Origin of the sequence: Streptomyces sp. NPDC048275, from assembly GCF_040652275.1 — a bacterium.
Lineage (GTDB): Bacteria > Actinomycetota > Actinomycetes > Streptomycetales > Streptomycetaceae > Streptomyces.
Genome location: NZ_JBEZLR010000005.1, coordinates 1 through 192,860 on the forward strand (window position 1 = coordinate 1; position 192,860 = coordinate 192,860).

General features: G+C 69.9%; 204 protein-coding genes, 1 tRNA gene, 2 pseudogenes and 1 riboswitch. Of the genes and pseudogenes, 108 read left to right on the forward strand and 99 right to left on the reverse strand.

The window, feature by feature from the left end:
* Window positions 1–133: 133 nt before the first annotated feature.
* From AB0D57_RS04915 to AB0D57_RS04925, 3 genes are all read right to left on the reverse strand, one after another.
* A complete protein-coding gene (locus AB0D57_RS04915) occupies window positions 134–898 on the reverse strand; it encodes a calcium-binding protein (protein ID WP_362067075.1) in 765 nt (254 codons plus the stop codon).
* 235 nt (window positions 899–1,133) lie between these two features.
* Window positions 1,134–4,370 carry a molecular chaperone Hsp90 gene (locus AB0D57_RS04920; protein WP_362067077.1) on the reverse strand — a complete coding sequence of 1,079 codons (3,237 nt, stop codon included), beginning with the start codon at window positions 4,368–4,370 and terminating at the stop codon, window positions 1,134–1,136.
* Between the two features lie 273 nt (window positions 4,371–4,643).
* Complete coding sequence (locus AB0D57_RS04925) at window positions 4,644–5,567, reverse strand: DUF3027 domain-containing protein (RefSeq protein ID WP_362067079.1); 924 nt, start codon at window positions 5,565–5,567, stop codon at window positions 4,644–4,646.
* Window positions 5,568–6,365: 798 nt separating this feature from the next.
* On the opposite strand from AB0D57_RS04925, the gene AB0D57_RS04930 reads away from it, so the two are divergent.
* From AB0D57_RS04930 to AB0D57_RS04945, 4 genes are all read left to right on the forward strand, one after another.
* Window positions 6,366–7,790 (forward strand): MFS transporter, encoded by a 1,425-nt coding sequence (locus AB0D57_RS04930; protein WP_362067081.1) that lies wholly within the window; start codon window positions 6,366–6,368, stop codon window positions 7,788–7,790.
* Window positions 7,791–7,881: 91 nt separating this feature from the next.
* Window positions 7,882–8,382: a DUF2771 domain-containing protein gene (locus tag AB0D57_RS04935; protein ID WP_362067083.1), complete on the forward strand. Its 501-nt coding sequence runs from the start codon at window positions 7,882–7,884 to the stop codon at window positions 8,380–8,382.
* A 26-nt stretch (window positions 8,383–8,408) separates the two neighbouring features.
* Complete coding sequence (locus tag AB0D57_RS04940; protein WP_362067085.1) at window positions 8,409–9,134, forward strand: futalosine hydrolase; 726 nt, start codon at window positions 8,409–8,411, stop codon at window positions 9,132–9,134.
* The gene (locus tag AB0D57_RS04945; protein WP_362067087.1) at window positions 9,124–9,978 is read left to right on the forward strand and encodes a 1,4-dihydroxy-6-naphthoate synthase; all 855 of its coding nucleotides are present in this window, start codon (window positions 9,124–9,126) and stop codon (window positions 9,976–9,978) included. Before AB0D57_RS04940 ends, AB0D57_RS04945 begins: the two co-directional genes overlap by 11 nt.
* Window positions 9,979–10,007: 29 nt before the next feature.
* Here AB0D57_RS04945 and AB0D57_RS04950 read toward each other — a convergent pair whose 3' ends face one another.
* Window positions 10,008–10,391, reverse strand: coding sequence for a cold-shock protein (locus AB0D57_RS04950; protein ID WP_362067089.1), 384 nt, complete (start codon window positions 10,389–10,391; stop codon window positions 10,008–10,010).
* Between the two features lie 161 nt (window positions 10,392–10,552).
* Between AB0D57_RS04950 and AB0D57_RS04955 the strand changes: the two genes are divergently transcribed.
* Window positions 10,553–10,816, forward strand: coding sequence for a hypothetical protein (locus AB0D57_RS04955; RefSeq protein WP_362067091.1), 264 nt, complete (start codon window positions 10,553–10,555; stop codon window positions 10,814–10,816).
* On the opposite strand, the gene AB0D57_RS04960 is transcribed toward AB0D57_RS04955, so the two are convergent.
* Together AB0D57_RS04960 and AB0D57_RS04965 are read right to left on the reverse strand one after the other, a co-directional pair.
* Complete coding sequence (locus AB0D57_RS04960; RefSeq protein ID WP_362067093.1) at window positions 10,780–11,424, reverse strand: haloacid dehalogenase-like hydrolase; 645 nt, start codon at window positions 11,422–11,424, stop codon at window positions 10,780–10,782. The two genes, AB0D57_RS04955 and AB0D57_RS04960, sit on opposite strands and share 37 nt — an antisense overlap.
* A gap of 79 nt (window positions 11,425–11,503) precedes the next feature.
* A complete protein-coding gene (locus tag AB0D57_RS04965) occupies window positions 11,504–12,553 on the reverse strand; it encodes a hypothetical protein (protein WP_362067095.1) in 1,050 nt (349 codons plus the stop codon).
* 235 nt (window positions 12,554–12,788) lie between these two features.
* Between AB0D57_RS04965 and AB0D57_RS04970 the strand changes: the two genes are divergently transcribed.
* Complete coding sequence (locus AB0D57_RS04970) at window positions 12,789–15,377, forward strand: helicase C-terminal domain-containing protein (protein WP_362067097.1); 2,589 nt, start codon at window positions 12,789–12,791, stop codon at window positions 15,375–15,377.
* A 64-nt stretch (window positions 15,378–15,441) separates the two neighbouring features.
* On the forward strand, window positions 15,442–17,085 hold the full coding sequence (locus AB0D57_RS04975; protein ID WP_362067099.1) for a DNA repair helicase XPB: 1,644 nt from the start codon (window positions 15,442–15,444) through the stop codon (window positions 17,083–17,085).
* Here the strand turns inward: AB0D57_RS04975 and AB0D57_RS04980 are convergent.
* Complete coding sequence (locus AB0D57_RS04980; protein WP_362067453.1) at window positions 17,051–18,139, reverse strand: glycosyltransferase 87 family protein; 1,089 nt, start codon at window positions 18,137–18,139, stop codon at window positions 17,051–17,053. The two genes, AB0D57_RS04975 and AB0D57_RS04980, sit on opposite strands and share 35 nt — an antisense overlap.
* Window positions 18,140–18,300: 161 nt before the next feature.
* Window positions 18,301–18,498, reverse strand: coding sequence for a hypothetical protein (locus AB0D57_RS04985; RefSeq protein ID WP_362067101.1), 198 nt, complete (start codon window positions 18,496–18,498; stop codon window positions 18,301–18,303).
* Window positions 18,499–18,829: 331 nt separating this feature from the next.
* Here AB0D57_RS04985 and AB0D57_RS04990 point away from each other — a divergent pair, with 331 nt between their 5' ends.
* Window positions 18,830–20,878, forward strand: a complete 2,049-nt coding sequence (locus AB0D57_RS04990) for an ATP-binding domain-containing protein (RefSeq protein WP_362067103.1) — start codon at window positions 18,830–18,832, stop codon at window positions 20,876–20,878.
* Window positions 20,879–21,025: 147 nt separating this feature from the next.
* On the opposite strand, the gene AB0D57_RS04995 is transcribed toward AB0D57_RS04990, so the two are convergent.
* Window positions 21,026–21,721: a copper homeostasis protein CutC gene (locus tag AB0D57_RS04995; RefSeq protein WP_362067105.1), complete on the reverse strand. Its 696-nt coding sequence runs from the start codon at window positions 21,719–21,721 to the stop codon at window positions 21,026–21,028.
* Between the two features lie 187 nt (window positions 21,722–21,908).
* On the opposite strand from AB0D57_RS04995, the gene AB0D57_RS05000 reads away from it, so the two are divergent.
* Window positions 21,909–22,577: a hypothetical protein gene (locus AB0D57_RS05000; RefSeq protein ID WP_362067107.1), complete on the forward strand. Its 669-nt coding sequence runs from the start codon at window positions 21,909–21,911 to the stop codon at window positions 22,575–22,577.
* A 52-nt stretch (window positions 22,578–22,629) separates the two neighbouring features.
* Entirely contained in the window at window positions 22,630–23,733 is a 1,104-nt protein-coding gene (locus AB0D57_RS05005; protein WP_362067109.1) for a GNAT family N-acetyltransferase, read from the forward strand.
* An 8-nt stretch (window positions 23,734–23,741) separates the two neighbouring features.
* On the opposite strand, the gene AB0D57_RS05010 is transcribed toward AB0D57_RS05005, so the two are convergent.
* Both AB0D57_RS05010 and AB0D57_RS05015 read right to left on the reverse strand, forming a co-directional pair.
* Entirely contained in the window at window positions 23,742–24,008 is a 267-nt protein-coding gene (locus AB0D57_RS05010) for a DUF4031 domain-containing protein (RefSeq protein WP_362067111.1), read from the reverse strand.
* A complete protein-coding gene (locus AB0D57_RS05015) occupies window positions 24,005–24,412 on the reverse strand; it encodes a hypothetical protein (protein ID WP_362067113.1) in 408 nt (135 codons plus the stop codon). Before AB0D57_RS05015 ends, AB0D57_RS05010 begins: the two co-directional genes overlap by 4 nt.
* A 56-nt stretch (window positions 24,413–24,468) precedes the next feature.
* Here AB0D57_RS05015 and AB0D57_RS05020 point away from each other — a divergent pair, with 56 nt between their 5' ends.
* From AB0D57_RS05020 to AB0D57_RS05030, 3 genes are all read left to right on the forward strand, one after another.
* On the forward strand, window positions 24,469–25,386 hold the full coding sequence (locus AB0D57_RS05020) for a MurR/RpiR family transcriptional regulator (RefSeq protein ID WP_362067115.1): 918 nt from the start codon (window positions 24,469–24,471) through the stop codon (window positions 25,384–25,386).
* A 296-nt stretch (window positions 25,387–25,682) separates the two neighbouring features.
* Window positions 25,683–26,618 (forward strand): N-acetylmuramic acid 6-phosphate etherase, encoded by a 936-nt coding sequence (murQ, locus tag AB0D57_RS05025; protein WP_362067117.1) that lies wholly within the window; start codon window positions 25,683–25,685, stop codon window positions 26,616–26,618.
* Window positions 26,619–26,634: 16 nt separating this feature from the next.
* A complete protein-coding gene (locus tag AB0D57_RS05030) occupies window positions 26,635–28,008 on the forward strand; it encodes a PTS transporter subunit EIIC (RefSeq protein ID WP_362067119.1) in 1,374 nt (457 codons plus the stop codon).
* Here AB0D57_RS05030 and AB0D57_RS05035 read toward each other — a convergent pair.
* On the reverse strand, window positions 27,996–28,778 hold the full coding sequence (locus tag AB0D57_RS05035) for a VOC family protein (RefSeq protein ID WP_362067121.1): 783 nt from the start codon (window positions 28,776–28,778) through the stop codon (window positions 27,996–27,998). The two genes, AB0D57_RS05030 and AB0D57_RS05035, sit on opposite strands and share 13 nt — an antisense overlap.
* A gap of 197 nt (window positions 28,779–28,975) precedes the next feature.
* Between AB0D57_RS05035 and AB0D57_RS05040 the strand changes: the two genes are divergently transcribed.
* Window positions 28,976–29,563 carry a hypothetical protein gene (locus AB0D57_RS05040; RefSeq protein WP_362067123.1) on the forward strand — a complete coding sequence of 196 codons (588 nt, stop codon included), beginning with the start codon at window positions 28,976–28,978 and terminating at the stop codon, window positions 29,561–29,563.
* 17 nt (window positions 29,564–29,580) lie between these two features.
* On the opposite strand, the gene AB0D57_RS05045 is transcribed toward AB0D57_RS05040, so the two are convergent.
* Window positions 29,581–31,065: a subtype B tannase gene (locus AB0D57_RS05045; RefSeq protein WP_362067455.1), complete on the reverse strand. Its 1,485-nt coding sequence runs from the start codon at window positions 31,063–31,065 to the stop codon at window positions 29,581–29,583.
* A gap of 324 nt (window positions 31,066–31,389) precedes the next feature.
* A complete protein-coding gene (locus tag AB0D57_RS05050) occupies window positions 31,390–31,710 on the reverse strand; it encodes a hypothetical protein (protein ID WP_362067125.1) in 321 nt (106 codons plus the stop codon).
* Between the two features lie 120 nt (window positions 31,711–31,830).
* Between AB0D57_RS05050 and AB0D57_RS05055 the strand changes: the two genes are divergently transcribed.
* The 4 genes from AB0D57_RS05055 (at window position 31,831) to AB0D57_RS05070 (ending at window position 34,669) form a co-directional block, all read left to right on the forward strand.
* Window positions 31,831–32,670 (forward strand): helix-turn-helix transcriptional regulator, encoded by an 840-nt coding sequence (locus AB0D57_RS05055; RefSeq protein WP_362067127.1) that lies wholly within the window; start codon window positions 31,831–31,833, stop codon window positions 32,668–32,670.
* Window positions 32,654–32,839 carry a DUF397 domain-containing protein gene (locus AB0D57_RS05060; protein WP_362067129.1) on the forward strand — a complete coding sequence of 62 codons (186 nt, stop codon included), beginning with the start codon at window positions 32,654–32,656 and terminating at the stop codon, window positions 32,837–32,839. The genes AB0D57_RS05055 and AB0D57_RS05060 overlap by 17 nt, the downstream gene beginning before the upstream one ends.
* A 280-nt stretch (window positions 32,840–33,119) precedes the next feature.
* Complete coding sequence (locus AB0D57_RS05065; protein ID WP_362067457.1) at window positions 33,120–33,938, forward strand: hypothetical protein; 819 nt, start codon at window positions 33,120–33,122, stop codon at window positions 33,936–33,938.
* Window positions 33,939–33,997: 59 nt separating this feature from the next.
* Window positions 33,998–34,669, forward strand: a complete 672-nt coding sequence (locus tag AB0D57_RS05070; RefSeq protein ID WP_362067131.1) for a Uma2 family endonuclease — start codon at window positions 33,998–34,000, stop codon at window positions 34,667–34,669.
* On the opposite strand, the gene AB0D57_RS05075 is transcribed toward AB0D57_RS05070, so the two are convergent.
* Window positions 34,657–35,160 (reverse strand): hypothetical protein, encoded by a 504-nt coding sequence (locus AB0D57_RS05075; RefSeq protein WP_362067133.1) that lies wholly within the window; start codon window positions 35,158–35,160, stop codon window positions 34,657–34,659. The genes AB0D57_RS05070 and AB0D57_RS05075 overlap by 13 nt on opposite strands.
* Window positions 35,161–35,300: 140 nt before the next feature.
* On the opposite strand from AB0D57_RS05075, the gene AB0D57_RS05080 reads away from it, so the two are divergent.
* Window positions 35,301–35,810, forward strand: a complete 510-nt coding sequence (locus AB0D57_RS05080; protein ID WP_362067135.1) for a hypothetical protein — start codon at window positions 35,301–35,303, stop codon at window positions 35,808–35,810.
* A 44-nt stretch (window positions 35,811–35,854) separates the two neighbouring features.
* Window positions 35,855–36,808: a hypothetical protein gene (locus tag AB0D57_RS05085; RefSeq protein ID WP_362067138.1), complete on the forward strand. Its 954-nt coding sequence runs from the start codon at window positions 35,855–35,857 to the stop codon at window positions 36,806–36,808.
* 66 nt (window positions 36,809–36,874) lie between these two features.
* Here the strand turns inward: AB0D57_RS05085 and AB0D57_RS05090 are convergent, their stop codons facing one another.
* The 5 genes from AB0D57_RS05090 to thrC form a co-directional block, all read right to left on the reverse strand.
* A complete protein-coding gene (locus AB0D57_RS05090; protein ID WP_362067140.1) occupies window positions 36,875–37,999 on the reverse strand; it encodes an NADH:flavin oxidoreductase in 1,125 nt (374 codons plus the stop codon).
* A 223-nt stretch (window positions 38,000–38,222) separates the two neighbouring features.
* On the reverse strand, window positions 38,223–39,845 hold the full coding sequence (gene groL / locus AB0D57_RS05095) for a chaperonin GroEL (protein WP_362067142.1): 1,623 nt from the start codon (window positions 39,843–39,845) through the stop codon (window positions 38,223–38,225).
* A 353-nt stretch (window positions 39,846–40,198) separates the two neighbouring features.
* Window positions 40,199–40,408 (reverse strand): cold-shock protein, encoded by a 210-nt coding sequence (locus tag AB0D57_RS05100; RefSeq protein ID WP_362067144.1) that lies wholly within the window; start codon window positions 40,406–40,408, stop codon window positions 40,199–40,201.
* A 454-nt stretch (window positions 40,409–40,862) separates the two neighbouring features.
* On the reverse strand, window positions 40,863–41,138 hold the full coding sequence (locus tag AB0D57_RS05105; RefSeq protein ID WP_362067146.1) for a MoaD/ThiS family protein: 276 nt from the start codon (window positions 41,136–41,138) through the stop codon (window positions 40,863–40,865).
* Window positions 41,139–41,267: 129 nt separating this feature from the next.
* Window positions 41,268–42,584: a threonine synthase gene (gene thrC, locus AB0D57_RS05110; RefSeq protein WP_362067148.1), complete on the reverse strand. Its 1,317-nt coding sequence runs from the start codon at window positions 42,582–42,584 to the stop codon at window positions 41,268–41,270.
* Between the two features lie 17 nt (window positions 42,585–42,601).
* Window positions 42,602–42,760, reverse strand: a riboswitch (SAM riboswitch).
* A 157-nt stretch (window positions 42,761–42,917) separates the two neighbouring features.
* Here thrC and AB0D57_RS05115 point away from each other — a divergent pair.
* A complete protein-coding gene (locus AB0D57_RS05115; RefSeq protein WP_362067150.1) occupies window positions 42,918–43,862 on the forward strand; it encodes a glucosyl-3-phosphoglycerate synthase in 945 nt (314 codons plus the stop codon).
* A gap of 42 nt (window positions 43,863–43,904) precedes the next feature.
* A complete protein-coding gene (locus tag AB0D57_RS05120) occupies window positions 43,905–45,293 on the forward strand; it encodes a trehalose-6-phosphate synthase (protein WP_362067152.1) in 1,389 nt (462 codons plus the stop codon).
* 30 nt (window positions 45,294–45,323) lie between these two features.
* Here AB0D57_RS05120 and otsB read toward each other — a convergent pair whose 3' ends face one another.
* The 3 genes from otsB to AB0D57_RS05135 form a co-directional block, all read right to left on the reverse strand.
* The gene (gene otsB / locus AB0D57_RS05125; RefSeq protein ID WP_362067154.1) at window positions 45,324–46,187 is read right to left on the reverse strand and encodes a trehalose-phosphatase; all 864 of its coding nucleotides are present in this window, start codon (window positions 46,185–46,187) and stop codon (window positions 45,324–45,326) included.
* Between the two features lie 114 nt (window positions 46,188–46,301).
* A complete protein-coding gene (locus AB0D57_RS05130; RefSeq protein ID WP_362067156.1) occupies window positions 46,302–46,529 on the reverse strand; it encodes a DUF3263 domain-containing protein in 228 nt (75 codons plus the stop codon).
* Between the two features lie 32 nt (window positions 46,530–46,561).
* Complete coding sequence (locus AB0D57_RS05135; protein ID WP_362067158.1) at window positions 46,562–47,827, reverse strand: extracellular solute-binding protein; 1,266 nt, start codon at window positions 47,825–47,827, stop codon at window positions 46,562–46,564.
* A gap of 153 nt (window positions 47,828–47,980) precedes the next feature.
* Here AB0D57_RS05135 and AB0D57_RS05140 point away from each other — a divergent pair, with 153 nt between their 5' ends.
* The 3 genes from AB0D57_RS05140 (at window position 47,981) to AB0D57_RS05150 (ending at window position 51,130) form a co-directional block, all read left to right on the forward strand.
* On the forward strand, window positions 47,981–48,919 hold the full coding sequence (locus tag AB0D57_RS05140; protein WP_362067160.1) for an ROK family protein: 939 nt from the start codon (window positions 47,981–47,983) through the stop codon (window positions 48,917–48,919).
* A gap of 7 nt (window positions 48,920–48,926) precedes the next feature.
* Entirely contained in the window at window positions 48,927–50,072 is a 1,146-nt protein-coding gene (nagA, locus tag AB0D57_RS05145) for an N-acetylglucosamine-6-phosphate deacetylase (protein ID WP_362067162.1), read from the forward strand.
* A gap of 128 nt (window positions 50,073–50,200) precedes the next feature.
* A complete protein-coding gene (locus AB0D57_RS05150; protein ID WP_362067164.1) occupies window positions 50,201–51,130 on the forward strand; it encodes a 1-phosphofructokinase family hexose kinase in 930 nt (309 codons plus the stop codon).
* Between the two features lie 21 nt (window positions 51,131–51,151).
* Here AB0D57_RS05150 and AB0D57_RS05155 read toward each other — a convergent pair whose 3' ends face one another.
* Window positions 51,152–52,159 (reverse strand): carbohydrate-binding protein, encoded by a 1,008-nt coding sequence (locus AB0D57_RS05155; RefSeq protein WP_362067166.1) that lies wholly within the window; start codon window positions 52,157–52,159, stop codon window positions 51,152–51,154.
* Window positions 52,160–52,276: 117 nt separating this feature from the next.
* Entirely contained in the window at window positions 52,277–54,004 is a 1,728-nt protein-coding gene (gene cdgB / locus AB0D57_RS05160; RefSeq protein WP_362067168.1) for a diguanylate cyclase CdgB, read from the reverse strand.
* A gap of 377 nt (window positions 54,005–54,381) precedes the next feature.
* Here cdgB and AB0D57_RS05165 point away from each other — a divergent pair, with 377 nt between their 5' ends.
* On the forward strand, window positions 54,382–54,957 hold the full coding sequence (locus AB0D57_RS05165; RefSeq protein ID WP_362067170.1) for a flavin reductase family protein: 576 nt from the start codon (window positions 54,382–54,384) through the stop codon (window positions 54,955–54,957).
* A 112-nt stretch (window positions 54,958–55,069) separates the two neighbouring features.
* On the opposite strand, the gene AB0D57_RS05170 is transcribed toward AB0D57_RS05165, so the two are convergent.
* Together AB0D57_RS05170 and arfB are read right to left on the reverse strand one after the other, a co-directional pair.
* Window positions 55,070–55,351, reverse strand: a complete 282-nt coding sequence (locus tag AB0D57_RS05170) for a hypothetical protein (RefSeq protein ID WP_362067173.1) — start codon at window positions 55,349–55,351, stop codon at window positions 55,070–55,072.
* Between the two features lie 158 nt (window positions 55,352–55,509).
* Window positions 55,510–55,938, reverse strand: coding sequence for an alternative ribosome rescue aminoacyl-tRNA hydrolase ArfB (gene arfB, locus AB0D57_RS05175; RefSeq protein ID WP_362067175.1), 429 nt, complete (start codon window positions 55,936–55,938; stop codon window positions 55,510–55,512).
* Between the two features lie 218 nt (window positions 55,939–56,156).
* On the opposite strand from arfB, the gene AB0D57_RS05180 reads away from it, so the two are divergent.
* Window positions 56,157–56,732 (forward strand): TerD family protein, encoded by a 576-nt coding sequence (locus tag AB0D57_RS05180; protein ID WP_362067177.1) that lies wholly within the window; start codon window positions 56,157–56,159, stop codon window positions 56,730–56,732.
* Between the two features lie 79 nt (window positions 56,733–56,811).
* Here AB0D57_RS05180 and AB0D57_RS05185 read toward each other — a convergent pair whose 3' ends face one another.
* On the reverse strand, window positions 56,812–57,309 hold the full coding sequence (locus AB0D57_RS05185; protein ID WP_362067179.1) for a cupin domain-containing protein: 498 nt from the start codon (window positions 57,307–57,309) through the stop codon (window positions 56,812–56,814).
* 187 nt (window positions 57,310–57,496) lie between these two features.
* Window positions 57,497–58,948 (reverse strand): M1 family metallopeptidase, encoded by a 1,452-nt coding sequence (locus AB0D57_RS05190; protein WP_362067181.1) that lies wholly within the window; start codon window positions 58,946–58,948, stop codon window positions 57,497–57,499.
* Window positions 58,949–58,955: 7 nt separating this feature from the next.
* On the opposite strand from AB0D57_RS05190, the gene AB0D57_RS05195 reads away from it, so the two are divergent.
* Window positions 58,956–59,456, forward strand: a complete 501-nt coding sequence (locus tag AB0D57_RS05195; protein ID WP_362067183.1) for a hypothetical protein — start codon at window positions 58,956–58,958, stop codon at window positions 59,454–59,456.
* A gap of 277 nt (window positions 59,457–59,733) precedes the next feature.
* On the opposite strand, the gene AB0D57_RS05200 is transcribed toward AB0D57_RS05195, so the two are convergent.
* Window positions 59,734–60,450 (reverse strand): pentapeptide repeat-containing protein, encoded by a 717-nt coding sequence (locus tag AB0D57_RS05200; RefSeq protein WP_362067185.1) that lies wholly within the window; start codon window positions 60,448–60,450, stop codon window positions 59,734–59,736.
* A 128-nt stretch (window positions 60,451–60,578) separates the two neighbouring features.
* Here AB0D57_RS05200 and AB0D57_RS05205 point away from each other — a divergent pair, with 128 nt between their 5' ends.
* The 3 genes from AB0D57_RS05205 (at window position 60,579) to AB0D57_RS05215 (ending at window position 64,577) form a co-directional block, all read left to right on the forward strand.
* Window positions 60,579–61,751: an NAD(P)-binding protein gene (locus AB0D57_RS05205; protein ID WP_362067187.1), complete on the forward strand. Its 1,173-nt coding sequence runs from the start codon at window positions 60,579–60,581 to the stop codon at window positions 61,749–61,751.
* A 107-nt stretch (window positions 61,752–61,858) separates the two neighbouring features.
* Window positions 61,859–62,869 carry a zinc-binding dehydrogenase gene (locus AB0D57_RS05210; RefSeq protein ID WP_362067190.1) on the forward strand — a complete coding sequence of 337 codons (1,011 nt, stop codon included), beginning with the start codon at window positions 61,859–61,861 and terminating at the stop codon, window positions 62,867–62,869.
* 100 nt (window positions 62,870–62,969) lie between these two features.
* On the forward strand, window positions 62,970–64,577 hold the full coding sequence (locus tag AB0D57_RS05215) for an MFS transporter (protein WP_362067192.1): 1,608 nt from the start codon (window positions 62,970–62,972) through the stop codon (window positions 64,575–64,577).
* Between the two features lie 64 nt (window positions 64,578–64,641).
* On the opposite strand, the gene AB0D57_RS05220 is transcribed toward AB0D57_RS05215, so the two are convergent.
* From AB0D57_RS05220 to AB0D57_RS05230, 3 genes are read right to left on the reverse strand one after another with little or no spacing between them, the layout of a single operon-like run.
* Complete coding sequence (locus tag AB0D57_RS05220) at window positions 64,642–65,115, reverse strand: GNAT family N-acetyltransferase (protein ID WP_362067194.1); 474 nt, start codon at window positions 65,113–65,115, stop codon at window positions 64,642–64,644.
* A 51-nt stretch (window positions 65,116–65,166) separates the two neighbouring features.
* The gene (locus AB0D57_RS05225) at window positions 65,167–66,576 is read right to left on the reverse strand and encodes an FAD-dependent oxidoreductase (protein ID WP_362067196.1); all 1,410 of its coding nucleotides are present in this window, start codon (window positions 66,574–66,576) and stop codon (window positions 65,167–65,169) included.
* Between the two features lie 10 nt (window positions 66,577–66,586).
* Window positions 66,587–67,273, reverse strand: coding sequence for a rhomboid-like protein (locus AB0D57_RS05230; protein ID WP_362067198.1), 687 nt, complete (start codon window positions 67,271–67,273; stop codon window positions 66,587–66,589).
* A gap of 34 nt (window positions 67,274–67,307) precedes the next feature.
* Between AB0D57_RS05230 and AB0D57_RS05235 the strand changes: the two genes are divergently transcribed.
* A complete protein-coding gene (locus AB0D57_RS05235; protein WP_362067200.1) occupies window positions 67,308–68,207 on the forward strand; it encodes an aminoglycoside phosphotransferase family protein in 900 nt (299 codons plus the stop codon).
* Window positions 68,208–68,215: 8 nt separating this feature from the next.
* On the opposite strand, the gene AB0D57_RS05240 is transcribed toward AB0D57_RS05235, so the two are convergent.
* A tRNA-Thr gene (locus tag AB0D57_RS05240) sits at window positions 68,216–68,292 on the reverse strand.
* Between the two features lie 212 nt (window positions 68,293–68,504).
* On the opposite strand from AB0D57_RS05240, the gene ugpC reads away from it, so the two are divergent.
* The 3 genes from ugpC (at window position 68,505) to AB0D57_RS05255 (ending at window position 71,149) form a co-directional block, all read left to right on the forward strand.
* On the forward strand, window positions 68,505–69,641 hold the full coding sequence (gene ugpC / locus AB0D57_RS05245) for a sn-glycerol-3-phosphate ABC transporter ATP-binding protein UgpC (RefSeq protein WP_362067202.1): 1,137 nt from the start codon (window positions 68,505–68,507) through the stop codon (window positions 69,639–69,641).
* Window positions 69,642–69,891: 250 nt separating this feature from the next.
* Window positions 69,892–70,341 carry a hypothetical protein gene (locus tag AB0D57_RS05250; protein ID WP_362067204.1) on the forward strand — a complete coding sequence of 150 codons (450 nt, stop codon included), beginning with the start codon at window positions 69,892–69,894 and terminating at the stop codon, window positions 70,339–70,341.
* A 76-nt stretch (window positions 70,342–70,417) separates the two neighbouring features.
* Window positions 70,418–71,149: a nucleotidyltransferase family protein gene (locus AB0D57_RS05255; RefSeq protein WP_362067206.1), complete on the forward strand. Its 732-nt coding sequence runs from the start codon at window positions 70,418–70,420 to the stop codon at window positions 71,147–71,149.
* Window positions 71,150–71,237: 88 nt separating this feature from the next.
* Here the strand turns inward: AB0D57_RS05255 and AB0D57_RS05260 are convergent, their stop codons facing one another.
* From AB0D57_RS05260 to AB0D57_RS05285, 6 genes are all read right to left on the reverse strand, one after another.
* The gene (locus tag AB0D57_RS05260; protein ID WP_362067459.1) at window positions 71,238–72,950 is read right to left on the reverse strand and encodes a DoxX family membrane protein; all 1,713 of its coding nucleotides are present in this window, start codon (window positions 72,948–72,950) and stop codon (window positions 71,238–71,240) included.
* 144 nt (window positions 72,951–73,094) lie between these two features.
* Complete coding sequence (gene rlmB / locus AB0D57_RS05265; RefSeq protein WP_362067208.1) at window positions 73,095–74,036, reverse strand: 23S rRNA (guanosine(2251)-2'-O)-methyltransferase RlmB; 942 nt, start codon at window positions 74,034–74,036, stop codon at window positions 73,095–73,097.
* Between the two features lie 88 nt (window positions 74,037–74,124).
* Entirely contained in the window at window positions 74,125–75,525 is a 1,401-nt protein-coding gene (cysS, locus tag AB0D57_RS05270; RefSeq protein WP_362067210.1) for a cysteine--tRNA ligase, read from the reverse strand.
* Between the two features lie 148 nt (window positions 75,526–75,673).
* On the reverse strand, window positions 75,674–76,180 hold the full coding sequence (gene ispF / locus AB0D57_RS05275; RefSeq protein ID WP_362067212.1) for a 2-C-methyl-D-erythritol 2,4-cyclodiphosphate synthase: 507 nt from the start codon (window positions 76,178–76,180) through the stop codon (window positions 75,674–75,676).
* Window positions 76,170–76,922 carry a 2-C-methyl-D-erythritol 4-phosphate cytidylyltransferase gene (gene ispD, locus AB0D57_RS05280; RefSeq protein ID WP_362067214.1) on the reverse strand — a complete coding sequence of 251 codons (753 nt, stop codon included), beginning with the start codon at window positions 76,920–76,922 and terminating at the stop codon, window positions 76,170–76,172. The genes ispF and ispD overlap by 11 nt, the downstream gene beginning before the upstream one ends.
* A 409-nt stretch (window positions 76,923–77,331) precedes the next feature.
* A complete protein-coding gene (locus AB0D57_RS05285) occupies window positions 77,332–77,814 on the reverse strand; it encodes a CarD family transcriptional regulator (RefSeq protein ID WP_003953493.1) in 483 nt (160 codons plus the stop codon).
* A 934-nt stretch (window positions 77,815–78,748) separates the two neighbouring features.
* On the opposite strand from AB0D57_RS05285, the gene AB0D57_RS05290 reads away from it, so the two are divergent.
* Window positions 78,749–79,408 (forward strand): DUF461 domain-containing protein, encoded by a 660-nt coding sequence (locus tag AB0D57_RS05290; RefSeq protein WP_362067216.1) that lies wholly within the window; start codon window positions 78,749–78,751, stop codon window positions 79,406–79,408.
* A gap of 73 nt (window positions 79,409–79,481) precedes the next feature.
* Here AB0D57_RS05290 and AB0D57_RS05295 read toward each other — a convergent pair whose 3' ends face one another.
* Together AB0D57_RS05295 and AB0D57_RS05300 are read right to left on the reverse strand one after the other, a co-directional pair.
* Window positions 79,482–80,162, reverse strand: a complete 681-nt coding sequence (locus tag AB0D57_RS05295) for a response regulator transcription factor (RefSeq protein ID WP_009340348.1) — start codon at window positions 80,160–80,162, stop codon at window positions 79,482–79,484.
* Window positions 80,159–81,436, reverse strand: a complete 1,278-nt coding sequence (locus AB0D57_RS05300; protein ID WP_362067218.1) for an ATP-binding protein — start codon at window positions 81,434–81,436, stop codon at window positions 80,159–80,161. Before AB0D57_RS05300 ends, AB0D57_RS05295 begins: the two co-directional genes overlap by 4 nt.
* Window positions 81,437–81,662: 226 nt before the next feature.
* On the opposite strand from AB0D57_RS05300, the gene phoU reads away from it, so the two are divergent.
* From phoU to AB0D57_RS05335, 7 genes are all read left to right on the forward strand, one after another.
* Window positions 81,663–82,352, forward strand: coding sequence for a phosphate signaling complex protein PhoU (gene phoU, locus AB0D57_RS05305; protein WP_362067220.1), 690 nt, complete (start codon window positions 81,663–81,665; stop codon window positions 82,350–82,352).
* Between the two features lie 152 nt (window positions 82,353–82,504).
* Window positions 82,505–82,657: a hypothetical protein gene (locus AB0D57_RS05310; protein ID WP_362067222.1), complete on the forward strand. Its 153-nt coding sequence runs from the start codon at window positions 82,505–82,507 to the stop codon at window positions 82,655–82,657.
* A gap of 721 nt (window positions 82,658–83,378) precedes the next feature.
* Entirely contained in the window at window positions 83,379–84,110 is a 732-nt protein-coding gene (locus AB0D57_RS05315) for a DUF2637 domain-containing protein (protein ID WP_362067224.1), read from the forward strand.
* Between the two features lie 261 nt (window positions 84,111–84,371).
* Complete coding sequence (locus AB0D57_RS05320) at window positions 84,372–84,860, forward strand: hypothetical protein (RefSeq protein ID WP_362067226.1); 489 nt, start codon at window positions 84,372–84,374, stop codon at window positions 84,858–84,860.
* Window positions 84,861–85,003: 143 nt separating this feature from the next.
* Window positions 85,004–85,528, forward strand: a complete 525-nt coding sequence (locus tag AB0D57_RS05325) for a hypothetical protein (RefSeq protein ID WP_362067228.1) — start codon at window positions 85,004–85,006, stop codon at window positions 85,526–85,528.
* Window positions 85,529–85,811: 283 nt separating this feature from the next.
* Window positions 85,812–86,606 (forward strand): alpha/beta hydrolase, encoded by a 795-nt coding sequence (locus AB0D57_RS05330; protein ID WP_362067230.1) that lies wholly within the window; start codon window positions 85,812–85,814, stop codon window positions 86,604–86,606.
* Between the two features lie 53 nt (window positions 86,607–86,659).
* Complete coding sequence (locus AB0D57_RS05335; RefSeq protein ID WP_362067232.1) at window positions 86,660–87,379, forward strand: SDR family oxidoreductase; 720 nt, start codon at window positions 86,660–86,662, stop codon at window positions 87,377–87,379.
* Between the two features lie 283 nt (window positions 87,380–87,662).
* Here AB0D57_RS05335 and AB0D57_RS05340 read toward each other — a convergent pair whose 3' ends face one another.
* Both AB0D57_RS05340 and AB0D57_RS05345 read right to left on the reverse strand, forming a co-directional pair.
* Entirely contained in the window at window positions 87,663–88,235 is a 573-nt protein-coding gene (locus AB0D57_RS05340) for a GNAT family N-acetyltransferase (RefSeq protein WP_362067234.1), read from the reverse strand.
* Window positions 88,232–89,005 carry a GntR family transcriptional regulator gene (locus AB0D57_RS05345; RefSeq protein WP_362067461.1) on the reverse strand — a complete coding sequence of 258 codons (774 nt, stop codon included), beginning with the start codon at window positions 89,003–89,005 and terminating at the stop codon, window positions 88,232–88,234. The genes AB0D57_RS05340 and AB0D57_RS05345 overlap by 4 nt, the downstream gene beginning before the upstream one ends.
* A 555-nt stretch (window positions 89,006–89,560) precedes the next feature.
* Here AB0D57_RS05345 and AB0D57_RS05350 point away from each other — a divergent pair.
* The 10 genes from AB0D57_RS05350 (at window position 89,561) to AB0D57_RS05395 (ending at window position 98,452) form a co-directional block, all read left to right on the forward strand.
* Window positions 89,561–89,824, forward strand: a complete 264-nt coding sequence (locus AB0D57_RS05350; protein WP_362067236.1) for a DUF6284 family protein — start codon at window positions 89,561–89,563, stop codon at window positions 89,822–89,824.
* Complete coding sequence (locus AB0D57_RS05355) at window positions 89,821–90,162, forward strand: hypothetical protein (protein WP_362067238.1); 342 nt, start codon at window positions 89,821–89,823, stop codon at window positions 90,160–90,162. Before AB0D57_RS05350 ends, AB0D57_RS05355 begins: the two co-directional genes overlap by 4 nt.
* Window positions 90,155–91,189 carry a DUF2637 domain-containing protein gene (locus AB0D57_RS05360; RefSeq protein ID WP_362067240.1) on the forward strand — a complete coding sequence of 345 codons (1,035 nt, stop codon included), beginning with the start codon at window positions 90,155–90,157 and terminating at the stop codon, window positions 91,187–91,189. The genes AB0D57_RS05355 and AB0D57_RS05360 overlap by 8 nt, the downstream gene beginning before the upstream one ends.
* The gene (locus AB0D57_RS05365; protein ID WP_362067242.1) at window positions 91,189–91,512 is read left to right on the forward strand and encodes an RRQRL motif-containing zinc-binding protein; all 324 of its coding nucleotides are present in this window, start codon (window positions 91,189–91,191) and stop codon (window positions 91,510–91,512) included. Before AB0D57_RS05360 ends, AB0D57_RS05365 begins: the two co-directional genes overlap by 1 nt.
* Window positions 91,513–91,529: 17 nt before the next feature.
* Window positions 91,530–91,838, forward strand: a complete 309-nt coding sequence (locus AB0D57_RS05370; RefSeq protein WP_362067244.1) for a hypothetical protein — start codon at window positions 91,530–91,532, stop codon at window positions 91,836–91,838.
* A gap of 332 nt (window positions 91,839–92,170) precedes the next feature.
* A complete protein-coding gene (locus AB0D57_RS05375; protein WP_362067246.1) occupies window positions 92,171–94,012 on the forward strand; it encodes an ATP-binding protein in 1,842 nt (613 codons plus the stop codon).
* Between the two features lie 94 nt (window positions 94,013–94,106).
* A complete protein-coding gene (locus AB0D57_RS05380; protein ID WP_362067248.1) occupies window positions 94,107–94,970 on the forward strand; it encodes a bifunctional DNA primase/polymerase in 864 nt (287 codons plus the stop codon).
* Entirely contained in the window at window positions 94,963–96,438 is a 1,476-nt protein-coding gene (locus tag AB0D57_RS05385) for an ATP-binding protein (protein ID WP_362067250.1), read from the forward strand. Before AB0D57_RS05380 ends, AB0D57_RS05385 begins: the two co-directional genes overlap by 8 nt.
* 449 nt (window positions 96,439–96,887) lie before the next feature.
* Entirely contained in the window at window positions 96,888–97,130 is a 243-nt protein-coding gene (locus AB0D57_RS05390; protein ID WP_362067252.1) for a helix-turn-helix domain-containing protein, read from the forward strand.
* An 86-nt stretch (window positions 97,131–97,216) separates the two neighbouring features.
* Window positions 97,217–98,452, forward strand: coding sequence for a site-specific integrase (locus tag AB0D57_RS05395; RefSeq protein WP_362067254.1), 1,236 nt, complete (start codon window positions 97,217–97,219; stop codon window positions 98,450–98,452).
* Between the two features lie 78 nt (window positions 98,453–98,530).
* Here AB0D57_RS05395 and AB0D57_RS05400 read toward each other — a convergent pair whose 3' ends face one another.
* A complete protein-coding gene (locus AB0D57_RS05400; protein ID WP_362067256.1) occupies window positions 98,531–99,292 on the reverse strand; it encodes a phosphoglyceromutase in 762 nt (253 codons plus the stop codon).
* A gap of 187 nt (window positions 99,293–99,479) precedes the next feature.
* Between AB0D57_RS05400 and AB0D57_RS05405 the strand changes: the two genes are divergently transcribed.
* On the forward strand, window positions 99,480–100,748 hold the full coding sequence (locus AB0D57_RS05405) for an MFS transporter (protein ID WP_362067258.1): 1,269 nt from the start codon (window positions 99,480–99,482) through the stop codon (window positions 100,746–100,748).
* Entirely contained in the window at window positions 100,745–101,023 is a 279-nt protein-coding gene (locus tag AB0D57_RS05410) for a hypothetical protein (protein ID WP_362067260.1), read from the forward strand. Before AB0D57_RS05405 ends, AB0D57_RS05410 begins: the two co-directional genes overlap by 4 nt.
* Here AB0D57_RS05410 and AB0D57_RS05415 read toward each other — a convergent pair.
* Complete coding sequence (locus AB0D57_RS05415; protein WP_362067262.1) at window positions 100,986–101,249, reverse strand: hypothetical protein; 264 nt, start codon at window positions 101,247–101,249, stop codon at window positions 100,986–100,988. The two genes, AB0D57_RS05410 and AB0D57_RS05415, sit on opposite strands and share 38 nt — an antisense overlap.
* Window positions 101,250–101,553: 304 nt before the next feature.
* Between AB0D57_RS05415 and AB0D57_RS05420 the strand changes: the two genes are divergently transcribed.
* Window positions 101,554–102,516, forward strand: a complete 963-nt coding sequence (locus AB0D57_RS05420; RefSeq protein WP_362067264.1) for an N-acetylmuramoyl-L-alanine amidase — start codon at window positions 101,554–101,556, stop codon at window positions 102,514–102,516.
* 62 nt (window positions 102,517–102,578) lie between these two features.
* Here the strand turns inward: AB0D57_RS05420 and AB0D57_RS05425 are convergent, their stop codons facing one another.
* Window positions 102,579–103,022: a DUF2000 domain-containing protein gene (locus AB0D57_RS05425; protein ID WP_362067266.1), complete on the reverse strand. Its 444-nt coding sequence runs from the start codon at window positions 103,020–103,022 to the stop codon at window positions 102,579–102,581.
* A gap of 49 nt (window positions 103,023–103,071) precedes the next feature.
* On the opposite strand from AB0D57_RS05425, the gene AB0D57_RS05430 reads away from it, so the two are divergent.
* On the forward strand, window positions 103,072–103,875 hold the full coding sequence (locus tag AB0D57_RS05430; protein WP_362067268.1) for an AraC family transcriptional regulator: 804 nt from the start codon (window positions 103,072–103,074) through the stop codon (window positions 103,873–103,875).
* An 18-nt stretch (window positions 103,876–103,893) separates the two neighbouring features.
* Here the strand turns inward: AB0D57_RS05430 and AB0D57_RS05435 are convergent, their stop codons facing one another.
* A complete protein-coding gene (locus AB0D57_RS05435; protein WP_362067270.1) occupies window positions 103,894–104,385 on the reverse strand; it encodes a YbjN domain-containing protein in 492 nt (163 codons plus the stop codon).
* A 67-nt stretch (window positions 104,386–104,452) separates the two neighbouring features.
* Complete coding sequence (gene mshA / locus AB0D57_RS05440) at window positions 104,453–105,790, reverse strand: D-inositol-3-phosphate glycosyltransferase (RefSeq protein ID WP_362067272.1); 1,338 nt, start codon at window positions 105,788–105,790, stop codon at window positions 104,453–104,455.
* Window positions 105,791–106,061: 271 nt separating this feature from the next.
* Between mshA and AB0D57_RS05445 the strand changes: the two genes are divergently transcribed.
* The 3 genes from AB0D57_RS05445 to AB0D57_RS05455 all read left to right on the forward strand — a co-directional run bounded on the left by AB0D57_RS05445 (window position 106,062) and on the right by AB0D57_RS05455 (window position 110,010).
* On the forward strand, window positions 106,062–106,874 hold the full coding sequence (locus AB0D57_RS05445) for a class I SAM-dependent methyltransferase (protein ID WP_362067274.1): 813 nt from the start codon (window positions 106,062–106,064) through the stop codon (window positions 106,872–106,874).
* A gap of 349 nt (window positions 106,875–107,223) precedes the next feature.
* On the forward strand, window positions 107,224–108,312 hold the full coding sequence (locus tag AB0D57_RS05450; RefSeq protein ID WP_362067276.1) for an NlpC/P60 family protein: 1,089 nt from the start codon (window positions 107,224–107,226) through the stop codon (window positions 108,310–108,312).
* 378 nt (window positions 108,313–108,690) lie between these two features.
* Window positions 108,691–110,010 (forward strand): SpoIIE family protein phosphatase, encoded by a 1,320-nt coding sequence (locus AB0D57_RS05455; protein WP_362067278.1) that lies wholly within the window; start codon window positions 108,691–108,693, stop codon window positions 110,008–110,010.
* A gap of 48 nt (window positions 110,011–110,058) precedes the next feature.
* Here AB0D57_RS05455 and AB0D57_RS05460 read toward each other — a convergent pair whose 3' ends face one another.
* From AB0D57_RS05460 to AB0D57_RS05470, 3 genes are all read right to left on the reverse strand, one after another.
* Window positions 110,059–110,394: a DUF2516 family protein gene (locus tag AB0D57_RS05460; RefSeq protein ID WP_362067280.1), complete on the reverse strand. Its 336-nt coding sequence runs from the start codon at window positions 110,392–110,394 to the stop codon at window positions 110,059–110,061.
* Between the two features lie 133 nt (window positions 110,395–110,527).
* On the reverse strand, window positions 110,528–111,118 hold the full coding sequence (locus AB0D57_RS05465; RefSeq protein ID WP_362067282.1) for a hypothetical protein: 591 nt from the start codon (window positions 111,116–111,118) through the stop codon (window positions 110,528–110,530).
* Window positions 111,119–111,274: 156 nt separating this feature from the next.
* Window positions 111,275–111,766 carry a helix-turn-helix transcriptional regulator gene (locus AB0D57_RS05470; RefSeq protein ID WP_362067284.1) on the reverse strand — a complete coding sequence of 164 codons (492 nt, stop codon included), beginning with the start codon at window positions 111,764–111,766 and terminating at the stop codon, window positions 111,275–111,277.
* Between the two features lie 531 nt (window positions 111,767–112,297).
* Between AB0D57_RS05470 and AB0D57_RS05475 the strand changes: the two genes are divergently transcribed.
* Window positions 112,298–112,717, forward strand: a complete 420-nt coding sequence (locus tag AB0D57_RS05475; RefSeq protein WP_362067463.1) for a tautomerase enzyme — start codon at window positions 112,298–112,300, stop codon at window positions 112,715–112,717.
* 16 nt (window positions 112,718–112,733) lie between these two features.
* Here AB0D57_RS05475 and AB0D57_RS05480 read toward each other — a convergent pair whose 3' ends face one another.
* On the reverse strand, window positions 112,734–113,324 hold the full coding sequence (locus AB0D57_RS05480; RefSeq protein WP_362067286.1) for a TetR/AcrR family transcriptional regulator: 591 nt from the start codon (window positions 113,322–113,324) through the stop codon (window positions 112,734–112,736).
* Between the two features lie 116 nt (window positions 113,325–113,440).
* Here AB0D57_RS05480 and AB0D57_RS05485 point away from each other — a divergent pair, with 116 nt between their 5' ends.
* The 3 genes and pseudogenes from AB0D57_RS05485 to AB0D57_RS05495 form a co-directional block, all read left to right on the forward strand.
* Window positions 113,441–113,872, forward strand: coding sequence for a tautomerase family protein (locus AB0D57_RS05485; protein ID WP_362067288.1), 432 nt, complete (start codon window positions 113,441–113,443; stop codon window positions 113,870–113,872).
* Complete coding sequence (locus AB0D57_RS05490) at window positions 113,865–114,875, forward strand: alcohol dehydrogenase catalytic domain-containing protein (RefSeq protein WP_362067290.1); 1,011 nt, start codon at window positions 113,865–113,867, stop codon at window positions 114,873–114,875. The genes AB0D57_RS05485 and AB0D57_RS05490 overlap by 8 nt, the downstream gene beginning before the upstream one ends.
* A 188-nt stretch (window positions 114,876–115,063) precedes the next feature.
* Window positions 115,064–115,351 (forward strand): annotated as a pseudogene (locus tag AB0D57_RS05495) (hemerythrin domain-containing protein); the annotation flags it as partial.
* A 189-nt stretch (window positions 115,352–115,540) separates the two neighbouring features.
* On the opposite strand, the gene AB0D57_RS05500 reads toward AB0D57_RS05495, so the two are convergent.
* On the reverse strand, window positions 115,541–117,583 hold the full coding sequence (locus AB0D57_RS05500; RefSeq protein WP_362067292.1) for an AAA family ATPase: 2,043 nt from the start codon (window positions 117,581–117,583) through the stop codon (window positions 115,541–115,543).
* 104 nt (window positions 117,584–117,687) lie between these two features.
* Window positions 117,688–118,308, reverse strand: coding sequence for a TetR family transcriptional regulator (locus tag AB0D57_RS05505; protein WP_362067294.1), 621 nt, complete (start codon window positions 118,306–118,308; stop codon window positions 117,688–117,690).
* A 714-nt stretch (window positions 118,309–119,022) separates the two neighbouring features.
* Between AB0D57_RS05505 and AB0D57_RS05510 the strand changes: the two genes are divergently transcribed.
* Complete coding sequence (locus tag AB0D57_RS05510) at window positions 119,023–119,175, forward strand: zinc-binding dehydrogenase (protein ID WP_362067465.1); 153 nt, start codon at window positions 119,023–119,025, stop codon at window positions 119,173–119,175.
* Between the two features lie 24 nt (window positions 119,176–119,199).
* Here the strand turns inward: AB0D57_RS05510 and AB0D57_RS05515 are convergent, their stop codons facing one another.
* The 6 genes and pseudogenes from AB0D57_RS05515 to AB0D57_RS05540 form a co-directional block, all read right to left on the reverse strand.
* Window positions 119,200–120,051: a hypothetical protein gene (locus tag AB0D57_RS05515; protein ID WP_362067296.1), complete on the reverse strand. Its 852-nt coding sequence runs from the start codon at window positions 120,049–120,051 to the stop codon at window positions 119,200–119,202.
* Window positions 120,052–120,127: 76 nt separating this feature from the next.
* Window positions 120,128–122,242, reverse strand: coding sequence for an aminoglycoside phosphotransferase family protein (locus AB0D57_RS05520; protein WP_362067467.1), 2,115 nt, complete (start codon window positions 122,240–122,242; stop codon window positions 120,128–120,130).
* A 316-nt stretch (window positions 122,243–122,558) separates the two neighbouring features.
* Window positions 122,559–123,197, reverse strand: a complete 639-nt coding sequence (locus tag AB0D57_RS05525; protein ID WP_362067477.1) for a hypothetical protein — start codon at window positions 123,195–123,197, stop codon at window positions 122,559–122,561.
* A 101-nt stretch (window positions 123,198–123,298) separates the two neighbouring features.
* Window positions 123,299–123,415, reverse strand: a pseudogene (locus AB0D57_RS05530) (GntR family transcriptional regulator); the annotation flags it as partial.
* 77 nt (window positions 123,416–123,492) lie between these two features.
* Window positions 123,493–124,245, reverse strand: coding sequence for an HAD-IA family hydrolase (locus tag AB0D57_RS05535; protein ID WP_362067298.1), 753 nt, complete (start codon window positions 124,243–124,245; stop codon window positions 123,493–123,495).
* Window positions 124,245–125,135, reverse strand: coding sequence for a winged helix-turn-helix domain-containing protein (locus tag AB0D57_RS05540; RefSeq protein ID WP_362067300.1), 891 nt, complete (start codon window positions 125,133–125,135; stop codon window positions 124,245–124,247). Before AB0D57_RS05540 ends, AB0D57_RS05535 begins: the two co-directional genes overlap by 1 nt.
* Window positions 125,136–125,329: 194 nt before the next feature.
* Here AB0D57_RS05540 and AB0D57_RS05545 point away from each other — a divergent pair, with 194 nt between their 5' ends.
* On the forward strand, window positions 125,330–125,518 hold the full coding sequence (locus AB0D57_RS05545; RefSeq protein WP_362067302.1) for a hypothetical protein: 189 nt from the start codon (window positions 125,330–125,332) through the stop codon (window positions 125,516–125,518).
* 26 nt (window positions 125,519–125,544) lie between these two features.
* Here the strand turns inward: AB0D57_RS05545 and AB0D57_RS05550 are convergent, their stop codons facing one another.
* Window positions 125,545–126,453 (reverse strand): GntR family transcriptional regulator, encoded by a 909-nt coding sequence (locus AB0D57_RS05550; protein ID WP_362067304.1) that lies wholly within the window; start codon window positions 126,451–126,453, stop codon window positions 125,545–125,547.
* 205 nt (window positions 126,454–126,658) lie between these two features.
* Here AB0D57_RS05550 and AB0D57_RS05555 point away from each other — a divergent pair, with 205 nt between their 5' ends.
* On the forward strand, window positions 126,659–126,838 hold the full coding sequence (locus tag AB0D57_RS05555) for a hypothetical protein (RefSeq protein ID WP_362067307.1): 180 nt from the start codon (window positions 126,659–126,661) through the stop codon (window positions 126,836–126,838).
* A gap of 328 nt (window positions 126,839–127,166) precedes the next feature.
* Here the strand turns inward: AB0D57_RS05555 and AB0D57_RS05560 are convergent, their stop codons facing one another.
* Both AB0D57_RS05560 and AB0D57_RS05565 read right to left on the reverse strand, forming a co-directional pair.
* Window positions 127,167–128,231, reverse strand: a complete 1,065-nt coding sequence (locus tag AB0D57_RS05560; protein WP_362067309.1) for an asparaginase — start codon at window positions 128,229–128,231, stop codon at window positions 127,167–127,169.
* A gap of 177 nt (window positions 128,232–128,408) precedes the next feature.
* Window positions 128,409–129,107 carry an AmfC protein gene (locus AB0D57_RS05565; RefSeq protein ID WP_362067311.1) on the reverse strand — a complete coding sequence of 233 codons (699 nt, stop codon included), beginning with the start codon at window positions 129,105–129,107 and terminating at the stop codon, window positions 128,409–128,411.
* 226 nt (window positions 129,108–129,333) lie between these two features.
* Between AB0D57_RS05565 and dtd the strand changes: the two genes are divergently transcribed.
* On the forward strand, window positions 129,334–129,759 hold the full coding sequence (dtd, locus tag AB0D57_RS05570) for a D-aminoacyl-tRNA deacylase (RefSeq protein ID WP_362067313.1): 426 nt from the start codon (window positions 129,334–129,336) through the stop codon (window positions 129,757–129,759).
* A 12-nt stretch (window positions 129,760–129,771) separates the two neighbouring features.
* On the opposite strand, the gene AB0D57_RS05575 is transcribed toward dtd, so the two are convergent.
* From AB0D57_RS05575 to AB0D57_RS05585, 3 genes are read right to left on the reverse strand one after another with little or no spacing between them, the layout of a single operon-like run.
* Complete coding sequence (locus tag AB0D57_RS05575; protein WP_362067315.1) at window positions 129,772–130,737, reverse strand: folate-binding protein; 966 nt, start codon at window positions 130,735–130,737, stop codon at window positions 129,772–129,774.
* A 34-nt stretch (window positions 130,738–130,771) separates the two neighbouring features.
* Entirely contained in the window at window positions 130,772–131,254 is a 483-nt protein-coding gene (locus tag AB0D57_RS05580) for a Fur family transcriptional regulator (protein WP_362067317.1), read from the reverse strand.
* 16 nt (window positions 131,255–131,270) lie between these two features.
* Entirely contained in the window at window positions 131,271–131,846 is a 576-nt protein-coding gene (locus AB0D57_RS05585; protein WP_362067319.1) for an FABP family protein, read from the reverse strand.
* Window positions 131,847–132,339: 493 nt separating this feature from the next.
* Here AB0D57_RS05585 and AB0D57_RS05590 point away from each other — a divergent pair, with 493 nt between their 5' ends.
* Window positions 132,340–132,702 carry a DsrE family protein gene (locus AB0D57_RS05590; RefSeq protein ID WP_362067321.1) on the forward strand — a complete coding sequence of 121 codons (363 nt, stop codon included), beginning with the start codon at window positions 132,340–132,342 and terminating at the stop codon, window positions 132,700–132,702.
* Here AB0D57_RS05590 and AB0D57_RS05595 read toward each other — a convergent pair.
* The 9 genes from AB0D57_RS05595 to AB0D57_RS05635 form a co-directional block, all read right to left on the reverse strand.
* Window positions 132,696–133,070 (reverse strand): VOC family protein, encoded by a 375-nt coding sequence (locus tag AB0D57_RS05595; RefSeq protein WP_362067323.1) that lies wholly within the window; start codon window positions 133,068–133,070, stop codon window positions 132,696–132,698. The genes AB0D57_RS05590 and AB0D57_RS05595 overlap by 7 nt on opposite strands.
* Before the next feature lie 62 nt (window positions 133,071–133,132).
* A complete protein-coding gene (locus tag AB0D57_RS05600) occupies window positions 133,133–133,393 on the reverse strand; it encodes a DUF3099 domain-containing protein (RefSeq protein WP_362067325.1) in 261 nt (86 codons plus the stop codon).
* Window positions 133,394–133,537: 144 nt separating this feature from the next.
* Entirely contained in the window at window positions 133,538–133,825 is a 288-nt protein-coding gene (locus AB0D57_RS05605; RefSeq protein WP_054232391.1) for a DUF1416 domain-containing protein, read from the reverse strand.
* A gap of 38 nt (window positions 133,826–133,863) precedes the next feature.
* Window positions 133,864–134,709 (reverse strand): sulfurtransferase, encoded by an 846-nt coding sequence (locus tag AB0D57_RS05610; RefSeq protein ID WP_362067327.1) that lies wholly within the window; start codon window positions 134,707–134,709, stop codon window positions 133,864–133,866.
* 148 nt (window positions 134,710–134,857) lie between these two features.
* Window positions 134,858–134,938 carry a putative leader peptide gene (locus tag AB0D57_RS05615; protein ID WP_350310325.1) on the reverse strand — a complete coding sequence of 27 codons (81 nt, stop codon included), beginning with the start codon at window positions 134,936–134,938 and terminating at the stop codon, window positions 134,858–134,860.
* Between the two features lie 205 nt (window positions 134,939–135,143).
* The gene (locus AB0D57_RS05620; protein ID WP_362067329.1) at window positions 135,144–135,890 is read right to left on the reverse strand and encodes a DUF2993 domain-containing protein; all 747 of its coding nucleotides are present in this window, start codon (window positions 135,888–135,890) and stop codon (window positions 135,144–135,146) included.
* 142 nt (window positions 135,891–136,032) lie between these two features.
* Window positions 136,033–137,205, reverse strand: coding sequence for a hypothetical protein (locus tag AB0D57_RS05625; protein ID WP_362067331.1), 1,173 nt, complete (start codon window positions 137,203–137,205; stop codon window positions 136,033–136,035).
* 8 nt (window positions 137,206–137,213) lie between these two features.
* Window positions 137,214–137,468: a MoaD/ThiS family protein gene (locus AB0D57_RS05630; protein ID WP_362067333.1), complete on the reverse strand. Its 255-nt coding sequence runs from the start codon at window positions 137,466–137,468 to the stop codon at window positions 137,214–137,216.
* Between the two features lie 50 nt (window positions 137,469–137,518).
* Complete coding sequence (locus AB0D57_RS05635; protein ID WP_362067335.1) at window positions 137,519–138,337, reverse strand: alpha/beta fold hydrolase; 819 nt, start codon at window positions 138,335–138,337, stop codon at window positions 137,519–137,521.
* 277 nt (window positions 138,338–138,614) lie between these two features.
* Here AB0D57_RS05635 and AB0D57_RS05640 point away from each other — a divergent pair, with 277 nt between their 5' ends.
* The 6 genes from AB0D57_RS05640 to AB0D57_RS05665 all read left to right on the forward strand — a co-directional run bounded on the left by AB0D57_RS05640 (window position 138,615) and on the right by AB0D57_RS05665 (window position 144,434).
* Window positions 138,615–139,403: a response regulator transcription factor gene (locus AB0D57_RS05640; protein WP_362067337.1), complete on the forward strand. Its 789-nt coding sequence runs from the start codon at window positions 138,615–138,617 to the stop codon at window positions 139,401–139,403.
* Window positions 139,404–139,489: 86 nt separating this feature from the next.
* Complete coding sequence (locus AB0D57_RS05645; protein WP_362067339.1) at window positions 139,490–140,512, forward strand: LacI family DNA-binding transcriptional regulator; 1,023 nt, start codon at window positions 139,490–139,492, stop codon at window positions 140,510–140,512.
* Between the two features lie 125 nt (window positions 140,513–140,637).
* Window positions 140,638–141,840: a trypsin-like peptidase domain-containing protein gene (locus AB0D57_RS05650; protein WP_362067341.1), complete on the forward strand. Its 1,203-nt coding sequence runs from the start codon at window positions 140,638–140,640 to the stop codon at window positions 141,838–141,840.
* Between the two features lie 30 nt (window positions 141,841–141,870).
* Window positions 141,871–142,086, forward strand: a complete 216-nt coding sequence (locus AB0D57_RS05655; protein WP_362067343.1) for a hypothetical protein — start codon at window positions 141,871–141,873, stop codon at window positions 142,084–142,086.
* A 132-nt stretch (window positions 142,087–142,218) separates the two neighbouring features.
* Window positions 142,219–142,950, forward strand: a complete 732-nt coding sequence (locus tag AB0D57_RS05660; protein WP_362067345.1) for a response regulator transcription factor — start codon at window positions 142,219–142,221, stop codon at window positions 142,948–142,950.
* On the forward strand, window positions 142,947–144,434 hold the full coding sequence (locus AB0D57_RS05665) for a HAMP domain-containing sensor histidine kinase (protein WP_362067347.1): 1,488 nt from the start codon (window positions 142,947–142,949) through the stop codon (window positions 144,432–144,434). Before AB0D57_RS05660 ends, AB0D57_RS05665 begins: the two co-directional genes overlap by 4 nt.
* On the opposite strand, the gene AB0D57_RS05670 is transcribed toward AB0D57_RS05665, so the two are convergent.
* The 8 genes from AB0D57_RS05670 to AB0D57_RS05705 form a co-directional block, all read right to left on the reverse strand.
* Entirely contained in the window at window positions 144,428–144,826 is a 399-nt protein-coding gene (locus AB0D57_RS05670; RefSeq protein ID WP_362067349.1) for a hypothetical protein, read from the reverse strand. The genes AB0D57_RS05665 and AB0D57_RS05670 overlap by 7 nt on opposite strands.
* A complete protein-coding gene (locus AB0D57_RS05675) occupies window positions 144,823–145,110 on the reverse strand; it encodes a hypothetical protein (RefSeq protein ID WP_362067351.1) in 288 nt (95 codons plus the stop codon). Before AB0D57_RS05675 ends, AB0D57_RS05670 begins: the two co-directional genes overlap by 4 nt.
* A gap of 399 nt (window positions 145,111–145,509) precedes the next feature.
* A complete protein-coding gene (locus AB0D57_RS05680) occupies window positions 145,510–145,833 on the reverse strand; it encodes a hypothetical protein (RefSeq protein WP_362067353.1) in 324 nt (107 codons plus the stop codon).
* Window positions 145,830–146,180 carry a DUF6247 family protein gene (locus AB0D57_RS05685; protein ID WP_362067355.1) on the reverse strand — a complete coding sequence of 117 codons (351 nt, stop codon included), beginning with the start codon at window positions 146,178–146,180 and terminating at the stop codon, window positions 145,830–145,832. Before AB0D57_RS05685 ends, AB0D57_RS05680 begins: the two co-directional genes overlap by 4 nt.
* 47 nt (window positions 146,181–146,227) lie before the next feature.
* Complete coding sequence (locus tag AB0D57_RS05690; RefSeq protein ID WP_362067357.1) at window positions 146,228–146,365, reverse strand: hypothetical protein; 138 nt, start codon at window positions 146,363–146,365, stop codon at window positions 146,228–146,230.
* A 52-nt stretch (window positions 146,366–146,417) separates the two neighbouring features.
* Window positions 146,418–146,633: a DUF397 domain-containing protein gene (locus AB0D57_RS05695; RefSeq protein WP_362067359.1), complete on the reverse strand. Its 216-nt coding sequence runs from the start codon at window positions 146,631–146,633 to the stop codon at window positions 146,418–146,420.
* Window positions 146,630–146,833, reverse strand: coding sequence for a DUF397 domain-containing protein (locus tag AB0D57_RS05700; RefSeq protein ID WP_362067361.1), 204 nt, complete (start codon window positions 146,831–146,833; stop codon window positions 146,630–146,632). The genes AB0D57_RS05695 and AB0D57_RS05700 overlap by 4 nt, the downstream gene beginning before the upstream one ends.
* On the reverse strand, window positions 146,830–147,663 hold the full coding sequence (locus tag AB0D57_RS05705) for a helix-turn-helix transcriptional regulator (protein WP_362067363.1): 834 nt from the start codon (window positions 147,661–147,663) through the stop codon (window positions 146,830–146,832). Before AB0D57_RS05705 ends, AB0D57_RS05700 begins: the two co-directional genes overlap by 4 nt.
* A 130-nt stretch (window positions 147,664–147,793) precedes the next feature.
* On the opposite strand from AB0D57_RS05705, the gene AB0D57_RS05710 reads away from it, so the two are divergent.
* The 4 genes from AB0D57_RS05710 to AB0D57_RS05725 all read left to right on the forward strand — a co-directional run bounded on the left by AB0D57_RS05710 (window position 147,794) and on the right by AB0D57_RS05725 (window position 149,160).
* The gene (locus AB0D57_RS05710; RefSeq protein WP_362067365.1) at window positions 147,794–148,123 is read left to right on the forward strand and encodes a hypothetical protein; all 330 of its coding nucleotides are present in this window, start codon (window positions 147,794–147,796) and stop codon (window positions 148,121–148,123) included.
* The gene (locus AB0D57_RS05715) at window positions 148,120–148,434 is read left to right on the forward strand and encodes a hypothetical protein (RefSeq protein WP_362067367.1); all 315 of its coding nucleotides are present in this window, start codon (window positions 148,120–148,122) and stop codon (window positions 148,432–148,434) included. The genes AB0D57_RS05710 and AB0D57_RS05715 overlap by 4 nt, the downstream gene beginning before the upstream one ends.
* 163 nt (window positions 148,435–148,597) lie before the next feature.
* Window positions 148,598–148,924, forward strand: a complete 327-nt coding sequence (locus AB0D57_RS05720) for a DUF6247 family protein (protein WP_362067369.1) — start codon at window positions 148,598–148,600, stop codon at window positions 148,922–148,924.
* On the forward strand, window positions 148,921–149,160 hold the full coding sequence (locus AB0D57_RS05725; protein WP_362067371.1) for a hypothetical protein: 240 nt from the start codon (window positions 148,921–148,923) through the stop codon (window positions 149,158–149,160). Before AB0D57_RS05720 ends, AB0D57_RS05725 begins: the two co-directional genes overlap by 4 nt.
* Before the next feature lie 183 nt (window positions 149,161–149,343).
* Here the strand turns inward: AB0D57_RS05725 and AB0D57_RS05730 are convergent, their stop codons facing one another.
* Window positions 149,344–151,143, reverse strand: coding sequence for a bifunctional metallophosphatase/5'-nucleotidase (locus AB0D57_RS05730; protein ID WP_362067373.1), 1,800 nt, complete (start codon window positions 151,141–151,143; stop codon window positions 149,344–149,346).
* A gap of 199 nt (window positions 151,144–151,342) precedes the next feature.
* On the opposite strand from AB0D57_RS05730, the gene mshD reads away from it, so the two are divergent.
* Window positions 151,343–152,269 (forward strand): mycothiol synthase, encoded by a 927-nt coding sequence (gene mshD, locus AB0D57_RS05735; protein WP_362067375.1) that lies wholly within the window; start codon window positions 151,343–151,345, stop codon window positions 152,267–152,269.
* 138 nt (window positions 152,270–152,407) lie between these two features.
* Here the strand turns inward: mshD and AB0D57_RS05740 are convergent, their stop codons facing one another.
* From AB0D57_RS05740 to AB0D57_RS05760, 5 genes are all read right to left on the reverse strand, one after another.
* Window positions 152,408–153,079 carry an ABC transporter gene (locus AB0D57_RS05740; protein ID WP_362067377.1) on the reverse strand — a complete coding sequence of 224 codons (672 nt, stop codon included), beginning with the start codon at window positions 153,077–153,079 and terminating at the stop codon, window positions 152,408–152,410.
* Window positions 153,067–154,641 carry an ABC transporter permease gene (locus AB0D57_RS05745; protein WP_362067379.1) on the reverse strand — a complete coding sequence of 525 codons (1,575 nt, stop codon included), beginning with the start codon at window positions 154,639–154,641 and terminating at the stop codon, window positions 153,067–153,069. Before AB0D57_RS05745 ends, AB0D57_RS05740 begins: the two co-directional genes overlap by 13 nt.
* Window positions 154,638–155,525: an ABC transporter ATP-binding protein gene (locus AB0D57_RS05750; RefSeq protein ID WP_362067469.1), complete on the reverse strand. Its 888-nt coding sequence runs from the start codon at window positions 155,523–155,525 to the stop codon at window positions 154,638–154,640. Before AB0D57_RS05750 ends, AB0D57_RS05745 begins: the two co-directional genes overlap by 4 nt.
* Before the next feature lie 62 nt (window positions 155,526–155,587).
* Entirely contained in the window at window positions 155,588–156,505 is a 918-nt protein-coding gene (locus AB0D57_RS05755) for a zf-HC2 domain-containing protein (protein ID WP_362067382.1), read from the reverse strand.
* Window positions 156,502–157,044, reverse strand: a complete 543-nt coding sequence (locus AB0D57_RS05760) for an RNA polymerase sigma factor (protein ID WP_362067385.1) — start codon at window positions 157,042–157,044, stop codon at window positions 156,502–156,504. The genes AB0D57_RS05755 and AB0D57_RS05760 overlap by 4 nt, the downstream gene beginning before the upstream one ends.
* A 123-nt stretch (window positions 157,045–157,167) precedes the next feature.
* Between AB0D57_RS05760 and AB0D57_RS05765 the strand changes: the two genes are divergently transcribed.
* The 10 genes from AB0D57_RS05765 (at window position 157,168) to pstB (ending at window position 168,226) form a co-directional block, all read left to right on the forward strand.
* Window positions 157,168–157,605, forward strand: a complete 438-nt coding sequence (locus tag AB0D57_RS05765; RefSeq protein ID WP_362067388.1) for a GntR family transcriptional regulator — start codon at window positions 157,168–157,170, stop codon at window positions 157,603–157,605.
* Window positions 157,602–158,504, forward strand: a complete 903-nt coding sequence (locus AB0D57_RS05770) for an ABC transporter ATP-binding protein (RefSeq protein WP_362067390.1) — start codon at window positions 157,602–157,604, stop codon at window positions 158,502–158,504. Before AB0D57_RS05765 ends, AB0D57_RS05770 begins: the two co-directional genes overlap by 4 nt.
* A complete protein-coding gene (locus tag AB0D57_RS05775; RefSeq protein ID WP_362067392.1) occupies window positions 158,501–159,559 on the forward strand; it encodes an ABC transporter permease in 1,059 nt (352 codons plus the stop codon). The genes AB0D57_RS05770 and AB0D57_RS05775 overlap by 4 nt, the downstream gene beginning before the upstream one ends.
* Window positions 159,560–159,932: 373 nt before the next feature.
* Window positions 159,933–162,164: an RNA degradosome polyphosphate kinase gene (locus tag AB0D57_RS05780; protein ID WP_362067394.1), complete on the forward strand. Its 2,232-nt coding sequence runs from the start codon at window positions 159,933–159,935 to the stop codon at window positions 162,162–162,164.
* The gene (locus tag AB0D57_RS05785; RefSeq protein WP_362067396.1) at window positions 162,145–163,269 is read left to right on the forward strand and encodes a CHAD domain-containing protein; all 1,125 of its coding nucleotides are present in this window, start codon (window positions 162,145–162,147) and stop codon (window positions 163,267–163,269) included. Before AB0D57_RS05780 ends, AB0D57_RS05785 begins: the two co-directional genes overlap by 20 nt.
* Before the next feature lie 43 nt (window positions 163,270–163,312).
* Window positions 163,313–163,780: an NUDIX hydrolase gene (locus AB0D57_RS05790; protein WP_362067471.1), complete on the forward strand. Its 468-nt coding sequence runs from the start codon at window positions 163,313–163,315 to the stop codon at window positions 163,778–163,780.
* 331 nt (window positions 163,781–164,111) lie between these two features.
* A complete protein-coding gene (gene pstS / locus AB0D57_RS05795; RefSeq protein ID WP_362067398.1) occupies window positions 164,112–165,239 on the forward strand; it encodes a phosphate ABC transporter substrate-binding protein PstS in 1,128 nt (375 codons plus the stop codon).
* A 102-nt stretch (window positions 165,240–165,341) separates the two neighbouring features.
* Window positions 165,342–166,352: a phosphate ABC transporter permease subunit PstC gene (gene pstC / locus AB0D57_RS05800; protein WP_362067400.1), complete on the forward strand. Its 1,011-nt coding sequence runs from the start codon at window positions 165,342–165,344 to the stop codon at window positions 166,350–166,352.
* Entirely contained in the window at window positions 166,349–167,410 is a 1,062-nt protein-coding gene (gene pstA / locus AB0D57_RS05805; RefSeq protein ID WP_362067402.1) for a phosphate ABC transporter permease PstA, read from the forward strand. Before pstC ends, pstA begins: the two co-directional genes overlap by 4 nt.
* Before the next feature lie 39 nt (window positions 167,411–167,449).
* A complete protein-coding gene (gene pstB, locus AB0D57_RS05810; protein ID WP_362067404.1) occupies window positions 167,450–168,226 on the forward strand; it encodes a phosphate ABC transporter ATP-binding protein PstB in 777 nt (258 codons plus the stop codon).
* A 381-nt stretch (window positions 168,227–168,607) separates the two neighbouring features.
* Here the strand turns inward: pstB and AB0D57_RS05815 are convergent, their stop codons facing one another.
* A complete protein-coding gene (locus AB0D57_RS05815; RefSeq protein ID WP_362067406.1) occupies window positions 168,608–169,606 on the reverse strand; it encodes an inorganic phosphate transporter in 999 nt (332 codons plus the stop codon).
* 7 nt (window positions 169,607–169,613) lie between these two features.
* Complete coding sequence (locus AB0D57_RS05820) at window positions 169,614–170,234, reverse strand: DUF47 family protein (RefSeq protein ID WP_148009124.1); 621 nt, start codon at window positions 170,232–170,234, stop codon at window positions 169,614–169,616.
* A gap of 210 nt (window positions 170,235–170,444) precedes the next feature.
* Here AB0D57_RS05820 and AB0D57_RS05825 point away from each other — a divergent pair, with 210 nt between their 5' ends.
* Complete coding sequence (locus AB0D57_RS05825; protein WP_362067408.1) at window positions 170,445–170,798, forward strand: metal-sensitive transcriptional regulator; 354 nt, start codon at window positions 170,445–170,447, stop codon at window positions 170,796–170,798.
* Window positions 170,799–170,874: 76 nt separating this feature from the next.
* Here AB0D57_RS05825 and AB0D57_RS05830 read toward each other — a convergent pair whose 3' ends face one another.
* Together AB0D57_RS05830 and AB0D57_RS05835 are read right to left on the reverse strand one after the other, a co-directional pair.
* Window positions 170,875–171,060: a hypothetical protein gene (locus AB0D57_RS05830; RefSeq protein WP_362067410.1), complete on the reverse strand. Its 186-nt coding sequence runs from the start codon at window positions 171,058–171,060 to the stop codon at window positions 170,875–170,877.
* Window positions 171,061–171,171: 111 nt separating this feature from the next.
* Window positions 171,172–172,011 carry a hypothetical protein gene (locus AB0D57_RS05835; protein ID WP_362067412.1) on the reverse strand — a complete coding sequence of 280 codons (840 nt, stop codon included), beginning with the start codon at window positions 172,009–172,011 and terminating at the stop codon, window positions 171,172–171,174.
* Between the two features lie 118 nt (window positions 172,012–172,129).
* On the opposite strand from AB0D57_RS05835, the gene AB0D57_RS05840 reads away from it, so the two are divergent.
* Window positions 172,130–172,300 (forward strand): hypothetical protein, encoded by a 171-nt coding sequence (locus AB0D57_RS05840; protein ID WP_362067414.1) that lies wholly within the window; start codon window positions 172,130–172,132, stop codon window positions 172,298–172,300.
* A 160-nt stretch (window positions 172,301–172,460) separates the two neighbouring features.
* Window positions 172,461–174,032 carry an FAD-binding oxidoreductase gene (locus AB0D57_RS05845; protein WP_362067416.1) on the forward strand — a complete coding sequence of 524 codons (1,572 nt, stop codon included), beginning with the start codon at window positions 172,461–172,463 and terminating at the stop codon, window positions 174,030–174,032.
* A 32-nt stretch (window positions 174,033–174,064) separates the two neighbouring features.
* Here AB0D57_RS05845 and AB0D57_RS05850 read toward each other — a convergent pair whose 3' ends face one another.
* From AB0D57_RS05850 to AB0D57_RS05860, 3 genes are all read right to left on the reverse strand, one after another.
* Window positions 174,065–174,766 carry a phosphatase PAP2 family protein gene (locus AB0D57_RS05850; protein WP_362067418.1) on the reverse strand — a complete coding sequence of 234 codons (702 nt, stop codon included), beginning with the start codon at window positions 174,764–174,766 and terminating at the stop codon, window positions 174,065–174,067.
* Window positions 174,767–174,924: 158 nt separating this feature from the next.
* A complete protein-coding gene (locus AB0D57_RS05855; RefSeq protein ID WP_362067420.1) occupies window positions 174,925–175,932 on the reverse strand; it encodes a bifunctional lytic transglycosylase/C40 family peptidase in 1,008 nt (335 codons plus the stop codon).
* Between the two features lie 204 nt (window positions 175,933–176,136).
* On the reverse strand, window positions 176,137–176,574 hold the full coding sequence (locus AB0D57_RS05860; RefSeq protein WP_362067422.1) for an ATP-binding protein: 438 nt from the start codon (window positions 176,572–176,574) through the stop codon (window positions 176,137–176,139).
* Between the two features lie 205 nt (window positions 176,575–176,779).
* Here AB0D57_RS05860 and AB0D57_RS05865 point away from each other — a divergent pair, with 205 nt between their 5' ends.
* Genes AB0D57_RS05865 through bla form a run of 4 tightly spaced genes read left to right on the forward strand, consistent with a single transcriptional unit; the run spans window position 176,780 to window position 178,961 of the window.
* Window positions 176,780–177,625, forward strand: coding sequence for a helix-turn-helix transcriptional regulator (locus AB0D57_RS05865; protein WP_362067424.1), 846 nt, complete (start codon window positions 176,780–176,782; stop codon window positions 177,623–177,625).
* A 10-nt stretch (window positions 177,626–177,635) separates the two neighbouring features.
* Window positions 177,636–177,836, forward strand: a complete 201-nt coding sequence (locus AB0D57_RS05870; protein WP_362067426.1) for a DUF397 domain-containing protein — start codon at window positions 177,636–177,638, stop codon at window positions 177,834–177,836.
* A complete protein-coding gene (locus tag AB0D57_RS05875) occupies window positions 177,829–178,065 on the forward strand; it encodes a DUF397 domain-containing protein (protein ID WP_362067428.1) in 237 nt (78 codons plus the stop codon). Before AB0D57_RS05870 ends, AB0D57_RS05875 begins: the two co-directional genes overlap by 8 nt.
* A 59-nt stretch (window positions 178,066–178,124) precedes the next feature.
* A complete protein-coding gene (gene bla / locus AB0D57_RS05880; protein ID WP_362067473.1) occupies window positions 178,125–178,961 on the forward strand; it encodes a class A beta-lactamase in 837 nt (278 codons plus the stop codon).
* A gap of 15 nt (window positions 178,962–178,976) precedes the next feature.
* On the opposite strand, the gene AB0D57_RS05885 is transcribed toward bla, so the two are convergent.
* Window positions 178,977–179,618, reverse strand: coding sequence for an SRPBCC family protein (locus tag AB0D57_RS05885; protein ID WP_362067430.1), 642 nt, complete (start codon window positions 179,616–179,618; stop codon window positions 178,977–178,979).
* A gap of 559 nt (window positions 179,619–180,177) precedes the next feature.
* Between AB0D57_RS05885 and AB0D57_RS05890 the strand changes: the two genes are divergently transcribed.
* The 6 genes from AB0D57_RS05890 to AB0D57_RS05915 all read left to right on the forward strand — a co-directional run bounded on the left by AB0D57_RS05890 (window position 180,178) and on the right by AB0D57_RS05915 (window position 187,429).
* A complete protein-coding gene (locus AB0D57_RS05890; protein WP_054232206.1) occupies window positions 180,178–180,486 on the forward strand; it encodes a hypothetical protein in 309 nt (102 codons plus the stop codon).
* Between the two features lie 178 nt (window positions 180,487–180,664).
* Window positions 180,665–181,522, forward strand: a complete 858-nt coding sequence (locus tag AB0D57_RS05895; RefSeq protein ID WP_362067433.1) for a hypothetical protein — start codon at window positions 180,665–180,667, stop codon at window positions 181,520–181,522.
* On the forward strand, window positions 181,512–182,831 hold the full coding sequence (locus AB0D57_RS05900; protein WP_362067435.1) for a hypothetical protein: 1,320 nt from the start codon (window positions 181,512–181,514) through the stop codon (window positions 182,829–182,831). The genes AB0D57_RS05895 and AB0D57_RS05900 overlap by 11 nt, the downstream gene beginning before the upstream one ends.
* On the forward strand, window positions 182,828–184,387 hold the full coding sequence (locus AB0D57_RS05905; RefSeq protein ID WP_362067437.1) for an SCO6880 family protein: 1,560 nt from the start codon (window positions 182,828–182,830) through the stop codon (window positions 184,385–184,387). Before AB0D57_RS05900 ends, AB0D57_RS05905 begins: the two co-directional genes overlap by 4 nt.
* 14 nt (window positions 184,388–184,401) lie before the next feature.
* Window positions 184,402–185,826, forward strand: coding sequence for an ATP-binding protein (locus AB0D57_RS05910; RefSeq protein ID WP_362067439.1), 1,425 nt, complete (start codon window positions 184,402–184,404; stop codon window positions 185,824–185,826).
* Between the two features lies 1 nt (window position 185,827).
* On the forward strand, window positions 185,828–187,429 hold the full coding sequence (locus tag AB0D57_RS05915; protein WP_362067441.1) for a type VI secretion protein: 1,602 nt from the start codon (window positions 185,828–185,830) through the stop codon (window positions 187,427–187,429).
* Between the two features lie 36 nt (window positions 187,430–187,465).
* Here AB0D57_RS05915 and AB0D57_RS05920 read toward each other — a convergent pair whose 3' ends face one another.
* Window positions 187,466–188,014, reverse strand: a complete 549-nt coding sequence (locus tag AB0D57_RS05920) for a GNAT family N-acetyltransferase (RefSeq protein WP_362067443.1) — start codon at window positions 188,012–188,014, stop codon at window positions 187,466–187,468.
* A gap of 122 nt (window positions 188,015–188,136) precedes the next feature.
* On the opposite strand from AB0D57_RS05920, the gene AB0D57_RS05925 reads away from it, so the two are divergent.
* From AB0D57_RS05925 to AB0D57_RS05945, 5 genes are all read left to right on the forward strand, one after another.
* On the forward strand, window positions 188,137–188,898 hold the full coding sequence (locus tag AB0D57_RS05925) for a CDP-alcohol phosphatidyltransferase family protein (RefSeq protein ID WP_362067445.1): 762 nt from the start codon (window positions 188,137–188,139) through the stop codon (window positions 188,896–188,898).
* A gap of 126 nt (window positions 188,899–189,024) precedes the next feature.
* Window positions 189,025–189,945: an ATP-binding cassette domain-containing protein gene (locus AB0D57_RS05930; protein WP_362067447.1), complete on the forward strand. Its 921-nt coding sequence runs from the start codon at window positions 189,025–189,027 to the stop codon at window positions 189,943–189,945.
* On the forward strand, window positions 189,942–190,715 hold the full coding sequence (locus AB0D57_RS05935; protein ID WP_362067449.1) for an ABC transporter permease: 774 nt from the start codon (window positions 189,942–189,944) through the stop codon (window positions 190,713–190,715). Before AB0D57_RS05930 ends, AB0D57_RS05935 begins: the two co-directional genes overlap by 4 nt.
* Before the next feature lie 175 nt (window positions 190,716–190,890).
* Window positions 190,891–192,048, forward strand: a complete 1,158-nt coding sequence (locus tag AB0D57_RS05940) for a histidine kinase (protein ID WP_362067475.1) — start codon at window positions 190,891–190,893, stop codon at window positions 192,046–192,048.
* A complete protein-coding gene (locus AB0D57_RS05945; protein ID WP_362067451.1) occupies window positions 192,045–192,713 on the forward strand; it encodes a response regulator transcription factor in 669 nt (222 codons plus the stop codon). The genes AB0D57_RS05940 and AB0D57_RS05945 overlap by 4 nt, the downstream gene beginning before the upstream one ends.
* Window positions 192,714–192,860 lie beyond the last annotated feature (147 nt).

Consider the following 192,860-nt stretch of genomic DNA (forward strand, 5'->3'; position numbering starts at 1 on the left):
CGTGCAGCTGCAAGGCGGAGGAGGGAGTGATGGCGGAGCCATCGCGACCGACGACAACGCGGCAGATGTGCGTGCCAGACCCCGCGACGCCGCCCCCCATTTGCCGGTCGGTCTTACGGGTCGTACCTGGCGACTAGTTCACGTCGACGGCGTCACCCGTGGCGCTGACCGCCGCGGTGCTCGAGATGCCCGCGTAGGAGTAGCGGTAGGTGCCGTCGACCGACGCCGTGACCGTCGTCTTCAGGGCGCCACCACTGGTCGACTTGATCGTCTTGACCGTGGTGTAGGTGGTGCTGCCCTTCTTCTTGAACTGGAGCTTCACCGACTGGCCGGAGAGGCCCGCGTACTTGCCGGACTCCCAGTTGGCGCGGGTCAGGGCACCGGTGACCGTGATGGTCTTGCCCTTCTTCACCGGCTCCGGGGCGGCGTTGACCGTCAGCTTGGAGGCGCGCTGCAGCTTGAAGCTGCCCGCCTTCTCCTTCCAGATGAAGTTCGAGTCGTCGCCCTTGGCGTCGACCCAGGCGTCGACGTACCAGGTGCCCGCCTCGTCGTTGACGACGTCGTACACCCGCGGGTCGACGGTGAAGCTGCCGGAGCAGGTCGACGTCGTGGCGTTGGCGGCGACGCACTTCACGGAGGCCGTGGTGAGCATGCCGTAGTTCGGGCCGTAGAGGTCGATCTCGGCGGAGGCGATGCCCTTGTTGTCGGTGGCCGTGACGGACACCGTGAACTTCTTGACGGTGGTCGCGCCGACGACGACGTTCTTGCCGCCGTTCACCACGACCTTGGTGATCTTGGTGTCGCCCTGGCTGCCGTCCGCGTGGGCGGCGGGAGCCAGGACGGCTCCGGCGGCGGCGAAGGACGCTATCAGGGCAATGGTGGTGGTGCGCTTGCGCATGGATTCCCCCTGGAAACGGAGATGGCCCCCGAGACTCGTCTTTCCACGGCTCGTGTTCACGTACGGGGCCCAAGTGATCGTGGAGTCTGTTGACTCCGGTGATCAGATCTACGACGGGAGTGAATGGTTGTACGCGTGGGGGAGTCTCTGTGCAGATATGACGAAGGTCACAACACGGGGCTGCGGAGGGGTCGTACATCCTCACCGTGTACGACCCCAGGGCGCGCATCAGGTCTCAGTCGAACCAGCGGTCCCGCGCCAGCTCCTTCGTGCGGGACGGGTCTTCCAGCAGGGCCGCCACCTCGAAGCGGCGCGGCCACTGCCCGGCCGCCCAGGCGAGGCCCGCCGCGACCCCCTCCAGCGTGGACGCGTGCAGGACGCCGTCCCGCGTACACCGCCAGTCGAGCTCGGTGCCGTCGACGACGAGCTCCTCGTGCTCGACGTACAACGCGGGGGTCGAGGGGCCCAGCAGAACCCGTACGGACTCCGGTACGTCGTGCTCGGTGCCCTGCGAGGTCACCTCGCCGGTCACCGACTCGCTGAGCCGCCGCACCTGGAACAGCTCGGCGAGATCGGCGGCGCGGGACGGCCGTACGGGGAGCAGCGGCATGCCGCTGGTGAAGGGCAGCAGGTCGGGCGAGTCGACGACCACGGCGTCGGCCGCGTCCACGACCACCACCTCACCGTCGACGACGGCTCGCAACTCGTCCGGCAGGGTCACCTGCTCGGGCTCGAGGTCGGCCAGGAAGCCGTAGAGGGCGTGCAGTTGGGTGCCCGACACCTCGCGGTCGGAGTCGGCGAGCCGGTCGAGCAGTTCGGCCGCGCCGCCGGGTTCGTCGAGGAGGGCGGCCACGGAGGTGCGTACGCCGAGCGCCCGCAGCACCTGCTCGTCGTCGAAGCCGGTCGCGTCCGCCTCGTCGTACAGGCCGTGCAGGAGCGGGTCGCCGCCCGCGGCGCGCAGCCCGGCGGGGCGGCGCCCGTCGAGGACGGGGTGGCCGCGCAGCCACCACGCCGTGTACGGCCGGACGATCTCGTGCGTGCCGTCCGGCAACAGGATCCGCAGCGGCTGGGTGAGCGCGTCCCGCAGCGGCGGCCGGGACAGCAGCGCGAGCGCCTGCGGCCACCGCTCGTCGTCCACGAGGTCCAGGTCCCGTACGGCAACGATCTCGGTGGCGACCGGCGGCACCGGCGTGTCGGGCAACCGGTCCAGAACGTCCTCGCACCACACGTCCACTGCGTCCAGCAGACCCGCGTCGTCGGGTTCGGCGAAGTCGGAGTCGCGCGGCTCCAGTTCGTCCGGGTCCAGGACGACATCGGTGGCGCGTACGAGCGTGAAGTCGGCCAGCACACCACAGGCGGCGAGGGGCTGCTCGCCCCAGCGCTCGGCCCACTCGGCGTCGACGAAGGCCAGCTCGTCCTCGCGCATGACCTGGGCGAACGGGCTGCCGGACAGCACCAGTTCACCGGCGGGCGCGAGTTCGCCCTCCTCGTCCGGGAGGGCGAGGGCGCCGAGCCAGGGTTCGTCGCCGGGGTCGAGGGCGGCGTCGCGGACGAGGGTGAGCACGGTGTCCGCGAGCTCCTCGGCGTCCGGGGCGCTGCCGTCCCAGTCGTCCAGGCCGCTCCAGCCGCCCTCGTCGTCGAGGGACGCCGCGACGGCCGCGCGCACCTGCGGGGTGGTGAGGACCGCGCGGGGTGTGGCCGGGAGGGCGCCCAGCTTCTCCAGGAGGGGGTGGGCTGCGTCCGGGTGGGCGACCTTGAGGCCGAGGCGGGCGAGGGTGTCGGGGGCCGCCTGGGCGCCCTCCGCGGTGGGCAGGAGGACCTGGCGGGGGCCGATCGTCGTACGGCCGTCAGCGAGGGGTACGGGCAGCCCGGACAGCCGGTCGGGGTCGACACCGGCGAGGCTGTCGTACAGGCGGTGCCACCAGGCCGGGTCCTTCTCCAGGCCGGCCAGCCGGTCCACGGCCTCGGTGAGCGGGACGCGGGCGACGCCAAGGGTCCGCAGCTCCACCCGGCGTTCCAGCCCGGCGGGCAGCAGGCTGGGCAGCACCTCGGCGAGGACCTGGACGGTCTCGGCGCCCGCCCCTTCGACGACCTCGGCGTCGCGGGGGCGCAGGGCGGCGGGGGTCCGGGCGGCGTCCGTGTCGGGCCAGTCGGCGGGCGCGTTCTGGTCGCCGTCCTCCGGCGGGATGGCGGGCGGCAGGAAGGCGGTACGCGGCAGCCGGTCGAGGATCGCCTGGCGCAGCGCGCCGTCCAGCTCGCCCTTGCCGAGCGGGCCCGGCACGAGGTCGATGATCCCGGTGTCCACCGGGCGCCAGGCGGCGAGCAGTTCGGCGTACGCGTCCGCCGCGCGCTCCACGAGGAAGTCGGTGAGCGGGCCGGGGGCGGCGTGCCGGCGGGTGGTGTCGAGCGGGAGCGAGGCGATGAGGAGAGCCGGGACGCCGAGGGGCTCGTCGCTGGGGGTCGGCGCGTGCACGACCGGGCTGGTACGGGGGCGGGCCGGGGTGCCGTCGGCGTCGACGGGGGCCGCCCAGGTCACGGACCAGTGCGGGCGCAGACGCTCCTCGACGGGGCGGTCGGCGAGGAGGGCGGGGTCCAGGGGGCCGTGGTGGGAGACGGTGCGCCAGCGGGTGGTGCCGTCTCGGGAGTCTTCGAGGAGGACGGTGGAGGCGAAGGCGGGGGCGGAGGCAGAGGCGCTGCTTTCGGTGGGCTGTGGCGCGCTGCCGGGGGCTGTATCCGTGCGGCGCCGCAGCGTCCGGGCCGGGGTGTCGCCGATCTCGACGACGACCTCTTCGAGACCGGGCAGCGCGAGCAGGAGGGCGTCGTCCAAGCCGTGCAACAGGCGTTCCGCGAGATCCTCGGCCGCGGTGTCCCGCAGCGGCAGGATGACGGCGGTGTCGTAGGGGTCCGGGGCGGTGCCCTCGGCGGCGAACGGCAGCCGGAGCAGCGGCACATGGCTGTCGCGGCGGCGGATCTCGTCCCCCAGCCCCGGGCTGTGACGGGCGGTGTCCACCGCCAGCTCGCGGGCCTCGGCGAGGGACCAGCGGACACCGCCGTGCCGGCCCACGACGGCGGGCTCGTCGCTCACCGCGAGGACGGCGGCGAATCCGACGCCGAAACGGCCGACGGCGGTGTCGTGCGTGTCCCGCTTGGCGGAGGCGCGGAGCGTGGAGAGCGATTCGACGCCGGCCGCGTCGAGGGGGGCGCCGGTGTTGGCCGCGACGAGCACGCCGTCGCGGAGGGTGAGCCGGAGGCGGCCCGGCACTCCGGCGCGGGCGGCGGCGTCGGCGGCGTTCTGAGCGAGCTCGACCACCAGGCGGTCGCGGTAGCCGCCGAGGACGAGGTCCTCCTCGGCGTTGGCGTCCTCACGGAAACGGGCCGGGCTGGTGGCCCAGGCATCCAGCACGCCGCGTCGCAGGCGGGTCGTCCCGAACGGGTCCGCGCCCTCGGGTGCCGGCCGCACGAACTTGCTCACGGGTTCACTCTCCTTCTCGCGGCCCGCGATTGCACGCTGGGCTCGACCGCCGCATGAAGGTACCGCGCGGGGGGTGGGGTGGGGTTTGCTCGCCCCCCGCCGCCCCTACCCGTCCCATCCCTGGGGGCTCCGCCCCCAGACCCCCGCCAGGCATCCCAGCGCGTCCGGCGATCGAGGACGAGGCCGTCCAGGCCGAAGCGGGGGTCTGGGGGCGGAGCCCCCAGGAACGGGATGGGACGGGTAAGGGCGGCGGGGGCGAAAAAAGCCTCGGCCTTACGAGTGGCCCAGTTCCGCCGACTCGTCCGTCGCGATCGAGACCGAACCGGAATCCGCGGCGGGACGAAGCGGGAACGGATCGACCCGGGTTTCGTCGATCACCGGCGGAGCCGGCCGCGGCGGCTTCGGCATGACCGCGGCCTCGGAGTGACCGCCACAGCCGTACGACAGGGAGACGACACGCCCATCAGCCGGCGAGAACTCATTCGCACACACTCCGAACGCCTGACCGAGCGAGCCGCCGATCGGGTTCAGGAAGCCACAGCTCACGCACGCCGCGGGCGCCGCCTGAGCCATCGCCGTCTTGGGCCCGTACGACTCCTCCCAGCGGTCGGCCGCGATGTGCAGGCCGTAGCGGGAGAGGACGCGGGCGCGGCGCAGACCGAGCTCCTCCGCCACCGCCGCGATCGAACCGCGCCGCGGCGCGACCGGCAGGTTCGCGGGGCTGCCCGCGGTGACCTCCGCGTCCTCCGCCTCCACCAGCTCGGCCATGTCATCGGAGACCGCGGAATTCGGCGCGGGCTCGTCCTCGCCGGAGAAACCGGGCTCCAGACGCAGATCCTCGGCGTCCGTCGGCAGCAGGTCGCCGGGACCCATGTCGCCCGGGCGCAGCCGCTCGCTCCACGGCACCCACTCGGGGGCGAGGAGGGCGTCGGGGCCGGGCAGCAGCACCGCCTCGTCGAGGGTGACGACCTTCGCGCGGGAGGCACGGGCGACGGTCACGGCCCAGCGCCAGCCGCGGTACCCGAATTCCATGCACTCGAAGAAGTGCGTGACAACGCGGTCCCCCTCGGAGACCAGTTCCACGTGCTCGCCGACGACGCCGGGGGCGGCGGCCTCCTCGGCGGCAGCGCGGGCGAGGTCGACGGCCTCGGCGCACAGGCGGTCGGGGGTGCGGCTTCGCGTTGTCGCTGCGCTCACAGGTATCGCTTCTCTCCTACGCCGTCTCACGGGTGCGCCATCCCTCGGCGGGGGTGCGGACGGAGCGGACCGGTGGGCCGCGTCGACGTCCGCGCCCGATCGCGCTCGGGCGCACCTACGCCATCCATTCTGCGGGATGGCCGAGAGGCGCGCGGCCGAGAACAACCGCCGCAGGCGCGCTACGCACGCTACCTTCTCCTGGCCCGTGGGCCCACACCGGCGGGGCGCTTCTGCACTCCGCGCCAGGGTTCGCCGCCTGTCCGCGGCGCCGTTTCCCGGCCGTCCACCCGTCTCGACGCGCGGGAAACCAGAGGGAAAATCGCCCCTCCCGACCCTCGCGGTTGGCCGGAACGTATCCCCACCACCCCCTCGGTCGACCGGAAAAGAACCCCTACCGCCGCTCCCGGCCCACCGGCACAAGATCCCTGCCGCGTCCCTCGGTGGACCAGGACAGGATCCCTGCCGCGTCCCTCGGTGGACCAGGACGGGATCCCTGCCGCCCCCATCAGACGACCGACCCAGAATCCCCACCGCGCCCCTCGGGCGACCGACCCAGAATCCCCACCGCACCCCTCCGCAGACCGACCCAGGATCCGCACCGCATCCCTCCGTAGACCGACCCAGGATCCCTACGACTCCCCGGTCGACCGAAATGCCCCTCCGCCTCTCTCGTCCACCTGGCACCAACCCCAGCCGTCCCTCCCGGCCTACGATTCCGCCCCTCCGCGGCAGCCTCACTCGGCCGCTATACGCGCGGTAACCGCACTATGTACGTCCTTCTCAGGGCACTATGGCGGAGTGGCAGCCGCGAGGTCGCCCCAGGGAGCCACGGGTATCGGTGGTGACAAGGGGAGCATCCGAAGTGGCGGTACGGGCCGGAGGACCGGATCCGTCCGCGCGGTAGGGCGTGCCCTGCACTTCCCGGTGACGGGCCCGGCCCGCGGAATCCGGAAGGCGACGCACGCGCACGGGGCAGGCGAGTCGGGTCTCGGGAAACTGATCGAGCTGCACGCGGTGAACGGCGCCGGCGATGTCATGATCACCGTCGCCCTCGCCTCCACGGTGTTCTTCTCCGTGCCCACGGACGAGGCCCGCGGCCGCGTCGCCCTCTACCTCGCCATCACCATGGCGCCCTTCACCCTCCTCGCCCCCGTGATCGGCCCGCTCCTGGACCGCCTCCCGCACGGCCGCCGGGCCGCGATGGCGGGCGCGATGTTCGCCCGGGCCATGCTGGCGCTGCTGCTGTCGGGCGCGGTCGTCACCGGCGGTATCGAGCTGTATCCCGCCGCGCTGGGCGTGCTGGTCGCGTCCAAGGCGTACGGGGTGGTGAGAAGCGCCGTCGTGCCACGGCTGCTGCCGCCCCGGTTCTCCCTCGTGAAGGCCAACTCGCGGGTCACCCTCGGCGGACTCCTCGCCACCGGCGTCGCCGCGCCGATCGGGGCGGGGCTGCAGGCCCTCGGGCCCCGCTATCCGCTCTACGGCGCCTTCGTGATCTTCATCGCGGGTACGTTCCTGTCGTTCACGCTGCCGCACAAGGTCGACTCGGCCAAGGGCGAGGACAAGGCGCTGCTGGCCGCGGACGAGGAGCATCTGCACGGGCCGCGCGTGAAGAAGACCCCACGCCCCGGACTGCGTACCGTCGGTACGGCCGTCACGCACGCCCTCGCCGCCAACGCGTCCCTGCGCTGCCTCTCCGGCTTCCTGATCTTCTTCCTCGCCTTCCTCCTGCGCGAGCACCCGCTCACCGGCGAGAGCGCGGCGGTCTCGCTCGGGATAGTGGGTGTCTCGGCGGGCGCGGGCAACGCGCTCGGCACGGCCTGCGGGGCCTGGCTCAAGTCACGCGCTCCGGAGATCATCATCGTGACGGTCGTCGGGTGTGTGCTGGGGGCCGCGATCACCGCCGCCATATTCTTCGGGGCTCTCCTCGTGGCCTGTCTGGCGGCGGTCGCCGGGTTCTCCCAGGCCCTCGCCAAGCTGTCCCTGGACGCGCTGATCCAGCGGGACGTGCCGGAGTCCGTCCGTACGTCCGCGTTCGCCCGCTCCGAGACCTGTCTGCAGGTGGCCTGGGTGCTCGGCGGCGCGATCGGCATCGTGCTGCCCCTCAACGGAACACTCGGCCTGTCCGTGGCCGCCGCGATCGTCGCCACCGGGTGGCTCACCACTGTGCGCGGGCTGCTCGGCACCGCCCGGCACGGCGGACCGGTTCGGCAGCGGGTGTCCTAGGGGGCCTCGACGCACGGCCACGCGGGGGCCGCCCGCGGCACGCCGCACCCCACGTGGGGAGAGCGCTGGACGTGCCCGATAGCCTTCGGCCATGACCTCCCTGCCCCGCGGCAGAGCCGCTGATGGACTCAGTGTTGCGCGCCGCCGTCGTCGTGCCGTCGCCGTCACCGGCGCCGTATCCGCCGGGCTTCTCGCCCTGTCCGCCTGTGACAAGCCGTCGCCGCTGGCCACCATCACGGTCGGCAGCAACTCGGTGAGCTCCGAGACCGACTGCTACAACGACGGCAAGGAGGTGAAGGCTGCGGATCTGGCCAAGTGCCTCAAGTCCAAGGACATCAAGTCCATCTCGGTCGACCCCGACGAGACCGTGCGGTTCGGCGTGGATCCGGAGATCGCGGACGAGGGCTGGACGATCCTGATGAACGGTCAGCCGCTGACCGACTCCAGCACGAAGACGTACCGGACGATTCCGGGGAGCGTGTTCTTCAACGCCCAGTACGGCGCCAGCGGAAACTCCACGCTCGTCTCCATCAAGGAGGGCGACGAGACGGTGACCGGTCTGTGGTCCTTCAAGCTCAAGAAGGACGCCTGATCGCTGCCGCTGGGCTGAGAGTGCTTGTGGCCACCGCCGTTCCGGTCGAACGGGACGCGGTGGCTGGAGCGTTCGCGGTCCCGCGCCACGAGGTGACGCTGCCCGGACTGACCCTTGAGCGGCTGTCCCCGGCACCTGCGGTCCCCTCCGCCGCCGGCCTGACCCTCGATCTGCTGGCCGCCGGCGTCGGACCCGCCCTCGCCGCCGCCTCCGCGGCCACCGCGCTCACCGCGCGCGCCCTCGAAGGCGCCCCGTACGACCTCGTGGTCTCCACGGGTATCGCCGGCGGTTTCCAGCCGGACGCCCCCGTCGGGTCCCTCGTCGTCGCCGACGCGATCACCGTGGCGGATCTGGGCGCCGAGACCGCGGACGGGTTCCTCCCCGTCACCGAGCTCGGGTTCGGAGTCGTCAACCACCGCCCGCCAAAAACACTCGTACGAGACGTCGTGGCGGCGACGGGCGGACGCGCCGGAACCGTACTGACCGTGTCCACCGTGACCGGTACCGCCGAGCGTGCCGCCGAGCTGCGGGCCCGGCACCCCCGCGCGCTCGCCGAGGCCATGGAGGGCTTCGGTGTGGCCGAGGCGGCCGCCGCGCACGGTGTGCCCGTACTGGAACTGCGCGCGGTCTCCAACCCCGTCGGCCCGCGCGACCGTGCCGCCTGGCGCATCGGCGACGCTCTCGCGGCCCTCACCGGGGCCTTCGGGAAGCTCGCGCCCGTCCTGGAGAGTTGGAACCCACATGAGTCCTGAGCCTGAGAACGTTCGTATCGCCTACTCCCCCTGCCCGAACGACACCTTCGTCTTCGACGCCTGGGCCCACGGCCGCGTCCCGGGCGCGCCCGCCCTCGACGTCACCTTCGCGGACATCGACATCACCAACGGCATGGCCGAGCGCGGCGAGCTCGACGTCCTGAAGGTGTCGTACGCCGTGCTGCCGTACGTCCTCGACACGTACGCGCTGCTGCCCTGCGGCGGCGCGCTGGGCCGGGGCTGCGGCCCGCTGGTGCTGACGCGGGAGTCCGACGCCGACCTCACGGGCCGTACCGTCGCCGTCCCGAGCGAGCGGTCGACGGCGTATCTGCTCTTCCGCCTCTGGACCGCGGACACGATCCCCGGCGGGGTCGGCGAGATCGTGGTCATGCCGTTCCACGAGATCATGCCGGCCGTGCGGGACGGCAAGGTGGACGCCGGACTCGTCATCCACGAGGCCCGTTTCACCTACCAGAACTACGGCCTGCACAAGCTCGCCGACATGGGCGAGCACTGGGAACACACCACCGGACTGCCCATCCCCCTCGGCGCGATCATCGCCAAGCGCTCGCTGGGCGAGGAGCGGCTGAAGGGCCTCGCCGAGACGATTCGCGCCTCGGTCCGCGCCGCCTGGGACGACCCCGAGGCCTCCCGCCCGTACGTCCTCGAACACGCCCAGGAGATGGACCCCGCCGTCGCCGACCAGCACATCGGGCTGTACGTCAACGAGTTCACGGCCGACCTCGGCGAGGACGGGTACGCGGCGATCCGGGGTCTGCTCACACGCGCGGCGGCCGAGGGGCTGGTGCCGCCCCTCGGCCCGGATGCGCTGAACTTCCCCTAAACAATCACCAAGACGTCATAGGTCACAGGTCACACGTCGAGCTGGTCGGCGACCGCTCGCAACAGGCCCGCGATCTGCTTGCCGGAGGCCTTGTCCGGGTAGCGGCCCTTCTCCAACATCGGCGTGATGTTTTCGAGGAGGGTCGTCAGGTCCTGGACGATGGAGGCCAGTTCGTCCGGCTTGCGGCGCTGGGCGGCCGCGACGGAGGGGGTCGGGTCCAGGATGGTCACCGAAAGCGCCTGGTCGCCGCGCTGGCCTGCGACGACGCCGAACTCCACGCGCTGGCCGGGCTTGAGAGCGTCGACTCCGTCAGGCAGGACCGAGGAATGAACGAAGACGTCGCCGCCGTCGTCGCGGGAGAGAAAGCCGAAGCCCTTCTCACTGTTGAACCATTTGACCTTGCCGGTAGGCACGTCTGTCCTCGTCCTCGTACTCGTCGGAAACTGCTCTGAAAACTGCTCTGGATAGCACTACAGCGGGTCCTCTGACCCGCCGGTACCAAGGCTAATGGCCCACAGGCCGGTGACAAGACGTCGCCGGATTGTTCCTTCGCGCTGGGAACTACCCTGGTCCGGTGCGTGACAAAACCCAAGCGAATTCCACAGAGCCAGGGGACCGGCTGATCCGTGCCGGTGTCATTGTGTTCTTCATCGGAGCTGTGGCCACACTCGTCACAGTGGCCCCACTGCTGCTGGATACGACGCCCTTTCCGACGTTCATGTTCGGCTTGAGCATGCTCATGGGCGTCGGCTTCCTGCTGGCCGGAGCGGGGGTGCTCCAATCGGTCGCGGCCGGCCGGCGTCAGGCCCGCGCCGCCTCTTCCGCCGCGCCCCGGTAGCCGCCCAGCCACGCCGGGAACTCCGTCAGGTCACCGAGGACCACGTCCGCGCCCGCCGCGCGCAGCTCCGCCGCGTCGCACGGGCCGGTGGCCACCGCGACGGAGTACGCGTCCGCGGTGCGTGCGCCGCGTACGTCGCCGGTGTGGTCGCCGACGTACACGCTCGCGCCGTACTCGCGCAGCGCCTCCGCCTTCCGCTCCGCCCACAGGTTGCCGACCACCGCGTCGGCGTCGATGCGCAGGTGCTCGAGGTGCAGCTTGGCGTTGGGCTCCCACTTCGCGGTGACGACGACGGCACGCCCGCCCGCCGCCCGCACGGCGTCGACGGCCTCGCGCGCGCCGGGCATCGCGAGCGTGCCGGTGATGGCATGGGCGGGGTACATCTCGCGGTAGAGATCGGCGACGGCGGCCACCCGCTCCGCCGGGAACCAGTTGATCAGCTCTTCCTGCAGCGGCGGTCCGAGCCGCGTCACCACGAGATCGCAGTCGATGTACGTCCCCGTACGCGCCGAAAGCGCCCGGTAGCAGGCGTGGATGCCAGGGCGGGAGTCGATCAGGGTCATGTCGAGATCGAAGCCGACGGTCAGCGAGCGCGAGGTCGTATGCATAAGGGCCATTGTGCCCAGCGGAGGAAACCGGCAGCCGTGCCCCCGCACAGAGCCCCCTCAGTGCCCCCTCAAAGCCCCCTCAGCGGCTGCGCTGTGAGCGCCACACCAGGTACAGCGCCGAGGCCAGCGCCGCGCCGCGCACCACCCACGGCCAGGTTTCCGTAACCGCGTCGTTCATGTGGCCCTTGGCGATCGGGTCGCCCCAGCGGCCGTCCGTACGACCCCACAGCCAGACGACGGCGGCCATGGCCACCACGCCGGGCATGCCGAGGACCGCCCACTTCGACTCCGCGGGGCTCAGCCGGCGCGAGGCGTAGGCGATGAGCCAGCCGAGGCCGAGGGCGAACCAGTTGCCGAGCACGGCGCCCACGACGAGGAGGACGGCGGCGAGCAGGAGGAGGGGGTTGCTCCAGTTGCCCGGGCGGGGGAGGCGACGACGGGGCGCGGCGGCCTCGTCGGCGGGGACGCCTTCGGCGGCCTTCTCCGCCTTCTTCGGTTTCCCCGTCGGTTTCCCCGTCGGGTTCTTCGTCGAGTTCTTCGTCAGGCTCGCTTTCGCGTCGTCCTCGTCGTCCTCCTCCGCATCCTTCCGCTCCGGGGGCGGCTTGAGCAGATCGGGGATCTCCACGCCTCCGACGAAGCCCGGCACGCTGTCGCCGAGCCCGAACGGACTGCTGTCCACGCGCCACCAGTCCGGTTGGGCGGAGCTGTCGCCCAGTTCGTGCGTGCTCGCGAGGTGCGGCGGGGACGGGGCGTCGTCGGCGGTGGCGCGGGCGGGCTTCGGTTCTTCCGCCGGGCGCGCCCTCGGGACGACTCGGCGCAGACCCTTGGGGCGGTCCTGCCGCTCGTCGGCGGCGCGCTGGGTGGGCACGGCGGCCCGCGTGTCCGTTCCGGCCTCGGGGGCGCCCTCACGGGCGCCGGCGACGATGTCGTCCGGGGTGCCCAGACGGGAGAGGATGCGGCGGACGGCGGCCGGGCTGTCGACCGGAGTCTTCGCCCTGCGGCGGTCGATCTCGTTGCGCAGCTCCGACACGAGCCGCATGCGGGTCGCCGACGGCAGCTGGCGCTGCTGGGCCAGGTCGCCGACCCGGCTCAGGTAGTCGAATACGAGCTGGTCGCTCTCAATCCCCACGAGTCCCCTCCGGGGCAGGCGCGTTGGATACCCCGTGGCCACGAAGGTACCGGGTTTTCCGCCCCCGCCGCCCCTACCCGTCCCATCCCTGGGGGCTCCGCCCCCAGACCCCCCGTTCGGCCTGAACGGCCTCGTCCTCAATCGCCGGACGGGCTGAGATGCCCCAGGGGCGCGGAGCCGCCGGGGACGGGACGGGTAGGGGCGGCGGGGGCGAGAACCCACTAACGTTGACCGGATGAGCACAGAGGAGCACCCCACCCCGGACCCCGCCCCCGCGGGAACCGCTCCACGTTCCCTGGCGGAAGCCCTCCGCACACGGGACGACACCTCCCTGTCCACCCTCCTGCGCACCCGCCCCGACCTCATCACCCCCGTCCCCACGGACCTCACCCAGCTCGCCACCCGCGCAGGCACCCGCGCCTCGGTCGTCCGCGCCCTGGAGCGCCTGGACCGTTTCGCCCTGCAGACCGCGGAGGCGCTGGCGGTGGCGCCGGAACCGGCGACGCAGGACGAACTGCTCGGGCTGATGGCGGGCGACGACGAGGACCCGGCGGTCACGGCGGCGTTCCCGCGCGCCCTCGAGGCCCTGCGTGAGCAGGCCCTGGTGTGGGGCCCGGACGACCGGCTCCGACTCGTCCGCACGGCCCGTGAGCTCCTCGCGCCCTCCCCGCAGCACCCGTCGCCGACCGGCCTCGGCCCGACGGTCGCCGAAGCCACGGCGGGCATGTCACCGGGGCGCATCCAGGAGATCGTGGCCACCGCGGGACTGCCGACCACCCACGACTCGGTGTCCGCCGTGGGCTCGCTCACCGACCTGTTCACGGACCGCGTACGGATGTCGGCGCTCCTCGACACCTCCCCGACGGAGTCGCTGCAGGTGCTGTCCCGGCTGGTGTGGGGGCCGCCGTACGGCCAGGTGACGGCCGACCCGGCACGCCATCTGCGCTGGCTGATGGACCGCGGGCTGCTGCTGCCGACGGCCCCCGGCACGGTCGTGCTGCCCCGGGAGGTCGCCCTGCATCTGCGGGCGGGCCGCGCGCACCGGGTGACGGAGCCGGTGCCGCCGCCCGTCGAGCCCGCGGCGACGCACCGTCCACAGGTTGTGGACAGTGCCGCGGCGGGCCAGGCGTACACCGCGCTCGCCACGGTCGAGGAGCTGCTCAAGGACTGGCACGAAGGCGGGCCGTCGGTGCTGCGCGCGGGCGGGCTGAGCGTGCGGGACCTGAAGCGGACGGCGGTGGCGCTGGACGTCTCCGAGCCGGTGGCCGCGTTCTGGGTGGAACTCGCCTACGCGGCAGGCCTGTTGGCCTCCGACGGCGAGGCGGACGAGCAGTACGCCGCGACGCCCGGGTACGACGAGTGGCTGGAGCTGCCGGCCGCCGAACGCTGGACCCGCCTCGCCGACGCCTGGCTCACCGCGACCCGCACGGCGGGCCTGGTCGGCGGGCGGGACACGAAGGAACGTACGTTGTCGGCGCTGGGGCCCGGTCTGGACCGCTCCGCGGCCCCCGAGGTCCGCCTCCGCGTCCTCACTCTCCTCGCCGGCCTTCCCGAGGGCGCCTCCGCCACCCCGGACTCCCTCCTCCCCCGCCTGCATTGGGAACGCCCCCCGCGGGGCTCCCAGCCCCCGGCCGACGATCTGCGCACCCGTCTGGCCCGCTGGGCGCTGTCGGAGGCGGAGCTGCTGGGGGTCACGGGCCGGGGCGCGCTGTCGGCGCAGGGGCGGGCGCTGCTGGGGCTGCCGCCGGCGGCACCGCAGACCGCCGAGCCGCCCTCCGGCCCCGGCGACAAGCTCCCCGCCCACAAGCACCACCGCCCCGCCGCCGAAGCCCCTCCCTCGCCCGCCCCGCACCCCCGTTCCCCCGCCGAGCACGCCGCTGCCGCCGCCCAGGCCGCCCGGCTGCTCGCCCCCCTCCTCCCCGAGCCCCTGGACCACGTCCTCCTCCAGGCGGACCTGACCGCTGTCGCGCCGGGCCCCCTGAAGCGTCCCCTGGCCGACACGCTGGGCGTGCTCGCGGACGTCGAGTCGAAGGGCGGGGCGACGGTCTACCGCTTCACACCGGGTTCGGTACGCCGCGCGCTGGACGCGGGCCGCTCGGCGTCGGACCTGCACGCGTTCCTGACCGCCCACTCCCGCACGCCGGTGCCGCAGCCGCTCGCGTATCTGATCGACGACGTGGCCCGCAGGCACGGCCATCTGCGGATCGGCGCGGCTTCGGCGTACGTCCGCTGCGACGACGACGCGCTGCTGAGCGAGATCCTCGCCGACAAGCGCTCCCAGGGCCTCAGGCTCCGCCGTCTGGCGCCCACCGTCCTGGCCGCCCAGGCCGACCCGGGAACCCTCCTCGAAGGCCTCCGCTCGATGGGCTTCGCGCCCGCCGCCGAGTCGGCCGAGGGCGACGTCCTGATCACCCGCGCGCACGCCCGTCGTACCCCGCCGCGCACCGCCCCCGAGCCCGTCCCGGACGGCCCGCCGATCCCCGACGCCACCCTCCTGGGCGCCGCGATCCGCGCCATCCGCGCCGGAGACCTGGCGTCCACGACCCCGCGCAAGCCGACCCCGGCCGACGGGCCGGGCAACGGCGAGCTCCCCCGTACCAGCTCCGCCGAGACCCTCGCCACCATGCAGGCCGCCGTCCTCACCGGCGAGGCCGTGTGGATCGGGTACGTCAACGCCGAGGGCTCCGCCAGCCAGCGCGTGATCGCCCCGATCCGCGTCGAGGGCGGCTTCGTGACGGCGTACGACCACACGGCGGACGAGGTCCGCACCTACCCGCTGCACCGCGTCACGGGGGTCGCGGAACTGGCCGACGACCAGGCGTGATCATCCGCTGTTGAGGCACACTGGACGTTTGGCCGTGCAGAGCCATGTTGAAAGGGTGCCGCGCGTGAATGGTCCACTCATCGTCCAGAGCGACAAGACACTCCTGCTCGAGGTCGACCACGAGCAGGCCGACGCATGCCGTCGGGCCATCGCACCGTTCGCGGAGCTGGAGCGGGCGCCCGAGCACATCCACACCTACCGTCTGACGCCGCTCGGGCTGTGGAACGCGCGCGCCGCGGGCCACGACGCCGAGCAGGTCGTGGACGCCCTCGTGGAGTACAGCCGCTATCCCGTGCCGCACGCCCTGCTCGTCGACATCGCCGAGACGATGGACCGCTACGGCCGGCTCACGCTGAGCAAGCACCCGGCGCACGGGCTCGTGCTCACCACCACCGACCGGCCCATCCTCGAGGAGATCCTGCGGTCGAAGCGGGTCATCCCGCTCGTCGGCGCCCGGATCGACCCCGACACCGTGGCCGTGCACCCGTCCGAGCGCGGGCAGATCAAGCAGACACTGCTGAAGCTGGGCTGGCCGGCCGAGGACCTCGCCGGGTACGTCGACGGGGAGGCCCACTCGATCGACCTGGCGGAGGACGGGTGGGCGCTGCGGCCGTATCAGAAGCAGGCCGTGGAGAACTTCTGGCACGGCGGAAGCGGAGTGGTCGTGCTGCCCTGCGGCGCGGGCAAGACCCTCGTCGGCGCCGGGGCCATGGCGCAGGCGAAGGCCACCACCCTCATCCTCGTCACCAACACCGTCTCCGCCCGGCAGTGGAAGCACGAGCTGGTCAAGCGCACCAGTCTCACCGAGGACGAGATCGGCGAGTACAGCGGGACGAGGAAGGAGATCCGGCCCGTCACCATCGCGACGTACCAGGTGCTGACGACGAAGCGGAAGGGCGTCTACCAGCATCTCGAGCTCTTCGACTCCCGTGACTGGGGGCTCATCGTCTACGACGAGGTGCATCTGCTGCCCGCGCCGGTCTTCAAGTTCACCGCCGACCTTCAGGCGCGGCGGAGGCTGGGCCTGACCGCCACCCTGGTCCGTGAGGACGGGCGGGAGTCGGACGTCTTCTCGCTCATCGGGCCGAAGCGGTTCGACGCGCCGTGGAAGGAGATCGAGGCGCAGGGGTACATCGCGCCGGCCGACTGTGTCGAGGTCCGGGTCAATCTGACGGACTCCGAGCGGCTCGCGTACGCGACCGCGGAGACCGAGGAGAAGTACCGCTTCTGCGCGACGACCGCGACCAAGCGGAAGGTGACGGAGGCGCTGGTACGGAGGTTCGCGGGCCAGCAGATCCTGGTGATCGGCCAGTACATCGACCAGCTCGACGAGCTGGGCGAGCACTTGAACGCGCCCGTCATCAAGGGGGAGACCAGCAACGCCCAGCGGGAGAAGCTGTTCGACGCGTTCCGGGAGGGCGAGATCAGCGTGCTGGTCGTGTCGAAGGTGGCCAACTTCTCCATCGACCTGCCGGAGGCGACCGTCGCGATCCAGGTGTCGGGAACCTTCGGGTCGCGGCAGGAGGAGGCCCAGCGGCTGGGGCGCGTCCTGCGGCCCAAGGCCGACGGCCACCAGGCCCACTTCTACTCCGTCGTCGCCCGCGACACCATCGACCAGGACTTCGCCGCCCACCGCCAGCGCTTCCTGGCGGAGCAGGGGTACGCGTACCGGATCATGGACGCGGACGAGCTGCTGGCGAACGACTGAGCCGACGGCGGCGCGGCAGGGCACGGACCCGAAGAGGGCCGACCGGCTCCCGCCGCGCCGTCCAGCCGAGCAACGCCAGCCCCAGCAACGGGTAGGGCGAGGCCAACACCTGCTGCCACCAAGGCAGTTGCAGGTCCAGGTCGCCCTGGTGCGGGATCAGCCACAGTGTGCGGGCGGTGAAGAGCACCGTCACCACGGCGGCGAGGCGGAGGCGGCCCTCGGCGTACAGCACGGCGATCAGCGGTACGCACCACACCCAGTGGTGCGACCAGCTGATGGGGGAGATGAGGAGGGCCGTGAGGGCGGTGACCAGGACCCCCCGCCGGTCGTCCGGCATACGGCGGGCCAGCCAGAGGCCGCAGCAGGCGACGGCCACCGCCGGCAGCGCCCAGGCGAGGCCCGGCGACGGTTCCCCCAGCGCGCGGGCGACGAGCCCCTGCAGCGACTGGTTGTCGACGATCCACACCTTGCCGACGCGTTCGGTCTCGTACAGCCGCCGGGTCCAGAAGTCGACGCTCGCGACCGGAAGGGCGAGCGCGCCCAGCAGGACGGTCCCGGCGAAGGCCGAGGCGGCGACGGCCGCTTCCCTGTGCCGACGCGTGAGCAGCAGGTACGCGATGAAGACGGCGGGTGTCAGTTTCACTCCGGCCGCGATGCCGAGCGCGATGCCCTTGCCGGGGGCGCCGGGCGGACGCGTCAGATCCCAGAGGATCAGGCAGGCGACGGCGAGGTTGATCTGGCCGAAGAGGACCGTCTGGAAGACGGGTTCGAGCCACAGGGCGAGGGCGGTGGCGGCGCAGAGGGCGGGGAGCCGTGCCGGAAGGCTCGCGAGACGGCAGGAGAGCCGGACCAGCGCGGCCAGCAGGGCCACGTTTGCGACGACGAAGGCCACCTTGAGGGCGTCCGGCGGGAGCCAGGTCGTCGGTACGAAGAGGAGCGCCGCGAAGGGTGGGTACGTGGCGGGCAGGTGCCACTCGGTGACGGTGAACCCGTAGAGATCCGTGCCGTTCAGTACGGCGGAGCCCTCGGCCCGGTAGACCAGCGCGTCGGCCATGGGGGCGCGGAGGGCGACACACAGCGCGCAGAAGACGGCGACGGAGAGGGCGAGAAGTAAGGCGGAAACGGGCAGGGCGACTTCGGTGGGTGGGTCTTCGGTCACGTTCCGCTGTGGCACGAGGTGACCCTAGTGCCGGGCGACGCGGCCCGGCGTACGGCTCACCGCCGTCGTACGCCCGCTTCCTCGCCGTACTCGCCGAGGACCACGACATCGAGTGCCGCGCCGGCGAACACCTTGACGGCGCGCAGGGCGTCGCCGAGGCGGTGGCGGTGGTGGGTGGAGGAGAGGCCGGTCGCGCCGTGGGCGGCGACGGGGCCGGAGTGGGCCGGGCCTGGGGTGAAGGTTGCTGCGCTCATATATCCATGGTGGAACGCGGGCCCCCGGATGGCGTCGGTCTTCGGACCGAACTCGGCAGCCCCCTCGTACGCCTACGGGCCGCTCCGCCTACACCCCATGGCGGACACCGCCCCCTAGGGAACCCCCGGGGGCAGTACGCCCCCGGGCGCCCCGCCGCCACCGACGGTGCCGCGAAAAACCGTTGGCCCGGACAACCTCCCCTGCCCTAGAATCTCCGCTCTTGCCCGCCTCCCTTTCGCGGAGTGCCGCCACCCGGACGGAAACCGGGCGGCAGAACGCCACCACGACGCAGCCAGCAGCCCGCTCCCGGAGGCAACACCCGTGTCCCGCATGCCCGAAGGTCCCGACGACGCCCACGATCCGCTCTCCCGCGAGCGGGCCCATCTCGGCGAGTCCCGCGCCGCCCTGCGCGCGATGCGGGAGGACGTGCAGAACCTCGACATCAAAGACGTCACCGCGAACTGGGTGAACGCCGCGGTGCTCCAGCATCAGATCGACGAGCGGATCAAGGCCCTCGCCGATCTCAGCCACACCCCGCTGTTCTTCGGGCGGCTGGACTACCTGCACGCGCCGGGCGCTGACAAGGCGGAGGGTGCGGCAGGGGAACGCTTCTATATCGGGCGGCGGCATGTGCATGATGCCGAGGGCGACCCGATGGTGATCGACTGGCGTGCGCCGGTGTCGCAGCCGTTCTACCGGGCCTCGAAGAAGGATCCGATGGATGTCGGGCTGCGCCGCCGTTTCGGGTACACCGGCGGCGATCTCACGGCGTACGAGGACGAGCATCTCTCCGACCCCGCCGAGGCCGCGGGCACCAGCAAACTGCTGCAGCAGGAGATCGAACGCCCGCGCGTCGGCCCGATGCGCGACATCGTGGCGACGATCCAGCCCGAGCAGGACGAGATCGTACGGTCGGGGCTGTCCGGCTCGGTCTGTGTGCAGGGTGGTCCGGGCACCGGGAAGACGGCCGTCGGCCTGCACCGCGTCGCGTATCTGCTCTACGCCCACCGGGAGCGGCTCGCCCGCACCGGCACGCTGGTCATCGGGCCGAACAGGTCGTTCCTGCACTACATCGAGCAAGTGCTGCCCGCCCTCGGCGAGTTGGAGGTCAAGCAGGCGACGGTCGACGATCTCGTCGCGCACGTCGAGGTGCGCGGCACGGACGACGCGGCGGCCGCCGTCATCAAGGGCGACGCCCGGATGGCCGAGGTACTGCGCCGGGCGGTCCGTTCACACGTGAACCTGCCGACCGAGCCCGTCATGGTGGTGCGCGGCTCGCGGCGCTGGCGGGTACCGGCGTACGAGCTGGAGCAGATCGTCCGGGAGCTGCTGGACCGGGACATCCGGTACGGCGCCGCCCGCGAGGCGCTGCCGCAGCGGATCGCGCACGCCGTGCTGGTCCAGATGGAGCGGTCCGGCGAGGCACCGGACGACCGGGTGCAGGATGCCGTGGCCCGCAACGCCGCCGTGAAGGCGGCCGTCAAGGCGATGTGGCCGCCGGTCGACCCCGCCAAACTCGTCCTGCGCCTCCTGTGCGACGCCGACTTCCTCGCCGTACACGCGGACGGAATCCTCGACGAGGACGAGCGGAAGGAGATCCTCTGGGCCAAGCCCGTACGGTCGGTGAAGTCCGCCAAGTGGTCCGCCGCGGACGCCGTGTTGATCGACGAGGCGACCGATCTGGTGCAGCGCACGCACTCCCTCGGACATGTCGTGCTCGACGAGGCGCAGGACCTCTCCCCGATGCAGTACCGGGCCGTCGGCCGCCGCTGCACGACGGGATCGGCGACCGTGCTCGGGGATCTCGCGCAGGGCACGACCCCTTGGGCGACGCGGAGTTGGGGCGAGGCGCTCGGTCACCTCGGCAAGGGCGAGGCGGTGGTCGAGGAGCTGACGGCCGGTTTCCGTGTCCCCACGGATGTCATCACGTACGCGTCCCGGCTGCTGCCGCACATCGCGCCGGGGCTGACGCCGGTGGAGTCGGTCCGTGAGAACCCGGGCTTCTTCGAGGTGCGGCCGACGGAGGCCGACACCGAAGTGGTCAGTGCCTGCGAGGAGTTGCTGCGTCACGAGGGCTCGGTCGGGCTCATCGCGGCCGACGCCCGGATCCCGGGCCTCGCGGAGGCGCTGGCGACATCCGGTCTGACGTACCTGGGCCCGGGCGAGGAGACCACCTTCGACACCCGCCTCACCCTCGTCCCCGCCTCGCTCGCCAAGGGCCTCGAGTACGACTACGTGGTCCTGGACGAGCCGCGGGCCGTGGTCGACGGCGAACCGGACGAGCGGACCGGCCTGCGCCGCCTGTACGTGGCGCTGACCCGAGCGGTCTCGGGCCTGATCGTGACCCACACGGCCCCGCTGCCCGCCCAACTGGGCTAGGGCCTGTCCGGCGGATCATGCCGCAGACCCGGGCTTGGCACGCCCATCTGCGGCGTTGTCGTCGGTCAACGACGCTCCGCGTCGCTCGCCGACGCGAGCGCCGGGCGGCGCCCCGGACCGGACGTGCACCTCGCGCAACGGCGGCCCCTACGCGTCCAGCGCCTCCCGCCACCCGCGTACCGCCTCCGCCGAGACCGGTGCGGCCCATCCGCCCGGCCGGGCCGCGCCGCCGATGTGGAAGGCGTCGACACCCGCGGCCCGCAGCGGGGGAACGTGGTCGAGGCGCAGTCCGCCCCCGACCATGAGCCGCGGCTCGTAGCCGGGCTCGCCCCGGCGCGCGGCCTCGGCGAGGAGCGTGGGCAGCCCGTCGTCCACACCGGCCGGCGAACCCGCCGTGAGATACGCGTCCAGGCCCGGCAGATCCGCGAGCTGCTTGCGCAGGGAGTCACGATCGGTGGCGCGGTCGATCGCACGGTGGAACGTCCAACGGCAGCCGTCCAGTTCGGCGACGACCCGCTCCACGGCGTCCAGGTCCGGGCCGCCGTGCTCGTCGAGGAACCCGAGCACGAATTCGTCCGCCCCCGCGCTCCGCATCTCCCTCGCCACGCGTACGAGCGTGGCGACGTCTCCCGCCGCGAAGCCGTCCGCCAATCTCAGCATCACGCGCAGCGGGACGTCGACGGCGGCGCGGATCCCGGCGAAGGTCTCCCTCGCCGGGGTGAGCCCGTCGGCGGCGATGTCGCTGACCAGCTCCAGTCGGTCCGCACCTCCCGCCCGGGCGGCGACCGCGTCCTCCACGCCGAGGGCGATCACCTCAAGGACGGCACGCTTGCGCTCACTCATGGGACCTCTTCCCTCGGGGCGGCTACAGGTCTAGTCCAATCCCAGCGTACGCCGGGGGCGGGTGGGATTTCGCCCCCGCCGCCCCTACCCGTCCCATCCCTGGGGGCTCCGCCCCCAGGGCCCCGCCCATGTCCAGGAATCATCGCTCCACGCCAGAGCCTGTCCGGACAGCGAGGACAATGACGGCATGGCAGCAGACAGACACCGGCACCCCGCCCACGAAGACCTGGAGAAGCGCTGGGCGGCCACTGTCGAGGCGGCCCGCGACAGCGGCGGTTCCGGGCCCTCGCCCTCCCCCTACGCGGCGAACCTCCTGACGCGCTGGGCGGAACCTCAGCGCCGCTACCACACCACCGACCACCTCATCGCGGTCCTCGACCACATCGACGCACTGGAGGAGTACGCGCGGGACCCGGCGGCGGTACGCCTGGCGGCCTGGTTCCACGACGCCGTGTACCTGCCCGACCGCTCGGAGAACGAGGAGCGCTCCGCCCGTCTCGCCGAACGCGCCCTCCCCGAGCTGGACATCGACGAGACCCGCACGAACGAGGTCGCCCGCCTGGTCCGCCTCACCGTCACCCATGCACCCACGCCCGACGACACCAACGGCATCGTCCTCTGCGACGCCGACCTGGCCGTGCTGGCCTCGCCGCCATCGTCGTACGCCGCCTACGTGGCCGCCGTCCGCGAGGAGTACGCCTTCGTCCCGGACGACGCCTTCCGCACGGGCCGCGCGGCCGTGCTGCGCCAACTCCTCGATCTGCCACGGTTGTTCAGGACACCGCACGGGGAACGGGAGTGGGAGGAACGGGCGCGGGAGAACATCCGGCAAGAACTCGCCCGGCTCGGCACATGACGGCGGAGAATCCCGTACGTACCGACGCCTGATCGCATCTATCCTCACCCGCATGCGAGACATGGGTGGGGACCAGGTGACGGAAGCCGTCGCGGAGAGCGTCGCGCTGCTGCGGACGGCGACCGGACGGGACTGGGACGGCGTCAAGGCGGGTCGGCTGGAGTGGAGTTGCCGAAGGACGGCCGAGCACCTCGCGTCCGCTCTCCTCGCGTACGCGGGCCAGTTGGCGGGGCGGCCGAGCGACGCGTACGTCCCGTTCGAGATCATGATGGAGGACGGCACCGACAACGCCGGCGTGGTCGACGTGATCGAGACGACCGGCGCCCTGCTCACCGCCGCCATCCGCACCACGCCGCGCGAGGTGCGCGCCTTCCACTCGTACCCGTTCCACAGCGCGAACCGCGAGGGCTTCGCCGCGATGGGCGTCGCCGAGGTGCTGCTGCACACGCATGACATCGCCGAGGGGCTCGGCCTCGCCCACGAACCCCCGGCCGCGCTCTGCGAGGACGTCCTGACCCGGATCTTCCCGCACGTCCGCCCCGGCCCCGCCCCCTGGCCCACCCTCCTGTGGGCGACCGGCCGCGGCGAGTTGCCGGGGCGCGCCCCGCTCACCGAGTGGCGCTGGAACAACAACCTGGCCATCGAGGCCGAACGGCTCACGCTCCAGGGGGTCACCCCGGCTGCCGCCGCCGACCTGCGCGCGGGCGGCACCGGCGGCTTCGAATGGATCGAGGGCGGCCCCTTCGAGGGCACCCGGGAAGCCGCCGGCATGGTGGTGAAGGCGTACGAGGACGGGGTGCACCGCCCGGAGTGGGGCATGTTCGTGCTGGTACGGACCGAGGACGGCCGCGCGGTCGGCGCCATGGGCTTCCACGGCGTCCCCGACGAGGAGGGCCGCGCCGAGGTCGGCTACGACCTCGCCGAGAACGCCCGCGGCAACGGCTACGCCACCGAGGCCCTGCACGCCCTGTCCGCCTGGGCCCTGGCCCGCGACGACGTAGAAGTCCTCTTCGCGGCCATAGACCGGACGAACGCCCCCTCCCAACGCGTCATCGCGCGGGCCGGGTTCACCCGGGTGAGCGAGGACGTGGAGCAGTACGCGTACGAACTGCGCGGGATGAACAAGTCGCTGCGGCTGTACGCCCGCAAGGACTGACGCGGCCCTCATCGACCGACGTGTTTGCGCCGCCGCAGCCCCGCCCCGTACAGCAGCCGCACCACCTCACGGCTGCTGACCTGCACCGCACCGGCACGCACGGCGTCCGCGTACCGGTGCGAGGGAATGTCGTAGTGGTCGCGCTCGAAGGCGCGCCGCGGCGCGCCCAACTCGGCGGCGAACGTGTGCAGTTCGTCGTACGACACATCGCTGATCAGGTGGGACCAGACGCGACCGTGGCCGGGCCAGGTCGGCGGGTCGATGTAGACGGTCACGAGGACGAGGCTCCGCCGGTCGCCGAGCCCAGCGTCCCCACCGAGGCGACCTGCACGCCCGCCTTGTGGCAGACCCAGTGCGGATCGGGCCCCAGTTCCGGTTCGACGTCGAGGGCGTGCGGGTCCCCGGAGCCACAGACCGGACACAACGGCCACCGCCCGTACCGCTCGAGCAGCGCGTCCTGTACGTCCTGGGCGACGAGCCCGGCGACGTAGTCCACACCCTCCGGCCACTGCTCGACCCACCAGCGGCGCTGCGCCACCGACTCCTCGACGAGCGAGACGACGTCCGCCTGGGCGACCTCGCCCGTGATCAGGTCGGCGAGCACCAGAGCGCGGGCCGCGTGCAACGCCTGCTCCAGGGGGCTGATGGGATTACCGGTGGGGTCGTCGGAGGGGGTCATGCACCCATTGTGCGCACCCTTGACCACTTACCCCAGCAGAAAATATCTTTCAAGACGTGACCCATGACGTGAAGGAAATTTTCGCGGGAGAGGCTCCGCCCGCTCCCGCCGCCCTCGCGGCCAAGGTGCGGACGCTCGCCCCGTCGATGACCCGCTCCATGCAGCGGGTCGCCGAGGCCGTCGCCGGTGACCCGGCCGGCTGCGCGGCCCTCACCGTCACCGGCCTCGCCGAGCTCACCGGCACCAGCGAGGCGACGGTCGTCCGCACCTCCCGCCTCCTCGGCTACCCGGGCTATCGCGATCTGCGCCTCGCGCTCGCCGGGCTCGCCGCCCAGCAGCAGTCGGGCCGCGCCCCCGCCGTCACCGCGGACATCGCGGTCGACGACCCCATCGCCGACGTGGTCGCGAAACTGGCGTACGACGAGCAGCAGACCCTCGCCGACACCGCCGCCGGGCTCGACACCGTCCAGCTCGGGGCGGCCGTCAGCGCGCTCGCCGCCGCCCGCCGTATCGACATCTACGGCGTCGGCGCGTCCGGCCTGGTCGCCCAGGACCTGGCCCAGAAGCTGCTGCGCATCGGCCTGATAGCCCACCCGCACAGCGACCCGCACCTCGCCGTCACCAACGCGGTGCAGCTGCGCGCCAAGGACGTGGCGATCGCGATCACGCACTCCGGCTCGACGGGCGACGTCATCGAGCCACTCCGGGTCGCCTTCGACCACGGGGCGACGACGATCGCGATCACCGGCCGGCCGACCGGGCCCGTCACGCAGTACGCGGACCACATCCTCACCACCTCCACGGCCCGTGAGAGCGAGCTGCGCCCGGCGGCGATGTCGTCGCGCACCAGCCAGCTGCTGGTGGTGGACTGTCTGTTCGTGGGGGTCGCCCAGCGGACGTACGAGACGGCGGCGCCCGCGCTGTCCGCGTCGTACGAGGCACTGGCGCACCGGCACCGGCGCGCTCCGCGGTAAGACCGACCGGCAATGGGAGGGTGGGAGAAGGAGCGGGGTCTGGTGCGTGCGGCTGCAAGGCGGAGGAGGGAGTGAGGGCGGAGCCATCGCGACCGACGACAACGCGGCAGATGTGCGTGCCGGACCCCGCGACGCCGCCCTCCCATTGCCGGTCGGTCCAAGGCGGGAAACTTGCTGTAGCGGGAACCCCGCGGGCCGTTCATAGCTGGTCGCGCCCACGCGGCGGAGCCGCACAGGTCGCGGCCTCACTCCCTCAGGGGCGCGACACCACACCACACCGGAAAGAGCCGTCCCGCATGACCTCCACATCCCATGACCGCGACCTGCGCGCCGAGTTGGAGACCCTGACCACCGAGGCGTTCCGCCCCGAGCTCTCCGAGATCGACCGGCTGCCGACGCTGGAGATCGCGAAGATCATGAACGCCGAGGACACGACCGTACCGACGGCCGTCGGTGACCGGCTCCCCCTCATCGCCGCCGCGATCGACGCCATCGCGGAGCGGATGTCCCGCGGCGGCAGGCTGGTCTACGCGGGCGCCGGCACCGCGGGCCGCCTCGGCGTCCTGGACGCCTCCGAGTGCCCGCCCACCTTCAACACCGACCCGTCCGAGGTGGTAGGCCTGATCGCGGGCGGCCCGAGCGCCATGGTCACCTCGGTCGAGGGCGCCGAGGACTCCGCGGAACTGGCGGCGGCCGACCTGGCCGCGCTCTCCCTGACCCCCGACGACACGGTGGTCGGCGTCTCCGCCTCCGGCCGCACCCCGTACGCCGTCGGCGCCGTCGAACACGCCCGCGCGCGCGGCGCGTTGACGATCGGCCTGTCCTGCAACGCGCACAGCCCCCTCGCGGCGGCCGCCGAGCACGGCATCGAGATCGTCGTCGGCCCGGAGCTGCTCACCGGCTCCACCCGGCTGAAGGCGGGCACGGCCCAGAAGCTCGTCCTGAACATGCTCTCGACGATCACGATGATCCGCCTCGGCAAGACGTACGGGAATCTGATGGTCGACGTACGCGCCTCGAACGAGAAGCTGCGCGCCCGCTCCCGCCGAATCGTCGCCCTGGCCACGGGCGCCTCGAACGAGGAGATCGAGGAAGCCCTCGCGGCCACCGACGGCGAGGTGAAGAACGCCATCCTCACCATCCTCGGCGGGGTGGACGGGCCCACGGCGGCCCGCCTTCTGGAGGAGAGCGACGGCCGTCTGCGCGCGGCACTCGCGGCATCGACCGGCTGACCAGCACTCTCGGGGAGTGCGCACTACGAACGACTCCACCGCCGCCGCGATCCTCCCCCTGGTCGGCGGCGCCGCGAACGTCACCTCCGTGGCCCACTGCATGACCCGCCTCCGCCTGGGCCTACGGGACCGGACCCTCGTACAGGAGGACGCCCTCAAGGCGCTGCCGGCCGTGCTGGGTGTCGTGGACGACGACACGTATCAGATCGTGCTGGGGCCCGGGACGGTCGCGCGCGTGACGCCGGCCTTCGAGGCACTCATCACGACCACCGCAGATGAACTGGCCGCACGCGGCGCCGAGATCAAGGAAGCCCGGCGCCGCCGCAACGCGACCCCCCTCAAACTCCTCCTCCGCCGTATCGCGAACATCTTCGTCCCGCTGATCCCGGCCCTGATCGGCTGCGGAGTCGTCGCGGGCCTGAACGGCCTGCTGGTCAACCTCGGGTGGCTCCCGTCCCTCACCCCCGCCCTCGCCGCCATCGCCTCCGGCTTCATGGCCCTGATCGCCGTCTTCGTCGGCCACAACACGGCGAAGGAGTTCGGCGGCACCCCGATCCTGGGCGGGGCGGTGGCGGCGGTCGTCGTGTACGCGGGTGTCGCGAAGGTGACGGCGTTCGGCATGACGCTGGCGCCGGGGCAGGGCGGGGTGCTCGGCGCGCTGGGCGCCGCGCTGCTGGGGACGTACGTGGAGAAATGGTGCCGCGGCTGGGTCCCGGACGCCCTGGACGTCCTCGTCACCCCCACCCTCACCGTGCTCCTGACCGGCCTGGTGACCCTGTACGCCCTCATGTACGCGGCGGGCGAGCTCTCCACGGCCATCGGCACGGCCGCGAACTGGCTCCTCGACCACACCGGCGCCTTCGCGGGCCTGATCCTGGGCGGCCTGTTCCTCCCCCTGGTGATGCTGGGCCTGCATCAGGCCCTGATCCCCATCCACACCACGCTCATCGAACAACAGGGCTACACGGTGCTGCTCCCCATGCTGGCCATGGCGGGCGCGGGCCAGGTCGGCGCGGCCCTGGCGGTCTACGTCCGCCTCCACCACGACCAGTCCCTCCGTACGACGATCAAGTCGGCGCTCCCGGCCGGCCTGCTCGGCGTCGGCGAACCCCTGATCTACGGCGTCTCACTCCCCCTCGGCCGCCCGTTCGTCACCGCCTGCGCGGGCGGCGCGGCGGGCGGCGCGTTCGTCGGCCTCTTCTCGATGCTCGGCGACCGGGTCGGGTCGACCGCGATCGGCCCGTCGGGCTGGGCCCTGTTCCCACTGCTCTCCGGGAACAGGGGCCTGGCCCTGACGGCCGCGATCTACGGGGGCGGCCTGCTGACGGGTTACGTCGTGGGGTTCGTGGCCACGTACGCCTTCGGTCTCGGGCGGTCTCAGGAAGCCTGAGGAGGCTCGGGCTTGAGAAGGGCGAAGGGGGCGCCGAACGGGTCGGCGAGCCAGGCGATGCGCCCGACGTCCGGCACGTCGGCGGCGGGCATGAGGACGGCGCCGCCGCTGCCCTGGGCCACGGCAACGGTGGCGTCGGCGTCCGCCACCGCGAAGTAGGGGATCCAGCGCGGCGCCATGCCTTCCTGGAGCTCGGCGAGCCCGCCGAACGAGGCGTCCTCCAGGTCGCCCTCGGCGGTGGACAGCACGGTGTAGGTCATGCCGGGCATGGTCATCTCCTGCGACCGCCAGCCGAACAGGGAGCGGTAGAAGGCGAGGGTCTCCGACGCGTCACGGGCGTGGACCTCGACCCAGCACAGCGTGTTGTCATCCGAGGTCGCCTCCAGGCCCTGGACGGAGCCGGGCTGCCAGACCGAGAACTCGGCGCCGCCGGGGTCGGTGCAGGCCGCCATCCGTCCGGCGTCCATGACGTCGAAGGGCTCGGCCCGTACCGTCCCGCCACCCTGCGCGACCGCCTTGGCGGTGCTGTCCGCGTCCGGGGTCCGGAAGTACACCGTCCAGGCCGAGCTCGCGCCCTCCTCGGTGAGTGGGCCCAGCGCGGCGACCGTCCTGCCGCCCTTCTGGAAGAAGCCGTATCCACCGGCGTCGGGCCCCGCGGACTGCAGGTCCCAGCCGAACACGGCCCCGTAGAAGGCCGCGGCCGCCTCGGTGTCGGGGCTGCCGAGGTCAAGCCAGCTGGGTGAGCCGGTGACGAAGTCGGTGCTGAGCATCGTGACGCGCCTGCCTCTCTCTCGATGGACTCCCCCGCGAGCCTCGCGCCCGCGGGGACACCCCGCAACCGGACGGAGAACCCGGCGACAAGAACGATTGTCAGTGGCGTATGCGACGGTGGGGATGAACAACACACCGCCCGCCACACCGCTCGTCGCATCGCCCGTCGCACGGCCCGGAGAAGGGACCACCCCCCGTGAACCACGCACAGCTCACCCACCTCGGCCGAGCCCTGCGCGTCCTCGGCGAGCACGGCGACGCGCTGAACACCGAGACGCCCGACGCGAAGCTGCACGAGGTGAAGGCGGACCTGAAGCGGGCGCTGGACCTGCTGGAGGAGACGGTCACCACCGCGGTCCCCACGACGCGCTGCGCCGAGCATCCGAACGGCCCGGTCGACAAGGGCGCCGCCGACCTCTGCCTGCTCTGCGAGACCCGCCGCCGCTCCGCCCGCCGCACCCAGGTCAACGACGCGTACCCGGGAGGCCGCCCGACCGGCCCGGACGAGGCCCCCGAGCGCACCATGTCCCGCTACGGCGTGCGCGGCGACCGCCCCCAGCCCCAGCAGCGCTGGCTCCCCGAGGTATGGACCGGCCAGACCTGGCAGCTCTGCGGCACCCCGCGCCGCGACCGCATCGAGGCCGAGCGCTACCTCGCCGCCGAGCGCCGCACCCCCCGCCCCGGCATGGCCTACCGCCTGGTCCACGAGTTCACGGACTACGAGGTGCTGCGCATCTGGGGCACACCGGTGAAGGTGGACATCGAACCGATGGGGAACCTGTAGGCGGGCCCCTGGGCGTACTAGCCCTTGTAGCCCGACACCGTGGCGATCCACTTGATGAAGTCGCCCGGGTCCTGGTCCGCGCCGTGACCGGCGTCCCAGTAGTACGAGGTGTTGACGTCGTCGCCCAGGCTCTTCAGACGGGCGCCGAGGTTGCTCGCGACCGTGAGCGCGGTGTCGCTGTCCTTGGTGCCGAGGCGGATCCACCAGTGCTTCGAACGGTTCCCGTTGACCTTGTCCACGAGGTGGTACATCGGGTTCATCAGGTTGAGCTTCTCGGGGATGTCGCTGTCGAGGCGCGCACTGGCGCCCTCCTCGTGGCGCAGGCTGTACAGCGTGAAGTGCCGGTTCGCGGTGGTCCCCGTACCGAACTCGTTGTTCTCACCGGCGGACAGGTCGAAGGCGTCGAACGCCGGGGTGTTCTTCTTCCGGGCGCCCACGTGGGTGAGGAAGTCGGCCCAGGAGAAGGTCGCCCTGCCGCCGGACCACGTGATGAACGTGTTCGCGGCCAGGTAGGTCGCCCGGTCCGCGTCCGACAGCGCCGCAAGGTACTTGGTGGCCGACGGCTCCAGGTGGGTCGTCACCAGGTACTCGTCGAGGTTGCGCGCCGTGAGGGTGCCGAAGCCCTTCGCCGACAGCTTGAGGGAGGCCAGGTAGTCGCCGTACGCGGTGGTCAGCGCCTTGGAGACGGTCTGGTCGACCAGCGAGCCGCTGCTCAGCGCGTTGGCGCCCCAGTTCCACTCGTACGCCATGTCGGCGTGCTCGAGGTCGGTGATCGGGCACCAGGCGCCGGCGGCGAAGATCGCGTCGCTCGCGTCGGCCGCCCCCAGCTCCTTCAGGTACGAGTCGTAGACCGGGCTGTCGCCGGACGCGCCGAGCAGGGAGGACAGGGCGCCACCGGCGCTGACTCCCGAGGAGACGATCCGGTTCACGTCGCCCGGGATGCGCCCCTTGTTGAACTTCACGTACCGCACCGCGGCCTTCAGGTCCACGATGGCGGCCGGGGCGGTGCCGTAGTACGTACCGCTGGAGTCGACCAGGGAACGGCCGCGGGCGCCCGGCTCCACGACGACGTACCCGGCGGCGAGCGCCAGCTGCTGACGGCTGAGCGTGCCGGCGGGGCCCATGGCGCCGCCGACGCCGGTGGCGTTCGCCACGGACGACGGCATGTAGCCGCCGACCTGGTTGGCGAAGAGGATGGGCGCGCCCGAGGCGTCGACGGCCGTGCCGTCGATCTTCACGGGGACGCTGACGTTCAGGGACTGGTAGGTGGCGTTCACCGGATTGGCCACGTAGGAGGCCACTTTGTAGAAGTGGTAGACGACCTCGTGGGCGGTGCCCGCGGTGTCCTTGATGCTGATGGTCAGTTCCGTGTAGGCATCCGGGTCGAAGACCAGGGAGGAGTCCTTGGACGCCGAGGACGACGCCGAGGAGGTGCGGTTCGCCGCCCGCGCGCTGGAGGCGAACCCGACCGCCGGCACCGCGGCGGCCGCGGTGAGCCCCATGACTACTGCCCTACGCTTCACTTCACGTCTCCTGTCTTCGCGGCTCGTTCATTCAACGACTTCGCACAACGACCCTTTGCCCATGCACAGCTGGACGCGGGCACGGCCCCAAGTGCAACAGCCGTTTCTTAAGACCTCCTTTGTGTCTTCAGTGACAGCACCGGGAACCGGCCACCGCCCTGACCAGGCGCGACCACCGGCGTCCTGCCCGGCCCACCTGCAAACCGAGCCAATCGCCCACAAAATTGTCAGCAATTTTGGCGCGATCTCGCACGCAGGGTGGCGGGCGGTCACGGAGGGCCGTTTCCAGGTCTTAGCCGCTTCTCAGCCGTGCCCCAGCACCCCTCGGTGCAACTTCCCGCCCTGGTTGACCTCCCTGACCCGCGCCAGCAGCACCTCACTCGGCGGCGCCTCCGGCGGACGCTCCCGCTCCAGCCCGCCCCCGCACGCACGCAGTACTTCGGCCAAACGCACCGCCGTACGCACGTTGCACCGCCCCAACGCCACCAGCGCGAACGGCTCGCCACTCGCACCGGTCACCGGATCGACCCGCAACGACGGCAGCACGACACCGACACCTTCCAGCGCCGCCTTCAACCGCGCCACCACCTCCTCGGTCGACCCCGCCCGCTCACTCGGCGTCATTCCCATGGCTCCCGAACCTCCACTCTGAGTGTCAGCGTTCACCACACAGAGTGGCCGACACCCCTCTAACCTGGCCAGAGACGGTGCCCAACAACCCCGCCTGTGTAACAGGGAGTTGCCATGCCAGGTCCGAAGGATCTCGATCCGTCTGCCTCCCCGCGCGCCATGATGGGCGCCGAACTCCGCCACGCCCGCGAGAGAGTCGGCCTCAGCCAGGACGAGCTGGGCCATCCCCTCTTCGTCAGCGGCTCGTTCATCGGCCAGCTGGAGGCCGGCACGCGGCGCATGCACCTCGAATACGCCCGCCAGATAGACGACATCCTCGGCACGAACGGCTTCTTCGAGCGCAACTGCAAGGCCCTCGCCAAGTCCAAGTACCCGGACCACTTCGCAGAGGCGGCGGAGGCGGAGGCGAATGCCACGGCGATCAGGGAGTTCGCGGCCCTGCTGATCCCCGGCTTGTTGCAGACGGCGGGTTACGCACGGGCGGTGTTTCGCGCGTACCAGCCAACGGCCCCGGAGGAGGTCATGGACGAGCTGGTAACCACGAGGCTGGAGCGCGCGCAACTCTTGAGCGATCCAACAACGCCGTTGTTGTGGGCAGTTCTGGACGAGGCGGTACTGCGCCGGAAAGTGGGCGGTGCGGCCGTGATGGCGGAGGCGCTGCAACACATCGCGACGCTCGCCAGACAGCGCCGGATCATCGTTCAAGTCCTGCCATTCGGCGCTGAAGCCCATGCCTGCATGACGGGCGCCTTGACACTCCTGGACTTCGAGGACGCCCCACCGCTCGCCTTCATCGAAGGACCCAGCACGGGACGGCTGGAGGACGACCCAGCCACAGTCACCCGCCACCAACTCACCTACGATTTACTCAGGGCCAGTGCACTGTCGCCCCAAGAATCCCTGGCCCTGATCGAATCAGTGGCGGAGGATTACGCGCATGAAGATCAGCCCTGAGTGGCGCAAGTCCACCTACAGCGGCGGCGAAGGCGGAAACTGCCTCGAAGTAGCCGACGGCCACCCCACCCTCGTCCCCGTCCGCGACTCAAAGAACCCCCACGGCCCGAAGCTCGCGTTCCGGACCGAGGCGTGGACAGCCTTCGTCGAAAACCTCAAGCACAACTGACTCGCAGACACCCCGGAGCTCAAGCCCCAAGCTCCGAGCCCTCTTTGCAAGGAACGGGAGGAGGGCCTCAACCCGCCCTCCCACCCCGCGTGTTGACTTGACGCAACCGACTTGCCACGGACAGTCACAAGGGCCTAGCGTGCCCGCATAACGAACAACCCCCGCTAGGTGTTGGAGCACCTGCGGGGGTTTGACCTACGAGATCGAAACGGACCTCGATCCCATGGCTGAAGCCAACTTTAGTGCTATGCCCCGCCCTGCGCACGCCCTCCCACACCCGATGGCCAAGCCGGGCTACGGAAAACGCAGCGCACCGGACCAACTCCCCCGCACCAACCACGACTTCGCGCACCTCCCGCCCCGCGAAGCGGCCATCGCCGCGTACATCGACCGCCTCCCCAACGGCGCCGACATCTCGGTGAAAACGCTGGCCAAGGAGCTCCCGTACGGCCAGTGCGCTCTGCGTACGGCCCTCAACAACCTCACCAGGGCAGGCCACTTACGCCGAGGCCGCGAACACCTGGCCGAGTCGGGAAGTCAACGCTGGATCACCCGAACGTGGTTCACCCGGACGGCACGGGACGACGACTGGTGGGCGGCGTTCACGCGGGGCGACGTACCGCAGGAGTCACCGGAACCGCCGTCCAGGCCCACCCGTTCCCGCGCGTACATCCTGCTGGCGGCACTGGGCCGCACGACCCCGGCCCTGTCCCTGTCGCACGCCGCGTGCGCGGAACTCGCGCCCCTGCTCACGGAGTGGTTCGCGAGGGGCGCCACCGATGACCAGGTACTCCAGTCCCTGACCGCAGGCCTCCCCCTCCCCGTCCACAGCCCGGCCGCCCTCATCCGCAACCGCTTGACGACGAAGCTCCCACCCGAACCCGTGCGAGACATCCCACGCCCACCCCTCCGCGTACTGGAGTGCGCGAAGTGCGGAGTCCCGGGCCGCCCGGAGACCCTGCCGGGCGGCGTCTGCGGCCCCTGCCGGGGCGAGCCCGCCCCACGGCCCTCCGCCCCGCTGACGTCCTCCGCAGTCCGTACCCACGCCGCCGCAGCCCGCGCGGCAATGGTCGACCGACGAGAAAGGCCACGCCTATGACTGCTCCAACAGTCCGGAAGCACACAGCCGGGGCACGATGGGAGGGAGGAGGCAACACCATGACCCCTGATACCACTGAGCGCCCGCAGATGTCCGTCGAGGACTTCGAGGAGCTTGCCCGCAGGGCTCCAAGACACGTGAAGCTCGAATTTCTCGGAGGACGGCTCTACAGCAAATACCCACTCGACGTCGAGGACTTCGAGGAGCTGGAGAGCCGGGCGCCCGAGGGTGTGCGACTTGAGTACATCAACGGAAAACTAGAGGTCAAGGCCATGCCCGACGGCAACCACACTTCGATCTTCATGTGGCTGCTCCGCCAGTGCATGCAGCAACGCCCGGAGTTGGATCTCGCACCCGAACGGGGTGTCAAGGCCGAGGCCTATCGCAAGGGCCGCGCCAGGACGGACGGAACCCTCGCACCAGTGGACCGCTTCAGGGGCGACGGCGAATGGTCCGAAACCGATGGCGTACTCATGGCCGTCGAGATCACCTCCCACGACCGGGACACCGACCAGCGCGACCGGATCGACAAGCCCATCGGCTACGCGGAGGCCGACATCCCCGTATACCTCCTCATCGACCGCGACAACAACACCGTCACCGTGTTCAGCGAGCCGAAGGAAGGCCGCTACCAGCAGGCCCCCTCTTACCCGTGGGGATCCTCGGTCGAGCTCCCCGCCCCCGTGAACATCACCCTGGAAACCGAGAAGCTCAAGGACTACGCCGACTGACCCCGAGCTCCCCGCTCCGCGCCCTCCGGCCAGACCACGTCCACAGGCAGGCCCACCTCACGGGCTCGGACGACCACGTCCGCGGTGCCACCCCCTTTGCCGGTCGGCGGGGTGCCGTCCCATACGGCGACAAGGCGGTCTGCCCGGTCGAGCAACACAGCGTTGGCAGCCTCGTACGCCGCGCGCCCGGCCGTCTCATACGGCATCACGAGCACCTGGTCGGCGGCCTCGACGAACCGGTCGAAGGCCTGCGCATGGGAAGGCGTGACCTGCCGACCGCGGTAGTCACGCGAGGGAATCACGGCGATCAGCCGCCCGCCCGCGGCGAGCAGCGCCTCGGCGAACAGCGAGTCGGCGCCCTCAGCGATACAGGAAAGGCCGACGAGTTCCCCGTCCGCGTACCGCTTCAGAAGCTCGTCGAGCGCCGAGCGCACGAGGGGGGCACTGACCTTGGTGAGATCCATGTGCCCGGTCGTCGCGAGGGTCGTCACGGTCGGCTCCGATCAGGCGGGCGGCACGTCCGGGACGCCGCGCGGCCGACCCTATCCCAGGGGGCTGGTCTCCTCCCCCGCGCCTCCGCCGCATCTACGACGGTCTGGTGGGACGAGGGCCACACCGGCATCATGCCCGCATGACCGAGATGCGGGACGCTCTCTGGAACGAGGCCATAGGCCCGACCGACTACACGGACTCCTCCGACCGGTACCGAACGGCTCTGTTCGAGCAGTACAAGCTGTGTGTGGAGATGGCCGACCGGGTAAGCGCTCGTCGCAACGCGTCGAACACCTTCTTTCTCACCGTCAACAGTGCCCTGGTCACGCTGCTGGCCACGGCATTACCCGAGTTGCGCGAGGGAGTCTCGGTCTGGCTGCTCCTGCCCGGCCTGCTGGTACTGCTGTCCATGTGCCTGTCCTGGTTCGTGCTCGTACGGTCCTACCGCCAGCTCAACCGGGTCAAGTGGGCCGTCATCGGCACGTTCGAGGAGCGGCTGCCCGCCTACGCCTACTCCCGCGCGGAGTGGCACGCCCTCGGCGAGGGCCGCGACTGGCGGCGCTACCTCCAGTTGTCCCTGATCGAGCAGTGGGTGCCGCTCGTCTTCGCCGTCTCGTATCTGCTGGGCTTCCTGGTCCTGGCACTGTGAGCTGGCAGCAGCACGATCCCGTGGGCTGGCGGCGGGACGATCCCGTGAGCCGACGGTGGACCCGCACTCGTGCCCCTGTACAGCGCTCTTCCGCGGTCCGGGGGTGGGCTCTGCGGACGGCCGGTCTCGTCCTGCGGATCGGCGCCATCTACGTCGGATTGCTGTTCTGGTTCCGGTTCGTCGACTATCCGGGGCTCCGCTCGTGGCCCTCGACTGTGGGACACATCTTCGCCATGTACGGCATCGTGCAACTGTTCCACTTAGGGCGGCTCGTGTCGCGCCGTGGCCGACGCCATCTGAATCCGGCCCTGTCCTCGCCCGAAGACATCGGGGACGGCCCCTTCGTTCTCTACCTGCGGCCCTTCGCCGACGACATGACGGGCGCCGAGATGGAGCAGCTCTCGCGGCTCGCCAATACCCCGTACGGCTTTCTCGTGTCCGCGCGCACCTTGGAGGAGGGAGTCGCTCGTCTCTTCCGCCGGGTGGGACCGTTGGTCGCCGTCGGCCGCCCCGGCGAGGACCTGCCCTTTGCCGGAGCACGCCGCTTCTATCTCCCGCTGGACGACTGGCAGGACACCGTCCGCCAACTGATGCTCCGCGCACGGCTGGTCGTCCTCGTCACGGGTCCCGGACCGGGCACGGTCTGGGAGTTCGTGGAGGCTTCACGCCTCCTGCCGCCGTCCCGGCTGCTGCTTGCGGTCTTCCACGACCCACCGGTGTACGAGGAGTTCAGGAGGGCGGTTGCCCCCTCGGCGCGGCTGAAGCTTCCGGACCATCCGGGCCTGGCGTATCCGAAGCGCGCCACGAACGGCAGACGGGACTACGCCCTGAGGGGAGTCATCACGTTCGACTCCGGCGACCACGCCCGCTTCCTGCGCTTCGACCCGACCAGGCGGCGACTGCGCATCGGCCGGTCGGTCACCGGCTGGGCGGTGCGGTGGCAGTTGCGTCCCGTCCTGCGGGCCATCAAAGCCGAGGACGACGCGGGAGCGCCGTGACCGGCAACGCCCGAGGGCGGCACCCGTTCGGAGACAGGGTGCCGCCCTCGAAGCGTGAAGGACGCTTCAGCTGAGCGTCCTCAGCGCCTTCGGGTCGTACGCCCCCAGCTCACCGAACCGTCCGTCCAGCACCTTCGCCGCCCACTCCGAGTCCTGGAGCAGGGCGCGGCCCACGGCGACGAGGTCGAACTCGTCGCGCTCCAGGCGGTCCAGGAGGTTGTCGAGGGCCGCCACCGGGGAGCCCTCGCCCTGGAAGGCCTTGATGAAGTCGCCGTCGAGGCCGACCGAGCCGACGGTGATGGTGGGCTTGCCCGTCAGCTTCTTCGTCCAGCCCGCCAGGTTCAGGTCCGAGCCGTCGAACTCCGGGAGCCAGTAGCGGCGGGTGGAGGCGTGGAAGGCGTCCACGCCGGCCGCGGCGAGCGGGGTCAGGATGGCCTCCAGCTCCTCGGGGGTCTCCGCGAGCCGGGCGTCGTAGTTGTCGGACTTCCACTGCGAGTAGCGGAAGAGGACGGGGAAGTCGGACGAGACCGAGTCGCGTACCGCGGCGACGATCTCCGCCGCGAACTTCGTACGGGCGATGGGGTCACCGCCGTACGCGTCCGTGCGCCGGTTGGTGCCCGACCACAGGAACTGGTCGATCAAGTAGCCGTGCGCGCCGTGCAGTTCGACCCCGTCGAAGCCGATGCGCTCGGCGGTGGCCGCGGCCTCGGCGAACGCGGCGATGACATCGTCCAGGTCGGACTGGGTCATCGCCTTGCCCGCACCGGACGTGCCATCGAGGCGGAGGCCCGAGGGGCCGACCGCGGGCGCGTCCGCGAACGGCGGCTGGCCCGCCTCGCGCACCATGCCGATGTGCCACAGCTGCGGCACGATCGTGCCGCCCGCCGCGTGCACGGCGTCGGCGACCTTCGTCCAGCCCTCGAGCTGCTCCGCGCCATGGAAGCGCGGGATCCTGTCGCTCTGCCCGGCCGAGTCGTGGCCGACGTACGTGCCTTCCGTGACGATGAGACCGACGCCCGCGGCAGCGCGGCGGGCGTAGTACCCGGCCACATCCTCACCCGGGACGCCGCCCGGCGAGAACTGCCTGGTCATCGGCGCCATCGCGATCCGGTTCGGGACGGTCAGGCCGTTCAGCGAGACGGGGCGGGACAGTATCTCGGCGGCGCGGGAGACGGAGACGTCGAGCGTCACGTGGGGGCTCCTCGGAGAGGTCGGGCGGACATCGAGCAGGTGGCGAACGGCACATGATATGTGCACGTGCATTAACTGCGCTTACAACGACAACCGACCCGTCGGCCATGGCATTCCGCCGCCCTCCGCCTCCTTCTGTGACCCCGGACACGCCCGAGGGCGGCACCCCCTGGAGTGGGGATGCCGCCCTCGAAACGTAAGGACAGAGCTGATCCGGAAGGGATCAGAAGTCCATGTCACCGCCCGGCATGCCGCCCGGAGCGGCCGCGGCGGCCTTCTCCGGCTTGTCGGCGATGACGGCCTCGGTGGTGAGGAACAGCGCGGCGATGGACGCGGCGTTCTGCAGGGCAGAGCGCGTGACCTTCGCCGGGTCGATGATGCCTTCGGCGATCATGTCGACGTACTCACCGGTCGCGGCGTTCAGGCCGTGGCCGACGGGCAGGTTGCGCACCTTCTCGACGATGACGCCACCCTCGAGACCACCGTTGACGGCGATCTGCTTGAGCGGGGCCTCCAGCGCGAGCTTCACGGCGTTGGCGCCGGTCGCCTCGTCACCCGTCAGCTCCAGCTTCTCGAAGACCGAGGAAGCCTGGATGAGGGCCACGCCACCGCCGGCGACGATGCCCTCCTCGACGGCCGCCTTCGCGTTGCGAACGGCGTCCTCGATGCGGTGCTTGCGCTCCTTGAGCTCGACCTCGGTGGCGGCACCGGCCTTGATGACGGCCACGCCGCCGGCCAGCTTCGCCAGGCGCTCCTGGAGCTTCTCGCGGTCGTAGTCCGAGTCCGAGTTCTCGATCTCGGCACGGATCTGGTTGACGCGACCGGCGACCTGGTCGGCGGAGCCGGAGCCGTCGACGATCGTGGTCTCGTCCTTGGTGATGACGACCTTGCGGGCGCGACCGAGCAGGTCGATCCCGGCGTTCTCCAGCTTGAGGCCGACCTCCTCGGAGATGACCTCGCCGCCCGTGAGGATGGCGATGTCGCCGAGCATGGCCTTGCGGCGGTCACCGAAGCCCGGGGCCTTGACGGCGACGGACTTGAAGGTGCCACGGATCTTGTTGACGACCAGCGTCGACAGAGCCTCGCCCTCGACGTCCTCGGCGATGATCAGCAGCGGCTTGCCCGACTGCATGACCTTCTCGAGGAGCGGGAGCAGGTCCTTGACGTTGGCGATCTTCGAGTTGGCGATCAGGATGTACGGGTCGTCGAGGACGGCCTCCATACGCTCCATGTCGGTGGCGAAGTACGCCGAGATGTAGCCCTTGTCGAAGCGCATACCCTCGGTGAGCTCCAGCTCCAGACCGAAGGTCTGGGACTCCTCGACGGTGATGACGCCTTCCTTGCCGACCTTGTCCATCGCCTCGGCGATGAGCTCGCCGATCTGGGTGTCGGCGGCGGAGATGGAGGCCGTGGAAGCGATCTGCTCCTTGGTCTCGACATCCTTGGCCTGCTCGAGCAGGGCACCGGAGACGGCCTCGACGGCCTTCTCGATACCGCGCTTGAGGGCCATCGGGTTGGCACCCGCGGCTACGTTGCGCAGGCCCTCGCGGACCAGCGCCTGCGCGAGAACGGTCGCGGTGGTCGTACCGTCACCGGCGACGTCGTCCGTCTTCTTGGCGACTTCCTTGACCAGCTCGGCGCCGATCTTCTCGTACGGGTCCTCGAGCTCGATCTCCTTGGCGATGGAAACACCATCGTTGGTGATCGTGGGGGCACCCCACTTCTTCTCGAGGACGACGTTGCGGCCCTTGGGGCCAAGGGTGACCTTGACGGCGTCCGCGAGCTGGTTCATGCCGCGCTCGAGGCCTCGCCGCGCCTCCTCGTTGAACGCGATGATCTTGGCCATGTGAAGTGGTCCTCCCGGACTGGGGTGGATTGCTCCGGACCGCGCTGGCGCCCGCGACGGACGGCCTGCATACCTCGTGGTTCCTTGCCCCACTTGGCCTGCGGGCCTCACCGACCCGGTCCTCGTTGTCACTCTCACCTTCAGAGTGCTAACGCCAATGATTAGCACTCGCCCCTGCCGAGTGCAAGCGGCTCCGGCCGATCCGCAGGTGAACACGGGGGCGCGCACGGTCGGCCGGACAGACGGGCGGCCGGGCGGGCCGACCGGCAGGCAGACGGACAGACCGAAGGGCCCGCACCCCCTGGTGGGGATACGAGCCCTTCGTCACGTCGAACAGTCAGTCGGCGCGTGCTTCAGCCGGTGGCCGCGAGTCGGACCATGTCCGCCTGCGGCCCTTTCTGGCCCTGCGAGATCTCGAAATCGACCCGCTGACCCTCTTCCAGGGTGCGGTAGCCGTCCATCTGAATCGCGCTGTAGTGGACGAAAACATCCGCACCACCGTCGACCGCGATGAAGCCGTACCCCTTCTCCGCGTTGAACCACTTGACGGTGCCCTGAGCCATGCCTAACTCCCCTATTACTGGCCCTTGCACAGGACCGCACTTCGCGGGCCCGGGTCAGACCTCACCCCCCAACGGTTGGGGGTGTGCGCCGGAACGCGTCGACCGCGGCTGAATGTATCTGTCCAACTGCCCTCTGCAACAGGTCAATCGGACGAGAATTCCGAGCGCGCCCGATCGGAAATATGCGGAGAATTAGCAAGGATTCAGGGCAAGTCGGGCCCCATAAATGCCATAAACGGCTCAAAAAGGTGGGGCACTTTGGCTACTTCTTATCGGGCAACCGGCCGGGAAATCACTGAAGCTCATATGCATCCGGCATGGAAAGCGAAGCAGCTTCCCCAACTGTACCGCGCTCAACCATACAGAATTGCCCCCTCCGCTTCTCTCACGGAGGGGGCAATTCGATGAACTCTGCGTATTCGGAGTTACCGAGGGTAACGATCCGGGCCGGCGATCAGCCTCCGGCGACCGCCGGAATGATCGAGACGCCCGCGCCGTCCGGCGTCGCCGTCTCCAGTCCCTGCTCGAAACGGACGTCGTCGTCGTTGACGTACACGTTGACGAACCGGCGCAGCTTGCCCTGGTCGTCCAGCACGCGGGCGGAGATGCCCGTGTGGTTCTTCTCCAGATCCGCGATGACCTCGCCGAGGGTCCCGCCCTCGGCCTTCACCTCGGCCTTGCCGCCGGTGTAGGTGCGCAGGATGGTGGGGATGCGGACGTTGACGCTCATGGGTGATGACCTCCGGTCGAGTACAGCGCCTCGTGAGGGGCGCGGGGCGGTGACATGTGCGGCTCCACCGCGTGGGCGCGACCAGCCGGCCACGGCCCGCAGCGCGAAAGGAACCCTCCTGGCGAAGCCCTACGCGAGCCCGGCCTCACGGAACGACTCCAGGTTGGGACGAATGGTCGCCGTCAACCCCGTCCCCGCCACCGCGTCCAGCGTCTTGAGCCCGTCCCCGGTGTTGAGGACGACGGTCGTCAGCGTCGGGTCGAGAAGACCGTTCTCGATCAGCTTCTTCGCCACACCCACCGTCACTCCACCGGCGGTCTCCGCGAAGATGCCCTCGGTCCGGGCCAGCAGCTTGATCGCGTCGACGACCTGCTCGTCGTTGACGTCCTCCACGGCCCCGCCCGTCCGTCGCGCGATGTCGAGCACGTACGGCCCGTCGGCCGGGTTGCCGATGGCGAGCGACTTGGCGATGGTGTTGGGCTTCTGCGGGCGTACGACGTCGTGGCCGGCCTTGTAGGCGACGGACACCGGCGAGCAGCCCTCGGCCTGCGCACCGAAGATCTTGTACGGCTTGTCCGCGACCAGACCGAGCTTGATCAGCTCCTGCAAGCCCTTGTCGATCTTCGTCAGCTGCGACCCGGAGGCGATGGGGATCACCAGCTGGTCGGGGAGCTGCCAGCCGAGCTGCTCGCAGATCTCGTACGCGAGCGTCTTCGACCCCTCCGCGTAGTACGGCCGCAGGTTGACGTTGACGAAGCCCCAGCCCTCGCCGGCCGGGTCGCCGATCAGCTCGGAGCAGAAACGGTTCACGTCGTCGTAGTTGCCCTCGATGCCGACGAGCTCGCCGCCGTAGATCGCGGCCATGACGACCTTGCCCTGCTCCAGGTCGTGCGGGATGAACACACAGGAGCGGAAGCCGGCCCGGGCGGCGGCGGCGCCCACCGCACCGGCGAGGTTGCCGGTGGAGGAGCAGGAGAGGGTGGTGAAGTCGAAAGCGCGGGCGGCCTCGATGGCCTGGGCGACGACGCGGTCCTTGAAGGAGTGCGTCGGGTTGCCGGAGTCGTCCTTGACGAAGAGCTTGCCGGGGTCGACGCCCAGCTCGCGGGCCAGGTTGTCGGCCTTGACGAGCTTGGTCCAGCCGGGGTTGATGTTCGGCTTGTCGGCCACGTCGGCCGGGACGGGCAGCAGCGGCGCGTAGCGCCAGATGTTCGCGGGGCCCGCTTCGATGCGCTTGCGGAGCTCCTCGGTTTCGTAGGCCGAGAAGTCGTACGCGATCTCCAGCGGGCCGAAACACTCCTCGCAGGCGAAAACCGGGCCGAGGGGCACACGGTGACCGCACTCGCGGCAGGAAAGCGCGGCGGCGGGTCCGAGATCGACACCGTCTACGCTGTTCGTAGTGCTTTCGGTGGCGCTAGCGGTGGTGCTTGCGACGGTCTGCGCAGCCATGGAGGCGAGGCCCTTTCTCCTCATCTTCCTCACGACGCACTTCGCCGTGAGACGGATTTGGCACCTTCCCGAGCCGGGAGCCTCGCGACGACGACGTAGTCGGTGGTCGTACGAGACCGGCTGGAGGGTTGCCGGGGCTTCAACGGGCCGTATCCCTCTGCCCCTCTGGATGAGCGGTATTCGATTGTGTGCGGACGATCTACGCAATGCGATGGTCATCCGCGTTGTTCAAGACTGTAACCGAAGGCCAGGACAGTTGAGATAGTCGTCCGAACCGCGAGATGGATCACACCGTGAGAAACCGGGTGATCAGACAGTGAGGAGCCGCAGACTGTGCTGAAGGAAGTCGAGCGCTGGCTGAGCACACGCTCCTGGTCCGTGACCGATCGCCCGCTCCACCAGCTCATGGCCGCGAAACGCACCACAGGGTCGACGGTCAGTGTCGTACTGCCCGCGCTCAACGAGGAGGAGACGGTCGGCGAGATCGTCGCCGTCATCCGCCACGACCTGATGCAGCAGGTGCCCCTCGTCGACGAGATAGTCGTCATCGACTCGGGCTCGACGGACCGCACCTCGGAGGTGGCCGCCGCGGCGGGTGCGCGAGTCGTGCACCGGGACGAGATCCTGCCGCGCATCCCGGCCGCCCCCGGCAAGGGCGAGGTCCTGTGGCGGTCACTCCTGGTGACCAGTGGGGACATCGTCTGCTTCATCGACGCCGATCTGAAGGAGTTCTCGTCGGACTTCGTCTCCGGGATCGTGGGGCCGCTGCTCACCGAGCCCGGCGTGGACCTCGTCAAAGCGATGTATGACAGACCGCTGGGCTCCGCCGCCGGCCAGGGCGGCCGCGTCACCGAACTCATGGCCCGCCCCCTGCTCAACATGCACTGGCCGCAACTGGCCGGCTTCGTCCAGCCGCTCGGCGGCGAGTACGCGGCCCGCCGCTCCCTTCTCGAACAGCTCCCCTTCCCCGTCGGGTACGGCGTCGAGCTGGGCATGCTCATCGACGCACTGCACCTGGTGGGCCTGGACGCGCTCGCCCAGGTCGACGTGGGAGTGCGCAAGCACCGGCACCAGGACGGGCAGGCGCTGGGCCGCATGTCCGCCGCGATCTACCGCACGGCGCAGCTCCGGCTGGCCCGCGGACACCTCATCCGACCGGCCCTCACCCAGTTCGAACGGGGCGAGGACGGTTTCGAGCCGCGCACCCACTCGGTGGACACGGAGGAAAGGCCTCCGATGGCGGAGATCTCCGAGTACGTAAAGAGGCGGGCCGCGTAGAGGAACGTTTGAGCGTTTCGGCGCCGGGCTAGGTTTGGTGGCATGGCCTCAACGCACGGCACCCATCGAATCCTCGTCGCCTCCAACCGCGGCCCGGTCTCGTACGAGGTGCGAGAGGACGGCTCGCTCCACGCCCGGCGCGGCGGAGGCGGGCTGGTCTCGGGCCTGTCGGCGATCGGGCCGGACGCGGGCGCGCTGTGGGTGTGCTCCGCGCTCGGCGACGGCGACCGCGAGGCGGTCCGGCGCGGGATCGGCGAGGACGGCGTGCGGATGCTGGACATCGACGCCGGGGTGCACGCCGACGCGTACAACGGCATCGCGAACTCCGTGCTGTGGTTCGTCCACCACATGCTGTACCAGACGCCGCTGGAGCCGGTCTTCGACGCCGAATTCCGGCGCCAGTGGGCGGCGTACGAGGCGTACAACCGGGCGTTCGCCGAGGCGCTGGCCGACTCGGCGGCCGACGGGGCCGTGGTGGTCGTACAGGACTACCACCTGACCCTCGTCCCCGGAATGCTCCGCGAACTCCGCCCCGACCTGCGTATCGGCCATTTCTCCCACACCCCCTGGGCGCCGGTCGACTACTTCCGGATGCTGCCCGACGACATCGCCGAGCAGGTGCTGCGCGGCATGCTCGGCGCGGACCGGCTGGGCTTCCTGACGCACCGCTGGGCGGACGCGTTCACGGCGTGCGCGGGCGAGCTCGTCGGCGGCCTCGGTGACACCCGGATCGGCGTGCACGGTCTCGGAGCGGACGCGGACTTCCTGCGGAAGCGGTCGCACGAGGCGGACGTCGCTGAACGGATGGTCACGCTGCGTGAGCAGATCGGGGCCGGCCGGAAGACGATCGTGCGGGTCGACCGGACCGAGCTGTCGAAGAACATCGTGCGGGGCCTGCTGGCGTACCGACAGCTGCTCGACGACCAGCCGTCCTGGCGCGAGCGCGTCGTCCACGTGGCCTTCGCGTACCCGTCCCGCCAGGATCTCGCCGTGTACCGGGACTACACGGCCGAGGTGCAGCGTCTGGCGACCGAGATCAACTCCCGGTACGGAACACCGGGCTGGACCCCCGTCGTGCTTCACGTCAAGGACGACTTCGCCCGCTCCCTGGCCGCGTACCGGCTGGCCGACGTCGCCCTCGTCAACCCCATCCGGGACGGCATGAACCTCGTCGCCAAGGAGATGCCGGTCGTCTCCGACGAGGGGTGCGTGCTGGTGCTGTCCCGGGAGGCCGGGGCGTACGAGGAGCTGGGCGAGGACGCGATCGGGGTGAACCCGTACGACGTGGTCGGCACGGCGGCCGCGCTGCACGCGGCGCTGACGATGCCGGTGGAGGAGCGGGCCGAGCGTACGAAACGGCTTGCCGCCGCGGCTACGGCCTTGCCTCCGGCGCAGTGGTTTCTTGAGCAGTTGCGGGAGTTGGAGGGCTGAGGGGGCCGGGTGCGGGCCTGCGGGGGCCTGTCACTCCAGCCTTGTCGCCAGTGCGCTGAGTAGGCGTACGACTCCTGCCGGGCCGTCGACCACCAGGTCCGCTCGGTCTGCCAGCTCGGCGACCTCCGAGCTGCCGCTGCACACCAGGAGGCCCGGGACGCCGTCGGAGCGGAGTTTGTCGACGGCGGCGAAGGCGGGGAGATCGCCGAGGTCGTCGCCGGCGTAGAGGACGGCTTCGGCGCCGACCCCGCGGGCGTACTCCAGGAGGGCGACGCCCTTGTCCATGCCCGGGGGACGGAGTTCGAGGACCATCCGACCGGGTTCGACGATCAGGCCGTGTCGGGCGGCGAGTTCGGTGAGCGGCTCGCGCAGGGCCTCGAACGCGGCCTGCGGATCCGTCGCACGGCGCGTGTGGACGGCGACCGCGCGCCCCTTCTCCTCGATCCAGGTGCCCTGCCACGCTCCGATCCCGTCCAGGAACCCGGGCAGCTCGGCGCGGACGGCGGAGACGCCGGGGTGGGGGGCGGGGGCGTTGACGGTGCCGCTCACCGCGTCCCAGCGTTCGGCGCCGTAATGGCCGAGGACGACGAGGTGCTCCAGCCCCGGCACGCCCGCGAAGCCGCCGTGGCGGACCGCGACGCCGGCCGGGCGGCCGGTGACGACGGCGACGGCGGCGACCTTCGGGGCGAGGGCCGCGAGGGCGGGGACCGCGTCGGGGTGGGCGCGGGCCTGCTCCGGGTCGGGGACGATCGGGGCGAGCGTTCCGTCGAAATCGAGGGCGATCACTGCGCGGTCGGGCCGCGCGAGGATGGCGTCGAGACCGTCACGCCCGGCGGGCGTCGTCGGCGTCGGCAAGGAGTCCGTGGCTTCCGGGGGTTCCGAATGGCTGCCCATACGGTGACCTTATCCGGCCGGGCGCGGGCGCACCCACGGCTCATCGAGCCATACGTGGTCCGGCCGTGCGGGGGCTACCGCCCGCAGCCGGAGTCGGGGGCGGAGCCCCCAAGGTCAACGCTCGGCCCGCCGGGCCTCCCGCACCCGCCGCAGCCGATTCACCGTCACCGGATCATGGACGAGGGCCCGCGGATCGTCGAGGAGGGCGTTGAGCAGCTGGTAGTAGCGCACGGGAGCCAGCCCCAGCTGCTCCCGTATCGCCCGCTCCTTGGCACCGGGGCCGGTGAAGCCCCGGCGCTCCATGGCGAGGATCCCCTGCTCCCGCGCGCTCAGCTCGTCCATGGACAGCACCGTAACCGCCGCCACCGACAGTGCTACTCCGAGGCGTCCCGGATCGTCGCCGCGCGCTGAAGGCTGCCGAGGACGCTGGACGGACTGCCGCCCGAGGAGACCGCCTTGCCGATCTGCTGCTTGATGTCGGCGCTGACGGACGCCCAGGAGGTCTTGCCGGCCGGGTAGAGCTGGGAGGAGGGGAGCTCGTCGAGGAACGGGGCCAAGTCCTTGTCGTCCTTGTCGACGGCCATGGCCTCGGACGCGGACGTGGTGACCGGCAGCAGGTCGTACTCGTGGGAGAAGGCGAGCACGTTCTTCTCGGAGTAGACGAAGTCGAGGAAGTCGCCGATCTGCTCACCGTGGCCGTTCTTCTTGAAGGCCATCATCCAGTCGGCGACACCCAGCGTGGCTCCGGGATTGCCGTTGGCGCCGGGCATCGGCACCATGCCGAACTTCACGCCCTTCTCGGCGGCCGTCTTCATCAGCGTGGGGTGCCCGTTCAGCATCCCGACCTCGCCGCGCGTGAACGCGGCGAACGCGGCGGCACGATTGAGCTTCGCAGGCGCGACGGGTCCGGTGAGGCCCTTGTCGACCAGTTCGTCCTTGATCCAGGTGAGGGTGCTGACGTTCTGTTCGGAGTCGAGGCCGTAGGTGCCGACGTCGTCGGTGTAGCCGTCACCGCCGCTCAGCAGCCACTGCATGGTCTCCGCCTGCGCCTCCTCGGGCCCCAGGGGCAGCGCGTACGGGATCTCGACGCCCTCGGCCTTGAGCGCCGCGGCGTCGGCGGCGAGCTCGCTCCAGCTCTGCGGCGGGGTGAGGCCGGCCTGCGAGAAGAGCTTCTTGTTGTAGAAGAGCAGCCGCGTGGAGGCGGCGAACGGCATGCCGTACTGCACCCGGTTCATCTGCCCGGCCTCGGTGAGCTGCGACATGAAGTCGGCCTGGACGGGTATGGAGAGCACGTCGTCGACCCGGTAGAGCTGGCCTTTCGCCGCGTAGTCGGCGTACGCGCCGATCTGCGCCATGTCGGGGGCCTTGCCCGCCGCGACCATCTCCTTGACCTTGCGGTCGACGTCGGTCCAGGAGTAGACGCTGACCTCGACCTTGACCCTCGGGTGGTCGGCCTCGTACTCCTTGACGAGTTCGTCCCAGTACTTCTGGGAGCTGTTGGCCTTGGAGTCGCCGTAGTCGGCGGCCACGAGTTTGAGCGTCACGTCCTCGGAATCGCCGGAGCCGCCGCAGCCCGTGAGGGCCGCCGTCATGCCCAAGGCGGATGCCACCGCGATCAGTCCTGTCCTACGCCGCTGCACTGCTCTTTCTCCCAACCCCTGCACACTGACTCCACATTGGCTTCACACTCTTTGCTTCCGCACCCGTTGCATCTGTCTCGGCATGCGGATGCAAGGTCTACACCACCCGAGTGGACTAGACCTCTCCTGGGGTAAGGGGCGAGACTGTCCCCCGTGAGACATGTCATCGCCCTCGATGTGGGCGGCACCGGGATGAAGGCCGCCTTGGTCGGGGCCGGGGGCGAGCTGCTCCACCAGGCCCGCCGCGCCACCGGCCGACAGCGCGGTCCGGACGCCGTGGTCGACGCGATCCTCGACTTCGCGGCCGAGCTGCGCGGGTACGGCGAGCTGCACCTCGGCGAGCCCGCGGCGGCGGCCGGAGTCGCCGTCCCCGGCATCGTCGACGCCGGCCGCGGCATCGCGGTGTACTCCGCCAACCTCGGCTGGCGCGACGTCCCGATGCGCCGACTGCTGGGCGACCGGCTGGGCGGGGTACCGGTGGCGCTCGGGCACGACGTGCGCACCGGCGGACTGGCGGAAGGCCGGGTCGGCGCGGGGCAGGGCGCCGACCGCTTCCTTTTCATCGCCCTCGGCACCGGCATCGCGGGCGCGATCGGCATCGACGGCGGCGTCGAGGCGGGCGCGCACGGCTTCGCGGGCGAGATCGGCCACATCGTCGTACGCCCCGGGGGCACCCCGTGTCCGTGCGAGCAGCACGGCTGCCTGGAACGGTACGCGTCCGCGGCGGCCGTCAGCGAGGCCTGGGCCCGGGTGTCCGGGGATCCGGCGGCGGACGCGGCGGACTGCGCGCAGGCGGTCGGGTCCGGGGACCCCCGCGCACAGGACGTCTGGCGGGACGCCGTCGACGCGCTCGCCGACGGGCTCGTCACCGCGCTCACCCTGCTGGATCCGCGCACCCTGATCATCGGCGGCGGTCTGGCCGAGGCCGGGGAAACCTTGTTCACGCCGCTGCGGGACGCCGTCCGGCGGCGCATCACTTTCCAGAAGCTGCCGTCGATCGTCCCGGCAGCCCTCGGCGACACCGCCGGATGTCTCGGCGCCGGGCTGCTGGCCTGGGATCTCCTGACCGCTACCGTCACCCCTCGGAGGTAACCACTTGATGGCCACTAGCAAGGTTCTCGCCGGTGCTCGGGTGGTACTGCCCACGGGGATCGTGGACGACGGCCGAGTGATCGTCGAGGGTGCGCGGATCGCCGCCACCGCTCCCGAGAACGCCCAGGTCATCGACGTACGAAACCACTGGCTGGTCCCCGGCTTCGTCGATCTGCACAACCACGGCGGCGGCGGCGCGTCCTTCACCTCCGGGACCGTCGACGAGGTCCTGAAGGGCATCCACACCCACCGGCTGCACGGCACCACCACCCTTGTCGCCTCGACGGTGACCGGTGACATGGACGGGCTGGCCCAGCGCGCCGGGCTGCTGAGCGAGCTGGCCGAGCAGGGCGACATCGCCGGGATCCACTTCGAGGGCCCGTTCATTTCGCCGTGCCGCAAGGGCGCGCACTCCGAGGAGCTGCTGCGCGACCCGGACCCGGCGGAGGTCCGCAAGCTGATCGACGCGGCACGCGGCCGGGCCACGATGGTCACGCTCGCCACCGAACTGCCGGGCGGCATCGACTCCGTACGCCTGCTGGCCGAGCACGGGGTGATCGCGGCGATCGGGCACACGGACGCGACGTACGAGCAGACGCGGGAGGCGATCGACGCGGGCGCGACCGTGGCGACGCATCTGTTCAACGCGATGCCCACGCTCGGACACCGCGCCCCCGGCCCGATCGCCGCCCTCCTGGAGGACGACCGGATCACCGTCGAGCTGATCAACGACGGCACGCATCTGCACCCCGCCGCCCTCCAGCTGGCGTTCCGTCATGCGGGCGCGGACCGGGTGGCGTTCATCACCGACGCCATGGACGCGGCGGGCTTCGGCGACGGCCGCTATCTGCTCGGCCCGCTGGAGGTCGAGGTCAGCGACGGTGTGGCGCGGCTGGTGGAGGGCGGCTCGATCGCGGGCTCCACGCTCACGCTGGACCGGGCCTTCCAGCGGGCGGTGACGGTCGACCGGCTGCCGGTCGAGGACGTCGTCGCGGCCCTGTCCGCCAACCCGGCCCGCCTGCTGGGCCGCTACGACCGGGTGGGCTCCCTGGAGCCGGGCAAGGACGCCGACCTGGTGATCCTGGACACCGACTTCGCGCTCAAGGGCGTGATGCGGCGAGGCGAATGGGTGGTTGACCCACAACTGGGGTGATTCTCCGACTCGTTGGAGGCTACGTGACGTACGGCGGTCAGCCCGGGGGACTGGGCCGACCGACGTTGTTTTTGGCATGATCGGGCCTCCGGAAACAACGAGTCGCAGTGCGAGGGAGGTCGGCCCCAGTGATCCTCACGGTCACGCTGAACACCGCTCTCGACATCACGTATCGCGTACGCGCCCTGCGCCCACACACCTCTCACCGGGTGACCGAGGTGACCGAACGCCCCGGCGGCAAGGGCCTGAACGTGGCCCGGGTGCTCGCGGCCCTCGGTCACGAGGTGACGGTCACGGGCTTCACCGGCGGCGCGACGGGCCGCGTCGTCCAGGACCACCTCACGGGCACCCCAGGCGTGGTGGACGCACTCGTCCCCGTCACCGGATCGACCCGCCGCACGATCGCGGTGGTCGACACGACGACCGGTGACACGACTCAACTCAACGAGCCCGGCCCAGAGATAGCCCCCACGGAGTGGGGCGCCTTCCAGGAGGCGTACGAGGATCTGCTGCGCTCCGCCTCGGCGGTGGCCCTGTGCGGCAGCCTGCCACCGGGGGTGCCGGTGGGGGCGTACGCCGGACTGATCCGCACCGCCCGCGCGACGGCCGTCCCGGTCCTTCTCGACACCAGTGGCGAACCGCTGCGCCGCGGGGTCGCCGCCCGCCCCGACCTGGTCAAGCCGAACGCCGAGGAACTGGCCGAACTCACCGGCTCCCACGAGCCGTTGCAGGCGACGAGGGACGCCCGCAGGCGCGGCGCGCACTCCGTCGTGGCCTCACTGGGCGCTCAGGGTCTGCTCGCCCACACCGCGGAGGGCCTGTGGCGGGCCGCCCCGCCCCGGCGCGTGCACGGCAATCCGACCGGCGCGGGCGACTCGGCGGTCGCGGGCCTGCTGTCGGGCCTGGTGGAGCACCTGCCCTGGCCGGAGCGCCTGGCCCGCGCGGTCGCCCTGTCCGCTGCGACCGTCATGGCGCCGGTGGCGGGCGAGTTCGACCGGGCGGCCTACGAGACGCTGGTGGGCCAGATCGCGGTGACGGCGGACGCGACGGCGGCGTGACCGCCGCCCCTCCTCGCCCGGCTACTTCTCGACCTGGCCTGCCTTCAGCGACAGCTGGTCGAGGAGGACGTTGCACTTGTCGCCGTCCCCGCAGGAGATGGAGATCGTGTTGGTGCCCTTGGTGAGGGTGGGCCAAGCGAAGGTCGTCGTCCAGCCCTTCGCGAAGTCACCGTCTGCGGCCTTCGCGTAGTTCTTCATGCTCAGCTTGCTGCCGAACGTCTTGCCGTTGATGGTGAGCGTCATCTGCTGGTCGTCGCCGGCCGCGCTGTAGCGCGCGAACAGGGTGTACGTACCGTCCTTCGGAATGCCGTTGACGGTCCAGGTGACCGAGGCGCCCGTGGCGTTCAGGCCCGTCACATAGACTCCGCCGTCGGCGCTCGCGCCCGCGACGTCCGAAGCCGTGGTGACGCCGGTGCCCAGCTTCACCACCTTCGCGTCCGCCTTCGGCAGCTCCTTCGGAGACGCGGTGCCCTGAGACGCGGACTCGCTGGGCGAGGCGCTGGCGGTTGCGGTCGGGCTGGAGCCCGCTTCGTTGCCGGTGGTGTCGTCGTCGCCCGAGTCGCCGTTCATCATGGCGATGCCGATGCCGATGACGACGGCGGCGACCACGGCGATCGCGCCGATCAGCAGGCCCTTGGTGTTCGGCCCACGGCCCCTGCCATTGCCCACGGGCGCGTGCCGGGTGGTGGGCGCGCCGCCGGGCATCGTCTCGGGCGCCGCGTAGTTCGCGTTCGGCTGCCCGAAGCCGGGCTGCTGGCCGTACGCCTGCTGCTGCGGCACCTGGCCGTAGGGCGCGGTCGGAGCGGCCTGCTGGCCGTACTGCGCGGTCGGGGCCTGCTGGCCTTGGGGGGCCTGCTGGCCGCCGTACTGGCGTTCGCCGACCGCCCGCACCCGGTTGACCGAGCCGGGGTAGCCATAGCCGCCGCCTCCGCTGGGCGGGGTGGCGCCGTTGGCCTGACCGTCGGCGTAGAGATAGCCGAACGGGTCGTCGTCCTCGGGCGTGCTCGCGCCGTTGTTGCCGGGCGTCATCCCTTGGTCTCCTCAACAGGTGCGGTTCAAACGCGGTACATGGATGAATGTCGAGCCTACCCGCTCCCAGGGGGCCAAACGGGGGGCCTTCACCACACCAACCCACTGACCTGCTACTTATCCGGCACGCCGATGTTGTTTGGGACGAGACCGTTTCTCGACGTACATACGTTCGTCGGCGGATTTGAGCACCTCGTCCGCGGTCATGCCGCACTGTGCCCAGCCGATGCCGAAGCTGGCGCCCACCCGGACGGCCCGGCCGTCCACACGGATGGGCGGAATGATCGCGTTCCGCAGCCGTACGGCGAGGTCCGCCGCGTCCGCTCTGCCGAGCCCGTCGGCGAGCACCACGAACTCGTCACCGCCGAGCCGGGCGACCGTGTCGCCGTCCCGGACGCCGTTCGTCAGGCGTCTGGCGACCTCGATGAGCACGGCGTCGCCCGCGTTGTGCCCGAACCGGTCGTTGATCGACTTGAAGCCGTCGAGGTCGCAGAAGAGCACCGCGAGCCCCTTGGCGCCGTCGTCCGTCTCCCCCTCGGGCGCGACGGTGTGCACATGGTGGTCGAAGGCGTCGTACGCCTCGGAGCCGGGCCCGAAGCCGAAGCCGTGCCCGTTCCCGCTGACGTGACCGTTCTCACCGGCATGCCCGTCGTGTCCGGCCGGTCCGCCGTGCTCGGCCGCCCGGTCCGCGTACGGCCCGTGTCCGTACGCCGCGTCCAGCGACTCGACCGCGCCCGGAACCTCGGCCTGCGGGCGCCGGCAGATGCGGGAACCGAGGCGGGAGCGCAGCTCGGCGGAGTTCGGCAGGCCGGTGAGCGAGTCGTGCGAGGCGCGGTGGGCGAGCTGGAGCTCGCGGCGCTTGCGCTCCTCGATGTCCTCGACGTGCGTGAGCAGGAAGCGCGGGCCGTCGGCGGCGTCCGCGACGACGGAGTTGCGCAGCGACACCCAGACGTACGTGTTGTCGCGGCGGCAGAGTCTCAGCTCCGCGCGCCCGCCCTCCGCCGAGGTCCGCAGCAGTGTGCCGATGTCCTCGGGGTGGACGAGGTCGGAGAAGGCGTAGCGGCGCATCGCGGAGGCGGGGCGGCCGAGGAGACGGCACAGGGCGTCGTTCGTGCGCAGGATGCGGCCGTGCTGATCGCCGCCCATCTCCGCGATCGCCATGCCGCTCGGGGCGTATTCGAAGGCCTGCCGGAAGGACTCCTCGCTGGCGCGCAGGGCTTGCTGCTCGCGCTCGAGGCGGACCAGGGCGCGCTGCATGTTCGCGCGTAGACGCGCGTTGCTGATCGCGATGGCGGCCTGGAAGGCGTACATCTGGAGCGCCTCGCGCCCCCACGCGCCCGGTCGTCGGCCGTTGCGCGGCCGGTCCACGGACAGGACGCCGATCAGCTCGCCGGTGCTCGCGCCGGAGACTCCCGCGGTGTACATCGGGGCGAAGAGGCGGTCGGAGGGGTGCCACTCGTCCTCGAACCGGGGTGCGGGCCCTTCGGTGTACCACTGCGGTACGTCGTCGTCGTCGAGGACCCAGCCCTCGGTGTGCGGTATGAACCTGAGGTCGCCCCAGGCCTCGCCCATGTTGAGCCGCCGGTCCCAGGAGGTGCGGGAGCCGACGCGGCCGGTGATGAGTGCTTCGGCGGCGGAGTTTCCGGCGAGCGCGGCGACCACGAGGTCGCCGTCCGGGCGTACGAGGTTGACACACGCCAGCTCGTAGCCGAGGCCCGTGACGACGCCGTCGGCAACGGTCTGCAGCGTGTCCGCCAGGCTCCGCGCGGTGTTCATGTCCGCCATCACCTGATGCAGCTGCCGCAGGGTCGCAAGACGGACATAGGGCTCCGACTCGGTCTCCATGCGCCCTCCCCTCGAGACCTCGCAGCAACTCCAGGGTTGTCTTCGGCGTACCTGGTTCTCTGTACCTGGTTCCCTAACGCGTACTACCCGGTAGCTTCTTCCATAGCTCCCAGCCACTGAATCACAGCGCGCTGCCCACTCGGTACACAGGGTCAACAAAATATGGCTCCTGTGACTCAAGTCACAGCCGAAGATGAACAATTGAGTGGGGTTTCTGCATTTTCCCTGTGTGTTTACTGAACGCATGCCTGAAGGTCGTGCGGACACTGTGAGCGGTTGTGTCCGTTCTGCGCCCCCCGGGTCCTAGGACCCAGGTAGGTCCCGGTTCGGGCCACGGCCCCATGTGGCGTGCCAGGGGCGGAGACTAGCGTTTCGGCGTGCTGAACACTCCCCTTGTCGCTCCCTCCGCCCCTGCGCCCACCCCCTCCGTGCATGCTGAGGGGGTGAGCAACGACGAGTTCCGCGCCGCCATGACCCGGCTGGCCGCGGGCGTGGTTCTGGTGACCGCGCACGAGCCCGCGCTGGATCCGGACGGGCCGGGCGGCGAGGACGTCGGCATGACGGCGACGGCCTTCATGTCCGTCTCCCTGGACCCGCCGCTGGTCCTCGTCAGTCTGCGCGAGGGCTCCCGCATGGACGACCTGCTCGACGAACAGCCCCTGTGGGCCGTCTCCGTGCTCTCCGAGAGCCAGCGCCACGTCGCGGGCCGCTTCGCGATGAAGGGCCGTATCAGCGACCGGCTGCTCTTCGAGGACATCCCGTACGTCCGCGGTGAGGCGTCCGGGGCGCTCCTGGTGGGCGGCTCCCTGGCGACCCTGGAGTGCCGCACCGAGCAGCGGGTGCCCGCCGGCGACCACACCCTCGTCATCGGCCGCGTACTGACGGCATCGGTGCCGAGCGCGGACGGCGGCCCGCTGACGTACTTCAAGGGCCGGTACCGGCAGTTGGGCTGATCCGGGGGCCCAGGGGGCCTACCGGTCGAGAACCGTGACGCCGAGCCCGGCCGGCCGCTCTCTGTTCTGTTTTGTTCTTTGCTGGAGTTCGCCGTCACTCATCGCTTGTCGCTCACGTCTCCGGAACGGCGCTCAACCGCAGTCGGCCGGCTCCCGGGGCACGCTCCACCTCGACCGCCGCCACGGAGTCGTCGTCGAAGCGAAGGGTGAAGTACGGGCTGGCCTCGATCAGGAACTGCATGTCCTCACTCGCACCGCTGTCCAGCGGCGGGGAGACGACGGCGTCCCACGCACGGGAGTCGGGCACCGCGGCCAGCCGGACAGGGATCCGCGCCAGGCAGCTCGATCGGTTGGCCCACCACTCCAGATGCGCCCTGTCCTCGTATCCGTCCATGCCCCGAGAGTAGCCACGAGTGATCGCCAAGGCCTGTCGCAGCGAGGACCCGTCCTAGGGCCCGTCCAACGGATCATGCCGCAGACGCAGGGTCTGGCACGCCCATCGGCGCTGATCAGGCTCCGTTGCTTCCTTCGACCTGATCCGCCGGACAGGCCCTAGCCCCAGTCGCGCCCGGAACGCCCCCGTTTGGTGTCGGAGCGCTGCTTCTTCTCGCGCAACCGCCGCTCGTTGATCCCTCGGGGGATACGGCCTGCCCGGCGCGGCTTGGGTGGCGGTGCGGTCGCCTCGGCGAGCAGGGAAGCGAGTCGTACGGCCGCGGTCTCCCGGTTGCGCCATTGCGACCGGTGCTCGGAGGCGCGGACGATGATGACCCCGTCGACGAGCCGCCCGGCGAGCTTGGCGAGGGCGCGCTCCTTCCAGACCGGGGGCAGCGCCTCGGTCTTGGCGAGGTCGAACCGCAGCTCGGCCTGGGAGTCACTGGTGTTGACGTGCTGTCCGCCGGGCCCACTGGAGCGCGAGAAACGCCACATGAGCTCGGCCTCGGGAAGGGAGACGGAGCCGCGGATGACGTAAGGACCGGACATGGGTCCATGGTCGCGTGTCTGTCCCGTCCACGTCACCCTGTTTTCGCCGCCCCGTGCCCACGGCCGCTCCCCGCCCCGAAGGTAAAGAAAGTAAAGAGGGCCGGAACCTTTGGTGCCCCCATCGGCGTTCTTACGAGTAGCTGTAGCTTCGTGCCCGTACGAAGCCCAAACGTACGGGCACAGCGCACGTACGCAAACGAGGGAAGGGACTCCCAACAATGGCTGTAAGCCTGTCCAAGGGTGGCAACGTCTCGCTCACCAAGGAGGCTCCGGGCCTGGCCGCCGTCACCGTGGGCCTCGGCTGGGACGTCCGCAGCACCACGGGCACCGACTTCGACCTCGACGCCTCGGCCATCGCGGTCAACACCACGGGCAAGGTCTACTCGGACGCCCACTTCGTCTTCTTCAACAACAAGCAGACCCCGGACCAGACCATCGTCCACACCGGCGACAACCGCACGGGTGAGGGCGCCGGCGACGACGAGGCGATCAACGTGAACCTGGCGGGCCTCCCCGCCGACGTCGACAAGATCGTCTTCCCGGTCTCCATCTACGACGCGGAGAACCGCTCGCAGAACTTCGGCCAGGTCCGCAACGCCTACATCCGCATCCTCAACCAGACCGGCGGCACCGAGATCGCCCGCTACGACCTGAGCGAGGACGCCGCCACCGAGACCGCGATGGTCTTCGGCGAGCTCTACCGCAACGGCGCCGAGTGGAAGTTCCGCGCGGTCGGCCAGGGCTACGCGTCGGGCCTGGTGGGCATCGCCCAGGACTTCGGCGTCAACGTCTGATCCGTACGCGGCAGTTTCGGAGCCCTCCCCCGCACACCTGTAGGGGAGGGCTCCGCGCGTGTAGGGACCGCCACGGGAGCTACAGCCCCGTCGGCTTCGGATCGCCTGTGCCGGTCGCGTCGTTCGCGTCGTTCGCGGTGGGGCCCTGCAACAGGGTGAAATCCGCGAAGTCGAAGCCGGGAGTGACCAGACAGCTGACGAGGACTTCCTCGTCGCTCGCCGGTACGGCGCTCTGCCAGTGATGTGCGGGGACGAGGTGCTGGAGCGCGTGACCGCCGGACGCGTCCGGGCCCAGGAAGTGAGTGGTCACCACCGTGGGTTCGGGGCCGGGTGGGCTGGTGCGCAGCAGGAGCGGGCCGCCGGTGCGCCAGAGCCAGATCTCGTCGGAGGCGACGGTGTGCCAGGCCGACCGGTCGGCGGGACCCAGCAGGTAGTGGATGAGGGTCGCCGACGGGCGGGGTCCGCCGTGCTCGGGGTGCGGGACCGTCACCGGGGAGGTGTAGAGGCGGCGGTACCAACCGCCCTCGGGGTGAGGGGCGAGGTCCAGCGCGCGCACGGTGTCGGGAGTCTCGGTCATGTGTGGTCCTCCACGGCCGGCGATTTCACCGACCTCGGATGGCGAATCGAATGGCATAAGGGAATCGCATTCCTCGGATCGCAGCACCGATACCTCGGCGGACGCGTTGTCGCCGCCCCGGCTCCCTCAGCTGCTCAAGGAGATGCGGGGTACGCCGCGCAGGGGATGACCACGGTCTTGGGCATGTTCACGGCTTCGGCGGCTTGCCCTCGCCGTACAGCCAGTCGTCCCAGATCTCGCTGAAGTCCTTGCCCGGCGCCATCTTCTCGACGTACGCCGTGAAGTCGGCGGTGTCGGCGTTGGCGTGGCGGTGGGTGGTGGCCCAGCCCCGGATGATGTCGTCGAAGGTGTCGTCGCCGACGGTCTGGCGGATCTTGTGGAGGACCATGGCGCCGCGTTCGTAGACGGGGTCGTCGGAGACATGGGCGGCGCCGGTGGGTTTCGCCGGGGGGAAGGCCCAGATCCCTTCGCCGGCGTCGGAGTCATCGCCGAGGTCGCCCCGGTAGAGGGCGTCGAAGGTCTCCTGAGCCGTGGCGCCCCCGTGGTCCTCCTCCCAGAGCCACGCCGCGTACGTGGCGAAGCCCTCGTTCAACCACATGTCCTGCCAGGACTTGGGCGTGACGGAGTTGCCGTACCACTGGTGGGCCAGCTCGTGGACGAAGAGCTCGATGGCGGGGGCGCCGGGGAAGACGGAACGGGTCTGGGTCTCCAGGGCGTAGTCCACGTCGTCGGAGCGGTCGATGATCGCGCCTGTGGAGGAGAAGGCGTACGGGCCGAACCTGCGCACCGCCCAGTCCATCATCTCGGGGATGCGCGCCAGCACCTGCTTGCTCGCCTCGGCCTCTGTCGGGTCCACGGCGACATACACGGGCAGGCCGCTCTTCGTCACGGTGCGCGTGATGTCGTACCTGCCGATCGCGACCGTCGCGAGATAGCTCGCCATCGGTTCGGCGGTGTGCCAGGTGGACGTCGTACGACCGTCGGGGGTCGTCCTCTCGCTCTTCGGCTCGCCGTTGGAGACCGCCCGCACGCCTTTGGGGACGGTGACCGTGATGTCGTAGGACGCCTTGTCGGAGGGGTGGTGGTTGCCGGGGAACCACGCCATCGAACCGATGGGCTGACCGAGGGCGAGAGCCCCGTCGTCGGTGGGCAGCCAGCCCTCGGCCGGGGTGTCCAGGTCGATGATCGTCTCGGGCGTGCCGGAATAGCGGACCGTCGTGCGGAACGTCTCGCCCTTGTCGAGGTCGTCGCGCGGGCGCACGGTCAGTTCCTGCCCGGCACGGTTCCAGCGGGCGGCCTCGCTGCCGACAGTGACGCCTTCGACGTCCAGTCCCTCGAGGTCAAGGTTGAACGCGCTGAGGTTCTGGGTGGCGCGCGCCGTGATCTCCGCCGTGCCGGTGAGATGCTGCGCCTGGGGGTCGTAGGCGAGGGTCAGGTCGTAGTGGGTGACGTCGTAGCCACCGTTGCCCATCTTCGGGAAGTACGGGTCGCGTACGCCGGAGGCGCCGGGTTTTCCGTGCACGCCACTTCCGCCGCACGTGGCCAGACCGAGGGCCAGGGCCAGGACCAGGGTCAGGAAAAAGGGGATAGATACGGAGGAACGGGGCACGCTCTTGATACTACGAGAGCGTGACACCATCAGCTACGTGCTCGACATCGGCTACGCCCTCTCCAACCGCTTCCCCGACCCCCCGCAGACCGACTACCGCCGCGCGGACGTCCACGCGCTGCGGCACGACCTGTTCTGCGGCGACGTCTACCTCGCCGACACCAAGGCGGACCGGGAGCTGTCCACAGCCTGGGGATGGGTGCCGGTGCTCGACTTCGCCTGGGCGCTGTGCGACATCGTGGAGCAGCTCGACCAGGACCCGCGCGGCAGCCGGGCCTCGCGCCCCCAGCACGCCGAACTCGACTTCACCGAGTCGACCGACCGCATGCTCTTCGAGCGCCGCTTCGGCTGGGTGGACGTCGAGGCCGACTGGATGCCGCGCGACGAGGAGCCGCTGACCTTCTCCCACGCCGCACTCCGCCGCGAGGCCCGCGACTTCCTGCACGACCTGATCGCCGACCTCACCGACCTGCACGAGGCGCTCCGCGAGAACCCGGCGATCTGGACGCTGGAGGCCCGCTTCCCTCGACTGCCCTGAGCCGACGCGGACCTCACTGGGGGCTACGCCCCCAGCCCCCCCTCACGCCGGACAAGCCGAGTACAGCCGCTCCGCACCGAGAACGCACGCCCCTCACCCCGCCGGAAAGCGCACGCCCTTCACCGTGCCGGAAGGCACACGGCCCTCACCCTGCCGGAAAGCACACGGCCCTCACCCTGCCGGGAAAGCGCACCCCCCTCACCCTGCCGGAAGGCACACGGCCCTCACCCTGCCGGAAAGCACACGGTCCTCACCCTGCCGGGAAAGCGCACGGCCCCTACCCTGCCGCCTCCACCCGCACCCCTATCTGCGCGGCCAGCACCGGTGCCAGATCGAGCAGTTGAGACGGGCTGATCACTGCCCCCGCCAGCCGGTCCACGCCCCGGGCGATGTCCAGCTCCGCCGCGCGGCGCAGGTCCACGTCCACCAGGGTCGCCGCGGTCAGGTCCGCCCCCTTCAGGGCGCAGTCCACGAACTCCACGCGCTCCAGCCGGGCGCCCCCGAAGTCCGGCTCGACCAGCACGCATCCCTCGAAGACGACATCCTTGAGCCGGGCCTTGCGCAGATTCAGGTAGTCGATCTTGCCGCCCCGGATCAGGACACGCTCCAGGACGGAACCGTGCAACTGCACGCCGCCCAGCCGCGCGTCGACCAGCTCGACGTCACGCAACGTCGACTCGGCGAGATCGGTACCCACCCCCCGTATGCCCGTCAGGACGGAGTCCAGCACGCGCGCGTGGCGCAGCCGCGTCTCGTCCAGCGCACACCCCGTCAGGGCGCAGTCCATGAAGCGCGCACCCCCGCCGTCCTGCCCGCCGAAGTCCAACTCCCGGAAATCCAGCCCGTCATAGTCTCCGTCGGGCTCCAGCCCGAAGCCGTCGTACGCCTCCAGCGACGGCAGCCGCACCTCCGGTCGCCGCGCCCCCGCCACCCGCTTCTTCCCCTTACCCGCCGTGCCCGACCCGCCGGTCCCGCCCGCCGCTTTCCGCACCATGCCCCCATACTGCACCCCACCACTGACAACCGCCCCTGACCTGCCAGTTCGCCTCCCGATGTCACATTCCGGGCCCCTCGATCAGTCGTACTCACCAAGAGGAATCCGAGGCAAGGGAGAGGCCAACCATGCACCGCATCACCGTCATCGGCGGCGGCTTCGCCGGACTCACCGCCGCCATCACCGCCGCCGAGGCAGGCGCCAAGGTCACCGTGTACGAGGCCCACCACACCCTCGGCGGCCGGGCCCGCACCGCCGATGGCCCGTACCGGGCGAACGAAGGTCCGCACGCCCTCTACAGCGGCGGCCCGCACTGGACCTGGCTCCAGCAGCGGGACCTGATCGGGCCGCTCGCCCCCGTACCGCTCCTGGAGCCCGCCCGGCTGCGCCTGCACCACAAGGGCGCCCTCCGCCGCACCCTGCCCTTCGCCCTGCTCAAGCTGCTGCGCCGCAGCTCCCGACAGGCCCCTGTCGACACCGATTTCATGTCCTGGGCGGCGGCACAAGCGGGCGAAGAAGGCGCCCGCGCGGCCGCGCACTACTCCGCCGTCACGCTCTTCCACCACGACCCCGGTTCGCTCTCCGCGGCCTTCGTGCAGCAGCGGCTGCGGCGTGCCGCCAACCCGCTCTCGGAAGCGCGTCATCCCCTCGGCGGCTGGGCGGATGTCATCGACCGGATGGCGGCCCGCGCCTGGAATCTTGGCGTCCGCATAGAGACCCTGGCCAGGGTGGACGCCCTCCCCGAAGGCCACGGTCCCGTCGTCGTCGCCACTTCCCTGGACGCCGCCCGTCGCCTCCTCAAGGACGACTCGCTGACGTGGACCGGTGGCCGTACGGCGCTCCTCGATCTGGCCCTGCGCACCCGTCGCGGCGACGCGTTCGCCGTCTCCGACCTGGACGCGCCGGGCCGACTGGAGTGGTTCCGTGCGCAGGACCGCACCCCCGCCCGGGCCCGTGAGCAGCTCGTCCAAGGGCAGATCCCCATCGCGCCGCACGAGTCCCGGGCCGACGGCATCGCCCGCGCGGAGCATCTCCTGGACCTCGCCTTCACCGGCTGGCGCGAACGCGTCACCTGGCGGCGCGAGGCCGTGGCGCGGGGGCGTACGGGTGCGGTGGACCTGCCGGGTACCAGTTGGCGCGACCGGCCCGGCATCGACCGCGGCGACGGCGTCTATCTCGCGGGCGACCAGGTCGCCGCCCCCGGCGTGCTCTCGGAGGTCTCCTTCAACAGCGCGCTCGAAGCGGTCACGCTGGCCTTCGGGATCCGGAGGCGTCTTGACCTCAAGCAAGCTCGAGGTTGAAGGCTGGGGCTCACCGCCACACGGCGCCACGCCGCACCACACGGCGCCACGCCGCACCACACGGCCCCGCGCCGCACCACACGGCGCCACACGCAGAGGAGCCCTCCATGCACGCCATCCGTCTCCACACCTTCGGCCCGGCCGAGAACCTCACCTACGAGAAGACCGAGGATCCCGAGCCGGGGCCGGGCCAGGTCCGTATCGCCGTGGCCGCGGCCGGCGTACACCTCCTGGACGCCGCCCTGCGGGAAGGCGCCCAGGGCCCGGCACCCGCCCCCACCCCGCTCCCCACGATCCCCGGCCGCGAGGTCGCCGGCATCGTCGAGTCGCTCGGCGAGGGGACGGACAGCCGCTGGCTCGGCAAGCGCGTCGTCGCCCACCTCGGCTTCGCCCTGGGGGTCCCCCCAGGCTCTTCAAGCTCTGGGGGAGGCTACGCCGAACTGGCCGCCACCGACATCGACCGCCTGCACGAGATCCCGGAGAACCTGGACTTCGCCCAGGCCGTCGCCATGATCGGAACGGGCCGTACGACGATGGGGATCCTGCAGTTCGCCGAGCTGGGCCCCGATTCCGTGGCCGTGATCCCCGCGGCCGCGGGCGGCATCGGCACCCTCCTCGTGCAATACGCCCGGCACGCGGGCGCCACCGTGATCGGCCTCGCGGGCGGCCCGGAGAAGGTCGCCCGCGTACGGGAGAACGGCGCCGACCTGGCCGTCGACTACACGGACACCACCTGGCCACGGCAGGTGCGCGCCCACCTGGACGGCCGGAACGCCACCGTCGTCTTCGACGGCGTCGGCGGCGCCACGGCCCGCGCCGCCGTCGACCTCCTCGGCCCCGACGGCAAGCACATCGTCTTCGGCTGGTCCGGCGAGGGCATCCGAAGCGGGGAACCGCTGCTCGTGGAGGACGTCTCGGAGCAGGTCCTCGGCCCCGTGATGATGCGGAAGGCGGGCGGCCCCAACCCCGTCCGCACCCTGGAACTGCGTGCCCTCGCCGAAGCCGCCGCCGGCCGCCTCACCCCGGCCGTGACCCGCTTCCCGCTCGCCCAGGCCGCCGCCGCCCACCGGGCCCTCGAAACCCGGGGCACGATCGGGAAGGTGGTACTCGAGCCCTGACCAGGAGCGCCATATGAAAGGATGTAAAGACGGCAACGACGGCAAAGACGGCAAAGATCGTCAAGGTGCGGCCCCTACTGATTCATGGTCTTCTGGGCAGGTGAGCGCCACCCGAACAGGTGAATCCGGCGCCCCCGGAGCCCCCGAAGGTGCCGACCCCCACCGCTGGTGGGGCCTGGTGATCATCGCTCTCGCGCAGTTGATGGTCGTCCTGGACGCGACCATCGTGAACATCGCGCTCCCCTCCGCACAGCAGGACTTGAACATCTCCGACGGCAACCGCCAGTGGGTCATCACCGCGTACACGCTGGCCTTCGGCGGGCTCCTGCTGCTCGGCGGCCGGATCGCCGACCTCGTCGGCCGAAAACGCACCTTCGTCTTCGGGCTCATCGGCTTCGCCGTGGCCTCCGCATTCGGCGGCGCGGCGACCTCCTCCGGCATGCTCTTCGGCGCCCGTGCGCTCCAGGGCGCCTTCGCCGCCGTACTGGCCCCCTCCGCGCTGTCACTGCTCACGACCACCTTCACCGACCCGAAGGAGCGCGGAAAGGCCTTCGGCGTCTACGGCGCCCTCGCGGGCAGCGGATCGGCGATCGGCTTCATCGCGGGCGGACTGCTGACCGAATACCTGAACTGGCGCTGGTGCCTGTATGTCAACATCCCCATCGCCGTCGTCGCGGTCTTCGGCGCGGTCACGCTGCTGCGCGACCGCCCGGGCAGCAGGGGCGCCCGTCTCGACGTACCCGGTGTACTGCTCGGCTGCGGAGGCCTGGTCGCGATCGTCTACGGCGTCAGCGAGGCGGAGTCGCTCGGCTGGGCGGACCCACTGATCCTGGCCCTCCTCGCGGCCGGAATCGTGCTGCTCACGACCTTCGTGTGGTGGCAGGCCCGGGCCCCCAGCCCGCTCCTCCCGCTCCACATCGTCAAGGACCGCAACCGCGCGGGCTGCTTCCTGACCATGTCGCTCGCGGTCGTCGGCATGTTCGGCATGTTCCTGTTCATGACCTACTACCTCCAGGTCGTGCTCGGCTACTCGCCGCTGAAGACGGGCCTGGCCTTCCTGCCCCTGACCGTCGCGATCGTCATCGGCTCGACACAGATATCGGCGCGGCTGCTGCAACACGTGGCGCCGCGCGTGCTGATGGTCCCCGGCATGATCCTCGCGTCCGCCGCGATGCTGATCTTCACCCAGCTCACCGTGGAATCCGACTACGTGGGCCAACTGCTGCCCGGCCTGTTCCTGATGGGCCTCGGCATGGGCCTGACCTTCATGCCGGTCTTCGCGACCGCCACCGCCGGGGTCGCCCCGCAGGACGCGGGTGTCACCTCCGCGACCGTCAACACCTCGCAGCAGGTAGGCGGTTCGATCGGCACGGCGCTGCTGAACACCATCGCCGCCACCAGCGGCGCGGCCTATGTCACCGCGCACCTCGCCGACCCCGCCCAGCGCGACCAGGTGGTCCGCGAGGGCATCGTGCACGGCTACACGGTGGCCATCTGGTGGGCCACCGGCATCATGCTCCTGGCCGGCCTGGTCGCGGGCCTCATGGTCACCGCGAAGGCCCCCAACCACACCGCCCCCGCACAGACACCCCGGCCCGAATCAGTCCCGAGAAACTCGACTCAGTTCCATGAAATCGACTCAGCCCCCTGCGCCCGACTCAGACCCATGAACTCGACTGAGATTCATGAGTCCGACCCAGACCCATGAACTCGACTCAGACCCACGAGCCCGACCCAGACCCACGAGCCCGACTCAGACCCACGAGCCCGACTCAGACCCGTGAACCCAGCTTCCCCAACGCCTCGTCCGTCAGCCGGTACACCGTCCACTCGTCCTGCGGCCGCGCGCCCAACGCCTCGTAGAACTCGATGGAGGGCCGGTTCCAGTCGAGCACCGACCACTCCAGACGCTCGTACCCACGCTCGACGCAGATCCGCGCCAACTCGGTGAGCAACGCCTTGCCGTGCCCGCCTCCGCGCGCCTCCGGCCGTACGTACAGGTCCTCCAGGTAGATGCCGTGCACCCCGCGCCAGGTCGAGAAGTTCAGGAACCACAGCGCGAACCCGACCGGCTCCCCCGCCTCCTCGGCGATGTGCGCGAACGCGGCCGGGTTCTCCCCGAACAGCGCCTCGGCCAGCTGTCGCTGGGTCGCCCGGGCCTCGTCCGGCGCCTTCTCGTACTCGGCCAGCTCACGGACCATCGCGTGGATGGCGGGGACGTCGGCGGGGGTCGCGGTACGAATCATGGGCGCAGTGTCACACGGGCGGCGTAACACGGGCGGCGTCGCACCGACAGTTCAGTGCCGCCCGGCCACCCGGTCCGCCAGCCGCGCGAGCCGCGACGACCGAGCGCTGTGCGTGATCAGTTCACGCCGGTCCGCCGTGCGATAGGTCGCGTACATGCCCTGCACGCCGATCCAACGCAGCGGCTCCGGCTCCCACTTGCGGACCTTGTGGTCGACCCAGGGCAGACCGGTCAGGTCCGTCGGGCCCGCCTGGCCGGAGTCCCGCTGGACGAGGTCGCGGAGCGTGCGCGCGGCGAGGTTGGTGGTGGCGACGCCGGAGCCGACGTAGCCGCCGGCCCAGCCGAGGCCCGTCGAGCGGTCCAGGGTGACCGTGGCGCACCAGTCGCGCGGCACCCCGAGGACACCCGACCAGGCGTGCTCCACCCGCACCCCGGTCAGGAACGGGAAGAAGCGGACCAGAATCTCGTACAGGGCATCGATGGTCGCCTGCTGGGTGCGGCCGTCGTTGTCCGTGCGGGAGCCGAAGCGGTACGGGACGCCGCGGCCGCCGAGCGCGATACGGTCGTCGGCGGTGCGCTGCGCGTACATGTACGCGTGCGCCATGTCGCCGAGCGTCTCGCGACCCTCCCAGCCGATCGCGGACCACTGCTCGCCGGTCAGCGGCTCCGTCGCGATCATCGACGAGTTCATCGGCAGCCAGGTGCGCTTCTGGCCCTTGAGGTTCGCGGTGAAGCCCTCCGTGCAGCGCAGAATGTACGGCGCGCGGACGGTCCCGTACGGCGTCACCGCGTGCTTCGGACGGATCTCGGTGACCGGCGTCTTCTCGTGGATCGTGACGCCGAGCGCCTCGACGGCCGCCGCCAGCCCCTTGAGGAGCTTCACCGGGTGCAGCCGGGCCCCGTGCGGGGTCCAGGTCGAGCCGACCACGTCCGCGACCCGGACCCGCTCGGCGGTCTCGCGGGCGCCGTACAGCTCGCGGTCCTTCTCGCCGTACGACAGCTCGTGCGCGTGGAAGGCCTTGAGGCGCGCCAACTGGGCAGGGGTGTACGCCACCTCGAGGACGCCGCCGCGGTGGATGTCGGCGTCGATGCCCTCCTCGGCGGCGACCCGGACGACCTCGTCGACCGTCTCGTTCATCGCCTGCTGGAGGCGGACCGCCGCCTCGTGGCCGTGCCGCTCGGCGTAGTGGTCACGGCCCGCGATGCCGTTGTAGAGCCAGCCGCCGTTGCGCCCCGAGGCGCCGTAGCCGCAGAACTTCTGCTCCAGGACGGTGACGCGGAGGAAGGGCGCCGCCTTCTTGAGGTAGTACGCGGTCCACAGGCCCGTGTAGCCGCCGCCGACGATGACGACGTCGGCGTTCGCGTCACCGGGCAGGGGCTCGCGCGGCGCGGGGAAGCCGTCGTCCGCGTACCAGAACGAGATCCCGCCGTTGACCGTGCCCCTGCCCATGCCGCTGCTCATGGCCCGGACGTTAACCCCTGAGAGCGGCCAGTGTCTCCTTCGGATTCCATGCTTTTCCGCGGCCCCTGACCAGCGGACAGCAGGCCAGCCCGATCAGGACCGAGATGAAATGTCCGAAGTCGGTGAAGGTCCGGCCGATGAGCAGCGGCAGTCCGTAGAGGACGAGGAGCATCGCCATATACGGGTACCGCCACGGTGCCACGATGCGGTAGGCGAGGACCGCGATCACGCCCGCCAGCGCGTAACTCACCCCGATGTCCAGGGTGTCGACCGCGGAGTGCGGCGCCGCCCCGCGACGGATCGCCGCCATCAGCACGCCCTCGCTGATCAGCGACGCCAGGACGTGCGCGGCCACACACACGACCAGCCAGCGCGCGGTGCCGAGCCAGCGCTCCGCCTGGGCGTGGAAGAGGGTGTAGAGGACGGCGTACGGCAGCCAGAGTCCGCCGTCGATCCACATCGCGCTGGAGATCAGCACCCGGACGGGGTTGTCCGACAGCTCATGGATGTTCGTCGAACGCTGCCGCAGGAAGTCCGCCTCAAAATCCGGCGACATGTGGTGCAGGGCCACGGTGGTGACGAAGAGGATCGACAGCCAGATGTACGTGCCGGGGGCGCTGCGGATGTACGTTCCCGCGCGGCGCAGGTACGTCCCCGCGCCGCGACGTCCGTCCGCCGCGCCCCGGTCAATGCGCATGAGCCGATCCACCCGCGTAAGTAGGATCGCCAGGGTGATTGACGTTCCGGACGAACTGGCCGCCTCGCAGCACAAGTACAACGGAGCGGCCGGTCGCGCCTTCATCAGCGCGCTCCCCGGGCGGGCGGCGGATTTCCTGGAGCGCTGGGAGCTGCGCCTCGACGGTCCCCCCATGCACGGCGTGGCCGCCCTGGTCCTCCCCGTGCTGCGGGCCGACGCGTCCCCGGCCGTGCTCAAACTCCAGCTCCTCGACGAGGAGAGCGCCGGGGAACCGGTCGCGCTGCGCGTCTGGGCCGGCGCCGGGGCCGTACGCCTGCTCGCGCACGACGCGGCCACCTGCACCCTGCTGCTCGAACGGCTCGACCACACCAGGATGTTGACGTCCGTGCGGGACTCGCGCGAGGCGGTCCTCGTCATCGCACGGCTGCTGGCCCGCCTGACCGCCGTACCGGCCCCGGTGGAACTGCGGCGGCTCGGGGACATCGCGGCGGCGATGCTGGAGCAGGTGCCGTGGGCCCTGCGGCAGATCCCCGACCCGGCCGACCGCCGCCTGATCGAGGACTGCGCGGCCGCCGTCCGCGAGGTCGTCGCCGAGCCCGGTGACCGACTCCTGCACTGGGACCTCCACTACGAAAACGTCCTCGCCTCCGGCCACCACGAGGGCTGGATCGCCATCGACCCCAAACCTCTCGCGGGCGACCCCGGCTTCGATCTCCTGCCCGCGCTGGGCAACCGCTTCGAGCCCGACGAGATCCACTGGCGCTTCGACGCGATGACCGACGTCATGGGGCTGGACCGGGAGCGGGCCCGTGCGTGGAGCCTGGGCCGCGTCCTGCAGAACACTCTGTGGGAGATCGAGGACGGGCGCCCGTTGGAGGGGGACCGGCTGGAGATCGGGCGGCGGCTGCGCCGAAAGCGGCGTACGAGCCGCTGATCAGTTGTTGGAGCCCCCTGTCGGATTCGAACCGACGACCTTCGCTTTACAAGAGCGGCGCTCTGACCAGCTGAGCTAAGGAGGCATGCACGCGCGTGCCATGTACGTGCCCGTGCAGTGTACCCACGTCACAGCCGCGCCCTCTCGAAAATTTCCGCGAAGTTCACAGCGCTCCAGGTACTGACAGACCAGGTGAACGCGAGGTACCGTCCTGACCCAGTTCACCCGTGTGGACTACACCACCACCTTTACAACGGATCGTCCGGCACGTTCCTGCCGGTGAAGGGGGCCTTCACCATGGCCACTGTCTCGTTCGACAAGGCGACCCGGATCTACCCGGGCACCGAGAAGCCCGCCGTCGATGCTCTGGAGATCGACATCGAGGACGGCGAGTTCCTCGTCCTCGTCGGCCCCTCCGGCTGCGGCAAGTCCACCTCGCTCCGCATGCTCGCGGGGCTCGAGGACGTGAACGCCGGCGCCATCCGCATCGGTGACCGCGACGTCACGCACCTGCCGCCGAAGGACCGGGACATCGCGATGGTGTTCCAGAACTACGCGCTCTACCCGCACATGACCGTCGCCGACAACATGGGCTTCGCGCTCAAGATCGCCGGCGTCAACAAGGCCGAGATCCGCCAGAAGGTCGAGGACGCGGCGAAGATCCTCGACCTCACCGACTACCTCGGCCGCAAGCCGAAGGCCCTGTCCGGCGGTCAGCGCCAGCGCGTCGCCATGGGCCGCGCCATCGTGCGTGAGCCCCAGGTCTTCCTCATGGACGAGCCGCTGTCCAACCTCGACGCCAAGCTCCGCGTCTCGACCCGTACGCAGATCGCGTCGCTGCAGCGCCGCCTCGGCATCACCACGGTGTACGTGACCCACGACCAGGTCGAGGCCATGACCATGGGCGACCGGGTGGCCGTGCTCAAGGACGGTCTGCTCCAGCAGGTCGACTCGCCGCGCAACATGTACGACCGTCCCAAGAACCTCTTCGTGGCCGGCTTCATCGGCTCCCCGGCCATGAACCTGATCGAGGTCCCGATCACCGACGGCGGCGTGAAGTTCGGCAACTCGGTCGTCCCGGTCAACCGCGAGGCCCTCAAGGCCGCCGCCGACAAGGGTGACACCACCGTCACGGTCGGCGTCCGCCCCGAGCACTTCGACATCGTCGAGCAGAGCGACGGCGCCGCGAAGTCCCTCGCCAAGGACAGCGAGGACGCCCCGGCGGGCCTCGCCGTCTCGGTGAACGTCGTCGAGGAGCTCGGCGCCGACGGCTACGTCTACGGCAGCGCCAAGGTCGACGACCGGATCACGGACCTGGTCGTCCGTGTCAGCGGCCGCGCGGTCCCGGACAAGGGCGCCACGCTGCACGTCGTGCCGCGGCCGGGCGAGACCCACGTGTTCTCGACCTCCACCGGCGAGCGCCTCTCCGACTGACGCGCCTGGCGCTGCCGCGCCTTGCGCAAGTCGGGGGGACGGAAACCGCGACACGGTCGAATTCACCCAAGTTGACGAAGAGGGCCCCGCAGCACGTTGCGGGGCCCTCTTCGTTGTCGACAAATACCCCGGCAGGCCGGACATTTCGATATGTGTGCGTCAACGCCTTACCCGAAATCCGGGGCTTCCTTGTCCCCCAAACCGGTGACTAAATGTCGCCAAATCATCACCCCACGCTACTCTCACTCGCGTGAAGCACTCCACCACTAACCAGCGGACCCGGCTCGGCCGTGGCCCCGCCCGCCGGATCGGCCGCACCCTCGCCCTTGTACTTCCTGTCGTCCTGGTGCTCTCCGGGACCCTCGCGGTCACCCGAGTCAACTGGTCGGGGACCCACTCGGACTCGGTGCTCACCGCCTCCTCGACGGACGTCTCCTCCCGGGCCGCCTCCCGCGCCCCGCAGGACGTCCTGCGCGACCGACTCCTGCTGGAGCTCCAGGAGAAGAACCCGGGCGTCGCCCTCACCCACCTCCAGGAGGCGGTGAACGACCGCCCGTCGCTCGCGAAGCACTGCGTCTCCATCGCCCGCGCCCTCGGCCGCGCCGCGGTCCGCGTGTACGGCCCGACGCGCGCCCAGTCCTTCGCGCGCCCCGTCTGCGACACATCCTTCGCATCGGGGGTCGCGGCCACACAGCTCTGAGCCGTCACCTCTGGGCCGTCATCCGGGACCGGTTGCCGCCGGAAACCGCCGACGGGGCGCCACGTACAGTTCGGGCATGACCGATCCGAACGCCGCGTCGCGCCCCGTTCAAGCCGTTGTCCTGGCCGGTGGACAGGGCTCCCGGCTGCGTCCCTACACCGACGACCGGCCCAAGCCGATGGTCGAGATCCCGGGCACCGGGACCCCGATCATCGGCCATCAGCTGACGTGGCTCGCCGAAGAGGGCGTGACCGACGTCGTCGTGTCGTGCGGTCACCTCGCCGGCGTCCTCCAGAACTGGCTGGAGTCGGCCGATCTGCCGGTCAACGTGACGACGGTCGTCGAGACGGAACCCCTCGGCCGGGGCGGCGGCCTCAAGCACGCGGCCGCTCACCTCCCCCACCCGGACCAGGCCTGGTACGCGACGAACGGCGACATCTGGACCCGTTTCTCGCTGCGCGACATGGCGGACTTCCACACCGAGCGCGACGCCGTCGCGACGCTCGCCCTCGCCCGCCCGCGCATCCCGTGGGGCGCCGTGCAGACGGACGGCTTCGGCCACATCACGGACTTCATCGAGGCCCCGCCGACCACGTACGAGATCAACGCGGGCGTCTATGTCTTCTCCCCCGAGTTCGCCGCCCTGCTCCCCGAGCGCGGCGACCACGAGCGCACCACGTTCCCGCACCTGGCCCGCGAACGCCGCCTGGCAGGCTTCCCGCTCCCGCAGGGCGCGTACTGGCGCGCCATCGACACCGCGAAGGACCTCACGGAGGCAGCCAAGGAGCTCGCGGCTCTGGGGCGTTGAGCGAGCTTTTCGACGGTACGACGACGGGGCCTCGCACCTGTGCAGGTGCGGGGCCCCGTCGTCGTACCGTGTGCCGCTCTGGAGCCGGCTACCCCAGGAGACCGCCGACGAGCCCGTCCGAGCCGCCGGAGCCCGTGCCGCCGGAGTTGCCGGCGCCGCCGCTCGAACCGCCCGTGGAGCCGGTCCCGCCCGAAGCCGTACCCCCGGATCCGGTGCCGCCGCTGGACGTCGGGCCCACGCTCGTGCTCGGGGCCTGCTCCACCGGTGCGGACTGCTGGGGCGGGGCCTGGCCGGCGCCGCCGCCCTGGGTCTGGGTGGGTCCGCTGGTGACCGTGCCGCCCGTCTCGCGGACCTCCTCGGGCGTGGTGGCCGGGTCCGACGGCGACGAGGAACTGCCCTGGGTGGGCGCCTCGGCGGAGGCCGACGGCGGGGTGGGCTTCTCCCGGCTCTCGTCGGGCGTCTCGGGAAGCGCCGAGCCGGGCAGTTCGTTGCGCGGGGCCTCGCCGGGGCCGGGCACGACCACACGGTCGGCGTCGCGGACGGCACCGCCGAGGAGCGAACCGACGAGCAGCGTGAGCCCGACGACGACGGTCGTGACGAGCGCGCCGCGGCGCAGTACGCGCCGCCGCAGCTCCCAGATATCGACGCGCGGCCCGAGCGTGCGCCAGGCCTCGCCCGCGAGACGGCCGTCGGCGGAGTAGACGGGGGCGCCCGCGATGATCAGCGGGGACCAGGCGGCGAGGTAGATGATGTCGGGCGCGTCGTACGCGGGCACCGTCTTCCAGCTGACGGTGACGAGGAGGGCGGCCGACAGCATCGCGGCGACGAACGCGGCGACCCGCTGCCACAGGCCGAGCACGGTGAGGACGCCCACGATGACCTGGAGGAAGGCGATGACCAGCCCGGAGCCGACGGGGTGCTGGAGCGCGAACTGCCGCAGCGGCTCGGCGACTTCCCAGGGGTGCAGCGTGTTCAGCCACGTCACCATGGAGCCGCGCTTGCCGCCGTCGAAGTACAGGGGGTCGCAGAGCTTGCCCATGCCGGCGTAGATGGAGATGCACCCGAGGAAGACACGCAGCGGGAGCAGCACCACCCCGAGGTTCATGCGGCGGCCGGGGTAGTAGGCGTGGCGGACCGAGTCGGAGGCGTGCCGCCTGCTCGGCACCTCACCTTCGTCGCCCTCGTCGCCCGCGTACTCGCCGCATGCGTACTCGTCGGCCGCGAACTGGTCGTCCGCGTACCTCGGTTCGTCGTACGCGCTGTCCACGCTGCGCATGTTCGGCAGCAGACGGGGCTCGCCGGGAGCGTGGGTGCGCTGGCTGCCGACGAGGGGCGTACCCACCGTGTCGACGGTCCTGTCCCCGGTCGTGTCGGCGTCGTAGCCGCCGAGTTCTTCGATGCGTGGGATGACCTGGGTCGCGCCGGCGTCGCCCGCCGGGGCCGCGGCACCGTGGCGCAGGCTCGTGCTCCGCACGGCCTGCAGCAGCCGGTGGGCGCCCGTGTCGTCCGGCGCGGACTTCCCGCTCCAGACGACGGGCGCGCGGCGACGGCCGCCGGCCGCGCCCGCTCTGCCCGTCGTACCGACGACGGGGATCCGCGCGGTGTCGTCGCCGGAACTCAAGTGCCGTGCGATGCGCGGGGATTGACTCCGTGTCGCAGCGCCCAGCTGCACGCGGAAGCTCGCATGATTGACGATGACCTGCGCCGGATCGCTCGGCACCTTCACCATGCTCAGCGCGGGAGCGTCGTCGTATCCCGACGAGCGGTCCCCCGTGGGTGTGCGGGGTGTTCTGGTGTCCACACTCATCTAACCGAATGACGTGTGTTTAGGACACTGCCTTGACAGCGCCGATCTGTCCGGACCGCGTCAAGGTCATCCCGAACATCCGGAACACCCCACTGCGACGGATTTCAGGCCCGCCGCAGTGGGGTGTCGTGACGGATTTCAGGCCCGGCGTCGAGCCGCCTCGTACAGCACAACTCCCGCCGCCACACCCGCGTTCAGCGACTCCGCGCCACCCGGCATCGGAATCCGCACCCGGTGGTCGCAGGTCTCCCCGACCAGCCGGGACAGGCCCTTGCCCTCGCTCCCGACGACGATGACAACGGGGCCTTCCAGTGCCGCCAGCTCGCCGACCTCGGCCTCGCCGTCCGCGGCGAGACCGACGACCACGATGCCCGCCTTCTTGTACGCCTCCAGGGCGCGCGTCAGGTTGGTGGCACGGGCGACGGGCGTACGGGCCGCGGCGCCGGCGGACGTCTTCCAGGCGCCGGCGGTCATACCGGCCGCACGCCGCTCGGGCACGATGACACCGTGGCCGCCGAAGGCGGAGACGGACCGGACCACGGCACCGAGGTTGCGGGGGTCCGTGACGCCGTCCAGCGCGACGATCAGCGGGTCCTGGCCCTCGTCGTACGCGGCGGCCACGAGGTCCTCCGGGTGCGCGTACTCGTACGGCGGGACCTGGAGGACGAGACCCTGGTGGTTGAGTCCGTTGGTCATGCGGTCGAGCTCGGGACGCGGGGCCTCCATCAGGTGGATGCCGCCGCGCTCCGCGACCAGCTGAAGCGCCTCGCGCACCCGCTCGTCGTTGTCGATGAACTGCTGCACGTACAGCGTCGTCGCGGGCACGCCCTCGCGCAGCGCCTCCACCACGGGGTTGCGGCCGACGACCATCTCGGACGTGCCCTTGCCGCCCCGGCCGCGCTGCACGGGACGGCGCACGGCCTGCTTGGCCTTGGCGTTGGCGACGCGGTTCTTCTTGTGCCCCTTGCGCATCTCGGCGGGCGGGGTCGGGCCCTTGCCTTCCAGGCCCCGGCGTCGCTGGCCGCCACTGCCGACCTGCGCGCCCTTCTTGCCGGACATGCGGCGGTTGTTAGCGGCCATGACCTACCTGTCTGTCTGTGTGAAGCGTGCGTATGTACGTATAAGCAGTGTGCCGCCCGGAGGCCCGGGCGGCACACTCAGGGAGCTGCTAGCGCGGCCCGAGCGTCCAGCGCGGCCCCTGCGGGCTGTCCTCGATGACGAGGCCGGACTGGTTGAGCTGGTCGCGGATGGCGTCGGCGGTCGCCCAGTCCTTGCGGGTCCGGGCTGCCTCCCGCTGGTCGAGGACCATGCGTACGAGGGTGTCGACGACCCCGTGCAGGTCTTCGCCGCGGTCCGCCTCACCGGCCCAGTGGGCGTCCAGCGGGTCGAGGCCGAGGACGCCGAGCATGGCCCGGACCTCGGCGAGGCGGGCGACGGCGGCTTCCTTGTCGTCTGCGGCGAGGGCGGAGTTCCCCTGCCGCACGGTCGTGTGCACGATGGCGAGGGCCTGCGGGACGCCCAGGTCGTCGTCCATGGCCTCGGCGAAGGCGGGCGGCACCTCGGCGACGGGCTCGACAACTCCCCCGGCCTTCTCCATCACCCGCTGCACGAAGCCCTCGATGCGCGCGAACGCCGACTCGGCCTCGCGCAGCGCCTCTTCGCTGTACTCGATCATCGAGCGGTAGTGCGGAGTGCCGAGGTAGTAGCGGAGCACGATCGGGCGCCACTGCTTGACCATCTCGCTCACGAGCACCGAGTTGCCGAGCGACTTCGACATCTTCTCGCCGCTCATGGTGACCCAGGCGTTGTGCACCCAGTACTTGGCGAACTCGTCGCCGAAGGCCTTGGCCTGCGCGATCTCGTTCTCATGGTGCGGGAAGATGAGATCGAGCCCGCCGCCGTGAATGTCGAACGCGCTGCCCAAGTACTTGTGAGCCATGGCCGAGCACTCCAGGTGCCAGCCCGGACGCCCCCGCCCCCACGGTGTCTCCCAGGACGGCTCGCCGGGCTTGGCGGCCTTCCACATGGCGAAGTCGCGCAGGTCCCGCTTGCCGGTCTCGCCCTCGCCGGAGGGCTGGAGCAGGTTGTCCAGTTCCTGGTTGGACAGCTGCAGATACCCGTCGTACGAGCGCACGTCGAAGTAGACGTTGCCGTCGGCCTCGTACGCGTGACCGCGCTCGATGAGGCCACGCATCATCTCGACCATCTCGGTGATGTGCCCGGTGGCACGCGGCTCGTACGTCGGCGGCAGGCACCCGAGCACGTCGTAACCGTCGTTGAACGCGCGCTCGTTCTCGTACCCGATCGCCCACCAAGGGCGGCCCTGATCGGCCGACTTGGTGATGATCTTGTCGTCGATGTCCGTCACGTTCCGGATGAACGTCACGTCATACCCGCGGTACTCGAACCAGCGGCGCATGATGTCGAAGTTGAGGCCCGACCGGATGTGCCCGATGTGCGGTGCGGCCTGCACGGTGGCACCACACAGGTAGATCGAGACACAACCCGGCTTGAGCGGGGAGAAGTCACGGATCTGCCGGGCACTGGTGTCGTACAGGCGAATAGTCACCACTCCAGGGTAGTGGCCCCCGGGTAGTGCCCCGCGACCCTTCCGGCGCAAGGCACACGTATTCGTGACATACGGGGGCTGAAGGTTTTCGGCGCATACGCGGCGGCGGCCATTCGGCTCGGGCGAAGGCGGGGCCGAAACCCCTCCCTCATCCCACCCGCACCACCAACGCCGTAGCCACCGCCATCAGCCCTTCCCCCCGCCCCGGAAACCCAAGACCGTCCGTGGTGGCCCCGGAGACCGACACCGGTGCCCCCACCGCCTCCGACAGAATCTTCTGCGCCTCGTCCCGCCGCTTTCCGATCTTCGGCCGATCCCCGACGACCTGCACCGCGACGTTGCCGACGGCGAACCCCGCCGCACGCACGATCCGCGCGGCCTCCGTCAACAGCGCGACCCCCGACGCCCCGGCCCACTCTGGCCGCCCCGTGCCGAAGTGAGCGCCGAGGTCCCCCAGCCCCGCCGCCGAGAACAGCGCGTTGCACGCCGCGTGCGCGACGACGTCCGCGTCGGAGTGCCCGGCGAGCCCTGGTCCCTCCCCCTCCCACAGCAGCCCGGCACACCACAGCTCCCGCCCGTCCTCGAAGGCGTGAATGTCGGTACCGATACCCACCTGCGGCAGCGGAGGCGTCGGCAGAGGTGCGTCAGAAGCCATCGTTCGCCCTCCTGCGCGCGAGGACCGCCTCGGCGAGGACGAGGTCGAGCGGCCGGGTCACCTTGAAGGCCTCCTCGTGCCCCGGCACCACCACGACCCGCGCCCCGAGCTGCTCGACCATGCTCGCGTCGTCGGTCACGTTGTCGGTGACGGTCTCGTGGGCCCGTACGAGGGTCGCGCGGTCAAAGCCCTGCGGCGTCTGCACGGCACGCAACCGGGCCCGCTCGGGCGTGGCCACGACCGGCTCGGGCGCACCCGGAACGCTCGCCGGCTCGACCTGCTTGACGGTGTCCGCGAGGGGCAGCGCCGGCACGACGGCCGGGGCGCCGTCGCGTACGGCCTCGATGACCGCGTCGACCGTGTCCACCGGCACCAGCGGCCGGGCCGCGTCGTGCACTAGCACGATGTCGATGCCGGGCGGCAGCGCGTCGAGCCCGTACTTCACGGACTCCTGGCGGCTGTCCCCGCCGGGGACGACCAGGAAGTCGGTGCGCTCGGGCAGCGCGTGGGCGTCGAGCAGGGTCTTCACCTCTGCGGCGCCGTCGGGCGGGGCCACGACGACGACCAGCGAGACGGCGCGGGACGCGGCCATGGCGCGCACCGCGTGGATGAGCATGGGCGTGCCGTTCAGCGCGCGGAGCGCCTTGGGGGCGCCCGGACCGAGGCGCACGCCCCGTCCGGCGGCCGGAATCACGACCGCGGTGCGTACCCCGGACAGCGAAGAGCGTGAATCGTCAGACATCGGTTCCTGTCAGGTTTGTGTGCTCGACCTACGTGGGTATGGCCTGGGCGAGCCCCCTGCTCGAGCACAGTCGAGAGCTTGGGGGTGTGCCGGGCGCGAGCCCTGACCGGACCCTTCCGTGACATCCGGTCGAGCAAGCCGCCCGGGCCCGGCACGCAAAGTATCGGGGACGCAGGTTCCCGAATGGGTGCGGGTACGAAGATTCGGATTGAGCGCCGGTGTGACGTGTGAAGATCCGGGAAAATCCGAAGAGGGCGCGGGCACGAACATGCCGCAGCGCCCGGCGACGGCAATTGCATCACCATCAGCAATTACGTCATCGGGCACCGCGGCATTTCATTGCGCAGCTGCGTGGGCTGGTGCGTACGTCAAGACGACTGCTGCCTCGGCGACGACTCCCGCTCCCGCGTCAGGACGCGAGAACCTCGTCGAGCAGGGCCTCGGCCTTGTCCTCGTTCGTGTTCTCCGCGAGGGCGAGCTCGCTCACCAGGATCTGCCGGGCCTTGGCAAGCATCCGCTTCTCACCTGCGGAGAGTCCGCGCTCGCGCTCACGACGCCACAGGTCACGTACGACTTCCGCGACCTTGATGACATCGCCGGAGGCGAGCTTCTCCAGATTTGCCTTGTAACGACGCGACCAGTTCGTGGGCTCCTCGGCGTACGGCGCGCGCAGCACCTCGAAGACCCGGTCCAGCCCGTCCTGACCGACCACATCACGCACGCCGACGAACTCCGCATTGTCCGCTGGCACACGCACCGTCAGGTCGCCCTGGGCGACCTTCAGCACCAAGTAGGTCTTGTCCACGCCTTTGATCTGGCGAGTTTCGATGGCCTCGATCAGCGCGGCCCCGTGATGGGGATAGACCACGGTGTCGCCAACCTTGAACGTCATGTGACAGGTACCCCTTCCGTGGCTATCCAGGGTAACACGGAAACTGCGTCTTCTGAATGGCGTTTTCGCAGGTCAGGGCATATCTCGGGGCTTGACAACCGCAACAGGAACGTGCTGCGGAAGGCGAGCGGAGGAGGGTATTCGCAGGTGGGAGCGGCTGTCCAGGGCAGGAGAAACGCGTACGTTACACACACCGCAAGTTCCTGACCAGGGTCTGAACATCCCGGTTTGTCCGCACCCAAGAGCTCGACTTCCGCTACTCCGTTCGATGCCTGGAGTCGGGTACGAGGCGAATCCAAAATTGATCACGCTCGGCGCGTCTCCTGTCGGCGAGTCCCCCGTCGGCGATCTTGCCGAAGACCGCTTGATCGATTTTCGGAACCCGCCATGGATTCCCTGGATTCCTTACGGAAAACCGCGGGCGGAGTTCATGGGACTTATGTGAATGGCGAACGAGTAGTCGATGACGAGTAGCCGACGGGGCAGTCCGAACCGCTGTCCTGAACCGCGGCCCCGAACGCGGTCCGAATGACGCGCCGGTCGGGGCGTACGGGCGGCGCGACGGGGCCCGAGGAAGCCAGGACCTGTCCGGTCGATCACGGTGGAGGAAAGCAGCGGCGCCTGTCCGATGCCGGTGAGCGGGATGTGGTGCGTGCGGGCGTCGACGCGATGGGGGTCCCCCTGTTCGAGCGAAGCCGAGAACTTGGGGAAGTCGGCAACCGACGACAACGCCGCAGATGCGCGCCCGCCGCGGAGCGGCTGGTGTCACTGCCACCCCGCGTCTCCGCCGTGATCGACCGGACAGGCCCTAAGGGGCGGGTCGGGTGCGATGGCACGGGAACGGCTCGGTAACCTGAAGCCGCTGACAGACCCTTAGGACGGCTTTACACAGAAGCCGTCCTGCTTCGCCCACGTTCAAGGAGTTGCCGCAGCCGTGAGCAGCAGCCTTCGACGCGGCTCTCTCGCCGCCGCCGCCATCGCGTTCTCGATCGCCTCGCTCGCCGCGTGCGGCGCCGGTAACAACGCAGAGACGCTGCAGGTCAAGCCGGACAACGCCGCGACCAGCGTCGGCAACATCGAGGTCCAGAACGCCCTCGTCATCACCCAGCCCGACACGGAGTCCGCGGGCCCGGCGGTGATCTCCGCGACGCTGTTCAACAACGGCACCACCGACCAGACCCTGGACACGATCAGCGTCGAGGGCGACGGCAGCGCCGAGATCACGCCTGCCGAGGGGAAGGGCAAGCTGACCATCCCGGCCGGCGGCTCCGTCATCCTCGGCGGCGAGAACAACGCCTCCGCCGCGCTGACCGCCCCCGGTGAGTCCGTCAAGGACGGCAACGCCCAGAAGGTCACCTTCAGCTTCAGCGAGACCGGTGACGTGAGCCTGCGCGCGTTCGTCGTCCCGGCTGAGAGCTACTTCACCAAGTGGGGACCGAGCGAGATCCCGGCGGCGCCGGGAGCGACCGCCTCCACGTCGCCGGAGTCGTCGGCCTCGGCGTCCGAGTCGGGCACGCCGAACGACGAGGCGTCGCCGACCGCCACTGACGCCGCCGGCACGGGGACGGCCTCCGAGTCGGCTTCCGAACACTGACCGACCACGCACGAAGGGCGGGACCCCGAGGGGTGCCGCCCTTTGTCGTACGTACGTCCTACTCAGTGTCGGTTTACGGCTCGAACTTGTAGCCGAGTCCTCGAACGGTCACCAGATACCTGGGCGCCCCCGGGTCCGGCTCGATCTTCGCGCGCAGACGCTTGACGTGGACGTCGAGGGTCTTGGTGTCGCCCACGTAGTCGGCGCCCCACACCCGGTCGATGAGCTGCATGCGGGTGAGGACGCGGCCCGCGTTGCGCAGCAGCATCTCCAGCAGGTCGAACTCCTTCAGGGGGAGGTCGACCTTGGAGCCGGAGACGGTGACCACGTGGCGGTCGACGTCCATCCGGACCGGCCCGGCCTCGAGGGCGGCCGGAGTGACCTCCTCGGGCTCCCCACGACGGCGCAGGACGGCCCGGATACGGGCGACCAGCTCACGGGAGGAGAAGGGCTTGGTGACGTAGTCATCGGCTCCTATTTCGAGGCCCACGACCTTGTCGATCTCGCTGTCCTTGGCGGTGACCATGATCACCGGGACGTTGGAGCGGCCGCGCAGCTGGCGGCACACCTCCGTGCCGGGCAGCCCCGGCAGCATCAGGTCGAGGAGGACGAGGTCGGCGCCGTTGCGCTCGAACTCGTCGAGTCCGTCGGGCCCGGTGGTCGCGATGGCGACCTCGAAGCCCTCCTTGCGGAGCATGTACGACAGGGCGTCGGAGAAGGACTCCTCGTCCTCGACGACGAGCACTCGGGTCACGGAAGGACCTCCGGGGCAGGAAGCGGTTCATACGGGGATGTGACGGTGGTCGTCCCGTCGGACTGCCCGGTCTCGTCCTCTTCGTCGAGTCCGGGCAGGTGGTGATCGGTCACGCGGTCGCGGGCCATGGCCGCCTCGGGAAGCCGCAGAGTGAAAGTGGAGCCCTGTCCCTCGGAGCTCCACACCGTGACCTCTCCGCCGTGCGAGGCGGCCACGTGTTTGACGATCGCGAGACCGAGGCCCGTACCGCCCGTTTGGCGGGAGCGGGCCGGGTCGACGCGGTAGAAGCGCTCGAAGACGCGCTCCCGGTCCTTCTCGGAGATGCCGATGCCCTGGTCGGTCACGGCGATCTCGATGAGGTCTCCGCCGGGCGCAGTCACCCGGCGCGCGGCTATGCCCACCCGGGTTCGGGCGGGTGAGTAGTTGACGGCGTTCTCGACGAGGTTGCCGAGGGCGGCGGCCATCTGGCCCCTGTTCCCCCAGATGCTCAGGTCGGCGGTGCCACCCGCGGCCATGGTGATCTGCTTGGTGCCGGCCTGATGGCGGCACCGGTCGATGGCTTCGGCGACCAGCTCGTCCACGCGTACGGGCTCGGCGTCCTCGAGGGGGTCGTCGTTCTGCACTCGCGACAGGTCGATGAGCTCCTGTACGAGGTTGGTGAGCCGGGTGGCCTCTATCTGCATGCGCCCGGCGAAGCGCTCGACGGCCTCGGGGTCGTCGGAGGCGTCCATGACAGCTTCGGAGAGAAGGGAGAGCGCGCCGACTGGGGTCTTGAGCTCATGGCTGACGTTCGCGACGAAGTCGCGCCGTACGGCCTCTATGCGGCGGGCCTCCGTCAGGTCCTCCACCAGGAGAAGCACGAGCCGGGAGCCGAGGGGCGCCACGCGTGCGGAGACGGCGAGGGCCTCCCCCCGTCCGGTCCCTCTCCTCGGGAGATCGAGCTCGACCTGACGTATCTCCCCGTCCCGACGGGTGTCACGCGCCATCTGCAGCATCGGCTCGACGGCGAGCTTGCCGCCACGCACCAGCCCGAGGGCATACGCGGCGGAGCTGGCCTTGACGACGGCGTCGGCCTCGTCGAGTACGACGGCAGAGGACCGGAGTACGGAGAGAACCGTGTCGACGCCCGGCGGAAGTACCGGGTCCGTATGCAGCGAGGTGCGGGTGGGGCGTTTCTGGTCGCGTTCGCTCCAGCGGAACGCCAGCATGGCGATGACACCGGTAAGTACTCCGGCGATCGCTGCCGCTGCGGCGACTGCCGCGTTCACGTCCATGCCCCCAGGTTAGGCATGTCGCCACGCCGGGCCACAGCCATCGAGGTGCGAGCTCGAACACTCGTCGCCCAGAGTTCACCTAGGAGCTAGTGTTGGTTCATTTGAGGTGACGGAAACGGACGCGTAGGACCCCGACGGTGGGAGCGTGGGGTTAACGGGCCCGGCCCGGCGGCAGCGACAGCCCAGCCCCCAGCCCCCCGAACTGACGTATGAGAGGGACAACCAGATGCGTGACGCGTACCACGAGGAACTTGACTCGATCGGCGAGGGCCTGGTCGAGATGGCCCGGCTCGTCGGGTCGGCGATCGGACGCGCCACGACGGCCATCCTCGACGCCGACCTGAAGCTGGCCGAGAGCGTGATCGCGGCCGACGACAAGGTCGACGATCTTCAGCACGAGCTGGAGGCCCGGGCGATAGCGCTGCTGGCCCGCCAGCAGCCGGTCGCGACGGACCTCCGCATAGTCGTCACCTCGCTCCGTATGTCCGCGGACCTGGAGCGCTCCGGCGACCTGGCCCAGCACGTGGCGAAGCTGGCCCGGCTGCGCTTCCCCGAGCGCGCGGTCCCGCAGGACCTGCACGCCACGATCCTGGAGATGGGCCAGCTCGCCCAGCGCCTGATGGCCAAGGCGGCCGAGGTCGTCATCACCAAGGACGTCGACCTCGCCCTCCAGCTGGAGCAGGACGACGACGCGATGGACCTCCTGCACCGCACGCTCTTCCAGCACCTGCTGGACGACCGCTGGGAGCACGGCATAGAGACGGCTGTCGACGTCACCCTCCTCGGCCGCTACTACGAGCGCTTCGCCGACCACGCGGTGTCCGTCGCCAAGCGCGTCGTGTACCTGGTGACGGGCGAGTACGCGGACGAGATCCAGCAGGACATCCAGCCGGTGACGGGGGTGGAGGGGGCCTGACCTCTCCCGCCGGGGCGCGCGCGAACCTCAATGCGCCGTTGATGCGCCGTTGATGCGTCCGGCGGGGCGGGCATGCAATGAGAGGTAGGCACCAGCCTCGATGCCTCATCGTCTCTTCTTGCCTCTTCGAGGCCTCATTGAGGGAGGACCTCATGGCCGATTCCCCCGCCACGCCCGACCCGACCCGGGACCGCGACACCGAACAGCCCGCCGAGGTCAAGAGCCTCCCCCTGTTCGGCGCCTGCGGCTGCGGCTCCGGCTGCCAGTGCGGATGCCAGTCCGGCAATCCGTGTCAGTGCGGCTGATCGCGTACGTACGCGCAGAAGGGCCCCGTCACCTGACGGGGCCCTTCTGCTGTGAAAGCAGCCCACAAGGCGGACGAGATCCATCCGGGAGTCCGTGGACGGGAGGCACATGCCTGCGAATGTCTCCGAACCCCTGTCCGGCGGATGCGAATACTCATTCCCGACCGAGAGGAATTCAAAAGACAACCAGCTTGAATCTTCGCCATACCGGGCCCGGTACGGTTGGATTAATTAATAACGCCCTCGTTAACGCTTTCGCGTATTACGCTCACTCATTTGGCGCGCATCCGGAGGAGGAGGACTGCGTTAGCGGAATATGACGAAAGTAAGGCTCCCTGGCTCGCCCCACTCCGGACTCGCGGCGGAGAATCTGCTCGTGCCCCGCGCTGTGACAGCGGGGCGATACACCTACACACCTGCCGCGGCGTACTCATCACCTGACGCCTGCGGCACCTTGCACGGAGGCGGTGCGCGGGTCGAGCTGTGGGCCACTGAGTCGCTGCTCAGCGAGTTTCTGACGCTGCTGGACGCGGCCCAGGAGGAACTCGGCCGGCGGTGGAACGACCAAGGACGCTCCGGCTGCCACGCTTCCCGTAGCTGACGGGGGCGGATTCCCGTGAATGACGACTACCCGGATCTCTCCTTCACACCAGATGAACGGCATCCCGATACATATCCCACCGGATCGCGTACCGGCCGGCACAGGAGCCCTGTCGACACCATGCACCCGGGGGCCTCCCTGGAACAGGGCTGGGACCCGGTCGAGGAACTCACGTATCTCCTGCAGGATGCCGCGGCCGCGGAGCAGGCAGGTGTCGTGCCGCCACCTCGCAGCGAGCCGTCAGCCGGTGTCGTCCTGACCGGCGACCCGATGGAGAACCTGGCACAGATCACTGCCGAACTGCCGCCCATCCGGCGCTCTTCCGCGGGGCATCGGAAAGTGCGCGTCCGCAAACTCCGTTTCACGTGGTTGCAGACCGTCAGCTTTGTGATCGCCGCACTCTCTGCCGTCATCGTGTCGATAGTGAGCGTCTTCGGCGGCATGGTGGCCTACGCACCGCTGCAGCGCATCGCGTCCGGTACGCAGAGCGGCACGCTTCCCTGGTGGCCTCTCCTGGTCTACGGCCCCTGGATGGTGGCCTCGCTCTCCATCCTGCGGACGGCCCTGCACCAACGCCGGGCTCTGCACTCGTGGTTCGTCGTCCTGCTGTTCTCCTCCATGGCGATGATGCTCTGCGTGGCCGAAGCCGACAGGACCTTCACCGGTATCGCAGCAGCAGCCCTACCCGCCCTCGCGTCCCTGGCCTGCTTCCAGCAACTGGTCAGGCAAATCACACTGACCCGGCCACCACGCCAGAGCATGTCCCGCCACCGGCAGCGCCCCTGCCCCACACCTCCGGAGCCGTCTGCGTCCAAGAGCGATTCGGGCACCCCGAAAACGTCTCGCTCCTGATTACTGACGGCCAGACGGCCCCAGTACAACAACACGCCCCCTACCCGCGGAGAAACCGCGGGTAGGGGGCGTGATCGTTTCGTGCACTGGGTCTTGTCGGGGATCAGATCCGTGAGTCCATGAAGGCCGGCAGCCTGCGCACGGGTATGAGTGCCAGGTAGTTGAGCAACCGGGGGGGGGCAAGTGAGTGGACTTGCGGACCAACTACCGACACTTCTTGGGGTCGTTGTCGGCGGCGTGATGTCGTACGCCGCTGGAGCCATGACCGAGCGAAGTCGATGGCGCAGACAGCAGGCAACGCGCTGGGACGAGCGTCTGCTTCAGGCTTACAGCGACTACGGTCATGCGGTGAAGGAGTGCGCCAACTACTACCTGCGACTGGCCGCCGGCCGCAACCTGACCGATCACCCGGCACCCCTTGAATCAACCAACGATGCGCTGGAAGAAGCAGCATCCGCCGAGCGCCGGCGATCAGCCATGGTGGAACCCATGAGATTGCTTGCCGATGCAGGTACCGCTGATGCAGTGCGAGCACTCAACCAGTGCCTCTGGCACCTCGAATGGCTGGCCCGCGGGCAGATGCCGGGAGACACCACCACTTGGGCCGAAGCCTTCAGCGACTACAGGTCTGCGCGGGCCGCGTTCTACGAGCAGGCCCGGCAGGGTCTGGGGGTCGCCGAGATGGCATCCCCGCAGGAAGCACCCTGGCCCCCGAACTGGCGGCCGGTACGGCCACCTTCTGATCCGTAGCTCTCTGACTCCACCTGCGACCACGCGGCTCAGCACAGGAGTTGAACGTGTTCAGAAATGGTGTCACCATGACGGGGCTGTGATCGGTGAGCGGTTGAATCGCAGTCGCCTTTGGTGCTGCTTCTTTTGGGGAGGGAAGGGCCGTGCTGACCCACTCATCCGGCCTTGCCAGAGGGTGGCATGCGGTGTTCGTCGCCTGTCTCCTCGCGCTCGCGGGATGCAATCCCCATATGTATGACGGAGTGCCCGCGCTGCATGACGCGAAGCGGGCGGAAGTATCGGGGTCATGGCTCGGCTACGACCTGACGAGCGTTGTCTTCTGGCCTGACGGGAAGGCCGACATCCATCTCCTGGACGGACAGGAATGGGACTTCGACGACAGGTGGCGCCTGTCAGGCACGGGGACCTGGAAGCTGACCGACAAGCGGACCGGATGGAACGACGGCCAGCATGTCCAACTCACTCTCACCTCACGCACCGCGGTCGCGACTCGTACGCCGGAGCCGAACGAGCCTGTTGACCCGCCGGCGGACCGCCCCGCAACACCCAAGACCTACACATGGACATTCGAATTGCGGCGCGACGACAAAAAAGCGCTGAAGCTCTACTTCTTCTTCAGCGACCCGGATTCGCGCAGCACATACATCCTGCAGAGAGAAGAGCCATAGTCCATCGCATCACCGTCCGGCCAGACGGCCCCGTTGCCGACAGCGCCGGTGTCCGGGCCGTCCGGTCACAGACGGTTGCAACACCCACGTGATGCGTGAGCCGCAGGACGCAAAATTTTCCGTAGCTCATCAAGCACCCGTCGTCGCTCCGCTCCTCCGGGCGCGGGCACATCAGCATCCTCTTTGCCATAAAGGCAATTTTTTTGCTCATGTGTCACATTCCCGGACCTCTATGGGTCTTCAGTGCGACCGGCCATCGGTCCACTTGCTAAGGAGCACACTGATGCAACCCGACACCATCGTCCTCGTCCACGGCTTTTGGGTGACGCCGCGGGCCTGGGAGAACTGGATAGCCCACTACGAGAACAAGGGCTTTCGTGTCATCGCCCCGCCCTACCCCGGCTTCGAGGTGGAGGTCGAGGCCCTCAACGCCGACCCGACCCCCATCGAGACCGTGACTGTCCCCGCCATCATCTCCGCCCTGGAGAAGATCATCATCGAGCTGGACCGGCCGCCGGTCATCATGGGGCACTCGGCCGGCGGCGCGTTCACCCAGATCCTGCTCGACCGCGGCTTCGGCGCCGCCGGAGTGGCGATCAACTCCGCACCCACCGAGGGCGTGGCCGTCGTACCGCTGTCCCAGGTCCGGTCCACCTTTCCGGTGCTGAAGAACCCGGCCAACCGCCACCGCGCCGTCGGTTTCGACTACGACCACTGGCGCTACGCCTTCACCAACACCTTCCCCGAGGACCAGGCCCGCGCGACCTACGAGCGCTACCACATCCCCGCACCGGGCAGCATCGTGTGGGGCAGCGCCTTGGCCAACATCCAACCCGGACACACCGACACCTACGTCGACTACCACAACGCCGGCCGGGCGCCCCTGCTCTTCTGCTCCGGCGAGCAAGACCACCTCATGCCGCCCAAGGTGCAGCAGTCCAACGCCAAGCACTACAAGGCCGACGGCACCACCACCGAGGTCACGGTGTTCCCCGACCGGTCCCACCTGATGCCCGCCCAGGACGGCTGGCAGGAGATCGCCGATCACGCCCTCTACTGGGCACTCGCCCACTCCTGATACGGCAACCAAGACCGTAGTTTCTGGCACCTGGCACTGTAAGGAGTGAACCCATGACCCGCAGGCGAGTACTCATCACGGGCGCGTCCAAAGGCATCGGCCGCGCCCTCGCCGAGCAGTTGGCAGGAGAAGGGCATACCCCCGTGGGCATCGCCCGCAGCGCACCGCAGTCCTTTCCCGGCGAGTTCCACGAAGCCGACCTTGCCGACCGTGCGGCGACCGATCAGGTCCTGGGCGAAGTGATGGGCGCGGGGCCGGTCGACGCCGTGGTCAACAATGTGGGGATGGTGCGAGCCGCGCCCGTCGGGGAGGTCTCGCTGTCCGACCTCGACGCGGTTCTCGACATGAACGTGCGCACCGCGGTCCAGATCGTCCAGGCCGTTTTGCCCGGCATGCGCGAACGGTCCTGGGGCCGCGTGGTGAACGTCACCAGCCTGGTCACCCTGGGGTTGCCCGATCGAACGTCCTACGGTGCGGCCAAGGCCGCCATGGAGTTCTTGACCCGAGGCTGGGCCGGAGAGCTTGCCGCACACGGAATCACCGTCAACGCCGTCGCCCCGGGCCCCACCGAGACCGAGTTGTTCCGGGAGACCAACCCGCCCGGGTCGGCCGGAGCCGCCCGCTATCTGGCGACTGTTCCCATGGGAAGGTTCGGGCGCCCGGACGAGCTCGCAGCCGCCATCGCCTTCCTGCTCTCCGAGAAGGCGGGTTTCATCACCGGCCAGATCCTGCGCGTCGACGGCGGTGCGAGCATCGGCCGCAACAGCACCTGAGAACGGCCGACACGATGGGGTGGATCGGCGCTGCCCGCAGAGGGCCCACTGCATGAAAACGCCCCCGGTCTGCGCCGTACGCGCAGGCCGGAGGCATGATCACGAAGGCTACTTCTTCTTGCCCTGGGTTTCGACCGCCCGGTTTTTGGGGCTGGTCAGCGGGGTGCTCACCTCAACTGACCTGCGGCTGGGGGGTCGTTGTTCGTCGTTGTCGGTCATTGGTGGTTGACCTCGGAGGTTCCACACAGGTTCCAGGGAGGCCCGGCAGCGTCGCCCCGGGCCCTCACTCACGAAGAGGAGCAGCCTCCCCCGGCATGCGAGTTTCGTCCGTGAAACCGTGCTCTGCAGGACGCGTTGGACGCTGAGCGAGCCAGCCAGATACCCGAGGCCCGCCGTTGACGGCCACTCCCTCAAGAACTGTCCGAACGTGCTGGAAGCCCTGCCGAAGGTAGTACGCCTGAAGCCCCTCGTTTGACGTCCACGCGTCCAGACGGAGCCACTTGGCTCCGGCCCGATAAGCCCGATCCCCCGCCCAATCGAGCAGGCGCCCCCCGACGTTCGCCCCGGCATGCGTGCGCGCCACAGTGAGCTTGTTGATGAACAGAGAAGGCTCCGAGAGCTCCTGGTCTGTCCAGAGCCCTGCCTCTGCATCAGGAGTCAGAGTGATGGTCGCGACCGTCGCATCGCCGTCCACAGCCATGAAGACAGTCCCTGCCTCGATGGTCTCCAGCAGCTTGTCAGCAGGATAGGGGCGTCGCCACTGGTCGGTGCCGAGACGGGAAAGCCAAGCTGCGGCCTCCTCACGGAAGGCCAGCAGCTTGGAGACGTCGTCTGGGCGGGCGGGGATGATTCTCACTGAGGCTCGTTCTCGCTTCGGGCGGTCAGGTCGCCGATCTCGTAGTTCATCCGGTTGAGGTCACCCCGGAACGTGGTGATGGTGCACCGGATCGGCCGGTCCTCGGAGTAGCCGGTACGCGTCCAAAGCAGCACCGGAACTCCAGCACCGATCTCCAACAGTCGCGCCTCCTCCGGTGTCGGCATGCGCGCGGCGATCTCGTCGAAGTACCCGATCTGCTCGATGCCTTGAGCCGCTAGGTACCGCGTGGTTCCCTCTTCGATGTCTCCTGGCTCGGCAAGTCGCGGCGACGCGTCTACCAGCCACGATGGATAGTAGGTCGCCTGTGTCGACCAAGGGACGTCGTCCACATAGCGATGACAAAACCGCAATACCGCCTTCGTACCTGTCGTGATGTTCAGGCGCTGGGCGATCTCCTCCCGCGCCGGCAGCATCTCGACTCGGAACGTCTGGTGCGGCCGTCGACCCGCATTGGTGACGTCGGTGTTGTACGAGTCCCCGTTCTGCGGGAAGTTCAGATTCTCGAACCGGGACGCATTGAGTTCGAACACCTCGTGAGACTTGACCTCGTAGCCGAGTCCCTGGCTGGACGTCAGCAGTCCCTCGCTGACCAGCAGGCTCAGCCCGTTGCGGACGGTGTTCCGCGACGCGTCGAACCGCTGCTGTAGGTCGTTCTCGGAGGGCAGCCGCGAGCCCGGCGGGAACGTGCCGTTGTCGATCTCGCGACGCAGGGCATCGGCGACTTGCCGGTACTTCGGCTGCTTGTTCATGCCCTCATCATGACGCACTCGCGCAACTTGTTGGTACATGTAGGCCAACCCCCTTGACGACTCACTGTCCGTGGGTGCAGCATCACTGCATCAGCTTGTACCAACAAGCTGAACAGGTGGTGCAACACCTTCAAGTGTGCCTGCCTGTGCTGACAGCGCACGGAGGAAAGCCCGCAGGGGTGAGTACAAAGACAGCGCACTTGGTTGAAAACTCAACAGAGGACGCACCGCAACCTGCACACGGGAAGAGCGGCCGTCAGAAGAGCAGGCAACAGCGACAAGCCGTAGGCCCTGCCGCACGAGCAGCAAGCACCTTCTCCCATGCCGTCCCTACAGGGCGGACAAGTGACCCACACGTGCGGTGAGACAAGGGCAAAGATCGCGGGGCCCCGTAGGCAACCTGACCGGTTCGAGTCCGGTCCGGGGCACTCCGGCCGCTGTTCAGTGGCCGTGCCGCGTGTGATGCGCAGCATTCCCTTCCACGGCGAGCGCCCCCGGTGCTGGAACACCGAGGGCGCGGTTCGGGCCGTTCACCTGCGAGAGGAACACGACCCAATGAAGCACATCGTTACTGTTCAGGACGCTGTTACCGCGTTCGAGCCCTGGATGGAGCCGACGGACGCGGAGCTGGACGCGATCGAGACCGAGATGCCGGTCATCCTCGCGGACATCGAGCTGATCGACGCCTACATCATCACCATGGACCGGGTGCCGTCCGAGCTGGACGCGCGCCGGCTGCGCAGGGCCCGTCGCCGGGCGCTGGCCGCGCGGGTCGAGCTGACCCGCCGGTCCGCCACGACCAAGGGCATCGGCGCATGAGCGGCCTGTCGACGCTGGCCGGGCTGTCCGTCCCGATGCGGGCCCTGGGCGCCCTGGCCGCCGAATGCGGCAACCTGCCCGCCCCGACGGTGGGTCTGACACCGATCTTCCCCGAGCGTCTGGAACTCTCCCTGCACAACGGGCTGGGAGAGTTCGAGGTCTGGCGCGTGGCTCTCGGCGTCCGCCCGGATCAGGTGGAGTTCGGCGAGCAGGCCGGCGACACGTGGGTGCTCAAGGCGTTCGCTCCCTACGCCGGTGCCGAGGTTCGCCTCATCGCCTACGGGCCCACCCTCGACACCATGCGGGCGGTCGCCGGGGACGGGGGCGGGGATGCTTGATTCCCTGTCTCCGGAGCAGATCCGCTCTGCGGAGAAGACGCTCTCCTACGGGACGTGGGCCATCACCGCCGGTGCGGTGCTGTTCTCCGTCCTCACCGTCACGCCCCTGGTCGTACGGGTCACGCCGGACGGCTGGGAGAAGACAGCTCCCATCCTGCCCCTGGTAGTCGACACGGCGGTGGTCATCGTGGTCCGCCTCGACGCGACCGTGGCCCGGCTCGGGGGAACGTCCGGGGCGTGGCCGGCCGTACTGCGGTGGATGACCGGTCTGATGACGCTGCTCCTGAACATCGGGGACAGCGCGCTGGACGGGGACGCGGTCGGTGTCGCCGTTCATTCCGTGGCGCCGCTCCTGCTGATCGTCACCGCTGAGGCGGGCCTGGCCTATCGGCGCGCGATCAACCGGGCCGTGGACAGGATCGAGCGTTCACGGGCCGCTGCGACCAAGGAGCGTGAACAGCAGCAGCGGGCCGACCGTGAACGCGAGCAGCAGGCCCGTGAACACCGTGAACAGCAGGCCCGCGATCACGCCGAAAAGCTCGAACGCGAACGGGCGGATCGGGAGGCTTCCGAGCGGGCAGCCGAGCGCGAGCACACCGCCCGTATGGAGCGTGAACGCCTGGATCGGGAGACCGAGACACGGCGTGAGCAGCGCGAATACGAGGAGCGTGTCCGGCGCGAGGAGCAGCAGCGTGCGGACGCATTGCGGCGTGAACAGCGTGAACAGGCCGACCGTTCACGGCTCGAACAGCAGGCCCGCAACGTCGTCTCCATTGCCTCCCGCGAGGCTGTTGAGCGGGACAGCGTGAACACCGTGAACGGCGCCGTGAACACCGCCGTGAACAGCGGCCCGGCCCCGGACAAGAAGATGCGCGAGAGTGACGCACGCTCCTACCTCCGCTCGTTCGGTGAGGGCGAGAAGTCGGTACGACAGCTCGCGGAAGAGACCGGCTGGTCCGTCGGGTGGGTCGCCAACCGTCTGCGCGAGAGCGCGGAGGAGAGCGAGCCCGCTGAGGCTGCCGTCTGATGGCCACGGTGCCTGTCTATCCCTGGCACCTTGCCCCGGACGGGATGGCGACGGTCCGTCAACTGCGGGCCCGCAACTTGCGGCCCGGCGGGCAGGACGTCGCCGCGCAGATCGAGCGGCCCCGGCGCCGTAGGGGCCCGCTGGTCGCCTTCCTGTACGAGATCGACAAGGCCAAGCCCGTCCGGCCGATGACGCCGGCGAAGTGGGCGGCCCTGGCCAAAGCCAACGCCGCGCGGCGTACCTGCCCCACTTGCCGGCGCGATGCCGGATACGTCATTCCCGCCTCGCTCGGTGCGTGTGTGCCCTGCGCCGACTCCAACTGACTTGAGGGAGAGCCCTGATGGCACATCGTGACCCGCCGGGGATCATCGCCCCGCACATACCCGCCGACGCCTACCGCCGCGCCGAAGCCACGGGGCAGCCGGTCGTCATCGTCGTGCACACCACCGACCAGGACGGGCGCCCGCTGCACCACTACCTGTATCCCATCGTCGTCGCGGGCGCGGGCGTGGTGGGGGTGTTCGGTCTCGTGGCCGCGTTCCTCGCGCTGCTCGACTTCGCCGTCCACACCGCCGTCGCCATCGGCAGCGTGGCCGGACCGGTCGGCGTAGGCGGCATCACCCTCCGCCTCGCCCGCTCCAAGGACTGACCGGGCCGAAGAGGGTCGGAAGCCGTAGGCGGCTCGCAGGGCGCCCGGACCCCCTCGCGTGTGGGGCAAGACCCCCCGGGCCGTGAACGGCCGTTGAGGGCCCCGCGAGGGGGTTGCACGGCCCCATTTTCCGACGCTCTACGCGCGCGTGCGCGTGGGGCCCCCACCCTCCCCACCGCTCAACTCTGCAACTTCGCAGGTCAGATGTGGTTGCAGCGGTTCAACCGGTGCTGTTGACGCAACCGACAGCACCGACCGCTGCAACTCGGGCGGGCCGGTGACGCCACGCGACGGCGCACCGGCCCTCATCCACGGTCTTGGAGGACTCTTTCGTGGACTGGAAGCAAGCATGGTCGACCACCGCCAACACCACCAACAGCGCGTTGGATTCACTCGCTCCGGTGTGCGTGCCGTTCGCGGTCCGTTGGGATCTTGAGGCGGACCGTCGGAACAAGCTGCGCACCCCCGAGCACTTGAAGGCGCTCATGGCCGCGCAGAAGGAGCACAACGCCGCGCGTTCCACGCACGCCACCGCCAAGTCGCAGCAACTCACCGCGCGCGCCGCGTCGAACAACCCGTTCGCCGCCGGCCGCCGGGCGGCGCGGGTGGCGAGCAAGGCAGCCGCGCGGCACGAGCGGGACACCCGCGCCAAGCTCAAGGCAGCGCGCGTGAACTACCCGAGCACGCTCAAGGCTCGGGCGATTCAGGCGCACTCGCTGCACGCCGTGCCCACGGTCATCACGTCCGTCGTCATGTCCGCCTCGAACCTCACGCTGTGGCCGGCCGCCACGTCGGCCGCGCTGATCGGCGCGAACGTGGCTGGTCTCGCGCTCGGTCGCCGCAAACTGCGGGTGCCCATCGATGAGTCCGTCACGGTGGAAGAGCGTCAGCTCATGGAACGCCTCGACCCGTCCTATTGGGTGGAGCACGCCCCAGACCGTGGCCTGTCCGGCACCGTGACCACGCCCCCGGCCATGGAGCCGGGCGGCATCCGGTGTGAGATCCGGCTGGACGGTACCTGGACGGTCAAGACGCTTGCGGACAAGGCGGACTCGGTCCGTGCGCTGCTCGGTGCCCGCACCGCACTGCGCATACGGATCACCTCGGCCTCGCGCGGCGGCTGGGCCGTGCTGAGTCTGGCGACTCGGTCGGCAGCCGCGGGCGTTTCCTCGCTGTGGACTCCGGACCGCATCCCGGCCGATCCGATGGCGATGAGCCTCGGTCTGGACACCGAGACCGGCGATGAGGTCCTGATCCCGTTCGATGAGCGGCTGTTGGTGTCCGGCGCGTCCGGCACCGGCAAGTCCTGGTCGTTCCGCCCGCTCATGGCGACCGCGCACCTGCGCGGGGACCTGATGCTGATCGACGGCAAGGGCGAAGAGGCCACCGTCTGGGAGCACGCGTGCCGCGTCGCCGTGGAACGCGACGAGATCACCAACGGCGTGGACGACGCGCACGCTGAGATGACCCGCCGCAAGGTCGACATGAAGCAGCGCGGAATCAGCGTGTGGGACGGACGTCAGCTCACCGTCGTCGTGGATGAGGGGCAGGTGATCCTTGCCCTCATCAGCAAGGACAAGGATCGGCTGCAACGGCTGATCGAGCTGTCCTCGCTCGGTCGCTCGCGCGGTGTCGTTCTGTGGTGGGCGACGCAGTACCCGCTCACCGATGGCGGGGCACCGGGCGTGCACAAGCTCATCGCACCGAACCTCCTGACGCGATTCTCGCTGCGGGTGGCTGGCACGACACAGGCGCAGGTCGCCCTGGACGACTGCGCGCACTACGCCCCGCACCAGATCCCCGAGGGCCGCGAGTACCGGGGCCACGGCTACCTCAAGGGCTACGGCCCGCGCATGCTCCGCACCTGGACCCTGGACGACGCGGGCGTCCGCAAGCTGCCCAAATCGATCTGGACCCCGGACCAGTCGACCGGCGGGCAGTCGCCGCGACCGCTGCACCTGGTCAAGGAGACGGCCGCACCGTCCGGTGCGCTGAGCAACCGGGACAAGGTGCTGGCCGCAGTGCAGGCCGGTGCCCGCACGGCCAAGGACGTGGCCGACCGGACCGGCCTGAACAAGGGCACGGTCTCCCGCGAGATCAGGGCACTGACCGCCGACGGAGCCGTTCACCGGACCGCCGACGGCCGACTCCTGCCCGGCCAGCAAGCGGCCTGACCACCCCCGACGAACGACAACGGCGGCCCCCTTCCGCCAAGAACCGGGGCCGCCGCAAATCCAGCACGCTTACACCGAACTGGAGACCCCCAGCATGACCCAACCGACCGACATTCGGCGAGACCTCCTGGCTACCGCTCTTTGGCTGGCAGCCTCCGGGGTGCCTCCGCTCCCGTTACGAGCGGGGAAGGTGCCGTTCGGGAACTGCCCGGCCTGCGCCAAGAACGCGTGCGGTGGCCGACCGAACATGAAGACCCCCGGCCCGTGCGAGTGCCCGGCGCCGTGCCACGGATGGGCCGCCGCCACCACCGACCCGAGCGTCATCAACTCGCCCACCTGGGTTCGGGCGTGGCGGGAAGCGGCGGGCGTGGCCTACCACCCCGGCGGCGCCGGCCTCACCGTCGTTGACCTCGACAACGCGGAAGCCATCGCGTGGGCCCGGGCGAGCCTGCCCGCCACCCGGATCGTGCCGACCACCCGGGGTGAGCACTGGATCTACCGGGGCACCATGCAATCGGCCAACGCCGTACGGTCCGGCGTGGACATCAAGTCGTCCATGCAGTACGCCCGGTGGCTCGGTCCCGGCACCGGCGCCATCACGGTCCTGCCGGACGTCGTCCGCGCGCTGATCGTGAAGGAGCCCGCCCTGGCCCGGCCGGCGACCGTCACGGTGCCCGCGTCGGTCGGGGGCGGGGCGTGTCCGCACCGCACGCTGACTTATCTGGACCGTGGGATTGCGATGGCGGAGCAGCGAATCACGCACGCCCGCAGCGCGGTGCACGCGACCGTGTACCGGACGTTCCTGGCGGTGCTGTCCACGCACGGCCGGTGCGGCTGCCTCACCGAGACGCACACCGCACGGCTGTTCACCGCAGCGCAGGCCAAGGGCGAATCGCCCCGGCACTGCACCGAGGCGTGGACCAACGCCCTGACCACGTTGGGACTGAACCATGGCTGAGGACGACAAGACTCCCGCCCGCGAAGTCATCGCGGACTACGCGCAGTCTCACTTTCGCTACTTCCGCACCGCCGACGGAACCGTGTACGCGCAGAAGAACGGCCACCCCGTCGCCCGCCCGATCCGCTCCCAGGGCACCACCGGCAGCCACCGCCAGGAACTCATGGTCGGCCTGTTCAAGGACGGACGCGGCGCGTTCAACGGGTCCGCGATCAAAGAGGCGTTGGACCTGATCGAAGCTCTCGCGCTGACTGAGAAGGTCCAACCGGTCCATATCCGCGTGGCTCCGGGGTTCGACGGAGCCACATGGCTGGACCTGGGACGCGACGACGGGAAGTCCGTCCGCATCCACCCCACCGGCTGGGACATCCTCACCCCCGACCCACGCGAAGTCTGCTGGCGACGCACACAGCTCACGGGAGAACTTCCCCTGCCGGCCAAGGACACCGGCGGTAAGGGCATCGACCTGCTGATGCGGCTGTGCAACTTCGCCAACGCGGAAACCGAGTGCCTGGCCATCGTGTGGCTGATCGGCTGCCTCGGCCCGTCCGTGCCCGTGCCTGCACCGTTCCTCACGGGCCCGCAGGGCGCGGGCAAGTCCACCGGGGGACGGATGCTCACCCGGATCCTCGAGGGGATGAGCGGTGACCTGCGCCGGGCGCCGAAGGATGAGGAAAGCCTGATCGCGGCCGTGGCGGCGGGATGGGTCACTGCACTGGACAACCTCTCGCACGTGACGCCGGACCTGTCGGACGCGATGTGCTGCATCGTGACCGGCGCCGAGAGCGTCAAGCGTGCCCTGTTCACCGACGGGGACGTGTTCCGCGTCGGCTACCGCCGCCCCCTGCTCCTCACCGGCATCGACGTGGGCGTTATCCGTCCCGACCTTGCGGACCGGCTCCTGCCCCTGCGGTTGGAGCGGCCCAAGGTCCGGCGGACCGAGGCCGAACTGTGGGCCGACTACGCGGAAGTGCTGCCCGTGGTCCTCGGCTCGCTCCTGGACCTGACGGTCAAGGTCCGCGCCGTGGAGGCGGAAACGCCCACCGACCTGCGGATGGCGGACTTCGCCCACCTGTGCGCGCAGTTCGACGCGGCAACCGGGCTCGGGGCGCTTCCCGCGTACCGGGCGAGTCTGGACGACCTGAACGACGACGTGATCGAGGGTGACCTCCTCGCGCAGACCGTCCTCCTACATGCCGACACCATCGAGCCGGGCAGCGCGCAGCGGATGACGTCCACCGAGTGGCTGGCCTGCCTCAGCCGCCTCTACAGCGGCGAGGATTGCCGTCCCCTGCCCAAGGGGTGGCCGACGACCGGCAAGGTTCTCTCGGACCGGCTCAAGCGCCTCCAGCCCACCCTGGCGGCTCGGGGTGTGCTCGTTGACGCGGGCCGCACCAAGGCGGGCCGCTACCTCGAAATGACCCGCACGCTCCCCCCGGCCCCGCACGAGCAGGCGCGGGCGTTCTGACCCGCGCCCTGCACGTTCAAGCGAACTGCAAGAGGAGCACGTGCTCCTCTTGCAGTTCGGCGGAACGCCGCCCCAAAGTCGTGCCGCGCAGCGGCTCCTTCTTCGCTCTGTAAGGCGCACCCAAGTACTACCGGCAGCCCCTTCTTTGTCCTAAGTAGGAAGACGCTGCGTCACCTGCGTCACCTGAGCCGGAAAACGGCCGCTGACCTGCGTCGACAGCGGTGACGCAGACGGGCAACGCTGCGTCATCCTGCGTCACCTGCGTCACCCGGTGACCCAGCCGATGACGCACCGGGTGACGCAGGGCCGATCCGCCGTGTCACCCAAAACCGCAGGTCAGAACCCCCAATGACGCTGATGGCGCGGGTGACGCAGAAATCCGCACCTCGGACAGACGCAGGCCCCGAAACAGGCCCCCACCCCGGAAAGTCCGCGCACGGAGGCGCCCCATGACCGCCCCACCCGAACAGTCAGACCCGCGCGCCACGCTCCGCGCCGGACTACCTGACCGCTACCTCACCCCCGACGACATCGCCGAGATGTTCGAAGTACCCCTCGAAACCGTCTACCAGTGGCGCCGGAAGCGCACTGGCCCACCCGGCTTCCGCATCGGCAAATACGTCCGCTACGACCCCGCCGACGTGCGCGCCTACGTCACCCAACGCAAGACCGCCGACCAGGCCGCCGCCTGAACCGCACACACGCCGCACCGCTCAACACCCCAGGGAGGGCCACCCCGTGGCCCTCCCTTCCCATGCCCAGAAGGGACCGCCACCACATGGCAGGCCACATCTTCGACCGCTGGATCAAGACCACCACCGACGCTGACGGCAAGACCGTCCGCGTCAAGACCGACCGGCACGGCACGGGGATGCGCTACCAAGCCCGCTACGTCACGCCCGACGGCAAGCGAAAGAACAAGTCCTTCCCCGACGGACAGAAGCGCCTCGCCGAGCAGTGGCTGAGCACCATGCAAGCGGACGTTGCGCGCGGCGACTTCATCGACCCGAACGCGTCTCGTACGACGTTCCAGGAGTTCGCTGAGAAGTGGCTCGCGAGCCAGAGCGGCGATCCCAACACACGCGCGTCGATGGAGTCTCAGCTCAAGCTGCACGCCTTCCCCCGCATCGGGTCGCGTCAGCTCGGATCGTTCCAGCCGAGCCACATCCGGGAGGTCGTGACGCAGCTCGAAGCGTCCGGCATGTCTGGCGCGTACGCGCGCGTCATCTTCTCCAACGTCCGCGCCGTGCTCTCGGCCGCCGTAGAGGACGGATGCCTACGCCGGAACCCCTGCAACTCGCGCACGGTGACCCCGCCGGCCATCGGTGCGCGCCGTGTCGTCCCCTGGGAGCCCGAGCGCGTCTTCGCCATGCGCGCCGCCATGGTCGAGCGCTTCCGGCCCATGGTGGACGTGGGCGCCGGGTGTGGACTCCGCCAAGGCGAAATCCTCGGCCTGTCCGTCGATGACATCGACTTCGACAGCGGCACCGTGCACGTGGTGCAGCAACTCAAGCTGAGCCTGAGCAAGGCCGTATTCGCGCCGCCGAAGGGCGGAAAGCTCCGTGACGTGCCTCTGCCCGACCCCGTGGCGGAGGCGCTACAGGAGCACATCAAGCGGTTCCCGCCTGTGGAGATCAAGCTCCCGTGGATGCGAGCGAACGGCCAGCCGGTGACCCGGCGGCTCATCTTCTCGGGCCCCAACGGCGGGCACGTCTGGCGTACGTCGCTGAACGAAGACCACTGGAAGCCCGCACTGGCGAAGGCGGGCGTCATCCCCAAGGCCAAGAGCCGCGAGCACGCCGCCGCCCGCGAGCACGGCATGCACGCCCTGCGGCACTTCTACGCGTCCGTGCTCCTGGATGCGGGAGAGAGCATCAAGGCACTCGCGGAGTACCTCGGTCACTCCGACCCGGGGCTGACGCTCAAGGTGTACGCGCACCTCATGCCGAGCAGTCGGGACCGGGCCCGGAAGGCTCTCGGCAGGGCACTCAGGCCACAAGATCACGAGGGCTGAGGTTCCAGAGAGGTTCCGGATCATGAAAATGCCTCCCATCCGCACCGTATGCGCAGGTGGGAGGCATGATCACAAACCTTACTTCTTCTTGCCCTGGTTCTTGACCGCCTCGATCGCGGCCGCGGCCGCGTCCGGGTCGAGGTAGGTGCCGCCCGGGTTGATCGGCTTGAAGTCGGCATCCAGCTCGTAGGCGAGGGGGATGCCCGTCGGGATGTTCAGGCCCGCGATGTCGGCGTCGGAGATGCCGTCGAGGTGCTTGACGAGGGCGCGGAGCGAGTTTCCGTGGGCCGCCACCAGGACCGTACGGCCGGCGAGGAGGTCGGGAACGATGCCGTCGTACCAGTACGGAAGCATGCGGACGACGACGTCCTTCAGGCACTCCGTGCGGGGGCGGAGCTCCGGCGGGATCGACGCGTAGCGCGGGTCGTCGGACTGGGAGAACTCCGTGCCGTCCTCGAGCGGCGGGGGCGGCGTGTCGTACGAGCGGCGCCAGAGCATGAACTGCTCCTCGCCGAACTCGGCGAGCGTCTGGGCCTTGTCCTTGCCCTGGAGGGCACCGTAGTGCCGCTCGTTCAGGCGCCAGGAGCGGTGGACCGGGATCCAGTGGCGGTCCGCGGACTCCAACGCGAGCTGGGCGGTGCGGATCGCGCGCTTCTGGAGCGAGGTGTGGACCACGTCGGGCAGCAGGCCGGCGTCCTTGAGCAGCTCACCGCCGCGGACTGCCTCCTTCTCGCCCTTCTCGTTGAGGTTGACGTCCACCCAACCGGTGAACAGGTTCTTCGCGTTCCATTCGCTCTCGCCGTGGCGGAGGAGGATCAGCTTGTACGGTGCGTCGGCCATGCCTTTGAGCGTAATCGACGCGGCTGACACGCCGCGCGCCTGGTCGACAGACGGACACCGGCCGTCCGCCGACCCGGACGCCGGTTGACGGCATCTGTTAATCGAGTGGCCCACCAGGACCGATCAATCGTAAGTTGCGATCACCGCCCGAGCTGCTTACGCATTCCGTCCGACCTGGGGGACCGCCATGCCACTGGCCGTCATGAGACGCGCCGCCCGAGAGACCGTCTCGGGGCTCCCCCGCGAGTTCTGGTGGCTGTGGACCAGCACCCTCGTCAACCGACTTGGGGCTTTTGTCGCGACTTTCATGGCTTTGTATCTGACGCTCGACCGCGGGTACTCCGCCTCGTACGCAGGTCTCGTGGTGTCCTTGCACGGGCTCGGCGGCGTGGCCTCCTCGCTCGGCGCGGGGGTGATGGCCGACCGGCTCGGGCGGCGGCCCACGCTGCTCATCGCGCAGTCGTCGACGGCCGTCTCCGTCGCGCTGCTCGGCTTTGTGCACCACCCGGTCGCGATCGCCGCCGTGGCCTTCCTGGTGGGGATGACGAGCAACGCGTCCCGGCCCGCCGTGCAGGCGATGATGGCCGACATCGTCCGGCCCGAGGACCGCGTCCGCGCGTTCTCCCTCAACTACTGGGCCATCAACCTCGGCTTCGCCGTCTCCTCCATGGCCGCCGGTTTCATCGCCGAGTCCAGCTATCTCGCGGGCTTCCTCATCGAGGCCGGCATGACCCTCGTCTGCGCGCTCGTCGTCTTCGCCAAGCTGCCGGAGTCCCGGCCCACGCAGGTCACCAAGGACGCGGAACCCGAGATCGGCCTCGGCACCGTCCTGCGCGACGGGCGCTTCATGAGCGTCGTCGGGCTGTCCTTCCTCGTCGCCCTCGTCTTCCAGCAGGGGGCCGTCGGACTTCCGGTCGCCATGGGCGAGGCGGGCTTCACCCCGGCCGACTACGGCATGGCGGTCGCCGTCAACGGCGTACTGATCGTCGTGCTCCAGATCCCGGTCACCCGTTTCATCGAACACCGGGATCCCAGGCGGCTGCTCATCGTCTCGTCGCTTCTCGCCGGGTACGGCTTCGGGCTCACCGCCTTCGCCGGCTCGGTCGGCGTCTTCGCGCTCACCGTGTGCGTGTGGACCCTGGCGGAGATCGTCAACGCGCCCACGCAGACGGGGCTCGTCGTCCGCCTCTCCCCACTGCACGGCCGCGGTCGCTACCAGGGCATGTACACCCTGTCCTGGTCCCTCGCCGCCCTCGTCGCACCCCTGATGTCCGGCGTCGTCATCGACCGGTTCGGTGCCGAGTGGCTGTGGGGGCTGTGCGCGGTGGTGGGCACGGTGGCGGGGCTGGGGTACGGGGTGCTGATGCGGCGGCTTCCGGCGGAGGGGCCCTCGAGGGAGGCGGGCACGGCGGCGGCGAAGTCCGCGGGGCGGCGCGGCGTGAGACCTGTTGGGTGACCGAACGGCACGCGGAGATCCAGCGATCACGGGAGGCGCCGTGGACGATCAACACCATCGCCGGCCGGTTCGGACCGGACCGGACCGGCAAGACCGTCCGCCGCTACCCGACCACCGATCTTGACGTGCTGATCGCCTCGGCCCGCGAACTCGCTCCCTACCGGCCTTGTCTGCAACGACGATTCGCTGACGGCTGCGCCAACGCCGCCCAGGGCTCACCGCCGCCGACCGTCCCGGTCAGCGCCAGTCCGGAGGAATGTTTCGCAATTGCTTGAGGAGATCCCAGTCCTTCGGGCGCGCCCCACGGGAGAACCATTCAGCACCCTGCCCGGTCCAGTAACCACGGTACTCACGTGTTCCTTCGAGGCCGAGTGCCTGGGTGCCCGACTCCCAGCCACAGCAGTCGCAGATGATATGGGTCGGCCAAGTGTCCTCGAAGAACAGAATGCCGTCCGTGTAGCCGCAGACACGGCACACATCCTCATCTTCAACACTGCGCATGGGGTTGTTTCTCTCCATAGGCACCCATACTGCACGAAGCCGCTCCAACGCCGCTCCAACTCAAGGACGCATTCGGGACGTTGAACATCCCGCACGGCCCCGGCGCCCGGCGCGAGGGGGACGCCACGCTCGGCGCGATGGGCCAATGGGGCGGAATCGCCCCGCGTGACGCATGAGTTCCGCGATGCTGAGCGATACGCGGCACAGCCGCGATTTCCACACACCCGCGACTCAACCCCCGTACACAGCACATCACTTACGTCATTCACCGAACTCACCGCGCTGATCCGAAAGGAACACAGCCATGGCCACACCTCTGACCGCCGCTGAGATGCTCTCCGCGTTGAAGGCCGAGGGCCTGTCCGTTCACGAGCACGTCGGCTGGTCGACCCACAACCGCGACGCGGCGACCGGCAAGACCTTCGGGCCCGTGATCGGCGTCCTGATCCACCACACCGCCGGGCACGGCGACAAGGAGCTCTGCTACAAGGGCAGGTCGGACCTTCCCGGGCCGCTCTGCCACGCCTGGCTGGGCAAGACCGACGGGCTGTGGCTGATCGGCCATGGCCGCGCCAACCACGCCGGGTCCGTCGACCTCGACGTCCTCAACGCACTGCGCGACGAGACCTCGCTCCCGACGGACAACCAGGCCAACGCCGACGGCAACGACCGCCTGTACGGCCTGGAGATCGAGAACCTGGGCAACGGCAAGGACCCCTACCCGGACGCGCAGTACCGGAAGGCCGTGCTGTGGGCCGCCGCGATATGCCGGGCCCACGGCTGGTCCGAGAAGTCCGTCGCCGGGCACAAGGAGGTCCAGCCGGGCAAGATCGACCCCAGCTTCGACATGGACGACTTCCGGGCCGACGTGAAGAAGCAGCTCGCGGACGACCCCGACAAGCCCGCTCCGTCCAAGCCGACGAAACCCGGTAAGCCCACGAAGCCCACCAAGCCCGGCGGCTCGGCCTCCAAGCCCAAGGTCGACCTGTCCCGCCTCATCGGCGCCGCGAAGACCGACCCCGGCGCCAAGCAGGGCCACGTCAGCTACATGACGGGGACGAACCTCACCGAAGCCGCCCTGGTCAAACTGGGCTACCTCGCCAAAACCTATGCGGGCGACGGCTCCTTCGGCTCCAAGACCATCGCCGGCTACGCCAAGTGGCAGCGCCACCTCGGCTACACCGGCGCCGACGCCAACGGCATCCCCGGCAAGACCTCCCTGACCAAACTCGGCTCCCAGAGCGGTCTGTTCACCGTCGTGGCGTGAGGTGACGCGGTTCCGTTCCCGGGCGCGGATGCGCCCCTGGGTTCCGAAGGGACTCGGGGGACTCAGGGGTGCATCCGCGCCCCCTTGAACACCTTGTCCACCCCGTTCTTCGGCCCGTACACCGCGAGCCCCACCAGATCCAGCTCCGCCGTCCGCACCGCTCGCACAGCCGCCCGGTTGTCCCGGTCGTTCCCGGTGGTGAACAGGTCCGACGTGAAGACCGCCCGCGGCAGCGCGCGGGCGAGCGCCCGCTCGTGGGCGGCGTTCAGGGTCTCCTTCGAGCCCTCGAGGACGAGGACCGGCTGGCGGAACATCGGCAGATACGGGATGTCGTCCGCGTCGGCGTACGGCTCACCGATCACCTCGGGAACGGCCGTCCCGAGCCCGCTGACCAGAAAAGCGGTCACATTAAGTCGCTGCCAGGGTTCCAGGTCCTCCCTCAGCAGGACGGCGATCTTGGTGTCGAAACGGATGGGCTCGGTGTCCGAGAGGCGCTCGCTGTTCATGCCTCGAGACTGCCGACCGTCGTACGGCGTCGTCTTGTACGTTGTTTGCATGGTGGCCCGGCGGGAGATCTCCGCATGGCGCCCGCGGATTCCGGGCGTCGTGGAGGTGTTCCACGCCCACTACACGCAGTACGCGTACCCGATGCACGTACACGAGGCGTGGACGCTTCTGATCGTCGACGACGGCGCCGTGCGGTACGACCTCGACCGGCACGAGCACGGGACCCCGCACGGCACGGTCTCGCTGCTGCCGCCGCACGTCCCGCACAACGGTTCACCGGTCACCGAGCACGGCTTTCGCAAACGCGTCCTCTACCTCGACGGCACGCATCTCACCGAGGACCTCATCGGGCCCGCGGTGGACGGACCTGATCTGGTCGACCCCGCGCTGCGCCGCCGCGTAGAGCAGCTCCACACGGCCCTCACCCGTCCCGGGGACGAGCTGGAGGCGGAGAGCAGGCTGACGCTGATCGGCGAGCGGCTGCGCGGCCATCTGCGCCCCCGGCTGATCGAGGAGCCGTCGCGGCGCCCACGACCACAGCCGCTCGCCCACCGGCTGCGCGAACTCCTCGACGCACGGCTCGTGGAAGGCATCGCCCTGGACGAGGCCGCACGACTCGTGCACGCCCATCCCGCCCATCTCGTACGGGCGTTCAGCGGCACCTTCGGGATCGCCCCGCACCAGTACCTGATGTCCCGCCGCGTCGACCGAGCCCGCCGTCTGCTGCTCGACGGACAGCCAGCCGGCGAGGTGGCCGCCACCACCGGCTTCTACGACCAGTCCCATCTGACGCGCCACTTCAAGCGGCTGGTGGGGGTCGCCCCCGGGCGCTATCGCGTCAGCTCGCGCTGAGCCTCGAGCCCGGCGCGATCAGTCGGCGGGGCGCTGCGTCAGATGGGTGAAGGCGTCCAGATTGCGGGTCGACTCGCCTCGGGACACCCGCCAGGCGTACTCCTTGCGGATCGCGGAGGCGAAACCGAGCTCAAGGAGAGTGTTGAAGGAGCCGTCGGCGGCCTCCAGGACCGAGCCGAGCAGCCGGTCCACCTCGTCCGGCGTGACCGCGGCGAGCGGCAGTTTGCCGACCAGATAGACATCCCCGAGGGAGTCGACCGCGTAGCTCACTCCATAGAGCTTGAGATTGCGCTCCAGGAGCCAGCGGTGGACGCCCTCCTGGTTCTCGTCGGGGTGACGGATCACAAAGGCGTTCAGTGACAGGGAGTGCTTGCCGACGATCAGCGAGACGGTGGTCGAGAGCTTGCGGGTGCCGGGCAGCTTCACGACGTACGAGCCCTCCCTGGGGCTCTCCCACTCCAGCTCGGCCTCGGTGAGGACCCGCTCGATGATCGACGCTGCGTCAGACATGGGGGGAGCGTACGCGACGGGCCTCAGCCGTGATGTGCGCGGCCCTCAGCCTCGATGCACGCAGCTCTCAGCCGTGATGTGCGCGGACCCGGCGTCGGTGTTCCTGCACGGCCGCGGTGTAGACGTCCGCCGTGGCCGCGGCCGCGGTGTCCCAGCCGAAGCGCTGCGCGTGCCGGGCGGCGGCGTCCCCCATCCGGGCGGAGAGCGTACGGTCGTCGGCGAAATCGCGCAGCACGCGCGCGTAGTCCACGGGATCGTGGCCGGGGACCAGGAAGCCGGTCTCCTGGTCGCGCACGGCGACGGGAAGCCCACCGACCTCGGCCGCCAGTACCGGCGTACCGGCCGCCTGCGCCTCGACCGCGACCAGTCCGAAGGACTCGCTGTACGAGGGCATGACCAGCACCGACGCGGCCCGGAACCAGTCCGCGAGCTGGTCCTGCCCGACGGGCGGCCGAAAGCGCACGACGTCGGCGATGCCGAGCCGCGCGGCGAGCTTCTGCAGTCCTTCGGGCTTGGCGAGACCGCTGCCACTGGGGCCGCCCACCACGGGGACGACGATGTCGCCGCGCAGCTCGGGGCGCTCGTCCAGCAGGACGGCGACCGCGCGCAGCAGGACGTCGGGGGCCTTCAGGGGTTGAATGCGGCCCGCGAAGAGTGGGATCAGGGCATCCTGCGGGAGTCCCAGGCGGGCGCGGGCGGCGGCGCGGCCGTCGGCCGGGCGGAAGCGGTCGAGGTTGACGCCCGGGTGGACGACGGCGACCTTGTCACGGTCGGCCTCGTAGTGGCGGACGAGTTCGTCTGCCTCTTCGGCGGTGTTGGCGATGAGACGGTCGGCGGCGCGCACGATCTGGGTCTCGCCGATGACGCGGGCGGCCGGCTCGGGGGTGTCGCCCTCGGCGAGCGCGGCGTTCTTGACCTTGGCCATGGTGTGCATGGCGTGCACCAGGGGCGCGCCCCAGCGCTCGGCGGCGAGCCAGCCGACGTGGCCGGAGAGCCAGTAGTGGGAGTGCACCAGGTCGTAGTAGCCGGGGCGGTGACCGGCCCAGGCCTGCATGACACCGTGGGTGAACGCGCACAGCTGGGCCGGGAGGTCCTCCTTCGCGAGGCCCTCGTAGGGGCCGGCGTCGACGTGGCGGACGAGGACGCCGGGGGCGAGTTCGACCGTCGGCGGGAGGGCGGCCGTGGTCGCGCGCGTGAAGATCTCGACCTCGATGTTGATCGCGGCGAGCCGCTGGGCGAGCTCCACGATGTAGACGTTCATGCCGCCGGCGTCGCCCGTGCCGGGCTGGTGCAGCGGCGAGGTGTGCACGGAGAGCATCGCGACGCGACGGGGCCTGCGGTGCAGCCTGAGCCTCGCGGACGCCGCCGGGGAGCGACGCCCGAGCCTGCTGACGTACTGGCTCACGTGGCGTTCCTCCTTGCTGCGGGCATGCCGGTCGGAGGATGCGCCGCACCCTCCGAGAGGAGGAACGTCGGACTGAGCAGCTCCATTTCCTCTTTGCCGAATGATTACCCTTTGTCGCTCAACCGTTCGATGGAGGGCCGCGTAGGGGCTGCTGGTTTATCCACAGGGGTGTCCGGGGCACGCGCGTGGGTTGTCCACAGGTGTGGCCGCGGGCGGGAGGGTTGTCCACAGGTCCGCTCGCCCTTCCTCGTATCCGCCTACTCTCGTACGCATGACAACCCGCGCAGCGTCCCGCCCCGTGGGAACGGTGACGCGCGGGACCACGAACCCCAACCGCCTGCGCCGCATGGACCGCTGGATCGCGGCCGCCCACGGCGCCGAACTGCGCAGGACCGCCGACCCGGTGGCGGTCGACCTCGGATACGGGGCGGCTCCGTGGACAGCGGTCGAGCTGCTGACCCGCCTGCGCACCACCGCTGCCCGCACGCGCGTGGTGGGAGTGGAGATCGAGCCGGCCCGGGTCGCGGCAGCGCGGCCCTATGAGCGCGAGGGCCTCGTCTTCCGGCACGGCGGCTTCGAGGTTCCGGTGCAGGGCAGACCCTCCCTCATCCGGGCGGCGAACGTGCTGCGGCAGTACGACGAGGAGCAGGTCGCCGCCGTCTGGGAGCGCCTGTGCGCACGCCTCGCCCCGGCGGGGCCCGGATCCCGGGGCGGGCTGCTCGTCGAGGGCACCTGCGACGAGATCGGCCGTCGGCACGTCTGGGTCGCCCTCGGCCCCGAGGGCCCGCGCACGGTCACCTTCGCCACCCGCCTGGGCTCCCTGGACCGCCCGTCGGATCTTGCCGAGCGCCTGCCGAAGGCCCTGATCCACCGCAACATCCCGGGCGAGCCCGTGCACGCGTTCCTGCGCGACTTCGACCGCGCCTGGGCAGCCGCCGCGCCCTACGCCTCGTACGGCGCGCGGCAGCGCTGGATACGCACGGTCCGCGACCTGACGGCCGACTGGCCGATAACCGACGGGCTGACGCGCTGGCGACAGGGCGAAGTCACGGTGCGCTGGCAGGCGTTGGCACCGCGGGTGTGACTCTCGGCCGGGTCCAGCAGTCCTGCGGCGTGCGTGGACGTGATCCGGAAGCGTGAAGCAGGTGGACCCCGGGCGTAACGCGCCGGCGTGAAGTACGTGAAGTACGGGTGAGATGCGCGGGCGCGATGCGCGGGCGTGGCCCACTGACGGTCGGTGACCACCGCGCGCCAGTGACCTGCGAGGGAACGAACTCCGTGACTGGTTCGTCACACTGGCAGGGAGATCGTCTTGTGGAAGGGAGCCCGGGGGAAGGGAGTTCTTGCCCGCCTCTGTCGCATTGCGCGACGGCGTGGCACGATCCCGAGGCGTCCGTAAGTTACTGACGGTAAATCAGTTTGGGGGCGGAGCAATGGGATCCGGCAAGCGGAGCCTGACCACGGCGGCCATCGTCCTGGCCTGTGCCTGCGCGGTGCTGGCAGCACCGGGCGTGGCGTACGCGAGCCCGACACCGACACCCACAGGCGCCGGCACACCGACGCCCACCCCGACAACCACCAAGAGCAGCAAGGACCTTGAGGTGGTCCGCAAGAAGCTGGACGCCCTCTATCACGACGCGGCGGTCGCCACGGACGCGTACAACGCGGCGGAGGAGAAAGCCACGCAGCAGTCCGCCGAGATCGTCGACCTGGCCCGCGAGATCGTCAAGGGGCAGGCGGAGCTGGACAAGCTGAAGGACCTCGCGGGTGCCGCGGCTCGGTCACAGTACCGGGGCGGCGGGTTGCCGCCAGAGGTGCAGCTGTGGCTGAGCGACAACCCTCACGAGTACCTGGCCGGCGCGGACCGGGTACGCCAGGGCGAGCACGCGACCAAGGGCCTGCTCGCCGAGATGACGCGCACGCAGCAGGACTTGGAGCAGTACGCGAAGGACGCCTCCACGCAGTGGAAGAAGCTGGAGGCCAACCGCGAGGCCAAAGCCGAGGCCCAGAAGGAGATCACGAAGCAGATCTCCGCCGCCGAGAAGCTGGAGTCCCAGCTGGAGAAGGCGGAGAGGGAGCGGCTGGCGAAGCTGCAGGAGGAGGCCGCGTACAAGGCGCAGACGGCCTGGCTGAGCTCCGGCGTCCTCTCGGAGATCAACGGCAAGGCGTCCGGGCCGGGCAAGGAGGCCGTGAAGTACGCGACCGACCAGATCGGCAAGCCGTACGAGTGGGGCGCCGAGGGCCCGAAGTCGTACGACTGCTCGGGGCTGACCTCACAGGCCTGGGTCACCGCCGGCCAAGGCATTCCGCGCACCTCGCAGGAGCAGTGGAAGCAGCTCACCCGGGTCGACATCAAGGACATGCGCCCCGGCGACCTGATCATCTACTTCGACGACGCCAGCCATGTCGCGATGTACCTGGGCGACGGCGCGATCGTGCACGCGCCGCGGCCCGGGCGGACGGTGACGATCGCGGGGGCGGGGTCGATGCCGATCCTGGGAGTCGTGCGGCCGGACGCGTGAGGCGTGAGGCGTGGAGTCCGGGCCCGGCCGAGGAGGTCGGGCCCACCTGACAACTGAGGTCGGGCCCGCCCGGCGATCGAGGCCGAGCCCGACCGGCAATTGGGGACATATCGCCGCCTCCGTACGTGACGCACGGCACGTGACCTACCCCACGGCTGCCGGCACCCGTCAACCTCGGGGACGTGACGTTCGTCATTCCCGGCAAACCCGCATCCTGTCCAAGTGCGGTACAGGATGCGGCATATGACGGTGGCCGATTGCCGGACGCCGTGCCGCACGCCATTCCGCAGCGGCGTCCGCTACCGCTATGGTCCCCGTCGGTGGGTCGAGGACCTTCGGCCCCACCACGCCCTCGGGGGGAGGGAAGGAACCCAGACGATGCCCATACCCGTACCGCGGCAGAGAGAGATCCCGGCCGTGGAGAGTGGTCAGGGTCCAGCCGCGTTCTCACCCGTCGGCCCATCCGGAGCCCCAGCCGGAGCAGGATCGGCGCCCGTCGCCGCGGCCCCGGCCGACCACAGCTCCACCAACCTGACCCTGCTGGTCATCGAGGACGACCCGGCAGGTTCGCTGAGCGTGCCCGAAATGCTCGACGCGGCCGGTAAGCCGATCCGCATCCGTACCGCCCGCAACCTCACCGAGGCCGGGCGGCTGCTCACCGACGACGTCCACTGCATCCTGCTCGACCTCGCGCTGCCGACCCCGGGCCGAGCCGCCGAGAGCGACGACGAGCTGGCCACGCTCAAGCACGTGCTGCGGCTCGCCCCCCGGCACGCCGTCCTCGCGCTCACCGCGTCCGGTGACTCCGAGCGCGGCGCGGAGGCGGTGCGCGTCGGTGCCCAGGACTATCTGTTCCGCGACGAGCTGGACGGCCGGCTGCTGAGCCGCGCGATCCGGTACGCGGTGGAACGGAAACGTTCCGACAGGGCCGAGCGACGGCTCACCGAGTCGAGGCTGCGCGCCCAGGAGAACGCCCGCCTGGAGCGCGGCCTGCTGCCGACCCCTCTCCTGGAGGGATCGACGCTGCGGTTCGCCGCGCGCTACCGCCCCGGGCGCTCCCGGGCCCTGCTCGGCGGCGACTTCTACGACACGGTCCGTACGGCCGACGGCACGGTGCACGCCATGATCGGCGACGTCTGCGGGCACGGGCCCGACGAGGCGGCGCTCGGCGTGGAGCTGCGTATCGCGTGGCGCGCGCTGACGTTCGCGGGGCTGTGCGGCGACGATCTGCTCTCGACCCTCCAGCAGGTCCTGGAGCACGAGCGTGAGAACGACGAGATCTTCGCGACGCTGTGCACGGTGGACATCGCGCCGGACGGCCGTCGCGCCGGGCTCTGCCTGGCCGGTCACCCGTCGCCGCTGATAGCGCGCCCCGGCCGCCCCGCCGAGCTACTGCCGTACGAGAACGGTGGCCCGGCGCTCGGCCTGCTGTCCGGCGCCCGCTGGCCACGCCAGCAGGTGGAGCTGGGCGGCGAGTGGAGTCTGATGCTCTACACGGACGGCCTGATCGAGGGCCGCGTCGGCGAGGGCAACCAGCGGCTCGGCCAGGACGGCATGGTGGACATGATCCGCCGTCAGCTCTCTCAGGGCATGGAAGGCGAGCAGCTGCTGCGCGCCGCGGTGAACGAGGTGCGCGAGCTCAACGGTGGGGAACTGACGGACGACGTGGCGGTACTGCTGCTGGACCGGGCGCCGTAACCGCCGTACGCCTGGGAGACCGGGACGGGACGGTCGGCGGTCGCTGGGTCAGCGGCCGCCGTTGTAGGGCCCGTAAGGGCCGTCGCTGCTGCTTCCGCCGCGGCCACGGCCGCCGCCGGAGACCTGACGGAGCGCGGGGCGGACGTCCACGAAGAAGACGATCGTGGCGACCAGGCCGGCGATCTGCAGGAAGATCATCGGGACCAGCAGGTTCACGGCGACCGTGACGCCCAGGATGATCAGCCAGAACATCTTGTTCTGCTTGTCGGCCGCGCGATACGCGTCGTCGCGAGCCACCGCGGCCATCACCAGTGCCACCACGGCGAGCACCAGCATGGCAAGGAAGATCACCGACATGAAGCCGCTGAATGCCGTCAACAGCACTGTGCCCACCGCCCGGGTCGAATCGTCTCTACGGCCACCGTACCCGGAGAACGGGCCGGGAACTCTGAGAGTGCCCGGCCCGTTCTCCTCCACCTAGGACCTGTCCGGTCCTGAGCAGTCTTCTAGATGCGCGTCAGTTCGCGGGCGGCGTCGACTTCTTGGCGACCGGCTTGCGGACCGGGGCGGCCTTCTTCGCCACGGGCTTCTTGGCCGGGGTGGGCTCGGCGGCCGCGGCCGGCTTCTCCTCGCCCTTGACCGCGACGGGCTCCGCCTTCGGCTCGACGGCCACCGCCAGTTCCTCGATTTCCTCGGCGGCCTCGCCGCGCCAGGTCTTCACGGTCTGCTCGCCGTGCTCGGCGACCTTCTCGTAGGTCTCCCGGGCCTTCACGGCGTACTCGGCGGCGACGCCGACACTGCGCAGGGCGATGTCCTGAGCGGACTCACCGAGCTTCTTCAGATCGGTGTCGAGGGTGCTGATGAACTCCGTCACCTTGGTCTGGATGGTCTCCTGCGCCTCCTTGGCGCGGGCGGAGGCCTTCTCCTGGACGGCGTTCGGGTCGATGCTGCGTACGGTCTCGATGCGCGCCGGGGCCTCGGCGCGGATCTGCTCCACCAGGCCGGGGACCTTCTTGGCCTGCTGGACGGCCAGGTCGGCGGTGCCGGCCAGGAAGTACAGCGGGGTCGGGTCCGTGGCGGCCTTGCGGATGTCGTCGGTGATGGCCATGGCGAGGGTCCTCCCGGAGTCGCTTTCAACTGAGGGTTTTGGTGGTCCGCGGCGAGACCGGTCGGTCTGTGGGTGTTGCCGGCGGTACTGATGGTGCAGGCGGTGCAAGTGGTGCAGGTAGTGCTGTTATTGCTCGTCTCATGCTGTTGTTGCTCGTCAACCGGCGGTCTGCTGCGGATCGGCATCGCTGCCGTCGGCCGTGCGGGGGCCGAGGACCACGGTGTCCTGCGGGTGCCGGGTATCCGATATGCCCTGTGCCATGTCCTGCGCCGAGTCGTGCGCCATGTCCTGGGTGATCTCGAACCCGTTCTCCTTGCGGAAGGACTCGTAGATCTGGAGCAGCACCTGCTTCTGCCGCTCGTTCAGCGTGGGATCGGCGAGGAGGACGGCGCGCGTCTCCACCTCGTCCCGGTCCCGCTCGGCGTCGAGGATGCCGGCCCGCACATACAGCGTCTCGGCGGAGATCCGCAGCGCCTTGGCGACCTGCTGCAACACCTCCGCGCTCGGCTTGCGCAGCCCGCGCTCGATCTGGCTCAGATACGGATTGGACACCCCGGCGGCATCGGCGAGCTGGCGCAACGACAGCTGCGCGTTGCGCCGCTGCTCACGCAGATACTCACCGAGATTGCCGACGTTGAGCGATGCCATGCCTCCACCTTGCCGCATCCCTGCTAACAATTGCAAGCACCCGCTTGCAAAAGTGCGCCGCGCCGTGCGCGCGCCCCTATGGGCCCGAGCACGGTAGCTGTCGTGTTTGCAGGACAACTGTCGTGCGGACCCTGACCTGCGTAAACGCACTGTTCCAGGCGCTGGGCGCCACCTCCAGGAGAGGGCTGACGACAAGTACCGTGCGAATCTCCCGACAGGCGTCGTGCAACGCCGGAGGGAACTCGCAGGCCAGAAGGCGCGATGCACGAGAAGTAACGTGCTCCGGCGCACTTCAGCTGGCGGGTCGGCGGGGGCCCCGCCGACCGCCACTGCGGACCGGCTCGGCGGCGCGACGCTCACCCCCGGCGGCACCCTGCACACCGACGGCGACGAGGCGCCCCCCTGCCGCACGCCTGACGCGTTTATGACGCTCGTTATAAACCCCATGCAGGATCACGATATAACGATCGTCATAGGAGGTAGTCGTGACTGTCATCCCCGAAGGGGCGTCTGAGTGTGGAACAGCGCCGCATGCTGGCCGAGACACTGACGGACGCGGTGCTCGTGCCCGAAGTCGGCCAGTTCGCGCCGGCTGCCCGAGTCGGGTTCCAGGTGCACTTCGCGGAGCGCGAGCCGGACATGTTGGCCATCGGCGGTCGGCTGCTGGCGGACGTCGGCCGCGAGGTCGACGTCATAGTGATCGATGTGACGGTGATGGACGGGGACTGGCGCAGGGAGGTCCGGGCCGAGGTCGTCGAACGCGTCCTGGTAGCGCTGACCGACGCCTGCGGACTGCCGGAGCCGTCGCCGACCTGGTGGGTCACCTTCCGGGTCATCGACGAAGGCAGCTGGGGCTCCAGCGGTGGCGTCCTTTCCATCCTCTCCCTCCTCGACAGCGGCGTGTTCACCGACGAGAAGGCGGCGGCGATCCGCGCGGCCATCCGGGCCTGAGCCGAGGCTGCCGCCGTCAGGCCGGACGGTCGAGCGCGCCCTCGATCAACTCCTCGAGCTGCTGGGCGACTCGATCGAGGGGTTGCATGCTGCGCCTGGCCCGGCACATGGCGATCGCACCCTCGACGGACGCCACGACGAGGGTTGCGAGCGCCGGGGCCCGGTCGGGCTCGGCGCCGTGCCGGAGCAGAGCATCAGCGAGCAGCCCTTCCCATTCCTCGAACGCCGCGGCCGCCGCGGTGAGGATCGGCGGCGTCTCGCCGGCAGGGGGCTCTTCGACGGCGACGGCCAGTACGGGGCAGCCGGCGCGGAAGTCACTCTGGACGACGATGGCGCGCCATGCGTCGAGGAAGGCGCGCAGTCCGGCGACCGGGCCCGCGTCGAGTGTTCCGCGCAGGATGCGGGCGACTGATGCACCCGCGTACTGCACCGCCTCGGTGGCCAGTTGCTGCTTACCCTCGGGGAAGTAGTGATACGTCGAGCCGAGCGGCGCCTTGGCGTGTTTGGCCAGCTCCCGGATGCTCGAGGCGTTCAGGCCACGCCTGCTGATCAAGTCGGCCGCACCGGCCACGATGCGCTCGCGCGACGGCGCGCTGGACTTGGCCACGATCGTGCCCCTCTCTGACCCACAACGCTGGCTATAACGCTCGTCATAGTCTAGCGTGAGCTCCGCTTATAACGACTGTCATAGATCTTGTGCACGGAACGAGGGGAGATTTCGTCATGCCGATGATCCGACTCACCGTCCCACCCGGCTCTCTGACCGAGGAGGGCCGCAAGACCGTCCAGCGCGATCTGGCCGCCGTCCTGCTGCGCTGGGAGGGAGCGCCCGACACCGCGTTCTTCCGCGCCCAGGCGTGGAGTTACCTCGTGGAGCTGCCCGAGGGAGCGCAGACCACCGCCGAGGACGACGCGCCCCGCTTCCTCGTGGAGGTGACGGTTCCACAGGGCGCGCTGTCCGAGCGGCGCAAGGCAGGACTGGTCGAGGACGCCACCAAGGTCGTGCTCGAAGCCGCCGGGCTGTCCGGAGCCGACGCGCTGCGTGTGTGGGTGCTGGTCCATGAGCAGCCCGACGGCACCTGGGGCGCGGGCGGTTCGGTCATCCGCTACGCCGACCTCGTGGCCCTGGCGAAGGAGCAGCGGACCGATGCGTGAACTGGTCTACGTCGCCCGGAACACCGTCGTGTGGCGCGAGGCACCCGACCCCCGTATCGAGTCCGATCGGCAGGCAATCGTCGCTCCGGTCGCCGCGACCTCCTGCGACGTCGACACCGCGATCCTGGCCGGACACGGTTTCATCGACCCGCCCTTCGCACTCGGCCATGAGTGCGTGGCCCGGGTTGTCGAGACCGGAGACTCCGTCACCACAGTGGCCCCCGGTGACCTGGTCGTCGTCCCCTGGTCGATCAGCTGCGGCGCCTGCGACAACTGCCGGGCCGGACTGACCGCGCACTGCGCGTCCGTGCCGCACATGGCTATGTACGGCGCCCCGATCGGCGGCAGTTGGGGCGGCCTCTTCTCCGACCTGGTGCGCGTCCCCTGGGCGGATGCCATGCTCGTCCCCCTGCCCGCCGACCTCGACCCGGTCGCCATGGCCTCGGCGAGCGACAACTGGTCCCTGTCCTGGCGGCTGATCGCCCCGCATCTGAAGAACCGGCCCGGGGCCCGCGTCCTGGTCGTCGCCCGCGGCAGTATCGGCCTGTACGTGTGCGACATCGCCCGCGCGCTCGGCGCCTGTGACGTCCTGTACGTCGACCCGGACCCCGAACACCGCAAGCTCGCCGAGAGCTACGGCGCCCGCACGGCCGAGACGTTCGAACCGGTCCGGCACGGCTTCGACATCGCGGTCGAGGCCACCGGCCGCGTCGACCAGCTCGCCCTCGCCGTCAAATCCCTTGCTCCGGAAGGCATCTGCGAGTCCGCCGGCAATCACTTCCGTCCCGGCGAACTGCCCCTGCTCGACATGTACCTCACCGGTGTCACGCTGCGCATCGCCCGCGACAACGTCCGCGCCCACATCCCCGACGCCCTCGACCTCGCCCGCTCCGGCAAGGTCGACCCGGCCCGCATCGTCTCCCATGTCCTGGACTGGGAGCAACTCCCCGACGCACTGCCCGAGAAGCACCTCAAACCCGTCTTCGTACGCGCCGACGCCTGACCGCGTCACGCCCCGACCGAGAAACGCAATGAGCGCACCCTTGACCCGAACTCCGGCGACGAGCCCCGACTCCGCACGACCGACAGGAGAACAACTGGACCACCAGCGGGCGGCGATCGCCGCACTCGGCGACGAACTACGGGCTCTGGTGGACGCCACCGTGCGTACCGCGTCCTCACAACCACCACACCGGGGAGGAGATGGGCATCTTCCGCCTCCTCGCCGACCGCGACCCCGAACTCGCCCCGGCCCTGGACCGGCTGCGCGACGAGCACCAGCGGATCGCCGTACTGGTCGAAGAGCTGCGCCGGGTCGTGGGCGAGGAGCACGCGGACCCGGCCCGCGTGCTCCCGGAGGTGGTACGCCTCACGGACGAGCTCGAAGCCCATCTGACGTATGAGGAAGCGCAGTTGATTCCCGCCCTGGACGCGGCGGCGACCACGACCGCCCGCTGGGCCGAGCGGCGAGCCGACTGATCGGACCGCCCCCGTACGCCTGCCCTGGCCCGATCGCCCACGCCAGGGGCCCTCCGGTCGCGGAGGGCGCCGCGAGCGTCGTCCGGGCGGCGACCTCCCGGACGACGGCCCGACCGGCGGTTCCTTCCGGGACGGGCAACCCCCGGCAAACCAGCAGACCAGCAGACCAGCAGACCAGCAGACCAATGCTCACCAGGGCAGCGGGCGCGCATGCACCACATCCAGCCGCGACACCGCCCTTGTCAGCACCACGTACAACCGGTGCAGCCCGCGCGCCTCCGCCTCCGCGACCGCTGCCGGCTCGACGGCCACGACATGGTCGTACTCGAGCCCCTTGGCGAGGGTGGCGGGCAGCACCGTGACCCGCGCGCCCAGTTCGTCGGGCTCCGCGGTCTCGATCCCCGCGGCATGGAGCGTCTCCCGCAGCCGTACGACCTCCGCGTCGGCCGCGATCACGCCGATGGACCCCTCGTGGGCGAGCGCGCGGCGCACCGCGTCGACGGTGGCGGGCAGTACGTCGGGCACCTCCTCGACCCGCAACTCGCCTTCCCCGCGCAGGGATCGCGGCGGCGGGACGCACACGTCGAGCCGCGCCAGCAGCCGGTTGGCGAGCTCGACGACGGCTCCCGGCACCCGGAACCCGGTCGTCAGCGGCACGACGGCCGCGTCCGGCTTCCCCAGGTGTCCGAGCAGTTCGCTCCAGTCCCGGGCCGCCCACGGTGTGGTGCCCTGCGCGAGGTCCCCAAGTACCGTCAGCGACCCGAAGGACGCCCGGCGCGCGATCGCCCGGCACTCCATCGGTGACAGGTCCTGCGCCTCGTCGACGACCAAGTGGTCGTACCCTTCCGGGTGTTCGATCAGTCCGGCGACCTCGTCGAGGAGGACGAGGTCGGCGGCCGACCACCGCGCCGACTTGTACGAGCGCGGCGGCTTCGCCCACAGGATCGCCTTCTGCTCCTCGGCGTCCAGTACCCCGTCCGCGGCGGCGGCCAGCGCCTCGGCGTCGGCGAGGAGTTCGGCGACGACCTCCTCGGGTCGTACCCGGGGCCAGACCGCGTCGACGTACGCGCTGACCGGCCGGGCCCGGGAGATCTTCTGCGCCCAGGCGTTGCTGCGGGGCCCGGCGCGCCATTCGGCCTGCTCCCGCACGTACCGCACGGCCCGCGTCCGCACGCGCTCACGCCCGACGGCGTACGGAGGCTCTTCGGCGCGTACGCCGTCCACGATGCGCCGGAGTTCGTCGGCCGGGACGCGCCAGCGGTACGAACCGTCCGGTACGGCGAGGGAGTCGGCCTCGCCGCCGACCCTCCCGTACAGGGCCCGGCGCAGCACCTCCGACATCCGCACGTCGTGCTTGACGACGGCGGCGCGCTCGTCGTCCTCGGCCGAGGCCTTGACGAGGTGGCGGGCGATCTCGTCCCCGATCGCCGACTGCCGTACGCCGGTCTCGCCCAGGGCGGGCAGCACCTCCGCGATGTAGGAGAGGAAGGTGCGGTTGGGGCCGAGGATCAGCAGTCCGCCGCGACGGATGCGCTGCGGATAGGTGTAGAGGAGGTACGCGGCCCGGTGCAGGCCGACGGCCGTCTTGCCGGTGCCGGGGGCTCCCTGCACGCAGACGGAGGTGGCGAGGTCTCCTCGTACGAGATCGTCCTGCTCGGGCTGGATGGTGGCCGCGATGTCGCGCATGGGTCCGACGCGAGGGCGTTCGATCTCGCCCGCGAGAATGCGGCTTTCCGACGCTTGGGCGGTGCCGATGTGCTCGTCCTCGAGCGCCGTGAGGTCGGCGGAGTCGCCTCGACTGCCGGGCGCCCAACCGAAGCGGCGGCGGACGGCGACGCCCTGGGGGTCGCGGGCGCTCGCCTGGTAGAAGGCGCGCGAGACGGGGGCTCGCCAGTCGACGACCAGGGGCGGGGCGGCGGGGTGCTCGGTGATGCGCAGGCGTCCGATGCGGTAGCTCTGGCCGGCGTGGTCGCCGGCCGCACGCTCCGCGCGCTCGAAGTCGAGCTTCCCGAAGAACAGCGGGCCTTCGGGGAGTTCGCGCATCTCCTTGGCCTTGCTGCGCAGCCGGCGGCCGAGCACTTCGGCGTCGGCACCGGAGGCGGAGACGTCCTCGCCGGTGACGACCTGTTCCTCGGCGCCCTCGACCATGGCGGCCAGGGCGGCACGGCAGGTGTCGTGGTACGCGCGTTCCTGGGCGAGGGAGCGGGTGAGGGCAGGGTCCGGTGACGTCATTCCGTCAAGAATACCGGAATAATGTGACCGAGTTAATTTACTTACCAAGTAACTTCTGGACGGCTCTCAGATGAGCGGCCACTGAACAACTTCCGGCTCGATGCTCACGCGAACCGCGGAAGCCCGGCCCCGAGCTGAGCGAACGCCCGCTCGGCCGCGACCACGGCATCCCGTCCGACCTCCGTCGCCCGCTCCCCCGCCGCGATCCGGCGCCAGTTCTCCTCGGCGAGGACGCGCCGTACGGCGGTGATCTGTCCGGCGGCGATCCTGGCGTCGAGGTCGCCGCCGAGGGCCTCGGCGAGCGCCGCCTCCGAGCGCTCGAGGTACCCGTAAGCGCGCGCCACGAGCGAGGGGGTCCCGTAGAGCAGCCGGTGGAAGGCGAGGACTGCGGGGTGGTCGTTGAGTCCGGTGACGGGGTCGCACCGGCGCAGGCCGTCCAGGAAGTGCTCGCGGAGGGCCTCGATCACCGACTGCCCTTCCGCGCGGCCGGTGGCGACGCGCGCGGCCTCCGTCTCGTGATCGGCGAACCGGTACAGGACCAGATCCTCCTTGGCCGGGAAGTACCGGAAGAGGGTCGGCTTGGAGATCTCGGCGGCGGCCGCCACCTCCGCGACGGACACGGCGTCGAACCCCTTCTCGAGGAAGAGGCCGATCGCGATGTCGGAGACAGCCTGGTACATCCGCTGCTTCTTGCGCTCACGCAGCCCGATCTCACTCTCACCCATGGCTCCGAGCCTACGCATCGGGCGGGGCCGTCGAGGGCGCGGATGTCGTGCTGGACGGTGTGGGCGATCGCGTGGGTGCCGCCGCCCTGTCGCTGACAGCCGACGGGGGCCGTTTCTCGGCGCACGGCGCGCCGGCGGGTGGCTTCGCCGCCCTCGACCCGGAGGGAGCCGCCCGTCGGAGGATCAGGGTCGTGCGCAGTGCTCCTGATGGCCTGTGCACTTGGTGCGACTGGATATCACGGGATGGTGTCTAATGTGGTGCGATCAGGCTTTTGTGGCACTTTCCAGTGATGGTGCGTCTGTGAGGTGCAGGAGCGTGATGGTGCGCCCGGTAGCGTGCGTGTCACTGCGAGGCCGGTGGGAGCAGCAATCACGATTCCGGTCTCCTTGAGAATCCGCCCCGTGCCCAGGAAAGCGACGCGGGGTCCCCGCCCCGCCCGGGTCCACACCGGAGCGGAAAGCGTCCGGCGGGGCGGATACCCCAGCCTCCGAATCGCCGCAGCCAGCAGCGCCACAGGCGGCAGGTACCGCACACGATGAGCACCCGCACCGCACCCGACGGCGACGGCCCACGGTCCACCGGCAGGCCTCCACACCCCGCCCAGCACAACGGACCGCTTCCCCGCATCCAGGAAAACTCAGGACCGCCCAGGGAACCTCAGCTCATCAGCGACGCTCTTCGGTATCGGGGACGTCCAGTTCACCCCCTCCGACCTGCGTCGCCTCACCTCCGACGCCTTCGCCGAGGCGGCGGCGGGGCGACTGCGGCCCGTGATCGGGGAGGTGTTTCCGCTGGAGCGGGCGGGGGAAGCGCATGCGGCGGTGGAGGAGCGGAGACTGGTGGGGAAGGTGATGCTGGAGGCGTGACAGGGGGCGGTCCGTGGGGCCTGTTCAGGCCGGGTGATCCGGCCGCCAACTCGGCGCCGCCGAGAGACTCCACAGGTCGTCGAGATGCTTGTTCCACGTGGCGACGACGGCTCTGGCGTCGTCGTCTCCCTCCCGGGACCAGACGTTGAGGTCGGTGTGGTAGCCCTTGGGGTCGTAGTACTCGGGTTCCGAACTGCGCGGCACGGTCCTGGCCACCACGTCGTAGAGACCGTGCAGTACCAGTTCCCGGTTGAAGATGCAGATCTTGTCTCTCGGTATACCGGGGTAGAGGCGGTACTCGCACTCCGCCGTCACTCGCCCGACGGTGGTGAGGCGTTCCGCGATCGCCGACAACCTCTCGTCGTACATCTGGCACTGCGCTTCGAGACGCCTGCGGGTATCGGGGTCGTCCTGCGGTGTACCGTCCGGACCCACTCTGGAGGGAACGGTCATCGGCCGCCCGAAGTCCGGGATCAGCACCCGGACGGAAACATGCCTGGTCGGTCCGGGATCGTCGCGGAGACCCTCAAGGAGGCGATACAGCTCGTGGTAGAGCGTCTCACCGGTGTAGCCGAGGAATCTGATCTCCACTGTTCGAGCACGGAACGCCTCACCCACGAAGGTGCCCAGCTCCTGCGACCTGACCTGGCTGCGCGTGGGCAACCGAAGCGACCCTGCCAGGTCCTTCACCGAGTCGTACAGCACATAACCGACCAGGCTGAGTAACGCGCCACCGAGGAACGCCTGGTCCTGCAGGAAGTCTCCGAGCGGTGCGACGAACTGGGCGACCACTTGGGTGACGAAGATGACCAACAGCAGTATCCGGATGAACACCGGCTCATAGCGAGCCTGGAACCGCTGCAGGCGTTCGCCCATGCCGCCATGGGCAGATCTGCCTCCACCGCCGGACATCCGCAGTCCCCTCCCCCGTGCCGAAGCGTCCGGCGGGGAGTCAGACGTCCGCGGAGACTCCGACTGCCCGTCGACCTCCATGGTCGCCGCGCGGCAGCGCATGGGCAAGGTAGGGGTTCGCCGTCATTTTGCCCGGAAGTCCCAGCGCCGCTGTGGCTCCGGCCAGAGTCATCGCGTAGGTGTCCACCGCCCGGCGGACGTTGGGCGCATCCAGGCTGTCGCCGGTCACGAGGCGGTCGAGGTCCACATAGGCCGAGCGCACGACCTCCATCCATCGGTACACACGCCAGTCCTCGCGCCAGCCCTTTGTGCACTCTTCCGGCAGCAGACGATCCCAGCGGGAGAACAGCCGCTCGCGGATCTCCGGGCGCGTGGGGGTGAGATGCATGTGGCGGACCAGGTCGTACAGCGGGTCACCGACGATCGCCATCTCCCAGTCGATGAGGACCAGGCCACCGTTCTCCCGGCGTACGAGGTTCCACGGATTGAGATCGCCGTGCAGGAGCACGGGCCGACGTGGGGCCAGGGTGTGGCGGTCGAGGATCTCGCCGAGACGGTAGCCGTTGGGGAGCCCCAGTTCTCGGGCCAAGTCCCTGGTTGCCCCGGGGAGTTGGTTCACCATCCGGACCAGTTCGTCTCGTAGTCCCCCGTAGAAATCCCACCCGTCCAGACCGGGATCCAGCTGTTCGCAGTCGACGAAGGTCAGAGCTCGGAGCTGATCCACGAGATCGTCCGCCTCGTGCGGCCGCAGGCCGTCCGCGGGGTGATCCGGTGGGCGGAACTCGTCGGCCGGACCTTCGTACGACTGGATGGTGAACTGCTCCTTCAGGCCACTGGTCCCCAGGGCCAGCACTCTCGGGGCGCGCACGGAAACGTTTGACCGCTCGATCGATCGCTCGATGGCTTTCAGGACGGCGTGCTCACTGAGGAACCGGCTTTCCCGGGCATTCGCCGCCCCGATTTTCCGACGGACCATGACAGGAAACGGGACTCCCGGCACACGTACCGCCGTATTGAGATGAGCCGTTCCCTTGAACACCCGGTCCGCGGAAGCCACCCCCTCCTCGAACAGTGCCCGGCTGACGGCGGACGCGGAGAACTCCGGATGTGGCGGTACTCGGTCATCGCGTTCCCAGCCGATCCGCGAAGCCGACCTGTCCCGGTTGCGTCGCCCTCCGTGGGACTCGTACCAGCGGAAGAGAATGCGTTCGATCCCGGCCTCGTCCGGCACGCTCATGAGCCGCAGCGGCTCCTCGGCCTCCGACAGGGCCCGATGTACCGCCTGTGTCGCCGCGTCCAGCTGCGGCTGGTCGATGGAGTCGCCGAGCGAGGTGGCGGCCCGCATCACATCCGGGTAGACGGATTGCGCGCGCTCGAAGGCCAGGTAGTGCTTCAGGTCCCGGTCGAGACCATGTACGGCCATGGGGCGCCGTCGGCCCATGACCTCGCACCACGCCTCGACCACCTCGGACCGCTGGTGGTCGGGGTACTTCATCCGCACCAGGTGCGTGGCCAGGTCGTGCAGCGGATCACCGTAGGTCGCCAGCTCCCAGTCCACGCAGATCAAGGGCGGATCACCGCCGTAGGAGACGATCACGTTGTCCCGGTGCAGGTCCGTGTGGAGCAGGCTGAAGGGACGGCTGATGAGCGCCGGCACCCGTTCCGCGAACCGCACCAGCGCGTCTTCGGGGACGCCCAGCATCGCGAACAGCCCTCCGAAGTCGGCCCAGTTGCGCTGCCGGATCTGCTCCTCCGCCGCGAACGCCAACGCCCGCAGAAAGCCTCTGCTGTCCCGGCTGGAGCGGGGCCAGGACGCCGGCAGCGGGGGAAGATGCCGCCTGCGCACCTGTGTCATGTCCGCGAGCAGGCCCACGAGTGCGGCGATCAGGCTCTGGTCCACCTGGCTGCCGTCGGGGCAGACGCGAGACAGCGGCACGCCTTCCACATGGCTGAGGATGGTCAGGTCCCGGTGCTTGACCAGGCACCGCGGCACGTGCGGCAGCACTCCACTGATCGTGTTGAGGATCTCCGCCTCGTCCTGCCAGGTCCTGATGACCACGGGCAGCGCCGAGGAAATCCGCTCCCGCACCGTCACCGGCGCCCCGCCCTCGCATGCCACCAGGCGGGAGTCTTCCTCCGTGAGCGGCCGCACCATGTAGTTCCGGTTGTGGTGCCCTCGGCCGAACGTGCCGAACGCCCTGGCGTAGCGCACAAAGGCCTCGTACGCCGTGTCCGCCGCGCTTTCCAGAGCCGACGGGCCAGGCGGGCCCGGCATCGGCGGAACGCCCACGGGTCACTCCTGAATAACTGTGCGACATGCCTGATGTTCATGCACCACAACTAGGGTCAGCACACACTAGTGCCAACCCGCGCGCGCGGCTCGGCCGACTCCGGAATCGGCGCCTACTTGAAAAAGAGTTGTACCTCTCGGAAACATCGTGCCGTTGGAGGCTCGATCGACTCCGAGTGGCTCAGGGCTTGGCGAGCAGGTTCCAGCAGGAGTCGAACCAGGCCTGCATGCTCGCCATGAACACAGACCCGGGGGAGTCCCGGTCGCCCTCGTCGTTGACGTGGCGCGTCAGTGTCGAGCCCAGGCCGAGCACATCGATGGCGTCGATCTCCGTGCCGTCGGCCAGCACGACGGCCCGCTCCACTATTTCGTACGCCCCGAACAACGCCTCGGCCCGCGGACGCAGATACAGCTTGAACGCCGGAACCAGCGGTACGTGCCGGATCTCCACCTCCGCGGACGCCACCAGGCCTTCGCCCTGGAGATCACGCAGGGCGGCACGCAGCGACATCGTGTGCCGCCGGGTGATGGCGCGCAACCGCTCCTGGACCTGCTCATGCGGCCGATCCAATGGGCCGGGTCCCTGCGGCTCCGCGCCTTCAACCGACTTCTTGGCGCGAGGATACGGAAGCTCCAGTGTCTCCGAGGGCAGCAGTATGCGCAGCGCGATGCGATCGGGCCGCACCTCGCCGAGGCGGATGCGCTCGGCCTGCAAGCGGATATGGGCGTCCAGGGACTCGGACGTGAGGGTGAAAACATCCAGTTGTACGACGGGTTGAGCGAAGGCGCGGGCGACGAAGCCACCCAGGCCCGCGCGCACCCGGGGGGCCTCCGTCTTCGGCGCCCCAGGTGTATCGGACTCTTCACCACGCGCGTCCCGCGGCCTTGACGGGACGTGATCCAGCCTTCGCTGATCAGCTCCCGCATCACCCGCTGCACCGTGTCGCGCGAGACCCCGAACGCCTGGGCGAGTTCACGTTGAGGGGGCAACCGGGAGCCCACCGCGTACCTGCCGTCAGCGATACCCCCGCGCAGCATCTCCAGGACACGTTCGAACTGAATGCCGCCCGTCTCGCCGCGTTCTGCCGCCACACCGCGACCGTACCTCGACGGCCTCAGGCCTGCCCCCGAAGCACCCGCAAGACCGGCTCCAGTGAGCCCACCACGTCCTCGGCCCCCGCTTCTCGGAGGAGCTTCTCCTTGTAGGCGTTACGCGCGTAGCCGAGGAACGGGACCTGGGCCTGTCGGGCGGCGAGGAGGTCCGACGGGGCGTCGCCGATCATGAGGGCGGTGGCGGGGGCGGCACCCAAGGCGTTCAGGGCACGGTTGAGGCAGTGCGGGTCCGGCTTGAGGTGGTGCAGGTTCTCGGTGCGGCCGTAGACGTTGAGGGCGAAGCATTCGGTGAGATCACGGCTCGCGAGATAGCTGAACGCGGTGCGGGCCGAGTTGTTCGTCGCGATCGCCAGCCGCGCGCCGACGGCACTCCAGGTCCGGATCAGCGGGTCCGCGTACGGGGTGGGCCAGGCGGAGGGCACCGACTTGAGTTCCTGCTGGGTGAGCCGCTCCTCCAGTTCGGCCACCAGATCGCTGTCCGGGTGGCGCCGGTGGACGGCGTACAGGACGACCATCGGGTCCGGGTGGACCTGCTCCTCCTCCGTCAGCAGCCCTCGCAGCCCCTGCCGCTCCAGCCACTCCACCAGGTCCTTCGCCACATCCTCCGCGGAGTGCCCCGCGAACAACCGGCAGATCGGTCCGTCGAAGTCGAAGAGCACGAAGCGAGCGCGTTCGATCACTCCCCGCAGATTCTCGGTCTCCGCTGTCACCCGTTCGGTTGTCACCAGTTCGGTCTGCGCCGTATCAGAAGTCACTAGGAGAGTGTCAGGTCCGTGGTGATGGTTTCCCAGAGGGCGTCGAACCACTTCTGGGATTGCTCCACGAACGCGGCGTCCCGCTGGCCGGCCCGCTTCTCGAAGGAGAAGAGGAGGGACTCGGACCCCACGGCGTCGTACATGTCCAGCGTTCCACTGGCCACCTCCTCCTCGCGCCGCATGACCATGTAGTAGGCGATTAAAGCCTCGACACCGTTGAGCAGGTACAGCTTCACGGGCGGGGTGAAGGGCAGCGCCCTGAAGGTCACCCGTACGTCGATGCCGTGCGAGGAGCGCAGGGCGCGGAGGTTGTGCTGGAGGACGTGGACCTGGGCGTTGCGCTGGGCCAGCCAGCGTTCGTGGACCGGGTCGCCGTCGCCGTCGTCGTCACGGCGGCCGTCGACGGGAACCGGGAACGCCAGGTTGATCTCCCGGGACGGGAGCAGGATGCGGACGTCGATCGACTCCGGGCGGATGCGGCCCTCATGGATCTGGCGAACGGGTTCGCCGAGCGCCAGCATCAGCGTCTCCGCGGTCAGACAGGCGGCGTCGACGCGGACATGCGGCGCCGAGAACGCCTCCGCCAGACGGGGGGCCAGACCGACCATCGTCGTCTGCGGCTCGTCGCGTGTCGGCGTCGTCGAGGCGATCCGCGGTGGGCTGCCCTTGCTGACATTGCTGAGCAGGCCGTCGTCCTGGAGGGCGCGGAGAGCCTGCCGTACGGTGCTCCGCTCGACGCCGAACTCCTCCGCCAACTCGGCCTGCGTCGGCAGGCGGTCCCCCGCCTTGAGGTCTCCTACGCGTATCCGCTCCCTCAGGACGTCGGCGATCCCCTGGGGCGAGATCCTTCTGCTGCCGTTCACTGCAACGTTCTCCTGGGTCACGACCAAACGCTACAACTCCCATCCATCTACAGGGAGTTGTTTGAAAGTTGTTTATGACTCCTAGCCAAGTGGGGACAACTTAATCAGAGTTGGTCACCAACTTGGCCAAGTTGGCGGAAGCTTTACCTCCCACCCCGAGTCCCACCCGAGCCCCACCCCAGAGGAACCACCACGCCACAGTAGAAGCAGGAGTACCCACCATGCCCGCCGTCGCCCTCCTCTCCGCCCTCTTCGTCGTCGGCTTCAACCAGTTCGTGGAATGGCAGTACGGCCCGGCAGGCATCGTCGGCCTGCTGCTCCTCAGCATCGGAATCAAGGCGAAGAGCCCCACCTGCAGCTCCATCGGGGCGGTCGTCCTCGCCCTGATGGTCGCGGGCCCCGCCCTGTGAGCCGTGTCCCGCCCGGCCGGGAGGCCTCAGCCTGAGAGCAGCAGCTCTGTGCTGATGGTCTCCCACAGTGCGTTGAACCACAGGTGGGACTGCTCCACGAACGTGGTGTCCCGCAGCCCGGCCCCCTGCGCGAACGGGAACAGCATGGACTGGGTGCCCTGGACGTCGTACATCTCCAGGTACTCGTGGTCGATCTCCTCCTCGCGCCTGGTCAGGGTGTAGTACGCGAAGAGCGCCTCGACCCCGTTGAGCAGGTACAACTTCACGGGCGGGGTGAAAGGCAGCGCACGGAAGGAGACGTTGACGTCGATGCCGTGCGTGGCACGCAGGGCGAGCAGGTTGTGCCGCAGCACCTGGCCCTGGGCATTGCGGTTGGCCAGCCAGTTGCGCTGGAGCCGGCCGTCGACCGAGGCGTCGACCAGAGCGGGGAAGGCGAGGTCGATGTCGCTGCTGGGGAGCAGCAGGCGGACGTCGACCCTGGCCGGTTTTATACGCCCCGCATGAATTTGCCGGAGGGGCTCGCCCATGGCAAGGGTCAGTGATATCGACGTCAGACACAGGGCGTCGATCTCCACATGGGGGGCTGCGAAGGCTGCCGTTATCCGCCCGCCGAGGGCCACCGTGGTGGGCTGCGGCGAGGCTTCGGGGCCGGTCAGAGCCCGTTCCACGGTGTCGGCGACGGTCGCCGGGCTCCCCTTGGACACATTGACGAGCAGACGTTCGGACTGCAGGATGCGCAGCGCCTGGCGGACCGCCCCGCGCTCGACACCGAACTCATCGGCCAGCTTGGCCTGCGTGGGCATGCGCTGTCCCGGCCGCAGCTGACCGGACCTGATCCGGCTGCGCAGCTCGTCGGCCACCTCGCGATGTGACCACTGTGGCCGTGGTGACCTGTTCCGCCCATTGACGGCGGCGTGTTCCGGTTCCACGACCAAACACTACAACTTCCCGCCATCTTTGGGCAGTTGCCGGATAGGTGGTTATGAGTCGACCCAACGCGGAGATAAGTATGAGTGAGTTGGTCGCCAACTTGAGCAACATGGTCAAACTTCCCGGGGGTTGGCCGCCTGAGTCGCATCAGTCGACCAGGTGGACGGTCCCAGCGGGGGTCCGCCTCCCCGTCCCCAAGGAGGGACCGTCATGCCGCTCATCGCCATCGCCGCCCTTGCCATCGGGTTCGAACAACTCGTCCAGTGGAAGTACGGCCCGATGGGCCTCATCGCCTTCGCCGTGCTGACCATTGGCCTCAAGGCCAAGAACACCACCCTCAGCGGCATCGGGGCCGTGATCCTCGTGGTGCTGCTCGCCCAGTCCGGCTGATCGGACACCACCGTCCGGCAGTCCGGCTGACCGGGCTCCCTTCCGGAGGGGAGCCGGGAGCTCGGTCAGTCCGTGTCACCGAAAACAACTACATAGCTACGGATGACCGATCCCACCACGAGAAGAAGAAGGAGGCGAAGGAAAAGACAGGAGTACGACTCGGAAGTGCTCCGGGCACCACTATCGCCCGGACGTGCGGAGCAGGGCGCCGACAACGGAGGCGGCGCTCTCCCGCCCTTCCCCCTCGCCACCCGGCCAGAGGGTCGCCAACTCACCTGTTTTCACGGTGAGTTCGGCGCCCTTCGTGGCCCCGGGCCTTCAGGCCCGCTCAGAACGCCGCCCGAACCTCCCCCACCTCACGCGCTCCCCCCAGCAGCGGAGCCCGCCCGATGCGCGACGCCACCGGCGCGTCCACCCCCAGCAGAGCCAGCGCACGCCCCAGCACGGGCCCCAGCGCCCGCCCGCCACCGTCGTCGATCTTGAAGGCGAGCGCCCGGCCGTCGGGAAGGGCCACCGCCTGGACAGCCTCCGCACCCATCTTGGAGAGCGCCCCCGGCACCTCGCGCATCAGCCAGGTGTCAGGACGCCGGGTACCGGCGACGTACTCCGGGTGGGCCCTCATCGCGTCTGCGACCCGGCGCTCCGCGGAGCCGGGAGCCGCGAGGACGAAGGAGCGGAAGGCCCGGGCCAGGCCCGTGAGGGTGATCGCCATCAGCGGAGCCCCACAACCGTCCGTACCCACCGCCGCGACCGGTTCCCCGGCCGCCTCCTCGACAACGGTGTGGATGAGCTGCTGCAGCGGGTGCCCGGGGTCGAGGTACGAGTCCAGCGGCCAGCCCCGCAGCGCGCACACCGCGAGCATCGCCGCGTGCTTGCCGGAGCAGTTCATGGTGACCCGGTCGCGCACGGCGCCCGCGGCGAGATACGTCTCCGCCTCCGTCGGGTCCAGCGGCAGATCCGGCGGGCACTGCAGCTGCGTGGCGCTCAGCCCGTGATCGGCCAGCATCTTCCGTACGAGATCGAGGTGGAAGGTTTCTCCGGAGTGGCTGGCGGCGGCGAGGGCCAGACGTTCGCCGGTCAGCTCCAGGCCGGCCCGCAGCACACCCGCCGCCTGCATCGGTTTGTTCGACGAGCGCGGGAAGATCGGCGCCGTCACGTCACCCACCGCCCGCTCGACCGACCCGTCCGCGGCCAGCAGCACCAGGCTGCCCCGATGGTGCCCCTCGACGAACCCGGAACGGACGACCTCGGCGAGTACCGGAGAAACAGGAGCCGGAGAAACAGGAGCCGGGGAAACAGAAGCCGGGGAAACAGGGACCGAGGAGACAGGGACCGAGGAGACAGAGGCCGAGGAAACGGAGGGTATGGCGGGGTTTGCGCGAGGGGCGGACATCGGCGGTGGCCTTCCGGGACGGGGACCCGCCCCGGCGGCACCGGGCTTTCCCGGTCGCGGCCGCCGCGACCACGGAACAGGGCGGAGTCAGCCGTGCGGCCCGGCGCCGGATGTCCCGGGCACCGGCGCCGCCACAACCACCGCGCGCACCCTCCGGGGTCACCGGGGGCCACCGCGTCACATGAGCAGGTCGTCTACTTGTGCTTCACCTTCACGGTACCTGCGGGCGATCTCGGCACTGCAATCGTCGGCCGTGCGCTGGAGCTGCTGGCGCCGCCGGGAGACCTGCTGCTCGTAGCGCACCAGCCGCCCCATTCCCGCGCCGAGCTCGTCGTCCGTACGGGCTTTCAGATCCGACAGCTCCACCTCGGAGAGCATGTCCGAGGCCAGCCGCCGATACTCCTCGCCGTGCGGCGTGCCCACCGTCACATGGCGGGCCGACGAACGGTACCGGGCGGGCGCGTCCGTGAGGATCTCCGGGAGCCGTTCGACGACGGAGGGCACGCCTCCGGACTCGACGACCGCCGCCCCCCGTGAACCCGAGCCCGCACCCGAGTCCACACCCAGACCTGAACCCGAACCCTGCGCCCGCAGGCCCCCGCGCCGCGCCAGCTCCGCCCGCAGGATGTCGATACGCCCCTGCAGCAGCCGCCGCACATAGCTGAGGTCGGCCTCGTCCCGCTGCGCGTCACGCCGCAGGGTCCGCAGCGCGGGCAGCCGCAGCAGGGCCAGATCGCGCGCGGGCGGCTCCAGGGGCAGCGCACTGTCGATGCGCTGCGCCGGAGGGCGATAGGCCCCGGCACGACCGCCTCCCGCCCGCGGACTCGTACGGGTCAATGACACCCCGGGCGGCTGCCCGGTACTCGGTGTGCTCATGTGCCTCTACCGTCCCCTCGACCGGTGCGGTCCACCCCACGGTTGCACCGCAACACACGCATCGTGCCACCCCAAGTGGCCGCGATGTGACCGAGTGCTCCCGATAGGCCCCAGATGGGGGGGTAAGGAGGAAATGGAAACCCCCCTAAAGGACCCTATCGAGGCCTGTAATGACCAGTAAGGACCCCCTGAAGCAGTTCTTCGACCGCACGGCATGATGGTCCCCATGCGTGCGGTGGTGCAGAGAGTGGACGGCGCGAGCGTCGTCGTGGACGGCGAGACGGTCGGCGAGATCAGTGGCGAGGGGCTGTGCGTCCTGGTGGGCGTCACCCACGACGACACCAAGGAGAAGGCGGCCCAACTCGCCCGCAAACTCTGGTCGATCCGGATGCTGAGCGACGAGAAGTCGTGCAGTGACATCGCCGCGCCACTGCTCGTGATCAGCCAGTTCACCCTGTATGGAGACGCCCGCAAGGGCCGCCGTCCCACCTGGAACGCGGCCGCACCCGGCGATGTCGCCGAGCCCCTCGTCGACGAGGTGGTCTCTCAACTCCGCGCGCTGGGCGCGACGGTGGCGACGGGCCGTTTCGGCGCGCAGATGCGCGTCTCGCTGACGAACGACGGCCCGTTCACGGTCATCGTCGAGATGTAGCCCGTACGGCGGCTACGGCTCGACCACGACCTCCTGCGCCGCGGCGGTCGTGTCGGCCAGCAGCCGCGCGTCCACCGGCACGTTCCGCTTCACCAGGCCCAGAGCGATCGGGCCGAGCTCGTGGTGGCGTACGGAGGTGGTGATGAAACCGATCTTCCGGCCGTCGGGCCCGTCGTCCGCGAGCCGGAGCTCGGCGCCGTGCGGCGGCAGATGCACCTCGCTGCCGTCCAGGTGCAGGAAGACCAGCCGGCGCGGGGGCTTGCCCAGGTTCTGGACCCGGGCGACGGTCTCCTGGCCGCGGTAGCAGCCCTTCTGCAGATGCACCGCGCTGCCGATCCAGCCCAGCTCGTGCGGGATGGTGCGGTGATCGGTCTCGAAGCCGAGCCGCGGCCGGTGGTGTTCGACGCGCAGCGCCTCGTACGCGAGCAGCCCGGCCGCCGGGCCGGCCTTGGCGGCGTACGACTCCAGGTCCGTACGCGGGAGGAAGAGGTCACGCCCGTAGGGCATCTCGCGTACGACGACACCCTCGGGGACCTCGGCGATGGAGCCGGCCGGCAGGTGCACGACCGCGAAGTCGGCGGTGCGGTCGGCGACTTCGACGCGGTAGAAGAACTTCATCGACTCCAGGTACGCGATCAGCGCGTCCTGGGTGCCCGGTTCCACGTGGGCCCAGGTCGTGGCGCCGTCGTCGACGAGGTACAGCGCGTGCTCGACGTGGCCGTGCGCGGAGAGGATCAGCGCCTCGGTGGCGCGGCCCACCGGGAGGTCGGTGACGTGCTGGGTGAGCAGCAGGTGCAGCCAGCTGAGCCGGTCGTCGCCGGTGACGGTGATCACGCCGCGGTGCGAGAGATCCACGAAGCCGGTGCCGTCGGCGAGGGCGCGCTGCTCGCGGAACAGGTCGCCGTAGTGCGCGGCGACCTCTTCGTCCACGCCCTCGGCGGGAACGGCGCCGGGCAGGGACAGGAGGGGGCTCTTCATATCCACACAGCCTACGACCGAGTAATCGCCGATTTTATTTCTTGCTGCCGAGATCGGTATCGAGCTTGGCATCGGGCTCGGCACCCGGCTTGGTACCGAGCTTGGCCGCGCAGTCCTTGCAGCGGCCGAAGATCGCGAAGTGCTTCATGTCCGTCTGGAAGCCGAACGTGTCACGGAGTTTCGCGGTGAACTCCGCGGCGACGGAGAGGTCTGCCTCGATGACATTCGTACAGTCCCGGCACACCAGGTGTATGTGGTGGTGCCGGTCCGCGAGATGGTACGTCGGCGCCCCATGCCCCAGATGCGCATGGCTGACCAGGCCGAGCTCCTCCAGGAGCTCCAGGGTCCGGTACACGGTGGAAATGTTGACCCCCGACGCCGTTCTCCTCACTTCGATGAGGATGTCGTCGGGGGTCGCGTGCTCCAGGGTGTCCACGGCTTCGAGGACAAGCTGGCGCTGCGGCGTCAGCCGGTAGCCGCGCTGCCTCAGGTCGCTCTTCCAGTCGGTGCTCACCACACTGGAAAGTCTAGGGCTACTTGAAGAAAGCGATCCCGTCGTCCGGCATGTCGTCGGGGAGGGCCTTGGCCCAGCGCTCGACGTCCTCCGGGGTGACGACCTTCTTCAGCTGCGCGGACATGTAGGGGCGCAGCTCGACCTCGGGGGTCTGCTTCTCGCCGACCCACATGAGGTCGCTCTTCACATAGCCGTAAAGGCGCTTGCCACCGGTGTACGGGCCGGACGCGGCGGTGCGCGCCACGGCATCGGTGGTCAGGTCGATCTGCGGCTGCTTGGCGGCCAGGTCGCCGTACCAGACTTCGACGACACCGTCGTCGCGGGTCATGACGACCTCGACCTTGCGGTCGGAGTCGATGCGCCAGAAACCGGACTCGGTCTCCAGCGGCCGGACCTTGTTCCCGTCGGCGTCGAGCACCCAGGTGTGCGAGTGGTACTCCAGGAAGTCCCGCCCGTCGTGGGTGAAGGTGACCTCCTGGCCGAAGTTGCACTTCTCGGAGCCGGGGAAGTCGTGGACGCCCGCACCGGCCCAGTTGCCGAGCAGGAAGGCAAGCGGGAGCAGGTCCTTGTGCAGGTCGGACGGGATCTCGATCATGAGGTCGGAAGTTCCTTGATGGGGGTCAGCGCTGGCCCTGGTACAGCTTCGTCACGGCCAGCACAGCGAAGGCGAGAACGCCGACGCAGACAAGGGCCAGGAGGATTTCGAAGGCGATCTCCACGGGGTGCTCCTCGGATGAGCGTGGTGTGCGGTACTAGAGCCGGGTCCCACTCTAGTCGGGTGGGACCCGGCGCTCTCTGCGAGGTGGGCCCTAGGTCCTGTCGTCAAATTCCCGCCTGCCTCGCGACGCCATGCACGCACTCTCGGCGCACCGGGCACAGACCCACGTACAACCAGTACGAGGACCTGCGCCCGGCACGCCGAGAGCACGCACCTGACGCCGCGAGGCCCGCCCTCCGGGCGGACGACGGGAATGTGACGACAGGACCTAGCGGCTCAGCCGAGCAGCCGGCGGTGCGGGACCACCCTCCAGCGCGCGATGCGTCGACGAGTTGATCACGATGCGGACTCCCCGGACTACGATGCGGACATGGCGAAGAAGCTCCTGATCAAGGTGACGGCGGGGGCCGATGCCCCCGAGCGCTGCTCGCAGGCGTTCACGGTCGCGGCGGTGGCCGTGGCCAGTGGAGTCGAGGTCTCCCTCTGGCTGACCGGCGAGTCCGCGTGGTTCGCGCTCCCGGGCCGGGCAGCCGAGTTCGAGCTCCCGCACGCCGCCCCGCTGCCCGACCTGCTCGACTCGGTGCTGGCCGCCGGGCGCATCACGCTCTGCACGCAGTGCGCGGCCCGGCGCGACATCACGGAGAAGGACGTCCTGGACGGCGTACGCATCGCGGGCGCCCAGGTCTTCGTGCAGGAGGCGATGGCGGACGAGACGCAGGCGCTCGTCTACTGAGCCGACCCCACCCACAGGCAGAACGGATGCCCTGCCGGGTCGAGGAAGACCCTTACGTCCTCCTGCGGCTGGTAGGCCGCGAGCCTGGCCCCCTCGGCGAGGACGCGGGCCGTCTCCGCCGGCAGGTCGTCCACCTCGATGTCGAGGTGGAGCATCGCGCGCTGGTCTCCGGGGGCGCTGGGCCAGACCGGTGGGACGTATGTGCGTTCGGTCTGGAAGGAGAGCGCGGTGCCGCCGCCCGGGGGACCGATCAGCACCCAGTCCGGCTCCTGCGCGCGCACCACGTACCCGAGCAGCCGCTGGTAGAAGTCGGCGAGCACATGGGCATCCTTCGCTTCGAAGGCAACGGTCGACAGCCTCGCACTCACACGCACTCCCGGGTGTCAGGGCCTGAAGGTGACGGGGCCCGCAGATGACAGGGCACTGGCCGCTAGGGCCGCCGCTTCTTGCCGTCCAGTTCGTCCCACCACTCGTCGGACTTCGGATCCCCGGACGGGTCGTCCCACCAGCGGTCATCGGGCCCACGTCGGTTGGCCACCATCGCGGCGAGCGGCGGAATCACCATCGCCACCACACACATCCCGACGGCCACGGGAATCGACCAGAGCCGCACGACTCCCCAGGCCAGAACGAAGAGACCGATACACGTCCCCATCATGGCGAAGTAGACGTGGCGCCGCCGTGCGTACATGCGTCCAGCGTAGGCCTGGCAGCGCCGTCCGGCGCGGGTCCGAAAGCCGTCCGGCGCCGCTCGGGCATGCCGAAGGGCCGCACCCCGATCCGGTAAGCGTCCAACCCCCGGGGGTGCGGCCCTTCAGCCGTTCGAGCGGTGCCGTCAGACGGCGATGGCGACCTCGGCGAGGCCGCCCGTCTGGGCGACGACCGTGCGGTCCGCGGTGCCGCCGGGGACCAGGGCCCGTACGGTCCAGGTGCCCTCGGCCGCGTAGAAGCGGAACTGGCCCGTCGCGGAGGTGGGGACCTCCGCCGTGAACTCGCCGGTCGAGTCCAGGAGACGGACGTAGCCCGTCACCGGCTCGCCGTCGCGGGTCACCTGGCCCTGGATCGTGGTCTCACCGGGCTTGATCGTCGAGGCGTCGGGGCCGCCGGCCTTCGCTCCACACATTTTTCGATTCCGTCCTTCAGTCCTTCAAGCCTTGAGGGTTACTTGTTGGCGCCGAGCTCGATCGGGACGCCGACGAGGGAGCCGTACTCGGTCCAGGAGCCGTCGTAGTTCTTGACGTTCTCCACGCCGAGCAGCTCGTGCAGCACGAACCAGGTGAGCGCGGAACGCTCACCGATACGGCAGTACGCGATGGTGTCCTTGGCGAGGTCGACCTGCTCCTCGGCGTAGAGCTCCTTGAGCTCGTCGTCCGACTTGAAGGTGCCGTCGTCGTTGGCGTTCTTCGACCACGGGATGTTGCGGGCGGACGGGACGTGACCCGGGCGCTGCGACTGCTCCTGCGGCAGGTGGGCCGGGGCGAGCAGCTTGCCGCTGAACTCGTCGGGCGAGCGGACGTCGACCAGGTTCTGCGAACCGATGGCCGCCACGACGTCGTCGCGGAAGGCGCGGATCGCGGTGTTCTGGGCCTTGGCCTTGTAGTCGGTCGCGGCGCGCTCGGGCACCTGCGAGCCGTCGACCAGGTCGCGGGAGTCGAGCTCCCACTTCTTGCGGCCGCCGTCGAGGAGCTTCACGTTCTCGTGGCCGTACAGCTTGAAGTACCAGTAGGCGTACGAGGCGAACCAGTTGTTGTTGCCGCCGTAGAGCACGACCAGCGTGTCGTTGGCGATGCCCTTCGACGACAGGAGCTTCTCGAAGCCCTCCTGGTCGATGAAGTCGCGGCGGACCGGGTCCTGGAGGTCCTTGGTCCAGTCGATCCGGATCGCGTTCTTGATGTGGTTCTTCTCGTACGCGGACGTGTCCTCGTCGACCTCGACGATGGCCACGCTCGGGTCGTCCAGGTGGTCCTGGACCCAGTCGGCGTCTACCAGGACGTCGCTGCGGCTCATGCTCGTTCTCCTCCGGGGCAGTTGCGGCGGGGCGGTGCGTTAGAGAGAGGGTGCGCGGTCATGCCGGTCCGGCCTGCGCGGCGCACGAGGGCCCTGACAAGGAGGGCCGGGGAAGTCGGAAGGTCGAACGAAGAACGAACGCTTCCGCTCAGAAGGTGCGACAGAGCATGGCGGCGACGCGGCACAGGTCTACTGCCCGCCGCTTCGTGAGGTCCGCCTGTCGCTTCATGGGTCCGATCGTAGGGACGGACAGCCGGACATGTCACCGGTGTGTCGGATGCTGAGATGCGATCGTCCGGGATGTGGGATGAGATGACCGACCGGGCCGCCCCGCCCCGATTCAGGGCGCCCGCGGCCGTCACCACCTCGTCATCGCATCTGCTGGGCGGACGGGGCCGTCTCGTTCTTCGGACGCGCCCTCCGTACGGTCCGTCCTACCCGACCAGCCGTACGTCCGAACCCTTCACCGAGATGTCCACGCCGTCCGCCGCCGCCTCGACCTTGTCGAGCTGGATGCCGCCCGGCAGCTGGTCGATCTTCTGCTCGAAGTCGATGCCCTCGCGCACCTGGTCCTCCGCGAGGTCGACGCCCAGCTCGGGCAGCGAGTCGGCGTGCACCCGGACCGTGTCGCCCCCGACGACGGTGACCGAGCTGAGTACGGAGACCGACCGGGTCACCTCGGCGCTGCCGACGCTGACCTTGAGCGAAACCTTGATCTTGCCGTCGCCGCCGTCGGAGAGACTGACGACCTCGACGGTGACACCGGGCGCGACCTGCGTGGCATCGGACTTGGCCACCTCGAGCAGCTCGGCGTACGCGATGGTCGCGGTGCCGGTGGCGCTGCCGGCGGTGGCGGAGCTGTAGTCGCCGCTGAACTCGACGCCGTGCATCTCGGCGTTCAGGTCGTCGATGCGGATGGTGCCGTCGGAGGCGTTGGCGTTGCCCGTCGTCGCCTCGTAGTCCTTGATGCCGATCTTCACGTCGTCGAGCTCGCCGCCGACGACCTGGGTGAGGAAGGGGAAGCCCTCGATGGACACGTCGGGGGTGCTGGCCAGGCCCTCGTTGGCCTTGAGCCGGTCCGCCGCCTCGTCCTCCGCGAAACCGACCGCCACCCGGTCCGCGATCACGAACAGGCCGCCCAGGATGACGGCGACGATCAGGATTATTCGCAGTGCGCGCATGCTCGGTGTTCCCCCAGGTCGACCGGATCCGGGCGACCCGAGTGGCCGTCCAGCGCGAAACCTAACCCCGAAGGGCCCCACGAGGGGGCCCTTCGGAGTGGTTGTCGATCAGCTGTGACGAACGGTACGGCCGGGCGAACGGCTAGCCGAGCGCGCGTCCCAGCAGGTACACCGCCGGCGCCGCGGCGGCCAGCGGCAGGGCCACGCCCGCGGTGAAGTGGACGAAACGGGACGGGTAGTCATAGCTGGCGACCCGGTGGCCGATCAGCGCGCAGACACCGGCGCCGAGGCCGAGGAAGGCGCCCTGACTGCCCAGGTCCGTCATCCCGCCGACCGCGATTCCGGCGCCCGCGGCGGCCAGCAGCGCCACCACCACGGAGGCCGCGGTGGGCAGCGGCAGCGCGCGGGCCAGGATCGCCGCGGCGACAGCGGCGGCGCCCACCGTGACGGCGTCCGGCTCGGCCGCGAGGTGCCCGGCCGCGACGATCGACAGGGCCGCCGAGGCCACGGTCGCCATCAGGCCGTACATCCGCGTGTCCGCGTCGGCATGGCTGCGCAGTTGCAGGACGAGGGTGAGCAGGACCCACACACCGAGGGTGCCGAGGATCGCCGCGGGCGCGTTCTCCCGGCCCGCGACGAGCAGGGCCACGTCCGCGGTCACCGCGCCCAGGAACGCCAGTGCGATGCCCTGCCGGGCCGGCCACATCCCGTTCAGCCGGAACCATCCCGCCGCGGTGACGGCCTGCAGCAGGACGAGGGGTACGACGAGGGCGTACTCCCCGATCGCGGCCGTACCCGAGAGCAGCAGCCCGAGCACCGTGGTGAGCGCGGCGGGCTGGATCCCGGGTTCGATGATCGGCGACCGGCCCTCGGCGCGGGCGCGCTGGGCGTCGGTGACACGCGGGTTGCCGGTGACGGTCGGAGGGCCGTAACCCTCGGTCACAGGGGCAGGAGCGGGTACGGGTGCGGGCGCCTCGGGTCGCTGCGGCTGCGGGGTCCGGTCCCAGCCCTGCGGGGCTGTCTCCGGCGGGAGGGACTGGGCCGTGCCGCCGTACCCGTACGCCTGCGGCTGCTCGTATCCCTGCCCCTGCCCCTGGTACCCCTGCGGCGGCAGATACGCCGTCTCCGCCGACACGGGAGGCTGCACCTGGGTCTCCCAGGTCTGCCCCTCCCACTGCTGGGTGTGCTGCTGCCAGTCGGGCTGCTGCTGTTGCTGTTGCTGGGGCTGCTGCTGAGGCTGCTGCTGAGGCTGCTGATACGGGTCGTACCCCTCGTACCGGCCCTCGTACTGCCCCTCGTACGGCTGGTTGCTCATCGTCTCGCTCACCCTCCTGCGAACGGCGGGAGCACCTCGACCGTGCCGCCCTCGGCCAGCCGTACCGTCTCATGTCCGCGGGTGCCCACGGGGTCACCGTCGATGAGGAACGAGCATCGCCGCAGGACGCGGACGAGTTCGCCGGGGTGTCGCTCGCGAGCCGCGTCGAGTGCCTCGGCGAGCGTCCCCGCGTCGTACGGCTCCTCGGCGACGCCTGCCGCGGCCTTGGCGGCGGCCCAGTAACGCACCGTGCCCTTTGCCATCTCGTTCCTCATTGCGTGGTTAATGAGCAGTTGCTGTGAACACGGTCAGGCTAGCTCGCGTGTGCGGCGGCCCATTCCCCGATACGGGTCAGCAGCTCGTCGTCCGCCGCGTGCTCGGCGTGGCCCATGCCGTGCTCCAGCCAGAGTTCGGCGTGGTCGCCGGAGGCGGCGGCGAGCATCCGGGGGTGGTCGACCGGGAAGTAGCCGTCCTGGTCGCCGTGGACGATCAGCAGCGGGGTCGGTGCGATGAGCGGGACCGACTCGACCGGGGAGGCCGGCACCGGATCCCACCCGCCGTGGTGGATACGGGTGCGCAGACCGTAGCGGCCCACGACCCGCCCCACCGGCCGGGTTACCAGCCAGTGAACCCGCCGCATAGGGGCCGTACCCCGGTAATACCAACGGGCCGGTGCGCTCACCGAAACCACGGCGTCGGTACGCGCCTCCGTGCGCCCCGCGTGCTCCTGCGCACTCAGCGCCGCGTGCCGCAGCACCACCGACCCTCCCATCGAGAAGCCGACGGTGACCACGCGCGCATGCCCGAGTTCGCGCGCCCAGGCCACCGCGGCAGCCAGATCGTGGACCTCGCGGTCGCCGACGGTGGAGTTGCCACCGGAGGCGCCGTGACCACGGAAGGAGAAGGTGACCACCGCCGCGCCGCGCGCGAAGACGTCGGCGACGCGGCGCACGTGCGGGCGGTCCACACCGCCCGTGAACCCGTGCGCGACCACGATCGCCAAGTCATCAGAAGGCCGCGTTCCAGGGTCGTACGCCGCATCGATCGTCACCCCGTCGACCGTGTGCAGAAACCTCCGCAAAGGGGTGCGCCGGGGCGTCTCAAGGGGTGGACGAAGGGAAGATCCCGTCATTTGACCTGCCGGACCTGAGCTCATGTGGGCTATTCTGCTGGGCATGAGGACTCGGGCAGCGTAGCCCCCGGGTCCTTTTGTGCTTTGTGAAGCGTTGTATACGAAGCGGGAAACCGCAGGTGTACGGGCCCACACAGGCACAGCGGTTCCCAGGGGCGCGGGAGCCGCAGGTATCAAGCAGTGCCGCAAACGTCCTCGCAGGGACCGAGGAGGAACCAGACGTTATGGGCGAGCGAACCGTGCACGAACGTAAGACGACCCAGGCAGGTGGGGCGCGATGAGTTCTCTGCTGCTCCTGACCAATGCCCTTCAGCCGTCGACGGAGGTGCTTCCCGCTCTCGGCCTGCTCCTGCACAACGTGCGAGTGGCTCCGGCGGAAGGCCCCGCTCTCGTCGACACCCCCGGTGCCGACGTCATCCTGATCGACGGCCGCCGCGACCTCCCGCAGGTGCGCAGCCTGTGCCAGCTGCTCCGCTCCACGGGACCCGGCTGTCCGCTGATCCTCGTGGTGACGGAGGGCGGCCTCGCGGCCGTCACCGCCGACTGGGGCATCGACGACGTGCTGCTCGACACCGCCGGTCCGGCCGAGGTCGAAGCACGCCTGCGCCTGGCCATGGGCCGGCAGCAGATCGTCAACGACGACTCCCCGATGGAGATCCGCAACGGCGATCTGTCGGTGGACGAGGCGACGTACAGCGCCAAACTCAAGGGCCGTGTCCTCGACCTGACCTTCAAGGAGTTCGAGCTCCTGAAGTACCTCGCGCAGCACCCGGGCCGCGTCTTCACCCGCGCCCAGCTGCTCCAGGAGGTCTGGGGCTACGACTACTTCGGCGGTACGCGCACGGTCGACGTCCACGTACGACGGCTGCGCGCGAAGCTCGGACCCGAGCACGAGTCGCTGATCGGAACCGTTCGGAACGTCGGTTATCGATTCGTTACACCCGAGAAGGTGGACCGCGCCGCGGACGAGGCGAAGGCCAAGGCGGCCCAGCCAAAGGCGGAGGATGCGGACGAGACGGCGCACCTGGACGCCGTCGACACCGCCGCGGTGCCGACGGAGGCGTGACCGCGGCATGAGGGAGGCATGACGGCGGCGCAGGAAGCCGCCGTATGACCTGCCCAGAGGCGGGTCCATCCGCGTAGACTCCGCGCGTGGCCAAGGTGACGAGGGACGATGTAGCGCGACTGGCGGGTACGTCCACCGCCGTCGTCAGCTATGTCATCAACAACGGACCGAGGCCGGTTGCCCCGGCCACGCGCGAGCGCGTTCTCGCCGCGATCAAGGAACTGGGGTACCGGCCCGACCGGGTCGCCCAGGCTATGGCGTCGCGGCGGACCGAGCTCATAGGCCTGATCGTGCCGGACGCGCGTCAGCCCTTCTTCGGGGAGATGGCGCACGCTGTCGAACAGGCGGCGGCCGAGCGCGGGAAAATGGTCCTCGTCGGCAACTCCGACTACATCGCCGAGCGCGAGGTCCACTATCTGCGGGCCTTCCTCGGCATGCGGGTCTCCGGCCTGATCCTCGTCAGCCACGCCCTGAACGACCACGCGGCCGCCGAGATCGAGGCCTGGGACGCCCGCGTCGTGCTGCTGCACGAGCGCCCCGAGGCGATCGACGACGTGGCCGTCGTCACCGACGACATCGGCGGCGCCCAGCTCGCCACCCGCCATCTGCTCGAACACGGGTACGACTACGTCGCCTGTCTCGGCGGCCTCGCGGACACCCCCACCATCGGCGACCCGGTCTCCGACCACGTCGAGGGCTGGCGGCGCGCGATGCAGGAGGCCGGGATCTCGACCGAGGGCCGCCTCTTCGAGGCGCCGTACAACCGCTACGACGCCTATCAGGTCGGCCTCCAGCTGCTCGGCGGCCCGAACCGGCCGCCCGCCATCTTCTGCTCCACCGACGACCAGGCGATCGGCGTGCTGCGCGCCGCCCGCGAGCTGCGCATCGACGTGCCGGGGCAGCTGGCCGTGGCCGGCTTCGACGACGTCAAGGAAGCGGCGCTGACGGACCCGCCGATGACGACGATCGCTTCGGACCGGTCGGCGATGGCCCGCGCGGCCGTCGATCTGGTGCTGGACGACGGGCTGCGGGTCGCGGGGTCACGGCGGGAGCGGTTGAAGGTGTTTCCGTCGCGGTTGGTGGTGCGGCGGTCTTGTGGGTGTGAGTAGACGCGGCACCCCCTGAACCCCTGATTTACGGGCCCCGTCGTCTTTATATGGGGCAAACGAGGTTCTGGCGGGCTTCTCAGCGGGGACTCAGGGAGCTCTCATGATCGGGAGCGAACCTGTTTCACATGACCGAGAGCTTCCGCCGCAGCGGCGAGTACCCCCAGGGCGACGACCACCAGTCCCCGTACCCCCAGCAGCAGCCCGTCTCTTCCACCCCCGTGAACCCCGAGTGGCCTCCCCCGCCGGCGTACATACCGGCCGCGCCGGTCACCGTCGAGCCGGGCACCACCGTGTGGCCGGGCTCCGGTCAGGGCGGTAACGGAGGTTCCGGCCACGGCTCGTACGGGGGTTACCCCGAGCCGGACGGCGTCTCCTCCACGGCGGTCCTGACCGCCGAGCCCATCGCCGCCACCCCCACCCCCACCCCCACCCCCGCCTCGCCGAAGAAGCGCGCGAAGGGCCCGCTGGCTCTCCTCGCCGCCGTCGCGATAGTCGCCGCCGCCATCGGAGGCGGCACCGCGTACGGCATCCAGGAGCTGACCAGCAAGGACGCCACGTCGAGCAGCACCAGCACCACCGTGGTGCCCACCGCCAAGAAGGGCACCGTCGCCGGTGTCGCCCAGGCGGTCAGCCCGAGCATCGTCGAGATCAGCGCGACCTCGAACGCCGGTTCGTCGACCGGCTCGGGCGTGATCATCACGTCCAGCGGCGAGATCATCACCAACAACCACGTCATCTCGGGCGCCTCCGAGATCAAGGTGCAGCTGAGCAGCGGCAAGTCGTACACCGCGACGGTCGTCGGCACCGACAGCAAGAAGGACCTGGCGCTCATCAAGCTGGAGAGCGCTCCCTCCGGCCTGACGGTCGCCACGCTCGGCAACTCCGACGGCGTCCAGGTCGGCGACGACGTCGTCGCGATCGGCTCCCCCGAAGGCCTGACCGGCACCGTCACCAGCGGCATCGTCTCCGCGCTGGACCGTGACGTGACCGTCTCCACCGACGAGAGCCAGGGCCAGCAGCAACAGCAGGGCGACGGCAGCGGCCAGTGGCCGTTCTCCTTCGGTGGCCAGGAGTTCAACGGCGACACGGGCACGTCCACGACGACGTACAAGGCCCTTCAGACGGACGCCTCGCTCAACCCCGGCAACTCCGGCGGCGCACTGATCGACATGAACGGCAACATCATCGGCATCAACTCCGCCATGTACTCGGCCGCGGACTCCACGTCCAGTTCGAGCGCGGGCAGTGTCGGCCTCGGCTTCGCCATCCCGATCAACACCGTCAAGTCCGACCTCGCCGGCCTGCGGGCCGGCGGTTCCGACAGCTGACTTTCCGGTCGGCCGACTCTGGAGGTTCACATGATCACGCGTATCTCCCACACCATGACCGGCAACGACCCGGCCGGGCTCGGCCTGGCCCTCGAAGTGGCGTACGAGCTGCACGCACCGGGGAGCCGGGCACCGGAAGTAGTCCTTCCGGTGCGGGCTCCGGAGATGATGGGCCTGCGTACCTCCGCCGGGCACCCGCACCGCCGCAAGGTCCCGCTGGGCCGGCTCAGCACGCTGCGGGGCTGACCCCGACGCGCCGCACGGTCGGCGAACCGGTCCCGGCCGGTCTTCCGCCTCTGCCCCGGAACCGTGCGAGGCTGAAGGCTGAACGCGTCAGAACCACCGTCCCCGTCCCACCGCACCGAGGATCCCCAGCCCATGAGCCCCGCCGAAGGCGACCGTGAAACCCAGCGCATCCTGATCGTCGACGACGAGCCGGCGGTGCGCGAAGCACTCCAGCGCAGCCTCGCCTTCGAGGGGTACGACACCCAGGTCGCGGTCGACGGCGCGGACGCGCTGGAGAAGGCGACCGCGTACCAGCCCGACCTGGTCGTCCTGGACATCCAGATGCCGAGGATGGACGGCCTGACCGCCGCCCGCCGGATGCGCGGCGCGGGCACCACCACCCCCATCCTCATGCTGACCGCCCGCGACACGGTGGGCGACCGCGTCACCGGCCTCGACGCGGGCGCCGACGACTACCTGGTCAAGCCCTTCGAACTCGACGAACTCTTCGCCCGCATCCGGGCGTTGCTGCGCCGCAGCTCGTACGCGGCGACGGCGACCGGCATCGACGAGGACGACGCGCTCACCTTCGGCGACCTCCGCATGGACCTCGCGACCCGCGAGGTCACCCGGGCGGGCCGCCCCGTGGAACTCACCCGCACCGAGTTCACCCTCCTGGAGATGTTCCTGGCCCACCCGCGCCAGGTCCTCACCCGCGAGCAGATCCTCAAGGCGGTCTGGGGCTTCGACTTCGAGCCCTCCTCCAACTCCCTCGACGTCTACGTCATGTACCTGCGCCGCAAGACCGAGGCGGGCGGCGAGCCGCGCCTGGTGCACACGGTGCGGGGCGTGGGGTATGTGCTGCGGTCGGGCGGCGCGGAGTGATCAAGGTGATGCGTCACTTCCGCTCCCTGCCGATCCGCTCCCGACTGGCCCTGCTGGTCTCGGCGGCGGTGGCGTTCGCGGTGGCGGCGGTATCGGTGACGTGCTGGTTCATCGTGCGGGGGAAGTTGTACGACGAGATCAACAGCGATCTGAGCTCGCAGAAGGGCCCCGTCCCGTACGTGGTGGTCAACGACGCCCTCACCACGTGCGGCGAAGAGCCGACGGGCCCCACCGACTTCCGCAGACGCACCGAGTACTACTTCGAGGTGGTAAAGGCAGACGGCAGCGCCTGTGCCCTCGACTCCTCGGCAGGCCTTGTGAAGGTAACCGACAGCGACAAGGAACTGGCCAAGAATCCGGAGCTCGGCGTCAGCAAGTTCCGGAACGGGACCGACAGCAAGGGCAACGCCGTACGAGTGGTGACCCTGCCGCTCATCCTCAACGACGTTCCCAATAGTGGCGGCGGGCAGTCCCTGCTTCAGGGCGCCGCGCTGATCGTCGCCTACCCCCTCGAGGGCACCCAGTCCACCCTCAACGACCTGGCCCTGCTCCTCCTCCTCGTCGGCGGCATCGGAGTCGTCGGCGCCGGAGCCGCAGGCCTCGCCGTGGCCCGCGCGGGCCTTCGCCCCGTCGACAAGCTCACCGAGGCCGTGGAACACGTCGCCCGTACCGAGGACCTGACGATCCGCATCCCGGTGGAGGAAGACAGCGAGGACGAGATCGCCCGCCTCTCCCGCTCCTTCAACTCGATGACATCCGCGCTGGCCAACTCCCGCGAGCTGCAACAGCAGCTCATCGCGGACGCGGGCCACGAACTCCGTACGCCCCTGACCTCCCTCCGTACGAACATCGAACTCCTCACCCGCAGCGAGGAAACGGGCCGCCCGATCCCCCCGGCGGACAGGAAAGCCCTCCTCGCCTCCGTCAAGGCACAGATGACGGAACTGGCGGCCTTGATCGGCGACTTGCAGACCCTGTCGCGCTCGGACGCGGGCCAGCCGGCGGACCGTATCCAGGTGGTGGACCTCCAGGACACGGTGGAGGCCGCCCTGCACCGCGCCCGCCTGCGCGGCCCGGAGCTGACGATCACGGCGGACCTCCAGCCCTGGTTCGTCCGGGCGGAGCCCTCGGCGCTGGAGCGGGCGATCGTCAACATCCTGGACAACGCGGTGAAGTTCAGCCCGCCGGGCGAGGCGGTGAACGTCATCCTCAAGGCCGGCGAACTGACCGTCCGCGACCACGGCCCCGGCATCCCCACCGAGGAACTCCCCCACGTCTTCGACCGCTTCTGGCGCTCCCCCAGCGCGAGGGCCCTCCCGGGCTCGGGCCTGGGCCTGTCCATCGTGGCCCGTACGGTGCAGCAGTCGGGCGGCGAGGTATCACTGCAACCGGCGGAGGGCGGCGGCACGGTGGCGACGGTACGCCTGCCGGGGGCGCCGACACCGCCGCCGGGCCAGGGTCCGGATGATGCCGAGGCTCAGTAGAAACCGAGCATTCCTGGCGAGCCGATGTCCACAGCAAGGAAGCCTGGCGGATAGTCGTCCTCGCGCTCCGTCAGGATGATGGACATGCCGCCGGTCTCCCGGTGCGGAGTGGCGACGTAGATCGTGTGGCAGGTATCCGCACCGCCCCACCCGTCACGCACCATCCCGCCGACCGCGGTGGCCGCCGTCTGCCCGAGGGGGTCAACGAGGATTCCCGGGAGCGCAAGCAACTTGCTCGCGGCTCCCTCGTCGGCTTCCTCCGCCCGCATGAGGCAAAGCGCCGGGATATGGAGCCAGTCGCCCGGCGTATGCGCGACGTTGTCCACAAGACGGTGCAGGGATACATGGCCCTGCGTAAGCGCGGTGGCCGCGCTGGTGTCCAGGATGATCACGCAGCGTGCCCTCGACGGGCATGGGCCTTCTCCGCCGCCATGGCGTACACGTTGGCCAGGACGTCCGGCCCGCTGTCGAATTCCTCGTCCGACAACGTGCACCCCATCCGCTCACGCAGGGCTTTGCGCGTGGCCGCCACGCGCTCGGCGATCTGCTCAGCGGTCGGCTGCTCGGCCGCGAGCTGCTCGACGAGCTGCCCCAGCGTCATGCCGCGATCCTTGGCCACCTGGGCGAGGTGGTCGCGGACTTCCTTGGTCACCTGAATGGTGGTGTGCTCAGCCATAGAATCACCATAGCTCCACTAGCGTGCACTGGGAGGCGACCTCACCCGGAAGAGGTCCCCCGCGCGCCTCCGCCTCGAACGGCGCCCCTGCCCTGGGCATCCCGCCGAGGCCCCGTGAGCGCGAGAGCCCTACCTGCCTCGGGCCTGGTCCTGGGGCACCCGCGGAAAGAGCGTCTGAACTTCCACGCCTGTCCAAGTCCTGAACCAGAGGAAACGGGTCTGGTCCGCTCGCGCGTCGGCGTTTTCACGTGACCGTCGGGGCCGCCCCACCAACAAACGCCCACAGCACCGACGTCGCTCCGACGACCCGACCCTGACCTCTACCAGAAACGGCGCCCACGCCGACGTGCCGAACACCAGCACCGGATCGGCCTGTGCGGAGTGAGGGAAACGCACCGCTCACTGCCAGAAGATCTCTTCCACCACGATCTGGGGATCTTCGGTTCGACGTACGAAGGTGTACTTCAACCAGCCCTTGCCGTTGTCGAAGAAGCAGAGGTGGCGGCCCTTCGGAACAGTGGACTGGTCCGGCATGACCCTCATGCCGTCGGGAAGCCCGGCATCAGTATCGATGCCTCGAAAGTACGGGTCTTTCGCCGTGACCAGTTCGGCGCGCGCGGCGAGGACCATCTCACGAGCGTGGTCGGGCAGTGCCTCGAAGGTGACGAGAGCATCGATCCGCCAGTCCGCTTGCCAAGGCGGCCCCATGAACCCATCAGTCACTCGCCGGGCTCCAGTTCTCGGGCCCGGTAGTGAATCTTCGCCGCCTCTTCAAGGAGGGCTTTGGCTTCGGCGATGTCGGTGCACTCGTACGCGGCTCGGTGTTCGAGATCAAGTACGTGCGCGTTCAGTTCGGGGTCGCGGGCGACGGCGTACTGACCCCACCAGCGGGCCATGAACGCCGGCACCGGACCGAGGTCGTAGGTGTCGGCGATCGCCCACTTCCAGTGCGCGTCGAAATCCGGGAGAAGTTCGGGAGTGTGCTCGGCGATGGCCTCGCGCAGCGCTTTCGGGGTCCGCTCGGGCATGGGAGGGACGACCGCATCGGGTTCCGCAGCGTGGGCAGCCATGATCGATGTCCTCCTTCGACGCGCCGTGTCTACGACCATAGCCGCGCTCACCGGCCCCGCACGGATTGTCCGCGCACCGGCGCCGGCCGAGACAGCAGGCCCTGGGCGCGGATCTTCTCGGCGGTCGGCGTGTACAGGTTCGCCAGTGCGTCCGCCAAGGGATCGATGGTCATGTTCTCTGCCATGACGCCACCGTGGCCGGACCGCGCCCCTTCCCGTCCCGGTTTCCCGCACGCTTCACCCGACCGTGTTCACACCCGCCTCACCCTTGACGCCCTCCATGAACGCGGACCAGGACACCGCCGAGAAGACCAGGGGGCGGGCGTCCGGGATCTTGCTGTCGCGGACCGGGACGAGGTCGGCGTAGCCGTCGGCGACCTCGATGCAGTTGTTGGCTCCCCCGTCGCTGTAGCTCGACTTGCGCCAGGCAGCGGTGCTGAGGTCGGGGGTCACACCGTCTTCTGCACGTCGCTCACGAAGGCGGACCAGGACGCAGCGGAGAAGACCATGGGGCGGGCATCCGGGACCTTGCTGTCCCGGACAGGGACGAGGCCGGGGTAGCCGTCGGCGACCTCGACGCAGTTCGTGCCGCCCCCGTCGCTGTAGGACGACTTGCGCCACACAGCGGTGGTCAGGTCGGGGATTCGGTTCATGATCTGCACTCCTCCAGAAGGCGTTTGATGAACGCTGTCGACTCCACCGGAGTCAGAGCCGCGTCCCTGACGAGATCGTAGGACAACCGGAAGGACAGAACCTTGTCCGGATCGTCGATCAACTCGCCGAAGCCGTTGCCTTCCACGTAGGCAACAGGGTCGCCGACTCGCTGCCAGAACAGCCAGAGGTGGCTGTCCATGAGGTCGTGCACACCGGCCGTGTAGGGCAGCACCTGGAGCGCAACATTCGGAAGTTCCGCCGCGTCCACCAGATGCGACAGCTGGTCCGTCCACACCTTCGCGCCGGGAACCGGGCGCCGCAGCGCCCCCTCGTCCAGGATCACGCGAACACTCGGCGCCGGTTCGCGGTACAGCAGCTCCTGCCGTCCCATGCGCAAGGCCACCTGCTCCTCGACTTCCTCGCCGTTGCCAGCCGTTGTCTGAGCTCCAGACAACCCTGACAACACCGCACGGGCATAGTCCTCGGTCTGCAACAGTCCCGGCACCCGCAGCTGGAACATCCACATGTCCCGCGCGGTCGCCTCAAGCTCCATGAACGCCTTGTACTTGTCCTTGATGACCTCCTTGCGCGCATCCCTCCAGAGGCGAACCAGCAGGTCACCGGAGCCGTGATACCTGTCCAGGTCCTCCATGACCGCCCGTTTGGAGAGCCGTTCCCCCGTCTCCAGGCGATACAGGTAGCTCTTGTCGTAAGACGTTTCGTCGGCCAGCTGCCCCAGCGACTTACCCGCCTTCTCCCGCAGGAACCGCAGCGTCCGCCCGAGGGCCGCACGCCCCGACTCCCCTTCACCGACCGAGTGTTCGGCCATGTCACCCCTCCCCGTTGTCTGACGCCCAGACAACGCCAGCCCTCTTCCGGAGCGTACGCCGAGGCAGTGACGATCGAGCCACGAACGGTAATCACCGCTCGTCAGAGCACCGAGAAAAGGGAGCGCCGCCATGGCCGAATGCACCGTGGGATTCTTGGAGTTGCTATTGCTGGCACTGGTACGCGCGCTGCTCCCCGCCCGAGGCCGACACCGAGCCGCCCCGGTCCAACCCCCGGGACAGGAAAGCCCGTTGACACTCGCCTCACCGTCACCCTCCGGCCACCCCCTCGACGTATGGCCTTTCGAGCCGGACACGCATCTCGTACGCCCGTACCTCCTCACCCCACAAGAGCGCCACGAGCGGCGGCTGCGACGGCAGCGACGGCGCGCGCTGTGGCTCGCCGTGCACGGCATCGACGTAGGCCCCCGCCACATCCACGGAGTGGAGGTGGCGGCGTGAGCGCTCCCGAGGAAACATCGACGACGGCGACGCTCCGACTGCTCCCCTGGACCACCCCCGAAGGGAAGCCCTGCTACCTCAGCACCGACGGTGGCGAGAAGAGCAAACTCTCCCTCCTCGCCGACGACATCGAAGCGGCCCAGCTGGAGTCCGGGGAGCAGGTGCTCGCGGGAGCCAGATCCGTACTCGCCGACCCCAAGGCCGGTGAGCGAGCCGTCCGCTTCGCGCTCACCAGGACGGCCGAGTCCCTGGAGGACGTACTCCGCGTCGCCGTAAGCCGGGGCGGACGCCTGGCCGGGAGTGAGCAGTGACGCCTCGCGGGTGGCAGGGCGGGGCGACAACGCGCCCCGCCCCGCTCACCCCGCCATCAGCCGCATCCTCCGGCACCCGGCACCCGGCACCCGGCACCCGGCACGGTCTACCGTGGAACTCCGGTCACCACACGTCGCACCCGCCGGAGAAGAGAAACCGATCATGGCCCACGAGGTGGATCCGAACTCCTGCGAGAGAACCCCCGAGGCGATCCGCGCGGCCCTGCAACGGCGTCCCGACTGGTTGCAGGCCTACGAGCAGGACTGGCTGAGCGCGGCGGCGGACTTCGACCACTCGGCGCTCGACGACGTGATCGACAAGTGGTTCCCCTTCGCCTGTGCCTGCGCGACGCCCGGCTACCTCGACGAAGTGGAGCAGACTGTCAAGCGCGTGACCGAGGGCGACACCGAAGGCATGGTCTTCCGCGACGCGGACGGGAACGCCTACGACGCCGACAACCGGCCCATCGACGCGAGCAGGCACCGGTGAGCGCCTACGCGATCAGGTACGCCGACCGTGCGGCTCGATGCAAGGCCGCCTTGACTACGCCTCAGCGTGTATCGCTGGAGGAACTCGAGAAGCGCCTCAGCCTCAATCCGTTCGGCGCGCCCGCGATCAGCAACCGGGACAACAGTTGGTCGGCTGCCTTCAAGGGCGGCTTCATCACCTACGTCGTATCGAACCGTCACGTCGTGATCAACGTCGTCGACCTGGTGGCCCTCTGACCGTTCCGCGCCGGCTCAGCCCACCGGGACTGAGCCCGCCGGGCGAGGCCGGTCAACCCCGCCCGGGAAGCCGCAGCTCGCCGACCTTCATCAGCCGGGCGAGGGCGAGGTAGACCAATCAAGAAAAAAGGGGGCCGGTACGCATGTGCGCACCGGCCCCACTCGTTGCAACTCGCCGCCGTATTACCGCACGATCGTGATCCGGTCCGCCGTCGGCACCGGGTACGGCGCCGTGGCCGACGAGTTCGCCGTCAGGTAGGCCTCGAAGGCCGCCAGGTCGTCGCCGCCGACCAGGACGTTCGTGCCCTGGCCGAGCGCGGCGAAGCCGTCGCCGCCGCCCGCGAGGAAGGAGTTCATCGCGACGCGGTAGGACGCGGCGGGATCGATCGCCGTGCCGTTGAGCTTGACCGAGTCGGCCACCACCCGGGCGGCGCCCGTCTTGGTGAGGTCGAGCGTGTAGGTCAGGCCCTTGGAGATCTGCAGGATCTTCGGCGAGGCCTCGTTCAGCCCGCTGACCTGCTGCTGAAGTGCCGTGATCACCTGGGCCCCGGTGAGGTTCACCAGGTTGACGGTGTTGGCGAACGGCTGCACCGTGTACGCCTCCCCGTACGTCACCACCCCGTCGCCCTCAGCGCCGCTCGCGGCGTAGGTGAGCCCGGAGCGGATGCCGCCCGGGTTCATCACCGCGAGGTCGGCCTCCGCGTCGACGGACTTGGCGTACGCGAGCTGCGCGTCGGCGATCATGTCGCCCAGCGGGGACTCCGTGCCGGTGTTGCCGATCTCGCCCGCGATGTAACCGATGGGGCGCGAGGCGATCGGGGCGGCGAGGGCCTTCCACTTGCTGATCAGGCCGGTCATGTCGGTGGCCGCCGCCACATCACGGGTGACCACGTGGTTCGCGGACTTCACCGCCGTACGGGCGATGTCGCCGGTCCAGCGGTCGTACGTCAGCGTCGTGTCCGTGTAGAGGCGGCCGAAGGAAGCGGCCGAGGTGACCATCCGGGGCTTGCCCGCCGGGTCGGCGATGGTGCACGCGTACGCCTGGTGGGTGTGGCCGGTGACCAGCGCGTCCACGGCCGGCGTGACGTTCTTGGCGATGTCGACGATCGGGCCGGAGATGCCGTCACCGGCACCGGGGCTGTCGCAGTCGTAGTTGTACGCCGTCGAGGCGGGCGCGCCGCCCTCGTGGATGAGCGCGACGATGGACTTCACGCCCTGCTTCTGGAGCTCCTTGGCGTACTTGTTGATCGTCGCGACCTCGTCGCCGAACTTCAGGCCCTTGACCCCGTCCGCGGAGACGATGTTCGGGGTGCCCTCCAGGGTCACGCCGATGAAGCCGACCTTGACGCCGTTCTTCTTCCACACCCAGTAGGGCTTGAGGATCGGCTTGCCGGTCTTCTCGTTGGTGACGTTCGCCGCGAGGTAGGGGAAGTCGGCACCCGAGAACTTCTCGCTGTCGTCGTAACAGCCGTCCGTCGGGTGGCAGCCGCCGTTCTGCAGCCGGGACAGTTCCTTGGCGCCCTCGTCGAACTCGTGGTTGCCGACCGAGGTGACATCGAGGTCGAGGCCGTTCAGCGCGTCGATCGTCGGTTCGTCGTGGAAGAGCCCGGAGATCAGCGGGGAGGCACCGACCATGTCACCGGCGGCGGCCGTGATCGAGTACTTGTTGCCCGTGCGGGCCTGCCGCAGGTGCGTGGCGAGGTACTCGACGCCACCCGCGTCAATGGTCTTGGTGGTGCCGTCCGCCTGGACCTCCGTGACACGGCCGGACGAACCGCTCGGCGGCTCCAGGTTGCCGTGCAGGTCGTTGAAGGACAGCAGCTGCACGTCCTGGTAGCGGCCGCTGCCCTGGTGGTGGCGGGCGGTCGCCTTGTCCTGCCCAGCGCTCGCGGGCATCGCTGCGGCCAGCGCACCGACGGTGGCCAGGCCCGCGGCGGCGGCGAGGATGCGATGGGTACGTCTCTGCCGGGGCGTCGACGGCATGGGTTCCCCCCTGTGGGAGCGGTGATGCTGTTGTGGTTTTACGCGCACCTTAGAATCAACGCGCGTAGCGCAACAGGGGGTTGAGGGTTACAGACAGGTTGCCATCATCTCTCCGGCGTCGATCCGTGTCCCCGCCACGCCCCGCGCCCACCCCGCCCAACTCCTTGTCCAGAAATCACCGCGCCGTACCCTCGTAACCATGACCAGCGACGACTCCGCACTGCCTGCCCTGTCCCGGTCCATCGAGACCTATACCGCGCTCTCCCCCGCCCAGGCGGAGGACGTGCTCCAGCTGCTCGCGGAGGCCGCCCGGTCCGACGGGCAGCAGGCAGTGTCCGAGCAGGGGCGGTTGCAGCTGAAGGGCGGGGCTCGCGCGGGCGTACGCCATCTGCTGCTGACCGTCGGCGCCGAGCTGATCGGGTATGCGCAGCTGGAGGACACCGACCCCGTGGAGGCCCCGGCCGCCGAGCTGGTCGTGCACCCGGCGTACCGCGGGCACGGGCACGGACGGGCCCTGGGCTCGGCGCTGCTCGCCGAGTCCGGCAAGCGGCTGCGCGTGTGGGCGCACGGCGGGCACTCCGCGGCCCGGCATCTCTCCCAGGTCCTGGGACTCACCCTGTTCCGCGAACTGCGCCAGATGCGGCGACCGTTGGGCGACCTCGACCTGCCTCAGCCGAAGCTCCCGGACGGCGTGAGTGTCCGCCCCTTCGTGCCGGGCCAGGACGACGCGGCCTGGCTCGCCGCGAACGCCGACGCGTTCGCCCACCACCCCGAGCAGGGCTCCCTCACCCAGCGCGACCTGGACGACCGTATGGCCGAACCGTGGTTCGACCCGTCCGGCTTCTTCCTCGCCTTCCGCGGAGGTGAACTCATCGGCTTCCACTGGACCAAGGTGCACGCGGAGGAGCAGCTCGGCGAGGTGTATGTGGTGGGGGTCCGCACCGGTGCCCAGGGCGGGGGCCTGGGCAAGGCGCTCACCACGATCGGCCTCCGTCACCTCGCCGCCCAGGGCCTGCCCACCGTGATGCTGTACGTCGACGCCGACAACCAGGCCGCCCTGGCGGTGTACGAACGGCTCGGCTTCGTCACGCACGAGACGGACCTGATGTACCGGAGCGAGTCGTAACAGCCGCTCCGCCAAGTCAGCGGTGAACGACGGCGGTCAGCGGTGGACGACGGCAGTCAGCATTGGGCGAACGGCGGTCAGCGGTGGACGACGGCAGTCAGCATGGGGCGAACGGCGGTCAGCAATGGGCGACGGCAGTCAGCGGTGGACGACGGCAGTCAGCCGTATCCGCCGTACGGGCTCCGCCCAGGCTGCCGCCCCCGCCACCGCCGCCACGGCCAGGATCCCCGCCCACCGCTCGTGGGCGCCGTCCCAGAGCGGGTCACCCACCGGCACGACGAGCGCCCACCGGTCGGGAAGCAGCAGGGCCGCGGCCAGTGCGCCACCCAGCAGCCCGGCCGACACCGCGATGCCGGGCTCGGCCGCGTCCGTGCACCGCACCGCCAGGGCCGCGCCGGCCAGGGCGAGTACGGCGATGGCGGCGGCCTCCAGGGTGACGGCGCCCACCGGCGGCCGGGCCTCCTGCGGTACGAGGAGCAGCGCGGCCGTCCACCAGAGCGCGGCGAGCGGGACGGCGAGCGCCACGCGGAGGCCGGTGCGCACCGGACGCCGGGTCGGTACCACCGCGGTGGTGTGCCGGGCCGGGTCGTCCAGCAGGAACGCCAGGCCCAGGCCGAAGGCGAGCGCGGCGGCCCGCAGGAGGCCGAGGCCGAGCCCGGTGTCGGGGGTGGCGGACGACAGCCGCGGGGCCGCGGTCAGCAGCAGCCCCAGCGCGGCACCGGCCGCGAGGGCCCGCCGGGGCAGGGTGCGCCATACGGGACGCGGCAGGGCGCGGATCACGGCGTCCGCGGGCGCGCCTACTCCTCGCACGAGTCGTCCTCCGCCGCGTCGGGCGTTCCCTGGGGCCCGGCCGGCACTCCCAGCAGCTCGGCCACCCGGGAGGTGGACGTCTTCGCGGAGGTGAGTTCGGCCCAGTGGGACTTCACCTTGGGGACGACGCTGTAGCGGGGCTTCTTCAGCACCGTCCTGACGATCCGGCTCTGTTCGGCGGTGAGGTAGACCCCGTTCGTGGGCGCGAGGGTGACCCCTGAGCCCTTGACCCTGTCGTCGATCCGGACCTTGCGGAACGCGGTCATCGGGTCGGACTCGCCGCCCAGTGCCAGCCACATGATGACGACCGAGCGGGAGTCGCACCAGTCGCTGCCGGCCGCCTCGTCGCCCCACACCAGCACCGAGGCGACACCGACGGCGAACTCGGGAACCCGGTTGCCGCCCCACCGCGTGCCGACGGTCACCGTGCCCGGTGCGGTCGACGCGTCGAGCGCGTAGTCGCTGGTCAGGCCGGAGGTGGCGTCGACCCGCTGCCGTACGGTCAGCCGCTCGCCCCCGGCGGCGCCGCCCGCGAGGGCCTGGACGCGGTCGACGACATCGGCCCAGTCGGGGGTGCGGGCAGCCCACTCGGGATAGGCGCAGTACGTCGACCTGCCGTGCGGGACGCACGTCTGGACCTTCTCCGGGGTGACGGTCGCCTTCGTGCGGGCCGCGATGAGGGAGGCCGAGTCGCCCGGGGACTGCCCGGCGACACCCGCGACCGTGGCGGCGAGCGCGAGGGCCGTCATCGCCTTGATTCCGCGCGTACGTCCACCGCTGATCAGGAGGGCGACACCCAGGAGCAGTACGACGAGCCCCGCCAGATACAGCGCGTGCCAGGCGGCCGGGCGGCCCATCAGGTCGGAGGGGAGCGGCACGGAGCCCGTCTCGTTGATCACCGGCCCCAGCCATCGCGCCCAGTGCGCGTCCTGCGTGCTCGCGGACACGAGGATGGCGCCCACATAGGCGCCGACGACGAAGAGCGGGGCGGCGAACGCGGAGCGGACCAGCCGTGCGAGCAGCACGCCGAGGACGCCGGACAGGAGTACGGACAGCGGCCCCACGGCCAGTTCGGCGGGCGAGGCGTGGCCGATGACGCCCGGCCTCGACGCCGCCCGGCCGATCTGGAAGACGACGACCAGTGCGGTGAGCGCCGCGAACGGCACGACCGACAGGGCGTGCGCCACCGTACGCCGCCACGGCTCCATGACCAGGACGTCGAAGTGCCGGTCGGTGCCGCGCCGGTGGGAGCGCAGGACGGTCCGGTTGACGCAGATGAGCAGCGCGACGGCGAGGAGCAGCGGGCCGTCCTGGGTGGAGCGGTCGATGTCCTGGAGGACCGGGAAGTCGTCCATGCCCTCGCCGCCGGAGAACATGGTCCAGCCGGTGAAACCGAGGTACAGCAGGAGGAAGGCGAACACCGGTATGTGGAGGAGGAGTTGGTGTGCCTCGAAGCGCGCGAGGGCGATCACGGCCGCCGTCCTGCGCCGCCGCTCGGTCCGCGGAGTCGGCCCCACCCCCGTGGGAGCCGCCTCCTTGACCAGGTCTGTCGTGCTGCTCATGCGGCCACCACCGTGTTGTCGTCGGTCTCGCCGGTCTCGCCCGTCTCGCCGTCGAGGGTGAGCAAGTAGCCGTCTTCCAGGGTCGGTTCGAGAAGATCGGCGCCCTTGGGCGGGTCGCCGACGTTGCGGAAGGAGCCGGTGCCCGTACGCCATCCGGCACGCGCGGCCGGGTCGCGTTCCGTGCTGCTCCACACCCGGCCCGCCGCACGCGCGGTCAGTTCGGCCGGGGTGCCCTCGAAGCGGACGCGCCCGCGGACCATGACGATCACGCGGTGGCAGAGCATCGCGACGTCCTCGGTCTGGTGGGTGGACAGGAGAACCGTCCGCCCTTCTCCGGCCTGGGCGATCAGCTCCCGGAAGCGCATGCGCTGTTCGGGGTCGAGTCCGACGGTCGGCTCGTCGAGGACGAGGAAGCCGGGGTCGTCGACGAGGGCTGCGGCCAGCGCGACCCGCTGGCGCATTCCGCCGGACAGCTTCTTGATGCGCTTGCTCCGTACGTCGGACAGGCCGACGGCGTCGAGCACGCGGCGCACCTCCCGGTGCCGGGCGGTGCGGTCGGTCAGTTCCTTCAGGATCGCCACGTAGTCGACGAACTCGAAGGCCGAGAAGTCGTCGTGGAATCCCGGGGTCTGCGGCAGATAACCCAGTTCACGTCGCAGTTCCAGGCGCCCGGCCGCGGTACTCGGGTCGTGCCCGAGCACCGTGAAGGCCCCGCGGTCGGCGGGCACCGCGGTGGCCAGCACCCTCAACAGGGTGGTCTTTCCGGCCCCGTTGGGCCCGAGCAGCCCGGTGACGCCCGCACCGAGGCTCAGGGAGACGTCGTCGAGGGCGAAGGTCCCGCCGTAGCGGAGGGTCAGGCCGGAGGCGGAGACGGTGGGCGGCATCGGCATACGTACGGCGCTCCTGTCGGAGAGGCGGGCGGAGAAGTGCTGAGGGAAGGGGGCGGTCACACCGCGCCCCCGCCGGAGAAGGGGACATTCGCGGGCGCCGAGTCGAACCGGTCCCGTACGAGATAGAGCAGCCCGGCGGCGCACGCGGTGACCGCCCCGGCGATGCCCTGGCCCGCCGCCGTGAACGGCGCGAGCGTGGCATGGCCGGCGGCCGTCGCCTGCGCCGCCAGCAGCAGCCCGACCCACGCCCCGCCGACCAGCGAGGGCGCGAGGACGGGGCCGAGGCGAGGTGTCAGCGCGAGCCCGGTCCCGGTGAGGGCGAGCGCGGGCAGCAGCCAGGCCAGTGCGCGCAGCCCGTAGGAGGGCAGCGCGAGGGTGGCGAGCCCGTTCAGGCCGAGGCCCACGGTGAGCACGGCGACGGTACGGATCAGCAGCAGCCGGAACCCGTGCGTCGGCGAGACGACGGCCATCTCGTACGTCGGGTCCAGCGTGGGCCCGTACGACAGGGCGACCCCGGCGAGCGGAAGCAGCGGCGCGAGCGCGAGGAACAGCTTGGGCGTGGTCTCGGCGTCCGCCGAGTAGGCCACCGCCACGGTCATCACAAGCACCGCGGCGACCGCGCACAGCCAGGAGCGGCGCAGCACGGGCGTGGCGGCCAGCAGCCGTGCCGTGTGGTCGGCGATGCCGATCCGCACCAGCAGCGCCTCGGCCAGCCGTGGCCGCGGCGCGTCCAGCTCGGCGTCGAGCCGCTCCCACCCCGCGTCCAGCGCGACCGGGTCACTCACCGAGGCGAGCACCTCCCGGCACCGCGCGCAGGAGGCGAGATGCGTGTCCGCGGACCAGAGTCGGGGCGGGTCCAACTCTCCCTGGGTGTAGGCCCGGAGGTCGTCGGTGTCCACATGCCACCGCCCGTCGTCTCCCGCCCCGGGTCCGCCGTTGCCCGGCACATGCCCGTTCGTACCGCTGTCGCTCATGCCAGCTCCTCCCGCAACTGCTTGCGCGCCCGCAGGGCCCGCGTCTTGACCGTGCCGGGCGGAATGCCGAGCAGGACGGCCGCTTCCCGGGTCGTCAGTCCGTCGATGACCGTGGCCTGGAGAACCGCGCGCAGCTCCGGCGAGAGCCGTGTCAACGCGCCCGCGAGGTCGCCGTGTTCGACCCCGGCCAGGACGCGCTCCTCGGCGGAGGCCTCGTCCCGGTGGCGGAGGCGGGCCAGCGCCTGGCGCATCCGGCCGCGCGCGCCGTCGCCGCGCAACGCGTCGACCAGCCGCCGCGAGCCGATGCGCCACAGCCAGCCGGCCGCGTCCCCCTCCTCGCGGTAGCGCGCGGTGCCGCGCCACACGGCGAGGAAGGTCTCCTGCACGACGTCGTCGACGACCCCGGCGTCGGCGCAGCGGCCGCGCAGCCTCGCGGTCAGCCACGGCGCATACCGCCGGTACAACTCCTCGAAGGCGCGACGGTCCCCGTCCGCCGCGATGGCCCGCAGCAGCTCCCCGTCGCTTCTCGTTTCCCTCACGCCCCCTCATCGGACGAGCCCCGCCGATCGGTTCACGCCCACCGAAAAAACCTCGCGCTTGACAGCGATCACCCGGCTGGACCACCCTTTCACTACTCAATTAGTGAAAGGGTGGTTTCCGTAGTGGTGGAGTACCGCATCGACCGGCGTAGCGGTGTCGCCACGTACGTGCAGATCGTCCAGCAGACCAAGCAGGCCCTGCGCCTGGGCCTGCTCGAACCGGGCGACAAGCTCCCCGCGGCCCGCGAGGTCGTGGAGGCCACCGCGATCAATCCGAACACCGTCCTGAAGGCCTACCGCGAGCTGGAGCGCGAGGGTCTGGTCGAGGCCAGACGCGGCCTCGGCACCTTCGTGAAGCGCTCGCTGGGCACCACTTCGGCCGACTCGCCCCTGCGCGCCGAACTGGACACGTGGGCGTCCCGGGCCCGCGAGGCCGGGCTCCAGCGCGACGACGTGGCCGCGCTCTTCACCGCCGTACTCGATGAGCGATTCGCCGTACTCGATGAACAGTTCACGGCTGAACGCCCCGGAACTGCACACCCCAAGGGAGACCAGGAATGACCAACACCGCCATCGAGGCGGCCGGGCTCGGCAAGCGGTTCGGGCGGCGCGGGAGCTGGGCGCTGCGCGAGTGCTCCTTCCGGCTTCCCGCGGGACGCGTCTGCGCCGTCTTCGGCCCCAACGGCGCGGGCAAGTCGACCCTGCTGTCCCACGCCGCAGGGGTGCTCGCCCCCACCGAGGGCTCCCTGACCGTGCTCGGCACGCACCCGGAAGCCGCCCGCGAACGCATCGCGTACGTCGCCCAGAACAAGCCGCTGTACCCGCAGCTCACCGTCGCCCAGACGCTGCGCGTGGGCCACGACCTCAATACCGCCCGCTGGGACGCCTCGGTCGTCGACCAGATCGTCTACGACGCCGGCGGCCTGGACCCCAAGGCGAGGATCCGCACCCTCTCCGGCGGCCAGCGCACCCGCGTAGCCCTCGCGCTCGCGCTCGGCAAACGGCCCGAACTGCTGCTTCTGGACGAGCCGATGGCCGACCTCGACCCGCTCGCCCGCCATGAGCTGATGGGCACGTTGATGTCCGAGGCCGCCCAGTACGGCACGACGGTCGTCATGTCCTCGCACGTCGTCGCCGAGCTGGAGGGCTCCTGCGACTACGTGCTGCTGGTGAGCGGCGGCCAGGTGCGGCTGGCGGGCGACCTCGAGGACGTACTGGCCGCCCACACCCTGACCACCGGCCCGGTCCGCGACCTCGCTCCGCACACCGTGGTCGAATCCCGCACCACAGGACGCCAGCTGACCGCCCTGATCCGCCCCCAAGGCCCGCTCGGCGCCGAGGCCGGACATGCCACCGCGCCCTCCCTGGAGGAACTGGTCCTGGCGCACCTGCGCCACCCCGAAGCCCCCGCGCTGCTCCTCGCCCCCGCCCGCACCTCAGCCAAGGAACCGGCCGCATGACCGCCCTCAGCACCACCAGCACCGGCACCAGCACCGGCACCCCGGCGACGCCCACCCGCCGCCCGTCCGCCTCGGGCGGCCTGATCCGGACGATGCTGCGGCTGCACCGCCCGGCCCTGTACGTCTGGACCGGTCTGTTCGTCGCCGTCGCGGCCCTGCTGCTGTGGCTGTACGGTCCCGTCACGGACGCGGCGGCCGTGGCCTGGCAGCAGTGGAACCGCTGCAACACGCCCACGTGCTCCTACGACCAGGACTCGATCCTCACCTACAAGCGGTTCACGCTGTTCGCCACCATCGCGGTGAACCTCGTACCGTTCCTCGTCGCCGCCTGGGCCGGTGCCGCGCTGATCGGCCGCGAAATGGAGACCGGCACCGCGCAGCTCGCCTGGACCCAGTCCGTCTCCCCCGCCCGTTGGCTGGCGGTCAAGCTGGCGATGCCGGCCGCATTCATCACCGCCGGGACGAGCATCCTGGTCCTGCTGCACAACATGGTGTGGACCAAGGGCCGCGACAGGATCGACACCGCCAAGCCCTGGTCCGACTCCTTCATCTTCCACGCCAACGGCCCGACGACCATCGCCTTCTCCCTGTTCGGCCTGGTCACCGGCGCTCTCGTCGGCCTGATGCTGCGCCGCTCCCTGGCCGCGCTCGTCGTGGCACTGCTGTGCACGGTGGGCGTCCGATCCGCCGTCGCCCTGGCGGTGCCCCACCTGTGGCCGACGGTGACCACCGTCAGCAGCCTCACCAACGAGCGCGCCAAGAGCCTCGGCCTCACCGTCGACTCAGGCCTGCTCACCTCCACCGGCGCCCGGATCCCCGACCCCTACTGCGGCAGCAGCGGGTACCCGGAGTGCGGCGCCGCGTACAAAAAACTCGACGCCGTCAGCTACTACACCGTCTCCCACCCCTTCTCCCACTACTGGCCCCTCCAGCTCACCGCCACCGCCCTCGTCCTCACCCTCGCCGCACTCACGGCCCTCGTCGCCTTCCGCCTGCTGAAGCGCCAGACCGGCACTACCGGCACCGTCCGTGCCGTGAAGAAGGTCAGCCCGTGAGTGCCGACCGCGGCCTCCCCCGCACCGCGCGGCACTGATCCCTACGCGGCTCCCGGACACGTCGACGTCCGGGAGCCGCCCTGCGCTATCCCGCACGTCATGTCGCCGTAACCATCGATTCAGATGACCTTGCGACCCTCGACGAATGACGCCCGCCGTGCCAGAGCCTTCGCCTCCGCCGGAGAACGAGCCCCTGCCGACGACGGGGAGCGAGCCCCCACAGAGGACCCCGCAGAGGCCCCCTCAGGGGACCCCGCAAAAGACCTCTCAGGGGACCTCGAGGCCGACGAGGAACGGGAACATCCGCCTCACCGCACTGCCGCTCGCCCTCTCCGACGCGCCGGTCATGCCTCCGGCGCGAAAGAATGGCTCCATGAACCAGCCCAGCGCTCAGGCACCGGTCAAGCACCCGCAGCCCTCCGTCGGCTCGATCGCCGCACACCGCCCGCACACCGTGGCGGCGAACGTCTCCGACCTCGAGCCCGACCTCGACGCCGATCTCGACGCGTACGAGGACACGGTGCAGGACGGCATCCAACTCCCGCAGGGCCGGTTCCTGGACCGGGAGCGCAGTTGGCTGGCGTTCAACGAGCGAGTCCTGGAGCTCGCCGAGGACCCGAACACACCCCTGCTCGAACGGGCCAACTTCCTCGCGATCTTCGCCAGCAACCTGGACGAGTTCTTCATGGTCCGGGTGGCGGGACTGAAGCGCCGTATCGCCACGGGTGTCGCCACGAAGTCCGCCTCCGGGCTCCAGCCCCGCGAGGTCCTGGAGATGATCTGGGCCCGCTCGCGCGAGCTCATGGCCCGGCACGCGGCCTGCTACCAGGAGGACATCGCCCCCGCGCTCGCGGAGGAGGGAGTCCACCTGGTCCGCTGGAGCGAGCTGACCGAGAAGGAGCAGGCCCGCCTCTTCACGCTGTTCAGGCACCAGATCTTCCCGGTGCTGACCCCGCTGGCGGTCGACCCCGCACACCCCTTCCCGTACATCTCGGGCCTGTCACTGAATCTCGCGGTCGTCGTACGGAATCCGGTCAGCGGCCACCGGCACTTCGCGCGCGTCAAGGTCCCGCCGCTGCTCTCCCGCTTCCTGGAGGCCTCCCCGAACCGCTACGTCCCCATCGAGGACGTGATCGCGGCCCACCTGGAGGAGCTCTTCCCGGGCATGGAGGTGCTCGAGCACCACACCTTCCGCCTCACCCGCAACGAGGACCTGGAGGTCGAGGAGGACGACGCCGAGAACCTGCTCCAGGCGCTGGAGAAGGAGCTCATGCGGCGCCGCTTCGGGCCGCCGGTGCGGCTCGAGGTCGAGGAGTCCATCGACCGGTACGTTCTCGATCTCCTCGTGCGGGAGTTGAAGATCTCCGAGGCCGAGGTGTACCCGCTGCCGGGTCCCCTCGACCTCACCGGCCTCTTCGGCATCGGCTCCCTCGACCGGCCCGAGCTGAAGTACCCCAAGTTCATCGCGGGGACCCATCGCGACCTCGCCGAGGTCGAGTCGGCGTCGGCGCCCGACATCTTCGCGGCGCTCAGGGAACGGGACGTACTCCTCCACCACCCCTACGACTCCTTCTCCACCTCCGTACAGGCCTTTCTGGAGCAGGCGGCGTCCGACCCGGACGTGCTGGCCATCAAGCAGACGCTGTACCGGACCTCGGGCGACTCACCGATCGTCGACGCGCTGATAGACGCCGCCGAGTCGGGCAAGCAGGTCCTCGTCCTGGTCGAGATCAAGGCCCGCTTCGACGAGCAGGCCAACATCAAGTGGGCCAGGAAGCTCGAAGAGGCCGGCTGCCATGTCGTGTACGGGCTCGTCGGGCTGAAGACCCACTGCAAGCTGTCGCTGGTGGTGCGGCAGGAGGGGGAGACGCTCCGGCGCTACTCCCACGTGGGCACCGGCAACTACCACCCCAAGACTGCACGCCTGTACGAAGACCTCGGGCTGCTCACCGCCGATCCCCAGGTAGGCGCGGACCTCTCCGACCTCTTCAACCGGCTCTCCGGCTACTCGCGACGCGAGACCTACCGGCGGCTCCTCGTCGCCCCCAAGTCGCTGCGCGACGGCCTGATCTCGCGGATCAACAAGGAAGTCCAGCACCACAACGCCGGACGGCCCGCCCACGTCCGCATCAAGGTCAACTCGATGGTGGACGAGGCGCTCATCGACGCGCTGTACCGCGCGTCGCAGTCCGGGGTGCCGGTCGACGTGTGGGTGCGCGGCATCTGCGCGGTCCGGCCGGGCGTCACGGGCCTGTCCGAAAACATACGGGTGCGCTCCGTCCTCGGACGCTTCCTCGAACACTCCCGGGTCTTCGGCTTCGGCAACGGAGGCGAGCCCGAGGTGTGGATCGGCAGCGCCGACATGATGCACCGCAACCTCGACCGGCGGATCGAGGCCCTGGTCAGGGTCACCGACCCGGCCCACCGCGCCGCGCTGAACCGCCTTCTCGAGACCGGAATGTCCGACGGCACCGCCTCCTGGCATCTGGGCCCGGACGGCGAGTGGACCCGGCACGCGACCGACGCGGACGGCCAGCCCCTGCGGAACGTTCAGGAGATGCTCATAGACGCCCGGAGGCGCCGGCGTGGCACAGCAACACCTTGACCCCACCGACCCCACGGCCGGGCACTCCCCCAAACTCTCGGCCACCAAGCTCTCGGCCACGCTCGAGCAGGGAGGCCCGCCCACCGGTGATGCCCTCGCGGGCTATCTGCGGGCCCAGGCCACGGAGTTCCTCCGCTCGCTGCGACAGCACCGGGAGACCGGTACCGGTGGGGGTCTCCCCGCTCGAGCGGAGTCGAAAACGGGGGAGAGCGGCTCGGAGGGGTCCGTCGACGCGGCGCGCGCACTGCGCCGCTCGGCCCGCCGCATCAGCGGCACACTGCACACCTTCCGGCCCTTGCTCGACGCGGACTGGTCGGAGAGCATGCGGCCCGAACTTGCCTGGCTGTCAGGCACGCTGGCCCGCGAACACGCGTACTCGGCCCGGCTGGAGCGACTGCTCGGCGCACTGAACCGGCTGTCGGGCACGGCCGGCTTCCCCGCCCAGGCCGGATCGGCCGCGACCGCGGCGCCCAAGAGCAATCTGACCGTCGGCGCGGCGAAGGCGGGCGCGCTGCTCGACCGCCAGCTGACCCTCGCCCGCACCCGGGCCCACTCCGCGGCGCTCCAGGCGCTGGGTTCCTCCCGCTTCCACGCCGTCGCGGACAGCGTGGCCGTACTGGCGAGCGAGGTCCCGCTGACCCCGGCGGCGGCCACGACCGACCTGCGTCCGGCGGCCGCGGCCGCCGAGGACCGCCTGCTCGACGCGGTCGCCGCGCTGCCGCTGGTCACCGCGGGCCATCCGTACAACGCGGAGGCCCTCGTCCACGGACTCTCCGCGGACACCGTGCCCCATCCCCAGGACGCCCCCTGGCACCAGGTCCGGCTGCTGCTGCGACTGCATCGCTACGCGCGCGAGGTCCTGTACGGGGAGGGCATGCCCGGCCCCTCCGACGGACCACTGCTCAGCGCGGGTCAGTCCCTCAACCGGCACCGGGACGCGGCGGAGGCCGCTTCGGCTGCGGCATCGGCGGCCCGTACCCCGCGTATCGCCCCGGCGACGGCGTACGCGCTCGGCGTGCTCCACGCCGACCAGCGGCACGAGGTGGAGGCGGCACGGTTCGCGTTCCAGCAGGCGTGGCAGCAGGAAGCGGCACACACCCTTTGAGGGAGGGCCCATGGCCGAGGACCCCGTGACCGAGGGAAGCCCCATGACTGGGGGAAGCCCCAAGGCTGAGGGAAGCCCCGTGGCCGAGGAACGCCCCAAGGCTGACGACACCGTCCAGGCGGCGGGCTGCGTCCTGTGGCGCCGCTCCCCCCTCGTCGGCGAGCTGGAGATCTGTCTCGTCCACCGGCCCAAGTACGACGACTGGTCGCATCCGAAGGGCAAGCTGAAACGCGGTGAGGACCCGCTCGCGGGCGCGGTACGGGAGGTCGAGGAGGAGACCGGCTTCCACTGTGCGCCCGGCGCACGCCTCCCCTCCGCCGTCTACTACGTGAGCGGCCGCCGCAAGCACGTCAGCTACTGGGCCGCCGAGGCGACGGACGGCCGCTTCATGCCCAGCCGCGAGGTCGACCGTGTGTGCTGGCTCCCGCCGGACGCGGCCCGCGACCGTCTCACCCAGCCCCGCGACCGCGACCTGGTGGACGCGCTCCTCAGCGCGCTGCACCTGGCGTAACGCGGCGGGAGGATGGGGGCGGACAAGTGAGGGTGGGTGAGGGCGGAACCGCCCGAGCCGTTGACACCTGTGCGCATCTGTTTGATTACCCGGCGTTTACCTGGAGGCCCCACAAGCCGGGATCCCTCCGTGTCCTCGACGTAAGCGTTCCGTGACCTCACCGTACCGCCCGCAGGGGTTCACCCTCCGTTCACTTTTGGCCATCGGCGGCTTCACCTGATCTGCCTAATTTCAGCCTTACGCGGTGCGAGGGAGCGTTATGGATGCCCCTCACACCAACAGACTTCGCACGCCGCCACCAGACGGCGGCTCCTGGAAGGAACTCCCGAAAGTGAAGCTTCAGCGCATGAACCGGCGGGCCCTCACCCTCGGTGCTCTCGCCGTCTCCGGCGCCCTGGCCCTCACGGCGTGCGGCTCTGACGACACGGGCTCCAGCTCCGAGACCTCCTCGGGCACCACGGCCGCGGCCGGCAACATCGACTGCGGGGACGCCAAGGGCCAGCTGCTCGCCGACGGCTCCTCCGCGCAGAAGAACGCGATCGACGCCTGGGTCAAGGCGTTCACGGCCGAGTGCTCCGGCGTGCAGATCAACTACAAGGGCGGCGGCTCCGGCGCGGGCGTCACCGCGTTCACGCAGGGCACGGTCGCCTTCGCCGGTTCCGACTCGGCGCTGAAGCCGGAAGAGGTCACCGCCTCCAAGGAGGTCTGCTCCGGCGGCCAGGGCATCGACCTCCCGATGGTCGGCGGCCCGATCGCCGTCGGTTACAACGTCCCGGGTGCCGACAACCTGGTTCTGGACGCCCCGACCCTCGCCAAGATTTTCGACAGCAAGATCACGAACTGGAACGACAAGGCGATCAAGGCGCTGAACCCCGACGCCACGCTGCCCGACCTCAAGATCCAGGCGTTCCACCGCTCGGACGAGTCCGGCACCACGGACAACTTCACCAAGTACCTGATCGCCGCCGCGCCCGACAACTGGAAGTACGAGGGCGGCAAGGCCTGGCAGGCCAAGGGCGGCCAGTCCGCGTCCGGCTCCTCCGGTGTCGCCCAGCAGGTGAAGCAGACCTCCGGCGCCATCAGCTACATGGAGCTGTCGTACGCGAAGGACGGCATCAGCACGGTCGCCCTCGACACGGGCGCCAGCGAGCCGGTCAAGCCCAGCACCGAGGGCGCCACCGCGGCCATCGCGGACGCCAAGGTCGTCGGCACGGGCAAGGACCTGTCGCTCGAGGTCAACTACAAGACCACGGCCGACGGCGCCTACCCGATCACCCTGGTCACGTACGAGATCGTCTGCGACAAGGGCAACAAGTCGGACACCCTGCCCACCACCAAGGCGTTCCTCACCTACATCGCGAGCGAGGACGGCCAGAAGGTTCTGGCCGAGAACGACTACGCGCCCATCCCCGAGGACATCATCGCCAAGGTCCGCACCACCATCGCCGACCTGAGCTGACCTGAGTGCGGCCCGGTCCCCACCCGGGACCGGGCCGCACCGTCCGGTGCACCGCCGCCAGGAGCCGCACACGATGTACGGCTCCGCAGACCGGAGAATCCGATGGACATATCTACAAAGAGCACTGAAGAAGCCCCACCCCCCGCCCCAAAGCCTTCCGCGGCCGCGCACAAGCGCGCCGCCCGCGGTGCCACCCGACCCGGTGACCGAATCTTCCTCGGCCTCACCCGCGGATCGGGCATCCTGCTGTTGGCGGTCATGGCCGCCATCGCGGCCTTCCTCGCCTACCGGGCCTCGCTCGCCATCAGTAAGGACCACGCCAACTTCCTCACCACCTTCGAGTGGAACACCAACCTCAACCCGCCGGAATTCGGCATCGCCGTTCTGGCCTTCGGCACGGTGGTCTCCTCGATCATCGCCATGGTCATCGCGGTCCCCGTCGCGGTCGCCATCGCGCTCTTCACCACGCACTACGCGCCCCGCAAGCTCGGCGGCACCATCGCGTACGTGATCGACCTGCTCGCCGCCGTCCCGTCCATCGTGTACGGCCTCTGGGGCGCCCTCGTCCTCGTACCGCACATGGACGGCCTCTTCGGCTGGCTGAACGACTACTTCGGCTGGACCGGCATCTTCGAGTGGCAGGGCGGCGCGCCCCGCTCGATGCTCACCGTCGGCATCCTGCTCGCGATCATGATCCTGCCGATCATCACCAACGTGAGCCGCGAGGTCTTCCGTCAGGTCCCGCAGATGCACGAGGAAGCCGCACTGGCCCTCGGTGCCACGCGCTGGGAGGTCATCCGCATGTCGGTGCTGCCCTTCGGCCGCTCCGGCGTGATCTCCGCCTCGATGCTCGGTCTCGGCCGCGCGCTCGGCGAGACGATGGCCGTCGCCACGGTCCTCTCGCCGACCTTCGAGATCAACGCCAGCCTGCTCGACCCGGGCGGCGGCACCTTCGCGCAGAACATCGCCAGCAAGTTCAGCGAGGCCTCGCAGGACGGCCGTGACGCCCTCATCGCCTCCGGTCTGGTCCTGTTCATCATCACCTTGCTGGTCAACGGCGGGGCGCGCATGATCATCGCCCGCCGCAAGGAGTACTCGGGGGCCAACGCATGAGCACCGCAGCCATCACCGACAAGCGCCCCGACTCCTTGCGCGGTGCCAGCCTCCCCAAGTGGTCGCCGTGGGCGATCGCCGCAGGCTCCATCGTCGTCGCCGCCGGCATCGGCCTGGCCGCCGGCCTCGACAGCAAGATCCAGTGGGGCCTGATCGCCGCGATCCTCTTCATCCTCGGCACGTACGGCATCGCCACGCGCGTCGAGGGCCGCCGTCAGGCCAAGGACCGCATCGCGACCTCCTTCGTCTGGGTCTCCTTCCTGATCGCCGTGGTGCCGCTGGCCTCCCTGATCTGGACCACCGTCAAGCGCGGCGTGAAGGTCCTGGACGGCTACTTCCTGACCCACTCGATGGGTGTCGTCGCCGACACCGAGGCAGGCGGTGGCATCTACCACGCCATCATCGGCTCCCTGGAGCAGGTCGGCCTCGCGGTCCTGATCGGTGCGCCGATCGGTGTGCTCACCGCGATCTACCTGGTGGAGTACGGGCGCGGCAACCTCGCCCGCTCGGTCACCTTCTTCGTCGACGTGATGACCGGTATCCCCTCGATCGTCGCCGGTCTGTTCATCCTCAGCCTGATGCTGATCTTCGAGATGCAGCCCTTCGGCTTCGCCGGCTCGCTGGCCCTGGCCATCCTGATGATGCCGGTCGTGGTCCGCTCCACGGAGGAAATGCTCAAGCTCGTACCGAACGAGCTGCGCGAGGCCTCCCTCGCCCTGGGCATCCCGAAGTGGCGCACCATCCTCAAGGTGGTCCTGCCGACGTCGATCGGCGGCATCACCACCGGCATCATGCTGGCGATCGCCCGTATCGCCGGGGAGACCGCACCGGTACTGCTGCTGGTGTTCGGGAACCCGTTCATCAACACCAACCCGTTCGAGGGTGCGCAGTCCTCGCTGCCGCTGTACATCTACCAGCAGTACGCGAACAGCGCGGGCTCGGGCGCGGCGTACGACAGGGCCTGGGCGGCGTCGCTCACGCTGATCGCCTTCGTGATGATCCTCAACCTGGGCGCCCGCGGCATCGCCCGCTGGAAGGCCCCGAAGACCGGTCGCTGACGCGGCCATCAGCGACTGACTGGAAGTGAAGTAACCATCATGGCCAAGCGAATCGACGTAAGCGGGCTGACCGCCTACTACAGCGCCCACAAGGCGATCGAAGACATCTCGATGACGGTCGAGCCGCGCTCGGTGACGGCTTTCATCGGCCCCTCCGGCTGCGGCAAGTCGACCTTCCTGCGGACCCTGAACCGTATGCACGAGGTCACCCCCGGTGGCCGCGTCGAGGGCAAGGTGCTCCTGGACGACGAGGACCTGTACGGCACCGGAATCGACCCCGTCGCCGTGCGCCGCACGATCGGCATGGTCTTCCAGCGCCCCAACCCCTTCCCCACCATGTCGATCTTCGACAACGTGGCGGCGGGCCTGAAGCTCAACGGCTCCTACAAGAAGTCCGAGCTCAGCGACATCGTCGAGAAGTCCCTCAAGGGCGCGAACCTCTGGAACGAGGTCAAGGACCGCCTGAACAAGCCCGGCTCGGGCCTGTCGGGTGGCCAGCAGCAGCGACTGTGCATCGCCCGTGCGATCGCGGTGGAACCCCAGGTCCTCCTCATGGACGAGCCCTGCTCGGCCCTGGACCCGATCTCCACCCTCGCCATCGAGGACCTGATCGGCGAGCTCAAGGAGCGCTTCACGATCGTCATCGTGACGCACAACATGCAGCAGGCCGCCCGCGTCTCCGACCGCACCGCGTTCTTCAACCTGTCCGCGGTGGGCCAGCCCGGCCGACTCATCGAGATCGACGACACGGAGCGCATCTTCTCCAACCCGTCGGTCCAGGCGACGGAGGACTACATCTCCGGCCGCTTCGGCTGACCGGACCGTCCACCAGGACACAAGAACCCCTCGCGGTGCTGCATGGCGGTGCCACCGTGAGGACGAGAAGGGCCCGCCCCTGGCTCCCGGGGGCGGGCCCGCTCGTCTTTTCCTACGCGGAAGCCAACGCCGGACGGGCTGGGTAGTCAGCCTGTCCGGCGTTTGAGGACGAGCCCTTCGGGCGAAGGCGGGGTCCAGGGGGCAGCCCCTGGCGGGGGTCCAGGGGGCAGCCCCTGGCGGGGGTCCAGGGGGCAGCCCCTGGCGGGGGTCCAGGGGGCAGCCCCTGGCGGGGGGCTGGGGGCGGAGCCCCCAGGGATGGGACGGGTAGGGGCGGCGGGGGCGAAAAAACCGCCGTCGGAAAGCCCGTGCCGAGCCAAACCCCTACAGAAACGCCAGGTTAACGACCCAGAAGCTGGCCGCAGCCACCAACGCCGCCGCCGGCATCGTAATGAACCACCCCAGCACGATGTTCTTGGCAACGCCCCACCGCACGGCATTCACCCGCTTCGTCGCCCCCACACCCATGATCGCGGAGGTGATGACATGCGTCGTGGAGATCGGCGCCTTGAAGAGATACGCCGTGGCGAACATGATCGACGCCCCCGTCGTCTCCGCGGCGAACCCCTGCGGCGGATCCAGCTCAATGATCTTCCGCCCGAGCGTCCGCATGATCCGCCAGCCACCCGCGTACGTCCCCAGCGACAGCATCACCGCACAGACGATCTTCACCCACACCGGAATCGGCGCATCGGCACTCTGGACATCCCCGATGACCAGCGCCATCACCACGATGCCCATCGTCTTCTGCGCGTCCTGAAGACCGTGCCCCAGCGCCATCCCGGCCGCCGACACGGTCTGAGCGATACGAAAGCCCCGCTTGGCCTTGTGCGGATTGGCCTTGCGGAAGATCCACATGATCGCGCACATCACCAGATAGCCGACGATCAGACCGACGACCGGCGACACGAACATCGGGATGACGATCTTGTCCACGACGCCGGACCACAGCACGGTCGTACCGCCCGCGAGCGCCGCCCCCACCAGCCCACCGAACAACGCGTGCGACGAGGACGACGGAAGCCCGAAGTACCAGGTGACAAGGTTCCAGACGATGGCCCCGACGAGCGCCGCGAAGAGGATCCCCATCCCCTTGCCGCCCTCGGGCGTCTCGATCAACCCCTGGCTGACGGTCTTCGCGACCCCGCTGCCGAGGAACGCACCCGCGAGGTTCATCACCGCGGCCATGGCGAGCGCTGCCCGCGGGGTCAGCGCCCGCGTGGACACCGACGTGGCGATGGCGTTCGCCGAATCGTGGAAGCCGTTCGTGTATGTGAATCCGAGCGCGACCAGAATGGTCACGATCAGTGCAAAGGTGTCCATGAAGAAGTCAGGACTCCTTGACGGCGATGGTCTCCACCGTGTTCGCCACATGCTCGAACGCGTCAGCCGCTTCCTCCAGCACATCCACGATCTGCTTGAGCTTCAGCACCTCGATGGCGTCGTACTTGCCGTTGAAGAGCTGAGCGAGCAGCTTGCGGTGGATCTGGTCGGCCTGGTTCTCCAGCCGGTTGACCTCGATCCAGTACTCGGTGAGGTTGTCCATGGTCCGCAGGTTCGGCATGGCCTCGGCCGTCAGTTCGGCCGCCCGCGCCAGCACCTCGATCTGCTGCTCCACGCCCTTGGGCAGTTCCTCGACCTGATAAAGGACAACCAGGTCGACGGCCTCCTCCATGAAGTCCATGATGTCGTCGAGGGACGAGGCGAGGTTGTAGATGTCCTCGCGGTCGAACGGCGTGATGAAGGAGGAGTTCAACTGGTGGAAGATCGCGTGTGTCGCATCGTCCCCGGCATGCTCCGCGGCCCGCATCCGCTCTGCGATCTCGGCCCGGGCGGAGGCGTCCGCCCCAAGCAGTTCCATCAGGAGTTTCGAGCCCGTGACGATGTTGTCCGCGGATGCGGAGAACATGTCATAGAAGCTCGTCTCCCTGGGGGTCAGACGAAAGCGCACTTGGGGTCCTCGGAGTCCTTTTGTTTCGGTCAGGCTGATGCTAAGCGCATCATCCGGCCACGGCTAACCGGCCGTCTCCCAGTGTCGCCCATCAAGCACAGCGATCAGCACAGGGTCCGGTCCCGCCATCGGGCAAGGGCCCTATACCCAGCAAAGTTCGTTACCATATACCCACCAGGGGTATCAGTACGGCATCAGCAGGAGGACCCGATGACGACCACCGAGGCAGGTGCGACGGCACCCTCCGGCGACCAGGAAGTCGTGACCGACCACGACCGCGGCATCCACGGCTACCACAAGCAGAAGGACGAGCACCTCAAGCGTCTGCGCCGGATCGAGGGCCAGATCCGCGGTCTGCAGCGGATGGTCGACGAGGACGTCTACTGCATCGACATACTCACCCAGGTCTCCGCCTCCACGAAGGCCCTGCAGTCCTTCGCCCTCCAGCTCCTCGAGGAGCACCTGCGCCACTGCGTCGCGGACGCGGCCCTCAAGGGCGGCGACGAGATCGACGCGAAGGTCGAGGAAGCGACGAAGGCGATCGGCCGACTCCTGCGTACGTGACGACTGCCGCATACATGACGACTACTGCGTACATGAGGGGAACCGCGGCCGGCATGAGGGGAACCGCAGCCGACCCCTACCCCTCCGCACCCCTCTCACGGGCACGCTCTTCGGCCACCTTCAACACCTCGTCGATGCTCTCCAGGCTGAGCCGGTCCTCATGGGCCGCCGAGGCCGCGATGATCAGGTCGCCGCACAGCTCGATCTCGGCGAGGGCCACGTGGTCCTGAACTGCCGTACCGCCGACCGGAGCCACGTGCATCACCTCTTCCTGCCGTCACGGACTTTCCTAGCGTAGGGAGCGGCCTACACACCGCGCATGGCACGGAAGGGCCATTTCCGGCCCCCCACTCCTCCTCATACGCCCCGCGTACTACGGCTCCGCGATCTTCCCGGCGAAGATGTCCCCGGGTTCCGGAAGCCGTACGTCGGCGGGGACCCCGAAGTCGTACAGCAAGGTCGTCGAGGCGACCGCGACGATGCCCTCCTGCTGTCCGTTGACGAAGCTGAACCGGTGCCGCAGCTTGCGGATGCGCCCCTGCTCGTCGAGGTAGGCGTCGAAGGGGACTCTGGCGGTGGCGAACCCTTTCGCCGCCGCCTCGATCGCCTTCCGGTTGCCCTTCGACGCGCTCTTCGCGGCGACACCCAGGTCGACGGTGCCGCGATAGTGCCGCACGGGAGCACCCGCGACCTCCGTCTTCCCCACATACGTCGCCGTACGCGTCCCCCGCAGCAACTCAGCCGCGGCAAAGGGGTCGGTGGCCCCGCCGGTCACCAGGTTCCCGTCGGGGAGGGTGGCCGTGTCGACACGGACCCACTTGTCGGCGGGGACCCCGGCACCGCGGTTCTTCATGAACAGGGCGCCCGGCGCGAGGAGTTCGGTGATCGGCCGGTGCTCGTCGGCACCGGCCGGGTCCTGCGGCAGCAGCACCTTGAGCCGGCCCGTCTGCTTCGTGAAGTCGTACACACCCTCACCGCGGATGGTGACCCGGGTGCCGCCGGTGGCCATCTCCATCGACGTACGGGCCTTCGCGCTGCCCGCACGCTCCAGCGCGGCGGCGGCCCGGTGCAGCTTGTCGACGGAGGCGGCGCCGGGGCGCGCGTCCTCGGCACCGGCCCGTTCCACCGAACACCCGCCGGCGCAGACCATCAGCCCTGCCACCGCGACCGCGACGACCTCCCCGCCCGCCCGCTTCTGCTGCTGCGCCACCATCGTCCGCCGACCCCCAGCCGGTCCGTCCCGGGCCCTCCTGTTGTTCCGGTTAACGACGGGTAGCGAAGCTCGTCACGCGATTGCCATTCGTTTACTTGCCTTGGGTAACGTTGTTTCTGTGGCGCAGCAGCACGAGAGCATCCCTCCGCAAGAACACCGGACCACCACGGTCGAACAGGGCCACTTCTGCCTGGCCCGCTGCACTTGCGGCTGGCGCGGACCGGCACGCAGAGCCCGCAGCCTGGCCCGCACGGACGCCGAGGGACACGCGCAGACCGCACTCATGTAGCCGACCCAAACTCACGAAGCCGCCCCGGCACCCTTGGCCGGAAAGAGACGTCGATCACGGTCGGGTAATAATTCCGTCCCGCCCTCGTCCCCGCGCCTCCCCCATGGAACCCGCGGAACCGAACACCCGTCTCGTTCCACGAAACCAACAGGAGGCGCACATGCAACGGCGTACGTTCATCGGTGGCGGAGCGGCCGCACTCGCGACAGTGGCCACGGCCGCGTGCGACGCCACGGGCGGCACGGGCGGCACGGGCGCCAAGGCCTCGGTGGCCTCGGAGACGAACACCACCTCGATACGCACCGCCGGCGGCGCCGTCCCCCGTGTCGCCGCCAACTGGTCCGCCCTGGCGAAGGACCTGGACGGCGCCCTGATCCGCCCCGGCGACAGCAGCTGGGCCAGCGCCCGCCAGCTCTACAACACCCGCTTCGACTCCCTGAAGCCCACCGCCGTGGCGTACGTCGCCCACGCGGACGACATCCGTACGACCCTGGCGTACGCCCGCGCCCACGACATTCCGCTCTCGATCCGCAACGGCGGCCACTCCTACGCGGGCTGGTCCTCCGGAAACGGCCGCCTGATCCTCGACGTCTCCAAGCTGAACAAGATCAGGGCGGGCGGCACGGCGGTCGTCGGCGCCGGTTCCAAGCTGATCGACGTCTACCGCGCTCTCGCCGCGAAGGGCGTCACGATCCCCGCGGGCTCCTGCCCCACGGTCGGTGTCTCGGGCCTGACCCTCGGCGGCGGCCACGGCGTGGTCTCCCGCGCGTACGGCCTCACCTGCGACAGCCTCACCCAGGCGACGCTGATCACCGCGGACGGCAAGCAGCTCATCGCGAACGCGACCGAGAACAAGGATCTCTTCTGGGCCCTGCGCGGCGCCGGCAACGGCAACTTCGGCGTCGTCACCGAGCTGCGCTTCAAGACCCACCCGGCCCCTCAGGCCGTATCCGCCTACATGACCTGGCCCTGGGCCAAGGCCGCCGCCGTCGTGAAGGCCTGGCAGGAGTGGGGCCCGAGCCAGCCGGACGAGATCTGGTCCTCCTGCCACCTCGCGAACGCGGCCGGGGGCACACCCACCGTCTCCATCGCCGCGTTCTCCCTCGGCACGTACGGCGAACTCCAGAACGCCGTGGACCGCCTCGCCGACAAGATCGGCGCACCCGCGAGGAGCGTCTCCCTCAAGAAGCGGTCGTACGAGGATTCGATGGAGGTGTACGCGGGCTGCTCCTCCTTCGCCACCGACGCCCAGTGCCACCTGCCGGGCTCGACGCCGGGCCGCTCCCCGCAGGGCGCGCTCGGCCGCGAGACGTACGCGGCCCGCTCGGACTTCTTCGACCGCTCGATCTCCGCGGCCGGCATCCAGACGCTGCTGAACCAGATCTCATCGGTGCGCGGCGGTGCCGGCAGCATCGCGCTCACGGCACTGGGCGGCGCCATCAACCGGGTCTCCCCGACCGCGACGGCCTTCGTGCACCGCCGCTCCCGAATGCTGGCCCAGTACATCGCCTCCTGGCAGGCGGGCACCTCCGGCACCACGGCCGAGTCCTGGCTGACCTCCGCCCACACGGCGATGGCCCGGCACGCCTCCGGCGCCGCCTACCAGAACTACACGGACTCGACCCTCACCAACTGGCGCAAGGCGTACTACGGCGACGCGGCGACCCGCCTTGCGGCGCTGAAGAAGCAGTACGACCCGAACCGTGTCTTCTCGTTCCCGCAGGCGCTGTAGGACCACGCCGTGACCGTGAGAAAGCCACGGAGCTACGCGGCCAGATCCGACTCCTCGGGCCGCTCGGCCCGAGCTCCCGGAATGAACGCGTCCTGCCCGGCCGGAGCGGCACCCCGCGCCCTGATCAGCCACCCGACCCGGGGAGAACCCTCCACGGCCTTCATCACCGGCGTCAGCAGCGCCATGGCGAGCGGAGACAACAGCAGCGCGACGGCCGTACCGAGGGCGAAGCCGCCGATGACGTCCGTCGGATAGTGCACGCCCATGTAGACCCGGCAGAAGCCTTCGAGCAGCGCGACCCCGAGGCCGATGAGCCCGAACCGCCGATTCGCGACGAACAGCCCGACCCCCATCGCCATCGTGAGCGTCGCGTGATCGCTCACGAAGGAGAAGTCGGTCTTGCCGCTCACCAGCACATCGAGCCCTTCGTGATCGACGAAGGGCCGGGGCCGCTCCACAAAGCCCCGTATCGGCACGTTCACCAGCACCGCGATGCCCGCGGCGAGCGGGGCCCACACCAGTGCGGCCACCGAGGACGCGGCGTTGTCCCCGGCCCGCCTCCGAACGGTCCACCAGCACCACACCACCAGCAGAACCATGACGAACAGCAGCCCGTACTCGCCCACGAACTCCATGCCGCGGTCGAACCAGTGCGGCGCGTCCTTGGCGAGGCCGTTGATGTCGTACAGCAGATCGACGTCGGGATTCGAACCGGAATCGGCGAGTCCAGCCATGATGCTGCGGCCCCTTCGTCGTCTTTCTCTACCTCAACAGGAACGCACACTCCCCTTCGATACGTTCCACACTCCACCGAATGATCACGCAGACGTTATCGAAGAGAGATACATCGCCGCAGCTCAGGGGGTGCGTTCAGGCCCGATTCAGGGTGGCTTCAGACCGTCGTGGGCAATGCTTTCGCGCCATCCTCGGTCACTCGCGTGGCGCCGAAGTAGTCGGGGGTGTCGATGGGGTCGAAGCGGATGACGGCACCCGTCCTGGGCGCGTCGATCATGTAACCGCCACCCACGTAGATCCCCACGTGCCGGATGGTCCGCGAGTTGGTGAGGTCGTCGGAGAAGAAGACGAGATCCCCCGGCAGCAGTTCCTCGCGCGCGGGGTGCGGTCCGGCGTTGTACTGGTCGTTGGCGACGCGCGGCAGGGTGACCCCCACACTCTCGTACGCGGCCTTCGTCAGCCCCGAGCAGTCGAAGCGTCCGCCCTGGTCAGCGGTGCCGTTGCCGCCCCACAGATAGGGCGTGCCGAGCTTCTTCTGGGCGTAGGTGATCGCCGCGGCGGCCTGTCTGGAGGGATCGACACGCCCCACCGGCCGGGCGAAGCTCTGCTGCAGGGTCGTGATCGTCTTCACATAGTTCTGGGTCTCCTTGTACGGCGGCACGCCCCCGTACTTGATGACCGCGTACGCCCCCGCGTTGTAGGCGGCGAGCATGTTGTGGGTCGGGTTCCCCGGCGCGTCCTCCACGTACTTGGCGAGCTCGCAGTCGTACGACGCGGCCGACGGAATCGCGTCATTCGGGTCCCAGACGTCACGGTCCCCGTCCCCGTCGCCGTCGATCCCGTGCGTGGCCCAGGTCCCCGGGATGAATTGCGCTATCCCTTCGGCCTTCGCCGGACTCTTCGCACTCGGATTGAACCCGCTCTCCTGATACAGCTGAGCGGCCAGCAGCGCCGGATTGATGGCGCCGCACAGATTGCCCCACCGCTGAACGAGCGTCTGATACGCGGCCGGCACCGCCCCCTTGGCGAGCCCGACCGCCCCTGCGCCGATCCCGTTGGCGAGGTTCCCCGCGACCATGTAGACGCCGACGACGAGCAGCATCACGAAGCTGAGCGCCGCCCCGCCGACAGCGATCGCTACGATCCACGCCTTACGCACCGTCAACCGCCCCTCGCCGCCAGGGAGTCCGCCGAGGTCAGTGTAGAGGCGCCCCCCGCGCGACGGGGCGATCACTCGCAAAGAGAAACCGCATGTGGCGCCCCCGCCCCAGCACCCGAAACCCGGACCCGTACCCCCCGCACCCCACCTGCCGCATATGCGGCGACCAGCCCGCCGGTGCCGTGACCATCCGTCAGCACATGGGGATGCTCATCGTGATGCGGTGCTCCACTGACACTCCGCCCACAGCAGCTTCCCGCCCTCCCTGAACCCGGCGTCACCGAACACGTACGCGCCCCACGCGTCCGCGTAGGCCCGTACCAGGTGCAGCCCGCGACCGCCCTCAGCGGTATCCACAGGCTGTGGGCACCGGTCGGCGAAGCCGGGCGGGACCCGTGGGTCGGAGTCCCAGACGGCGATCCGGAGCCGGTCGGGTTCGGTCGCACGGATGCGGAGGGCGTACGGCCCTTGGGTATGCAGATGGGCGTTGGTGAGCAGCTCGGAGGCCAGCAGTTCGGCGGTGGGGGCGAGTTCACTGAGCCCGTGGGCGGCGAGGACGGTACGGAGGGTGGCTCGGGCGATGCCCGGGGCGCGGGGATCGTGCGGGAGTTGGAGGGTGTAGTTCCAGGGCGGGGATACGGTTGCCATCGGAAGTCTCCTGGTTCGGCAGGGAGTTAGGTGATTTGGGTACGTTGCCCAGTGACCGCGGCCGCTCCGTCGAGCGGGGTACTTCTGGGCGAGGCGCCTGAGCATTAAGGTAGCGGCGCCCGTGTCATACATGACATGAATGACCGAGAATCCATGACATGCCACCCGTGTGGGTGACAGCCGCAGCAAGGAGGCGGGCCAGCCCGTGAGAAGCAACCCGACGGGTCGCCAACTCCGGTTCGGCGGTGAGCTGCGTAAATTGCGCGAGCGAGCAGGCCTGAGCGCAACCCAGGCCGGTCAACTGATCGGAGCTCAGCAGAGCCAGATCAGCAACATGGAGGCCGGACGCATCGGTGTCAGCGCGGAACGCGTGCGCACGCTGGCCTGCCATTACAAATGCCCGGACAAAAACCTCGTCGAGGCACTCGCGGGCATGACCTCCGGACGTAAACGCGGCTGGTGGGAGGAGTACCGCGAGATCCTGCCCGCCGCCCTGCTCGACCTCGCCGAGGTGGAGCACCACGCCAGGCGCCTGCGCACCGCGGTCACCGTGCACATCCCCGGCCTCTTCCAGACCACCGACCACGCCCGCGAGCTGTTCCGCCAGGTCGTACCCGAGCTCCCCCCGCCGGAGATCGAGCACCGCGTGTCATTCCGCATCAAGCGCCAGGCCGTCCTCTTCAGGGACCCCCCGACGCCACAGGTGGCGATCATCCACGAGGCAGCTCTACGCATGCAGTTCGGCGGCGCCACCGTGGCCAAAGCGCAGTTGCGCCACCTGCTGAACATGAGCGAGCGGGACCACGTCACCCTGAAGGTGCTCCCGTTCGCCGCGGGCTCCTTCCCGGGTTCCGGCCAGTCGATCTTCTACTCCACGGGCCCCGTCGCTCAGCTCGACACCGTGCACCTCGACCAGTCCCACGGCCCCGTGTTTCTTGACGCCGAGGCCCAGCTCCAGATGTACCAAGTCCTCCTCGACCGCGCGGAATCGGTGGCCCTCGCCCCCGAGGACTCTCGCGACTTCATCCACAAGCTGATCCACGACCTGTGAGGGGACCGAAATGCTTCAGCACCACTCTTGGCAGAAGTCGTCCTTCTGCGGATCGGGCGACTCCTGCGTACACATAGCCGCCACCGCCACCGGCACAACCCAGATCCATCTCACCGAAAGCAGCGACCCGCGCCGAGCCATACTCGGGGCCACCCCCCGAGCCTTCGGCGCCCTCATCCACGTACTGAAGGAGAACGCACGCCGTGGCTGAAGTCCCCTCGAACCTCGACTGGGTCCGAGCCGCGCCCGACGACGCGACCGGCCCCGGTCCCTGGATCGAACTCGCCTTCGGCGACAACGACCTGGTCTACATCCGTGAAACCAGTGACCCCACGAACATCGTCACTACCACTCAGAAGAAGTGGGACGCGTTCGTACTGGGCGTACAGGCGGGCGAGTTCGACCACTTCGTAGAGGGACTGGAGGAAGAAAAATCTTAGGCTCGACGAAGCGCACCACAACGCGCCGCACCCTGCTGACCACGGCCACCGCACTCGCGCTGACCACGGCGGCGGGACCGGCGTACGCGAACACCCGTGCCCAGGACATACGCTCCCGCCTGCGGGAGCTGGAAGAACAACACGGCGCCAGACTCGGCGCATTCGCGCACAACCCGGTGACGAAGGCGACCGTGCGGTACCGGGCGGAGGAACGGTTCCCGATCCTCTCCACGTTCAAGCCGCTGGCGGCCGCGGCGATCCTGCGGGACCTGGACCACGACGGCGAGACCCTCGCCAAGCGCATCCACTACACGGCGGCGGACGTGGTCGAGAACTCGAAGATCACCGAAAAGCCGGAGAACCTGGCCGCCGGAATGACCATCGCGGAGCTCTCCGCCGCGGCGATCGACTACAGCGACAACACGGCCGGCAACCTCCTGCTGCGCGAGCTCGGCGGCCCCACGGCGGTGACCCGCTTCTGCCGCTCCCTGGGGGACGAGACGACCCGACTGGACAGGTGGGAGCCGGTCCTCAACTCGGCGGAACCGTGGCGGGTGGAGGACACGACCACCCCGGCAGCCATCGCCCGCACCTACGCCCGGCTGGTCCTGGGCAACGCCCTGAACCCCCAGGACCGCGAACGCCTGACCGACTGGCTGCTCGCCAACACGACGAGCACGGAACGCTTCCGCGCCGGACTGCCCGAGGACTGGACCCTCGCCGACAAGACGGGCGGCGGCAAGTACGGCGCCAACAACGACGTGGGCATCGCCTGGACCCCGGACGGAACCCCCGTAGTCCTGGCCGTCCTCACCACCCGGTCCACGGTGGACGCACCCTACGACCACCCGCTCATCGCCGAGACAGCGAAGATCCTGTCGGAAGCCGTGACCTGACCGACGGCCCCCTCACTACTCGGCGGGCGCCGCCCCCGTATACGCCGCGGTCGTACGATCCGCGGCGGCGCGGGCGGCGTCCTCGGGCGCTCCGCCGGCGACGTTCGCCTCGTACCACTCGTCGCTGCTCAGCGTCACGAAGCGGCGGCCCTCGTCGGACATCAGCCAGGCCATGCTCTCCTTCGGGTCGACGGAGCCGCCCGTCGAAAGGTGGTGGGCGAGGCCCATGAAACTGAGGTCCCAGCCGACGCCGACCGCGCCCGGGCCGAACTCCGTCCAGCGCTCGTCGTCGACGTGAGCGATGTGTTCGAGCTCGAGGCGCGTGACGGCTGGCGCCACCGCCGTCAGCCGGACCTCGATCCAGGTGACCTCGCCGCCGTACTCCCAGGTCGCGGCGAAGCCGTGGGGCCGGTCGCAGCGCTCGATGGTGCCTCCGGCGTTCCCCTCCAGTTGGTACGCGCCGCCGACGCGGAGGTCACCGGAGACAGGCAGGAACCACCGCGGGATGCGTTCGGCGTCGGTGCAGGCGCCCCAGAGGTCCTCGATCCTCGAGTCGTACGTCTGGCTCACCGTCACCACACGCGCCTCGCCCCCCTTGTACACGCGCGTGCCGACCTGCCGTCGCACCGCGTCGACCTGATGAGCGACATCGAACATGGGGAGCTCCGTGAGTGGGAGGTGTTGAGTCAAGCCGCCGTCAGTTTCTCGCCATCGAGCGGCCATTGACCGGCGACGCGCAGACCTCGTTCGGTAAGGGCCGCGGTTACCGGCCCGCGGCCCGTCGCCGTGCGCCGCAGAAGCACGGGATAGCCTTCGTATCGACGGTCGGTGTCCACATCCGGCAGACGCACGACCCGGGGAACATCGGCTCGACGGCCCGTCAGAAACGGGACGCGTTCGCAGGGATGCTACGAGGTGGGTGGGGCGACCACGGCGTAGAAGGGGTCAACGACGGCACCACACCACAGGTTCCGCCTCGACTTCATTGCCCCGCGTGACCAGCCGTGATACACAGAGTGACCATACGAATCTTTGCATACCGTCATACGCCGCCCGCGAGGGTCCCGCGTGCGCCGGTAGCAAGGGATTCGTACGAAACCCGCCAATCAATGACGTCAAGTCGACATACGACGGCGACATTGTCAGCGAGAATGGGCCCGACCTCTGCGCACAGTGGCAGGGGGTGCAGAACTACCCACTAGGGGCGGTGACTTACATGCTTTTCGCAGCCGACAAGGGCGACATCACCACCATCATCGGCGGAATCGCCCCGGACTGGGGTCCCTTCGGCAGCCTGGGCAACGAGGCCAAGACGATGATCCAGGTCGTGATGGCGGTCGCCATCCTGCTCTGCCTCGGGATCGCAATCTGGGGAGCGGCGAAACAACGCATCGGCGCTACGGCGCTGCGTGACACGTTCAGCGCGGAACAGGGCAAGGGCCTCATCATCGCGGGCCTCACCGGGGTCTTCATCATCGGCTCGCTCGGCACGCTGTTCACCATCGTGTACGGCATGGCCGTCTAGCCCCGGCCGGGCGCCCGGCTCCTCTCTCCTCTTCCTATTCGACCCACCCGTCCGTCGTGCCCACCGGCTGAGGTTGCGTTTCCCTGATGTCGAGTCACCACACCGCGTCCGCGCGGGAACCAGCACGGCTACCGTCGTACTACTTGGTTCAGCAAGAGGTTGAGGGGGCGTGCGCGGCATGAGTCTCGGTGACGAACCCGGATACGGGGACGCTTCCCGCGGCGAGGACGGGGGGTACGGGGGTACGGGCCAGACCCGCACCCGCCTCCCCGACCGCGCCGGCGACGTCTACGGCGGCGCCCGCCGCGGCCGCTCGTCCTCGCGGAGCCTGGTCACGGTGGTGGGCGTGGTCGTCCTCCTCATCGCCGCCATCGCCTTCGCGAACCGCGGAGGAGACGATTCCTCAACCGACGGAAACGGGGGCGGGGGCGACACGTCGACCACGTCACCTACGGCGGCTTCGGGGGAGCGGCCGGTGGATTCGAAGACGGGGGCGATCCCTTCGGGGTTCGCGCACAGCGAGCAGGGGGCGCAGAGCGCGGCGGCGAACTACGGGGTGTCGCTCGGATCGACCGGGATGTTCGACTCCGGCCAGCGGCACACGATCGTCAACACGGTGTACGCGCCCGAAGTCGCCGCCGCCCGGCAGACGGACCTCGACAGCGCCTACTCCAGCGAGAAATTCCTGACCAACATCGGCCTGAACAAAGACGGCACGGCGCCCACCGGCCAGACCTTCATCTCACGAGTCATCCCCGTGGGCACCAAGGTCACGTCCTCTACTGCTGACAGCGCCACGGTCGAACTCTGGTACACATCGCTCTTCGGCCTGGCCGGGGAAGGGTCCACGAACCCCGTATCCGAGAGCTGGTACACCACGACGTACCAACTGAAGTGGATCAGCGGGGACTGGAAGGTCACCGACTTCTCGCAGCAGGACGGGCCGGTCCCGGTCGGGCGTGACCAGAGGGCCTCCACCGCCGACGACATGACCAAGGCTGTCGAAGAGTACGGAGGGTTCACGTATGCCCGCTAGCCGCCGCGTACTCAAAGTCGCCGCCGCTGTCACGGCCGTCCAGGCCACGACGGTGCTGCTGGCCACTCGCGCCCTCGCCGCCCCCACACCGACGCCGAGCAACGACCCCTGCGACCTCATCCGCGGCCCCGCCAAAAACTACTGCGAAAGCGACAGCGGATCCGGCGGCTCCGGCGGAACCACCACCCCCTCCGTAACCTCCACCCTCGACCCCCTCTCCTCCCTCGCCCAGGGCTGTGCCGACGCCGCCTCCTGGACGGTGGACCAGCTCTCGAAGGCCGTGAAGGAGACCGCGGACGTCGACTTCACGAACCCCAAGTTCCTCCAGCAGTACGCCGTCGTCTTCGCGGCGTCGGCGATCCTCACCCTCCTGCTGTGGCTGCTGGCCGTAGCCAAGCGGGCGGTGCGCGGCGTCCCCCTGACGACCGCCCTGACGGAGGCGATCGGCTTCCTCTGGCTCACCGTGCTGGCCTCCGCCTTCACCCCGCTGATCCTGTACACGGTCGTCTCGGCGACCGACAGCGTCAGTGACGTGCTCGCGAAGACGACCGGCAACCAGACGGACACGTTCTTCGGCACGTTCTCCGCCGCCCTGGACAAGGGCAACGACATCGGCGGCGGCCCGATCATGCTGATCCTGGTGTCGCTCGTCTCCATCGTCGCCGCGGGCGTGCTCTACCTGGAGCTGTATCTGCGGGCCGTGCTCCTGTATGTCGGCGCCCTCCTCGGCGTCGTCGTCTACTCGGGGCTCGTCGACAAGAACCTCTGGGGCCACGTCCGCCGCTGGGCGGGCGTCATGATCGCGGTGATCCTGGTGAAGCCGGTGATCGTCATCGTGCTGGGCCTGGCCGGCGCGCTGGCCACCGACGGCGGCCCGGACTCCCTCGCCGCCGTCGTCTCCGGCCTCGCCATCATCCTGCTGGCCATCTTCGCCAGCGCGATGATCTACCGCTTCGTCCCCGGCTTCGGCGACGAGATCGCGCACTCGCGCAACAACCGCCTCATGCAGGGCGCCGAGGGCAAGGCCGCGGCCGTGATCAGCTCCCCGGCCACCCTGGTCGCCCAGGGCATCAAGACCCACAGCACCCGCGCCGACAACAACGGCGGCGGCGGTGGAGGGGGCGGAGGCGGCAGCAGCCAGCCCCGCCCCGCCAACCCCGCCTCCGGCGGCGTAGCCGCCCACAGCACCCGTACATCGAACGGAGGCGGCGGATCTGTCCCATCCGCCGCACCACCGCCCCGTACGAGCCCCGCAGGCAACACCCGCAACAGCAGCAGTATCAACCGCACGGGAGGTGAAGGGCGTTGACGACCGAGTCCCACGTGTCCCATCCGGTCACGCCCCGCCGTACATATCTGATCGGCCGCGCCCGGCCGAACGCGATCGTCGGCCGGAATCGTGAATCCGGCGAGATCGCGCTCATCATCGCGGGCGCGTTCCTGGGCATGATGTGCGGCCTGCTCGTCCCGGTGCTCTCGCTGCGGATCGTGCTGCTGACGGGCTTCCCGCTGGTGGCACTCGCCGCGGTGTACGTCCCGTACAAGCGCCGCACGTTCTACAAATGGTTTGAAATCAACCGCAGTTACAAGCGCAGCCTCCGCCGCGGCACGGCCTACCGCAGCAACGTGATGGAGGCCGGCACCCACGTCGACGGCCGCGAGGTCGAGATCGGCCCGCCCCCCGGCATCGGCCGCATCTCCTGGCTGGCCGCGCCCTTCGGCCCGGACGAGATCGCCGTGCTGCTGCACGCCGACCGCCGCACGGTCACCGCGGCCATCGAGATCGAGGGCCCCGGCGTCGGCCTGCGCGACAGCGAGGACCAGGAGGCCCTGGTCGACCGCTTCGGCACGCTGCTCAAGCACGTCGCGAACGGCGACGGCTTCGTCACCCGCATCCAGATGCTCGCCCGCACCCTCCCGGCCGACCCGGACGCCCACGCCAAGGACGTCGCCGTACGAGGCGACGAGAAGGCCCCCGGCTGGCTGCAGCAGTCGTACGACCAGCTCCAGTCCATGGTGTCCACGAGCAGCGAGCAGCACCGGGCGTATCTCGTCGCGTGCATGCACTACTCCCGCGAGCTGGCCGCCGAGGCGAATGCCATGGCGCGCGCCGCCCGGCCGCAGGGCGGCAAGAAGCTGGACCGGGACGCGGGGCTCGCCGTCGTCATGGCGCGCGAGCTGACCGACATCTGCTCCCGGCTGCAGGAAGCCGACATCCGCGTACGGCAGCCGCTCGGCCAGGGCAGGCTCGCCTCCCTCGTGCACTCGATGTACGACCCCGACCACCCGATAGACCACATCCAGGCGATGACGAAGCGGAACGCCTGGCCGGCCGAGCTGGACGCCATGGAGCCCACCTACCTCCAGGCGAAGACCCGCGAGTCCTCCACCCGCGCACCCTGGTGCCACGCCACGGCCTGGGTGAAGGAATGGCCGATGACCCCGGTCGGCGTCAACTTCCTCGCGCCCCTTCTCGTCCACACCCCGGACGTCATCCGGACCGTGGCCGTCACGATGGACCTCGAACCCACCGAGGTCGCCATCGAACGCATGCTCACCGAGAAGACGAACGACGAGGCCGAGGCCAGCCGTCAGGCCAAGATGAACCGCACGGTCGACCCCCGCGACATCGCCTCCCACAACCGCCTGGACCAGCGCGGCGAGGACCTCGCGAGCGGAGCCGCCGGCGTGAACCTCGTCGGCTACATCACCGTCTCCTCCCGCTCCCCCGAGGCCCTCGCCCGCGACAAACGGACGATAAGGGCATCGGCAGGCAAGTCGTACCTGAAGCTGGAGTGGTGCGACCGTGAGCACCACCGGGCCTTCGTCAACACCCTTCCGTTCGCCACCGGAATCCGCAGGTAGGAGCTGATGTTCTGATGCGGGATCCGATGTCCGCCCTCACGGACGCCTTCACAGGCTTCCTCTTCGGCAAGGTCGAGACGACCCGCCTGCCCGTGCGCACGTCCACAGGCCAGGCGCAGGCCGTCTACCTGCCGACCGCCGCGCCCGGCCTCGGCGACTCGGGCGTCATCATCGGACGCGAGGTGTACTCCGGGAAGGGGTACATCTACGACCCCTTCCAGCTGTACGGGCAGCAGCTGCCGGCACCGCACTGGCTGGTCCTCGGCGAATCGGGCAACGGCAAGTCGGCGCTCGAGAAGACGTACGTCATGCGACAGCTGCGCTTCCGCGACCGGCAGGTGGTGGTGCTGGACGCGCAGGGCGAGGACGGGGTCGGCGAATGGAACCTCATCGCGGAAGAGCTGGGGATAACCCCCATCCGGCTCGACCCGACGGCCGCCCTGGACATGGGCATCCGGCTCAACCCCCTCGACCCGGCGATCACCACCACCGGCCAGCTGGCGCTGCTCCGGACGATCATCGAGGTCGCGATGGGGCACGGGCTCGACGAGCGGTCCGGCTTCGCACTCAAGGTCGCGCACGCCTACGTCAACGAGACGATCGTCGAGCGCCAGCCAGTACTGATGGACATCGTCGAGCAGCTACGGCACCCCGAGCCCGAGTCAGCCGAGGCGATGAACGTCGCCCTGGACGACGTACGGGCCTGGGGCCTGGACGTCGCCCTGGTGCTGGACCGGCTGGTCGACGGTGACCTGAGGGGCATGTTCGACGGCCCCACGACGGTCGGTATCGACCTGGACGCCCCGCTCATCGTCTTCGACCTGTCCCACATCGACCGGAACTCCATCGCCATGCCGATCCTGATGGCGATCGTGGGCGTGTGGCTGGAGCACACGTGGATCCGGCCCGACCGCAAGAAGCGCATCTTCCTGGTGGAGGAGGCGTGGCACATCATCAACAGCCCGTTCGTGGCCCAGCTCTTCCAGCGCCTGCTGAAGTTCGGGCGGCGGTTGGGTCTGTCGTTCGTGGCGGTGGTGCACCACCTGAGCGACGTCGTGGACGGGGCGGCGGCGAAGGAGGCCGCGGCGATCCTGAAAATGGCGTCGACACGGACGATCTACGCCCAGAAGGCGGACGAGGCGAGGGCGACGGGGCGGGTGATCGGCCTGCCCCGGTGGGCCGTCGAGATCATCCCGACCCTGACACCCGGCATCGCGGTCTGGGACGTCAACGGCAATGTCCAGGTGGTGAAACACCTGATCACCGAGACGGAGCGCCCCTTGGTCTTCACCGACCGGGCCATGACCCAGTCCTCCGCCGACCTCCACGCCGACGACGCGCTGCGCGCCGCGGAACGGGAGGCCGAGGAGCGCGCGGCGGCCTTCGTGGAGCAGCACCTCAGCGATCTCGACGGCTCCTCCGAGTCCACGGTGGCGTGAGATGAGACAAGACCGGCGGGACGGACGAGGCGAGGAAAGAGGCATCCCCGACGGGTTGCTGGTCGGGGTGCTCGCCTTCCTGCTCGGGATGACGGCGCTGGTGTGGTCGGCCACGGGGCTCGCCGGGTGGCTCGCCCGGGGGGCCTGGCCACAGGCCGTCACCTTCTCCCGTACGCCACTGGCCTTGCGGCATCTGATCGGGCAGCCGCGTGACATGGCGGGCGCATGGCCGGACACGCCCGCGGACCAGTTGTCGGGGTACGGGCTCTTCTGGGGCCTGTTCATCGGACAGCTGATGGTGCTGGTCGTGCTGACGGTGTTCGTGATGGGCACAGTGACACGGTGGCGGGCGGTACGGGCGAGGCGAAGAGCGGGGATGTACGACACTCCGGCTCCGGTATCCGAGCCGGAACCGGAGCCGACGCATCACGAGGTCCTGATCCCCCGCCCGACGCCGGAACCGACGGACCGGCAAACGGAGCCGCCCACGGGGGCGGAGCGCACGACAGAGTCGCCGCAGAAGCCGGAGCCACTGCAGCCGAGGGCAGACGCACCGCAGCCGACACCACCCCCGCTGACGCACCCGCAGACGCATCCGCTGCCGACACCCCTACTGCCGACGGCTCCCTTTGCAGCGGACAGTAAACGGGTGGGCGGGTGGGAAACCCCCCAAACCACAGCCGCCGCGCTCATCCTCGCCCCACCCGAATCCCGCCACCCCACCGCAACCCAGGCCGTACGCGACGCGGAGGGCCCAGCCCTGGTAATCACCTCGAACCCAAAAACCTGGTCGGAGACGAAAGACGCCCGAGCCAAACTCGGCCCCGTCCTTCTCTACGACCCCACTCACCTCTGCGACACCCCGGCCCGCCTCCACTGGAACCCCGCGTCCGGCTGCGAGGACAAGGCAACGGCGGCAGCAAGAGCCGTCGCTCTCCTGACCCCCGTACGCCCCTCCGCCAAGGTCGACCAGGCGATGGCGGACGTCGCGGAAACTCTCCTGCGGAGCTATCTGCACGCCGCAGCCGTGGACGGCAAGGCCTTCCGCCACGTCCACCGCTGGGCACAGGGAACGCAGGTGCAGGACGCCGTACGAACCCTCCGCACGCATCCCAAGGCCGCATCCGGCGCGGCCGGCGAACTCGAGGCCGCGCTCACCTCGCACCCCGAACGCCGCGATATCGCCCAGGAGTTGACGGCCCGCGCCCTCTCCTCGCTCTTCACGGTCAACATCCGCGAATCCTGCACACCCAACCGAAGTGACGCCCTCGTCCTGGATTCCTTTGTGAACGAAGGGGGCACGCTTTATGTGGTCGGTGAACCGATCGAGGACCCCAAGGCGAACCCCGGCGCGATGCCGCTCCTGACGGCCCTCGCCTCAAGCGTGGTCGAGCGCGGCCGGCGCATGGCCGAACGGTCATCCTCTGGTCGCCTCGACCCACCACTCACGCTGGTCCTGGACGACGTCGCCGCGGTGGCTCCGCTTCCCCAGCTCCCGGAGCTGCTGTCCACCGGAGCGGATCAGGGCCTGCCGACCCTGGCTCTGCTTCGCTCCAAGGAACAGGTCAGAGCTCGCTGGCCCCGCTACGAGCTCCCGGTCTAGCGAGAGCGGGCGGGCGCCGGCGAGCGTCGGAGGACCTCAGCGGTCCCGACTGATCACAAACTCCAGCTCCCGCTCCCCCGTGTCCCCCGGCGCCGCCATGGTCCCCCCGGTCGGCACGAAACCCGCCTTGCGGTAGAACGCCTCCGCCCGCCCGTTCTTCTCGTGCACGAACAGCCGTACGTGCTCGAGGCCGATCTCCCAGGACCACGCGAGGGCGGCGTCGAAGAGCGCGTCGGTGACACCGAGCCCCCGGTGCTCGGGCCGCACATAGACCCCCACCAGATGCCCCTGGTCCCGCTCGATGACATTCCCGAGGACATCCCGCTCCCCGGCCTTCTCGACCAGCACGACCACGGAGCCACCCCACACGCCGTCCGCGCCCACGGCGACGAACTGCCGCCGCTCGCTCGCCCCCTCGGCCGCCTTCTGCGCCCGCTCCCGCCAGTCCGAGTCGGGACGCGCCGCGGCATTCTCATACGTATCCAGGAACGCGAGATGCGCCACGGGGTCGCGCAGGGCGGCGAGCCGGAGCTCCTTCACCTTGGCCCACTCGTCGGCACGTATGGAACGGATCACGTGGTTCATGGGGGCCACCGTAATACGCGCGTACGACATCACCCACCGGTTATCCACCCTGCCGACACCCTCCGTCCGGGCCCCCGTCATGCTCTTCCCTGAACGCACATTGATCCAGGGGAGAAAGCCGCATGACCAAGGTCCAAATAGAGGAACTCCGCGAGGTCATCCACCCTGCGGGCAAACTGGACAGCAGGGCGGAGCACTGGGCCGGCCGCCTCTACATGCGTGCGCTCTCGCTGCGGGTGACCCGCCTGATGCTGGGCACGCGCTTCTCGCCGAACCAGATCACGACGGTGATGGTCTTCGCGGGCGTCCTCTCCGGAGTCGCCCTGATCCTGCCGGGCCTGGGCGGCGCCGTACTCTCCGTCCTCTTCATGCAGTTGTACCTGCTGCTGGACTGCGTGGACGGCGAAGTGGCCCGCTGGCGCAAGCAGTTCAGCCCGCTCGGGGTCTATCTGGACCGCCTCGGCGCCTACCTCGCCGACGCCGCCGTCATGGTCGGACTGGGCATCCGCGCCTCCGAACTCGGCCTGGACCTCTACCTGGTGGCCGGTCTGGCGGCGGCCATCGGCGTCCTGCTCCTGAAGTCGTCCTCCGATCTGGTCCACGTGGCCCGTTCCGACAGCGGTATGGAGAAGGCCACCGACCAGTCCGTCGTCCCGCGCTCCACCGGCCTGGCCCGGGTCCGCCGCCTCACCTCGGCCGTCGGCCTGCACCGCCTGGTCAACGGCATCGAGTGCACCCTGCTGCTGCTCGTGACCGCGGTCGTCGACCTGGCGCTCGGCGACCTGACGGCGACGAAGATCGCGACGGTGGCCGTGGCGGCGATCGTGTGGCTCCTCGTTCCCGCGCACATCGTCTCGATCGTGGCGTCGTCCCGCCTGAAGTGACCACGGGGTGACGGGGACCCGGAACCCGATGTCGGGGACCCCGTCATACCCCGGTACTACGCCGCCCCTCCGACATCCCGCCCCGGTCCGACGCCGCACCGTCTCGCTGCCCCGAGCATCGAAGACATGATTACGGCCTCCGGACTGACCAAGCGCTACGGCGACAAGACCGTCGTCCACGATCTGACCTTCACCGTCCGGCCCGGCACCGTCACCGGCTTTCTCGGCCCCAACGGTGCCGGCAAGTCCACGACGATGCGCATGATCCTCGGCCTGGACACCCCGACCCGCGGCAGCGCGCTCATCGGCGACCGCGCCTACGAGGACCACCCGGCGCCCCTCCACCAGGTCGGCGCCCTGCTGGAGGCCCGCTCGATCCACCCGGGCCGCACCGCGTACCACCACCTGATGGCGCTGGCCCACACCCATGGAATCTCCCGCGGGCGCGTCCAGCACGTCCTGGACCTGACCGGCCTGACCGAGGTCGCGCACCGCCGCGTCAAGGGCTTCTCCCTCGGTATGGGCCAGCGCCTCGGCATCGCCGCCGCGCTGCTGGGCGACCCCGCCACCGTCGTCCTCGACGAACCGGTCAACGGCCTCGACCCGGAGGGCGTGCTGTGGATCCGCACCCTCCTCAAGTCCCTCGCGGCAGAAGGCCGTACGGTCTTCGTCTCCTCGCATCTGATGAGCGAGATGGCGCTGACCGCCGAGCGCCTCGTCATCATCGGCCGCGGCCGACTCCTCGCCGACACCACCGTCTCCGACTTCGTACGGGACTCCGGCACCGGGACGATCAAGGTCGTCACCCCCGAGGCGAGCGCGCTCGCGGCGCTCCTCTCCGCAGCCGACGTGGCCATCACCAGCGCCGCCCCCAAGACCCTGGAGATCCGCGGCACGACCGCCGAACACATCGGCCACACCGCCGCCGCCCACGGCATCCCGCTCTTCGAACTCACCCCGCGCGCCCCCTCGTTGGAGGAGGCCTTCATGGACCTCACCCGCGACTCCGTCGAGTACGCCGCCCCCCTGGAAGGAGCGACAACATGAGCATCCCTGTCCTCACCCTCACCCCGCGGCGCGTCCTGCGCTCCGAATGGCACAAGCTGTGGACGGTCCGCTCCACCTGGTACACCCTGGCCCTGACGAGCGTCCTGACGATCACCCTGGGCATCGTGACCGGCACGACCTACGATTCCGGCGGCGACGGGAAAATGGACACCGTCGTCCTGGTCCTGCTCGGCATGCAGTTCACGCAGATCCTCATCGGCGTGCTGGGCATCCTGGTCACGGCGGGCGAGCACTCGACCGGCATGATCCGCTCCAGCATGACAGCGGTCCCGCGCCGTCTCCCCGTCCTGTGGTCCAAGGCCGCGGTCCTGGGCGCGGTCGCCTTCACCGTCGTACTGGCGACGAACTTCCTCACCTTCCCGCTCGCCCAGACCTTCCTCTCCGGCACCGACCAGGCGGCCTCGCTCAGCGACCCGGGCATCGCCCGTGCCTTGGTGGGCAACGCGGCCGGTCTCACGCTCCTCGCCGTCATGGCCCTCGGCCTCGGCGCCCTGATCCGCTCCGTCCCGGGCAGCATCGGCGCGTTCATCGGCGGCATCCTGATCCTGCCGGAGGTCCTCACCATGATCCCGTACGACATCGTCGACAAGGCCGTGCGCTACTTCCCCGCCAAGTCCCTCGAATCCCTGACCCACGCCCACCAGTCAGCGGACTCGGCCTCACCGGGCGCGGCACTGCTCGCACTGTCCCTGTGGACAGCGGCCACACTCGCCACGGCGGGCCTGCTGCTGAAGCGCCGGGACGTATGACGGCGGGCTACGGACGATGGCGTACGAGGATGGCCCCGTGACACGTGAAGAGGACGGTCCCGTGACACGCGACCAGGACTACTCGCAGGGCGAGTGGACGCCGAACGGACAGCCCCTCACCCGCCAGTTCCACCGCGCCGTCCAGCGGGCGCGCGCCTTCGACCGGCACCGCCCGCTGGTGTGGGACGTCCTGTGCACCGGCTTCTTCGTCACCGCCTGCCTGGTAAACCTCGCGGGCGGCAGCTGGCGGAACACCGCTGCCCGTCCCGAGCTCCCCATCTGGCTCGTCACCATGATGTCGCTGGGCTTCTCGGTACCGCTGCTGTGGCGCCGCACCCACCCGTTCGCGGTCCTGCTGGTGATGTTCCCGATGTCGGTGGTCAACGCCTGGTCCGGCGCCATCCTCCAGGCAGGCCTCACCCTCCTCGTCGTCATCTTCAACGTGGCCCTGCGCACCCGTCTGCGCACCCTCCTGTGGTCGTACGGCCTCGTGGTGGTGCCCTTCGCCGTGACCAGTGCCCGCTCTCCCACCGAGAGCGCGGAGCAGAACATCGTCCCGGCCATGATGGGCCTCGCCCTGGCGGCACTCCTCGGCATCGCCGTCCGCACCCGCCAGGAGTACCTCGCTTCCCTCGTCGAACGCGCCCGCCAACTGGAGGTCGAACGCGACCAGCAGATCCAGCTGGCCGCCGCAGCCGAACGCGCCCGCATCGCCCGCGAGATGCACGACATCATCGGCCACAACCTGTCCGTCATCACAGGACTCGCGGACGGCGGCCGGTACGCCGCCACCAAGTCCCCCGAACGCGCCGCCCAGGCCCTGGACGCCATCGGCACCACCAGCCGCCAGGCACTCACCGAACTCCGCCGCCTCCTGGACGTCCTGCGCGACCAGCCCGAAGACCTCGCCCTGGCCCCACAACCCACCCTGACCGACCTCGACCACCTCATCGACGGCGTACGGGCCGCCGGCCTCCCCGTCCGCACCACGGTCCACGGCCGCGCTTCCCTCCCCCCGGGCCGCCAGCTCACCGTCTACCGCGTCATCCAGGAGGCCCTCACCAACACCCTCAAACACGCCGGCCCCGGAGCCACTTCCGAGATCGAGCTGTCGTACGAGGCCGGTGGCGCCGTCAGTCTGACGGTCACGGACACCGGACGCGGCGGGACCGCCTCGTCGGACAGCGGCCGCGGCCTCCCCGGAATGCGCGAGCGAACCTCGTTGTACGGCGGCACACTTGAGGCCGGCCCGGGCCCGGAGTCCGGCTGGCGCGTCCATGTGCGCCTGCCGAAGGAATCCGACGCGCACCTACCGGAGGAGTTCACCCCGTGACCACCGTCCTCATCGCCGACGACCAGCCCCTCCAGCGCCTCGGCTTCCGCATGCTCCTCGAGAGCCAGGACGACATCGCGGTGCTCGGCGAGGCCGGGAACGGCACCGAGGCCATCCGTATGACCGCCGAACTCCACCCCGACGTCGTCCTCATGGACATCCGTATGCCGGGCCTGGACGGCATCGAGGCCACCCGCCGCATCGCCGCCACCGGCGACCGCACCCGCGTCCTCATCCTCACGACCTTCGACCTCGACGAGTACGCCTACGCGGGTCTGCGCGCGGGCGCGTCCGGCTTCCTCATCAAGGACGCGCTGCCCGAGGAGCTGCTGTCGGGCATCCGTGCGGTGGCGACAGGCGACGCGGTGGTGGCGCCGAGCCTGACGCGACGGCTCCTCGACGCGTACGTCCAGCACCTGCCGGAAGCCGCCACCGATGAGATCCCCGGCGTGGACCCACGACTCGCCGTCCTCACCGACCGGGAACGCGAAATCCTGACCGTCATCGGCCAGGGCTGGACGAACACCGAGATCGCCACCCGCCTCCACCTCGCCGAGTCGACGGTGAAGACACACGTCAGCCGCATCCTCGCGAAAACAGGCACACGCGACCGCATTCAGGCGGTGATCCTGGCCTACGACACGAGGTTGGTACAGCCGTCGTGAAAACGACGCCGAACGCCCCGGAACCCAACGGCCTTAAACGCAGAAAACCCCCGTACCGGATTCCCGGTACAGGGGTTTTCTCTACAATTAGTTCGGCGGCGTCCTACTCTCCCACAGGGTCCCCCCTGCAGTACCATCGGCGCTGTG

What these genes read in the sequence shown, in the direction of transcription:
- AB0D57_RS05230 (WP_362067198.1), bottom strand. Translation starts at nt 67,273, where the DNA reads ATGCGCATTGACCGGGGCGCGGCGGACGGACGTCGCGGCGCGGGGACG.
- AB0D57_RS05225 (WP_362067196.1), bottom strand. Translation starts at nt 66,576, where the DNA reads ATGAGCAGCGGCATGGGCAGGGGCACGGTCAACGGCGGGATCTCGTTC.
- AB0D57_RS05315 (WP_362067224.1), top strand. Translation starts at nt 83,379, where the DNA reads ATGCACCCGGGGGCCTCCCTGGAACAGGGCTGGGACCCGGTCGAGGAA.
- AB0D57_RS05205 (WP_362067187.1), top strand. Translation starts at nt 60,579, where the DNA reads ATGCACCGCATCACCGTCATCGGCGGCGGCTTCGCCGGACTCACCGCC.
- AB0D57_RS05050 (WP_362067125.1), bottom strand. Translation starts at nt 31,710, where the DNA reads ATGACGCCGAGTGAGCGGGCGGGGTCGACCGAGGAGGTGGTGGCGCGG.
- AB0D57_RS05600 (WP_362067325.1), bottom strand. Translation starts at nt 133,393, where the DNA reads ATGTACGCACGGCGGCGCCACGTCTACTTCGCCATGATGGGGACGTGT.
- AB0D57_RS05845 (WP_362067416.1), top strand. Translation starts at nt 172,461, where the DNA reads ATGCAACGGCGTACGTTCATCGGTGGCGGAGCGGCCGCACTCGCGACA.
- AB0D57_RS05650 (WP_362067341.1), top strand. Translation starts at nt 140,638, where the DNA reads ATGACCGAGAGCTTCCGCCGCAGCGGCGAGTACCCCCAGGGCGACGAC.
- AB0D57_RS05655 (WP_362067343.1), top strand. Translation starts at nt 141,871, where the DNA reads ATGATCACGCGTATCTCCCACACCATGACCGGCAACGACCCGGCCGGG.
- AB0D57_RS05390 (WP_362067252.1), top strand. Translation starts at nt 96,888, where the DNA reads ATGACCGCCCCACCCGAACAGTCAGACCCGCGCGCCACGCTCCGCGCC.
- AB0D57_RS05850 (WP_362067418.1), bottom strand. Translation starts at nt 174,766, where the DNA reads ATGGCTGGACTCGCCGATTCCGGTTCGAATCCCGACGTCGATCTGCTG.
- AB0D57_RS05220 (WP_362067194.1), bottom strand. Translation starts at nt 65,115, where the DNA reads ATGATTCGTACCGCGACCCCCGCCGACGTCCCCGCCATCCACGCGATG.
- AB0D57_RS05660 (WP_362067345.1), top strand. Translation starts at nt 142,219, where the DNA reads ATGAGCCCCGCCGAAGGCGACCGTGAAACCCAGCGCATCCTGATCGTC.
- AB0D57_RS05465 (WP_362067282.1), bottom strand. Translation starts at nt 111,118, where the DNA reads ATGGCCATCACCGACGACATCCGCAAGGCCGCCACGGACCCGACCCCG.
- AB0D57_RS04980 (WP_362067453.1), bottom strand. Translation starts at nt 18,139, where the DNA reads ATGGCCGACGCGCTGGTCTACCGGGCCGAGGGCTCCGCCGTACTGAAC.
- pstC (WP_362067400.1), top strand. Translation starts at nt 165,342, where the DNA reads ATGGACATATCTACAAAGAGCACTGAAGAAGCCCCACCCCCCGCCCCA.
- AB0D57_RS05370 (WP_362067244.1), top strand. Translation starts at nt 91,530, where the DNA reads ATGGCACATCGTGACCCGCCGGGGATCATCGCCCCGCACATACCCGCC.
- AB0D57_RS05520 (WP_362067467.1), bottom strand. Translation starts at nt 122,242, where the DNA reads ATGGTGCGGCCGCTCACGGAGGAAGACTCCCGCCTGGTGGCATGCGAG.
- AB0D57_RS05770 (WP_362067390.1), top strand. Translation starts at nt 157,602, where the DNA reads ATGACCAACACCGCCATCGAGGCGGCCGGGCTCGGCAAGCGGTTCGGG.
- AB0D57_RS05405 (WP_362067258.1), top strand. Translation starts at nt 99,480, where the DNA reads ATGCCACTGGCCGTCATGAGACGCGCCGCCCGAGAGACCGTCTCGGGG.
- AB0D57_RS05360 (WP_362067240.1), top strand. Translation starts at nt 90,155, where the DNA reads ATGCTTGATTCCCTGTCTCCGGAGCAGATCCGCTCTGCGGAGAAGACG.
- AB0D57_RS05560 (WP_362067309.1), bottom strand. Translation starts at nt 128,231, where the DNA reads ATGTCCGCCCCTCGCGCAAACCCCGCCATACCCTCCGTTTCCTCGGCC.
- AB0D57_RS05895 (WP_362067433.1), top strand. Translation starts at nt 180,665, where the DNA reads ATGAGTCTCGGTGACGAACCCGGATACGGGGACGCTTCCCGCGGCGAG.
- AB0D57_RS05620 (WP_362067329.1), bottom strand. Translation starts at nt 135,890, where the DNA reads ATGCGCGCACTGCGAATAATCCTGATCGTCGCCGTCATCCTGGGCGGC.
- AB0D57_RS05935 (WP_362067449.1), top strand. Translation starts at nt 189,942, where the DNA reads ATGAGCATCCCTGTCCTCACCCTCACCCCGCGGCGCGTCCTGCGCTCC.
- AB0D57_RS05385 (WP_362067250.1), top strand. Translation starts at nt 94,963, where the DNA reads ATGGCTGAGGACGACAAGACTCCCGCCCGCGAAGTCATCGCGGACTAC.
- murQ (WP_362067117.1), top strand. Translation starts at nt 25,683, where the DNA reads ATGACCTCCACATCCCATGACCGCGACCTGCGCGCCGAGTTGGAGACC.
- AB0D57_RS05015 (WP_362067113.1), bottom strand. Translation starts at nt 24,412, where the DNA reads ATGACCCCCTCCGACGACCCCACCGGTAATCCCATCAGCCCCCTGGAG.
- AB0D57_RS05890 (WP_054232206.1), top strand. Translation starts at nt 180,178, where the DNA reads ATGCTTTTCGCAGCCGACAAGGGCGACATCACCACCATCATCGGCGGA.
- AB0D57_RS05475 (WP_362067463.1), top strand. Translation starts at nt 112,298, where the DNA reads ATGCTGGCCGAGACACTGACGGACGCGGTGCTCGTGCCCGAAGTCGGC.
- AB0D57_RS05635 (WP_362067335.1), bottom strand. Translation starts at nt 138,337, where the DNA reads ATGACGGGATCTTCCCTTCGTCCACCCCTTGAGACGCCCCGGCGCACC.
- AB0D57_RS05470 (WP_362067284.1), bottom strand. Translation starts at nt 111,766, where the DNA reads ATGGCATCGCTCAACGTCGGCAATCTCGGTGAGTATCTGCGTGAGCAG.
- AB0D57_RS05700 (WP_362067361.1), bottom strand. Translation starts at nt 146,833, where the DNA reads ATGAACCGAATCCCCGACCTGACCACCGCTGTGTGGCGCAAGTCGTCC.
- AB0D57_RS05035 (WP_362067121.1), bottom strand. Translation starts at nt 28,778, where the DNA reads ATGCTCAGCACCGACTTCGTCACCGGCTCACCCAGCTGGCTTGACCTC.
- AB0D57_RS04995 (WP_362067105.1), bottom strand. Translation starts at nt 21,721, where the DNA reads ATGAGTGAGCGCAAGCGTGCCGTCCTTGAGGTGATCGCCCTCGGCGTG.
- AB0D57_RS05210 (WP_362067190.1), top strand. Translation starts at nt 61,859, where the DNA reads ATGCACGCCATCCGTCTCCACACCTTCGGCCCGGCCGAGAACCTCACC.
- arfB (WP_362067175.1), bottom strand. Translation starts at nt 55,938, where the DNA reads ATGTCCGGTCCTTACGTCATCCGCGGCTCCGTCTCCCTTCCCGAGGCC.
- groL (WP_362067142.1), bottom strand. Translation starts at nt 39,845, where the DNA reads ATGGCCAAGATCATCGCGTTCAACGAGGAGGCGCGGCGAGGCCTCGAG.
- AB0D57_RS05720 (WP_362067369.1), top strand. Translation starts at nt 148,598, where the DNA reads ATGGCCCACGAGGTGGATCCGAACTCCTGCGAGAGAACCCCCGAGGCG.
- AB0D57_RS05065 (WP_362067457.1), top strand. Translation starts at nt 33,120, where the DNA reads ATGGCCAAGCCGGGCTACGGAAAACGCAGCGCACCGGACCAACTCCCC.
- AB0D57_RS05300 (WP_362067218.1), bottom strand. Translation starts at nt 81,436, where the DNA reads ATGGACGTGAACGCGGCAGTCGCCGCAGCGGCAGCGATCGCCGGAGTA.
- AB0D57_RS05675 (WP_362067351.1), bottom strand. Translation starts at nt 145,110, where the DNA reads ATGGCTGAGCACACCACCATTCAGGTGACCAAGGAAGTCCGCGACCAC.
- AB0D57_RS05100 (WP_362067144.1), bottom strand. Translation starts at nt 40,408, where the DNA reads ATGGCTCAGGGCACCGTCAAGTGGTTCAACGCGGAGAAGGGGTACGGC.
- AB0D57_RS05255 (WP_362067206.1), top strand. Translation starts at nt 70,418, where the DNA reads ATGACCGATCCGAACGCCGCGTCGCGCCCCGTTCAAGCCGTTGTCCTG.
- AB0D57_RS05705 (WP_362067363.1), bottom strand. Translation starts at nt 147,663, where the DNA reads ATGGCCGAACACTCGGTCGGTGAAGGGGAGTCGGGGCGTGCGGCCCTC.
- AB0D57_RS05120 (WP_362067152.1), top strand. Translation starts at nt 43,905, where the DNA reads ATGGCCTCAACGCACGGCACCCATCGAATCCTCGTCGCCTCCAACCGC.
- AB0D57_RS05590 (WP_362067321.1), top strand. Translation starts at nt 132,340, where the DNA reads ATGGCGAAGAAGCTCCTGATCAAGGTGACGGCGGGGGCCGATGCCCCC.
- AB0D57_RS05185 (WP_362067179.1), bottom strand. Translation starts at nt 57,309, where the DNA reads ATGACCGAGACTCCCGACACCGTGCGCGCGCTGGACCTCGCCCCTCAC.
- AB0D57_RS04970 (WP_362067097.1), top strand. Translation starts at nt 12,789, where the DNA reads ATGAGCACAGAGGAGCACCCCACCCCGGACCCCGCCCCCGCGGGAACC.
- AB0D57_RS05285 (WP_003953493.1), bottom strand. Translation starts at nt 77,814, where the DNA reads ATGACGTTCAAGGTTGGCGACACCGTGGTCTATCCCCATCACGGGGCC.
- AB0D57_RS05335 (WP_362067232.1), top strand. Translation starts at nt 86,660, where the DNA reads ATGACCCGCAGGCGAGTACTCATCACGGGCGCGTCCAAAGGCATCGGC.
- AB0D57_RS05860 (WP_362067422.1), bottom strand. Translation starts at nt 176,574, where the DNA reads ATGGCAACCGTATCCCCGCCCTGGAACTACACCCTCCAACTCCCGCAC.
- AB0D57_RS05190 (WP_362067181.1), bottom strand. Translation starts at nt 58,948, where the DNA reads ATGGTGTCACGCTCTCGTAGTATCAAGAGCGTGCCCCGTTCCTCCGTA.
- AB0D57_RS05310 (WP_362067222.1), top strand. Translation starts at nt 82,505, where the DNA reads ATGGCCGATTCCCCCGCCACGCCCGACCCGACCCGGGACCGCGACACC.
- AB0D57_RS05500 (WP_362067292.1), bottom strand. Translation starts at nt 117,583, where the DNA reads ATGACGTCACCGGACCCTGCCCTCACCCGCTCCCTCGCCCAGGAACGC.
- dtd (WP_362067313.1), top strand. Translation starts at nt 129,334, where the DNA reads ATGCGTGCGGTGGTGCAGAGAGTGGACGGCGCGAGCGTCGTCGTGGAC.
- AB0D57_RS05730 (WP_362067373.1), bottom strand. Translation starts at nt 151,143, where the DNA reads ATGCCGTCGACGCCCCGGCAGAGACGTACCCATCGCATCCTCGCCGCC.
- AB0D57_RS05420 (WP_362067264.1), top strand. Translation starts at nt 101,554, where the DNA reads ATGGCCACACCTCTGACCGCCGCTGAGATGCTCTCCGCGTTGAAGGCC.
- AB0D57_RS05710 (WP_362067365.1), top strand. Translation starts at nt 147,794, where the DNA reads ATGGCCGAATGCACCGTGGGATTCTTGGAGTTGCTATTGCTGGCACTG.
- AB0D57_RS05005 (WP_362067109.1), top strand. Translation starts at nt 22,630, where the DNA reads ATGCGAGACATGGGTGGGGACCAGGTGACGGAAGCCGTCGCGGAGAGC.
- AB0D57_RS05825 (WP_362067408.1), top strand. Translation starts at nt 170,445, where the DNA reads ATGACGACCACCGAGGCAGGTGCGACGGCACCCTCCGGCGACCAGGAA.
- AB0D57_RS05915 (WP_362067441.1), top strand. Translation starts at nt 185,828, where the DNA reads ATGAGACAAGACCGGCGGGACGGACGAGGCGAGGAAAGAGGCATCCCC.
- AB0D57_RS05925 (WP_362067445.1), top strand. Translation starts at nt 188,137, where the DNA reads ATGACCAAGGTCCAAATAGAGGAACTCCGCGAGGTCATCCACCCTGCG.
- AB0D57_RS05780 (WP_362067394.1), top strand. Translation starts at nt 159,933, where the DNA reads ATGAACCAGCCCAGCGCTCAGGCACCGGTCAAGCACCCGCAGCCCTCC.
- AB0D57_RS05870 (WP_362067426.1), top strand. Translation starts at nt 177,636, where the DNA reads ATGCTTCAGCACCACTCTTGGCAGAAGTCGTCCTTCTGCGGATCGGGC.
- ispD (WP_362067214.1), bottom strand. Translation starts at nt 76,922, where the DNA reads ATGTCTGACGATTCACGCTCTTCGCTGTCCGGGGTACGCACCGCGGTC.
- AB0D57_RS05750 (WP_362067469.1), bottom strand. Translation starts at nt 155,525, where the DNA reads ATGCCGCCCACCGTCTCCGCCTCCGGCCTGACCCTCCGCTACGGCGGG.
- AB0D57_RS05400 (WP_362067256.1), bottom strand. Translation starts at nt 99,292, where the DNA reads ATGGCCGACGCACCGTACAAGCTGATCCTCCTCCGCCACGGCGAGAGC.
- AB0D57_RS05605 (WP_054232391.1), bottom strand. Translation starts at nt 133,825, where the DNA reads ATGTGTGGAGCGAAGGCCGGCGGCCCCGACGCCTCGACGATCAAGCCC.
- pstB (WP_362067404.1), top strand. Translation starts at nt 167,450, where the DNA reads ATGGCCAAGCGAATCGACGTAAGCGGGCTGACCGCCTACTACAGCGCC.
- AB0D57_RS05380 (WP_362067248.1), top strand. Translation starts at nt 94,107, where the DNA reads ATGACCCAACCGACCGACATTCGGCGAGACCTCCTGGCTACCGCTCTT.
- AB0D57_RS05910 (WP_362067439.1), top strand. Translation starts at nt 184,402, where the DNA reads ATGCGGGATCCGATGTCCGCCCTCACGGACGCCTTCACAGGCTTCCTC.
- AB0D57_RS05395 (WP_362067254.1), top strand. Translation starts at nt 97,217, where the DNA reads ATGGCAGGCCACATCTTCGACCGCTGGATCAAGACCACCACCGACGCT.
- AB0D57_RS04935 (WP_362067083.1), top strand. Translation starts at nt 7,882, where the DNA reads ATGACCTCCCTGCCCCGCGGCAGAGCCGCTGATGGACTCAGTGTTGCG.
- AB0D57_RS05515 (WP_362067296.1), bottom strand. Translation starts at nt 120,051, where the DNA reads ATGGGCGAACGCCTGCAGCGGTTCCAGGCTCGCTATGAGCCGGTGTTC.
- AB0D57_RS05485 (WP_362067288.1), top strand. Translation starts at nt 113,441, where the DNA reads ATGCCGATGATCCGACTCACCGTCCCACCCGGCTCTCTGACCGAGGAG.
- AB0D57_RS04990 (WP_362067103.1), top strand. Translation starts at nt 18,830, where the DNA reads ATGCCCGAAGGTCCCGACGACGCCCACGATCCGCTCTCCCGCGAGCGG.
- AB0D57_RS05790 (WP_362067471.1), top strand. Translation starts at nt 163,313, where the DNA reads ATGACTGGGGGAAGCCCCAAGGCTGAGGGAAGCCCCGTGGCCGAGGAA.
- AB0D57_RS05775 (WP_362067392.1), top strand. Translation starts at nt 158,501, where the DNA reads ATGACCGCCCTCAGCACCACCAGCACCGGCACCAGCACCGGCACCCCG.
- AB0D57_RS05930 (WP_362067447.1), top strand. Translation starts at nt 189,025, where the DNA reads ATGATTACGGCCTCCGGACTGACCAAGCGCTACGGCGACAAGACCGTC.
- phoU (WP_362067220.1), top strand. Translation starts at nt 81,663, where the DNA reads ATGCGTGACGCGTACCACGAGGAACTTGACTCGATCGGCGAGGGCCTG.
- AB0D57_RS04985 (WP_362067101.1), bottom strand. Translation starts at nt 18,498, where the DNA reads ATGAGCGCAGCAACCTTCACCCCAGGCCCGGCCCACTCCGGCCCCGTC.
- AB0D57_RS05430 (WP_362067268.1), top strand. Translation starts at nt 103,072, where the DNA reads ATGGTGGCCCGGCGGGAGATCTCCGCATGGCGCCCGCGGATTCCGGGC.
- AB0D57_RS05425 (WP_362067266.1), bottom strand. Translation starts at nt 103,022, where the DNA reads ATGAACAGCGAGCGCCTCTCGGACACCGAGCCCATCCGTTTCGACACC.
- AB0D57_RS05455 (WP_362067278.1), top strand. Translation starts at nt 108,691, where the DNA reads ATGCCCATACCCGTACCGCGGCAGAGAGAGATCCCGGCCGTGGAGAGT.
- AB0D57_RS05745 (WP_362067379.1), bottom strand. Translation starts at nt 154,641, where the DNA reads ATGAGCAGCACGACAGACCTGGTCAAGGAGGCGGCTCCCACGGGGGTG.
- AB0D57_RS05345 (WP_362067461.1), bottom strand. Translation starts at nt 89,005, where the DNA reads ATGAACAAGCAGCCGAAGTACCGGCAAGTCGCCGATGCCCTGCGTCGC.
- AB0D57_RS05490 (WP_362067290.1), top strand. Translation starts at nt 113,865, where the DNA reads ATGCGTGAACTGGTCTACGTCGCCCGGAACACCGTCGTGTGGCGCGAG.
- cdgB (WP_362067168.1), bottom strand. Translation starts at nt 54,004, where the DNA reads ATGGAGACCGAGTCGGAGCCCTATGTCCGTCTTGCGACCCTGCGGCAG.
- AB0D57_RS05355 (WP_362067238.1), top strand. Translation starts at nt 89,821, where the DNA reads ATGAGCGGCCTGTCGACGCTGGCCGGGCTGTCCGTCCCGATGCGGGCC.
- thrC (WP_362067148.1), bottom strand. Translation starts at nt 42,584, where the DNA reads ATGGCTGCGCAGACCGTCGCAAGCACCACCGCTAGCGCCACCGAAAGC.
- AB0D57_RS05155 (WP_362067166.1), bottom strand. Translation starts at nt 52,159, where the DNA reads ATGACGCCCGGCAACAACGGCGCGAGCACGCCCGAGGACGACGACCCG.
- AB0D57_RS05180 (WP_362067177.1), top strand. Translation starts at nt 56,157, where the DNA reads ATGGCTGTAAGCCTGTCCAAGGGTGGCAACGTCTCGCTCACCAAGGAG.
- AB0D57_RS05615 (WP_350310325.1), bottom strand. Translation starts at nt 134,938, where the DNA reads ATGAAGCGACAGGCGGACCTCACGAAGCGGCGGGCAGTAGACCTGTGC.
- AB0D57_RS04960 (WP_362067093.1), bottom strand. Translation starts at nt 11,424, where the DNA reads ATGCATACGACCTCGCGCTCGCTGACCGTCGGCTTCGATCTCGACATG.
- AB0D57_RS05320 (WP_362067226.1), top strand. Translation starts at nt 84,372, where the DNA reads ATGACCGAGCGAAGTCGATGGCGCAGACAGCAGGCAACGCGCTGGGAC.
- ispF (WP_362067212.1), bottom strand. Translation starts at nt 76,180, where the DNA reads ATGGCTTCTGACGCACCTCTGCCGACGCCTCCGCTGCCGCAGGTGGGT.
- AB0D57_RS05885 (WP_362067430.1), bottom strand. Translation starts at nt 179,618, where the DNA reads ATGTTCGATGTCGCTCATCAGGTCGACGCGGTGCGACGGCAGGTCGGC.
- AB0D57_RS05835 (WP_362067412.1), bottom strand. Translation starts at nt 172,011, where the DNA reads ATGGTGGCGCAGCAGCAGAAGCGGGCGGGCGGGGAGGTCGTCGCGGTC.
- AB0D57_RS05445 (WP_362067274.1), top strand. Translation starts at nt 106,062, where the DNA reads ATGACAACCCGCGCAGCGTCCCGCCCCGTGGGAACGGTGACGCGCGGG.
- AB0D57_RS05625 (WP_362067331.1), bottom strand. Translation starts at nt 137,205, where the DNA reads ATGAGCAACCAGCCGTACGAGGGGCAGTACGAGGGCCGGTACGAGGGG.
- AB0D57_RS05830 (WP_362067410.1), bottom strand. Translation starts at nt 171,060, where the DNA reads ATGCACGTGGCTCCGGTCGGCGGTACGGCAGTTCAGGACCACGTGGCC.
- AB0D57_RS05200 (WP_362067185.1), bottom strand. Translation starts at nt 60,450, where the DNA reads ATGGTGCGGAAAGCGGCGGGCGGGACCGGCGGGTCGGGCACGGCGGGT.
- rlmB (WP_362067208.1), bottom strand. Translation starts at nt 74,036, where the DNA reads ATGGCCGCTAACAACCGCCGCATGTCCGGCAAGAAGGGCGCGCAGGTC.
- AB0D57_RS05170 (WP_362067173.1), bottom strand. Translation starts at nt 55,351, where the DNA reads ATGGACGGATACGAGGACAGGGCGCATCTGGAGTGGTGGGCCAACCGA.
- AB0D57_RS05585 (WP_362067319.1), bottom strand. Translation starts at nt 131,846, where the DNA reads ATGATCGAGATCCCGTCCGACCTGCACAAGGACCTGCTCCCGCTTGCC.
- AB0D57_RS05505 (WP_362067294.1), bottom strand. Translation starts at nt 118,308, where the DNA reads ATGGGTGAGAGTGAGATCGGGCTGCGTGAGCGCAAGAAGCAGCGGATG.
- AB0D57_RS05630 (WP_362067333.1), bottom strand. Translation starts at nt 137,468, where the DNA reads ATGGCAAAGGGCACGGTGCGTTACTGGGCCGCCGCCAAGGCCGCGGCA.
- mshD (WP_362067375.1), top strand. Translation starts at nt 151,343, where the DNA reads ATGACCAGCGACGACTCCGCACTGCCTGCCCTGTCCCGGTCCATCGAG.
- AB0D57_RS05610 (WP_362067327.1), bottom strand. Translation starts at nt 134,709, where the DNA reads ATGAGCCGCAGCGACGTCCTGGTAGACGCCGACTGGGTCCAGGACCAC.
- AB0D57_RS05130 (WP_362067156.1), bottom strand. Translation starts at nt 46,529, where the DNA reads ATGGACGAGCTGAGCGCGCGGGAGCAGGGGATCCTCGCCATGGAGCGC.
- AB0D57_RS05070 (WP_362067131.1), top strand. Translation starts at nt 33,998, where the DNA reads ATGACCCCTGATACCACTGAGCGCCCGCAGATGTCCGTCGAGGACTTC.
- otsB (WP_362067154.1), bottom strand. Translation starts at nt 46,187, where the DNA reads ATGGGCAGCCATTCGGAACCCCCGGAAGCCACGGACTCCTTGCCGACG.
- AB0D57_RS05690 (WP_362067357.1), bottom strand. Translation starts at nt 146,365, where the DNA reads ATGGCAGAGAACATGACCATCGATCCCTTGGCGGACGCACTGGCGAAC.
- AB0D57_RS05920 (WP_362067443.1), bottom strand. Translation starts at nt 188,014, where the DNA reads ATGAACCACGTGATCCGTTCCATACGTGCCGACGAGTGGGCCAAGGTG.
- AB0D57_RS05450 (WP_362067276.1), top strand. Translation starts at nt 107,224, where the DNA reads ATGGGATCCGGCAAGCGGAGCCTGACCACGGCGGCCATCGTCCTGGCC.
- nagA (WP_362067162.1), top strand. Translation starts at nt 48,927, where the DNA reads ATGGCCACTAGCAAGGTTCTCGCCGGTGCTCGGGTGGTACTGCCCACG.
- AB0D57_RS05365 (WP_362067242.1), top strand. Translation starts at nt 91,189, where the DNA reads ATGGCCACGGTGCCTGTCTATCCCTGGCACCTTGCCCCGGACGGGATG.
- AB0D57_RS05060 (WP_362067129.1), top strand. Translation starts at nt 32,654, where the DNA reads ATGAAGATCAGCCCTGAGTGGCGCAAGTCCACCTACAGCGGCGGCGAA.
- AB0D57_RS05330 (WP_362067230.1), top strand. Translation starts at nt 85,812, where the DNA reads ATGCAACCCGACACCATCGTCCTCGTCCACGGCTTTTGGGTGACGCCG.
- AB0D57_RS05565 (WP_362067311.1), bottom strand. Translation starts at nt 129,107, where the DNA reads ATGAGCACACCGAGTACCGGGCAGCCGCCCGGGGTGTCATTGACCCGT.
- AB0D57_RS05685 (WP_362067355.1), bottom strand. Translation starts at nt 146,180, where the DNA reads ATGGCTGCCCACGCTGCGGAACCCGATGCGGTCGTCCCTCCCATGCCC.
- AB0D57_RS05415 (WP_362067262.1), bottom strand. Translation starts at nt 101,249, where the DNA reads ATGCGCAGTGTTGAAGATGAGGATGTGTGCCGTGTCTGCGGCTACACG.
- ugpC (WP_362067202.1), top strand. Translation starts at nt 68,505, where the DNA reads ATGGCCACTGTCTCGTTCGACAAGGCGACCCGGATCTACCCGGGCACC.
- AB0D57_RS04915 (WP_362067075.1), bottom strand. Translation starts at nt 898, where the DNA reads ATGCGCAAGCGCACCACCACCATTGCCCTGATAGCGTCCTTCGCCGCC.
- AB0D57_RS05350 (WP_362067236.1), top strand. Translation starts at nt 89,561, where the DNA reads ATGAAGCACATCGTTACTGTTCAGGACGCTGTTACCGCGTTCGAGCCC.
- AB0D57_RS05545 (WP_362067302.1), top strand. Translation starts at nt 125,330, where the DNA reads ATGCCCGCCGTCGCCCTCCTCTCCGCCCTCTTCGTCGTCGGCTTCAAC.
- AB0D57_RS05900 (WP_362067435.1), top strand. Translation starts at nt 181,512, where the DNA reads ATGCCCGCTAGCCGCCGCGTACTCAAAGTCGCCGCCGCTGTCACGGCC.
- AB0D57_RS04945 (WP_362067087.1), top strand. Translation starts at nt 9,124, where the DNA reads ATGAGTCCTGAGCCTGAGAACGTTCGTATCGCCTACTCCCCCTGCCCG.
- AB0D57_RS05045 (WP_362067455.1), bottom strand. Translation starts at nt 31,065, where the DNA reads ATGGGGCTCACCGCGGCCGCCGCGGTGCCGGCGGTCGGGTTCGCCTCC.
- AB0D57_RS05755 (WP_362067382.1), bottom strand. Translation starts at nt 156,505, where the DNA reads ATGAGCGACAGCGGTACGAACGGGCATGTGCCGGGCAACGGCGGACCC.
- AB0D57_RS05575 (WP_362067315.1), bottom strand. Translation starts at nt 130,737, where the DNA reads ATGAAGAGCCCCCTCCTGTCCCTGCCCGGCGCCGTTCCCGCCGAGGGC.
- AB0D57_RS05555 (WP_362067307.1), top strand. Translation starts at nt 126,659, where the DNA reads ATGCCGCTCATCGCCATCGCCGCCCTTGCCATCGGGTTCGAACAACTC.
- AB0D57_RS05055 (WP_362067127.1), top strand. Translation starts at nt 31,831, where the DNA reads ATGCCAGGTCCGAAGGATCTCGATCCGTCTGCCTCCCCGCGCGCCATG.
- pstA (WP_362067402.1), top strand. Translation starts at nt 166,349, where the DNA reads ATGAGCACCGCAGCCATCACCGACAAGCGCCCCGACTCCTTGCGCGGT.
- AB0D57_RS05000 (WP_362067107.1), top strand. Translation starts at nt 21,909, where the DNA reads ATGGCAGCAGACAGACACCGGCACCCCGCCCACGAAGACCTGGAGAAG.
- AB0D57_RS05435 (WP_362067270.1), bottom strand. Translation starts at nt 104,385, where the DNA reads ATGTCTGACGCAGCGTCGATCATCGAGCGGGTCCTCACCGAGGCCGAG.
- AB0D57_RS05105 (WP_362067146.1), bottom strand. Translation starts at nt 41,138, where the DNA reads ATGAGCGTCAACGTCCGCATCCCCACCATCCTGCGCACCTACACCGGC.
- AB0D57_RS05080 (WP_362067135.1), top strand. Translation starts at nt 35,301, where the DNA reads ATGACCGAGATGCGGGACGCTCTCTGGAACGAGGCCATAGGCCCGACC.
- AB0D57_RS05640 (WP_362067337.1), top strand. Translation starts at nt 138,615, where the DNA reads ATGAGTTCTCTGCTGCTCCTGACCAATGCCCTTCAGCCGTCGACGGAG.
- AB0D57_RS05815 (WP_362067406.1), bottom strand. Translation starts at nt 169,606, where the DNA reads ATGGACACCTTTGCACTGATCGTGACCATTCTGGTCGCGCTCGGATTC.